A 230,686-nucleotide genomic window follows, 5' to 3' on the forward strand; every position below is an offset into this window, starting at 1 on the left:
CATCAACCAGTCGACGACCGACGTGAACCTGTTCACGATGACGGCGCTGTATGATCACTACCTCAAGACCGGCAGCAACTCGGCTACGGCTCAAAACCAGGCGCGTGCGGACTACCAGGCTAACCTGGACGGCAGCGGCAACCTGAACCAGACCTATGTCGATCAGGTGCTGAAGGCCTACGATCTGGTCGCTGACGCCAACGACCCGCTGTTCGTGTTCGAGACCAATATTCCGGTCAACAACAAGACGGCCAACCTGCACGGCTTCGAATTCGCCTTCCAGCACTTCTTCGCTGATACGGGCTTCGGTGTTTCGGGCAGCCTGACGACGGTCAATGGTGATATCGGCTTCGACAACTCGGCCGCTCCGGGTACACAACAGTTCCCGCTGCTGGGCCTGTCGAACACCTACAACCTGACCGCCATCTACGATAAGGGCAACTGGTCGGGCCGCGTGTCGTACAACTGGCGCGACGAGTTCATCTCGGCGACCAATATCGGCGCTCAAGGTGACCCGATGTATACCGAAGCCTTCGGTACCATCGACGCCTCCGTGAACTACCAGTTGACGCCATCGCTGCAACTGACGTTCGAAGGCCTGAACCTCAACAAGGCGCATATCCGTAACTTTGGTCGCGACAAGACCAATATTTACTTCGCGCAGGAACTCGACTCGCGTTACCAAATCGGTGCTCGCTACAAGTTCTAATCTTTGTAACGGCCTTGGCCGTGACGAGAGAAGGCCGCGGTTCGCCGCGGCCTTTTTCTTACCAACGTGTTGAAATTAGGGACTATATTATGAGCCAGGTCGTTCTGCTGGATAATGTCGAGCATCATGATTTGCGGCTGATAACGCGTTTTTCGCCGGACACTGGCGACAAGGTAAACCTGGCCCTGGTTGTGCCGACGGAATTTGCCGAGGTTCAGCGCGAATATCCAATCCTGTTCCGCCAGTCGGACGACGGCGGCTTCCAGGCCTTTGCCCTGCTGGGCTTTGAAAAAGACGAAAATCTCTATCTCGATGATGCCGGCTGGCACGCGCGGTACATTCCAGCGATGCAGGCGCGCGGCCCGTTCCGCATCGGCTTTCGCCAGGACGGCCAAAGTGGCCGTAGCGAACCTATGGTCATGGTCGATCTCGATCATCCGCGCATCAGCCGGACCGAGGGCGATCCGTTATTCCTGCCCCATGGCGGAAATGCCCCGGCCTTCGAGCGCGTCGCCGAGACGCTGCGTACACTGCATACCGGCGTCGAAGCCGGCAATGCCATGTTCGCTGCTTTCACCGAAGCCGGCTTGCTGGCACCGGTCGAAATCAATATCGAATTTGACGAAGTGGCGCGTTACACGCTGCCCGATTTCTTTTCCATCAGCCAGGAAGCCCTGGCTCAGCTCGACGGTGCGACCCTGCAGTGTCTGAACCAGTCTGGCTTCTTGGCGATGGCCTACTGTGTTGTTCTATCAAGGGGCAATCTGGCGCGCTTGATCGAACTCAAGACCAAACGGCGTCAAGCCGCGTAGATTTCGCTTATGAAACTGACCTCCCGCACGACACGCACGCTCGACGGCACGCCATCGGACCAGGTGCCGTTCGATCGCCTGATGGCGGAACAGCAGCCCACCGTCCTGAAAGGGCTGGCGCGCGACTGGCCGCTGGTGCGCGAAGGTCTGGCTTCGCCGGCCGCAGCCATTACCTATCTGAAAGGCTTCTATCAGGGCCGGCCGGTCGCGGCCTTCACGGGCGAGCCGGAAATCAAGGGGCGATTTTTCTATAATGATGACGTCAGCGCGCTGAATTTCCGGGCGGAACGCGCCCGGCTGGATGAGGTCCTCGATCAACTGGCGGCGCATCTCGACGATCCGGCGGCGCCGTCCTTCTATATCGGCTCGACCGACCTTGATCTTTACCTGCCGGGATTGCGCGAACAGAACAGCCTCGTTCTGAACCACCCGATGTTCACCGTGCAGCCCTACCTGGCCAGTATCTGGATCGGCAACCGCACGACGGCGACAGCGCATCACGACATGTCCCACAATATCGCCGTTTGCGTCGCCGGCCGCCGACGTTTCACCCTGTTTCCGCCCGAGCAGGTGCATAACCTCTATCCGGGACCGCTTGAGCCGACGCCAGGCGGCCAGGTCGTCAGCATGGTGGACTTCCGCAATCCGGATTATGACCGCTACCCGCGCTTTCGCGAGGCTGTCGCCCACGCCCAGGTCGCCGACCTGGAACCCGGCGACGTGCTGTTCTATCCGGCCCTGTGGTGGCACCATGTCGAGGCGCTGGAACCGTTTAATATCCTTGTCAACTATTGGTGGAACACGGCGCCGGCCTATATGGATACACCACAGAACACGCTGTTGCACGCCATGCTATCCCTGCGCGATCGCCCCGACGCCGAAAAGCAGGCCTGGCGCGCCATGTTCGACTACTACATTTTCGGCCCCGCCGATCAGGCCGGCGCGCATCTGCCCGAACCGGCGCGCGGCCTGCTGGCGCCGCTCGACGATATGAAGGCAAGGCGCTTGCGTGCCATGCTGCTCAATAAGCTGAACAGATAAAACTATGTTTTGTAGTGATATTTAAGGCGAAACGAAGTTCGGCGTAGCCAAAACCGCTTACACTTTTGGCTACGCCGAACTTCGTTTCGCCATATCGCTCTAAAGGGAGACGCGTCATGGACGACCAGAAGGTCAAGAAGGTGGTGATCGCCGGCGGGGGCACTGCCGGCTGGTGTGTCGCCACGGCGCTGGCCCGGATGCTGGGGCCGCTGCTGGATATCACCCTGGTCGAATCCGAAGAGATCGGTATTGTCGGCGTCGGCGAAGCCACCGTTCCGACCATCACCCATTTTCACCGCCTGTGTGGTATCGACGAGCGCACCTTCATGCGCGCGACAAATGCCTCCATCAAGATGGCCATCCTGTTCAAAAACTGGGCGCGGCAGGGCGACAGCTATATCCACTCCTTCGGCACACTGGGCGTGTCAAACTGGATGGCGCCGTTCCACCAGGTCTGGCTGCAGGCGCGGGCCGACGGCTATGGCGGCGAATTGAGCGACTATTGTCTTGAGCACCAGGCGGCAGCCGTGGGCAAGTTCGAGATATCCGACAAGGTCCGCCCCAACTACGCCTATCATTTCGACACCAATCAGTACGGCCCCTTCCTGCGCCGCCATTGCGGCGACTACGTCAAACGCATCGAAGGCAAGATTACGGGCGTGGAGCAGGACGCCGAGACCGGTTTCATCACCGAGCTGGTGCTGCAATCCGGCGAACGGATCGCGGGCGACCTGTTCATCGACTGCACCGGCTTCCGCGGCCTGCTCATCGAACAGACGCTCAAGACTGGCTACGAGGATTGGAGCCACTGGCTGGCCAATGACAGCGCCTGGGCGACGCAGGCGCCGACGAAGCGTCCTATAATGCCTTATACCGGCGCGACTGCCCATGACGCGGGTTGGATCTGGGACATTCCGCTGCAGACGCGCGTCGGCAAAGGCTTTGTCTTTTCCAGCCGTTACATGCCTGATGACGTAGCCCGCCAGCAGTTCCTCGATCATATCGGGGTACCGCCGCTGGCAGAGCCAAACCTGCTCAGGTTCCGTACCGGGCGGCGCCTCAAGATATGGAACAAGAACTGCATCGCCTTCGGTCTGGCCTCGGGCTTCATCGAGCCGTTAGAATCGACCAATATCCACCTGATGCAGACAGCGGCAACGCGTCTTGTCCAATTGTTTCCATTCAGTGGCGTCAACGATGCCATTGCCGGGCATTTCAATGAACTGACTCAAAACGAAGTCGCCAATGTCCGCGACTTCGTCATCATGCACTACAAGCTGACGGAACGTGACGACACGCCCTACTGGCGCGACCGGCGTGACATGGAGATTCCGGACAGCCTGGCGTCGCGGTTGGCGATTTTCCGTGAGAACGGTCACGCCTATCAGATTCCCGATGAGGTCTTCCGCGTCGATTCCTGGCTGCAGGTCATGCTGGGACAGCGCTTCTATCCGACAGGGCGTCATCATCTGGGGCGGATGACGGATCGCGCAGTTCTTGAGCAGGCGCTTGCCAATATGAAGGCTGCCGTCGATGCTCAGGTCGAGCGCATGCCGGCGCATGAGGACTTCATCCGTGAGTATTGCGCCTGATCGCTAAGGGAGGACGGGCATGAAACCAATCCGGAAGGTCGTTATTGCTGGCGGGGGCACGGCAGGCTGGTGTGCGGCGGCAGCGCTGAGCAAACTCCTCGGGCCGTTGCTCGACATCACGCTCGTTGAATCCGAGGAGATTGGCATTGTCGGGGTTGGCGAAGCGACCATCCCGACCTGCCGGACCTTCCACCGTCTGCTCGGCATAGACGAGCGCGAATTCCTGCGCGCCACCAATGCGACCTTCAAGCTGGCGATCGCCTTTGAGGACTGGGCGCGCAAGGGCGACCGCTATATCCATTCGTTCGGCGAGGTCGGCAAGTCGTCGTGGATGGCGCCCTTCCACCACCTGTGGCTCGAAGCCCGGTCGCAAGGCGTGGCCGGTCCCATCAGCGACTACTGTTTCGAACTCCAGGCGGCGGAGGCCGGCAAGTTCCAGACCGGCGAAAACGCCAAGATCAATTATGCCTACCATTTCGACGCCGGGCTTTACGGCCGCTTCCTGCGTGGCATCAGCGAGAAGGCTGGCGTCAAACGTATCGAAGGCCGGATCGAGACGGTCGAGCAGCATCCCGAGACCGGATTCATCACGGCACTCAAGCTGCAATCGGGCGCGCGAGTCGAAGGTGACCTGTTCATCGACTGCACTGGCTTCCATGGCCTGCTGATCGAAAAGACGCTCCAGACCGGTTATGAGGACTGGAGCCACTGGTTGCCAACCAATCGCGCCGTAGCGGTCCAGACCGAATCCGCCGGGCCGCTGACGCCTTACACACGCGCGGCGGCGCATGACGCCGGCTGGCGCTGGCGCATCCCTTTGCAGAATCGCGTCGGCAACGGTCTGGTCTATTGCAGCGACTACCTGTCGGACGACGCGGCGCGTGAGCGCCTGCTGTCGCTGGTCGATGCGCCGACCCTGATCGAGCCGCGCCTGATCCGCTACCAGACCGGTCGCCGGCTCAAGTCGTGGAACAAGAACTGCGTGACGCTGGGACTATCGAGCGGTTTTATCGAGCCGTTGGAATCGACCAGTATTCACCTGTTCCAGATTGGTGTGACGCGGCTGGTCCAGCTCTTCCCGTCCGGCGGCATAACCGATGCGCTTACGGACCACTACAACGCCTTGTCGCGCAACGAACTGGAACGGGTGCGTGATTTCGTCATCCTGCACTATGCGCTCAATGAACGCGACGAACCGTTCTGGCGCGACCGGCGCGAAATGGCCTTACCCGATACGCTGAGGGAGCGCATCGCGCTGTTCGCAGAAAACGGCGTTGCCTATCAGGCGCCCGATGACCTGTTCCGCGTCGATTCCTGGGTGCAGGTCATGTTGGGTCAGAGGCTGGAACCCAAGCGCTGGCACCATCTCGGCCAGATGATGAGCCGTGAGCAGATGACGGCGGCGCTGAACAACCTGAAAGGCGGCATTGCGCGCACGGTCGGCGGCATGCAGACGCACGAGGCCTTTATCAAACAATATTGCGCCGTATAGAGCGATATGCCAGAAAGTGTGTAGCGGTTTTTGGCTAAATATCGCGACAAAACAAAAACCTAGAGCATGATGGTGGTTCGACTTAAACGCATCATGCTCTAGCCGGGCCTGAAATCAGGCCGCCTTCACTCCGACCGTCTTGCCCAACAGGGCCGGGACATCGCCGCCGGGAATGGCGCGGCTCAGAAGGAAGCCCTGAATGCCCGGGCAGCGCTCTTCGCGCAGATGATCCAACTGTTCCTCGGTCTCGACGCCTTCGGCGACACAGTCGAGGTCGAGTTGACGCGCCAGATCGAGGATGCTGTGGACGATGGCGGCCGTCGAGTCGTCGTTCATCATGTCGCGTACGAAGCTGCGATCGATCTTGATGCGGTCGAGCGGGAAGCGCTTGAGGTAGCCCAGCGACGACCAGCCGGTGCCGAAATCATCCAGCGACAGCTTCACGCCCATGGCCTTCAGGTCGGTCATGATGCGCATGGTCGCTTCGGTGTCGTCGAGCGTCAGGCTTTCGGTCAGCTCCAGTTCCAGCCACTCTGCCACCATGCCGGTATCGTGAAGCGCCTCGCGTACAGTATGAACAATATTGCCGCGGTAGAACTGCTGTGCCGACAGGTTGACGGCCATGCGCACCGGCGGCAGGCCCTGTATCTGCCACGCCATGTTCTGGGCGCAGGCGGTGCGCAGGACCCAACGGCCGACCTCGACCATCTTGCCGTGTTCTTCCAGCAGCGGGATGAACAGGCCGGGCTGGACCATGCCTTCGGTCGGGTGCTGCCATCGGATCAGGGCTTCGACGCCGGTGATGCGCGACTTGTCGAGCGAATATTGCGGTTGGTAGTGCAGGACGAATTCACCGCGTTCGCAGGCGCCATGCAGGTCGTTCGACAGGGTGTGCCAACGCTCGGCGGCCATGCTGAGGTCGCGCGTGAACAGGCGGTAGGTGCCGCGGCCCTTCTTCTTGGCCTGGTACATGGCGGTGTCAGCGGCCTGGAGCAGGGCGGCGGGATTGTCGCCGTCGCCGGGGTACATGGCTATGCCTATGCTGGTGCCGATGCGCAACTTGTGGCCCTGGATGGTCGCCGTTGGCGTGAGGACTTCGAGGATGCGCTGGGCCAGAATTTCAGCGTCAGCGACATCGGTCAGGCCCGAGGCGGCGATGACGAATTCGTCGCCGCCTAGACGCGCCGGCGTGTCGGTCTCACGCAGCACACTGCGCAGGCGCTTTGAGACTTCCTCGAGCAGGCCGTCACCGACCAGGTGGCCCAGGCTGTCATTGATGTTCTTGAAATGGTCGAGGTCGAGCAGCAACAGGGCGACCTGGGTCTGGTCACGACGGGCGTGCGCCATGGCGTGGTTCAGGCGGTCGAGCAGCAGGGTGCGGTTAGGCAGGCCGGTCAGGGCATCGTGCAGGGCCAGGTAGCGCACGCGCGCCTCGGCTTCCTTGCGTGCCAGGATGTCGCGGAAGGTGCATTGCGCCAGTAAACGCGTGCCGGCGCGGTAGGTGGTGCCGACGACTTCGACGCTGACCGCCGTCCCGTCCATCTTTTCCCACGACCAGTCTTGCCATTTCATCTGGCCGGTGGCGCGTAAGGAATCGACCATGGCCGCGCCGCCGCCCAGCCGGTTGAGAAGGGCGACGTCTTCGATCGGCCGGCCGCGTACCTCGGATGACAGGACGTCCAGCATCTCGGCGCACACGCTGTTGAGGTCGTGGATAGTACCTTGTTCGCAGTCAAGAACCAGAATGCCGTCGCCGGCCGTTTCGAACAGGCGGCGGTGGCGCAGTTCGGAGTCGCGTAAACACTGCTGCGCGCCACGCAGGGCCAGGTGGGTGCGTACGCGCGCCAACAGTTCCTCGACCTGGAATGGTTTGGAGACATAGTCGACGCCGCCGGCGCCAAAGGCCTTGACCTTGCTGTCGACGTCGGTCAGGGCGGTCATGAATATGACCGGCACGTCGCGCATATGGTCCTGCTGCTTCAGCCGTTTGCAGGTCTCGAAACCGTCGAGGTCCGGCATCATGATATCGAGCAGCACGAGGTCAGGTTGGACATAGCCGATGCGTTCGAGCGCTTCCAGGCCGCCAAGGGCCACCAGGACTTCATAGCCGTGGATTTCGAGGTGGTCGACCAGGACACCCAGATTGAGCGGATTGTCATCGACAACAAGAATGCGTTGCTGAGTCATGCTTTTTACTATCGCCGGTTACGCGGCGGTCCTCTCTTGAGCGTACTGCTCGATCAGCCGCAGGACGGCCGGTGACTGGTAGGTGGCCGCCAGGGCGTCGAGACGCACCGTGAAGGCTTCGTATTGCGGACCCATGGCGACGACCCCCGGCAATTCCTTGCGGATGGCGCGCAGATTGCCGGCGCGCGCAAAGTCCAGCAGCCGGTCGAGCACCTCGGCCGGCGGCGCGATGAGGACAGTCTCGTCTTCACGGAAAGGCGCGGCCGTGTCCACGTCGCTTTCCGACAGCAGGCCGGCGATACAGGCGGCCAGTTGATCGAGATCGACCGGCTTGGCCAAAAGGCGGTTGGCGCCCGCCGAAAGGGCGGCCGCTTCGGCCGCCTGCGACGGATTGGCGGTAACGATGATAATGGGCGTGGCGGCGGTCACCGGGCGGTCGCGCAGGCGGCCGACAGCTTCCAGCCCGCCCATGACCGGCATCTCCACATCCATGAGGATAATGTCCGGGCGGTGGGCGGCGGCACGCTCTACGGCTTCGCAGCCATTGACAGCCTCCGAAACGCGGAAACCCAGCGCCGACAGCGATGTTTTCAGCAGGGTACGGTTGGCCTCGACGTCCTCGACAATCAGCACTTCGTAGCGCGAGCCGTCGATGGCGGGAGCCGCCGCCAGTTCAGGCGTGGTGTGACCGCTTTCGGCTGGCGCCAGCGGAAAGGGCGCTTCGACTCGGAAGCGGCTGCCTTCGCCGGGCCGGCTTTCGACAGTGATCTCGCCCTGCATCATGGTGACGATCTGGTGCGTGATGGCCAGGCCCAGGCCGGTGCCGCCGCTGCGGTCGATGGCGTTGCCGGCCTGTTCGAACGGCCGGAAGATGCGGCTGATCTGCGCCTCCGGGATGCCGATGCCCGTGTCCTGGACGTCGAAGCGCAGGCGCGCGGTATCTTCGCCGACGGAAACGGCGGAGACTTCAAGACGGACTATGCCGTGCGTTGTGAACTTGATGGCATTGCCGAGCAGGTTGATCAGCACCTGGCGGACGCGCTTCTGGTCGGCGACGACGGTCTTGGGCACATCAGTGGCGATGGTCACACTGAAGGTCAGGCCCCTTTCCTCCGCGCGCAGACGGACCATCTGGCCAACGGTCTGCACGCACGCCCGGATGTCGAAGGGGGTAGGCAGCAGTTCCAGCTTGCCCGCCTCGACCTTGGCGATATCCAGGATATCGGTGATCATGGTCAGCAGATGTTCACCCGAATGATGGATCGTCTTGACGGCGGCCGACTGCTGGTCGGTCAGCGTACCCATCTTCAGCAACTGGGCGTACCCCAGTATGGCGTTCAGAGGTGTGCGCAGTTCGTGGCTCATATTGGCCAGGAATTGCGACTTGGCGGCGCTGGCGGCTTCGGCGGCGGCATGCGCGTGGGCCAGCACGGCCTTTTCTTCGGCCAGGCGCAGGCGGCGGGCTTCATAGCCGCGGCGCAGGTCAAGGAAGCGGAAGACGAGGAAACCGCCGGTCAACACCAGCCAGACGCCCAGGATGATCAGGTACCACTGCGCCGTCGACAGCGAAGCGCCGCTGAAGGCGATGCGTTCGACCGAGGCATTGAAGCGGCCGGTGCCGATATTGTTGCCTGATACCAGCTCGATAGCCTGAACTTCAGACAGGTCTGTATCGACATTTCCCTTGGTCAGTTTATGCCGTTGCAGCCACCAGGTCTCTGGGATGAGCTGGCCTTCGGACAGCTCGATATCGTTCATGCCGTCGACGACGTCGAACTCGGCCATCAGCGGCATGGTCTGGTCGTCGACCTTGCCCTGCAACGATTTCGGCAGACGCGTCTTGACGACGACCCGCATGCTGTCACCGACGCCGGCATAGGTCATGCGCATCTGGATCTTCTGGACGTGCGACAGATCCAGGCCCTTGCCGTTCTGAATCAAGCTCATCCCGTATCCGCAGAAGGGATAGGCTGCTCCGGGCTTCAGGTCGCAAGCCCACTTCAGCGGGCGCTGCATGTCGGTCCTGACGACGGTCTTGCCGTTTTCGCCGTCGTCGGCATAGGTGTAAGGGTAGAAAATCTGGGCCGGCGCCCGTCCGTCCTTGGGCGTGAAGCTGAATTCCTTGCGCGTGACCGCGCCCTGGCCCAGCACCGCCGCAAAGGTCAGGGCCAGTAGCATGAAGATAACGGCTTCTACCCTGAGATTGCTGTAATGCAGCCAGCCGCTGGCCGGACGCAACGGCGCCGACGCGCTGTCGAGAGGGATTTGCAGACCGGACGGCGACTTTTTCGCTTCCGTGGACGGGGATGAACGCGTGTACAAGGTGATCCTGCTCGGCAAAGCGTCCGTGCCTTCTGGCACAGCGCTTACGGTGGTGATAGCATTCAATATTTAGCAAAAGATTAGTGTCGCGATTATCGACTACACATCGCCGGCGGAGCCGTCGAATGTCGTTTGTTATTTGTTTACCATTGACAATTCCGGTGGCTGTTCTTCAATGCGGGCGGTGGGAGAGGGGACCATGACCACACGACTGACGTCACTGATCGAAGCGGCGGCCGACCTGGCCATCGATCCGCTGATTGCCAACGGCGCCTACAGCGCGGCCGTGACGATCATCTGTGCCGTCGTCGCCGTGGTGCTGACGGTGCTCCTGGCCGGCCTGATCATCCCCGTGCGCCACCCCATCGCCGTCGATCCCGCGCCGGGCCGAAAACCGAGGGGGCTCGGCCACTTATTGCCGGCGCTTGCCGCGCCCCAGGCGCGCTTTCAGGGCCATTCCGATGCTGACGGAGTCGATACTATCGGCAAGCTCGACGTGTCGCGGCTGGTTGCCGAGAAGTTCAATCGCAGCCAGGCCAACACCTATCTTGTGGTTGACCTGAACGAAGTCGAAGCGCAGGGCCGCGCGCTGATCTACGTCCAGAACGCCGTCTATGTGTACCCCAAGGAATTCTCGCCCGACCGCACCTATCGCGTCCAGATCACGCATCCGAAGACAGGCACCTTCGCGCTCAACCTGCGCGTCCGCCCACGCATCGCCGCCAGCCGGTTCGATACTCCCGACGGCAATGGCCCGCACCTCAAGGTCGCCTTCAGCGCCGAAGCCGTCGCGAAATACCATATCCTCAATGAGGTTATCGACGAGGTGTGCCAAATCCGCTTCGACGAAGCCCTGTCGCCGGCCCAAACGGCGTGGCTGGCGGTGCGCGGCATCCACCCCGAAGCCGATATCAATATCGGCGCGCTGTTCGTCCTGATCGGCGTGCCGGTGACCCTGATCAGCACCTTCTTGTGCAAGTGGCTCGACCGGGTTAATCCGGACATGCTGATCACCGGCCTTATCTACCTTGCGTCGTCGTTGACGACCCTGTTGGTAGTCTATTTCGTCCGCCGCCGCGCCACGATCGCCAAGCGCTGATCCGCTTTGCTCACGGCATCGGAAACTGGATACTGACATTCTCGCGTCCGGCCGCCATCTGATAGACGCCGCATTCGGCCAGAGCCGTGATGGCCAGGCTTTCGGAGCGTAAAGCGCGGGCGTTCGAAGCGTCTTCAGCCTTGCGCATGATTTCGGGCGGCCGGGCCAGCATGCCGTTGCCGGCGAAGCTGACCGTCAGGTTGACCGGCAGGGTTTCGCTGTCGGCGATGCGGCGCCAGCACGGTGCTATGGCCGCCCACAGATCGTCAAATGTGCCTGAAGATGTGCCGCCCTGGCCTTCACCGCCCTGACGGTTTGCGGCAGCCTGCGCCGGAGCGGCGGAAGCGTCCTGGGCGGGTTGTGGCTGGGAGAGACTTGAGGCGTCGGGCACAACCTCACTGAGGCCTTGGGCATCGGCCAATGCGGCCAGGTCGAGGCTGAGACCCTCGCCGTCACCCTGAAAATGTCCGCCCCGCCCGCCGGTTGAAAAGCCGGATCGGCTGTGCGGGAGCAGGCAGATGACAAAGAGGATATGTAAACCGATGGACAGCGCGATAGCGACCGGGCGGCGATGTTTTAGGAAACGCGCCATCGCCGAGCTGCTGTAGATCAGGCGCGCCAGCGGCGTTGCGGCGCCGGCCGCATAGGCTCGCCGGGCGCGTACCTGAAAGGCTTTAAACGCGTTTATGACGAGTTCGGCCAGCATCGGTCATCAGCACAGGCCGCAGCCGGTTCCGCTATTCCAGATGGCCCCGGCGCTGGTGTAAAGGACAAGATTGCCGTCGGTCTGCATGACGAGGGTCGGGTTCGAAGCCGACGTGCCGCTGTTCCAGTAGACCTGTGCCGTCGGGCCATAGATGACCATATTGCCGTCGCCCTGAAGGACCAGATGGGCGGACGGGTTGGCATAGGTGCCGCTGCTCCATAGGGCGCCACTCTGGCCATAGATGACCAGATTGCCGTCGTCCTGCAGGGCCAGGACATAGCGGCCATTGCTAGACACCAACTGGGCGCCGGGAATCAGGCCCTGTCCCACGAACAGCCGGTCGGAAACCGTCGGCGGCGCAATACGTATGCGCCTTAGGTTCGTGCGATTGCCCGTGGCGTCATAGGCGTAACCGTTCTGGCTGCCGTCAGGATAGGAGGCCAAAAGGACGCGCCCCAGGGCGTCGTACTTGTATTTGGTCGGCGCCGCCTGCACGGCTCCGGCCAGCGAAATTACTGCGGCCAGGGCAAGAACAGCAGCCGCGTGAACCTGTTTTCCGACGGTGCGTGTCATGGATATCCCCCAGAGGCTTAAGTCCGAGCCTAATACAGCTTTTGACTGAATCAAGGGCTGGACACAACTTCTGCTGTTGATAACTCTGTGCGGGCGTTGTCTTTGCGTGCAGCTCATGGTTGTCTCGACGCCGCAAACTCTGCACTGGGAGGGAAATTATGAGTCGATCGGCAAACCGCGCGCGGTGGCGTGTCAGCGTGATGTCCTGGGCGTCGTTGCTGAGCCTGGCTGCGGTTTGTTTCGGCATCGCCATCCCTACTAACGTCAGGGCCGAGGTGGGCATTTTGCCGCCGACCATCTCGGCTCGCGATGAGAACGGTGTCGATCTGGTTGGCGGTTCATTGTCAGTATCCATTCCAACCCTGGCGGCAGGCAGTAATGGGAGCGGTATTTCCAGAACCGGCTTGGGCTATAGCCCGATCATGGACAACCTGTCCGGCATAATGACGGCGGGTTTTTACAATGGAAACTCCTACAACGGACTGGTTAATGTCAGCGTCAACGGCACCAGCGAGTGGTTTTATTTCCCAAACCGGAACGCAAATGGAAATGGCGTGAGTGTTGAATCGGGGTATTATTGCGGCGGTGACCCTTTCATTTCTCCAAGCGGCCAGGGTGCAGATACTTATTATACGGGCTGTGTACTACCCGCTACACCTCCACAATCTGCAACAACTTTAAGCTGCTCCGGGACGACATGTACCTTTGTCATGCGCGATGGCGCGGTTGCGACCTTTCAGCGGACGACCTACGGGCCCAAGATGGTTGGCCTGCAGGGCAATTTTGGCCGCATTACCACACTTCAAAAGCCGGACGGCGAGGTTCTAAACTATAGTTACTGGGAAGTAACGGTAACTCAGCCAATTTTGAATCAAGACTCTTTGGTCTTCACGATCCTGAGCCCTAGACAGGTTACAAGCTCTCTTGGGTGGACAGTAAGGTATCAATATCAGGCTGACGGGGCACCGCCGCCCAATAGGATTGTTATCGTCAACGCGACACTCGACTATTGTGACCCGACCGCACAGAGCTGCTCTTCGGCAAACCAGTCAACATGGCCTTATTTGGAGGGGCGAGGCTATTTTCCCAATTCCGGCGAATTTATTAGTATGACCGGCACAGGTACCAGCGCTTGGTCGACATATTATGTTTCGGGTTACTCAAGCTCTTTCGGCGGAAACATCTCCACTACCCTTTATCCGGGCAGCGAGGACTGGTTTTATTGGAATAATGATTACAAAATAAAGACGCTGACGCGTAATGCCAAGACCTGGTCTTATGAGTACTCGCTTCCAAATCCTAATGACATGTATTTGAGTACGACGACCGTAACCAATCCGGATGGCAGCAAGCGCCGCCTCAAGTTTTGGAGCAGCGATTCCCATCCAGGTACTGGCCGGTACAACATTATCGACTCTCTTCAGGATGAGCTTGGCCGGACGACAAAGTACGTTTTCCAGCCGAGTAGCATTTTCTCGCCGCCATACGTCAAGCAGGTGATCACTCCTGAGGCGACCTACAACGGCGCGACCCTCACCGGCGGGTATACACAATACGACTACGACGCACGCTGGAATCCCACACAGTCCACGACCTATCCGAAAGGTGGTGGAACGCCTATCGTCACGTCGGCGGTGTATCCGTCTACCTGCAGCAACCGTGTAACCTGTAACAAGCCGACCTCGACGACCACTGCGAACGGATACACCACCACCTATACATACGACCCGATCCATGGCGGTATTTTAACCGAAACCGGACCGATGATTAACGGTGCCCAGCCGGAAAAGCGTTACAGCTACAGCCAGATTACGCCTTACCTGAAGTCACCCACGGGCAGCATGGTGGCCCAGACACCGGTGTGGCGTCTTACGGGTACGTCTGTCTGTAGAACGCTTACACTTGCGACCTGTGTCGGGACGGCGGATGAAATCAAGACGATCATCAGTTACGGCAGCGACAACACGCACCCTGTGTACAACAATGTCTTGCCTGTATCGGTGACAACTGTCGGCGGTGATGGGACTAATGCCACTATTTCCTACACCTACGACAATTTCGGCCATGTGACGTCCGAAAAAGGGCCGCGAACCGATGTCGACGACACACGTTACACAACCTATGACATGTATGGTCGTCCGCTGTTGAAAATCGGTGCGGATCCGGACGGTGCGGGTACGCTTCGCAGACAGGCGACACGAACGACATACGACCCCGAAGGCCGAGTTTTGAAGGTCGAGACCGGTACGACAAACACCACAAACGGTTCAGATTTTGCGCCTGTAAGCTATGTTTCAAACACTTATAACGCGACCAGCGGCCTGTTGAGCCAATCGCAGACTGTGGTGTTGCCATGACTTTGAGACATTTTTTAGCAGTCCTCGTAGGCCTATGTTCTTTAGCGGCCGTGGCGACGCCGAGTGCGGCGCAAAGCGTCGTCAGTGTGACCCAATATAACTATGACGAGCACAACCGGCCGATCTGCACCGCAGTCAGGATGAATCCAGCCGTCTTTGCCGCAATCGGATCAACAGATGCTTGTACGTTGGGCACGCAAAGCGGCGTCAATGGCCCCGACCGCATCACCAGGAATAGCTACGATGCGGCGGGCCAGCTTATCCAGGTCGATCAGGCTTACGGTACATCCGTTCAGCGCGCCTATGCCCGCTACACCTATACGGCAAACGGCCAGAAGGCGACGGAGAAGGACGCCAATGGCAACCTGACGACGCTGGAATATGACGGCTTCGACCGACTGAGCAAGTTGCGTTATCCCTCGATCACGGTCGGGTCAGGAACATCGAGCACGACGGATTTCGAATTTTTCGACTACGACCCCAACGGCAATCGCACCCACTGGCGGCGGCGCGACGGCCAGGTCATCAAGGATTGCTTCGACAAGCTCAATCGCCTCACCGTCCACTACCTCCATTCCCAGAGCGGCTGCACGGCGACTGGCGGCGCGAAGGATGTGTACACAAGCTATGACCTGACCGGCAAAATCCTGTCAAAGCGCTTTGCCTCGTTCAGCGGCTCGGGCGTGACCTACGCCTACGACGGCCTGGGGCGGGTGACCTCGACGACCGACATGAACAGTCGGACGGTTGCCTATCAGTATAACGTCGCCGGTGCGCGGACGCGCCTGCAGTTCCCGGACGGCATCAATATCGACTACGCCTTGGACAATACCAGTCGTGTGAAGTCGTTGGGCTGGAATGCCAGTTCAGGCGCATACAGCCGCGACTACAACAGCCTCGGTCAGTTAACGGCGGAAACAAAAGGCGGCGGGAGTGTTTCCTACGCCTATGACGGCGTCGGACGCCTGACCTCCTTTACCAATAATCTCAGCGGCACGGCCAGCGATATCGCCTGGACCTTTGGATACAATCCGGCCGGTCAGGTGATGGTCAGCGATGCCTCCTCAACGCTCTACAACTATGAAGAACTGACCGGCATAACGGAGCCGGCGCAAAGCCATGACGGCCTGAACCGCGTCTCGACCCTGGTGCTGCCGACCGGCGCCTGTCCATCGGGCGGCTATGACGCGCGGGGTAACCTGATCTGCGACGGTGCTGGCCGAAGCTATGCCTACGATATCGAAAACCGCCTGCTAACCGGCAATGTCGCCGGCAACAGCCTCGTTTTGACCTACGATCCCGAAGGACGGCTCGCCAGCTACAGCTGGAACGGCGGCGCGGTCAGTTTCCTCTATGACGGCGTCAACCTGATCGGGGAATATAACAACTCAAACCAGATGCTGCGCCGTTACATCCATGGCCCCGGCACGGACAATCCCGTCGTCTGGTACGAAGGCGCCGGCAACGGCACGCGGCGCTACTTCTATACGAACCAGCAGGGCAGCGTTATCACTACGGCGGACGCCAGCGGCAATCGCGGCGACATCTATGCCTACGGCGCCTATGGCGAGCCCAAGGATCAAGCAGGCTTCACCTACTGGCCCAGCATCGGCACGGGCGCAACCAGCGTCTCACGCTTCGGCTATACCGGCCAGATGTTCCTGGCCGACGCCCGGCTCTATTATTACAAGGCCCGGATCTATGACCCGCAGATGGGACGGTTCCTCCAAACCGACCCGATCGGGTCAGAGGATGACCTGAACCTGTATGGGTATGTCGGTGGTGATCCTGTTAACAACGCGGACCCAGATGGTCGGCAGAGTGCTGGAATTGGCGCAAATGGAGGCCCCGCCCTCAATCCACAGTTAATTCCGTTTAACGGCCGAAACGTCAATATGAACGTTAACGTGCCACTTGGGACCGAGCCATCTGCCGGCAGTGCCTACATAGCTGCGCCTCTTCCGACTCCCTTTGCTTCAGGTGCAGCAATATTTAAAGCGCCGGGAAGCCTTGTTACTGCCGCTGATGCGTCGGCTGCCAATTTAGCAGTAGCGCAGAGCACAGCTGATACCCAGTGCTCTACTGATCCGAATTTGGCAGCGGCGGAAAGACAGGTTAGGGCAGCTTGGAGAACACAACCTGGTTCCTATACAAATACATTTGAGAGCGGTACTACCTACGACGGTCAGGGTTCAAGGATGAGGTCTCAAAGAAGTGCTGCCGAAACTACGGCTAGAACTGGAGATCGCCATGTCGCAACCGATTGGACGCCGTCTCCTACGAGGCGTGATGGATTTAAGGATGAATCACGTAGAATGGAAAGTAATCCGGGTCCCGTACACAATCGCCGCAGGTCCCCAGGTGACAACTACAGGATGCAAGACGGCGATTAAATAAAGATCGATGAGAGTAAATCTATGGATTTTCCTAATGATGAAAAGGGTGACGCGCTACGCCGGATGTATAATGGTGGAGACGATCTGTCGGATGAGAGGATAATCAACTATTCAGTTATTTTTGGTGATGAAAAGGATGCAGCTATTTTTTGTCAACGCATCTTGGAAACTCACAGCGTTACAACTAGCCTGTCCCACTATGAAGACGAGGATGGCGCTATATGGGATGTCACTGTAGATAAATTTATGCGCCCTAGCTACCGTGGAATTACAGATTTTGAAGCTGAAATTGAAAAGATAGCTTCGCCACTGAACGGTACAAATGATGGATGGGGGTGTGTACGGAAAGTCAAAAAATGACCATCAAAGCATTAACCAGACCGAAACTGAGCGTCGACTGTGCTTGCCTTGGGTCAGATGGCGGCAGGAACGAGTTGGCAAAGGCAGGATAGAAGGCCGTCTCGTTGACGGCGTAAGTTGTTGTCTGCACATCGTTAAATCGGGAGGCTGCCGGGCGCTGGGTAGAGACGATTGTCTCCCTGGTCCGGGGCGGTTAGAGGCGATGCTTGGGCAGTGTGTTGACCTGGAATCTGCCCCTCAACCCGACCTCTGAATGGGGTGGGTTTAGGGGGGTACGCATGACGCAACTAATGCGCCATCTCGATATCCTTGCGGGCGGACGCCGAGGTGATGATAAAACCTGCCACCGTTTCCATGAGCACCATGGCGGTCAGCAGGAAGAAGGTCGAGGTCGCAAAGGCCCTCAGCAGCAGGAACTCGACCAGGCAGGCGATAAACAGGAACATGTTCAGCACGTGCTTGGCCAGCACGTGCTTGGCCAGCACGTCATTGGCTGAACGGCTTAAGGCAATCACCCCAAAGAAAAGCGCGATGAGCGCGACCAGCAGGATGATGTCGCTGGTCTGAAGCAGCTATCAATATAACTCCGCCGGTGCGCGGACGCGCCTGCAGTTCCCAGACGGCATCAATATCGACTACGCCCTGGACAATGCCAATCGTGTGAAGTCGTTGGGCTGGAATGCCAGTTCAGGCGCGTACAGCCGCGACTACAACAGCCTCGGTCAATTAACGGTGGAAATAAAAGGCGGTGGGAGTGTTTCCTACGCCTATGACGGTATTGGTCGGCTGGCATCCTTTACAAATAATCTCAGCGGCACGGCCAGCGATATCACCTGGACCTTCGGTTACAATCCGGCCGGTCAGATTGTCAGCAATGATCCCTCATCGACGCTTTACGATTATGAGGAACTGACGCCCGTTACCGAACCGGCCCAGAGCCATGACGGCCTGAACCGTGTCGCGAACCTTGTCGGGGCGACCGGCGCCTGTCCATCGGGCGGCTACGACGCGCGTGGCAACCTGATCTGCGACGGCACGGGCCGAAGCTATAATTACGATGTCGAGAACCGCCTGCTGACCGGCAATATCGCCGGCAACGGCCTGACCCTGACCTACGATCCGGAAGGACGGCTCGCCAGCTACAGCTGGAACGGCGGGGCAGTCAGCTTCCTCTATGACGGCGTCAACCTGATCGGGGAATATAATAGCTCAAACCAGATGCTGCGGCGCTACGTCCATGGTCCCGGCACCGACAATCCGGTCGTCTGGTACGAAGGTGCCGGCAACAGCACGCGGCGCTACTTCTATACGAACCAGCAGGGCAGCGTCATCACCACGGCGGACGCCAGCGGTACCCGGGGCGATATCTATACCTACGGCGCCTATGGCGAGCCCAAGGATCAGTCCGGCTTCACCTACTGGCCCAGCATCGGCACTGGCGCAACAAGCGTCTCGCGCTTCGGCTATACCGGCCAGATGTTCCTGGCCGACGCCCGGCTCTATTACTACAAGGCCCGGATCTATGATCCGCAGATGGGGCGGTTCCTGCAGACCGATCCGATCGGAGGTGAAGATGACCTGAACCTATACGCTTACGTCGGAGGAGATCCAGCGAACGCCACCGATCCCACGGGCACGCAAGATTGTCGTTCGTGTGACAATGCGATGTACGGGACCATCAAAGACGATCGAATCCGCCAACAAATGCAGGAAACTGATAGTAAAGTTAGGCTTGAAGTCGGAACTGCGTTCCACAATGCACTCTTTGCCGGCGCAATTATGGCCTGTTCCGCTGTCCCAGTTTGCGGCATGGCGATGCTACCATCAGATATCGAAAATGGAGGCGGTCCGAAAGGCTCCAAGCTTAACGAGGCGCGATCTGCTCGTGACGAGCTCATGGCGGAAATGAAGCCGTTGGGATCGAAGGCTCCGGCGACCGTGACGGCAGGCTATAATACCAAGACGGGGGAAGTGGTTGCTAAGAGCTGCGGTGGCGGAAAATGTGCTGAAAATCATGTGGTTGACGCTCTTGGCGGGAACAAGCAAGATGTAAAGTTAACCGAAGCTGGTCGTCCTCGTACTGGACAAGAGGTGCCTGTTTGCCCTAGGTGCGAAAAAGAGTATGGCCGAGACGCATTCCCCTCTGGAACGCGCTTTAAGACAGATGAGTACTAGTATATGATAAAACACTATGATTACCCGGACGGCATAGACTGCGTATGGGTAGCGTCGGACAAGTTTGGCCGTGTTGGAGCTTTCATAACCGCTGGCGTCGCACCTATACCGAAATTTGCACTTGACAACGAAGTTGATATTCTAGGAGTAGAAGGAAGATTGCTCGAATTGCCGGCAATTTCTACAGCAATCGTTGTCTGCGATGTACCTCAGCCGGATGATTTCATTGCGCTAGCTAGCAGAGGTATATATGTATATGATTGGACTGATATCGCCCGAATAAAAAAACAAGAAATAAATGCTTACGAATTAGTGGCTCTCCCGGAGAACCCTATATATATGAAAGATTTTAATTTAAAAATCTGCACTGAAATCTATGAGACGGGTGCGCACGAATTAGATTTTTCCAAATCTAACATCAATGTTAGAAAGTTATTTGATTGTGTTGAATCTGGGTAATCGTCAGTCAGGGGGATTACGGTATTGGGTGGGCATTGATAATAAGGTGACATGATATCAATTGCGTAATTGTACGGGATTGCACTAGCAGCCTAATGCGCCATCTCGATATCCTTACGGGCGGACACCGAGGTGATGATAAAGCCCGCGACCGTCTCCATAAGCACCATGGCGGTCAGCAGGAAGAAGGTCGAGGTCGCAAAGGCCCGCAGCAGCAGGAACTCGACCAGGCAGGCGATAAACAGGAACATGTTCAGCACGTGCTTGGCCAGCACGTCATTGGCTGAGCGGCTGGACGCGATCACCCCGAAAAACAGCGCGATCAGCGCGACCAGCAGGATGATGTCGCTGGTTTGAAAGAGCCATTGTCCGCCCGAAGCCACCATCGGAATCTGGCCGACCGGGCTGCGCAGGGACGCGCTGACGGTGCTCGATGAGGTCGCAAATCCACCCGTGCCCATGACCAGCAGGTTGTAGATGACAACCGGAATGGCCAGCAGTGGAAACGATCTGAGGATGGACATGCTGTGCTCCTGAGCGGTGGTGTGCTCAAGTCTTCACGGCGCCGGCCAAGGATGCAATGTGGCTGTCCCGACGTTCTGTAAGGGACGGGTTAGCCACCCGCACTGTCCGCGCACAGGTTTTTAAGTGAAGCGTAAGCCTCAGGTTCGTATCGGCATGGGCACCGGCAGGTCGTGGCCCGGCATGGCCGGCCAGTCCGGGCTTTGCAGGCCGGTGACCAGGCTGTCGATCTTGACCGGTTGACCCGTCTCGAAGCAGCGGTTGGCCGCTACGCCGATCAGGATCGAGGCCGCACCGCCGCGTTCGTCTGCCGCCCGCTTGAGCGGATCGGCCGGGGCCGCCGGATTGAACAGGTCGTTCAGCATGACGTCGTCGCCGCCGCCGTGGCTGCCTTCGCCGCTACGCAGTGGAATGTCCTGTGCCGCCCCCCGCAGAGGTATGACGCGCAACACGCCGTGTTCGGTCTCGCTCTGGGCGGCACCGGCACCCGCCGTCGTCGCCTGTTCGTTGAGCGAGTGTTCCAGCCGGCCCTTGGTGCCGTTGAAGGCGATATTGTAGCCTTCCCAGGCGTTGAACGCGTTGAGGCTGTAGCTCAATGTCGCGCCCTTGGCGTAGCTGACGACGACATTCATCGTGTCTTCGATATTGATCTCGGGGCGCCATACGCAGCGGTCGCGGAAGTAGCCGTCGTACTTCTCGTTATCGAGATAGAGCGCCTTCAGACCGGCATCCTTGCTGAGGTCGAGCTCAAACGTACAGGCGGCCTTTTCCGGGCAGGTCTGGCAGCGCTCATGCGGGCCGCTGAGCCCCAGGCGTTTCGCCATCTGCGGCGTATAGAAGTCGCGTTTGCCGACGGCCGAGACGGCGACCGGCATGTCGGAAAGCCACCAGTTGACCAGGTCGAAATGGTGGGTCGCCTTATGGACCATCAGCCCGCCGGAAATCGCCTTGTTGGAATGCCAGCGGCGGAAATAGTCGGCGCCGTGGACGGTATTGAGCAGCCACTGGAAATCGACAGACAGGATGTCGCCGATGACGCCGCTCATCAGCAGTTCCTTGACCTGGGTGCGGAAGGGCGAATAGCGGTAGTTGAAGGTGACGCGGATGTGGTGGCCGCTCTTTTTGACGGCGTCCAGGATGGCCTGGGCCTTGACGGCATCGGTGGTCATCGGCTTTTCGGTGATGACGTCGAGCCCGGCTTCGAGGGCCTTCAGGATATAGTCGACGTGATAGGCGTCGGGCGTGGTGACGATGACGGCCTGGGGCTTGGTTTCCCGGATCATTGTGTCGAAGTCGGCGGCGGCATAGGCCTTCGGCACCGGCGCCCCGGCCCTGGTGGCACGGCCGGCGACATAATTCATGCGGCCAGGATTTGTGTCGCACATGGCGACGATGCGGTTATGCGCCTTGTGCGGGCCCCAGATGGCGTCCTGGAACATGCGCGACCGGCTGCCGCAGCCAACGATGGCGTAGGCTTTGCGTGTGTCGGCGGCGCGCGCTTTGGGGGCGGCGGCTATGGCAATGCCGGCGGTGGCACTGGCGATGAGGGTTCGGCGGCCAAGAGCGGGTCCGGTCGGTTCGGTCATGTCTCTTCCCTGTATTATATGTTTTATCGGATGTTCGAATGAATACCACGCGGCGCACAGGGTCAATATCGCGCCTGGCGATAATTGCCGCGCAATGCTTTGCATGGCGCCGATGAGCGCGTTTGGCCGTGTGCCTTAAGCATTTGCATACCAATATCGTTAACACTTGCCCCCGCGTGTCATGCGCCAAGACCATAATCTTAAAGACACAGGGGAGCGCCATGCTGAAGCTTTCACACATATCCGTCGCGCGAAAACTTCAGCTGATCCTGGCCATGGCGCTCATCGCCTTTGTCGCCGTATCGGCGGTGTCTCTGATGGACTATCGCGGCGTCATGCTGCGCGACCGCATGGACAAGACGCGCAACGTCGTCGAGGTCGCCGGTAGCGTCATCCACGCCCAGCACGCACGTTTCAAGCGCGGCGAGATCAGTGAGGACGAGGCCAAGGCCGCTGCCGTCGCCCAGGTGAAGGCGCTGCGCTACGAAGGCGAAAACTACTTCTGGATCATTGATGACAAGGCGAACATGATCATGCATCCGTTCAAGCCCGAACTGGACGGTACGGATGCGTCCGAGATCAAGGACCCAAAGGGCGTCAAGCTCTTTTCCGAAATGACCCAGGCGGTGACGGGCGGTCGCGACGGCTTCGTGCGCTATTCGTGGCCCAAGCCCGGCATGGACAAGACCAGGCCAACGGCGAAAATCTCCTACGTGTCGCGCATTTCGGAATGGGGCTGGATCGTCGGTTCGGGCATCTATATCGACGACGTCAATACCGCCTTCATGGCGCAATTGACGAAGTTCGGCGCGATCGGCTTTTTCACCCTGCTGGCGCTGGGTGGCGTCAGCTGGGTCATCGCGCGCGACATCCGCCTCCCGCTTGGGCAACTGACGCGCGGCCTGTCCGCCCTGGCCGAGGGCAAGGACCTGCCGCCGCTGGGCGACGAACGCCGCGACGAAATCGGCGACATGACGCGCTCGCTGCTGCACCTCAATGATCGCCTCAGCGCCGCGCGCCGCCTCGAGGAGGCGCAGACGTCCGACGCCCTGGCCAAGGTCGAGCAGAAGGGCCGTCTCGAAGCCGAGATCAACGCCTTCCGTGGTACGGTCGGCGACATCATGGGCAGGCTGGGGGGCGCGACCGACGACCTGAAACACGCGTCGGACGATATGAACCACATCGTCGCTTCGGTGCACGACAAGGCGCAGACCGTATCTGCAGCCACTGGCGCGACCTCGGGCAGCGTCCAGACGGTCGCCGCCGCCGCCGAGGAAATGTCGGCCTCGATCCGCGAAATCGCCAGCCAGACCGGGTCGTGCTCGATCGCCATCCGCGATGTCGTGGCGCAGATGGAACGCGCCTCGACGACGTCGCACAAGCTGGAAGAGGCGACTAAGCGCATCGTCGAGATTGTCGACCTGATCCAGAATATCACCGGCCAGATCAACCTGCTGGCGTTGAACGCCACCATCGAATCGGCGCGCGCCGGCGATGCCGGCAAGGGCTTTGCGGTCGTTGCCAACGAGGTCAAGCAACTGGCGACGGCGACCGGCCGCGCCACCAGCGAGATCGTGATCAATATTGATAATATCCGCGACGTGTCCGCGGACGTCATCCAGGTGCTGAACACAATCAGCAGAAGCGTCGACACGGTCGATGCCATCGCGGTCAGCATCTCCTCGGCCGTCGAGGAACAGAGCGTCGTCACGGCCGAAATCGCGGCCAATATGAACGCTGCCTATCAGAACACCGACCGCGTCAGTACCGAGATCGACGATATGAACCGGGCCTCGGACGATGCGACGGTATCGGCGCAGAAGACGGCGTCGTCGGCGCACCTCCTGTCCGCCCAGACCGAAACCCTGAAGCGCGAAATCCTGACCTTCCTGGATCGCGTTTCCGCCTGAGCCTTGTACGCGATCATTATTTTGCCGGCTTTTATTCTTAGGAAACCGACTGCGCCTAGGATGCGGCGGAACAGACGGGAAAAGCTATGTATAGATCAGGTGTTGCCGCCCTTGCGCTGGCCGGAATGTTCGCAGGCGGCCCGGTGCTGGCCGCCGACGATGTGCAAGGCCTATGGAAGACCAGGGACGGCGTGACAGCCGAGATCGCGCCGTGCGAGCAGGGTTCCTGCATCACACTGAAAAGCGGGCGCTTCGCCGGACGCAAGATTGGCTATCTGAAGCCCGCCAATAACCGGCTGGAGGGCCGGATCACCGATCCCGCGGACAACAAGACCTATGACGGCCACGCGATGGTCGCTGGCGACAAGCTCAAGCTGTCGGGATGTGTGATGAAAATACTTTGCCAGACACAGGTCTGGACACGCCTGCCGCCGCACGGTTAGGTGCCGGAATGCATGCTCAGCAACAGGGTCTCTCGATGGGAGTGGCGGCTATGAAGGAAGAGGGGCGCCTCAGGATCCTGCTGATCGAGGACAATATCGGCGATGCGCTGTTGTTCCGCCGTGCGGTCGGCAAGCAGAACGATCGCATCGATATCGTCCACATCGAGACCGGCGAGGCAGCGATCGCGACGCTCGAAAATCCCGATGAAGCGCCGTACGATCTCATCTTCCTCGACCTGAACCTGCCGACGATCAGCGGCATGGACGTCCTGAAGAACCTCAAGGCCGAGATTACGCTGCGTGCGATGCCGGTCGTCATCCTGTCCAGTTCCCAGGACAAGCGCGATATCAATGCGGCCTATCAGAACTTCGCCAGTGTCTATCTGGTGAAGCCCAACGATATTGCGGGCTATGACAAGCTGGCGCGCTTTATCGACGAGTGCTGGTTCGGCCTGGCGGCCATGCCCGAGCGATAAAGCGCCTATCTTGTCTTCGCAGCCGTGGCGACGCGCGCCGGCTTGTTCAGCCCGTCAAGCGTCATGGTGATGTAGGATTTGAAACCCGTCAGGTCGCGCACGCCGCTGCCGTCCTGGGCCCAGATGGCGGCATAAGCGTATTTGATCTTCGATGCGTCCTTGAAGGTCACGTAAAGCGTCTGGCCGTCGTCATTGAAGCGCGAGGCGACCGCGTCTTCCGGGTAGAAGAGGATCATGCCGAGATCGTCACCGGCCAGGCTTTGCTTGCCCCAAGACGCGATATAGCCCCACTTGCCCGACGGTGCGCCGGACTTGAGGACCGTCATGTCCTTGTGGTGGACGATGCCGGCGGCCATGGCGCTGGAATTACCGGTTGCCTTGGCGTCGACATAGGTTAGGGCTGAGCCCGAGCGGATTTCGTAATTGGCGGTCAGCGTCGCCTTGCCGTCGTTGAAGCCCTCGGTCCGGACGATAGCGCCGGCCGTTACCGGCCCGTGGACATTGGCCTCGGCGGTGATTTTCCCCTTGCCGAGTTGCGTCGCCTTGCCGTTGCGGACCTCACCGATACTGCCCATACCGAGGCTCTGGCTGACCTGGAGCACGTCCTGGCCCCAGTCGGCCATGTGGTGGTAGTCGTCAGCGCCCTGGCCGATCGTCTGCAGGATCGGGCGCGGTAGCTTCTTGCCGTAGATGTCGCCGGCGTAGCGCTCATCGAGATAGAGGCGGTAGGCGGCCTTGTCCGACTCCCAGCCGATGCCCTCAAAGGCGACCAGGCCGTCGTGGATGAAGTGATCGGCCGGCACTTCGTACTTATGGCGCAGATAGTAGACGCCACCCTTCAGCACGTTGTTGTCGAGTTTGCCGCCTTCCTGAACATTCAGGATGGCCTGGGTCTGGCGTGGCAACGGCGCCTGAACCGGCAGGAAGGATACGGTCGCGGTCTGGCGGGCCTTTAGCGGCAGAGCGAATTCGATGCTCTTGTTGGCTGCGTCGAACTGCGCCGCATAGGTCTTGCCACCGCTGAGGACCGACCAGCCGCCGGTGCTTTTGCCGGAGTGACCTAACGTCGCCACCGGCACGCTGACAAAGGACGCATTCTGGTCGAAGGCCGACGGATTCTCGATGCTGACCATGGTCTTGAGCGCTGCGATGGGCGTCAACTTCATGTCGGCGATCGCTGTGGCGGCTAATAGAAACGCGCCGACGCCGTAGAAATGCGTCTGGCTGTATTCGACGGCATCCGGGCGGTCGCTGACCGGCTGGACATAGCCGAGCTTACCGTCCGGGTGGACCGAGCGCACCAGTGCTGTCCAGCCCTTGCGCACGATCGGCTCGTAGGTGGCGCGGTCGAGAATGCCTGCGTTGATGCCCCAGGCGAAGCCATAGGTATAGAAGCCGGTGCCGCTCGATTCCGGCAGGGCGGTGGCCGGATCGCTCAGCAGTGACGGCGACCAGTAGCCGTCCTCCTTCTGGATGCTGGCCAGTTTCGCCGCCATTTCCCTGAAGACCTGGATAAAGCGTAGGCGGTCGGGATCGTTCTTCGGTAGCTGCGGGATTATCAGGGCCAGGCCGGCGAACACCCAGCCGTCGCCGCGCGACCAGAAGACCTTTTTGCCGTTGATGTCGCGGCGGTCGAAGAAGCGGCTGTCGCGGTAATAGAGGTGCTCGTCCTTGTCGTAGAGATAATTGGTCGCCGCCCAGAATTCTGTCTTCGCAAATTCGCGATATTTCGGATCGCCGGTGATGCGCGACAGCTCCATCCACGCCGGCGGTGACATGAACAACGCGTCGCACCAGCACCAGCGCTTGTCGCACTCGACGCCCTTGGGGCCATAGTCGTCGTGCTTAAGGCCGACATCGGACGGATTGGCCAGGATGTCGTCGAAGCGTTTGCGAACATTGGCGATCGCCTCAGGGCCTGCGCCGTTTTGTGAGGCCCACAGATATGACTGGCCGATGACGTGGTCGTCAGCGTGGTAGACGCGGTCGCCCAAAGCCCAGGCATTGGCCTCGCCGCGCGCCAGGATCGCCTGCTTGAACTGTGGCGCGTCACTGTGGTCTGCCAGCCTGGTCAGGCCGACAAAGAGCGCGCCCTGTTCCCAGCTTTTCGGGCCCGGATAGCCGCGCGCCGCATTGGGCGTCAAGCCTGCTGCCAGCGTCGCCAACTGCCAGTCGCCAACCTTTTCAGCCAGTGCGATGACCTCGGCAGATGTCCATGGTACGGGAGTGGCCGACGGCACGGACTGGACAGGTGTGGGCGCGGCGGCAATAGCGCCGGGTGACATAGCGGCCAGGCTCAGGCCAGCGAGGAGCAGGGCTTTGAAGGTCATGGTTTCCTCTCATTTTCTTATGAATACAGCGAGCTGCAACGCTGTCCATGCGGGGCGCAGGCCATCCGGCACGGGGCGCATAAGTCATCTGTAAATATTATCGGAACGGCGTATCATATAATGAAGCCTTGTCAACCGCGCGTCTGGTCGTAGGTGAGGGGGGCGATGTGTCGTAGGCGGGACAGCTTGCGCCCTATAATGGTCTATGCACGACAAATGACAGCGCTAACATTAATAGGAAGCCCATTCCGCATTATCTGGACGCGAAAAGTGTTAAAAATAATACATATTATCAATTATATAACCTGAAATGTTAGGAATCTTTGGCTAGTTTTGTCCGTAAAATGCATGACAACGATAACATCGTAAATGCCACTATCTACGCCTTGTCGGTTTAGATTATGAATTTTTCGAGACTGCGTAAACGGTCTACCGCTCAGCCACTGTCGCGAACCCTGAGTTCAAAGCCCAGATCCAGATGGGGCTTGGAAAGTGGACGCCCTTCAAGCAGCGCCATGAGCATATTGGCTGACTGGGCGCCGATCTCGTAGCGCGGGGTGGCGACCGATGTCAGCGCTGGCACGATGCAGGCTGACGACGGCACGTCATTGAAACCGCCGATAGCCAGTTGCGCCGGCACGGGAATGCCGCGGCGCTGACATTGGAACAGTCCGCCCTGCGCCAGGTCGTCATTGCAGAAAAAAACGGCGTCGGTGTCAGGGGCTTGGCGCAGCAGCCGGTCGAGCAATATGCCACCGAGTTCGGTAGATGACGGGTCGGGCACCAGCAGTTCGCGATGCGGCTGATAGAGGCCGGCCCTGACCAGGGTGTCGCGATAGCCCCGGCCGCGCGCCAGGGTGCGCGAATCCATCTGCGAACCGATAAAGGCGATGCGCGTCCGGCCCGAAGCGATCAGGTGCTTGGTCATCGCCTCGGCTGCCGCTTCCTGCGAAAAGCCAACGCTGTAAAGGTCTTCCTGGTCGCTGAGCTCCATCATATGGACGACGGGAATGTTGAGTTGTTCGATCAGCCGCCGCGTCGATTCGCGGTAGTTAAGGCCGGTCAGCAGGATGCCGTCCGGATCGAAGGCCAGATAGGCGCGAACCAGGGCGTCCTCTTCTTCCGAGGAGTAGTTGGTGACCCCCAGCAGCATGTGGTAGCCGCGCGGCCGCAGGACCTTTTCGATGCCATCCAGCGTTTCGACGAACACCATGTTGCGTAAAGACGGCACCAGGACGACGACATTCATTGACCGCGCCGAGGCCAGCGCGCTGGCGGCGCGGTTCGAGACATAGCCCATGTCGTAGGCGATGCGCTGGATGCGTTCGCGGACCTCGGGTGCGACCTTGTCCGGGTGGCGGAAGGCGCGCGATACAGTGATGGTCGACACGCCGGCCTTAAGCGCCACGTCCTCAAGCGTTACACGCCCCGTACTGGAGGCCCTGGCCTTGGGGCTTGTCGCACTCTTGATCAAAGCACACTCCGCAGTCGGATGATATCCAAGGATAGCGCTAACAGGGTTGAGACTCCTTGCAGTTGCCAAAACGGCTCTGCCGAATCAGCATGATGCGAAGCGCGAATACGTAATACAGACTGATCTAGAAGGCTAAATAGTTGGTTATGTCAATTCATTGCCTGTGAATGCGAGGGGCGGTGCTGTATTGTTCAACCGGCATGGTCAGATATCGTATACTCAGTCTATTCGTCATAATAATACCTGGCGCGCCCAGTATCCCTACCCTGTGCATCAGCCGGCCCGTAGAGTGATTAAATCCGTATAACCACTGTTTTCATTCGGCTAAATCTATGTTAGCGCTGTCATCAACGATAAAGTGGGAGAAGTATCAATGCGTGTGCTGCTGAGCGCTACCGTGTGCGCGTTTCTATCTATCGTCCTGGCTGCGCCGTTGAGTGCCGCGCCCTTGGCGAAACCCATATCCAGATCGGTTTACGAGATCGCACCTGATGATCCGCGCGCCGTCCGCGTCCAGGCGAAAGGCGACGGCTTGGCTGATGATACGGCTGCCATCCAGGCGGCGATCGATCAGGCCAAAAACGGCGGTGGCATCGTCTTCCTGCCGTCCGGCCGTTATCGCCTGACGCGCAGCCTCAATGTCTGGCCGGCGGTGCGCATCTTTGGTGTCGGACCCAAGCGTCCGGTCTTTGTGCTGGCGGACAACACGCCGGGCTTCCAAAGTGGCGTGGCCTCGATGATCGTTTTCACGGGCGACGATCAGTACAATGTCGGCAAGGTGCCTGTGCCGGTCGCCAGCTTCGTGCCGTACAGCGAAACCATTCGCGACGCCAATTCCTCGACCTTCTACTCGGCGATGAGCAATGTCGATTTTGAGATCGGCCAGGGCAACGGGGCGGCGACGGCGGTGCGCTTCCGCCTGGCGCAGCATGCCTTCCTCAGCCACATCGATTTCCACCTCGGCTCGGCCCTGGCCGGCATCTATCAGGCCGGCAACGAGGGCGACAATTTGCGTTTCTTCGGCGGGCGCTACGGCATCCTGACGGAAAAGACGTCGCCGGCCTGGCAATATACGCTTCTGGACTCCGAATTCGACGGTCAGTCCGAGGCCGCCATCCGCGAGCACGAGGTTGACCTGACGCTCGTCAACATCAAGATCCGCAACACCAGGACCGGCATCGACATCGACGAAGGGTACAGCGACTCACTGTGGGGCAAGGATGTCCAGTTCGAGAACCTGTCGAACGCGGCCGTCGTCATCAGCAATGAGGACAGCGTCTTTACTCAGGTCGGCTTCGACAATGCCTCGGCGAAAGGCGTGCCGGTTTTCGCGAAATTTCGCGACAGCGGCAAGACGGTCGCGGGCGCAGGCCCGGCCTATACGGTCAAAAGCTTTACCCATGGCCTGACTCTTCCGGCGCTTGGCGCGATGGGGGCGTTTGAAACGCATATGGACGCCAAGGCGGTGACCAAGCTGTCAGCCGAGCGTCCGGCAGCGCTCAAGCGCCTGCCGCCAGTCAAGCAGTGGAAAAATGCTCACGACCTGGGCGTCAAGGGCGACGGCGTCACCGACGACACCATGGCACTTCAGGCGGCGATCGACAAAAATCGCGTTGTCTACCTGCCGGCCGGCTATTACCGCGTCAGCGACACCCTGCGTTTGCGGCCTGACAGCGTGGTCATCGCACTGCACCCCAGCCTGACGCAGATCTACCTCGAAGACAGTACGCCCAACTATCTCGGCGTTGGAGACCCCAAGCCCCTCGTCGAAAGTGCGAAGGGCGGCAATGCCATCCTGTTTGGTTTCGGTCTCTATACCGGCGCCTATAACCCGCGCGCCTCGGCCCTCGTCTGGCAGGCGGGGGCGGACTCGATGGTCAATGACGTGAAGATCCAGGGCGGATCGGGCACGCGCCTGGGCAATGGCAGGCGCATGGAGATGTCCGATCCCAAGAACCGCTGGGATGGTCAATATCCCGGCATCTGGGTCAAGGATGGCGGCGGCGGCACCTTTGTCTCGGTATGGACGCCCAACACTTTCGCGCAGGCCGGTTTCTACGTCACTAATACGAAGACGCCGGGCCACGTCTATCAGTTGTCGGCGGAGCACCACGTCCGCGCCGAGATCGTGCTCGACGGCGTTGAAAACTGGGAATTCCTGGCGCCGCAGACCGAACAGGAAGTGCGTGACGGTCTCGATGCCCTGTCGACCGAAATCCGCAACTCACGCAATATCCTGTTTGCCAATTATCATGGCTATCGCGTGACGCGGTCGCTGAAGCCGGCGCGGGCGGCGGTCAAGCTCTATAACGCTTCGGACATTCGCTTCCGCAATGTCCACGTAAACGGCGAAAGCGGCTATGCGACCTGCGACGATGCCGGCTGCGCGACCTATCTGCGCGCCGGCAAGTTCCCGTTCGAAAATTCCATTGTCGATGTGACCAGTGGCGCCGAGGTGCGTGAGCGTGAGTTTGCCGTGCTCGACGTGCCGGCGACGCCAAAGGTTATCTCGACTGACGTGTCGGCGGTCAAAAAGATCAAGGACGGTTTCTACTCGATCTCGGGCGCGACCGTAGCGCCTGACGGCACGCTGTACTTTGTCGAACGCCAGTTCCACCGCATCTACAGCTGGACGGCGAAATCGGGCCTGTCCATCGTCCGCGATGCGCCGCTCGATCCGGTCAACCTGGCCGTGGCGAAGAATGGCGATCTGATGGTCCTGTCGTCGGAAGGCCCGGCTGGCGCGGTCTATAGCTTTGACCCGAAGGCCGCCGGTTTCGACCTGACCATGGTGTCGCCTACGCCAGTGGCCGCGCGCGCGGATGCCAAAACGCTCCTGCCGGGCAATTTCTGGGTCAATGGCGAGTTCCGCGACCAGTTCGATGCCAATACCCTGCGCTTTACCACCCTGGCCGAACTGTTCGCCAAGGACGTCCAGACCGCCAAGACGCACGAATATGTCTCGCCTGACGGCAGCCTGGTTCTGCCGGCCTTCCGTGTGTTGCAGCAAGGGCCGACTAACCATCTCGGCTGGCGCTGGTCAGATACGCTGCAAACCTACGGCTTTAAGGCTGGCAAGGTCGGCGAGCGCATCGTCTTTACCAATGGCTCGGAAAACAAGACCTATAGCGGCGTGGTCGCGGCCGGTGGCGCATTGGGTGACCTGAAGGTCATCGCCAATCGCGGCGGTGAAAGCGCCGTTCAGGGACCAGATGGCAAGCTCTACGTCGCCAACGGCCAGGTCTTTGTCTATGACGCTGATGGCAAGGAAGTCGATCGGATCGATACCCCGGAACGCCCCTTGCAGCTGATCTTCGGTGGTCCCGATATGCGGACCCTGTTCATTCTCAGCCACCATGGCCTCTACGCCGTCCAGCGATAGGAAGCTGACATGCAACGTTTCGTGGTGATGCTTGTGACGGTTCTGGCCGTCGTATTCCCGACCGCCGGTTGGGCCGAGAACCAGTTCAAATTGCTGGTCCTCGCCATGCCATCCAAGTATCACTACGAATACATACCGGTTGCCCGCGACAGCCTGGAGCGCATCGCCAAACTCCATTCTTTCGAGGTCGTCTGGACCAGCAAGCCGGAAGACCTTGAGAAGGATATGGGCCAGTACGCGGCGGTGATGCTGCTCAATACGCCGGTCGAGGACCTGAACGCGGCCCAGCGCGGCGGGTTCGAAACCTATATGCGCTCAGGCGGCAATGCGGTGGTGGTGCATCGCGCCGCCATTGCCCTGCCGGCCAATAGCTGGGCCTGGTACGAAAAGCTGGTCGGCCGGACGGTTGGCGTGCATCCCATGCTGCAGACCGGCGTCGTCACGGTCGTCGACAAGACCTTTCCGGCGACCTATGGCGTGCCCGATCGCTGGCTGTGGAGCGACGAGTTCTACACCACGACCAACCCGTACAATGTCAAGATCCACACGGTGCTGAGCGTCGACGAGGCCAGCTATGACCCGACCAAAATATGGCCGGGTCAGGTGTCTAAGCCGATGGGCAAGGACCATCCGATCGCCTGGTACCACGACTTTGAAAAGGCTCGTGTCTTCGTCACCACGCTTGGGCACAATGGCGAAATGTACCGCGACCCGCAGTATCTGAGCCACATCTTCGGCGGCATCTACTGGACGGTGACCGGGCGAATGGCGCCGTAGCGCTTTCCGAAAAGTGTGCAGCGGTTTTCGGATAACAAGCGCGACCAAGCAAAAGCCTAAGGCATGTACTGCCCGCCATTGATATGGATGATCTGGCCGGTGATGTAGCCGCTCATCTGGTCCGAGGCGAGGTAGAGCAGGGTGCCGGTGCAGTCGTCGGGCGTCCCGACGCGCTTGAGCTGGGTCGCGTTCTTCATCGCTTCCATACGGTCGGCGGGCGTCGCCGCGTGGAAAGGCGTGCCGATGACGCCCGGTGCGATGGCATTGACGCGGATGCCGCGCCCGGCCAGGTCGCGCGCCATGTGCCGCGTCAGGTTATGGATATAGGCCTTGGCGCAGGCATAGTGGCCGGAACCCGGGCCGCCGCCGTCGTTGCCGGCGATCGAGCCGACATTGATGATTGTGCCGCCGCCTTGGGCTTCGATCAGCGGCACGGCGGCCTGTGAGGCGTTGATGACCGAGCGGACATTCAGGTTCATGACGGCGTCGTAGAGGGCGTCATCGATCTCCATGAACGGTTTGCGCCCACACAGCGAGCCGGCGTTGTTGACGAGGATATCGAGCTTACCCAAGGCCTTGGCGGCCTCATCGACCAGGCCAGCCGCTGTCTTCGGGTCGGTCAGGTCGGCCTGGACCAGGGCAGCCTTGCCGCCAAGGGCCGTGATGGCGGCAACGACCTCGCGCGCTCCGTCTTCATTGGCGCCATAGTGGACGGCGACGGCCGCGCCATGGCGGGCAAAACCGATGGCCGCGGCGGCGCCGATGCCGGAGGAGGCGCCCGTGACGAGCACGGCCTTGTCTTTGAGGTCGGTAAGCATGGGTTTCCTTAGTTTATGGGGGACAAGGATCAAAGACGGCGTCTTGCCGTCGGTGAGCCGTCCGGATTGGACGAGCAGGCGCGTGGAGCCATCGGGCGTGCGGAGCGCATGGTCTACTCCTTTACATCGATCGTGGCGGTGGCGGGCGTCAGGCCTTCAGCTGTTACCTTGATCTTGATCGCGCCCTTGCTGTCAATAGCGCGGACCATGACCAGGGCGCGGCCGTTCCAGGCGTTACGCGCCGGCGACGAAAACACCGTCGAGTCGGTCGGCGAGCCGTTGTCGAACGCCGCCAACTGCCCTGCGCCTTCGACCGATACGGTCAGCTTCTGAGCGGCATCGGGAACGCGCACGCCCTTGGCATCGACGACCTGAACGCGGATGAAACCGATATCGTCGAAACCGCGCGCCAGGGTCTTCTGTTCGGCCTCTAGGTGCACGGCGGCGGGCTTGCCGGCGGTCTTCAGTTCGTCCTGCGTCACCACCTTGCCGGCCGAGTCATAGCCGACGACGCGGATCGTGCCCGGCGCAAATGGCACATCGTACTTGATGGCGCTGTCGTCGGCATTCCTGGGTTTCTTGCCCAGAGACTTGCCATTGAGGAACAGCTCGACCTCGGGTGTATTTGCGACGATCTCGACCTTTTCGGAGTGTGTCGTCTGGTTTTCCGGCGTCCAGTCATTGAGCACACCAGGCCCCTTGGGCTGTGGCATGGCGATCCCGACCATGGTCGGCAGTTCAGACGTATCGATGACCTCGGTGACGCGGCGGCCGATCTTGACGACCGGCGTCTCGGCCCACCACGAGGCGCGTTCCCAGCCGATCGGCTTGACGGCATCGATGCGGTCGACCAGGCCAGACGGGTTGGAGATGAACGGCCAGCCGGCGCGGTCGGCCTCACCCAGGTAATCGGCGCCGGTCCACAGGAACATGCCGGCATAGGGAGCGAAATCGCGCACCGGCAGCCAGTTGGAGCGGTTCTTGCCATTTTCGGTGCCGATGATCTTGCGCGTCGGCTTGTCTTTGTGCGCCTGGGTCAGCTCGTTTTCGCGGTAGTTCTGGCCGACGACGTCGAGCAGGTCGGCTAGGCCGTTTTTATAGTCGCCCGAGGTGTTGGGCCGGAACAAAGCCATGGTCACCGGCCGTGACGGATCTTCGGTATTGAAGATGGTCTTCAGCCGGGTGACGATCGACTTGGCGACGACAGGGTAGGGGGTGTCATGGATTTCGTTGCCGATCGACCAGATGACGACCGACGGGTGGTTGCGGTCGCGCTTGACGAAGTCGCGGGCGTCGATCGACGACCAGTCGGTGAAGAACAGGTGATAGTCGTAAGGATTCTTGGCGACCGTCCACATGTCGAAGGCTTCGTTCATGACGACGATGCCCATCTTGCCGCACAGGTCGAGGAATTCGGGGCTGAACGGGTGGTGGGCGGTGCGGATGGCGTTGACGCCCAGCGCCTTCAGCCCCTTCAGGCGGCGCTCATAGAAGCTCAGCGGCACAGCCATGCCGAAGGCGCCGCCGTCGGCGTGGATGGCGGTGCCCTTAAGCTTGACGTTCTTGCCGTTGATCCAGAAGCCGGTGTCGGCGCGGAACTCGATCTGGCGCACGCCGAAGGCCGCTGTGTCGGTCTCCAGCGTTTCACCTGTGTCGGAGACGACCTTGACGCTGGCCGTGTACATATTGCCTTGGCCGATGTCCCAGAGCTTCGGATTATTGAGGACGCCTTCGGCCGACAGCTTGACCGATCGGCCGGCGGGAATCGTCAGGGCGCCGCCCTTGAACGATCCGGCGGGTTTGCCATCGGGGCCGGTCAGGCTGACCTCGAGATGTGCGGTGCGGTCCGAGGCCGAGCGGTTGATGATCGCACTTTCGACCTTCACCGACGCCTTGCCGGCTTCGATTGTCGGAGTGGTGACATAGGTCCCCCAGCCGTCGACATGGATATCGCCGGTGACGATCAGCTTGACGTGGCGGTAGATGCCGCCGCCGGCATACCAGCGCGAGGCCGGTTGGGCGGTGGTGTCGGCGCGCACCGAAATGACATTATTGCCGTCCCATTTCAGGTGGTCGGTGATCTCATAACGCACGCTGGAATAGCCGTTGGGGCGATGGCCGACGTGCATGCCGTTGATCCACACGCCGCCGCGATCCATGATGCCGTCGAGCTCGATAAAGACGCGCTTGCCCTTGTCGGGTGCGGGCAGGGTAAAGTCCTTGCGATACCAGGCAACGCCGGTCGGCAGCCAGCCGCCGGAACCGGTCGCGGGGGCATTCTGATCGAACGGCCCATTGATGGCCCAGTCGTGCGGCAGATCGACCTTTTGCCAGTCGGCGGCGGGGACAGCGACCTGTTCGGCGCCGGCGATATCGCCCTTGGCGAAGGTCCACGCCGCGTCGAAGTTGCGTGTTTCACCGGCGGCGGCTGGCAGGCCTGCCAAAAGCGCCGCCATTCCGACAATGGAAACGACCATTCTGTAATGCGTTCTCATCTTCCGCCCTGCTCTTTATGTCTATTACTGATACGCGCGGCCCCGAAAGTTCCGTCGATCGCGCCCTGCGTGGTCATGAGTAAAAATCAATATCGATCATGTCAACTGTTTGTTTTGAGGCTTGTAATCGATAACATACAATAAATTTTGGCATATTGTCCGACAAAAACGCATTTTAGCTCACACACAATCAAAAGGTTGCAAGTTTAGCATATCGCTGTCATAACGGCTTAATTGTACGATATTTTGGCTTCTAAGGGCTGGGTTGTCGTTTCGAAATAATGACTTAATATTCAATTATCGGAACGATATTTGTCCAGCCTCTCTGTGGCTAGGCGTGTTTGAGTTCTTAACTCCCCGTTTGGAACTCACCACTGGCCGTCCCTCTTCCTACCGGAGGGACGGCCCTTTTTCCTGAGTGCTGTGTAATCCGCCGGGCGCCCGACCCGCAGGAGAGGAAAAAAAATGAAACGCGAAATCCGCATATCGCTGGCGATTGCCGCCCTGCTGAGCGCCCCCGCGACCGGCACCTCCGCCGCTGCCGCGCCCGCGCCCGAACCGGCGAAAGCCCAGGCGATCCGATCCGACGCCATTCCCGATCGCGAACAGATCCTGAGCATCCTCAAGCGCTCGGCATCGGCCGAAGTCGCCCGGCTGAAAGGTATCGAAGACGGTGTCGCGCCCCGGCGCTTTGGCGTCAGCACCAACTGGATCGCCGCCACCTTCTTCGTCGGCGCCATGAAGTTGACGCAAGCGACCGATGCGCCGGACGTGCTGGACTACAGCTCGGCCACCGCCCGCCGCTTCAACTACGGCCATCAGGGCGACGGCGCGCCGGTCCATCTGATCAATGCCGATGACCAGGCAATCGGCGACCTCTATCAGGCCATCTATCTGCATACCGGCTCGCCCGGGACGCTGCTGCCGCTGAAGCAGCGCCTCGACTACACCGTGCCCTATCTGACCCTGTCGCCGCAGCCGAAGAAGCTGGTTTGGTGGTGGTGCGACAGCCTGTTCATGGCGCCGCCGGTCCTGGCGCGCATGTCGGCGATCACCGGCGACCCCAAATATATCGACGCCATGGACGTCCAGTGGTGGCGGACCTATGAGCGCCTCTACGATCAGGAACAGCATCTCTATGCCCGCGACGAGCGCTTCATCGAGCGACGGTCGCCCAACGGCAAAAAGATTTTCTGGGCGCGTGGCGAAGGCTGGGTGCTGGCCGGTCTGGCGCGCGTGCTGGAAGTCATGCCGGCGGATTATCCGTCGCGGCCGCGCTATGTCGCGCTTTACCGCGAGATGGCCGAAAAGATCGCCTCTTTACAGCAGGCGGATGGCCTGTGGCGCGCCAGCCTGCTCGATCCGGAGGCCTTCCCCGAGCCGGAAACCTCAGGCACGGCGTTTTACACCTACGCCCTGGCGTTCGGGATCAATCACGGCATCCTCGAACGCGAGAAATACCTCCCCCACGTTCTGAAGGGCTGGGCGGGGCTGAACCAGTACGTCCTGCCAAGCGGTATCCTGGGGCAGGTCCAGTCGGCCGGCGACCAGCCCGTGCCGACCAAGCGCGAGACAACGGCGCTCTACGCCAGCGGCGGTTTCTTGCTGGCCGGGCTTGAGGTCGCCAATCTCGGCCAACCGGTGTCGGCCCTGCCGATCGCCCTGTCAGAGCCTGCGCAGTTGCAATACCACGCCAGCGATATGCGCGAGACGGTGATACCCGCCAATGCGACGCCAGAGCAGCTCAAGGAACTCAATCGCCGCACCGCCGAGCGCGATGCGGTCAAGCTGTTGGCCTTCGATCCCATGGTCGACGATCCGAACTATGTCTCGCCGGCGGCGACCAAATGGGTCGGGTCAAAGCCGGAAAAGCTGATCCCGCCGAGCGAAACCGAAAAGCAGCCACGCGCCACGGTCCGGTTCGCGCCCGATCGCGCCGACGATATCCTGTGGGAAAACGACCGCGTCGCCCATCGCATATACGGTCCGGCCCTGCAGGCCATTGAGCCACCGTCGGGCTCCGGCATTGACGCCTGGGCCAAGCGCGTGCGGTGGCCGTTCATGGACCGCCAGCTCAAGACCAAGTCCTATCACAACGACCAGGGCGAAGGCCTCGACTATTATAACGTCAAGGCATCGCGCGGCGCGGGCGGCCTCGGCATCTGGGCCGACAACAAGCTGTGGGTGTCGCGCAACTGGGCCAGCTATGAGATCCTGAAGAACGGGCCGGACGTAGCGTCGTTCCGCGTCGACTATGCCGCCTGGCCGGTCGGCGTTGCGCGCAAGGTCTGGGAGACGCGGACCTTCACCCTGCCGATGGGGACTAACTTCACCCGTCTGGAATCGACCCTGAAATCCGACACGCCCGACGACCTGACCGTCGGGATTGGTCTCGGCAAGGGCGCAACGATCACCGGCAAGGGACGGCTGCTGTCCGACAAGACGCGTGGCATCCTGTCCTACTGCGAGCCGTCAGACCCGGCGCACGGCACGCTGTGCACGGCTGTCCGCGTCGATCCGGCCGTGGTCGAGGACATCCGCGCCGACGCCGATAACAACCTGATCCTGATTAGGGTCAAGCCCGGAAAGCCCTTTGTCTACTATATTGGCTCGGGCTGGGACCGCGGGCTCGATTTCAAAAATACCGACGAATGGGAAGCCTACGTGACCTCTCAGACGCTTGATTTCCCACCCGCAGTAACGAAGCGCTGAGCCATGATGAAAACGCCCCTTCTCCTCTTGGCCGCGCTGGCCGCCGGGCCAGTCTTCGCGCAGTCCTTTTCACCGGAAACCCTGCCCGGCAAGGGTTTAAGCGAGCACCCGTTCCTTTACTGCGGCGAATATGAGTTCAACGCCGACCAGCAGACCATCCACCTGATCCGCGACGGCCGCGAGGTCTGGAACTACCAGATCAAGTTCCGCACCCTGCGCAACGAAAAGGCTGACATTCAGGAGCTGGGCGACTGCACTTTGTTGTCCAACGGCAATGTCATCTTCACCAGCCGGTTTGGCGCCGCCGAGGTCACACCCGACAAGACGATTGTCTGGCAGTATTTCGCACCCGGCAATACCGAGATCCATTCGTTGCAGGCGCTTGGGCTTGACCGCGTGCTTTTGGTCCAAAACGGCAATCCGGCCAAGGCTTTGACGATCAACAAGACGACCAATACAGTCGAAAAGACCTTTGTCGTACCGGTCGCCAAACCGGACAATGTCCACGGCCAGTTGCGCCGCGTGCGCCTGACGAAGGCCGGGACCTATCTGGTTGCGCAGATGGATATGAACGCCGTCAGCGAATACGACGAAGCCGGCAAGGTGTTGTGGTCGGTCGAAGCCCTGTCGCCGTGGTCCGCTGTCCGGCTGAACAACGGCAATACGCTGATCTCCTCGAACAAGGGGTTTGTCCGAGAAGTCCGGCCCGACCATACGACCGCGTGGGAATTCAACAGCGAAGATGCCGCCCGGCTCGGCTATGACCTGCGCAATGTCCAGGAGGTTACGCGCCTGGCAAATGACAATACGGTACTGAGCAACTGGGTCGCGGGCAGCATCAAGCCAGAGGATTGGCCGAAGACGGTACAGGTCCTCGAAGTCACGCCTGACAAGCAAGTCGTCTGGGCGCTGCGGCAATGGTCGGCGCCCAATCTCGGCCCGGCGACGTCGATCCAGTTGCTCGACCAGCCGGGTGTCGCCGAAAATGGTGATCTGCAGCGCTAAGGTGCCTTGCGGTCCCGCGCTTGGCAACCATATCTGTGATCTCGCATGTTACATATTGGAGACCAGGACATGGCCGACAGCGATCCCGCCAATAATCAACCCGCCGGCTATGTGCCGCCGCAGGTCTGGCAATGGGACAAGGGCAATGGCGGCCAGTTCGCCAATATCAACCGGCCGATTTCCGGCGCGACGTCCGACAAGGAACTGCCCGTCGGTAAACACCCGCTCCAGCTCTATTCGCAGGGCACGCCAAACGGCGTAAAAGTCACTATCCTGCTCGAGGAACTGCTGGTTGCCGGTCACGCGGGCGCGGAATACGATGCCTGGTTGATCAAGATCGGCGATGGCGACCAGTTTGGCTCAGGCTTCGTGTCGATCAATCCGAACTCCAAGATTCCGGCCATGCTAGATCGCTCGACCGATCCGCAGACACGGTTGTTCGAAAGCGGTTCGATCCTCTTCTATCTCGCTGAGAAGTTCGGCGTCTTCCTGCCGACGGACCATCACAAGCGCGCCGAGACCATGAACTGGCTGATGTGGCAGATGGGCTCGGCGCCGTTTGTCGGCGGCGGTTTCGGCCATTTCTATGCCTATGCCCCGTTCAAGATCGAATATGCGATCAACCGCTACGCCATGGAGGCCAAGCGGCAACTGCACGTGCTGGATACGCAGTTGGGCAAGACCGAATACGTCGCCGGCAGCGACTATACGATCGCCGATATGGCTATCTATCCCTGGTACGGCGGCCTTCTGAACGATGCCTATTCGGCGGGCGAATTCCTGTCGGTCGGCGACTACGCCAATATCCGCCGCTGGGTCGACCAGCTCGAAGCCCGCACCGGCGTCAAGCGCGGCCGCCTGGTCAACCGGGCCGCCGACGGCCTGGCTGAGCGCCACGACGCCAGCGATTTCGACAGTATCCTTCGCGCCGGTTAAAACGCGACGCTCAGATTGGAGTGGACCAGCCAGTTGCCGGCGCGCGTAATGCGGTCCGGCGTAAGCGCGCACGCGGCATTGACGTTCAGGGCGACAAAGCGCGTCAGGCGGACTTCGGCGCCAGCGCCGGTCGAGGCCAGGCCGCTCGTCTGATGGGCGGCATTGTCGCGGCCGTAGCCCATGTCAAAAAACAGGAACGGATTGACCTGCGTGTGCTTGCTTAAAGCTTTTCCTGGCATGCGCAGTTCGTTGCGCACGATCAGCGCTGTGTCGAATGCGCCATTTTCCAGCGTATAACCGCGCACCAGGCTGGAGCCGCCCAGGCCCGCCTGTTCGGTGCGTGGCAGGGCGACCGAGGCGAACTGGCCGCTGGCCTGGGTCTTCAGCGTCAGATTGTTCGGCAGCGGCGTGAAGCGGCTGTAGGTGGCGCTGACATAGCTGTAGGTCGCGCCCTTCTGGCGGCCCTGCGAATAGAGCACGGCCTGTTCATGGCTGTTGCCGGCATTGATATTGCCGGGGCTCATATGGGCGACGACGTCGAGTGTCGAGGCGCCGAAGCCGTCCTTGCCGGAATGACGATAGCCGGCATAGAGCTGATAGACCTCGACCGCGACGTCGTAGACCGGTACGCCGGCGAAGTAGGTGATACCCTTCTGGTGCTTGGCCTCGATGCCGAAGCGCATGTCGGTCGCCCCGACGTCGCCGTGCAGCTTCGAGAAAGCGAAACGATAGCCAAGCGCGCCTTCGCCGGCCTTGAGGCGGACGCTGAACGGATCGCCGGCCTGGTAGGTGGTGACGGCGTTCATGGTGGCCTCGATCTGGCCACGCTGGCCGATGGGCGCGGTATAGGCCAGGGCGGCACTCTTGTAGTGCGGAGCCTTTTCGCCTTCCAGCACATCGCGCGACACGGTCGTTTGCGCCGACAGGACGCTGTCCGGACCCAGCAGGCCGCCGATGGCGCCGCCCAGGAAATAGCGGTCGAAGCTGGTCGAGGCCGAGCCGTCATTGCTGTAGCCGGCATAGACCTGCCAGCTTTTGCCCTGGCGCGCCGCCAGGGTCAGGTTGGAGACGCCCAGGGTGTCGCCGGGACTGAAAACGGCCTGAGTGCTGCGGAACGGATAGCGGTTGATCCAGTCAAGATCGTAGGTCAGTTCGCGGGCATTGATGGCGTCGCCGGCCTTGAGGCCGATACGGTCGCGCAGGCGCTCGGCCTCGGCGTCCGATCTGGCGCCGGTGACGGTAACCTTACCGGTACGGAATTCGACGACGCGGATCTGGAGCACCCCGGCGGTGATCTCCTGTTCCGGCGTCGATAGCGAGACGAATGGATAGTTGAGGTCGCGATAGTGGGCGGCGATCACCGCTTCGGCCTCGGCGATCAGCTTGCGCGAAATCGGCTTGCCGAGAAACGGTTGCAGCAAGCTTGAAATATCACTGCCTTGCAGCCGGGCGACATCGCCGACGATGATTCCGTTGCTTGCCGTGGCACGGACGGTTTCCTTCGGCCCCAGCAGGACGACGGTGCTTAAGGCCGGGCCGATCGGGGTTGCGTCCTGCTCGGCCGGGATGGCGTTGGGCGCCAGGATCTCGGATGGCGCAGCCTGGGGCGCTTGCGGCAGATGGCGCTCGATGGCCTGGCCGTGCGCCTGGGCGGCGACCAGCATGGGAAGCAGCGAGGCCGCCGCCAGGGTGAAGGAACGGAACGAAAAGGACATGAATTAGTTACCGGCTGCGAAGCTGATGGCGTTCGAGATGAACTGATTGGTCGGGTAGGGGGTGTTGGCGCAACCGTCGCCGTCGGCGCAGGTCGTGCCGCTCTGGCCGGCGCTGCGGACGCTTGGGCCGGTGGCTTCCTGGTTTCCGTCGCCGGCCGCAGAGCCTGCGTCGGTGGTGTCACTGTCGTCCGACGTGCTGCCGGAACCCGAAGCGTCCGAAGACGAACCGCTTGCGTCGCTGGCAGTGCCGGAGTTCGACGTGTTATCGACAGGCGCGCTCAGGCCGATCGGCGCCGGCTGGATGACCGGCTGGCTCGATGACGTGGCGGAACTGCTGACCGGATTGACGATCGGGTTGTTCTGCAGCGCCACCGCCGTGATGGTGAAGGCGCTCTTGATAAAGGTGACGTCGTAGTTGGCGGATGCCGCCAGCGAGCCCTGGTTGATGTCGTAGGTGCCGGGGTCTTCTCCGCCAGTGCGCGTCAGGTTGCCGCTTAAGGCATCGCTGCCGGCCAGGCTGCCCGAAGTGATGGCGTAGGTCAGGGCCGGATCGGTGGCGCCGGCGTTCTTGGCGCCGATGTCAGCCGTCAGGGTGAGTTTGCGCGTGGCGATGCTGCCGATATTGGCGGTCGCTGATCCGTTGACGGTGTAATTCTCCGCGTCCGCGCCCGTCAGGGCCAGACCGGACGCTGTGACGACCTTGCCGGTACCGGCATCGACATCGCCATAAGCGCCCGTGGTCGGGTTATTCAGCGCGACCGTGTCACTGCCCTTGAGACCCGTAAGCACGTAGTTGTCGGCTGTCAGGCTGGCGCTCAGCGTCGCGTCGTAGGTCTTCGCGGTGCTGCCGATCAGCCCGGCGGTCAAGGCTGCCTTGGCGATGGTGCCCGAAGCGGTCTGGGTCGCAACCGCATAGTTGCCGCCGTTATTGCCATCGTTGACAGTATAGCCGGTGACAGCGAGCGTGCGCGAACCCGCGGTTTTGCTGTCGAAGAATTGCATCGCCCCGGTGACGGTGTCCGCGCCCTTCAGGCCGGTTATGCCGACGGTTCCGGTTGAAGCCGTGGTGGCGTCATAGGTCTTGCTGTCGGTGCTTGCGGCAAGCGTCAGATTGGCCTGCGTGATCGTGCCAGAAGCCGTCTGGGTGGTGACGGCGTAGTTGCCACCGCTATTGCCGTCGTTGACGGTGTAGCCGGTGACTGTGAGCGTGCGCGAACCCGCGTTCTTGCTGTCGAAGGCCTGGCTGGCGCCGGTGACGCTGTCTGAGCCCTTGAGACCGGAAACCGTTGCAGTACCAGTAGAGGCTATCGTGGCGTCGTAGGTTTTGGTGTCGGTGGCTGCCGCGACGGTTAGGCTAGCCTTGGCAATGGTGCCCGAAGCGGTCTGGGTGGTGACAGTGTAGTTGCCACCGCTGTTGCCATCGCTGACCATATAGCCGTCGACCGTGAGGGTGCGCGAACCGGCGTTTTGGCTGTCGAAGGATTGCGTCGCACCGCTGACGGTATCCGAGCCGAGCAGGCCYGTGACGGTTACTGTGCCGGTCGAGGTGGCGTTCGTGTCGTAGGTCTTGGTGTCGGTACCGGCCGCGAGGGTCAGGCTGGCCTTGCTGATCGTGCCAGCAGCCGTCTGCGTCGAAACGGTATAGTTTCCGCCGCTATTGCCGTCGTTGACGGTGTAGCCATTGACTATGAGCGTGCGTGTGCCGGCATTCTGACTGTCGAAGATCTGGCTTTTGCCCGAGACGGTGTCGGAGCCCAGAAGGCCCGTGACGGTYACWGTRCCGGYYGAGGTGGYGTTCGTGTCGTAGGTCTTKGTGTCGGTWCCGGCSGCGAKGGTCAGGYTGGCCTTAGTGATGCTGCCCGAAGCGGTTTGCGTCGAGACGTCGTAGTTGCCGCCGCTATTGCCGTCGTTGAGTGTGTAGCCCGCAACCGAGAGCGTCCGTGTGCCAGCATTCTGGCTGTCGAAGACCTGGCTCTTGCCGGTGACGGTGTCCGAGCCGAGCAGGCCTGTGACGGTTACTGTGCCGGTCGAGGTGGCGTTCGTGTCGTAGGTCTTGGTGTCGGTACCGGCCGCGAGGGTCAGGCTGGCCTTGCTGATCGTGCCAGCAGCCGTCTGCGTCAAGACGGTATAGTTGCCGCCACTGTTGCCGTCGTTGACGGTGTAGCCGTTGACGGTGAGGGTGCGTGTCCCGGCGTTCTGGCTGTCGAAGACCTGGCTCTTGCCAGTAACGGTGTCGGAGCCCAACAGGCCAATGACGGTTACGGTCCCGGTCGAAGTTGCGTTCGTGTCGTAAGTCTTGGTGTCGGCACCAGCGGTAATCGTGAGGTTGGCCTTGCTGATCGTACCTGCAGCCGTCTGCGTCGAGATATCGTAGTTGCCACCGCTATTGCCGTCATTGACGGTGTAGCCGTTGACCGTAAGCGTGCGCGAACCGGCGTTCTGGCTGTCGAAAACCTGACTCTTGGCGGTGACGGTGTCCGAGCCGAGCAGGCCCGTGACGGTTACTGTGCCGGTCGAGGTGGCGTTGGTGTCGTAGATCTTGGTGTCGGTACCGGCCGCAAGGGTCAGGCTGGCCTTGCTGATCGTGCCAGCAGCCGTCTGCGTCAAGACATCGTAATTGTCGCCACTATTGCCGTCATTGACGATGTAGCCGTTGACCGTAAGCGTGCGCGAACCGGCGTTCTTGCTGTCGAAGACCTGGCTCTTGCCGGTGACGGTGTCGGAGCCGACCAGGCCAGTGACGGTAACGGTGCCGGTTGAGGTGGCATCCGTATCGTAGGTCTTGGTGTCGGTCGCTGCAGCGAGTGTCAGGGTTGCCTTGTCGATGGTCAGCGTACCGGCGGAACCATACGCTATGGTGTAGTTCAGGTCCGAAGCCAGCGTGCCCGCTGCTGTCAGCGAATAGGCGCCGGCATTCTTGCTTGAGGTCGTCAGGCCCGTCACGCTGCCGGTAAAGCTGTCCGCCGACTGGTCGTCGGTCAGGTAGCCACTCAAGGAATAGGTGTTGGTCTGGGCCGAACCGTTATAGGTCACGGCCTTGGTGTCCGCCGTCACGGTCAGGGTCGGGGCATAGCCGGTAACGAAGCGGTTGCCGCTGTTCGGTGTTGTGGCAAACGCGCCGGTGCTGAAATTGAAGGCGTTGTTGTAGAAGGTCTTGCCGCTTAAAGACCCGAAGCTGTTGCTTGTTGCCGCAGTCGTGCTGTCGCCGTGCGCCTGGGTGTAGATCAGCCAGCGGCCATTGCTGGCCGAGACCGCGCTGGAACCGGCATTGTTGATAAACGACCCGTCGGCCGCCAGGGTCACGGCCGTGCCCGTAGCCGTCGAAGTCACCGAACCTGTCGAGGCCAGGGTCATGTCGCCGCCCGACTGGATCAGCAGGCTGCCGCTGCGCGACACGGCCTGGTCGAGGCTGAAGGCGCCGGATGCGGCGATTTTCAGCGTGGCGGCGTCAAGTGCACTCACCAGGGCGCTGTGGCGCGAGGACCCGAAGGCCGTGTTCGCGCCGGTCATCAGGTCGCTGTAGGCGGTTTGCGAGGTCGTATAGGTCAGTTGTCCGGCGGTGACATTGAAGCCGGTCACCTGACCGCCTGTCACGACGGGCGCTTCGGTAAAGGCCGCGCCGGTAACCGCGCTGGCATTGTGCGTGGTTTCGGTAATTCCGATCTTGGTCGTGCCGGTCACAGTGCCCGGGGCGGCCATCAGGTAGTAGTAGCCATCGGCGCCGCTGGCGGCCGTCGTACCGCCGACCTGGGCGCCAGCGACATAAACGGCCAGGGTCGCGGCCGGCAGGACCGAGCCGTTGTTGGCATAGGTGTAGCCGCTGATCGACTGCATGCCGGTCCGGAACTGTGATTGGAGGTAAGGATAAAGGCCCGAGCCGGTCGCCCATATCGAACTGGAAAAGCCTGTGGGCAGGCTGCCGCTCTGCAAGGCGCTGCGTGTCAGGCCGGTGGGCGTGCCGCTGGTTGCGGTGGTGCCGACGCCGGTGCTGGTGCCTGATGAGGTCGTGTCCCAGTAGCCATTGGTAATCGTGGTGTTCGCCGTATAGCCGGCAAAGCCGCCGCCGCTGGTTACCGCGCTGACATAGCCGGTCGCATACGAGGTGGTGATCGTACCACCCGAGCTGAAGCCCACCAGCCCGCCGGCATACAGGTTGCCGAAGACCCCGCCGGTGGCGAATGAGTCGCTGATCGTGCCGCCGCTGTTGAAGGCGACCAGACCGCCGGTGGTATTGGCCGTGCCGGTGACCGTGCCGGTTGCGTAGGACTGGCTGATCGTGCCGGTGCTGTCGTTCCAGCCGGCGAGGCCGCCCATGTCGCTGACGCCGCCATTGTCGCCGTTGCTGGTCACCGCGCCCGTAGCGTGGGACTGAGAGATTGTGCCGGTATTCCAGCCGACCAGCCCGCCCGAACGGAAAACGACATGCATGTCGGCGGAAGCGTAGGCGTTCTTGATCGTTCCGGTATTCTTGCCAACCAGGGCGCCGGAATACCACCGGCCGTAAATGCTGCCGCCGGTAATGCCAATGTCGCGGACGGTGCCGGTATTCGTGCCGAACAGCCCGACATAGTCGGTTGAAGCCGCGGTGATGTTGAGGTTGGAAATCGTATGGCCGAGACCCGTAAAGGTGCCGTTCATTGTGGTGAGCACGGCCGCCGAATAGGTATTGCCGGAAAGGTCGAGCGTATTGGCCAGAGCGTAGCGGCCGCTGCCGGTGCCGACGCCGATCAGGTCGCTGACCGAATAGAGCAGGGTATAGGCATTGCTGTTGATCGTCAGCGACTGGCCCGCGCCCGCCGTATTGGTGAAGCTGAGGCTCTTGCTCTTTAGGAAGCTGTAGTCGCCCGAACCGCCGCTGCTCGTCGTCAGCGTGATGGCATTGGTGCCGGACACCGTGACATCTGCGTTGATGTAGAGGTTGTTATAGGCCTCGAACGTCACGGCATTGCTGCCGCTTATCGTCTGCGCAGTGTCGATGCTCAGGTCACCGGCAAGCGTCTTGAAGGCTGTGGCGCCCGTCGTGTCTATGGCGCTGTCGATACTGAAGCTGCTCGACGCATTGATTGTGTAGGCCGCTGACGAGAGGGTGGACAGAAGCGACGTATAATAGCTCGAGCCAAAGGCGGTGGCGGGACCTGACCCTGTCTTGAAAGCCGAATAGGTCGCGGACGAGGTATAGGAATCGAATGTGCCGGAGGTGACATTGAAGCCCGTAACATTGGCGCTGGACAATGATGCCGTGTCACTGAATCCCGCACCGGTAACGGTCGATCCGCCGTTTAGGACCTGCGTCACCCCTGCCGTGGTTCCTGCCGTGCCGGTTGCCACGGGAATGTAGTAATAGCCGTTGGCGCCCGAGCGTGTGCTGCCCAAAGCATTGCCGCTGCTATAGAGTGCGATCGTGGATCGCGAAACGGCCACATTGCTGCTGTTATAGGCCGTGCCGCTTACGGCCGTGACGCCGTTCGGGAAGAAGGTCTTCAAATAGGGATAAAGGCCCGTACCGGTCCCCCAGGTGCTGCTGGAAAACCCGGTCGGCAATGTGCCCTGGAGCTGCGTTGTAGTTTGAGGCGTTCCCTTGCCGGTATCGCTTTTGCCACTGGTTCCGGAGTCGTAATAGCTGTTGGTTGCGCTGCCAGAACCAATTAATCCTCCCAGGGTGGACGTGCCGGTAACCATGCCGGTGGCAAAGGAGGTGCTGACGGTACCGCTTGTGACGTGACCAACAAGGCCGCCGACGTACGTAGAACCATTTACTACGGCGCTCGAAAAACTATTGGAGATCGTGCCGCCCGACATTCGGCCCACCAGGCCGCCGATAGGGGCTACGCCGTTGACAATGCCGGTTGTAAAGGAATTGCGGATCGTACCGGTGCTCTGCGCCGCCAGGCCCCCTGCATAAGTTCCCGTACCAGTGACCGACGCAGAACTCCAGGTATTCGCGATCGTGCCGCTGTTACTTCCGACCAAGCCGCCGACAGTGGACGCGCCGGATATCGTCCCGCCCACAAGGCCGATATCGCGGATGGTTGCGGCATTCGTGCCGATCAGTGCCACAGTCGACGCCCCTGCGCGGCTGATGGTCAGGTTGCTGATCGTATTGCCAAGGCCGGTGAAGATGCCTCCGCTAGTGAAGCTGGTGACCGGGTTCGCCGAGGTGTAGGTGGTGCCTGAAGCATCTATCGAGCTGGCCAGGGCGAACTTTCCGCTCGAAGCACTCATGGTCCCGATATCGCTCAGGCTATAGAGCAGGGTATAGGCGGTGCTGTTGATATTCAGCGTTTGACCGCCGCCAGCCGTATTGGTGAAGCTCAGCGACTTGCCAAGGGCAAAATAGTAGTCGCCGCCCGAGCCGCCATTATTGGTGGTGAGCACGACACCGCCGGCGCCTGAGGCGGTCAGGTTGGCGTTGACGTTGATCGAATGATAGGAATCGAGCGTCAGCGTATTGCCGGTCGACCAGCTGATATCCGAATTGATGATGATGTCGCCGCTGCCGGACGAGGTGTAGGTGCCGGGGCCGCTGGCCGTCGTCGCAGTTGTTTGCAGCGTGACACTGGTCGTTGCCAGGTTGGTATTGATGGTCGTGGCGGCACTGGAATCGACCGTCAGGTCTTCCGGGTCGACCAGCCAGGTGCCTGTCCTTACGCCCGTCGTATCGATATGCGCGCCGGTAAAATCGACATTATGACCCGAGGTTTCGACAAAGCCGCCGGTCAGGTCGCCTTTGGCCACGGCCGTGCCGTGGAAATCGAGCTGGCCCGAAGCCATATCGGCAATGACCATGACCGTTCCGCCGACGTTCTTGCCCGAGACATCGAGGGTCGCGTCCGAAGCCACGGAAATCGTTTGACCGGTGATGTCAATCTGACCGCCATCGTTTGCGTTGGTGGCCGCAAGCGTGCTGCCCGATACTTCAACCGAACCCGTACCTGCGCTCAGATAGATGCGGCCATCGTGGCTGCTGACGCCGGTGGCGCGGATAAGGCCTTGGGTATTGCCGGCCAGGGCGTAGACATTGCCGCCTTCGGCGCGCAGTTCAGCCGTGGCGGCTTCGATATTGCCGGTATTGGTGACGGATGTGCCCGCGCCGCCACTAAGGACCAGGAAGCGGCCGTCATCGACAGACGCATCGCGCATCAGGATGCGGTTGCCAGCCAGAAGGCCCAGCGCACCGTTGGGCGCAGTGATCGTACCGTCATTGCGGACATTGGCAGCGACAAGCGCGACGTCGCCGCCCAGTGCACCGATCTGGCCGAGATTGACGACCGAGGTCAGTGACGGGCCTTCGAAGGTCAGGTCGCCGCCGTTTAAGAAGTTCGCATTGCCGATATCGAGCGTCGAAGCGACGAAATCGCCGCCGACCTTGACCACGCCCGACTTGCCGATCACGACGCCGTTAGGGTTGATCAGGTAGACCGAGCCGGTCGCCGACAGAAGCCCGTCAATTGAGGACAGGTTGGCGCCGGTGACGCGGTTAAGCGTCGCGCCCGAGCCGTTGTTGAAATTGACCGCGCCGCCTTCGCCGATCGAGAAATTCGTCCAATCGATGATCGCCCGGTCGGTCGTCTGGGTGACCGTCACTGCCGCGCCCGAATTGGCGATATCGGCGGCACCTGCCACGACCTGACCGCCCGAAGGCAGGGCTTGCGCGTGCGCCAGATGCGGAATGAACAATCCCGAGGCGAGTGCCGCAGCCAGAATGGTGCTTCGCTTCAGTGTCTGGCGCAGCGATGCGCGCGCGGACGAGGAACGGAACGGGTGGGCCGGGGTAGGAGCGTTTTGCATCTACGATTACACTTCTGGCAATGCGACTGTTGCCGGGCAGGGTAATGCGATAGGGTTTCTCCATGGTTAAAATCTACCTGTTTTCATTGGTTAATTTTTGGATAAATCATTGTTAAAACTAAAAAATTTTAGACGCCAAGTGCACTTTGGTGTTTACTTTTGATGTGGTATTATTTGCCCGCCAGCAAATCAATGCAACTGTTGCACGGTAAGGGAGATGTAACCTTTTTCCATGTGCGCTATGCACGGAGACGGTCCGTTATTAACCATTCCCGTTAAGGTTTAGACCGGAGATCTGGTATCGGGAGGCCGGCCCGAATTCTGGCGAACGCTGTGCAATCGCAGGATTGTGTCCGAACTGTGACAATTGATTCATCGACATTTACCCATTCGCGCCAATAATTGACACACGCGCACATTGCACGTGTCTTGAAATTCCTTTGTAGCCCAGTCATCGGCGCCTAAGCGCCATACGTACCGAAAGTTGCATATAATGAGTAAGCTGGTGGAAATGGGGCGCGCACCCCGCATCCTGCTGGTCGAAGACTGCGATGGCGACGCCATGCTGTTCCGCCGCACCCTGATGCGGGCCTGTCCCGACGCAGAGTTGCGGGTGGCGCACACGGCCGAAGCGGCACTCGTCGTTCTTCAACAGTCGACAGGCCTAGGGAGTGATCCCCTGCCGGACCTGATCGTCACCGACCTGAACCTGCCCGGCATGGGGGGCGTCGAGCTTATCCGCGCACTGAAGAGCGATCACCGTGTCCGCCGTATACCGTGCCTTGTGCTGTCCAGTTCATCCGACGTCCACGATATCGAAGCGGCCTACGATGCCTTTGCCAGCGGTTACCTGACCAAGCCCGACTCCATCGAGGACTACGCCGTCATGATCGGGGGACTGAGCGCATACTGGTTCACGCTGATGCAGGTTCCGCAGGCGTCTGCCGGGCCGCGCCGCAGCGCCGCCGTGGATACGGGATTTCAACACTCGTCCGCTAATCTGAGTTAAGTAGCCACTGGGACGCGCATCGGCCATGACCCTGCAAACCGCATCGCAACGTATTCTGGTCGTCGAGGACGACGCCGATATCCGTGATCTGCTGGAAATCGTCCTCAGCTCCAGCGGCTATGACGTCGAGACCGCGTCCAACGGCCGCCTGGGACTGGAGCGGCTGAAGGACTTCAAGCCCGACCTTATCCTGCTCGACCTGGCCATGCCGGAACTCGACGGCATCGGCTTCCTGAAAGCCAAGCGCGACGCTTACGATATCCGCGACATACCCGTCATCGTCCTGTCGGCCCGCGACAAGAATACCGACGTCATCCAGGCCGTCGAGGTCGGCGCGGACAACTATATCATCAAGCCTTTCAACACGGACGCTGTGTTGAACAGCATAAGGCGGCTGATCCCCAGCCGCATCTACTAGACCACGTTCGCGGTTTCTCATGTCGAGCCCGGACCTCAAGGCGAACCTGTATAAGCGACCGGGCTACGTCCCCATGGTCCTCGCTCTGGCCGTGCTTTACATCATAACGGGCAAGCTGGGTTTGATGCTGTCGGTGCCGCCGGGCTTCGCCACCATCATCTGGCCGCCCTCGGGGCTGGCCCTCGGTCTCTGCCTGGTTCACGGCCGCAGGCTGTGGCCGGGCGTGTGGCTGGGCTCATTCCTGCTCAACGCCCATATTGCCGGCGCGCTCGACCCGTCCGTCGCCATTGTGTGGCCGAAGCTCATCGTCGCGGCGGCGATCGCCGCCGGCTCGACCATCCAGGTCGTTCTGGCATGTTTCCTGGCGCACCGCTTCGTCGGCGCGCCGCTGAAGTTCAATTCGGTCACCCAGATCTTCAAGCTGTTCCTGGTCGCGGGTCCGGTCTCCTGTATTACGGCGGCCAGTATAGGCGTCATATCCTTGCGCGCCGCAGGCATGGTCACACCCGCAGATACAGTGAACAACTGGCTGTCGTGGTGGGGCGGCGACGTCTTCGGCGTCATCGTCTTCCTGCCCCTGGCCCTGGTCGCGCCGGGAAATCCGAACCCCATCCAGCTGAACGGAAGCGGCGCCACGAAGGGGATTGGCCGGCTTTCCGCCCTGGCGCTGTTCCTGCTGCTCATTCCGCTGGGCCTGAGCTTCTACGCCTGGAAGATCGCCTCGATCAGCGAGTACAAGGCGCGCCATGACGCCTTCGAGGCCCTGACCCAGGAGAGCGAAAAAGCGCTGCGCCGCCGCCTGGAATCCTACAACAACGCGCTGGTCGGCGCCCAGGCCTTCTGGACCGGCCAAAGCCACGTTACCCACGCCGAGTGGAAGACCTATGTCGGCGCACTTGATATCAGGACCAACTATCCCGGAATGAACGGGCTCGGCTTCATCGAGCCCGTCGCCCCGGACGGCATGCCCGCGCTTCAAGCCCGTATCCGGACGGACGGCGTCGCGGGTTTCAGCGCGCAGCACGTCGCGGCGGGTGACAATTTCGTCATTACCTACCTCGAGCCAGTCGAAAATAACGCCGCAGCCCTGGGGCTGAACATTGCCTTCGAAGGCAATCGCGCGGCAGCGGCGCGCCAGGCGCGCGATTCCGGCCGCACCAGCCTGACGAAGAAGATCTACCTGGTCCAGGACAGCGAACGCACGCCAGGCTTCCTCCTGCTGGCGCCGCTCTATGCCTCCGGTCACGCGCCCGCGACCGTAGAGGCCCGTCGTGCCGAATTGAAGGGCTGGATCTATGCGCCGTTCGTTGCCCGCAACCTTTTGGCTGACCTGACGCGCAGTCAGGGCAACCAGGTCGATATCGAAATTTACGACCAGGGCCAGGAAGCGCCGGGCAACCTGATCTATCGCAGCGGCGAGATCGCGCCCGGCGGTAATTTCACGGAACGGCGATTGTTCCAGGTTGGCCAGACGACCTGGCTGATCGTGTGGAAGAGCACCAAGGCCTTCGACTATTCGGGCCGGTCGGTTACGCCGACGCTTATCCTCGGCGCAGGGCTTCTGTTTACCGCCATGCTGGGGGTGCTCTTCTTCAGTATGAGCCTGAAGGACACCGGGATCGGAGAGGCGCGTCCGACGCGTGAACGCTTCCTGGTGCCCGTCACTGTCTTCTTCGTGCTGGCGGTCGGCGCCGCCTTCGGCTACCGCACCCTGTCCGTGCAGGAGACGCATTATGTCGAGGGGCTGATGACGCGCGACACGTCGCGCATCGAGGAGCTCATGGGATCGCGCGCAGACAGCGCGATCACGGCGCTGGAACGCTTTGCCGCGCGCCGTAAAGCAGGCCCCGGTCATTCGGAAGTGCAGTGGCGCGACGATGCGGCCAACATGGTCGGGGATATCGACGGTCTCCAGTCGCTGAGCCTGCTCGATGCCCGCCAGACGCCGGTATGGACCGAGCCGGAAGCCGCAGGGCAGGCCTTGGCGGGAGGACGTGTCGATCCGGCTGCCGAGCAAGGGCAGCGGACGACCATTACCTTCGGCCACGATGCCGCGGGACAGCCGGTCTTCACGCTGCTGGTGCCGATTTTCGACGGATCTGCGCCGGCCAACTACCTGGCGGCACGGTTCGATGCCCGGGCCTTCGCTGAGGATGCCCTGACCGAGGACCTGCGCAGCAATTACGAGCTCAGCCTCATGGTGGGCGGCCAGTCCAATGCCCGGGCTCCGGTTCCCCTGACCAATGTTGGCGACACGCCGCTGACCGACAAGACCCTGCCGGGCTATGTCAGCATCGCCAATGAGGTGTGGACGCTGCAGATCCGGCCGACCCAGCCCTTTGTCGCGACGCAGCGGTCGCCCTTTCCGGTCATCGCCCTGGTGGCGGGACTGGTCATTGCCGGCCTGTGCGCCCTGACGGTCCAGGCGCTTCTCGTCACCAACCGCAAGTCGCTTGAGCTGACCCATTCCAATCGCCGTCTGTTCGATGCCAGCACGTTGAATTCGGCCATCCTGGCCAGCACCAAATATATCGTGGTAACGACCGACCCGGACGGCCGCGTGACCTCGTTCAACTCCGAGGCGGAGGCGGCCCTGGGCTATACGGCGGCCGAGATTATTGGCTTCGAGACCGCCGTCAAGTGGCTCGACCCGTCCGAAGTCATCCTGCGGACGCGCCACGTCAATGCCGAGCTGGGGCTGGCACTCAAGCCAGGTTTCGTGACGCTGACGGCGCGCATCGAACATTTTGGAGAGGACACCAGCGAATGGACCTTCGTGCGCAAGAACGGGGCGCGTTTCCCGGTCAGCCTGAACGTCACGGCACTGACCGGTGAAAATGGCGAGCGAACCGGGTATCTGGGCGTTGCCGAGGATATTACCGAACGCCGCGCCCAGCAGCAGGCTCTGGTCACCAGCGAGGAAACCTTTCGTCTGGCGATGGAAAACGCGCCGACCGGACAGGCTCTGGTCAGTCTCGACGGCCGCTGGCTCAAGGTCAATGGTGCCCTGTGCGATCTTCTGGGCTATACGCCGGAGACTTTACTCGCGACCGATTTCCAGGCAATTACCCATCCTGAAGACCTCGACACAGACTTGGCGCTGGTCGGGCAGGTGCTGTCGGGCGAGATCGCCAGCTATACGCTGGAAAAGCGCTACATCCACAGTGGGGGACGGACCATCTGGGGTTTGCTGAGCGTCTCTCTCGTCCGCAAGGCCGACGGAAAGCCACATTACTTCATTTCACAGATCCAGGACATTACCGAACGCCGGGTGATGGAGCAGATGAAGAGCGAATTCATCTCGACTGTCAGCCACGAGCTGCGCACGCCGCTGACCGCCATTCGCGGCTCGCTCGATTTCGTTGCCACGTCGCTGGGATCGGGCTTGCCCCAGGCGGGCCAGCGCCTGATCGACATGGCGCGGCGCAATTGCGACCGGCTGGTCCTGCTGGTCAATGACATCCTCGATATCGACAAGATTACCTCGGGCACGATGCGCTTCGACCTGCGTGACGAGCCGGTAGCGCAACTGGTCGAGCAAAGTATCGCGCTGAACCAGGGGTTTGCCGATAAGCTGAGTGTCGGCCTGGCGGCCCAGGGTGTTTCAATGGGCGCATCGATCCGCGTCGACGGCGAGCGCTTCCAGCAGGTGATGACGAACCTGATCTCGAACGCGGTCAAGTTCTCGCCCGAAGGCGGTACGGTGCACATCTCGGCCACGCCGTTGGGCGGCGACGTCCGGATCAGCGTCCGCGACGAAGGTCCTGGGATACCGGCGGACTTCCGCGGGCGCATCTTTGGCCGGTTCGCCCAGGCGGATTCGTCGATCACGCGGTCCAAGGGTGGTTCGGGCCTGGGTCTGCACATCACCCGGGAGATCGTGGCGCAGATGGGCGGGACGATCGGCTACGACTCGGTCGAAGGCGAGGGCGCGACCTTCTGGATCGTGTTCCCGGCAGTGCGCGAGGCGCTGGACCAGGCGAGCTAGAGCTATATGACGAAAAGTGTAAGCGGTTAACCGCCCAAACCCGGGCGCAGCATATAGCCCACGCTGTAGACCGTCTGGATCAACTCCTTGTCGCCTGTGCCGGCAGGATCGGCATAGACCAGCTTCTGCCGCAGCCGTGACACCAGCGTGTCCAGGCCGCGCGGCGTCGAAAAACCATGCACCTCATCCATTGCCTTCAGGATCTGCTCGCGTCTGAGCGGCCGGTCGGGGTGGTCGAGAAAGACCTTTAGGAGGCCGAATTCGGCGGGGGTGAGTGCCAGCGTCTTGCCGGCTGGGCTGGTCAGCCTGCGAGCCTGCTTGTCCAGCACCCAGCCGAAGAAGCGCCAGTCCCCGCCGGCAGGCGCAGCGTTCTTGCGCAGACGGCGGAAGACGGCATTAATGCGGGCGATCAGCTCGTCATTGCTGAAGGGCTTGGAGACATAGTCCTCGGCGCCGAGGTCCAGCCCCTTGATCCTGTCGATATCCTCGCTCTTGGCACTGAGCATGATGATGGGCGGACCGTCTTCCGCCGAAACCCGCCGGCAGACGGAAAAGCCGTCTTCGCCCGGCATCATGGTGTCGAGGACGATGAGGTCCACGGCGCTTTCGGCCAGAACGGCGTCCATGGCCGCCGCGCCGTCGGCGGTGATGACGCCAAATCCCGCCTCGTCGAGCACAACCTCAAGCAGCTCGCGAATATCGGGGGTATCATCGACGACAAGGACGGTAGGTTTCAAGCGGCGGCTATCCGGGAGTCTGCAATCGCCGCCAAGTGTAACACCAACAGATTGCAACGCCACCGCAACCGTTACCCGGTGACGGAGTTTTGATGATGGACCGTCCCGCTGGACAGGACCACCCGGCCAATCTAAGACCTCAGGCCATTCTTACTCCGACAAACGAGACACCATGCCTGCCGCGAACAGCGTTGAAATTGCCGATTGGACGCCGGCATGGTCCGAGGCCTTTGCCGCCAAGGCGGCGATTCTGCGCCACGCCCTCGGTGAGCACGCCCTTCGGATCGACCATATCGGGTCAACAGCCATCTTGGGCCTGGCCGCCAAACCCATTGTCGATATTCAGATTTCCGTCGCGGACCTGAGGCAGTCTGCCCTCCTGACTGAAGCGATGGCTGCAATAGGGTATGTGTACCGGCCATCAAACCCGGACCTGACCAAGCGTTATTTCCGCGAGCGTCCGGGTGATGACCGAACCCATATCCATATGCGTCAGCGCGGAACCTGGCATGAGCAATGGCCGCTTCTATTCCGCGACTACATGCGCGACCAAATCGAAGAACATGCGCCATACGTTGCCTTGAAGCGTGAGCTGGCGCGCCGGCATGGTGAGGACAGGGACGCCTATACCGAAGGCAAGATGGACCATCTCTGGAGCATTATCCGGCGGGCGGATCGGTGGGCCCAGGACATCGGCTGGCGGGTGGGCCCAAGCGACGCCTGAACGGGTTCCCAATACGAAAAACGGGGCGCCGTGAAGCGCCCCGTTTGAAGTCACAAGGATTGCAGTCTTACATCTTGTCGATGTGTTCCTTGTGCGCCTTGAGCGTCGGCAGTGTTTCGGCGGCAAATGCCTTGAGCGCAGCATCGTCGCCATTATTGGCGTAGCTGTCAAACAGGCTGACGGCTTCGTCATGGGCGTCCTGCTGGGCGTCGATATAGGCCTTGTCGAAGTCCTCACCCGTTTTGGTCTTCAGGTCATCAAGCTTGCCTTGGTGGCTGTCGTCGAGCTTTTCAGCCGGCGGCGTGACGCCCGTGGCCTTGCCGACGGCGGCCTTGAAAGCAGTGCCGGCCTTGGTGTGATCGGTGATCATCTTGTTGGCGAAGGCCAGGACGTCCTTGTTCTTCGAGGTCTTGACGGCCAGCTTGCTGGTTTCGATCTCGAAGAGGTTGGCGACCGCGGCCTTGTCGGCGAACTGCTGCGGGCTGTCGTGCGTGACGGCATCGGCGATGGCGCTGCCGGCGCCTTCGGCAGCCGTGCCGGCTTCGGCCGCGGCGCTTTCGGTGGCATTGCCGGCCTGGGTCTGCTCGGCCTTGCTGCAGGCGCTTAAAGTGCCGAGCAGAAACAGGCTGGAAAGGGCGGCGGTGGCCAGGATGGATTTGCTGTTGGTGCGCATGACATTGTCCTCAAGGCGTTGTGAAGTGGCCGTGAAGCTAATGACATGGATATAAAATCGCGCCCTCAGGCGTCAGCCGGAATATAAAAAAGCGATGGCCGGTTGAGCTGGTCAGCGTGCCTGCTTCGTCTTATGGTCCGGAACAAGGGGGGAATTATGACGCTGAGCAGTAAATCAAGCCTTGGGGTGCGCGGCTTGTATTTCGTTTTTTTCGCAGCAACGGCCCTGGTGCTGGGATGGTATCTTTATATGCAGGTGCCTAAGGTTCAGGCCGGCGAGACTTCGGTCTTTTCGCTGATGCCGCTTTTTATTGTTGTGCTTGTGTTACTGACCGGTATGGTATGGGCACTGGTTGGTGGACAGGAAGACTGGGTTATCACCGACCCGCATATCCGCATCCGGTCGAAGGGCATGACGGCCGGACGGCATCCAATCATCATAACCAGAGGAAAGTCATGAAACATCCAACCATCCTCAAGAGATGCGTTTATGGCATGGTGCTTCTGCTTGTTTCAGCTGGCCTCGGAGGCTGCGGCCTGATCCTTCCGGGCCTGACCTGAGGCGTCGGTTAGTCTGAAGACGCTCAGTCGAGCGCCACATAGACCAGATGAAGCGCATTATCGTCGATAGGCATGCTCGACTTTAACCGTAATGGTGGGCGAGTATCGTGGAAGAATGGCTTGCCTTCGCCGAGCACGACCGGGCGCAGGTGCAGATGATATTCGTCGATCAGGCCCAGGCGCGTCATCAGGCCGGCCAGTTGCGGCCCTGAGACGCTTAAGATTCCGCCTGTGCGCGCCTTGAGATCGCGGACCTGGGTTTCGATGTCGCCGGTGATCAAGGTGGCATTGGGGCCAAGGTCTGACGATGTCGATGACACGACCCACTTGGGCAGCCCGCGCCACAGTGCCGCGAATTCGGCCTGGGGCGCGTCCCATTCCGGACGTTCGTCGTCCCAGTAGCGCATGAGGTCGTACATCCGCCGCCCGTATATGGCGCCGGCATGGCCACGCAGGGTGTCGATCCAGTAGCGGAAATGCTTCTGACTTGGCGCGCCCATGACCAGATTGCCGCCAGCGTCATCGACATAGCCGTCGAGCGAGACGTTCATACCCAGGATAAGTTTTCCCATGGCGGTCCTCCGTGTTGCTAGAGAGTGCTATCAGCCCCGGCGCCCAGGAACCATAACTTATTTGCAACCGGTCAGGCTGAAGGAAGCCGAGCGGCAAGTGATCGGCAGCCGGCCAAAAAAAGACCGCCATCGGGGCAGATGGCGGTCAGTAACCTCTGGGATGAGGCAGCAGGGAAGAAAAGACATGAAGAAGCTTCTATAATTCCTATACAAAATGTGGTAATTTGTAACAAGTCAGAAATAGCCCGCCTGCCATATAGAAATACTTCGCGGTTGGCATGCGTGAGATCTGCCGGAGCGAAAGCCGATTCAATCTGTTTGAATTTGTGCGACAGGTATTGCGGGAATCCGAAGCAAGGGTTATGCGCAGGGGTAGTTTCCATTGGATCGACCTTGTCCATCATTTCATTCGAACACGTCGCCAAGACCTTCAATGCCTCGGGCCGCGCTCAGGCAGCGCTGAGCGATATCACCCTTGCCGTCGAAGCCGGTGAAGTCTTCGGCATTGTCGGTGCGTCCGGTTCGGGCAAGTCAACTCTGGTGCGGCTGATCAACCGTCTGGAGCGCCCGACCTCAGGGCGGGTGGAGGTGTCCGGCCAGGACCTGGCTGGATTGAATGCGCGCCAGCTTTCGGCCCTGCGCCACAAGCTGGGCATGATCTTCCAGTCGTTCGGGTTGCTGTCGTCCAAGACCGCCCGCCAGAATATCCTGTTCGCCCTGCAGCTGGCCAAGCCGAAGCTCGACGCCGCCGACCATGCGCGAATCGACGGTCTGCTGGCGCGGGTGGGCCTGACCGACCACGCCCATAAATATCCGGCCCAGCTGTCCGGCGGCCAGAAGCAGCGTGTCGCTATTGCCCGGGCGCTGGCCAATTCGCCCGACATCCTGCTGTGCGACGAGCCGACCAGCGCGCTCGATCCGGAGGCGACGCAAGGTGTGCTCGATCTGCTGACCGAGCTTAATCGCGACCTGAAGCTGACCGTCGTCCTGGTGACGCACGAGATGGATGTGGTGCGTCGCATCTGCGACCGCGTGGCGGTGCTGGGCCACGGCCACCTGGTCGAGCATGGTCCGGTGTCACAGGTCCTGTTCAGCCCGCAAAGCGACGCCGCCAGAGCGCTGATCGCCCCGCTGACGCCGCCTGTACCGGCATCGGCCGGCGCCCACCCGCGTCTGCGACTGACCTATTTCGGCGATATCGTTACCAGCGATGCCTTAAGCGCGGCAACGCAAGGCCTCGATGTGCGCTTCAGCATCATTGCCGGCCAGGTATCGGCGCTGAAAGATACACCCTATGGGCAACTGGTCGTCGAACTGGAAGGGCCGGGGCGGGCGATCGCCCTGGAACGGCTGGCGGCGCGAGGCGTAAGTGTGGAGACCATCGCATGATCCCGACCGATTTCTTCCGGAATATCGACGGCGTCGAAATCGCTCTGGCGAGCTGGGAAACCCTGGCCATGCTGTTCGGTTCCTTGCTGTTCAGCGTGGCGCTGGGCCTGCCGCTAGGCATCTGGTTGTTCGCGACCTCGCCGCGCGGCCTGTCGCCCAACAGCGCTCTCTACGGCCTGCTCAGCCTGATGGTCAATGTCCTGCGCTCGATCCCCTTCGTCATCCTGTTCATCCTGTTGATCCCCGTGACCCTGGCCCTGGTGGGGACTTCGCTGGGCGTGCGCGGCGCCATTCCCCCCCTGGTGCTGGGGGCCGCGCCCTTCTTCGCCCGGCTGGTCGAAGCCAGCTTACGTGAAGTCGACCGCTCGGTCATAGAGGCGACCCAGGCCCTGGGCGCCAGCAACCGGCAGATCGTGCTGAGCGCCCTGCTGCCCGAGGCCATGCCGGGTCTGATTGCCGCGGTGACGGTGACGGCCATCGCGCTCGTCTCCTATACCGCCATGGCTGGCGTCGTCGGCGCCGGCGGGCTCGGTGATCTGGCCGTGCGCTATGGCTACCAAAGATTCCAGACCGATGTCATGGTTGTCACCGTGGCCTTGATCGTCATTCTTGTTCAGGCGCTGCAGATGGGCGGCGACGCGCTGGTGGCGCGGTTTCACAAACGATAGGAGCGTTGCGCCATGACTTCACGCCGTCTTTTCCTGCTGTCCGCCCTGGCGGTTACCGCCTGCGCCAAGCCTGAAGCCAAGGGCAATGTCCTGACGGTCGCGGCCACCGCCGTTCCGCACGCCGAAATCCTCAAGGCGATTACGCCCGACCTGAAAGCGCAGGGCATCGACCTCCAGGTCAAGATCTTCAACGACTATGTCCAGCCGAACCTCCAGGTCGACCAGAAGCTGATCGACGCCAACTATTTCCAGACCTTGCCTTATCTGGAGGCGTTCAACAAAGAGCGCGGGACCAAGCTGGTGCCCGTGGTCGGCGTCCATGTCGAGCCGTTCGGCGCTTATTCCCGCAAGGTCAAGGCAATCAACGACCTGGTCAAAGGCGCCGTCATTGCCGTACCGAATGACCCAACCAATACCGGCCGCGCCCTGATCCTGCTGCACAAGAACGGCCTGATCACGTTGAAGGATCCGAACAACATCGCTGCGACGCCGAAGGATATCGCGGCTAATCCGAAAGGCTTTGTCTTCAAGGAGCTGGAATCACCATCCCTGCCGCGCGTGCTGGGCGAGGTCGACCTGGCCCTGATCAACACCAACTATGCGCTTGACGCCAAGCTCAATCCGCAGTCGGATGCGCTGATCATCGAAGGCCCGGACAGCCCGTATCTCAATTACTTGGTGGCGCGCCCGGACAATAAGGACGATGCCCGGATCAAGGCTCTGGCGGCCGCATTGACGTCGCAAAAGGTGCGCGATTTTATCGCCGCGACTTACAAGGGCGCCGTCATTGCTGCCGCATAATAAAGTGTGCGGGAAGGCGTCGTGGACGGAATAGTGGTGGCGGCCTGTCCGTTGCACTCGCTGCCCAGCCCATGCCTGTGGTAACCACGCTGACGAGCGCGATCGATGCTAAGCTGACCGGCAGTGCCGCCTGTGGCGGATGCGCCTGTCGCTGCGTCAATCGGGGCGCCGGTCCGGGCTTCCCGTCCACCGCAAGCTTTCCGGGCGGACGGAACAGGCCGAACGCCCCGAGGCCCGTTAGCGTCCAGAGCCACCCGAGCAGCCGGAAATAGCCCGCACTGCTTAGGTTCATTTAAACGGCCGACGGCTCGCCGAGGGCATCTTATATTCAAGCGGAAAGGACAACGCATGCGGAATCTAGGTCTGTCTCTGGCGATCACGGTCGCCATTTCCTTAGCGGCCGTCAGCTCTCCGGCGAGCAGCCAGACGGTAACCATTCCCGCAGCTGAGGCTGGGGCGCAGACAGCTCAGCTTCCGCCGCTGAGCGACTTTGTCGGAACCTACGCCTACCAGGGCGGCACCATGGAGATCGTTGCTCCCGACGAACTGTTCGCTGTGATTGACGGCGGCAAGCACTTGCTGCGCCGCAAGTCGGCGGATCTTTTCATCAACGGTGGCGGCGCGGACGTCACCTTCCATCGCGGCCCCGATGGGGGGGTAATCTCCGTAGAGGACCATCAGGGCCTCTACCAGCGTCTGTCGGCCAATATCTCGGCCCTGACGGAAGCGGGGTTTCAGCCCCGGCCTTCCGGTTCGCCACCCTATCGCTACCAGGCGCCGCGCAACGTGAGAGACGGTATCCCGGTGGGCAATGTCGCCAAATCCGATCTCGGCGCCGAGGCCGCGGGCCGCATCGTCGCCGGCGTTCTCGACAAGACCTGGCCGGACGTCGACGGAGTCCTGATCTTCCAGGGCGGCAAGCTCGTGCTGGAAGAATATTTCTACGGCTATGACCGCGATACGCCGCACCAGATGCGTTCGGCGACCAAGTCAGTGGTCGGCGCCGTCGTGGGCGCGGCCGTCGCCAATGGCGCTGTCACGCTGGACGAGCCGGTCCTGCCCCTTCTCGGCTATGCAGACGTCGCTAACCCCGATCCGCGCAAGTCCGCCATCACCCTGCGCCACCTGCTCACCCTTCAGTCGGGCCTCGACTGTAATGACTATTCGGTGACCTCCGCTGGCGGCGAGAATAAGCTTTACAGTACGGCCGACTGGATCCGCGTCTTGGTTGACGTGAAAATGCTCGAGGAGCCGGGCACGGTGGCCCGCTATTGCACCGGCGCGACCTTTATGGCCGGTCGCGTGGTAGAAAAGGCGACGGGCCGCGCCCTGCCCGACTATGCGCAGGAACACCTGTTCGGGCCATTGGGCATCCGTCGGGCCGATTGGATCTGGAACCCCACACTCACGAACGCTGACAAAAAATTCGGCATGATGGCCATGCGCCCGCGCGACATGCTGAAGTTCGGCATGCTCTACGCAAATGAGGGGCGATGGGGTAAGAAACAGGTCCTGCCCGCCGCCTGGGTGAAGGAGTCGCTCTCGTCACTCAGCCGCGTGGAAAATACAGATTACGGCTACCTCTGGTGGCGCATGTCGGTGCAGGCTGCAACGCCGGACGGCCCCCGTCGCGTCTATATGAGCGCCGCGCAAGGCAACGGCGGCCAGAAGATATACCTCGTACCCGAGCTTGACCTGATCGCCGTCTTCACAGGCTCGCGCTACAACACTGGCGGGGCGCCGCCGAACAAGATCATGGCCGAGGTGGTCTTGCCCGCCCTGCTACGGGCGCGCGGCGTAAAGGGAGATGTCGGTGCGCCAACCCATTGATGCCGGCTCGGCTTCGAAGCTTCTCGTAGGTCCCGCCCCGCCTGCCTGGCGGCAATATTGGGGGCTGCGAAATAGGGCGAGGTCGGGCTGCGGGGTCATCTCTGCTAAACCACGCCGACAGTGTCGTTGAAGCGCGTCCGATCCCCTTCGTGACGGCCGGCAGACGGAAAATCGAAGCCGGCCCCGATGGAGGTCAACCAAAGGCCGTGCCGGTCGCGCAACTGGTGCCGGGCGGGAGCGGGATACCTCAGCCAAGACAATTTCCGTCATCGCCGCTGAGGTAGGATTTGCCCGTTACGCCCACTCAATCTGCTGGTGTGAACATGGGATTTCCGTTTGCCGTCTTGTCCGCTGGCACTTCGGGCTGCAATACATCCCAATGCTCCACCAGCTTGCCATTTTCGATGCGGAAGATGTCGACTGCGATCATCGGGGTAGGACCGAAACCCGTATAGCGGCCGTGGATCGCTACGTAATCACCGTCGGCCATCACCCGTCCTGGTTCATATTTGAAATTTTGCGGCAGGTTGTTGAGCAGGCCGGGCAGGGCTTCAACGCCGTTGGGAACCATCGGATTGTGCTGGATATACGTCTTGCCCCAATAGGTTTCAATCGCCGACGGATCGCGATTGATGAACAGGGCTGTCATCGCGGCCTTGACCAGTTCGGCATTGTTTTTGGGCTTGGCCCATGCGCCCGGTGCCGCGAGGCTTAGTGCAGCGACGACGACAAGCGACGCGTAGAGTTTGTTTCGTATCATGGATTTCCTTCCTGGGTTGGTAAGTTTGGATCTTACAGGCTGACGGCGGGCGCGGTCACCGCATTCACGCGTATCTGGACGTTCACGTTCGCCGGGATTGCGTCCGTCCCGGCAAATTCACCTCTGCCGACGCCAAAGGCCGTCCTGTCGAGGAGGGTCTCGCCTACGACCGTCGCGCGACCGTCTTTGATACTGAGCGTGAAAGGCAGGTCCAGGGGCCGGCTTGTCCCGTGAAGGGTCAAATTTCCGTGAGCTATGAAGTGCGCCTTGCCCAGCGCCGTAAACCGCCTGGCGTAGAATATGGCTTGCGGAAATTGTTCGGTAGCAAAGAACTGAGAGCCCCGGAGCATGAGATCGCTGTCGGAATCGCCCGAATGCAAGGAGGTCAGGTCGATCCGGACAGTGACCCGTGAAGCCTGGAGCCGTTCCGCATCGAAAACGATATCCGCTGTAAACCTCTCGAACCCGCCTTTAACGTCCTCCCCTTGAAAGCTTGTCGTCCAGCCAAGCGCCGTGCCGGCCTTCTCAAGTTTCCAATGCGGGACCGGGTTACTTTCATTCGAGGTGGAATGGCTTTCCGCCGTCCCACTGTCCAAAGACGCGGCTGGCGCCTGAGACGCGACATGCGGCACGTCGGCAGGTTCAGCCAGGGTCTGTTCAGCAGACGGCTTGTTCCCGGTAGCGCCGGCAAACAGGCTGGCAACGACGGCCGCGACGATGACACACACAGGAATGATCCAACGCCAGTTCAGAATGGGTTTCGGATGGAGGCCCGGAAGCATACCTTCCATGACGTTGTCCCTGTTAACCAGGTGATGCTTCAAGGCGGCGCCGACATGCAGGGGGATCATGAGGTAAGCAAGCAGTTTCCCGCCGGCGTCGTGCAAGGCTTCAAAGAGATCATGCATGGCTTCGGTGTGTGGCACGGGCAAATGGAACCAGTTCACGATGAAGAATGGGATATCGCGCGGAGAGGTCGAGACCATCGCCCAGCCGGTAAGCGGCATGCCGATCATAGCCACGTAGAAGAGGACATGCAGCGTCTTTGCCGAAACCGCCTGCCAGGCCGGCATCACAGGCTGGGGCGGCGCCTTGTGATTGAGCCTCACGGCGATCCTGGCAAGGCTCAGGAGCAGGACGAGAATGCCGGCGGATTTATGCCAGAATGCCACGGCCAGGACATTAGGGTTAGAGGGCGTAATTCCCCAACCCAGGAAAATCATGAAAAATATCAGACCCGCGATGAGCCAATGAAGCCACCGGCTCAGGACGTAATAGTGCTGTGGAGACATGCTGTTTCCAAGGGCATCATTGGTCATCGGAAATCCATGAGAAAACGTTGTGTTATTTTTGCTTGATGAATTCCGCGTCGATCACCAGATCGACCTTGTCGCCGATGGCGGGGAGGAAAGTCTTCATGCCGAAATCGGAGCGTTGGACCGTCGCCGCGGCCAGGAATCCGACGCGGGTGTCTCCCATCATGCCTGTTCCAAAGCCATTGAAGGTAACATCGAGTGTAACGGGCTTGGTTACGCCCAGCAGGGTCAGCTGCCCCTCGACCCTGGCATGAGTGGCGTCGACGGGCACGAGGCGGGTGGACTTGAAGGTCATCTCTGGAAATGCGGCCACGTTGAAGAAGCCGGCGCCCCTCAGTTCGTTGTCCCGCGCATCAAGGCCGGAGTCCAGCGCACTGGCGTCAAGCGACACGGAAAGCGTGGCGTGCTCAGGTTTGGCGGGATCATAATTGAAACCGCCTGAAATCTTGTCGAACGTCACGGTTGTGGTTGAGAAACCTATGTGGTCGATGCGGGCCAGCACGCTGGCATGCGTGGGATCGACATGATATTGGCCGGCGGCGACTTGCGCCGGGTCTTTTGACGTGACGGCTGAGGATGCCGACATAGGTGCAAGCACGGCGAGCATCGCGGTAAGAGCCCCGATCTTGAAAATTCTATTCATAACGTCTCCTAGAATATGAGTATATTGCATAACTGTTTCCATTAATAACAATAATGACAGACTGTTTCTTAGTTGGCGGCTCCGGCCGCGATTGGCCGTGAGGTTCTACGGTTTAAGTTTCCTTGCCCGGATCTTTGCCTTTTCCTGGATACCGGTATCCATGGCGTCCTTCGCGACGGCAATGGCGTAGTCTCCGCCATCGACAATCCATGACCTTGTCTTGGTGTCGAACCGGGCGAGCAGGCGCGCATCCGCCGTCAGGCTGACAGTCTGGCTTTCACCTGGTTTCAGTTCGACCTTGTCGAACCCGATGAGCCGCTTGGTGGCTCCGGACGGTGTTTGATTGAGATAGGCCTGTGGAGCGGCTTTGCCGGCGACCGTGCCTGTGTTGGTTACCTTGAAGCTGAAGGCGAGGGTGTCCCCGCCACTGACCTTCAGGTCGGAATAGGCGAAGGTCGTGTAGCTGAGACCATGGCCAAAAGGGAACAGCGGTTTGAGGTTGAGCTTGGCGAACCGCTTGTATCCCACATAGGCGCCTTCATCGTAGACTACGTCAAAGACCTGTCCATCGGGCACATCGATCCCGGGAAGCGGACCGGAACGGGGATACTGTGTGATATCGGCAGGGAAGGTGATGGGGAGATGGCCGGAAGGATTGACCGCGCCGGTAAGAATGTCGGCGATCGCTTCACCGCCTTTCTGGCCGGGATACCAGGCTTCTATGACGGCCGGCACTTGGTCCAGCCAAGGCATGGCGACCGGATTTCCGGTTTCGAGAACGACAATAGTTTTAGGATTGGCGGCGGCTGCGGCCTTGATGAGTTCATCTTGCCCATTGGGCAGGCTGAGACTTGGCAGATCGCTGCCTTCGCAGTTCCACTGGGTGACAAAAACAATCACCAGGTCATAGTTCCTGGCGCGTCGGGCGACTTCTTCCGGATACTCACCGATTTCGAAGGCGATGTTTGTGTCCGGCAGGGCCGCACGCAACGCCTTCAGTGGAGAAGAGGGGTGGTAGTGGATCTTGTTGAAGGCGGCAAAGACGCCGTCGCCGCCCCGGTCGATGACGGTCTGCTTCATGTCGGCCACCACCTGTGATGATCCGCCGCCGGACATGACGCCAAGGTCGGCGTGGCCGCCGACAACCAGGATCGACTTTACCGCCGAGGCCAGCGGGAGAAGTCCGCCTTCATTCTTGAGCAGCACAATGCCTTCGGCTGCTTCAGCCTTGGCGATGTCCGCATGGGCGGCCGCGTCATAGGCTGCCGGGGCCGGCGGGGAATCAAAAAGACCGGCGGCGAACATGGACCTCAGAATGCGCCGCACCATGTCCGACAGGCGTGACTGGGGGATTTCCCCTCTTTCGACTGCTTTTTCGAGCGGGTCACTGAACCATACCTGCTTGTCGATTTGCTCCCCCGACTGTTGGTCCAGGCCTTTCAGCGCGAAGTCCGTTGCTTTGACGGCGCCCCAGTCCGACATGACCCAGCCCTTGTACCCCCAATCGCCTTTCAGGACGTCGTTGAGCAGGAAGCTGTTGCCGCAGCCATACTCGCCGTTGATCAGGTTGTATGAGCACATTACGGAACCAGGCTGGCTTTTTTCGATCGCGATCTGGAAGGTCAGCAGATCGGACTCGCGCAGGGCCTGTTCTTCGATGACGCTGTTGGCGAAGTTGCGGCCGGTTTCCTGGTCGTTGACCGCAAAATGCTTGATTGTCGAAATCAGGCCTTGCGCCTGAATACCGTTGATCGACTCGGCGACGATGTTGGCGGCGAGCCAGGGATCTTCCCCGGCATATTCGAAATTGCGGCCGTTACGCGGGTCGCGCGCCAAATTGATGCCGCCCGCCAGTTGGACGTTCATGCCCTTTGCCCGGGCCTCCCTGCCGACCACTTCGCCGCCCTGATAGGCGATCCGCGTATTGAAGGTCGCCGCCAGAAGGAGTGACGACGGAAGCGCCGTGGCGACATCGTCGGGACGTGTCATCAATGGGTTGGTCACGCCCAGCGAGGCGTCACTTTCTTGCAAGTGGGGAACGCCCAGGCGCGGGATGCCTGGGAGATATCCCGCCGAAGCGACTGCGCCGTCCGGTAGCTTTCCGTCCTTCATGAACATTGGCAAGGCCATGGGGCCGTGGACCAGGCTCAGCCGTTCGTCCTGGGTCATGGCGTGCTCAAGCAGAATCGCGCGCGCGTCCGGGGAAAGGGAAGGGCTCATCCAGGGCCTTGCAGGCTGAGCGACTGCACCGGATGCCGTGACAAGGCAAAAAGCTGAACAGGCCATGCCAACCTGTTTCAAACGGTTCCGTGTGTTGGAATGTCGCATCGTTCCACCTGGAGTACGCCTTTGGCGCTATTGTTATAAAAGAGGGCGCCCTAGGGGTTTTAGGGCCCCTTGGGCGCCAGTTGTCGCTGCAATGAAGCCAGAACCTTCACGGGATTTAACGTCAGCGCTGACGTAAACTGCATTACGTCAGCGCTGCCGTCAAGATGGTGAAATGCGGTGAATTGACGAAACGATCTTCGAACAAAAGGTGAAGGGGCTGGACAAGCCCTTTCGGAGCCCTGATACTTGTCGGGCATTAGAGGTTGAAAATTTTGGCTAATCTTACTCTGGACGATCTGGCGAAGCGCGCGAATGTCTCGGCGAAAACCATTTCGCGCGTCGTCAATAAGCTCCCGGGGGTCGGCGCCAAGAAGCGGGCAGAGATAGAAAAGCTGATCGCCGAAACCGGCTTTCGCCCAAACTTCGGCGCCAGGGTGCTGGCCAGCTCGCGCAGCTACACCATCTGCATGGTGGTCGAGGACCAGACGTCTCACTACTACTTTTCAGAACTGCAGATCGGGATATCGCGCGCCTGTATCTCCGCCGGCTACCATCTGATCGTCGAACCGGTCAGGGACGTCCTGGAAAAGGGCAAGGAGGCAATTGCCGGACATTTCGCTGCCTTTCGCCCCGATGGATTGATCGTCGTGCCCCCGGTATGCGAGGCAACGAGCTTTACCGACGCCCTGACGGAACTGAACCTGCCGTTCGTATGTGTGGCGCCTGTCGACGGCAAAAGCACCACGTCCTACGTCGAGATGGATGACGAACTGGCCAGTTACGAAATTACGCGGCATCTCATTGACCTCGGGCACCGCGAACTGGCCTGGTTGTCGGTGAGCAAACACCTTGCGTCCATGGGATTGCGCGAAGCCGGATTTTGCCGGGCGCTTCACGAAGCCGGTATCGTGCAACGCGACGCCTTCCGGTCGACTCCTCCGCCGGGTCCGGGATATGGCCATGAAATGGCCTACCGCCTTTTGACCCTTCCCATCCGGCCGACGGCCCTGGTGTGTGGAAACGACTCGGTGGCGCTGGCCAGCATTGCCGCCGCCCAGCGCGTCGGGCTGGTTGTACCCAGGGACGTCAGCATTGTGGGCTTTGACGACAGCCCCGCCTCCGAGAGCTGCTGGCCGCCCCTGACGACGGTTCATCAGCCGATCAGCGCGATGGGACAACGGGCGACCGAAATCCTCCTTCGGCATCTTGACCGGGATCAGCCTGTAACAGGTTTGACGCAGGAAAGCGTGCAGCATGCGATCATCTATCGCCAGACGACGGCGCCATGTCTTGATGCCGTCTCGATTGCGTAGGGCTGCGTAACCGGCACGCCTGATCGAGTCGACAATCATCGGGGACATGTTGCGAATTTGCCGCAGCACCCAAGAAAGTTATCACTCATACCTAATTTGCAAATCGGCCGTTCGCGCGGCTTTTGCGCCGGAATATCATAGGGTTCGATGCCGCCGAACGGCGTCTGGTCGCAACATTTACGTCAGCGCTGCCGTAAATCCGGTTGACTTCGTTTCGTTCATCGGAGACCCTCGAGGAAACAACACCCCCAGGGTGCAAGAAAATCTAGTCAGGCAGGAACCTATGGAACGGACGCATCTCAACCGGCGCCATTTTTTGACAACAGCGGTGGCTGTCGGGGCCGTCGGCGCGGTGTCGCAAAACGTTAGGGCTCAGGCCCCTGCGGCCGCGACGGCCGTCTCCGCTCCGTTTGTCACTGTCAAGACCGCGCAGGGCAGCCTCCGGGGCGGTCATAGCCGTGGCGCTCTTGCATTCAAGGGTATCCCCTATGCCGGGTCTGTGAGCGGCAAGGGCCGGTTCCTGGAAGCGCCGCCGGCTCCGGCCTGGTCCGGCATACGGGACGCACTGACGCTGGGGCCTCCGTCGCTGCAGAAGCCAGGTGGCTCTTTCGGCGAAAACGAGCCCGCCGGTAGCGAGGACTGCCTTGTCCTGAATGTTTGGACGCCGTCTGTGAGCGACGGCAAGGCCCGGCCGGTCATGTTCTACGTCCATGGCGGCGGCTATCATTCGGGTTCGGCCGGGGCTCCGTCGCAAGACGGCGCCCATCTCGCCGCCACCTATGACGTGGTGGTGGTGGCCTGCAATCATCGCCTGGGTCTTCTGGGCTACATGTATTTGGGGGATCTTGGCGGGGAAGCCTTCGCCACTTCTGGCAACCAGTCGATGCTCGACATCGTGGCCGCCCTGCGGTGGGTCAAGGGCAACATCGCTGTATTTGGCGGTGACCCGGGCAATGTCATGATCTTCGGCGAGTCGGGCGGTGGCTTCAAGACCGGGACGCTCCTGGCCATGCCGGCGGCGCGCGGCCTGTTCCACAAGGCCAGCGTCGAAAGCGGCGCGGCTTTAACACGGCTGACCCGTGAACAGGCGACGGACACGGCATTGCGTGTTCTGCGAGGCCTTGGGATATCGCCCAAGGACCTTCACAAGTTGGCCGGCGTGCCGTCGCAGGCCTTTGTCGATATCCAGGTCCAGGCCGAGCAGGGCAGGGGAGCGCTGATCGATCCCAACGATCCAAAGAGTGAACTGCTCCATCGCGCCAATTTCAATCGTCCGGGTTCCTGGGGACCGGTCGTCGACGGCGTCGTTCTGCCCATGCACCCGTTCGAACCGCTGGTATCGCCGCTTGCAGCCGACATCCCCATCATGGTCGGTCACAATCGCGACGAGTCGACCTTCTTCAATATGGGGCGGCCCGATACTTTCACGATGGACGCGGCCACGCTGAAAGCCCGGTTGGCCAGTGAATTCGGTGGCTATGCCGACCGTATCGAAGCCGCTTACCGAAAGGCCTACCCCGGCTATTCGGCAAGCCAGCTTTATATCGCCATTTCGAGCGATGTCTGGTTCGGCAACGACTCGGTGACCCTGGCGGAGCGAAAGTCGCTTCAGCCGGCGCCGGTCTATCGCTACAGGTACGATTACCAATCGGACTTTGTTATCCCCGGAACAAGCTACAGGTTCGGCGCGGGACATGCGTCCGAAATCAACATGAAGTTCTACAACACCGATCTGCGCGGTCTGCAGGGGGCGGGGCCTGGAGTTGAGAAAGCGTCGCGCAACATGAGCGAGATGTGGGCGACCTTTGCCCGCACGTCCCAGCCTGGTGCAAAGGGCCAGCCTGTATGGCCCAGGTATGAGCGCGCAACGCGCCGGACGATGGTCATCGATGTCGACTGCAGGGTCGAGAGTGACCTGGACGGCGACCTGCGCCGAATGTGGGAAGGCATAGGTCCGGCTGTTTAAACAAGAAGGAGGTGTAAGATCACGTGGTGAAGTAACGCGTCAAGCGTATCCAGTATCCGCCGTTGTAGGGAGAGCTGTGACGGAACGGGTACATGTTTGTTATATCTAATAACAAATGTGTGCGGTCGAAATTTCCCTTTGACGGAGCAATGGAACTGACGTTCTATCGAGTAAAGCGTAAAAGCCGTATAAAAGGCAAATGCCTAAACACGCGGGGAGGCCGGGGCAAAAAGTAATGCCCGCCAATATAGTCCCGCCACAATCAACAATAAATGAAACCTCTCTCAGAGGTGCAGGGTATAAAGGAACAACACATGCTCAGGAAATTTACGTCAGCGCTGCCCCAAAAGGCGATCGCCCTTATGATCGGCACCAGCCTGCTCGCCCTGGCGGGCGCAGCGGCAGCTCAGGATAAGGCCCCCGCAGCCGATTCGGCCGCCGCCGAAGATCCCAACGTCGTCATCGTCACGGCCAACAAGCGCCGCGAACCGGTGCAGAAGGTCGCCCAGACCGTCAACGTCGTCAGCGCGGCCCAGCTCCAGAACCTGCAGATCCGCTCCTTCCAGGAAGTCGCCACGGCTGTCGGCGGCGTGTCCCTGACCCGGACCAGCGGCGGCGAACAGTCCATCTCCATGCGCGGCATCAAGATGCCGAACAACGGCGGCACCGGTGGCGCCACCAACACCGTCGAAGTCTATCAGAACGAAGTGCCGATCAGCACGACCGACGCCTTCAACGCCCTGTTCGACATCGGCCAGATCGAAGTCCTGCGCGGCCCACAGGGCACGCTGCGCGGCCGTCCGTCGCCGTCGGGCGCCATGACCATCGTGACCCAGCGCGGCAGCTTCTCCGGATATGACGGCTTCATCCAGGGCTCGGCCACCGACCACAACGGCCAGAACCTCCAGGCTGCGTTCGGCGGCCCGATCAACGATAAACTCGCTTTCCGCGTGGCCGGTCTCTACGACGCCAGCGACGACAACCAGGTCAAAAGCATCGGCAATGGCAAGAAATCTCACCACGAAACCACAGGCCTGCGCGGCAGCCTGACCTGGAAGCCGCTCGACAATCTCGACGTCAACCTGATGCATCAGTATATCAGCGAAGACCGCGACTTTTACCGCTCGGTCCGGGGCACCGCGCCCTGCGTCGGCGGCCCGATCCCGGTCAGCTCCGCCGGCTGCGGGCACAGTTACACCCTGGCCGACCGCGTCTCGCTGAATACAGGCCCCAGCCCCGTCACCTATGAAGGCCACCTGACGACACTCAGCGTCCGCTACGACCTTGGCGACTATCAGATCAACTATGTCGGCGGCTATAACGACTCGACCTTCGCCAACGGCCTCGACTTCGACTTCGCCGGTATCGGCCAGACCAACCAGATCCCCACCTGGCTGCTGGGCACCAACACCGCGAAAGTGACCACCAACGAACTGCGCTTTGAGTCGACGAACGGCACCTTCTACAACTTCACCTACGGCGTCTTCGCCAGCTCGACCAAGAACACCGGCGACTTCGCCTTCTTTCCGTTCTTCACCAGCGCGCCCTCGGCCTCCAACGTCAACGACTACGGCGTCTTCACCAACCAGCGCTTCAACCTGAGCGAAAAGGACAAGCTGTCCCTGGGCATCCGCTACTCGCATTTCGAGGTTGACCGTCTCGGCGCCGGCCTGAACACGACCTACCAGGCGATCACCGGCAATGCCAGCTACCAGCATGAGTTCACCCGCGACATCATGGCCTATGTCTCCTACGGCACGTCCTTCCGTCCGGGTTCGGGCGGCGCCAACACCGTCCAGCAACCCGTGCCGCGCAGCAATGGCAACTTCGACTCCGAACATTCGCAATCGACGGAAATCGGCGTCAAGTCGCAATGGCTGGACCGCCGCCTGACCGCCAACCTGTCGTTGTTCGACCAGAAGTACGACGGCTACATTGCCTCGATGTTCAACGTCGCCTGTACCGGCGTACCCAACCCGAACGGCATGTCTTACGCCACAAATGACGGCACGGCGGCGGGGCCGATCTGTTTTGGCACCATGTTCGCCAACGGCAATGCCGTCAGCAAGGGCGTCGAAGTCGAACTGCGCTACCTGATCACGCCCAACTGGTCGGCCGGCCTCCTCTACACCAACACCGACGCCCATTTCGTCGACGCCCTGCTGCCGTGCAACGACTATGACGGCGATGGCGTCCCCAGCGTCGCCGGCACCCCGATGGTCCAGCGCAACAGCTACATCAGCCATTGCGTCTCCAGCCAGGTCCTGGGTCAACTTCCGGCCACCAGTATCAGCGCCAACACCAATCTCGACTTCAAGCTGTGGGGCTTGAACGCCTATGCCCGCGCCAACGCCATTTATCGCGACAAGGCCTACTTCCCGCAGACGGCTAACTTCATGCCGGGCTACACTCAGGTGAACGCCTATGTCGGCATCAAGGGCGCCGACGACAACTGGGAACTCAGCTTCTGGGCCAAGAACCTGTTTGATGAAGTCGTCCAGGACACAGATGGCGGCCCGTGGTCGATCTACGGTGTCCAGTCTGGCCTCAGCATCGGAACGGTCACCAATGCCCGTGAAATCGGCGTGACCCTGCGCCGCGATTTCTAATACCTCGTACTCCCGAGGAAACTAAGCTGGGCGGTGTTCCGGGTCATGCTCCCCCTAGGCGTGGTCCGGAGGCATCGCATCACGAGGCCTTTCCCAGCGCCGCCCAGTGCCTTTCTCACGTCCGGGGAACGTGACAAAATACGTAAGCTTTTTGGCCATGCGGCCAGCGGCGCAATGACAGGATGACAGAGGATGAAAAAGATCAGACGTTTGGCATTGGCCGCAATCGTGATGGCCATGACCGGGTTGAGCGCATCCTTCGCGGCGGCCGAGGGCAGGTGGGTAACTCTGCCGAACCTTGCGCCCAAGACTCAGGTCGTGCTGCACTTTCGCAAGGAGATTGATCTTGCGCAGGTTCCGGACAGGTACCGCATCAAGATAAGCGCCGACAACCGGTTCATCCTGTATGTGAATGGCATACGCGTGGGCGCGGGACCGTCGCGTGGCGACCTGGCGCATTGGCGGTATGAAGGTCTTGACCTGGCTCCGTATCTGAGGAAGGGGCACAACGTCATCGCCGCCGAAGTATGGAACGCGGTGGAGGAAAGTTCGAGAAGCAAGCCCCAGACCGCGCCGCTCGCCCAGTTGAGCGCCAGGGTGGCTTTTTGGGTCGAGGGGGAGGGAGAGGCTTCGAAGCTCGATACCGGCGAGGGATGGCGTGCCTCGATCCAGCCTGGGCATGGTTTCAGCTCTCCATTCCTGTCGCTGGCTCAAAAGCTTGGGCCGATCTTCTACGCGGCCGGCAGCTCTGAAGACATTGATGGTGCCAAAGCGGATTGGGACTGGAATGGCTCGCGCCTTACCGGCGCCGGGTGGATGCCCGTGGTGCCCGCAACCGCCGAGGGAGAGACACCGCCGTGGACACTCGTGGCCAGCCAGCTACCGCAGATGGCTTATAAGCCGATACCGACCGGAAAGATCGTCCGTCCGGATATCGCCCAGGCAAAGGCGTTCGGCAGGAGCGGTATAACCGTTCCCGCCAATTCGAAGGTTTCCATTCTCGTTGACCAGGCGCAGGTCATTGCCGCCTACCCGGAACTAAAAACGTCCGGGGGCAAGGGCGCCAACGTCACGCTCACCTATGCCGAGGCGCTCTACGACGCGAACAAGAAGAAGGGGGACAGGAGCGAAATCGCAAACCGGACCATTATCGGGGTCGAAGATACCTTCCATGTATCCGGTGGCGCGCATCGCGCTTACCGGCCGCTCTGGTGGAGAACCTTCAGATACGTTCAACTGGATATCAAGACCGGTTCGGAACCCCTCGCCATAGACGGACTGAACCTGTTCGAAACCGGCTATCCGTTTGAGGAAAAGGGCTACTTCCGCAGCAACGATCCGCAACTGGACAAGATCTGGAAAATTGGCTGGCAGACCGTGCGGGTCGATGCCCATGAGACGTTCCAGGACAGCTCGTACTGGGAGCAACTGCAATATGTCGGAGATACAAGGCTTCAAAGCCTGATCGCCTACACCGTGTCCGGCGACCCCCGTCTTCCGGTCCAGGCGATAGATGCATTCGCGAATTCCCAGGAGGCGGATGGAATGATCGAATCCGCCTATCCGTCCAGCACTGACAATAGCATTCCTCCCTTCGGCTTGCTGTGGATCGGCATGATGCACGATTACCTGAGGAACCAGCCCGATACCGCGGTTCTGCGCCGCAACCTGGAGAGCGGGCGAAAGGTCCTGGCCTGGTTCGAACCCTATGTCGTCTCGAACGGACTGCTGACGATGAACCCGGGATGGAACTTCGTCGACTGGGCGGGTGAGGCGCAGATGCCGTACAGTCCATCCGAATATGATCGCTTTCCGTCTTACGACAGGGCCACGAAGACGTCGTGCCTGACATCCCTGACCTATCTCGGCGCGCTCAAGGACATGGCCGCGATTGAAGCCGCCGTCGGTGATCCGCAGTTCGCGGGCCGCTATTCGGAAAAAGCGGTCAAGCTGACAGCCGATATTCGGAACCAGTGCTGGGACGCGGAAAAGGGCCTGTTTGCGGACTCGCCCGCGAAGATGGTGTTCAGCCAGCATGCCAACGCCATAGCCGTTCTCTATGACGTCGCTCCGCGCGATCAGATGGGAGCGATATTGTCCCGCGTGACGATGCCGAAAGGAACCGAGGCGCCGGACGGCATCATTCAATCGAGCTATTACTTCTCGTGGTATCTTATCCAGGCCTTTGACCATGCGGGACTGAGCGACACCTATCTCGACCGGCTCCAGACCTGGCGTGATCTGACGAAGCTGAATTTCACCACATGGCCGGAAAGCCGTGGCGACACGCGCTCGGATACGCACGCCTGGAGTTCACATCCGACGGCAGATCTCATCGGCATCGTGGCCGGCATTCGTTCGGCCGCGCCGGGTTATGCACGTGTCGTGGTGGCGCCGCACCTGGGACACCTAACTGAGTTGGATGCCGCCGCCGCCACGCCTGCGGGTCTCGTTTCGGCTTCCTATCGTCGTCTTGGGAATGGAGGATTGAGCGCCAGGATCACCAAGCCAGCCAATCTGCCGGGTGAGTTCGTTTGGAAGGGCAAGGCTTATCCGCTTTCAGATCAAGAAACCGTCCTCGCCCTGCCTTGACCGGACAAGGGTTTAAATCCGGAAAAGGCACCTTCTCGTGACTTCTAATCCCCTGCCCGGTGTGGTCTATCACTGGCTCGGCGGGCTTTCCTCAGCCAGCTTTTACGTCCCCTACAAAAAGATAAGATTGTGGTCGTGGGAAATCTTCTGGCTGACCGGAGGAATATTCCCCTGGCTGATCGCGCCTTGGATCGGGGCCTTCAAATGTATAAGGCGGTATTGGCGCCGATGCTTACGCCCTCGCCATTAAGCCACCAAGCGCGCCGCCTTCCAAAAGCGACCTGATTTTCAAACCCGCTCAAAGTGCTGGTTGTAGAACCGGCGAAGAGGCGGATATCGTTATGCGTGATAACCGGCCGTATTTTGTCATGCAGGCAGGACCTTCGAGTAACTGGGATTACCCGAGTGTCCGCTTCCCGGTGAGATTGCGCCATGGCATTGACGCAGATGATGTCCGGTTTTGGCGCTATGCTCACGGTATGCCGCGCGGAAGACGTGGGATGGTTTCATCGTTTTTGGTCGCTGCTACGTATTCGGTGCATTCGATCATGAGTCAGCCTGATGATGCGCTTTCCAGTTCATAGTCCCACGGTGAGGTCGCCCCGCCTTAAGCAACGTCTCAGCGTATGGGGCGGGGTTTTGGCGGGTCACGTGTTGGTAGGGTATCTGCTGTGCTGGCAATTGCGCGTCCCTGCAATGCCGCCCCTCGGAAATAACGGGCAGATGATAACGGTCGGCCTGGTGTCCGAGATGGCAATAGCCGGGCCAGTTGCAGAGCGCGAGCCGATGCCAATCAAGGAATCGCGCCGGCAGCGCGTTCCGGCGCCCCAGGAAAACGGGCTGGCACCTTCTTCGGTGTCCGAGGACCTGGCCGAGCCGTCCCTGACCGATGCGCAGATGAAACTTGTCAGCAATTTTCAGCCGGCGGCCATGGGCGAACCCGGTGCAGCCTGTGATGTGACGCAGCAACTGGCTGAGACCTTCGGTAACAGTCCTGAGGTCAGGCAAGGCATCGCTGCCATCCCCTCGTCGGGACGGTCGGTCGCTAATGCGGTCATGCTGTGGGATGGTCAGTGGGCGGACGGTACGCAAGGCGGCGGGATGGCTGTGCTGCGCGCCCTTCTGGTCAAGGCCGTGGTGTCGTCGCGGCCGGAATGCCTTCAGGCGCAGAACCAGGGGCCGGTGCTGTTCCTGATCCCCGACAACCAGACCACGGTCGTCCTGGCGATCGGTTCGGGACAGTGGCGTTGGGCTGACATGCTGGAGCCCTCGCCACAGCCTGATGTCGTCGCGTCAATTTTCTAGTGCGCATTTATTTTCGCAACCGGACATCAAAATCCCGGACCTCTCCGTAGTGAATGCATGGGCGATCGCATCGGCGGTTGCATCACGTCCAGGAGGGTTTCGTGAGGAATTTGAAGCGCGGCAGTCTTGCCATTCTTACTACAGTCAGTGTGCTGAGCCTCGCGGCTTTTGCCCCCGCGGTCATGGCGTCCAGCCACCGCGAAGCGCCGGGCATCACCAAGTCGCCCAAGGTTGACTCGACCGACTTCTACATGTTCCGCAGCTATGAGCCGGGCAAGGACGGGTTCGTCACCTTCATCGCCAACTATCAGCCGCTGCAGGATCCGGGCGGCGGTCCGAACTATTTCACCATGGACCCGGACGCGGTCTATGAAATCCATGTCGATAATACCGGCGACGCCAAGGAAGACCTGACCTTCCAGTTCAAGTTCAGCAACGCCCTGGCGGGCGGAACGGGTGTCACGCTCAATGTCGGCGGCACGACCAACGCCATTCCGCTGCGCCACGCCGGCGCCATCAGCGCCAGCAGCAGTGCGGCGCTGGGCGAAAGCGAAAGCTATACCCTGACCGTGATCAGCGGCGACCGCCGCTCGGGCACCAAGGCCATGGCGACCAATGCCAGCGGCGGCGGGACCAGCTTCACCAAGCCGTTCGACTACAGCGGCAAGAAGACCTTCGCCGACTATAACGCCTATGCCAACCAGTACATCTACAATGTCACCCTTCCGGGCTGTTCGACCGCCGGCCGCGTCTTTGTCGGTCAGCGCGCCGAAGCCTTTGCGGTCAATCTGGGATCGATCTTCGACCTGGTGAACTTCGTGCCGGTCGAAGGCGACAGCGCCCCCGGCGCCGGTGATGGCGGCGGCTTTCCTGGCGGCATCAAGCAGAGCCGCGCCAATGATGAACTGGTCGGCAAGAAGAACGTCACCTCGATCGCCATCGAAGTGCCGATCTCCTGCGTGACGGGCTCGGGCAACGGCGTCATCGGTGGTTGGCAGACAGCCAGCCTGCCGCAGGCGCGCCTGCTGGCGCCGAATGCGACCTACGCCAAGCCGTCGGTGTCCGGCGGCGCCTACACGCAGGTGTCGCGCCTCGGCATGCCGCTGGTCAATGAGATCGTGATCGGCCTGCCCGACAAGGACAAGTTCAATGCCTCCAAGCCGGCGGATGACGCCCAGTTCGGCGCCTATGTCACCAATCCGACCCTGCCAGCCATCCTGAACCTGTTGTTCAAGGATGCCGTCAATGCGACGCTTGGGACCAATATCGCCAACCTGGCCCCGACCAACTTCCCGCGCAACGACCTGGTCGCCGCCTTCCTGACCGGAGTGCCGTCGCTGAACCAGTTGAAGACGGTGACGCCTTCGGAGATGATCCGCCTGAACACAGGCGTAGCTGTCACGCCGCGCGCATCGCAGAGCAATCTGGGTGTAGCTGGTGATGACCTGGCTGGCTTCCCGAACGGCCGCCGTCCAGGCGACGACACTGTCGATATCGAACTGCGGGTTGCGATGGGGGCGCTATGCCATCCGATCCCGATCAACCACGTTCCAACCAATCTGGGCGTCTGTACACCCGCCCAGGCCCCGGTCGGCAATGTACCCTTCACCGATGGCGCGCCTATCAAGGCGACCGACCTGCAAGGCAGCTTCCCATATCTGAACCCGCCGCTGGCCGGTGCGCCGCTCAGCGAACACCGCTAAGGACAACCGATCATGAAAAGACTGATCACATTCTCACTGCTTGCCGGGCTGACACTCAGCCTGGCGGCCTGCGGTGGTGGTAAGGGCGGGGGCGGCTCGACCGTCGTCGTCACGCCGCCGGCGCCTGAGGCCAACGCCAAGTACGGCGCAGCCTTTGCCGCAGCTGCCAAGACGGACGCTAATTCGGAACCGGCTTCGGTTTCGGCCGGCGACGTCGTCGCTGTGGATGCGACCGCGGAACCGGCGCCGCTGTAGAGTTTCGCCTTAAATATTGCGACAAAACAAAAACTAAACATACTGCCGCAAAAAATGTCCGGTCGCTTAGGCAGCGATCGGGCGTTTTGCTGTTCAGAAACCCAGTGTCAGGCTGGAAAAGACAGTTTCAAAATCGGCCTTGCCAGTGACAGGCCGGGTCCAGATCACGTTGAGCTGCCAACTGCCGTTGCGCGGCAGATCAAACACGGCGCGGCCACTGGCATCGCTCAAGACGCGTTTGATGGGGCGGCTGTCAAAGTCGAGATTGTTCAGCATCACTGTCGCCCCCGCCAGCGGCTTGCCCATATAGTAGATGCGGACCGGCAGCTTTTCCTTGAAGCCCGGCGCATAGGGGTTCGCTTCCGGAACGATTTCCAGTGTCATGCCGACAGGCTTCGTCACCAGTGCATCGTCCGCCGGCGTATAGTTTCCGACCTGTACCAATGCCTTGGCGCGGCGGCTGTAGGTCTCCTTACCCGATTTGCCCGTCGCATTGGTCGCGGCGCGCTGGGTGATCGCCGGGGTCAGGCCTTCCGCCTTGAGGTAGTCGTTGAAGCGGAGTGCCGGCAGTTCGCTGTAGGTGGCGTTGGTCTCGAAGGCCAGGACGTTCAGGCCACTGGCCTTGAAGGTCAGGACAGAGTCCACTGTTGCGTCGCCCAGGCGCAGCGCCTTGCGGCTGTCTGCGCGCCCAGCGCTTGTGATGGACTCGAACCGGACGACCCGGTCAGCCGCCATCAGAGACTTCTGGCGGTCCCTGCCGTGTCCGACCTGAAGGCTCATGGCGGTCGTGCCGGCAGGCTTGACGTGGAAGCTCTGGGGCTGAATCCAGAAGTCGTGCGCCGATGCAGGCGCCGCCAGCACAACCAGGGTCGCGCCGGCCGCCGCGAAAAAAAGTGGGCGCGCTGTCATCACTTGGCGGGCCTTCGTCGTAAGAGTTGTGACCGTCAACAGGAACCTCCGGATGTCATTGCCGCGCATATGCAGCCTCATATCTCCTATACGTCGCAGCCGGACTTTCGGGCGGAGGTCGCAGCAATATTTTCAGCCGCGCCACATATTGACGGCCCTGGCCATGCTGTCGTCCATCGCCGCCTTCGCCAGCCCGGCATCAGCCCACAGCGGCACTGGCCTGGTCGGCGGCTTCATATCAGGCTTTCTCCATCCGTTGACCGGCTGGGACCACCTGCTGGCCATGGTGTCCGTCGGCCTTTGGGGCGCGGTCCTTGGCCGTCCGCTCATCGTTGCCCTGCCGGTTATCTTTCCGGTGCTGATGGTGGTTGGCGCGTTTCTCGGCATACTGAATGTGCCGCTGCCGCCGGTGGAGTTGGGGATTGCCCTGTCGGTCTTGATCCTCGGCGGCGTTATCACGACAGGCTACAAGGCGCCGGTGTGGCTGGCCTGCACCGTTGTCGCCGTATTCGCCATCTTTCACGGCTACGCCCACGGCAAGGAACTGCCGTCGGCCGCCGATCCGATCGGTTACAGCACCGGATTTGTCCTGAGCACAGGGATGCTCCATGTTGGCGGCATCGTCATTGGCCTGCTCAACGACTCGGAGAAGGGAAAGTGGATTGTGCGCGGCATCGGTGCCGCGATCGCAGCGGCGGGCTGTTTCTTTATTGCCCAGGCGTTTTCCGTTGCGTGACACGGTCCTGCCTGTGGCATTGCTGGCGGCGGCGCTTGGTTTTGCGCTGAGCTTTACCGGTGAGAAGCCGGCGCGTAATGCCGGTCTTGCCGCACTGGGGCTGGCTGTGATCTTTACTGTCATGCCATTCGGCGCCGTGCCTGAAACCTTTGCCTTTACGATGATCTGCGTCAGCGTCATCGCTCTGTCGGCAACCGTTCACCTGCCATTTTTGCAGACGCCGCGCATCCTGTTTGGGCTCGCTTGTAATGCCGGCATCTGGGCGGGCGCCGTGACGCACGTATCGGGAAACAGCGCAGGCCTGATGGCGCTGGCCCTGGTGTTGCTGTTCATCCCCGGCCGGCTGATTGTAGCGCGCGGCTGGGGGATCGGCATCAAGGTCGTCTGTAGCTGGCTGATCGCCATCGCCGCACTGGAGATCGGGCTGCTATTCGTGCCGACACCGGGTTATGCGCCCGATCACATGGATTAAGCGCGCTCAGAGCTGAATATGAAGGTCGCCGCGCAAATAGACCATTGCGCCCTTCGGACTTTTGAGGACATGGCGCGAGCCCGGTGGCGCCAGATGCACCTCGCCAGCGCGGACGACAATGCCGTCGCATTCGATTTCGCCTTCGATCACCAGGCATTCTTCGGTGAGGAGATGGGTGTGGCTGATGACCTCGGCGCCCGGCTCAAGGCGATAAAAGGCAGTCAGCACTTCCGCCTGCCGGTCAACGTGGACGACCTTACGCGTGATCCGCGGCGCATAGGGCTCCCAGCCCATATCGTCAACACGGATTGTTCGGGTCGTTGGGGATTTGACGGTGTCTTCAATGGCGCGCTCGATCTTGTCCCAGATCTGGTCGGCGCGCTCGCTCGCTTCCGCACTGCCGTGGGCGGCGTAAAAGACCTGGTCAAACCAGGCGACCTTCGCCGCAAATGCCGGATCAGCGTCAACCCGGTCCTCACACTCGACGATGCCAGCGATGTCCAATACGCCGAGGGCGTACTGTGCCGCCAGGATATCGTCAGATTCGGCCATAACTCTGTAAACAATCCTTCAAATGCATCACGCCCTTGCGGACCCAGCTTTTGGCAGTGCCAACGGGCACCTTCATCACTTCGGCCAGTTCTTCATGCGTCAAACCAAAGGTATAGCACAATTGCATCGCCTTTTTGACCTCGGGTGTCAAATCGGCGATGCAGTGTTTTACCGCCAGCGTCGTTTCAATATCGGTGCCACGGCAGTAGGTATCCGAATATGGTTCCAGTGTGGCGATGTCGTCTTCAAGCCCCAGAACTTCACGACGGCTGATTCTGAGGCGGTCGATGGCCTTGCGTCTCGCGATCGAAAATAACCAGACTTCTGCACTGCCACGGCGGACATCGAACTGGCTGGCCTTGCTCCAGACCGTCACAAAGACATCCTGCAGCAGTTCGTCGGCAACCTCCTGTCGCCTAACCATACGTGCGAGAACGGCAGACAGACGTGGCATCGTCAAATTATACAAGGTCTTCAGGGCGGTCTTGTCGCCTTCGGCGATCCGCTCGAGCAGAAAGTTCAGATTGACCGGTTCATTCACGATCGGCCTCGCCTTTACCGCCGGCGGGGCCGAAACCTTCTCTAAGATACTGACCATACCCTAACTCCCGAATTCCCAACGCCATCTCCGTTGCCGGTGCGTAAGGATTCAATGCGCCAGGGCTGTAGGAATTGCGCTGCAACACTGAATGACCTTCCGATTTCGGCAAAACCTGCCGACTAATCAACGCTTTACTGTTGCTAGGCACGCGAGGTGCAAAATCTATAATTGCGTACCTGTGCGGGTATGGACACAGGCGGGAGACGGCATTGCTGCCGTCCGGCGTCACCGATCAGGGGGAGATCGATTCCATTTGCCGCCTGTGTCGCCCTTCCCGAAGAATGGGCGTGACAGATACGTCGGCAAATGCAGGGAGGATTACTTTAAAGGTGAGATTCTTCGACGTTTACGTCAACGGAACCCGGATGGACAGGCGGACAGTGCGGGGCTCAAAAGCGTGAAAATGGTAGTCGTCAACGCCTTCGGCCGGTTCGCCAGGCAGGCGTGAGGTATAGTAGTATCGGATTTCATCTCCCTTGCTATCGAACAGATTGAGGACTTCGAGCTTGAGCTGGAGCCGGTCGAAATGATAGTCGAGCAGGCCGTTGACGAAGGCCGTAGTCTCCGACCTGGCAGAATTGTCCTCGATCAGTGGTGCCGGCCCCAGCACGCGGCCGGTCAGCGTCATGCTGAGGCGCGGAGTCAGGCGCGCGGTCATGCCGCCGGTCAGGACATATTCCAGCGCGTTGGGGATGCGGTCGCCGTCGGGCGGGCTGCCTTCGTAGCGGGCGTGTGAGACGGAGGCGGAAAAGTTGAAATCAAGGCCGGACGTGGGGTTGTAGTCGACCAGGAATTCGACGCCTGTCCGGTTGGTGCCGTCCGTGCTGGCCGTATCGCCACCGTCGCCGATATAGACCAGCTCGGAATCGAGGTGCAGCGCCCACAGGGCTGCCGTCGCTGTCAGCCCGCTCCGCGACCAGCGGGCGCCGAGTTCCGCGCCCGAGGACGGCGCGAACAGACCGACGCGCTCGGCCGGATCGTCCGTGCCCGGAATAACCGTGATTGTGCCGCCGCGGATGTCGTTGGAGTGGAACCCGGCGCCGGCATCGGCATAGAGCTCAAGCGCTTCCGAGACGCGCCAGGCGGCGGTGAACTTGGGGCTGAGCAGGGTGTCGCTGGCGTCGCCGCTGTTGCGCGGGTCGTCCGAGCGGACCGAACCGCCGATGGTGTCGAGCCTGACGCCGCCGGTTACGCGCAACGGACCGAAGGTGCGCGTCGCATCGGCATAGACCGCGGCCGAATATTGCTTCACGCGGTCTTCGCGGACGGTCGACAGGACCTGGCGCTTTTCGGTGAAATAGAGCCCGACCTTGCCGACGTCGTCGTAGCGGGCCTCGGTGCCGGTGCGGATCGTCCAGCCCAGCACGGGGGCGTCCCAGGTCTTGATGACCGAGCCACCATAGATCCAGCGTTCATCCGCCTGTTCGAACTGGTCGCCATGAACAGGGTCGCGCAGGAAATAGGAGAAGTTGGAAAACAGGGCCAGGGTATAGCGTTGTGCGTAGAGGGTCGCGTCCAGCCCGTCTTCGCCGTGACGCTGCAGCGAGACGATATAGCGCGAGGTTTCGCCGTAGTCACTGGTGTCGATGGCGCCCAGGCGGCTGATCGAGCCTTGATCGACAGCGCGCTGCGGGATCTGGTCATTGGCATTGCTGTGGGCATCGTAGGCCATGCTGGTCAGCGACCAGTTGTTCAGCCCGATGCCATCGAGACCGAAACGGCCGATGACGCTGATCTTCCGCTGATTGTCGGCATTGTCGTAGGGGTCGCGATAGCTGCCCAGCTCGACGGCGACAAAGCTCTTGCCGCCGAAGCCCTTGACGCCCAGCAGCCGGCCATAGCCGTTCTCGCCGAAGGTTGTCTGGATATAGGAAGGCGTGCTGTTGCGGAAGGTTTCGAACGATGCCCCGCCGGCATTGGAAAAGTCGCCCATGTCGGCATAGTAGGGGCCCTTGCGATATTTGATCGTCTCGATGACCTCAGGGATTATGCCATTAAGGTCGAGGTAGCCTTGGCCGTGCCCGTGGCTGCGCAGGTTCAGCGGCACGCCGTCCAGCGACACCGTAAAATCGGTGCCGTGGTCGAGATTGAAGCCGCGCAGGAAGTACTGGTTGGCCTTGGTGTTCCCCGAATGCTGGGTGGCAGCCATGCCGGGCACGACCTCGACCAGCTCACCCGGCCGGGTCAGCGGGCGATCGGCGAACCGGGCGAACGACACCGTGCCTTCGCTGGCCGCCGTGGCGATGCCGATATCGTTGCGGCGCTTGCCGAAGACATAGACTTCGGGCGGGTCTTCAGCGGCCGCCACTTCGTCTGCTGCCTGTGCCATCATGCCGTGGAACAGGGCCGCGAACGCCACCATCCCCGCCAATTGTCGTTTGCCCCGCCTGGTCATTCTGATCACCCGCCTCCGGTATGAACTTCTCGTCAAAACTTCTTACGGAGAGGTCGGGGATTTCGATGTCCGGCGATGGAGAAAGTTTGCTTCCTTACAAATGAAGGGCCTAGACTGCGGTCGCCGAGGAGAGCCCATGCAAAGAGTCACCATATCGATCGACGAGGAACTGAGCGCGGAATACGACAAGCTGATCGCCGAGCAGGGCTATCAGAGCAAGTCGGAAGCCATTCGCGACCTGGTGCGCCAGGCCGTCGAGGCGCGGCGGGCGAACGCGCCGGACAGTGGTTTCTGCGTCGCCAGCCTGTCCTATGTCTATGATCACCACACCCGCGCTCTTGCGCAGCGACTGGTCGAGCTTCAGCACGATCACCATGATGTCGTGGTGGCGACGATGCACGTCCACCTCGACCACGACTCGTGCCTGGAAACAGCCATTTTAAAAGGCCCGACGACAGAGGTCCGCGCGTTAGCCGACCGGATTCAGGCCGAGCGCGGCGTCAGGTTCGCCAAAAACAATCTGATTACGGTCGAACCCAACGATAAGCATGCGCACAGTCATGACCACGGCCATCCGCATATCCACGGCGCGCACGACCATTATTCGCCGCGCCGTGGCTAGAGCGATATGCCAAAAAGTGTAAGCGGTTTTTGGCTTAGATATCGCGACAAAAAATTTGCGATAATTACATGCCGCCGAAGCGGTAGGTGACCGTCAGGTGGATGGTGTCGATCTTGATCTCGTCTTCGCTGCGGCGCATGTCGGTGCCGGCGGTGTTGGCAATCAGGAACGGGTTCGACGCAAAGGTATTGGCGCTGGGGCCGGCGCGGACGATGGGGGCCTCATCGTCCAGCGTCGTATGCAGATATTCCACGCCGATCTTCCAGCGGTCATTGATATGTTTCTCGACGCCCAAACCGTACTGCGCACCGCTGCCGTCATCGCCGTCGGTGGCGGCAAAGCTGTTCAGGGCATTGGTGGTCGCGAAGCTGCGGTCTATCTTGGCTGTGGCATAACCGGCCGTACCGTAGACCAGCCAGTCGTTGACCAGATAGCCCAGGCGCGTGCGAACCGAGGCCAGCGTGTCGACCTGACGCGTGAAGGTGTAGGCGGCCGGCGTGGTCGAAAAACCAGTGACGCTGTCGCGGATATCGACGCCCGAAAAATCGGCGACTACACCATAGACGAAGTTGTTGCTCTGCCAGTCATAGCCCAGGCGAACGCCGAAGCCGCCGTCTTCCTTGTCGCCGGCGCAGCCTTCACCCGGCGTGCGCCCGATGGCGGCGCCTTCGCAAAAGCCGGGGGAAAACGCATCGGCGCCAGCAAGGGTGCGCACCGTATCGTCGTATTCGCCGTCGAGATTGGTGTCGAACAGCAGGGTTTCGCTGTCCTCGCCGGATTGCGAGCTGCCGAAGCTCAAACCCACATAGGGGCCGGCCCAGTCCTGCGCCAGCGCCGCACAAGGGAGAGCAAGGACACCGGCGACAGTCGCCGATGCGAGCGATTTCAAGAGCATTTTCATGGAACAGCCTGTGCGAAGTTAAGATTGACCAGTTCACTTACGTGCAAGTCAGGGATTCCGATGAAAGGTAATTGATCGACAAATAAACCGGCGCTTCGAGTCAAGCTTTTCAACGGTTTAACGAGCGCTGCGTCTCTGTCGAACGGAATGGTGGCGTGGGCAGTCCTACCCTATCCAGTCTGTTCTCCTGTTATGACCTGTTATAGGCAATTCCAGGCGGTTTCCCGATCGTCTACCAGCGCCTTCCATTTCCCGAGAAAGTCCTCTGATATACCCGGAAGTCCTCGGAGGAAGGGCTGGAGCAGGACTTCAACTCTCTCCATGCCCAGCGCGAAGCGTGTGAGGCCTTCATCAAAAGCCAGCGGCACGAGGGTTGGCAGTTGGTCCCGAACGCCTACGACGATGGTGGCATCTCCGGCGGCACTATGCAGCGACCGGCCTTGCAGCGGCTCTTAGATGACATCCGCAATCGCCAAGTCGATATTATCGTTGTCTATAAGGTCGATCGGCTGACACGGTCCCTGGCGGATTTTGCCCGCATGGTCGAACTGTTCGACGCCCAGGGCGTGTCGTTCGTCTCGGTCACCCAGCAGTTCAATACAACTTCATCCATGGGACGGTTGACGTTGAACGTCCTGCTGTCGTTTGCTCAGTTCGAGCGCGAAGTCACCGGTGAGCGCATCCGGGACAAGATCAGAGCCTCGAAAGCCAAAGGCATCTTTATGGGCGGAAGAGTGTCGCTTGGTTATCGGGTCGAGGATCGCAAGCTCTACATCCAGGAGGACGAGGCCAAGACGGTCCGCCATATCTTCGAGCGTTACCTGGCCCTAGGCTGCGTCTCGAAACTGAAGAAAGAGCTGGAGCAGCACAATATCCGTGGTCGCGCGGCGAACGCCATCGACGGCTCTGGTAAGGCGGCTATACGCCTTGATTGTAATTACGATGATAGGCATCCATTGATAGGATCGCCATTAACAGATCATTTGCGGAAATAGTCATTGGTTTACTGCCCGTTTAAAGTCGTAGATTTGTAGTTCTGCACTAAGTCCAGTGCTCTCCGCAGGCCCTCGTCCGTTGAGGTAAGCCGCAGGCGCTTGGGTCCCGACCCAGGGTAAAATTTTCTCAATAACGTCTTCCGTCGGTGCTGATTGAGTCACTGCGACATGGATACGAGAAATCTTTAGGCCGTTGCCTATGTTGTCTGGCGTCACTTCAAAGACGGACCGCGAATTACTCTGATCATCGAACCTGACAAAAAGAGGGGCGGCTTCGGGTGGAACATCCCACTCTGCCGCGGATTCATTTTGCCGCGGACCAAACAATGACTTTACATAGCCCTCATAATTGTAACGTTTGGGCGCGGCGAATGGCATGAAAAGATAGCCTTTTCGTCCCATGTCGACGACAACTGCCTCTCCGAAGACCTGACAGCCACCTACATCCATATTGCCCCAAAGCGGGTCTGCTTTTCGGCAGCCGACCATTTGTACTGACCGTCCAGTATAGGTGTCGCCGCCTCCGCTCACCTCAACTGTAACCTCGACCACATTTCCAGGGCGCTTTGTACAATTCGTGAGAAAACCAATGGTGATCGACCCCACGAGAATCAAACGCACAAATTTGGACGTCACAAACATCATCAGACCTCAGACAAACAATTATTCCTAAAACAGAGACTCCGCCATGTACTGCTTCTTGTTCAAGACCTGATACTCCAACATGAGGCGCGTGGCACGTTCCATCGACCAGCGGTAACTCGGCGGCATTTCAGCGTCGACTACCCAAGCCAGGGTCATCCAAGGGCAGGGCTTCTCTTGTCCTTTCGGGACATCGCGGCGATAGAACTGAGCCGATTGCAGGAGCAGCCACAACCGAATGGCATCTTGGCACTTCTCGACCTCTAGGTCCTCCGCGTCATATGGCCCATGCAGCCGATACCTCCGCGTTTTGCGATCTAAGATGATGTCGCTTGGATGCGGAAGGACTGCTGGCGGAGCCAAGCCCTTTTGACGTGCGGCATCCAGTATTAGCGGAAGTGTACCGAACGAAAGCTGTATGACGAGGAAAACCCGTGACGGAATGGTGGAGCTAAGCGGATTCGAACCGCTGGCCTCCTCATTGCGAACGAGGCGCTCTACCAACTGAGCTATAGCCCCATTCCGATCCGGAGCGCACCTTTTAACCCACGATGCAGGCCTGTCAAGCCGTCCTTAACTTGTGCAGCTTAGGGAATCTCCTATATCTACCGTTTGTTTGAACGGTCTGCGGCGCGAAGGTTAGGGAAGCGGATGGCTTACTTTATTTACATAATCCTGGATGGCATCTTGGGCTTCATGATGCTGACGCTCTTTGTCTATGTTGTGCTCAGCTGGCTCATCAGCTTCAACGTCGTCAACACCCGCAATGCTGCGGTCTACCAAATCTGGCGCATGCTCGAGATGCTGGTAAATCCGATGCTGGAGCCCGTCCGCCGCATTATTCCCAGCTTTGGCGGTCTCGATCTGAGCGTCTTTCTGGTCGGCCTGTTGATCTATGCCGTGCGCACGGCGTTGTTGCCGAAAGCCTTTGTTGCCCTGCAAGCCTTGATTGGTTGAGGTGAGCCGGCTCTTCGTCCGGCTGACGCCCAAGGCCTCGGTGGATCGCATCGATGGCTGGGACGCGGACGGACATGGCCGGCGCTTCCTGAAGGTTCGCGTGCGTGCTGCCCCCATTGAAGGGCAGGCGAATGCTGCGCTTATTGTTTTTATTGCTAAAGTTTTGAAGGTGCCGAAATCGCGTGTGAGCCTGATTGCGGGTGATACGGCGCGGCTGAAATGCCTTGAGATCGAGGGCGTGGAGTCGTTCGAAGACGTGTTTCCATAAACAAAGAGCCCCGGAAGCTTTACGCTTGCCGGGGCCAGTTCACCTTTGCGAGGTGGTCTCTGAACTCTAGATAAGAGCTGTTAAGCGTTGGTCAATGCCTGCTCACGGATCTGGTCGTTGATCGCCTTGGCGACCTGTGTGCCCGAGGCCGTGCCGCCCAGGTCGCGCGTCAGCACGCCCTTTTCAACGACCGCATCGATAGCGGTGTCGAGCGCATCGGCTTCGGTCATCAGGTTCAGCGAGAAACGCAGCATCATGGCGACCGACTTCAGCGTGCCGATCGGGTTGGCCAGGTCCTTGCCGGCGATGTCCGGTGCAGAGCCGTGGATCGGCTCATAGAGACCCTTGCCGGTCGCGCCGAGCGACGCCGAACCCAGCAGGCCGATAGAGCCCGGCAGGACCGAGGCGAGGTCGGACAGGATGTCGCCGAACATGTTCTCGGTCACAACGACATCGAAAGAGCGCGGCCGGGTGACCAGGTGCATGGCCATCGAGTCGACCAGGGCGTGTTCCAGCTCGACATCATTATATTCTTCGCGGTGCAGGCGGATGACCGTCTCGCGCCACAGGCGGCTGGTCTCGATGACATTGGCCTTGTCGACCGAGGTCACCTTGTTGCGGCGCTTGCGGGCGGCGTCAAAGGCGACGCGGGCGACGCGTTCGATTTCGGCGACCGTGTACACGCATTCGTCGGTGGCCGAGGTTTCGGTGCGGGTCTGCTTGCCGAAATAGAGACCCCCGGTCAGTTCGCGGACGATCAGCATGTCCGAGCCTTCGACCACTTCGGCCTTCAGCGGCGAGCGGTGGACCTGCGACGCCTTGACGTCCATCGGACGCAGGTTGGCGAACAGGCCCAGCGACTTGCGGACGGCCAGGAGGCCTTGTTCCGGACGTTGCTTGCCCAGGTCCCACTTCGGGCCGCCAACGGCGCCCAGAAGCACGGCATCGGCCGCCAGACAGGCGCGGTCGGTGTCTTCCGGATAGGGGTTGTTGTCGGTATCGATGGCGATGCCGCCGATCCGCTTTTCTTCGAAGTTGAAGGTGTGACCGTAGACGTCGCCGATGGTCTTCAGCGCGTTGACGCCGGCGGCAGCGACTTCAGGACCGATGCCGTCACCCGGCAGGACGACGATATTAAACGTGCTCATTAGGCTGCGGCCTTTCCGTGGGTCTTTTCATATTCTTCGATAGCCGGCAGGCGCTTCAGCACCCAGCCCATGGCGTCCACGCCTTCCAGCAGACACTGGCGCGCGAATTCCTCGACCTGGAAGGTGAAGACGGTGCCGTCTTCCAGCGTCAGGGCGCAGCTTTCCAGATCGATGGTGACGCGTTGCTGTGGGTTGGCCAGCAGCTTGTCATAGGTCACCTTGTCGACCACGACCGGCAGCAGGCCGTTCTTCAGGCTGTTCGACTTGAAGATGTCGGCGATTTCGGTCGAGATGACGGCCTTGAAGCCGTAGTCCATCAGCGCCCACGGGGCGTGTTCGCGCGACGAGCCACAGCCGAGATTGTTGCCGGCGACCAGGACGCGATGTTCGTTCGGATCGATGGTGTTGAGGATGAAATCCTTGTCCGAACCATCGGCATTGTAACGCCAGTCATTGAACGCGACCTTGCCGAGCCCGGCCTTGGTCGTAGTCGTCAGAAAGCGCGCGGGTATGATCTGGTCGGTGTCGATATTGGCTTCTGGCAGGACGACGATGCGCGACGAGAAGCTGTTGGCGGATTCCTGGTTGGACATGATCAAGCTTCCTCAAGCGCCATGAATTGACGGGGATCGGCGACGTGGCCGGCGATGGCCGAGGCGGCCGCGGTGGCTGGCGAAGCCAGCACGGTGCGCGAACCCGGGCCCTGGCGGCCTTCGAAGTTGCGGTTGGAGGTCGAGACGGCCAGTTGGCCCGGCAGGACGAAGTCGCCGTTCATGGCGATGCACATCGAGCAGCCCGGCAGACGCCATTCGGCGCCGGCTTCGAGGAAGATCTCGTGCAGGCCTTCCTTTTCGGCTTCGACACGCACCCATTCCGAACCCGGAACGATCAGGGCGCGGACGCCGTCGGCGACCTTGCGGCCCTTCATGATGGCGGCGGCGGCGCGCAGGTCCGACATGCGGCCATTGGTGCACGAACCGATGAACACGACGTCGACCTTTTCGGCCTCGCGCTTCTCACCGCCGGTGAAGTTCATGTACTTCAGCGCGCGTTCGTCATCTTCGCCCTTGGGCAAAGGCACGCCCTTGGCGATGGCGGCACCCTGATCGGGCGAGGTGCCCCAGGTGGCCATGGGCTCGATGGCCGAACCGTCGATGGTGATTTCCTTGTCGAAGACAGCGCCTTCGTCGGAGGCGAGCGACAGCCAGCCCTTGGCGGCTTCGTCATAGGCAGCGCCTTGCGGCACGTACTGGCGGCCACGCAGCCATTCGACCGTCTTCTGGTCGGGGGCGATCATGCCGCAGCGGGCGCCGGCTTCGATCGACAGGTTACAGACCGTCATGCGGCCTTCCATGTCGAGCGCTTCGATGACCGGGCCGGCATATTCCAGCGCGTAGCCGGTACCGCCTGAGAAGCCGAGCGTGGCGATGACGGTCAGGGCGACGTCCTTGCCGGTGACGCCCGGCTGGAGCTTGCCCGTGACGTTGATGCGCATGGTCTTGGGCTTGCGCTGGGCTAGGCACTGGGTGGCCAGGACGTGGCCGACTTCCGAGGTGCCGATGCCGAAAGCGATGCAGCCGAAGGCGCCGTGGGTCGAGGTGTGGCTGTCGCCGCAGACGACGGTGAAGCCCGGCTGGGTCAGGCCCATTTCCGGCCCGATGACGTGGACGACGCCACGGTTTTCGGCGTCATAGCCGAACAGGCGCACGCCGTTCTTGGCGGCATTGTCTTCCAGCGTTTCGACCTGCTTCTTGGCCTGGGCGGTGACGTACGGACGGTTGCCGTCGGCGTCGGGGCGCAGGGTCGGAATCGAGTGATCGAGCGTGGCGAAGGTCCGGTCCGGACGGCGGACCTTCAGGCCGCGCGCGTCCAGTTCGGAAAACGCCTGCGGGCTTGTGACTTCGTGGACGAGATGCAGGTCGATATAGAGGACCGCGGGCTTATCCGCCGCCTCGGGCTCTACGACGTGGGCGTCCCACACTTTTTCAAACAACGATTTGGGCATCGGTCTCTCGGCTTTCAATCAATGTTGGTGCGGAACAAGGATCTTCTCACCGCACTTGCGTTGCGGCGAGAAAGTCCTTTTACGTCCGAACCCGGTATTTATTCCGCCGGAACGGTGGCGTCGATCGGGTCGAGCCAGCCGAAACGGTCTTCGGTAGTGCCGTTGAACAGACCATGGAACAGGGTCTGCAAACGGGCGGTGATCTTGCCGCGGCCATTGGCGCGGACAGGGATATCGTCGACGCTGCGGATCGGCGTGATTTCCGCAGCCGTGCCGGTCATGAAGATTTCATCGGCCAGGTACAGCATCTCGCGCGGCAGGTCCTGCTCAAGCACTTCCAGGCCATCGGCCTTGGCCAGCTTGATGATGCTGTCGCGCGTAATGCCGCCCAGGATCGAAGCCGCGACCGGCGGCGTGTAGATCTTGCCGTTCATCATGACGAACAGGTTTTCGCCGGCGCCTTCGGAGATCAGGCCGTTGACGCCCAGGCCGATACCTTCGACATAGCCGCGCGAACGGGCTTCCTTGCCGATCAGGTAGGACGACAGGTAGTTGCCGCCGGCCTTGGCCATCACCGGAATGGTGTTCGGTGCGGCGCGGTTCCACGACGAGATGCAGACGTCGACGCCCTTGGTCAGGCCTTCTTCGCCGAGATAGGCGCCCCACGGGAAGGCAGCGATGGCGACGTCGACCGAGACGTTCTCGGGCTTCGGCGTCACGCCCATGCCGCATTCGCCCAGGAAGGCGATCGGACGCCAGTAGGCGCTTTTCAGGCCGTTGGCGGTGATGATGTCCTTCGACGCCTTGATCATCTGCTCAAGATTGAAGGGGATAACAAAGCCGTAGATGCGGGCGGAGTCTTCGAGGCGCTTCAGGTGGTCCGCCAGGCGGAAGCCGACCGGGCCGTTGGGCGTATCGTAGCAGCGGATGCCTTCGAACACGGAGGTGCCATAGTGCAGCGCGTGGGTCAGGACGTGGATTTGCGCGTCTTCCCAGTTGATGACTTGGCCATTGAACCAGATTTTGTCAGCGAGCTTTTTCATGTGTGTCAGCTTATCGGTATGAATTTGAGCAAGAACCGCCGCAACAGCGGTTTTTTTGCCTCTGTACTCTCAATTCCCGGAGTGCACAAAGGCGATTTGTCGAACGCATCAGATTATGCGTTGTGCCGTGTTCATACCTGACCGGGGCCGCGACCACGGCCCCGATAAACCTTCTCTCCTGTGTTCAAAGTCGTATTCACGCCCGGACCTCCTGCTTTGCCTTGGCAGGCTTGGCGCCGGCGGTGCGCGGATCGGCGTCGAGGCGCGTGACGCCGTAAAGACGGTCGATCTGCAGCCCCAGCGTCTCGATGGTGCGGGCAGCGTCGCGAATACGCACGGTCACGTTCAGGCCGCGCTTCGTCTCGCCGAGATCGAAGAGTTCGATGCCATCGATATGGAAGCCGCGGCGCTCGATCAGGCCAAGCACGCGCAGCAGGCTGCCTTCGAGACGATCCAGCTCAATATGAATCAAGTGGCTCATCCCAGCGCTCCTCCATCATGTCCGCGTTGGACGCGCCCGGCGGCACCAGCGGCCAGACATTTTCACGCGGATCGATAACAACATGCAAAAGTGTAGGCCCTTCGGCCGCCAGCAGGCGATCCAGAGCCGCATCGACCTCATGGCGATGGGTGATGCGGAAGGCGTCCAGGTTGAACGCCTTGGCGACGACGACGAAGTCGGGATTGTCCGACAGGTCGATTTCGGAATAGTTCTCCTCGAAGAACAGCTGCTGCCATTGGCGGACCAGGCCCAGCGAGGAGTTGTCGAGCAGGACGATCTTCAGCGGGATGTTGTAGCGATTGAGCGTCGCCATCTCCTGAATGTTCATCATGAAGCTGCCGTCGCCGGACACGGTGACGACGTGCATTTCGGGACGGCCGAGTTTCGCGCCGAGGCCTGCCGGCAAGCCGTAGCCCATGGCGCCCGAACCGCCTGAGGTCAGGTGGGCACGGTTGTTGGGGAATTCGCAGTGCTGGGCGACCCACATCTGGTGCTGGCCGACGTCGCAGGCGACCATGAACTTGTCACCGGCCTTTTCGGACAGGGTTTTCAGCAGGCCCGGCGCATAGATGCCCTGGCCCGGCGCATTGTAACGGAAGCGGTGCTCCCACTTGTCGGCCTTGCACTTCTCGACCCACTTCTGGATCGGGCCGACCTTGGGGTTCAGCGCCGGCAGGCCGATCTTCAGGTCGCCGACAATGCCGACCTCGGCCTTGCGCAGCTTGCCGATTTCGGCGCGGTCGATATCGAAATGGATGACCTTGGCATTGGGGGCGAAGGCATTCAGCTTGCCCGTGGCGCGGTCGTCGAAGCGTGCGCCCAGCACGATCAAGAGGTCTGCGTCCTGGACGGCGATATTGGCTGCGCGGGTGCCGTGCATGCCCAGCATGCCCAGCGCCAGCTCATCGGTCGTCGGCAAGGTGCCGAGGCCCTTCAGTGTGCAAACAAGCGGGATGCCGGTGCGGGCGACCAGGTCACGCAGCTCCTGCGAGGCATTGGCCATTTCAACACCGCCGCCGACGTAAAAGAGCGGCTTCTGGGCACTGGCGATCAGCTTTTCAGCAGCCTTGATCGCATCGGCGTCGGGGGCGGGCGGCGTCCATTCGATGAATTCACCGGCGGCGCTGGTGGCGACGCGGGTGGCGGCGACATCGCGCGGGATGTCGACCAGCACGGGGCCGGGGCGGCCTTCGCGAGCGATGGCGAAGGCTTCGGCCAGGATGGCGGGGATGTCAGCCGGATTGCGGACCAGCCAGGAGTGTTTGACGATCCCCAGCGTCATGCCGAGGATATCGACTTCCTGGAAGCCGTCGGTGCCCATCAGGTGCGTGCCGACCTGGCCGGTGATGCAGACCATCGGCACGGAGTCCATATAGGCATTGGCGATGCCGGTGATCAGGTTGGTGGCGCCGGGGCCTGAGGTCGCCATGCAGACGCCGGTGCGCCCCGTGGCGCGGGCATAGGCATCGGCGGAAAAGGCTGCGCCCTGTTCGTGGCGGACGAGGATGTGCTGCAAGCCGGATCCGGCGAGCGCATCGTAGATGGGCATGATCGCTCCGCCCGGATAGCCGAATACGGTCTCGACCCCCAGCGCTTTCAGCGTGGAGATGACCAGTTGTGCTCCGGATGGTTGGTTGCTCATCGTTTGAAACTTCGGTGTGTTGAACCAGATAATTCCCTCCCTGCGAAGCGGGGAGGGGGGACCGCGAAGCGGTGGGAGGGGGAAAGCCCCGAACTCCCGCTCTTGTTGATCCTTAAGCTTCCCCCCTTCCGTCGCTTGCTCCGCAAACGACACCTTCCCCGTAAACAGGAAGGAAAAGAAAAGGTTGGCTCTGAAAAAGGTGGTGGCGGGCCCGCCTAGGCCCGCCACCTGCGGCGGTGTGGACCGATTACGCGTCCACGGATTGCTTGTTTTGCAGCCACGACATGCGCGAACGCAGGTCCTTGCCAACGTGCTCGATCTGGTGATCCAGGTCCTGCTTCATCAGCGCATTGTAGCGCGGACGGCCGGCCATGTTTTCCAGGATCCAGTCGCGGGCAAAGTCGCCCGACTGGATGTCGTTGAGGACTTCCTGCATGCGCTCGCGGGTTTCTTCGTTGATGATGCGCGGGCCCGAAACCAAGTCACCGTACTTGCAGGTTTCCGAAACGAACGAGTGCATCTTTTCAAAGCCGCCTTCGTACAGCAGGTCGACGATCAGCTTCAGTTCGTGCAGGACTTCGAAGTAGGCGATTTCCGGACGGTAGCCGGCATCGACCAGGGTTTCGAAACCCATCAGGATCAGTTCGGTCGTACCGCCGCACAGGACGGCCTGTTCGCCGAACAGATCGGTTTCGGTTTCTTCCTTGAAGGTCGTCTCGATGACGCCGCCAACGGTGCCGCCGATGCCGCGGGCATAGCCGAGGGCCTTCGTGGCAGCCTTGCCGGTGACATCGCGGTCAACTGCGAACAGCGACGGGACGCCGCGGCCGCGCTGGTATTCGCGGCGGACCAGGTCGCCCGGGCCCTTGGGGGCAACCAGGATGACGTCCATATCGGCGCGCGGAGTGACGCGGCCGTAGAGGACCGAGAAGCCGTGGGCGAACAGGATGGCGACGCCTTGCGGGGCGTTCGGCTCGATCACGTCCTTGTACAGTTCGGCGTGGGTCATGTCCGGCGTCAGGACGGCGATGATGGTCGCGTCCTTACAGGCGTCTGCAACCGACAGAACCGTGTGGCCGTCAGCCTTGGCCTTGACTTCGCCAGCACCACCGGGACGCAGGCCAACGACGACGTCAGCGCCGGAGTCCTTCAGGTTCGAGGCGTGGGCGCGGCCCTGGCTGCCGTAACCGATGATGGCGATGCGTTCGCCCTTGAACGCGTCGGGCGAAACGTCGTCATTCGTATAGATCTTCACAATGGTCTCCGTGGTCGTGAGAGGTTAGAAAAGGCGGGGTTTAGGCGCCTGTTGAAATCATGGATGCGTAGCGTTCGGCGGCCGCGCCGAACATTTTCGCGCCGGCCTTCTTTTGGCGGGCGCCGCGGCGAATGTCTATATCCGCCATGATGTCGATTCTGCGGCCAGCGATATCGATATGGATGATATCGTCGTCCTGGGCATAGGCGATCGGGCCGCCGTCAGCAGCCGAAGGCGCGACATTGCCGATGGCCGCGCCGACTGTGCTAGAGCCGATGCGACCGTCGGTGATGACGGTGACGCGGTCGAGGCCCGACGCCTGCAGGGCTGAGGCGACTTGCGCGACGCCCCCGGTCGCGAACAGGTCGGCGTCGCGGGCGTCGTTGCGGATGATCAGGATATCGCAGTCGCGGATGCGGCCTTTGGCAATCGCTTCCAGCGCATCGCCGGCCGCCGAGAAGACGCGCGCCGGACCGTCGAACACTTCGGTCGCAAAATCACCAAGACGGACCACGCAGCCTTCCGGCGCGAAGGTACCATGCAGGATGGCGAAGCCGCTCTGGGCTTTCATGACGGGGGCTTTGTCGAACTGGGTCAGGACGGTCATTGTTATGTCTCTGTTTTGTCTTCAGGGTTCAGTTCGGGCGGATATCGAGATGTGCGAAAAAATCCCGCCCGTTTTACGGAGCGGGAGGATGTTTAATCCTCAGAAGCGTGGGGTCAGCCCTTCGCTACCACTCCATCAAGGGGCGTAGTACGCCCCCAATAAGCGATACGATGCTAATCACGACAGCCGACGAAAACAGGCCCATGCTCAGAACCTTAAGGTTCTCAGCGGTCTTGTTTTCCATCGCTATGGCTCGCGCCGAAGTCATGATTGGGCTCCAAAACGGCCTCCTCACGAAGCCGTTACAGATGTATAACCTCAAACAGTGTGCGAATGCAAACGCATTTTTGGAAAAATTTTCCGCGCATTCCAGATATTACGGCGGTGCAGCAAAATTATTTACCGGATATATCGCCGTTTTTGAAATTATTTTCCACGTCGAGGCGGCAATTGCCGGAAAACGCCGCCAGACTCCGGCGAATCTGGAAAGGTTCTGCCCTCGTTGAAAATGATACGAAATGGCGGGTGCTTGCGTGGGCGCGGACGTAGACTATCATAAGGACATGTTCGCACCTTTTGCCATCCCCCGTTTGACTTGCGCCGCAGCCCTTATGGCGCTGTGCCTGGCTGCGCCTGTCCTGGCGCAGGAGCGTAAGGCGGGTGATTATCCGCTGACGGCCGACTCGCTCGTTCAGGCCGATATAAAGCATGGCCGGCTGGAAGGGCCGTTCGAGTTTCATTCGAAACTTATTCCCGATACGGTCCGGCGCTACTGGATCTATGTGCCGGCAGGTTACGACGCCAAGACCCCGCCGAACCTGCTGGTCTTTCAGGACGGCCAGCGCGCGACCAATCCGAACGGTTCGCTGCGCGTCCAGAACGTGCTCGATAACCTGATTGCCAAGGGCGAGATCCCGGTGACGCTCGGCGTCTTCGTCACGCCGGGCAATACCAGCGCGGCCTATCCTGATAATCTGGGGATGAGCAATCCGAACCATCGCCCTGAAGAATATGACGCGCTATCGGACGCCTATGCGCGCATGCTGACCGAAGAGCTGCTGCCGCACGTCGCCAAGACCTATGCCTTCACGTCCGACCCGAAGCGCCGCGTTATCGGCGGGACGTCGTCAGGCGCCATCGCGGCCTTCACGGCGGCCTGGAACCATCCGGAAGCATTTGGCAATGTCATCAGCATTATCGGCTCGTACACGTCGATCGGCATGCATCCGGCGACGGCGACGACGCCGTTTGTGCCTGGCGGAGACACCTATCCCGGCCTGATCCGCAAGTCGCAGATCCGGCCCTTGCGTATCTTCATCCAGGATGGCTCGAACGATCTCGACAACGAACACGGCAATTGGCCCTTGGCCAACCAGCAGATGGTCAAGTCGCTCGAATGGGCGAATGCCAATGCTGACCAATGGAAGCTGGGGCCGCATCGCTATGACCTGAAATATGTCTGGGGCGACGGTGCGCACTCCGATCAGCACGGCGGGGCGTTGTTGCCGGACATCCTGCGCTGGATATGGCGGGATCAGAAATGACAAATAGTCTGCTACTATTCGCCCTCCCCATTTATGGGGAGGGGGGACCGTCTGCGGAGCAGATGGTGGGCGGGGCCTTTTTCTAAAGTTGCCCAGCCCGCTACGTCTTCCGTAAGTTCCCCCTTCCGTCATTTGCTCCGCAAATGCCACCTTCCCCGTGAACGGGGAAGGAAGTAGAATTCATCCAATTCAAATTCATAAGGTTCCTTGCCATGCCTACCTATCGTTCCCGCACCACCACAGCCGGCCGCAACATGGCGGGCGCGCGGGCGCTATGGCGGGCGACCGGCATGAAGGATGGCGACTTCCAGAAGCCGATTATCGCCGTCGTTAACTCCTTCACCCAGTTCGTCCCCGGTCACGTCCACCTCAAGGACCTGGGCCAGCTGGTGGCGCGCGAAATCGAAGCCGCCGGCGGCGTGGCAAAAGAATTCAACACCATCGCGGTCGATGACGGCATCGCCATGGGCCACGGCGGTATGCTCTATTCCCTGCCGTCGCGCGACCTGATCGCCGACAGCGTCGAATATATGGTCAATGCGCACTGCGCCGACGCCATGGTCTGCATCTCCAACTGCGACAAGATCACGCCGGGCATGCTGATGGCCGCCATGCGCATCAACATCCCGGTCGTTTTCGTTTCCGGCGGCCCGATGGAAGCCGGCAAGGTCGTGTGGCCCGACGCCGACGGCGCGCAGAAGACGCACAAGCTCGACCTGGTCGACGCCATGATGCAGGCCGGCGACGACCGCATCTCCGACGCGCAAGTCCAGGCCGTCGAAGAAGCCGCCTGTCCGACCTGCGGCTCGTGTTCGGGCATGTTCACCGCCAATTCGATGAACTGCCTGACCGAGGCCCTCGGCCTTTCGCTGCCGGGCAACGGCACGACCCTGGCGACCCACGCCGACCGCGAAGCCCTGTTCAAGAACGCCGGCAAGCTGATCGTCGACATCACCAAGCGCTATTATGAGAAGGACGACACGACCGTCCTGCCGCGCGAAATCTGCACCAAGGCGGCGTTTGAGAACGCCATGGCGCTTGACGTCGCCATGGGCGGTTCGACCAATACCGTGCTGCATATCCTGGCGGCGGCCCAGGAAGCCGGCGTCGACTTCACCATGGCGGATATCGACCGCATTTCGCGCGCCACGCCGTGCATCTGCAAGGTCGCGCCCGCAGTCCAGAACGTCCACATCGAAGACGTCCACCGTGCCGGAGGCATTATGGGGATCCTCGGCGAACTGGCGCGCGGCGGCCTGCTCGATACCGACGCCAAGACGGTCCACGCCCCAAGCCTGGGCCACGCGCTCAGCTATTGGGACATCCGCCAGACCAATGACGAAGAGGTCACCGAGTTCTTCAAGGCGGCGCCGGGCGGCGTGCGCACGACCCAGGCCTTCTCGCAGGAACGCCGCTGGGATGAGTTGGACCGCGATCGCGTCAACGGCATCATCCGCTCCCGCGAAAACGCCTTTACCAAGGACGGCGGCCTGGCTGTGCTCTACGGCAACATCGCCGAAAAGGGCTGCATCGTGAAGACGGCCGGCGTTGATGAGTCGATCTGGCGCTTCAATGGCACGGCCAAGGTGTTCGAGAGCCAGGACGACGCCGTCTCGGCCGTCCTGACCAACAAGATCAAGGAAGGCGACGTCGTCGTCATCCGCTACGAAGGTCCCAAGGGCGGGCCAGGCATGCAGGAAATGCTTTATCCGACGACCTATCTGAAGTCGAAGGGGCTGGGCAAGGCGTGCGCTCTGTTGACCGACGGCCGGTTCTCGGGCGGCACTTCGGGGCTGTCGATCGGCCACGTCTCGCCGGAAGCGGCGTCGGGCGGCCTGATCGCGCTGGTCAAGGAAGGCGATACGATCGAAATCGACATCCCGGCGCGGACCATCCACCTGGCGATCTCCGACCGTGAAATCGCCGAGCGCCGCGCCGCTGAAGAGCATCGTGGCAAAGCGGCCTACACCCCGACGGACCGCAAGCGCACGGTTTCCGCCGCGCTCAAGGCCTATGCGGCTTTGGTGACCTCGGCGGACACGGGCGCGGTGCGCGACTTGAGCCAACTCGACCATTAACCACCTTGCCAAGTTGGGGCGTTGCGGTAGGTTATTCCCTGAATAGGGGAACGAACGATGGATCGGCGCGTTTTATTGGCAGGCTTGACCGGGCTGGCGGGAACGGCGGGATGGGGCGAAGCCTTCGCGGCTATCGGTGACAAGCAGGCGCAGACTGCCCTGCGCCAGATGCTGAACGACGGCACGACCGCCTCAGTGACCAAGCTCGGCAAGACCGACGGTTACTGGGGTGATTCCGTCGTGCGTATTCCGTTGCCAAAGACGCTGGCCAAGGCACAGAAGCTGGCCAAGCCGCTGGGGCTGTCGGGCGTGTTCGATGAGCTGCATCTGCGCATCAACCGTGGCGCCGAGCAGGCCGCCCCTCTGGCGCGCGACCTGTTTTACGATGCGATCAAATCGATGACGATCAAGGACGCAGTCGGCATCATTACCGGCGCGCCGACGGCAGGCACCGAGTACCTGCAAACGACGACCACGCCGCGGTTGACGACCGCCTTCACGCCGATTGTCGAGAACGCGCTGCAATCGGCCGGCGCCGTGACCTATTTCGATCGCGCCGTGAAGCGCAACAACCTGCAAAATGTGGTCAAGACCGACGCCAAGACCTATCTCGGCAAGTACGCAGTGAGTTATGCTCTAACCGGGCTGTTCCACTATATCGGCGTCGAAGAAACGGCTATCCGCCGCAGCCCCGCCAAGCGCGGCAGCCAGATATTGAAGGCTGTTTTCGGGTAGATTGGACTAAGCGACCAGCGCCTCGACGTCCTGCTTTACCCGTTCGGACGCGTCTGCGACGGCGCCGAAAGTGTGGTTGATCTGTTCGAGGCTGGTCTGGATCTGGCCAACAGCCGTCACAGCCGACTGCATGTTCGAGGTGATTTCGCCCGTGACCATGTTCTGCTGGTCGATGGCGCCCGCGACCGAGACGACATTTTCCAGCACCGAATTCATCGAGGTCGAAATGACCGTCAGGGATTCGACGACCTGGAGACTAACCGTCTGCATGGTGTCGATTTCGGCAGCGATGGTCTTGGTCGAATTGGCTGCCTGGTTGGCCAGGCTCTTGACCTCGGAGGCCACGACGGCGAAGCCCTTGCCCGCTTCGCCGGCGCGCGCCGACTCGATGGTGGCGTTGAGCGCCAGCAGGTTGATCTGGCCGGCTATGTCCTGGATCAGGGTGACGATGTTGGTCATGGCCGAGGCCGAGCTGTTCAACTGACCGGCCTGGCTATTGGCGTGTTCGGCGTGGCGGAAGACGCTTTCGACGCCGTCGCGCGCCATAGCCATGCTCTGGCTGATGTCCTGGACGCTCTGGCTCAGCTCTTCTGACGCGGCAGCGACATTGTTGATCAGGGCGTGGGTGTCGCTGGAGGCGCTGCCGGCGCCGGACGCCATTGAAGTCGCCGCATTGACCTGCCCCAGCACGTCGCCGAGGTCGCGATTGATGTCGCGGCTGATGGTCTCATTCCTCAGGCGACGCTGGACTGACGCGGTCACGTCGGTGGCGAACTTGACGATCTTGATGACGTGGCCGGTATCGTCGAAGACCGGATTGTAATTGGCGTGGATGAAGATTTCGCGGCCCCCCTTGCCGACGCGGCGGAACTCGTCGGACTGGAGCTTGCCGGCCCTTAAATTCGCCCAGAACTCGGCATAGGCGGCAGAGCGCGCATAGTCGGGATCGCAGAACAGGCTGTGCGGCTGGCCTTCGATTTCGCGCAAGCCATAGCCCATGACCTTCAGGAAGTTGTCATTGGCGGTCAGGACCTTGCCGTCCGGCGTGAATTCGATAACCGCCTGGGCGCGGCCGATGGCTTCGATCTTGCCCTTGCGGTCGATGTCGGTCAGCTTTGACGCCGTGATATCGGCAGCGAACTTGACGATCTTGACGACGCGGCCATTACGACCGCGGATGGGATTATAGCTGGCCTGCAGCCAGAGCACCTCGCCGGTTTTGCTGAAGCGCTTGAATTCGCCGGACTGATACTCGCCTGCGCCGAGCTTCTGCCAGAAGCGGGCATAGTCGTCAGTGCGGGCATAGGCGTGAGCGACGAACATGCGGTGATGCTTGCCGGCAATGTCATTTAATGCGTAGCCCGTGGTCCTCAGGAAGTTGTCATTTGCCATCAGGATGCGGCCGTCCGGGGCAAATTCGATAATCGCCTGGGAGGCATTAAGGGCGGCCAGAATCGATTGGCTGTCGCGCGCGGCAGTCGACGAGAAGAGCATTCAAAGTCCTGTTGAGAGGCCGCAGATACGCGCTGACCGTGCAATCGGTTGGTTATGTTAGGAGCGCCGTGTCCAGTTGGGTAACATATGGCATGGATTGTTTTTAAAAATGGTTAACCAGAGATTAAATTCAAGGTTGCGTGTCGCGTGTTCCGGGCGCTACTGAGGGTGGCGTTTAGACGTTCCGGCGCGATGAAACTTGACGTGAACGGAAATTAAAGCGTACCTTCGACGTCAAACGCGCCGGACATGAGCGCAGGGTATTTTACAGGGAAACGCCTATGCACGGCCTGATGATGGACGCGCCGCTGCTTATTTCCGGAGTGCTGGAATACGCGGCCAAGTATCACCCCGACACGGAGATCGTGTCGCGCAACGAAGATTCGAGTTTCAACCGCTATGGCTATGCCGAGGCGGCGCGGCGGACGCGTCAACTGGCCAATGCCCTGTCGCGGCTGAATGTGACGGCGGGTGACCGGATATCGAGCCTGGCGTGGAACAACCATCGCCACTTCGAACTGTATTTCGGCGTTCCGGGCGTGGGGCTGGTCCTGCACACGGTCAATCCGCGCCTGTTCCCGGAACAGCTGGCGTTTATCCTCAACGACGCCCAGTCGCGTTATCTGTTTGCCGATGCCTGTTTCGCCCCGCTGGTCAAAGGGTTGCGGCCGCACCTGCCACAATTGCGCGGCATCGTCTTCATGTGCGATCGCGCCCATATGCCGGAAGGTTTCCCCGACGCGCTGTGTTACGAAGACCTGATTGCGGCTGAGAGCGACCATTATGACTGGCCGCAGTTCGACGAGCGCATGGCGTCGGGCATGTGCTACACTTCCGGCACAACAGGTAACCCCAAGGGCGTCCTCTATTCGCACCGGTCGACCGTGCTGCACGCCATGGGTGTCAACCAGCCGGGTCTGTTCGGCATCGCGCCGGGTGAGTGCGTCTTGCCGGTGGTGCCGATGTTCCACGTCAATGCCTGGTGCGTGCCCTATGCGGCGGCGCAGGTTGGCGCCAAGCTGGTCCTGCCCGGGCCGCGGCTGGATGGGCCGGGGCTGTTGGAAGTCATTCACGGTGAGAAGGTCAGCATCGGCGCCGGCGTGCCGACCATCTGGCTGAACCTGTTGAACCATGCTGACCAGGCCGGGCAGTCGATTGCGCCGATGAGTCGTGTCGTTGTCGGCGGCGCGGCCTGTCCGCAAACCCTGATCGAGCGGTTTACGGCGCACAAGGCCCTGACCGTCCATGCCTGGGGGATGACTGAGACGTCGCCGCTAGGGTCGATCAGTGTCTTGTCGGATCATCACGGCGCCTTGCCGCCGGCCGAGCGCATGAAGCTGCAACTGAAGCAGGGCCGCGCGCCGTTCGGCATCGAGATGCGGATAAGCGGCCCCGATGGCAAGCCGCTGCCGTGGGACGGCGTGTCACGTGGCGAGCTTGAGGTGCGCGGGCCGTGGATCGCGTCCGGCTACTACAACAATGCCGATCGCAGCCAGTTTACGGCCGATGGATGGTTCCGCACGGGCGACATTTCGACGATAGATGCCGAAGGCTTCATGAACATCGTCGACCGGTCGAAGGACGTTATCAAGTCAGGCGGCGAGTGGATCAGTTCGATCGAACTTGAGAATGTCGCCATGAGCCATCCGGCGGTACTTGAGGCGGCAGTGATTGCGCGCGCCGACAGCCGGTGGAGCGAGCGGCCGCGATACCTGATCGTGCTGCGTGAGGGCAAGACTTTGACCGGGCCGGAGCTGAAGGCGTTTATTGCGCCGCACGTCGCCAGTTGGTGGATTCCTGAGGACATGATCATCGTCAAGGAGCTGCCGCATACGGGGACGGGCAAGGTGATGAAGGCGGCCTTGCGTGAACAATATGGGGCGGAAGTGCATCCGGACGCGGTGAAACTGACGCTGTAGCATTACGGGGCGTGGGGCCAAAGAACGTTTCTTGGGACCCCACAAGCCTTTACTTTTCCATTATAAAAGCCCTGCCCTTTTGAGGGGCAGGGCTTTTGTACTGGATCAGGGAAGACCTGGGGCCACAGGCCTGCCCTCCGCATGGCTCCGGGCGTTCGCCGCGGAAATCAGTACATTTAGTACTGATTTCATCCGCTTTGCTCGAAGAGCAAAGCGGCGCTCCTCACCCCCATAAGTCGAAAACGTCCGTTACGCGTTCAGCAGATCCATTTCCCGCTTCACCGATTCCGATGCTTCCGCCACCTGCGAGAAGGTGACGCTGATATTGTCGAGGCTCTCATTGATCTCACTGACGGCAACGACTGCCGCCTGCATGTTGCCGGTAATTTCGTGTGTCGCCGAGGTCTGCTGCTCAAGCGTCGCGGCAACGGAAGTCACATTTTCCATAACCGAATCCATCGACGTAGAAATCAGCGAGAGGGCGCCTACGACCTCTTCGGTGACCGACTGCATCGAAGTGATTTCGCTGGCGATCGTCTTGGTCGAATTGGCCGCCTGATTCGCCAGATTCTTCACCTCGGACGCCACGACCGCAAAGCCGCGGCCAGCTTCGCCGGCGCGGGCCGACTCGATGGTGGCATTCAAAGCCAGCAGATTGATCTGGCCGGCAATGTCCTGGATCAGGGTGACGATGTTCGTCATGGCCGCCGCCGATTTGTTAAGCGATTCCGCCGACGTATTGGCGACTTCGGTATGTTTGAAGACGCCGGCGACGCTTTCGCGCGCACTGCCCATGCTGTCGGAAACACCCCGGACGCTTTGTGCCAGTTCTTCGGCGGCGGCGGCGACGCTGTTGATGATGGCGCCGGTCTCGGTCGATGCCGTCGACGCCACCGATGCTTTTTCATGCGCGTCAGTAATGCGGTGGACGACGGAGCCCAATTCGGCGTTCAGTTCGGCGCCACGCTGCCGTTTGCGCACGGTCTCGGTAATATCGGTGGCGAACTTGACGATCTTCACCACGGCGCCGGTGTCGTCGAAGATCGGATTGTAGGTCGCCTGGATATAGATTTCGCGGCCGCCTTTGCCGAGACGGCGATACTCGGCCGCCTGGAATTCGCCGCGCCTCAGCGCATCCCAGAAGCGGGCATAGTCCGCCGATTGGGTCTGCTCTTTTTCGCAGAACTGGCTGTGGTGGCGTCCGACAATTTCCGGCAGGGTATAGCCCACGGCATTCAGGAAGTTGTCGTTCGCGGTCAAGACGATGCCGTCCGGCGAAAACTCGATGACCGCCTGGGCGCGCGAAATAGCGTTGACCTTGCCGGCGAAGTCGATGTCACGCCGCTTGGTCTCCGTGATATCCGAAGCGAATTTGACGACCTTGACCACCTTGCCCGAGGCATCGCGAATGGGATTGTAAGTCGCCTGCAGCCAGACGACCCGGCCGCCCTTGCCGAACCGCTTGAAGGTGTTTGACGCGAACTCGCCGCGCGCCAGCCCAGCCCAGAATTCGCGATATTCCGCGCCCTTGACGTAATCGGGCTCGCAGAACAGGCCGTGATGCTTGCCTTGAATTTCGGCGAGACTATAGCCGACCGTATTCAGGAAGTTGGCGTTGGCCGTCAGGATGTTGCCCGTGGGCGTAAATTCGATGACGGCCTGAGACGCATTCAATGCTGCGATAATGGCCTTGTCATCTGTATTTATGGCTTTGAAGAACATGTCTTTTACTCCCACCCTGTAACCCGTACGGCAATATACGCCACCATACGCTGCACTTTTCACCACAAAGGATGAATTTTTCCAGTTAACGTCAGGTTAAGTCGAGCAGTAAAACTATACTTTCAGTTGAAATCACGGTGTTTTGCGAATGGGGGGCTGGGCATTGCAGATATCGACTGCATTGGCCGGCCGGACGAAGAAAGCGCCTGAGCGGCTGGCGCGCGCCTTGACCCAGGCCTCGAAAGACGGCGAGGTTGTGTCCAGTACCTGCCATGATGGCGCGCCGGTGCCCATGTCCGAGGCCATCTTCGCCGAGACGATCTTTATGCGTTCGGCGTCACCCTTGTAAAAGCCCAGGGCCTCGCTGCCGCGCGGGCGGTCGGCCAGCACATCCATGCCAGACACGATCCGCCCGACGACGGCCAGGTTGCGGTCGAGATGGCGCGGGGCGTGGCCGATGATCGTATAAAGCTGTGTAGCATCGCCGGTATCAGGGCTATTGCCGCGCGCCACGCCGATCATGCCGTAGCAATGGACCAGCCAGGTCGCACTGCCGTCGGTTGCCGCGGGCCACGACCTGACATGGCCGGTCTTGGCTGCATAGGCATCGCGCCACGGCAGGGCTTTGAAGGATTTGGACGTGCCCGCGACCTCGTACTCAGCTGGTGGCGTTTTATTGATGCCCGTCGCTTGAGTCTTATCCTCGTCGGGCCGGCCCCATTGGACGACATAGTTGTCCTGGACGCGCAGGATGGACGCGCCGTCGAAATACCCCGAACGGACGAGTTCGCGGATATTGGCGACGTGGACGGGGGCGAAGTCGGGCGCCAGCTGGTAGACCACTTCGGCGCCATCTGCCAGTTTCATCACCACTAGGTCATCGGCTTTGATGGCGCTCCAGGCCGAAGCGGGGGCTGCGTCGACAATCTCCTGAGGGCCCGGCGCTGGCTTGGGCGCTTCGTCAGCCGCCGTCAGGGCCAGCGCCATAACCAGCAGACCACTTGCAAAGCCTACCTTGCCATATGCCGTCATGTCGTCCTCCGTGAGATGTATCGCGTGAGACTATCCTGCTCGCAAAACCACGCAAGCAAAATAGCTGTGGAAATGAGAACATAAAGTGAACATATTTGCTGACAGATGGCGCGAAGCACCCTATCGTCAGCTTCTGTTTTCGTGTTCGAACGCGGGGTAAGGGAATGTTCGAGAGCCAGGCTATTGGAAATCAAGCGGGACTTTATGAGGGCGCATATGTGCGTCTGGACGTGCGCTGGCACCATAATCCCGTGTTCCGCTGTGAGCGGGAAGGCGATCATTTTAAGGTCGCGGGCTTCTATTATACCGGTGAAGGCAAGCCCTTGAAGGCGCATATTCCGACGCCGACCATCGCCGCCATCGTTCGTTAAGGCAGTAGCTCAAAGGTCCTTGCGAAACCACATATGGGCGTAGGGGCTGTCATTATAGGCCGGCATCTCTTTATAGCCTTCTGCGCGGTATAGCGCCTGGGCGGCGGCCAGCACGCGATTGGTGTCGAGTTGCACCTGAGGCATGCCGGCATCGCGGATCATGCCTTCCAGTGTACGCACCAGGCGCCGGCCAAGCCCTAACCCGCGCACGGCTTCATCTGTCCACAGACGCTTGATTTCGCCGGTGGTGGCATCGAGGCGTTTCCAGGCTCCGCAGCCGACCGGCTGGCCGTCGAGCCAGGCGATAAGAAAAGCGCCCTGCGGCTGGCGGTAATCGTCGTGATCCGGCGGGCCGTCGTCGGAAGGGTCGTAACCGCCCTCGAAAACCTGCGCCAGGTTTGCGCCATAGGCCGCCAGGCAGGCGAGGGCGGCGGGACTATCGGGTTGTTCGGTAGTGACCGTAATAGTGGCGGCGCGCAGCAGGCGCTCGACCTCGGCCATGGCCGAGACGAGTTTGTCGCGTTGATGGGTGTCGAGCGGCGCCAGAATGCCGGTGGCGCGTTCATCGGACAGGCGGTCATAGGTGGCGACGGTGTCGCGCCCGGCGTCGGTCCATTCGACGCGGCGCATGCGGCGATCCTCCTGTGACGGCGACACGCGTATCAGCCCCTCGCGTTCCAGCGACCGCAGCAGGCGGCTGACATAGCCGGAATCGAGCCCCAGCCGGTCGCGCAATGTCCGCACATCGCAGCCGTCATCCGAGACTTCGAACAGCAATCGTGCTTCGCCTAGCGGCCGTCCCTGACCAAGATAAGAGCTGTCGAGCACGCCCGCGCGCTGCGAGACGATGCGGTTGAAGCGGCGAACCTGTTGAATCTGCGTTTGCATTACCTGACTTTAGTCAGGTAATTTTGCGCGCGCAAGATTTTTGTGTGTCGCGTTTTTAAGCCGAAAACGGCGTCACACTTTTTTGGAAAGCGCTACTCACGCATCATAAAAACGCCGACGCGATGCTCGCAACTGTTGCGCGGCGGTGCATCAGCTGGCGTGTTTGGATCGGCAAAGGCGGTATGGAAACAGGTGCCAGGCGCGGCATCCGGGCTGTCTTTCATATACTCGAAAATCTTGAAAGCCAGGACCTCTTCGGTCGTCATGTCGGGATAGTACCACCACTGCTGATCGGGTGCATAGCGCAGCGACAACTGGTTGGTGTTCTTGCCGGTCGGGGCAAAGCCGACCAGAGCGGCATGGACCTTGTCTTCTTTTCTGACGGAATGTGGATCGCAGACGGCCAGCGGCATGTGCTTCAGCGGCGCATCCATATGGACGGTGCGCCAGAAGTTGATGACCATGAAGCCGGCGACCTCCGGACGTTCGAACCTTTGCCGCCATGCCGCCGCATATTCCGGCGTTGAATAGGCCTCCAGACTTTCCTGGTAGTCGCCGGGCCTCAGGCCATAGTCATTATGTATACCCTGGGCGTAGCCGGCGGTGATAGGGCCACGACGGACAAGGTAAGGGCCTTGTTCTATTTCAAGCGGTACCCCCGGCAGCAGGCGCTCGCGGATGACGGCGTCGATCTCCGGCATGTAGATGCGCGCGATCTCGTTCTGCGCATAGGGTGTGGCACCGCCGGAATCCCAGTCATTCACGGCAGATTTGTGCGGCAGCAGCACAAAGCCATGGTCTTTCAGGAAGGCGTCTTCGCTGGCGCTTGCTTGTAACGCCCGGGCATCGCGGATATCGACGGGCGGGGCGGCTTCCCACGGCATGACGCCGTCGGCGGGGCCATTGACGCGGATCAGCACCGGTCCATCCGGCTTGAGGTCGCGGCGGATATAGCCATTCAACGCAGTGGTGACGGTCATGAAGCCTCCCAGTCTGCCCAAGATTGGTATCGGATTGCCATTCGGCAAGTCGTCTTGCGCGATGCATTGCAACCTGGCAGACATGTCGGCTGCAGGGAGGGGCCATGCGCGCCTATTACACAGCCGATCGCACCAAGTTCGAAAGCGATTCCGACGATCATATTCTGGGCGAGTTGACGCGCCGGCACAATTTCGCGCTCGAGATCGAACAGCGCGGTGCATGGCTTCAGCAGATACGCATCCTGCGCAACGCCTTGGCAGCGATCGATGCCTATACGCTGGCGTTCGAGTTTTCGATCCCGCGCATGGGCAAGCGCGCCGATGCTGTGCTGGTCATTGGCGACTGCATCTTCGTTATCGAGTTCAAGGTCGGCTCTGAGACTTTCGATCTCCACGCCATCGAGCAGGTCGAGGACTACGCGCTCGATCTCAAGAACTTCCACGAAGGTAGCCACGCACTGTCGATCATCCCGGTCCTGGTGCCGACCAAGGCGCAAGCTGCGCGCGCCGTGCAATTGGAAATGGCGTTGGGACAGGTGGCCAGGCCAGTCCTTTCCAGCGTCATCGACCTGGCCGACATTATCCGGATGGCCAGCGCCCATCATCGGCATGTGACGATGGACGCAACAGCCTGGGCCGCCAGCGGTTACCGGCCGACGCCGACCATCATCCAGGCGGCGCAGGCGCTTTATGCCAATCACAATGTCGAGGAGATCACGCGGCGCGACGCCGGTGCCATCAATCTGACCAGGACAGAAGCGGCGATCGGGCAGGTGATCGATGCGGCGCGGGCGCATGGCCACAAAGCCATCTGTTTTATTACGGGGGTGCCGGGCGCCGGCAAGACGCTGGCGGGACTGAATGTCGCCACCAAGCGCAGCGAGGACAAGACCGCTCACGCCACATATCTGACGGGTAATGGCCCGCTGATTCAGGTTCTGCAGCAGGCGCTGGCGCGCGATCAGGCCGAACGCGAAAAGACGTCACGTACCTTCGCCCATGGCAAGGTGCGCGCCTTTATCCAGAACATTCACGAGTTCCGCGACGAATACGCCACGCGCAGCCAGGCCGCGCCATCGGACCATGTGGTCGTCTTCGATGAGGCCCAGCGCGCCTGGACCCGCGCGCAGGCATCGAGCTTCATGCAGCGCAAGAAGGGCGTGGCCGATTTCGACATGTCTGAGCCGGAGTTTCTGCTCAGCGTCATGGATCGCCATCCCGACTGGTGCACGGTCGTCTGCCTGATCGGCGGTGGTCAGGAGATCAACACAGGCGAGGCCGGATTGTCGGAATGGATGGCAGCGATCCGCGATCGCTTCCCGCACTGGCAGGTCCATGCCTCGGCGCAGATCGTCCAGCCGGATTATGGCCTGAATGCCGATGCGCGGGCGTTTATCGATCAGGCGCATGTGACGCTGAACGAAGACCTGCACCTGAGCGTGTCGATGCGCTCCTTCCGCGCCGAAACCTTATCGGCCTTTATTGCGCACGTGCTGAACGGAGAAGGTGCGGCGGCCAGGGAAGCGTCGAAGAAACTTAGCCAATATCCGCTGTTCGTGACGCGCGACCTCAAGGCCGCAAAAGACTGGCTGAGGACAACGGCGCGCGGTTCGGAGCGCTATGGTCTGGTGGCATCGTCGGGCGCGCACCGCCTGCGGCCGGAAGGCATACACGTCAAGGCGGGAATAGACCCGGCCAACTGGTTCCTCAACGATCGCAATGATGTGCGTTCGTCGTTCTATATGGAAGAGGTCGCCAGCGAGTTTGACGTTCAGGGCCTAGAGCTCGATTACTCCGCTGTCTGCTGGGATGCCGACCTGCGTTACAATGACGGCTGGCAAGGGTGGAATTTCAAAGGCACGCGCTGGCAGGCGATCAATGACCGCTTCCGCCGGCTGTATCTGCGCAATGCCTATCGCGTCATCCTGACCCGCGCACGGCAGGGCATGGTCGTCCTTGTGCCGAAGGGCGATGGCGCGGACGCCACGCGCCCGCCTGACTATTATGACGGCACCTATAATTATCTTATCGACTGCGGCTTTACACCGTTGGTTTAGCCGAGCAGCGATCCGGCCATATCGGTCAGCACACCATCTTCGAACGGCTTGGGCAACTGCCCATCGGCGCCGACCACCTTTGCGGCCAGCAGCGCCTTTTCGGTTGGCAGCCGCAGCTCAAGGCCGGCCGACATGGCGATGACCTTGACGCGGGGCCAGGTCGTCTTGATGCGCTTGATGCCTTCAATCCCGCCCATGCCGGGCATGAAGATGTCGCTGACGACCAGGTCGACGTGGGCGATGTCGATATTCCTGAATGCCTCTTCCATCGTCTTGGCCTCGCTTGTGCGATAGCCGGCCTTGTCGAGCACGTCGATGGTGTGGTGGCGTACGAAGCGGCAGTCATCGACGACCAGGGCGTGCTTGCGGCGGCCACCGCGCGTCTGTTCAATGCGTGCGCTGGTCAGGATGGGGCGGATTTGTTCCGGATTGAACGGCTTGCGCAGGACAAAGTCCGCACCGGCGCCGCGCGCGGCATTGAGCGCGGTCGTAACGTCCTCTGTCTGGGTGCCGGCGCTCATCACCGCGATCGGCGTCGATGGCGCGGCTTCGCGCAAGGCGGGGATGTGCGGCAGGCTGGTTTCTTCGGCCAGGTAGATGTCGATCAACATCAACTGGACTTTTTCATACCGTAAAAGATCGCGTGCGGCCTTGATCTCCTTGCACAGGACGTAGTTCCAGTCCTCGCGCGCCAGCATGCGGCCAATAAATTCTCCCTGGGTTTGACTATCTTCGATAATCAACGCGGTACTCTTACTCATGTCGGTCCGCTCCTTATATTTGTGAGCAAGTGTACAAATCGAGTCTTGAAAATTAATGAATTGACGACCGCGCCTTGCAAATAACGGGGCTTGTAAAAGTGATCTCAAAAACGACCGGTTATTTTATCTATTCTGAGATGGCTCATAGAAAACTTATAGTTGAGCGCACTTGTATACATAGTGTCGGCGCATACATTTGCAAATGAAAACGTTTGCGCAGCCATTGCTTTGYGGTATCGGCTTATATTGATTTAAGATCTTGAGCGCCGCTCTTCAGGCTCTCTTATGCATTTTTGGCAATATTTATGACGGAAAAGTGGCGGATTTTTTCACAGGTTAACGGCACAGTTCGAGAGAAAGGGCGCCGTTTTTCGCCTGTTTGGCGATTTGCGCACAGAATTTTTCGCCCGGGTCATCACGCCTAAGTGTGTGATTTCAAAGACTCATTGCCAAAAAATGGCCGTAAAAATCCTGTGAACTGTCTATTTTCTTGACTCCGGACTCTTGCCCCCGATTCGCAAATCACCTTACCCGAGGGGAGGTGTTAAGCTTAACGAATCTGTAGGGATTTCCTGTTTAGCATGAAAGTTAACAGGACAGGCATCCCGCCTGGGCCGATCTGTTCCCACAAGCCGGGAGGGGCTTATATGCGCGTACTGCTGATTGAAGACGACAGCGCCACCGCTCAGAGCATCGAGCTGATGCTCAAGTCGGAAGGTTTCAACGTTTACACGACCGACCTCGGTGAGGAAGGCGTGGATCTGGGCAAGATCTACGACTACGACCTCATCCTGCTCGACCTTTCCCTGCCTGACATGTCCGGCCTTGAAGTCCTGCGTCAACTGCGCGTTGGCAAGGTCAACACCCCTGTCATGATCCTGTCGGGTACGTCGGAAATCGACACCAAGGTCAAGACGCTCGGCGGCGGCGCCGACGACTATATGACCAAGCCGTTCCACAAGGACGAGCTGATCGCGCGCATCCACGCCGTTGTCCGCCGTTCGAAGGGCCATGCTCAGTCGGTCATCCGCACCGGCGACATCGTCGTCAACCTGGATGCCAAGACCGTTGAAGTTTCCGGCAACCGAGTCCACCTGACGGGCAAGGAATACGAAATGCTGGAGTTGCTGTCGCTCCGCAAGGGCACGACCCTGACCAAGGAAATGTTCCTGAACCACCTGTACGGTGGCATGGACGAGCCCGAACTGAAGATCATCGACGTGTTTATCTGCAAGCTGCGCAAGAAGCTGGCAGTCGCCGCCGACGGCAACCATTACATCGAAACCGTCTGGGGCCGGGGCTACGTCCTGCGCGACCCGCACGATCAGTCGGGCACTGTCGCCGCTTAATAGCGCGCAGCCTGATCGCTATATTGAAAACGCCTGCCGCCCTCCTCGCGGCAGGCGTTTTTGCGTTCGGCCTGACTTAACTAGCCTGCGACGGCGTCATGCGGATCATCCACACCGCCGCGACAAGCTGCCAGATGGACTGCGCCGCCATATAGATCAGAAGCCGCTCGACATCGAAACCCGTCGGCATTGTCAGGATAAAGGCGCCGGACAGTCCGCCGACGGCTATGGCAAAGAAGCCCATCCAGCGCTGGACGCCGGGCCGGTGCATGAACGCGCCGCCGAGTGCTACGGCGCCCAGGGCCTGGAGGGCGAAGGCAAGTTTGGCGAAGGCCTGGATCATGATGCCGCAGAAGGTGATCAGGTCATAGGCCGCCTGTCGTTCTGCCGCCAGTCTTCCGGCTATGTCGGGAATGATGAAACCATCGAACAGGGCTGCGGCCATCATGACGATGGCTCCACAGACATAGCTCAGCCATCCCGTCATAACCAGGGGATGAGAAATTCCCAACCGCCAGGCAACACCGGAGAAACCGACCGCAAACATGAGCACGAAGGCGATGGCGCTGCCGTGCACCCATTGCGCCGGCCCGGCAAGGGCGACGACGTTTTCGAGCCCGCGTGCCCGGTCGTGCAGGTCGGCCATGGGGTGGTGCGCGATGACGGCAAGCGAAACAATCGTTGTGATGGCCAGCAACCAGCCGTAGGCCGGGGCATTGAGGCGTAAGGGCGTTTCCATGAGATGGTCCTGACAGTGGGAAGTGGCTCCAGTCTATCAAAAGGCGTGCGCGCCACGGCCAACTATGGCAGAGCAATTGTTTGATAGCGGACGAAGGGGGCTAAATGTCTGTCAGTGAGCCGTTGGATCGCCGCCAGGAGCGGACGCGCAAGGCGATACGCGCAGCCTTCATCCAGCTGATGTTCGAAAAAGACTATCCGTCGGTTTCCGTGGCGTCGGTGGCCGAGCGGGCCAACGTCGGCCGGTCGACCCTTTATGAGCATTTCCGTACCAAAAACGACCTGTTGCGCGACAGCCTCATTGTCCCGATGTGGGCACTGGCATCGGTGATCGGATCGCGCGACGTGCCTGCCCACCTCGGCTGGTGGTTGCAGCATTTCCGCGAACGGCAGGCGCTGGGACGGGTTCTTTTCTACCTGCCGGCACGCGACATCATGCTGAGTGTGCTGGCCGGATTGATCGAGCGCAGGCTGGGCGAGGCGGCGGAGGTGATGGATCTGCCGCCTATTCCACCGGGCTTGTTGGCCGCCCAGATCGCGGCGGCACAGTTCGCCGTGCTGACACCCTGGATACTGGGGCAGGTCGCCGTATCGCAGGCAAGCCTTGCCGAAACTATACACCGCTCCAGCAATGCCTTGGTGGGCTACAATCTGCCACGTGCCGTAAGATAGAGCCGTCGCACATCGATTTCCTGCGCCAGCGGTGCGCGCGCATCGCACATGACGTCAGAAAACCCATTGGCTGCGACGAGCGCTTTCAGGTTGTCCGCCGGCCAGGCGCTCCAGAACACCTTGTCAGCCATGCCCATGGGGTCGGCGATCCAGCCTTCGCCGTCGCCTTCCTTGGCGACGATCAGCAGCCGGCCGCCCTGCCGGATAATGCGGGCCAATTCCTGGATGAGACCGGCGAGATGCCGGCGCGGATGATAATGCAGGGCGTAGTAGGCAATGATGCCGTCGAAATGGCCGTCCGGAAACGCCGTGGCGGCCATATCCATGATCTCGAAGTTTAAGCGCGGTTCTTCGGTTTTGGACAGGGCAATGCATACCGGTGAGACGTCGATGCCTGTGACATCCAGGCCTTGATCGGCCAGCAGCCGCGCCACGTGTCCGCAGGGACCGCAGCCGGCATCGAGCACGCGCCCGCCCGGCGGGACGCTGGCGGCAAATGCGCGCAGGACGCCCTGGTCGAATGGCTTGCCATCGAACTCATCGCGAAACAGCTCCAAATAACGCTTTGCTACAGTGTCCCAGTAGTCAGCGACGGCTGTCAGATGCCAGTCCGGATTGTCGTTTGTCACGGCGTTTGCCCCTGCGTTCGCAGCAAGATTAACCTGCGTTTACCCAATTCATAAATCATGGAATAATGAGTGTGTGCTTACATGCTCTTATAGGCCGGTACAGAAAGCACCGGTAATAAGGGCGAGCGTATGAAAAAGAAATCCGGTCCCATCAATGTTCTGTTCGTCTGCGAGCACAATTCGGCGCGTTCGATCCTCGCGGAAGCCCTGCTGAACCGTCTGGGCGCCGGCCGGTTCGAAGCCAGTTCCGCCGGTTTTGATCCGGCATCGGACATTTCTCCCTATGCCCGTGCTATGCTGCACCGGATGCCGTATAACACCGGCTGGGTATCGACCAAGCCCGTCGAAGCGCATATCGGCAAGCACGCCCCGGTCTTCGATGTCATCATCCGCCTGTCCCACGGTCATCCGGCCGATGGCCAATGGCCGGCCTGCCGTGGCGGCCAGCCCGTGATCGTCGACTGGTTCTTCGATGATCCGCGCGAAACGCATGTGGCCATGGCGAATATCGCCCGCGCCTATGAAGAAATCTACATTGAAATGGCCGCCCGCATCGACACCCTGTCCAAGATGCCGCAGAGCCTGTTCGACTCCGGCAACGTCGCCGCCTGGCTGGAACGGATGGACGAGGCGCCGCTGCGCATGGCGTCCTAAATGGCACGCCAAAACGCGTGAGGCGAAGGCGGTGATGCGGAGCAAAAATCAAGCCGCAATTCGCTGCGGCCATATAACAATATTTTTATAGGCGCGCGGACTCGCGCGCCTTTATATTTCCAAATTTTCGTAATAGATACTCATCGTTTAGGGTTATTTCCCAAAAGGCTGAATTATGACCAATGACGATGCGGTAGTTAATCTCTTTGCCCTGGCCCATCCTGGCCGCCTGAATGTCTTCCGCACCATCGTCAAGGCTGGCCCGAATGGTATTGCCGCAGGCAAGATCGCCCAGAGTGTCGGCATCCCCGCCAATACCGCCTCCACGCACCTGAGCATCCTGACCGGCGCCGGCCTGCTGACGGCCTATCGCGATGGCCGCTCGATCATTTATCGCGCTAACTTCACCCATTTCTCCGAGCTGGTCGGGTTTATGGTCGAAGACTGCTGCGAAGGGCATCCCGACGCCGCCGTCGCCCTCAATACCTATTTCAAGAAAACGAGCGACGAGGTCGCCGCCAAGCCCGCCAAGGCAAGGTAGCGATCTGTGGATAAGGACGGCGGGCCTCAGGATTTCCTTACACCCGCCATAGACTCGCCAAAATTATGCATTTTTAAACAAAATCCATATCCGTTATTTATTTTTTCAGAAAATATTCCGCCTTTATCCTTATGATGAAGTTGCGCCGGGGTCACATTCGCAACAATTCTATCCTTTAATCTCTGCATTCCCGACGGACGTGATGCCTTGATTGGCGTAAATGCGTTCATTTATTGCAGATATACTCGAAAGGATTCGCGATGACGCGTAAATTCAAATATACCGCCACCGCTATATTGGCTTCTGTCATGACGGCTGCCGCCTTCGGCGCCTCTGCCCAGGACGCTGCAGCCCCAACGGCTGCCGACACCCAGGCCGTACCGCCGGTCCAGCAAACGCCGACCACGGACCAGGCTGCCGCGCCGACTTCGCCGGCCCAGCCTGCTGTTCCGCCGGTCGCGGCCGATACGGCGACCGTCGCCGGCACGACGGCGCCTAAGGACTTTATCCAGCAAGCCTATCTTGCCAATGAGTTTGGCGTTGCTGCTGCCCAGGTCGCCCTGAAGACTTCAACCGATGCCGAGGTCAAGACGGCGGCCCAGACCCTGCTGAGCGACGGTACGGCGACGCGCCAGGAGATGATCAAGGCCATCCAGGGCTCGACCGCCGACATGCACTTCGACCAGGCCTGGCCGCAGGAATACAAGCAGAAGCTGGCTGATCTTCAGTCGGTGACCGGCAAGGATTTCGACCAGAAGTATGTCGAACTGCAAGGCGCCGAGCTGGACAAGGCCACGGCCCTGTTCTCGTCCTACGCGTCCTCGGCGACCGATACCTCGACCAAGACCTTCGCCTCGGCAACCCTGCCTAAGCTGCAGGCTCAGGCGGCGGCGCTTGACGCGGCTGGTACGGCCACAGCCGGTACTCGCTAACACCCTTAGCGTAAGCATAAAAAAGCCCCGGATCGCTCCGGGGCTTTTTTGCATTTGCCTGTCGCGACGTCTAAGCCAAAAAGCGCCGCACACGTTTTGGCACATCGCTTTAGAGGTTTGTCATCGCCAGGGACGCGTCCCCATAGCGTGCGCCGGCAAAACCGGTTTCCGCGATCGTCTCTTCGATTACCTCCAAGTCCGCGGGCGTCAGAGTGATGTCAGCCGCTGCGATATTCTCCTGCAAGCGGTTAAGGTGGCGTGTGCCGGGAATAGGCGCCATCCACGGCTTTTGCGCCAGCAGCCAGGCCAGGGCCAGCTGCGCCGGTGTGACGCCGCGATCCTTCGCCACCCCGGTCAGGGCATCGACCGCGCGCAGGTTCTGTTCGCGAGCCTGCCCATTGAAGCGCGGCTGGGTGCGGCGGCGGAAATCGTCTTCGGTCAGGTCGTTTTCATTCTTGAGCGCGCCGGTCAGAAAGCCGCGGCCGAGCGGCGAGTAGGGGACAAAGCCGATGCCGAGCTCTTCCAGGACCGGCAGGATTTCGGTTTCCGGATCGCGCGTCCACAGCGAATATTCGCTTTGCAGGGCGGTGACAGGATAGGTCGCGTGCGCCCGGCGGATCGTCTGGGCGCCGGCTTCGGACAGGCCGAAGTGCAGGACCTTGCCTTCCCGGATCAGGTCGCCGACCGTGCCGGCAACGTCTTCGATAGGCACATCCGGATCGACGCGGTGCTGATAGAGCAGGTCGATGCGATCGGTCCTGAGCCGCTTCAGCGACGCCTCGGTGACCTCACGTATATGCTTCGGGTGGCTATTGACGCCGCTCAGGCTGCCGGGCTCGCCCAGCTTGAAGCCAAACTTGGTGGCGATGACGACGCGGTCGCGCACCGGCGCCAGGGCCTCGCCGACCAGTTCTTCATTGGTGAATGGGCCATAGACCTCAGCCGTGTCGAAGAAGGTGACACCAAGATCGACCGCCTGGCGCAGAAGGCCCAGGCATTGTTCGCGGTCCGACGGCCCATAGGCCCAGCTCATGCCCATGCAGCCCAGGCCGAGCGCGGAGACTTCGAGTCCGTTACCAAGTACGCGTGTTTTCATGGTGCTGCCTTTTTGTTTTAAACCTGACGCTATATGGGGCTGCGCCGGCAGGCAGGAAAGGGTCCAGAGATTAATTCCGCCGGTATTTCACCGTCATGAACACCTTCCATGAGCCGTCGTCCTGAAGGGTTTCTGATGTCAGGCTGCGCCCGTCCGGGCCGTCCAGGGCATAGATGTCGCGATAGGTCTGTGTTTCGCCGGGCCGATCGAAACTGGGCCCGATGCTCTCCAGCACAAGCGCATCGCCGTTGCGCACGCCTTCGTATGTCCAGAGATTGGTCATCATCGATCCGATCCAGGTCCCGACATACTTGCCTTTTTTCGGATCGAAGCCGACTGTGAAGACGGTTTCCGCCACGGACCCATCCGGCATTTCACCACGGCTTTCGATTTTCAGCCAGGCGCCGCCAGCCAGTACCCGGCCATGTTCGAACCATTTATCGGTTTGATGCTCCGGCGGGCCGTCGGGGTCCGGGATCATCTGCCAATCGCCGGTAAAGCTTTCCAGCCAGCGGTGTTCGTCCCTGATTTCGACCTTCATGGCGCATCCTCCGTCCTTGGGTGGGAGGAAGATAGGCGATACGGCGGAGACGGCCTATCGATGAGTTGCTGCCTCAGGCAGATGTGATCGGCTTTTCTGCGCATAGCCGCATTTGGCCTGGTCGGATCAGTGCGCCTGGGAGGACTTGTCCCTGAGCGCGCGGCTTAAAGATTCCAGCGCGGTCCATACCGTGGTGAAGTTGCCGGGACCGGGGTCGTCGAGCATCTTCTGCAACAGGTCGTCTATGCCCGCCTGGCACAGGTTCAGCGCCGCGTCCTGGGTGCGGACGGTCTGGCGCAGGGTGCGGGCGCGTGAACGGACGCGCGCGGCTTCCCGGCTGTTCCGCAGCACATAGGAAAGCTGATAGGAAACGACGCGCCAGTTGAGCGGTTTGAGCACGAAGGACGTCGCGCCCACGGTATAGGCGCGGTCAATGGCCGCCATGTCGTCGCGGCTGGTCGCCACGACGACGGGCAGGGCCGCCAATTTTTCGTCGGCGCGTATGCGTTCGATAAGCGAAAAGCCATCCATGACCGGCATGTCGAGGTCAACGAGCGCAATGTCGATACCGCCGGCCTTCAGACGCTCCAGGCCTAGCGCGCCATCTGCGGCGGTTTCCACGGTCACGAATGCGGAGGTCAGCTCGGCGGCGGCGAATTCGCGCAGGATCGGGTCGTCATCAACCGCCAGCAGTCGGGCTGGCTCAAAGCGGACCGACGGGTCCATACTCATGTTTCCGACCTTTGTCTGTACGCGGAACGTCTATGCAGTGTAGGCCGCACAGGTTAAGGCCGGGATAAAACGAAAAAGCCCCCGTTTTCGGAGGCTTCTGTCATTGGATGAAGAAGGGACGGGTATAGATCAGGCCAGCTTGCGCAGCGGCGTCGACTGGGCGATCTGGTTCTTGATGTAGAGGCCGCGCATGCCCTGCATCGGCTTGAAGACGTCGGTGATGCCGAGCACGGTTTCGGCCGCGCCCAGGAACAGGTAGCCGTCATCGGCCAGCAGGGTGGCCATCTGCTCGAGGACCTTCTTCTTGGTCTCGAGATCGAAATAGATCAGCACATTGCGGCAGTAGATTACGTCCTGGCGACCGACCGAACGCAGGTCATCGAGCAGGTTGGTCTTTTTGAAGCGGATCGACTGACGCAGCTTGGGCGAGATACGCCACATCTCGTCGACCTTTTCGAAATGCTTGACCATCATGGTGATGGGCAGGCCGCGCTGGACCTCGAACTGGGTGTAGAGGCCGGACTGCGCCTTTTCCAGGCAGCGGTCGGAAATGTCGGTCGCCAGGATGTCGAGATTGGCGCGCGGGAACTGGCCGCGCGCCTCGTCCATCAACATGGCCAGTGAATAGGGTTCCTGACCCGTCGAACAGGCGGCGCACCAGATCTTGATGTCGCCGTTCATGCGCGACTTGGCCAGGGCGGGCAGGACATCCGACTTGAATTGGTCGAACGGCGCCTTGTCGCGGAAGAAGAAGGTTTCGTTGGTCGTCATGGCATCGGTGACGATGGTCATGAGCTTTTCGTCGCGCTTGGTGCGCAGCGAGGCCAACAGGGCCGAGACGCTGGCGAAACCTTCGCGGCGCGCGACCGGTGCCAGGCGGCTTTCGATCAGATAGGTCTTGTCGGAACCGAGGATCAAACCCGAACGGGTTTTGAGCATGGCGGCGAGGTGGTCGATGTCTTCGTTTGTCATTCTGTTTCCCCGCGTTTTACGGACGTTCGCCGCGCGCAAAAGCCTTACAGGCTGCGCTCAGGCCTTCGATGGGTTTGATAATTTCGGCCAGGCCGGCTTCGGCTACGGCACCCGGCATGCCCCAGACGACGCTGGAGGCTTCGTCCTGCACCATGACGGTGCCGTGGACGTTGACGAGGGCCTGTGCGCCGTCACGGCCGTCATGGCCCATGCCGGTCAGCACAACGCCGAGGGCGTGGTTGCCATAGACGTCCGCTGCGGACTTGAACAGGGGATCGACCGCCGGCCGGCACCAGTTGACCTGGGGGCCCTGGTCGAGGCGGATCTGCTTGACGATCGGATCGTGGCGGATGGTCATGTGCCAGTCGCCCGGCGCGATGTAGACGTTGCGGCTTTCGATCAGCATGCCGTCCTTGGCTTCCTGCACCTTTTGCGGCAGCGCCTTGTCAAGGTGCTCGGCCAGGATGGCGGTGAAGGTCGCGGGCATGTGCTGCACGATCAGGATGGGCAGTTTCCATTCAGCCCCGAGGCCGAGCAGGAAGGTGCGGAGCGCCGGCGGACCACCGGTCGAGGCGCCGACGACAAGAATGTCGATCCGCTTGGGGCCGGTGCGCGGGCGGATGGCAGGCGCGGCCGGCGCAGCATGCCTGGCCGTGATCGGCGCAATATGGGGACGGGCATCAGCGACCGGTGCCGGCGAGGCGCCTGGCGAAAAAGCCGATGGCGCGTGCGGCTGCGCAGGAGCGGGCGTGCCGCCGGCGCCCGGCATGGGCCATTGGCGCGTGCGGCCGCACAGGGCGCGGATCTTGGTCAGAAGCTCGGTGCGGAAGCCGTCGGCGCCGCCGATACGGGTCGAGTCGGGCTTCGGGATATAGTCGGCCGCGCCCAGTTCGAGAGCGCGCAGGGTGACATTGGCGCCGCGCGTCGTCAGCGTCGACGCCATCAGGACCTTGAGGCCCGGCTTGGCGGCAATCAGCTTGGGCAGGGCTTCGAGGCCGCCCATGTTCGGCATTTCGATGTCGAGGATCAGCACGTCCGGCTGAACTTCGCGGACCTTGTCGATCGCCTTCTGGCCGTCGATGGCAAGGCCGGCGAGAACCATGTCCCGCTCCTGCTCCAGCCAGCGCGAGATCAGGCCGCGCACGACGGCACTGTCGTCCACGATCATGATCTTCAGGGGCCGCAAGGACGCGGCGGGATTAGGGTTAACAGACATGGTCCCGGACATCTGTAGTGAATAAAAAGCAGATACTTTTTTAGTCTTGTCGTGTGCCGCAAGGGCCGCCCTGGGGAGCGCGATCTATATCGCGCATAGCTCAGGCAGCGGGTGCGGCGCCTTCCGGAGGTCTTAACTCCTGGCAGGCATCAGATCAGATCAGGCCAACTTCGGAGAACTTGGCTTCCAGGATTTCGCCGTCGAACGGCTTCATGATGTATTCCGACGCGCCTTCGGTCAGGGCTTCGGTGATGTGGGCCAGGTCGTTTTCGGTGGTGCAGAATACGACCACCGGCGCCTTGCCGCCGTCTTCCTTGCGCAGCTGGCGCAGGAAGGTGATGCCGTCCATGACAGGCATGTTCCAGTCGAGCAGGATGGCAGAAGGCATCTTTTCCTTGCAGGAATTCAGTGCTTCAAGGCCGTCATTGGCTTCGATCACTTCGAACTGCAGGTTCTCAAGGATGCGACGGGCCACCTTGCGGATAACGCGGCTGTCATCGACGACGAGGCAGGTTTTCATCTTCTGTTACTTCCCTTAAAAAGCCTGTTACGCGGCTTTGAGATGTGCGGCATCCAGCAGCGTGTGTGGATCCAAGACTATCAGAAGTTCCTTTTCCAATTGATAAACGCCGACGATTATTTCTGCCCAGCGGGGCGGAAGATTTCCGGGAGGCGAGTGGAACTTCTCGTCATCAAGCTTCAGGACCTCATCGACCGAGTCGATCACGAGGCCGTAGCTGTCACCATGAACTTCGAGGCCGATGGCCAAAGGCTCAGGCGAGCCTTCGGGGCGCGGCGGCAGGCCAAGGCGGCGGCGGGCGCAGACGGCGGTGACGATGCGGCCGCGCAGGTTCAGCACGCCGGCGATTTCCGAGCGCGACAGCGGCACGGGCGTCAGGCCACGCGGATGGAAAACGTCGTGGACGCGGGCGGCGTCGACGCCGAAAAGCTGGCCACCCACACGCAGGGTTACGTAGTCGCGGATGCTCATGCGACGGCCCTTTCTTCATTGGAGGATTGCGGGCGGCGCTGGTGTTCAGCCAGGCCGCGCAGATGATAGTGGCTGACATCGAGGATTTCGCAGGCCTTGCCGGCGACGACGGCGGTGCCGCGGACGCCCGAACGGTCAGGCGACAGCTCGATTTGCAGGCGGTCCTCGACGACATCGACGATCTCGTCGACCGCCAGGCCGATAGCGTAGCCTTCGCCGGTCAGGACCAGCAGGGGCTGGATATGCGTGCCCTCGCCACGGTTGGCCAGACTGGAATATTCACCGCTGACGGTCAGGATCGGCATCAGCTTGCCGCGGTACTGAAGCGCCGCACGGCCGTCCATGATTTCGATCTGTGACGATTCGACGTGTTCCAGACGCGTGATGTGTTCCAGCTCGACGGCCTTGGGGGCGCCCGAACCAGCCTTGAACAACAGCATGGCGAAACGTTCGTTTTCGCTGGAATCGGTGACCGTCTCGGCGTCCTCTTCCTGCTTTTCCTCCAGCATATTGCCGGCGCGCTCGCTCATGGCGTTCGGATCGAGGATCAGGACGACCGAGCCATCACCCAGGATGGTGGCGCCGGAGAAGACATTGACGTCGCGCAGGATCTGGGCCAGCGGCTTGACGACGATTTCTTCGGTATCGAGGACGTCGTTGACGACCAGGCCATAGCGGCGCTCGCCGACCTGGATGACCATGACGAAGGTCGGGTCTTCGGTCGTCGCGGCTTCCAGTTGCAGCGTCGGCCCAAGCTGGACCAGCGGCAGCAGCTTTTCGCGCAGGCGCAGGACCAGCGCGTCATTGATCTTTTCGATCTTGTGTTCGGCGTTCTGGCCCGTGCGGACCAGCTCCATGACCGAGGTTTGCGGAACCGCGAACTTCTGGCCGCCGGCGCCGACGATCAGGGCCGAAACGATGGCCAGGGTCAGCGGAATCTTGATGGTGAAGGTCGTGCCCTGGCCCGGGATCGAGGTCAGGTCGATCTGGCCGCCGATCTGTTCGATATTGGTGCGGACCACGTCCATGCCGACGCCACGGCCGGAAAGGTTGGTGACCTTGGCAGCGGTCGAGAAGCCGGGGGCGAAGATGAAGCGATGGATCTGCTGATCGTTCATGCCGTCGACTTCGACGCGCGAAGCCAGGCCCTTTTCGATGATCTTCTCGCGGATGCGGCCGGTGTTCAGGCCGCGGCCGTTATCGGCGATGCGGATGACGATATAGCCGCCTTCGTGGAAGGCCGACAGCTTGACCGTACCATTGGCCGGCTTGCCGAGATCAATGCGTTCCTGCGTGCCTTCCAGGCCGTGGTCGGCCGAGTTGCGGACCATGTGGGTCAGCGGGTCACGGATCAGTTCCAGAACCTGGCGGTCGAGTTCGGTGCCTTCGCCTTCCATGACGAGGTCGATCTTCTTGCCCAGTTCGTAGCTCAGGTCGCGCACGAGACGGGGCAGCTTTTTCCAAGCGGCGCCAATGGGTTGCATGCGCGTCTTCATGACGCTGTCCTGCAGTTCGCCGGTCAGGGTCGACAGGCGCTGCAGCGGGGTGGCAAAGGCCGAGTCCTCGCGGGTCCGGCTGATCTGCAACAGTTGATTCCGTGTCAGAACCATTTCCGACACGAGGGTCATCAGGCCTTCCAGCACATCAACGGACACGCGGATCGACTGGATTGTATTGATACCTTGGCCGTCTTCCCCACCTAAACCCTGAAGGGGTTCGGCGGCCTGAGCCGGCGCGGCTGCCTTGGCGGCGACCGGAGTGGCCGTCGGCACGACTTCGGCGACGGGTTCAGGATGGCTGTCGACGACTTCGGTGACCGTTTCATTCATCCAGTCAGGCGATTCGGCGGCGGCAAAAGCGGCCTCGAGGTCGGCTTCGGAGACTTCGCCGGGGCGCAACGCGCGGCCAGTGGCGGGGTCGATATCACCGGCCTGCAGGGCGGGCTTGACGTCTTCGGGGCCGTCGGCGGCGGCAAATGCGGCTTCCAGTTCGGCTTCGGAGACTTCGCCCGGGCGCAGCGCGCGGCCAGTGGAAGGATCGATGTCGCCAACACCGAGTGCAGGCACATTCAGTACGGCGGGTTCGATTTCGCCATTGATCGGACGGTCCGGCACTTCGACAGCCTGAACGGCGGTCAGATCGACCTCATGGCCCTCGGCCATGGCTTCCAGCTGAGCGATCAGGTCGTGGTCGTTGCCGTCGGGTTCGTTGCCGGTCTGCTCCAGGCCGGCCAGGATCACCTTGATGCGGTCGATGGAGTGCAGGACCAGGGTCACGGCGATCGGCGTGACTTCCAGCTTGCCGTCACGGAAGCGGCCCAGCAGGGTCTCGCCGGCGTGGGCGACCGCTTCCAGGCGTTGAAGGCCCAGGAAGCCGCAAGTACCCTTGACGGTGTGAACCAGGCGGAAAATATTGTCGAGCGTCTTGCGGTCGTTCGGGTTGGCTTCGAACCTTACGAGTTCGCTATCGACGACTTCCAGGCTTTCAGCCGTCTCGGTCAGGAATTCAGCAATTAAGTCGTCCACGACGTACCCTCATATTGAGTATGCAGGGGGCGATAAAGATACACTTCGCCCAGCCAGTCCCGGCCATATTGCGTACGTTTGGTTAAGAGAGGGTTCGCAAATGATTACTGAAGTCTGAATTTCGCCAAAAACGTGCACATACCCACAAACGTTTGCATGGAAAGCCCGCCGACGCACCGTGCAGGCAGTGGCTAAACCGGGGCGCTGGCCTTGACGGCGTTGGGATCGAAGGTATCCTTGACGGGGCCGGTGATGCGCCGCCGGATATCGGGATCCTTGATCAGGGCCAGGCGCATGATCTCACGCGCCTTGGGCGCCGCGGCCGATGCCCCCCAGCCGCCGTGCTGGACGATAACGCTCATGGCATATTTCGGCGCGTCGGCCGGCGCAAAGGCAACAAACCAGGCGTGGTCGCGCCGTTCCCAGTCGAGATGGAGCGTTGCCCGTGAGCCGCCGGTAATGGTGTGGGCCTGGGCGGTGCCGGTCTTGCCGGCCATCACGATGGGACCGAGGTCGAGCTGGGCGGTGCGCGCGGCGGTGCCGCTGGTGACCACGTCGGCCATGGCGGCGCGGACGATATTCAGGTGCGCCGGATCGACGGACAGGTCGCGGAAGGCCGGGTGGTCGACCGGCTCATTCCCGATGGACCGGATGAGGCGCGGCATGACTTCCTTGCGGCCATTGGCGATACGCGCCACGCTGACGCAGTTTTGCAGGCAGTTGATATTGGTAAAGCCCTGGCCAATGCCGATCGACGGCGTATCGCCCGGCCACCAGCGCCCTTCGGCGGGGCGGCCGCGCTTTTCGAAATAGGCCTGCTTCCACGCCTTGTCGGCGACGACGCCCGCCTTCTGGCCGTCGATGCCGATGTCGAAGATCTGGCCCAGGCCGAACTTGCGCGCCACTTCGGCGATCTTGTCGGGTCCCAGCGCCACGGCCATATTATAGAAGTAGACGTCGCACGACGTAACGATAGCGCCGTGCATGTCGAGGTTACCGTGCACGCCGTCGCAGTGGAAAACGTGGTTGCCGAACGGGAAGACTCCGCCGCACGTGTGGCGTGTCGTTTCCGGAATACCGGCTTCCAGCGCTGCCATGGCGACCAGGCATTTAAAGGTCGAGCCCGGCGGATAGGTGCCCGACAGGGCCTTGTCGAGCAACGGTTTGCGCTCATAGTCGGCCAGCAGGCGATAGGCGTCGGACGGAATGCCCGACACGAACAGGTTGGGGTCGAAGCCCGGCGCGGACGTCATGCACAGGATTTCACCCGAATGCACGTCCATCATGACGGCGGCGCCTGAATCCGAGCCGAAGACGTCGACGGCACGCTGCTGGATGTCGGCGTCGAGCGTCAGGGTGATGTCCTTGCCGGGAACGGGCTCGACCGAGCCCTTCTGGTCTTCGCGCACGACCTGCCCTTGCGCATCGACCTCGACGCGGCGGCCGCCCTTGGTGCCGCGCAGCACATTGTCGAGCGACTTTTCGATGCCCTGTTTGCCGATGCGGAAGGACGGATTGTGCAGCAGGTCGCTGTCGGCGCCGGGCTTTTCCAGCTCGCGCTTCATGTCTGTGGCGTTGATCTTGGAGACGTAGCCGACGACGTGGCTGAAAGCGCCGCCGTAATAGTAGGCGCGCAACTGGTCCATGCCGGCGACGACGCCCGGAATATTGCCCGCATAGAGGCTGACGCGCGAGAAGTCCTCCCAGCTCAGGTCGGATGCCGCCACTGTCGGCACCGAGCGCTGGTTCTGGTTGATATCGCGCAGGATCCGGCGCCGCGACGCCACGGTCTGCGGCAGGATATAGGCCAGCTGATCGAGCGTATCGTCGATATTCTTGACTTCGTTCGCCTCGATGGTGACGCGGAAAGACGGCCGGTTACCGGCGATCAGCTTGCCGTTGCGGTCGAGAATGTCGCCGCGCGGCGGCGGGATAAGACGGAAATTATATTGGTTGGCAGTGGCCAGCTCGCCGTACTTCTTGCCTTCCAGGATCTGCAACTGGGCCAGCCGTCCGGTCAGGGCGGTCAGCCCGAAGGCGACCGCGCCACCCAGCGTAAAGATGCGACGGCTGAAAGTCCCCTGGCGTTCGTTGACGTCGGTGAAGATAATCGAGGGCTCGGCCACTTACTGCACTCCAGCCGAAGGGAACGCCTGCCAGGAGGACGCTCCGCCAAAACATGGAAAGATAAGAATGTTCATGAAAACCGCATGCGGGCGCCGGACGGGCAGGGCCCGGCAAGCCGCTTATTAGAGATAAGTCAGCCTGTGTGAGTCTGCAAGTGGCATTGCCTGGGTGCGCTTCAAGAAAAGCGCAGGGACGGTGCGCCGGCCATCGGTCGCACCGTCTTGCGCCTCGCGCTACTTTACAAAAGGAAGCTGGACGATACGAACACTGGCTGCTCCGGCGCTCTTGGACTGGGTGCTTTTGGCAGTCACGCTCAGCTTGTATTCCCGGGTGCCGCCATAGAATTTGTAGGCGGGGAAGATATCCGCCAGGCGGAACGACGCGTCGTTGCCCAGCTTGACCGGCAGCGGTTTAGTGACGTTCGTGGCGAGATCGGTCAGCGTCCAGGTGAAGTAGGGGACGCCCTTGAAGTTGGCGGCTTCGGCCGCGTAGACGATCTCTTCTTCACTTCTAAAGGCCTGGTTGGCCCCCGGCTTGGTGATGGCAACGGTCGTGCCCTGCGTCTGCATGACGGAGAAGCTGTGCGTCGCTGTCGCGGTCAGGCCCTGCGTATCGGTATATTTGACCGTCAGGGTCGGATTGGCGAGATTGGCGAAACGCAGGATCACCGAGCAGCCGGTCGGATTGGCCGGCGTCATGCCCGCCACGTCAACAGTCCACGTGACCTTGTCGCAGTCCGAACCGCCCAGCGGCAGCATGAAGGCGTCATCGGTGACCACGGCGCGGAATTCGTAAGGCAGTGCAGTATAGATGGCCGTCGTCGGTGCCTCGATGACGATTTTCGGCGGCGCATTGGTGACGGTGAATTTTGTCTCTCTGGAATCCCACAGGCCGTCCGTGTCGTGAATCGTGACGTTCAGCGTATGCACGCCAGCCTTGAGGCCGGTCATCTTGAATTGCGGGGCGATACTGTTGGGCTTGAGGGTATAGACAAGCTTGCCGTCGACATACCACCTTGCGGTACAGCAATTGGCACCGTCCTCTATGTCGAAGGCAGTGTGGCTGAGCGCGAGCGTGCCCAGGGGGCCAAATGGCGTTTGCGTCTTGGCCATAAGTTCGACGCGCGGTGGATATCTTTTGCCGGTCGAGGCCAGGGCCTCGCGCACGGCATCGGCGGCGTGGACGCGGCGGATGTAGCCCTTTGTGGTGGCATGCTTGTTCATCAAGCCCCAGACCTGCTGGGCGCTCAAGGCCGGGTTGGCGGACCAGATAAGCGCCGCAACGCCGCTGACGAAGGGTGAGGCGATGCTGGTGCCGCATGGTTTCTGAATGACCGCCGCACCGGTTGTGTCGGGATCGTCTCCGACCCGGGCGCACCACGGACCATAGATATCGATGGTTTCGCCATTGGGCTGGTAGCTGTAGTTCGAGCCTTCCGCCCAGATGGCGCCCCAGTTTTTTTCGTCTTCTTTGGACGTGGCCTCAGTCCAGCCGGCGACGCATATGACGCCCTGGTTCTCGCACGGATAATGCCAGACACTTTCGTCACCATCGCTGTTGAGGGCGTCGATGTGGATACCATCATTGCCGGCCGCAGCGAATAGCAGCCGGTCGTTATGCGTGGCTATAAAGCGGGTCGTGTTTTCGAACGTATCAATGACGTCCAGCCATGCCCCATCCCAGAACGACTGATCGCGTTCGATCTCGCCGCTGAAACTCATATTTATGATCTTGGCGCCGCTATCCCTCAGGTCCAGCAAGCGCGATATGGTATGGGCCGCGCCGGACCCTTGCTTATCCCAGAGATACATCCGGGCGACGGGGCCGGCGGAGCCGGCAGCGCCGCGGTTGTCGTCCGGTATCCCGCCGGCCGCTTCGGCAACATTGGCGCCGTGCCACGGACACGGCGTTTCGTCGGTGCACGTCGATTGATTTTTCTCTTTCGCTGCCGATGACGCCGCTATGACTATGTCATTTTCAACGAAGGTACCATTGCCGACGCCAAATCCGCCATCGAGAATGCCGATGGAGACGGTGTTGGCGAAGTTGTTGGCGTGGCTGAGCATCTTCCATGCGGTTGCGACGTCGACATTGAACGCGCCGCCGGCCTTCATGTAGTCGTACGTCATGGCATTTTCGCCGTTGGCTTCGGCGGTCGTGCCCTGCATGATGCCATCACTATCTAGGATGGGATTGATGCCGACTTTCAGCCCCACGGCCTTCGCGGCCTTGGCGATGGTCAAAAGGTTACGGGCGGCCTCGCTGGAAAACGGCGTTTGTTGCTCACGCTTGTCCAGGGCGACATCTGCCGGATGAGAGTTATCGACACGGATGAGGTACAGCAGGCCGGAATCGTCCGGTAGCCGCGTTGTCTCGATAATCTTGCCATGCCAGCGTTCGGCAAAGGATTGGGCGTCGGCAGGATTGGTGCTGATCAGGGCCAGTTCGTTTTCAATGAACAGGACTTCGGTGCCGCCAGGCATGCGGGCGGCGGCCACGGGGGTGGGGGCTCCGTCGACAGCGACTTGGCGCGGATAGCGGCTGGCGCGCCGTTCCAGGCGCGGATCGACGGCAAAGGTTCCGCTTGACCCGCCGGTATCGGCAGCCTGACCGAAGGGGGCATTATTGGTGCGGTTGTTCGTCTCATCGGCTTCAGTCAGTTCGCGCTTCGAATCCGCCATGACCTGGTAAGTGCCGGCAATCGCAGGCAGCGGAAACGTAAGGCGAATGCTGTCGCCGGCACCAAGCGCAGGGATCGAACGTTCGACGGTCGAATGGCGGCTGCCGTTTGCATAGATGTAGAGGGTCGCGGTGGTTCGCGCCTGGGCGCCGGCGCGACCCGTATTGGCGATGACGGCCTCGACGGCGCCGCCCGCCGACTTATGCGACTGGACTATCAGGTCAGGGAGGGCGCGGTCTTGAGCAAGGGCGCCGGAGGCGGGCAGGCAGAAACATGCGGCCACAAACGCGGCCGTAGCGACGAATACAGAACGCATGAAATCCCCGAAGAAGCAATATTGTTAAAATACAATAACTTATATCTTAAGGTATAACGGCGTTCTGTGCATGTCAATCGGGAATCGCGGTAAGCCTTGCCGGGCGTCAGATGTTTTCCAGTTCCGTACGCGGTGTGACCTCGAGCTCTGATACGGCGGCCATCGGCCGCTTTAGCGCGGCGACGAAATCATCGCGCCAGTGGCCGACGTCGAAGCGGCGGACATTGTCATAGAGTGACTCCCAGCGCCGCCTGCGCTCTTTCACCGGCATCGTCAGGCCGCGATGGATGGCTTCGGAGATGTCTTCGCGACTTAAGGGATTGACGATCAGGGCGTCCTTCATCTGCGCGGCGGCGCCGGCAAACTGCGACAGCACCAGGACGCCCGGATTGTTCGGGTCCTGGGCGGCGACATATTCCTTGGCGACCAGGTTCATGCCGTCGCGCAACGGCGTCACCAGCCCGATATCGGCCGAGCGATAAATGCCGGCCAGTTCATCGCGCCGGTAGGGGCGGTTGACGTAGCGCAGCGGCACCCATTCGACCGTGGCGTGGGCGCCGTTGATCTTGCCTGAGATCGTATCCAGCCGGTTACGCAGGTCCTGATAGGCGTCGACATCATCGCGCGACCGCGTGGCGATCTGCAGCAGGAACAATTGTTCCTGCATTTCCGGATTATTGGTAAGAAACGTGTCGTAGGCGTTGAAGCGTTCTTCCAGTCCCTTGGAATAGTCGAGCCGATCGACGCCCAGCAGCATCTTGCGGCCGCGCTGGCTCTTCAGCATCGCCTTGTAATAGAGTTCGGCGCGCTCGCTCTTGAGCGTCTCGGCAAAGTCGGCGGCGTCGATGCCGATCGGAAAGGCCTGGGCGCGGACGGAACGGCCATAGGCAGTAATGACGCCATCGGCCGTCAGTGTCGCGGATGCGTCATGGACGACGTAGTCCTCGAAGGCCTCGCGGTCGTCCTCAGTCTGGAAGCCGACCAGGTCGTAGCTGAACAGCGACTCAACCAGATCGGCGTGCTTGGGCAGGGTGCTCAGGATCCGGCGGGCGGGCCACGGAATGTGCAGGAAGAAGCCGATGCGGTTCTGCACGCCACGCGCCCTGAGTTCGCGCGCCAGCGGGATCAGGTGATAGTCCTGCACCCAGATCAGGTCGTCGGGCGCGATCAGCGGCAAAAGCGTGTCGGCGAAGCGCTGGTTGACCCGGGCATAGCCCTCGTCGAAGCTGCGCTCATAGCTGACCAGATCGGGACGGTAGTGAAACAGCGGCCACAGTGTCCGGTTGGCATAGCCGTTGTAATACTCGTTCTGGTCCTGCGGCTCCAGGTCGAGGAGGGCAACGGTGACGCCGCCGACCTTCTGCATCGAAATCTGGCCGGTATATTGCTCGACCGTCTGGCCCGACCAGCCGAACCACAGGCCCTTGTCTTCACGCAGCGCGGCCGCAAGCGCCATGGCCAGCCCGCCGGCTGTGCCGACACCGGAATCGGCGGGGGGATTGACGCGGTTGGACACAACGATCAGGCGGCTCACAGGGGACTCTCCAGACTTAAAACATCTTCACTCAGCGCCTGGTCGAGCCAGGCATGGACGGCGCGTTCGTCCGGCAAACGGTAACGCGCCTGGGTCTGGCGCGGCGGCCCGACCAGGATGCCGAAACCGGCACATGCGGTAGCCGCGGCAAAACCATCCTCGTCGGTCAGGTCATCGCCGACGAATACGGGCGTCGTGCCGGCAAAGGGCGGCTCGGCCATGAAGGCGCGCACGGCCTGGCCCTTGTCGCCGCCGGGCGTCAGGAATTCGGCGACCATCGACCCGCGTTGCAGCTTGAGCCCTGTGCGGCTGGCCAGGTCGTCGGCGAAAACCCGCGCCATCGGCTCGACGGACGGATTGCCGCGGTAATGAAAGGCGACGCTCAAGGGCTTGGTCTCGATACGGACATCGGCAAACTGTCCGGCGAACTGTTCAAGCTCTGCCATGGCCAGCGCCAGCTTTGGATGGGCCGGATTGGCGATGAAGGCATTCGGCGTGCGCCGCTCCAGGCCGTGGCTGCCCGCCATGGCGGCGACTGCGCCTTCGAGGATGCGGTCGAGGTCGGCCAGCGAGCGGCCGCTGACGACGGCGACCCGGCCGTCGAGCCGCGCGACCATACGCTTCAGCCGGTCATTGCGGTCGCTGTCGGGGCCGACACCATCCGGTGTCGTGGCGAACGGCGCCAGCGTGCCGTCGAGATCAAGAAAAAGCGACACGGTATCGAGGCGAAGTCTTGTGACATCGGCAACCGTCATGCGCCGCACCATCCCGGCCGCTTCGGGGGTAATATGTATCCAGTCATAAGCTCAGCCTCCTCTTGATTACCCACGCGCCCCGCAATTTTCGCACATGCAAAAGCTGATGCGCCTTAGTAGTAGCGCGATCAATACAGAAAACATGTTGATGAATTGCAGTTATTCTAAAGTAATTGAAAAAATAAGAAATTCGTAAAGAGCAATATGTGCATTGTTTAGGTTATTAAATGATAATGATGATGTCTAGCGTCTCCTCTATATTTTTGCAGATTCTCGCGTTTCTGTGATTATGTATGCAATTTTTTGTGAACTCGCCTGTATGGGTGCTGTGATAATAGTATTTTGCTTTAAGGGAGATTTTTATGCCGGATAGCCGTCCTGACCTCCAGCCGGAACTGATGTCACAAGCAGCTCCGGAGGCTTCGCGTGCATTCCCCCGGCACGACCTTGACCTGGCGCCCATCGGCAATTGTGCGGCGGCGGCACTTGTCGACCGGCACGGGCGCTTTATCTGGGCATGCTGCCCCCGCGTTGACGGCGAGCCGGTCTTCTCCAGCCTGCTCAATCCGTCGGCAGGCGATGACGCTGGCATCTGGGCGGTCGAAATCGAAGACCAGGCGGAGATCACGCAGGACTATATCCGCAATACCGCCTGCCTGCGCACTGTCCTGACCGACTCCAAGGGCGGCAGCCTCGAAGTTATCGATTTTGCGCCGCGCTTCCATCAGTTGGGCCGCACCTTCAGGCCATGGGCGTTTTATCGCCTGATCCGGCCTTTGTCGGGCACGCCGCGCATCCGCGTCTGCATCAAGCCGACGGGCAACTGGGGCAGCGATCTGGCGCGCGAAACCACCGGATCCAGCCACCTACGCTATGACTGCGGCGCAGTCGCCATGCGCCTGACGACCAATGCGCCGCTGACCTATTTGCGCGACTGCCAGACCTTCCGGCTGGAAGGGCCGCTGGCCTTTCATCTCGGGCTCGACGAACCCTATCCCGCCGACGTGCTGAACGATGCCGAGCACATGCTGCGCGCGACGACGTCCTATTGGCAGACTTGGGTGCGGACACTTTATTTGCCGCTGGAGTGGCAGGCGGCGGTCATCCGCGCCGCCATCGCGCTCAAGCTTTGTTCCTATGAAGAGACCGGCGCCATTGTCGCGGCGCTGACGACTTCGATACCCGAGGCGCCCGGCAGCGAACGCAACTGGGATTACCGCTACTGCTGGATCCGGGATGCCTACTACGTCGTACGCGCGCTCAACCGCCTCGGCTGCGCCGACATGCTGGAATCCTATCTGGTGTACCTGCGCAATCTGACCGATCGCTCGGCCGGCGGCCACGTCCAGCCGCTCTACAGCGTCAGCCTCGAACCCGAGCTGTTCGAACGCCTGGCGCCCGGCATGAACGGCTATCGCGGCATGGGACCGGTGCGTATCGGCAACCAGGCCTATGAGCACTTTCAGCACGATGTCTATGGCCAGATGATCCTGCCTTTGACCCAGTCCTTCTTCGACGAGCGCTTCTTGCACCAAGGCACGGTCGAGGACTTCCGCGCCCTCGAAAAGGTCGGTGAGCGCGCCTTTGCCATGTACGACAAGCCCGACGCCGGCTTGTGGGAGTTCCGCACTATTGCCCGCGTCCATACCTATTCGGCGCTGCTGTGCTGGGCAGCGTGCGACCGGCTGGCCAATGCGGCGTCATCACTTGGCCTGGTCGAGCGGACGCTCTATTGGGTTGAGCGCGCCAACACCATCCGCCGCGCCGTCGAGGAGCGGGCGTGGAATGCCGAGAAGGGCTATTTTGCTGGCTCCTTCGGCGGCGAAGAGGTCGACGCCAGCCTGCTGCAACTGTTCGAACTCGGCTTCTTGGCCGCGGATGACCCGCGCTGTGTGGCGACCTTTGCCGAGGTCGAGCGCCAGTTGCGTCACGGCGACAACCTCTACCGCTACGTAGAGCCCGATGACTTCGGTGAGCCCGAGACGGCGTTCAACTTCTGCACCTTCTGGTACATCGAGGCCCTGCACATGATGGGGCGGACGGAAGAGGCGCGGGACTTGTTCGAAGCCATGCTGGCCAGGCGCACGCACTCTGGCCTGTTGTCCGAAGACGTCAAGGTCGACACCGGCGAGCTGTGGGGCAACTTCCCGCAGACCTATTCGCTGGTCGGGCTGATCACCTGCGCGGCCTTGCTGTCGAAGCCGTGGACGGCCATCAGGTAGTATTTCGCCCTCCATTGAGACAGCCCGGGCATTTTGCGATAAGCTCAAATAAAACTATTTCGCAAGCGATCATGATGAAACGCGTCTCTTACGTATTGCCAGCGCTCGCCGCCATTCTCACCCTGTTTTTACCCCCCCTTTCCCACGCCTGTATGGTCAATCCGCCAGCAGAGGTCCGTGTCAAACGTGAATTCGATGCTGTAGTCGTTATTCGTATTACGCGCGTTACGGTGGATATGAAAACGCTTGAGTGGGATACGGTCCGGCCATGGGAAGCTGTGGGTAGTGTAGAGCGGACAATTGTTGGCAAGTTTGACGCGAGAACCGTTGAGATCGGTCGGTCAGGCATCTCATCCATGTGCGACGATGGGCATCCATCGCCCAAGGTTGGAGACGTGTGGGTAGCCTATATGCAGAAGGACCGTGGCAAGTTCCTTGCCTACGAATCTTACCCTCTCGCACTGTCACGGCGGATAGACCCGCGCTTTACAGCAAGGCATCCTTAACGCTCTGGACGTTCTCAGCTCAGTAAGCGAATGGCCTTTGCGATATATCCGCGGGGTCGCCAGATCGGTATGATTTTAAACGGAAACATCATACCGATCTAAGTTTTTGCTATGTCGCTCTATGGGTGTTGTTTCTTAGACGCCGACGGCCGCCTTTGCCTGATCTGTTGCCTTGTCAGCGAACTGTGTAGCGCGGCTGGCAATGGGTTCGACCGAACGCGTAAAGGCGCCGATAAACAGACTGTAGATGCGCGCCGTTTCGTTGATATTGTCCTGCATCTTCTGCAGCGCCGTCGTCTGCAGATCGATGACGTCCTGCGTCGTGCGGCAGCTCAACGCCTTCTTCGACAGTTCGTCATAGTCGGCCAGCGAGCGGGAGTAAGACTCCGTGACGGCCTTATTGACGTCGTTCAGGGCGCTGGCGGCCTGCTTGCCGGCTTCGACATAGGCGCCCAACGCCTGGTTGCCGACTTCCAGACTGCGGCTGGCGATGTTCGAAGCGTTTTCGGTCGCCCGGCGTACGCCTTCGCGGCCGGCGTCAGCGGCGCGCTGGGCGTTTTCACGCGCGCTGGCCTGAACCTTTTCGGCAGAATCTTTCACGCGGTTCTGAATATCGCTGGGGGAGTCGGGCATGGTCGTATCCTTTCTGCGGAGGAGAATGCAGCACAGGGCACGCAATGCTGCGGGTGCGAAATACATAGCGCAAGACGCGTAATAATTTCGCAGTTATCCGACAGGCAGAGATAAGGATTACGTAAGGGAAGGTCTTAGACCGGCAACGTCACGGTCAGGATGAGAATATCCGTCTCGGCAGTCCAGCTGATCTCACCGCCGGCTTCGGACACGACGCTATGCAGCCAGTGCGGCTGAATCCACTGACCGGCCAGGCCATCGCTCAGAGGCACGCCGCTCAGGCCTTCGACGACCTCGGGCTTGAGGCGCGCGCGTGGGCCCCGGGCTTCGGCGGTAATGATCAACTGGCCGTCTTCCGTTGTGGCTTCCAGTCGCATCTTGCCGCCCATGGGCATCGAATTGCCAGCCAGCAGGCCCAGGTTCAACAGGGCGCGCGCGGCAGGCTTTTCGAAAACCACATTCGGCTCGACGCGAAAGTCGAGTTCAGCGCGCAGGGACGCGTAGATATCGGTGAGGATCTTGTTGAGCTGGGCGGCGTTGAAGGCCTCGGCCGTGTTGGCAGCACCGAAGGCGACACGGGCGAAATAGACGAGGGACACCAGCTTCTTGGCCGAGGTTGCGATCAGGTTCAGCGCTTCCTGCTTCATGTCCTGGGCGGACGGGTCCTCCAGCAGATCCAGGCCCGACATGATGGCGCCGGCAGGCGAGATGAAGTCGTGGCACAGCTTGGCGACCATCTGGGTGGCCAACTCGTTACGGCCGGCCAGGTCCTGGATTGCGGGTGCCTCGGCCTCGGCAATGGCAACTTTGGAGACCGGAGCCGCTACGCTGTCATTGGGGGCCTCGTTGGGCGCGGCGGTGGTCAATACCGGCGACAGATCGTCCATGCTCATCGTCATACCTTCTTCTCGAGCCGTTTCAGCGGGCGCGCACCTTGACAGGGCGGTAAGATTAGTTTGTCTCACACAAGATGTGAGGTGATTTGGCTTAACCGGAAAGTTAAGACGCGATAATATCTCTTAAAATGTTCTTAACGAGGGATTAACAGAAGCGCACGTGCGCACGCTTTCCCTTGTCGCGTAAGGCATCTGCCTCTTCACTATTTTTAACGTTTCCTCAAGGAGCACGCCCCATGGCCTCTTCCGACGACCTGAAGCCGTCCAACACCGCCGACCGCTTTGCCCGCAAGGGCCGCGGCAAGGTTTTCGATTCGATCCTGGACACCATGGGCGATACGCCGCTGGTCCGCCTGCCGCGCCTGTCGGCGGAGTATAGCGCCAAGGGCACAGTCCTGGCCAAGCTCGAATTCTTCAACCCGATGGCCTCGGTCAAGGACCGGATCGGCATCTCGATGATCGAGGCACTGGAAGCCTCCGGCAAGCTGAAGCCGGGCGGCACGATCATCGAACCGACCTCGGGCAATACCGGCATCGCCCTGGCCTTCGTTGCCGCGGCCAAGGGCTACAACATCGTCCTGGTCATGCCGGAATCGATGTCGATCGAACGCCGCAAGATGCTGGTCCTGCTGGGCGCCAAGCTGGAACTGACGCCGGCCGAAAAGGGCATGCGCGGCGCCGTCAACCGTGCTCAGGAACTCATCAATGAAACGCCGGGTGCGGTCATGCCCCAGCAGTTCGAGAACGAAGCCAATCCTTACATTCATGAGATTTCGACCGCCGAGGAAATCTGGAACGACACCGACGGCGCCGTCGATGCGGTCGTGTCGGGCGTCGGCACCGGCGGCTCGATCACCGGTATCGGCCACGTGCTGAAAAAGAAGAAGGCATCGGTCAAGATGATCGCCATCGAGCCGGAAGCTTCGCCCATCCTGTCGGGTGGCGAGCCCGGTCCGCACAAGATCCAGGGCATCGGCGCCGGCTTCGTGCCGGGTATTCTCGATCGCGGCATCATTGACGGCGTCGAAACTGTCTCGAACGATGCGGCCTTCGCCATGGCGCGCAAGGCCGCGCGTACTGAGGGTTTGCCGGTCGGCATCTCCTCGGGCGCGGCGCTGGAAGTCGCCTTCCGCCTGGCCGCCCGTGACGAATACGCCGGCAAGACGATCGTCGCGATCATCCCATCCTTCGCGGAAAGATATCTCTCCACCGCCCTCTTCGACGGGTTGTAAAGCGGCGATCCTTGGCCGCCTAGTACGCAGTCTGCGCTTGCAGGTACCTTGAGTACCTGCCGCGCTTGCCGGCTACTATGCGACTCAAGGCTCTGGCTTTCCAACGCCGACTGCAAAAATTAAGGCTCCCTGACGCGTCGGGGAGCCTTATGCGTTTATGTAGCTTGTGTTCTTAGCCCCGGCCGACGCCCGGGCGGGAGGTCTGCCTGGCCCAGTCGGCAATGCCGAGCTTGGCGGGCAGGGCTTCCATAGTCTTGTTGAGCGCATCGTTCTTGGGCGAGCGGCAGCCGCGATCGTGCTGCAGGACGGTCTCGGTACCGTCAGCCGCTTTCCAGACGATGCGGTAGTTCTGCTGGTCGCTCATCCGGCTGTCGCACTGCGTGTCTGCCGTCGTGCCGGTCGCCGGGCGATAGGCGGCCAGGGCGTTGGAAATGGTCCGGTAGGCCTGCGCGCCGCCATCGCGGTCCTGCTTGCCGAGCGTCGCGGTGTGCCGTTCGCCGTCGAAAGCGACGTGGCCATCTGGCGTCACCGACACAGCGTAGACCGGGCAGAAACCGAAGCACGGCCCGACCGAGTAGCTGACCGTCTCGCCGCTGACGGGCGGGGCATCCATCGGCATCAGTGCGCAGGCACTCAAAGTGCTGGCCAGTGTCAGGGCGGCGAGTAAGGATAAGATTTTCATAGTGTACTCCTGCGGCGGTAGCTTACGATTCTGGCATGCAAATGTGTCAGGGATTGAGCCGGTTGGGGACATATGCACAGCTTTGCCCCGCCCTCTCCTATACAAATACTTAACGCATCCCCGGCATCATGGCGACCATGCTTAATGCCAGTTCGCACCTTGAAGATTCCACCGACGCCGTGCCTCCGGGCGAAGGCGCCGTCATTGACCTGTTCGACGACTTGGCCGTGATTCCGCCGCCGGCGCAGTCGCGCCTCACCCTGATGCGCCGGCTGGCCGACGTCGTCTGCCTGCCCGAAAGCCGGATCAATGCCTTCGAGCGCTCGGTTACTGCCGACCTGCTGGTGGAAATGCTGCGCGAATCCGACCTGGCCGAACGCGCCCGCGTTTCCAAACGGCTCAGCATCCTGGCCGAATTGCCCAACTCGCTGGTGCGTCTTCTGCTGGTCGATGAAGCTGAAGTCGCCCGCCCGCTGATCGAAGAGGGCGAGGCCCTCAGTGACGCCGACTTGAACTACTGCGCGCGTCACGGCAAATCCGCCCACCGCCAGATGCTGGCTGCGCGCAAAGGCCTGTCCAGTCTGCTGTCCGAGGTCTTGGTCGAAAGCGAAGATATTCCGGTCATCGAAATCCTGCTGAAGAACGGCAAGGCCACCCTGTCGCAGCAGGCGCTCGAAAGCATCGTCGCCATGAGCCAGAATGTGCCGACGCTCATTCCGCTGCTCATGCGCCGCCCTGAGCTGCGTCCGTCGTCGGCCTACGTCCTATTCTGGTGGAGCCCGGCCGAGGTCCGAAAGATCATCCTCAGCCGTTTTGGCGTCAATCGCGAAATCATGCAGGACATGGCATCGGACGTCTTCGCCATGGCGGCCAAGGAAAAGTGGCAGGACGCCATGTCGCGCAAGGCGCTGCAGTTCATCGAACGCCGCCAGCGTAACCGCGAAGCACTGAAGAAGTCACCGTATGAGTCGCTGGAAGCTGCCATCGCCGACGCCGCCAAGGGCGGCATGACGCGCAAGATGGCTGAGGAAATCGCCTATATGTCGGGCATCAAACCGTCGACCGGCGCCAAGATCCTGCGCGATACCGGCGGCGAGGGCCTGGCCGTGCTTTGCAAGGCGACCGGCCTGTCGCGCAAGGCGCTGAAGGCGCTTTGGAAAGCGCTGCGCCGCCCCTTGAGGACCGCCGACGGCCAAATCCATCCGCAACTGGCCGAAGTGCTGATCGTCTATGACATGCTGGCGGTCGACCGGGCCCAGACGGTCCTGCGCTACTGGAACTGGTCGCTGTCCTCGGCCTTGACCCACGTCATGCTGAAGTCGCTGGCGCGTGGAGAAGACATGGAGCTGGACGGTCTGTCGGTACCGCAGCGCGCGGCCATGCTGGCCTTTGCTCAGGATCTGAAATCCTGACCACAACTGTATTTGGCTGAGGGATCTTCGCCTCAGCGTTGCACGGCTGCGTTGCTGAAATTCCAGCGCGATTCCGGCTTTTTCCTGCGCCATTCATTTGCCGGAATCACTAGACTAAGACCGTCACGCAGTCTTGCCTGCGTCTGTACAAGCAGAGTTCTCGATTCTCTTGTAAGATGCATTGGTGCACTGCCGGTTTATCGATAATTCAAGTAAAATATGTCCCAATATGGGCGTGTTCGTTTTTTTTAATATTCATGCTTGAATAATTCGCGAGCTTGCATTAGCTAAAGCGCAGGTTTTACAAGGGATAAGTATAATGGAAAACAAGACTGATGCGCTGGATATGACAGCAGACATCGTTTCGGCTTTCGTTGGCAACAATTCGCTGCCGGCCGCTGAACTGCCGTCGCTGATCCAAAGCGTCTATCAGGCGCTGAATTCGATTTCTAGCGGTGAAGAAACCAAGGTCGAAGCGCCGAAAGAACCGGCTGTCTCGGTCAAGAAGTCCATTTCCAACGACTATATCGTCTGCCTCGAAGACGGCCGCAAGTTCAAGTCGCTGAAGCGTCACCTGCGCACCAAGTACGGCATGAGCCCGGAAGACTATCGCGCCAAGTGGAACCTGCCGAAGGATTATCCAATGGTCGCCCCGAACTACGCCAAGGCGCGTTCGGATCTGGCCAAGCAGATGGGCCTGGGCCAGGGCGGCCGCACGGTCACCCGCAAGACCCGCGCCAAGGCCTGAGCTTAGGGGCTGGCTTGGGGGCCTGAACGGTCAAAGTAAAACAAAAATAGAACAAAGGCTCTCACCTTGCTGTGGGGGCCTTTTTTCTGTGGCTTTTTTGTGGTGGCAAGCTGTCGTTAACCCTTTTTTGCTTGCCAAGGAATCGCCTGTTAAGGGAAGGTGAAAATCAGGTGATTCGCTGGAAATACAAAAACATCTGTTTTGTTTACTCAGGGCTGTAGTACACTTTCCTCATGTCTGGTTTAGCGTCCGAAATGTTAGCGGCCTTGCGCTCGCATGAGGAGATCTTTCGGTACTGGAAAGGTTTGCGCCGTCACGGCCGGTTGCCATCACGGGCTGACATCGACCCGGGCGCCCTGAAACGCCGGCTTTCAACCATCTCGCTGATCGACGTCCTCGATGCCCATCCCGACAGCGAAGCCTCGTGTTTCCGCCAGCGCCTGGCCGGGACCGAACTGTTCGATGCCTATGGCCAGGAAATCACCGGCAAGACGATCAACAATATCTACACAGAGTCAGAAGCGCAATACTGGGCTGAACACCTGACCTTTGTCGTCGATCACAAGAAACCCAATGTCGGTCTGCATTCGATGGCGTGGCGCGGCGCAAGGGGCCTCAGCCTGTTCTGGCTGCGCCTGCCCCTGGCCAGTGACGGCATCACCGTTGACATGATCCTCGGCCACGACGCCCTGATCGGCAAGCTCGACATTACCCATACCGGCATCAAGAGCGCCTGACGATCCGGCGGCAGGTTGCCCCGCCGCCGTCTCTTTTCACTCCGGTTTCGGCATGAGGCCCGCTGCGATGGCCGCGCCATAGGCCTTGCTGACATAGTCCATTATCGCCAGTGAGGATTGGGACTGTTGTTGCAGGTCCGGCTGCTGAACCACGTCCTCGGCCAGTGACCTGACCTTCCTGGTGAGTTGGCCGTCGCCGCCCGTGGCTTTCAGAACCAGGGTCATCCACCGCTTGGCCAGGTCCATGGCTTTGGCAGACTCTGGCGGATATTTGCCCATGACGTCGGTTGCCTCGGTGATCAGGGCGGCCCAGCTTAGGTCGGGTTGGTCCATGCCGGCATAGCCGTTGGCGGCCAGTACATCCTGGTCGGCCGGGGTAAGGTGGCGGGAAACGATGGCTTCATAAGCGGCCTGGCGTTCGGGTGAGTTGGTCATATTTGTCTTCCTTGCAAGATCGATGAGATCGTTTGAAGACAGGCTTTCGCCTTCGGTAAGCTTCAGACGCGCAGCAGCTACAAGCCGTATGGCCTGTTCCACGTCTTTTCGCTGACGCCTGAGCATCGCCTCATGCAGGGCCAGAAAGCCCGGCAGGTCGGCGGTATGGCCCGAGAGCAGCCGGGCAATACGGCTAAGCGGCAGGCCAAAGCTTTTCAGGGCGATGACCTGCTGCAGTTGCAGCAGTTGCTCAGGACCGTAAACGCGCCAGTCGGCGGTGGTCCGGTCAGGCCGGACCAGTCCTTTTTCCTCATAGATACGCAGCGCCTTGACGCTGAGGCCGAGGTGTTGGGCCATTTCCGACTGTGTGAAGGAACGTTTGGTTTTGCGCACTCAGGTCAGCCTTTCTTCAAACGCCTTGATATATCGGGCCAGCCCCTGGGGCAGGTTCAAGGGGTTTATTGAAGAAAAATGCATTAGGCGAAACGGTCCTTATGCAGCGCCAAAAAAAGCCGAGGCGCGGATGTAAATCCGCGCCTCGGCTTTTCAGAAATGAGCCGTTTTTACTGGGCCGGGACCGGAGCCGGTTCCGAAACCACGGGCTGGTCCTGCGTCGGGGCGGGCGCAGGCTGCGGATCGGTGGTGACCGTGTCGGCGGCGTCGCGGGCGGCCTGGCCAACCTGGGCCGGGACCTTTTCGACCGTTGAGCTGTAACGCTCGACCGTCGTGTTCGACGTATTGGTGCTGGTGCCGGACGACAGGTAGATGGCAGCCGCGACGGCAATGGCGGCGATGATCAGGATCGACAGGATGATGATGCCGGTATTATTGCCGCTCTGGCTAGGGGTCTCGTATTGCGTGGCCATTGGCTTTCTCCTCAAAGGGCGCGTCAACGGGAGTGACGCCGAAAGCCTATCGCAAGCCATGCAAAATGGTGGTGCCGGATAAGCGCTCCAGGACTAAGGATGGCGTCAAGGCGCCACTATGGAAACAGCACGGGCGGCCGTGCGAGCCACCCGTGCTGTTCATGAGCAAGATGCATTGAGAAAAATGGTTGGATGAGTTTTGACGTCTTACCCGGTTACATGGTGACGCTGTCGTCCTGGCGGACGATTACGACATTGCCGTCGTCTTCGATAATACGGCCTGAAGGTACACCTTCATCTTCAAGGATATATCGCGGCTCCGGGCCCGACTGTTCGTCGGCACGGGCCATGGCGTCGGCGGCAACGACATCGGCTGCGACGGCTTCGGATATGGCTACGGTCTGGGCGGACTGCGCCGAAGGATAGGCGTCGAGATGGGCTGTCAACTCCAGAGCTTCGGTTCCGGTGATGTCAGCACCGACCTTTTCAACCAGGGGCTGGTTTCGGACAGTAAAAACGGGCTGATTGGCGTAGACCGGCGTGGTCAGTACACTCAGCCGTTCACGGACCACACCGCTCTTTCGGGCGGCGTCTTCCTGCCACTGCAAGGCGGTGTATTCAGTGATCGGGCCAACGGCGTCCTTCGTATCGACCGTCGGCAGGCTGCCTAGCCGACTGACGATAATGGCGCCGCTGGCAGCGCTCAAGGCGACGGCAGCGATCAGGCTGGTGAGCAGGAGACCGGGGGTGCGCCGGCGTTCAAATGGCCGACAGGTCTCGGCGGCATACTTGCTGTGATATTCCGTTTCCCCGAAATCGGCGTGGCTGGCGTAGGACATGTCGGTATCCGTTTTCGTGCTGTGTGGTCCGGCTTAAGGCGCCGGTTGCCAGTGACGAAGATAGAAGACGGCCCCGTAAAGCGTCAGTCCGGGAAAAAGCCGTGGGAATGGCTTTGCCGTTAAGGCACGCCAATGCTGATTATGGCGGGATTGCGACAGGATTAACGGATGCAGGGCCGATTATTATCGTCGCTTCGTGTGTCGCGCTGGCTTTCTGACTGCATGTTTATTTATCGCACCCGAAACAAGGATTTTTAGACCAGACCCATTTATAAAGAGACGATCAGGTACGCGCAGCGTGTTTCAGCCGTTCGACCATGGACATCAGTCCGTTGGTCCGCTGCGACGACAGGGCTTCGTCGAGACCGAGCCTGTGCAAGGTATCACGGATCGAGAATTCCTGAATTTCGGTAATGGGAAGGCCGTCGAGCAGCCGCACCAGGACCGCGATCAGCCCTTTGACGATAAAGGCATCGGACTCGCCGCGAAAGCGCAGAACGCCTTCGGGGGCAGGGTCCATGACCAGCCAGACCTGTGAGGCGCAGCCCAGCACGCGGGTTGCTTCTGATTTTTCGGAAATCTCAAGCGGCGGCATGTCCTTGCCGAGGTCGATGATATAGCGGTAGCGCTCTTCCCAGTCGTCGAACAGTTCGAACTCTTCGAGGAGGGTGTCGAGGCGGGTCTGGAATTCAGACATGAAGGCAGATTTGAACTCTCAAAGGGTTGGCGCGCGGCGTCCCCTATATGCGTATCCCTAGGCCGTCTTCAAGCGGAGAATGGCCCGGAGCGACTGGCCTTCGTGCGTTTCCACTTCGAACGCCCCGCCCATGGCCTGGGCATTCAGGCGGACGATGGCCCAGCCGAGGCCGGCGCCCTGACGCGTGCGTGCGGCGGTTGAGCTGCCCTGTTCGAAGGGCGCCATCAGCCGGTCGATATCGCCGGGCGCGGGTGCATCGCCGCGATTGAACACCGACACTTCGACCATGCCGCCCCTGAGCGATGCGTCCAGTTCGACGCTGTCGCCGGCCACGGTAAAGTCCATGGCGTTGTGCAGCAACTGGTCGAGGCACGAGGCGAGGCCGCGCGGGTCGAACCAGGCTTCGAGGTTTTCATCGAGCAGGCGGATTGTGAGATGGATGCCGCGCGCCGAAGCCACGCTGCGCATCTTGGACACCGCATCCTCGAAGGCCGCCAATACTGGGTTCGCCTGCGGCTTGAGGTCACCGCCGCCTTCGAGGCGGACGATTTCGATAAAGCTGTTGAACAGGGCCAGCAGCTTCTTGCCACTGTCCTGGATGATGCTGGCATATTCGACGTAGTTCGGCGACCCCAGCGGGCCGTAAAGCTGCTGATGCAGGATTTCCGAGAAGCCGATAATCGAGTTCAGCGGCGTGCGCAGTTCGTGGCTGACCATGCGCAGGAAGGCGCGGCGGGCGGCATTGTCGTCTCCCGGGGTGGCGGCGGGCGCGGGGTGCCAGTGCGTGACGGTGTCGCGCGGCTGGGAGGTCTGCGGAGCAGTGGCCATGTGGCTGAACTCTGAAACAGGAGGCGACTGCCTCGTAAGTCTCCAATGTAACAGACCCGGTTTAAGCTTCGGTTACCCGGTCGGTCTTCACATTCCGGCGTGTCGAGATGAGCGGCAGCGTCGCTGACAGGCCGATAAAGAGCAGGGGCACGACGGTGAGGATGACCGTATTGACCGGCAGATGCAGGGTTAGCAGGGCGCCGGCCAGCAGCGGTCCGGCGACCGCCCCCAGCCGGCTGATCCCGACGGCGAAGCCAACGCCTGTGCCGCGGACCTGCGCCGGATACAGCTGTGTGGACAGGGCGTAGAGCAGGAACTGACCGCCGCTCAGGAAGAAACCGATACCGAAGCTGGCGGCACAGCCGGCGACGAGATTGGTGTCGGTCAGTGCGATGCCCGCGACGCTCAGCACCATGCCAAGCCAGGTGCCGATATAGAGTGGCCATTTGCGCCTGGCGCGTGTCAGGGGACCAAAGGCGAAGCCCGAGGCTGCGCCGCCAAAGGTCATGAACATGACGATCTGGCCAGCTTCCGGCTTGATGAAGCCCTTGGCGCCCAGCAGAGACGGCAGCCAGTTGATCAGCATGTACAGCGACAGGGCGGTAAAAAAGGAACTGATCCAGATCATGGCGGATGGCAACAGGCGATCGCCGCCCAGCGCAAGGGCGACGCTGATCTTGGGGGCGTTAGAGTGGGGCGCATCGGCAGGGGCGGCCTGATGGCTCCGGAAGGCCGGCGATTCCGGCAACATCAGCATCATCAGTCCGGCGACCAGCAGCGGCGCCAGGCCGCCGATCAGGAAGACCATCTTCCAGTCGATATCCGGCTGGGCGACCATCAGTATGCCGACAATGGCGCCGCCGAACGGCATGGCCGAGCCCAACATGGTAACGCGCATGGCGGCGCGGTCCGGCGAGCTGGTTTCATTGGTCATGGCCAGGATATTGGGCAGGGTGCCGCCCAGTCCCAGTCCCGTTAGGAAACGCATCAGCAACAGGCTGTTGGTGTCAATGGCCAGCGTCGTGCCGATGCTGAAAACGCCGAGTGCGACCAGGGAGACGATCAGAACCGGCCGCCGGCCGACATAGTCCGCCAGACGCCCGCCCGCCAGCGCGCCGACGAACAGTCCGAATGTGCTGGCGCTGAACACAATGCCGAGATTTTGCGGATCGAGGCCGAAGACGGGCGCGAACTTCGGTGCGGTGATCCCGGCCACGAGCATGTCGTAGCCTTCGCAGAGGCCTGCCAGAAAACACAGGCAAAAGACCAGTCCGGAGCGGACCTTGGCTGTCTCGGTCATTTCGGGTCCCGTTGGCCAGCCAGCTGCGCTTCTCGTCGTTTGGCCATCTTCATCACCAGATTGTCGGCGACGCCTGGTCGGGACCATGGACATACGGCCAGGCAGATGGCGCAGCCGGCATTTTCAGCGAAATACGGGATGCACTTGTCGAAATCGACGTACCAGCGTTCAACGCCGCGTACCCATTGCTTTTCGTCGGTAATGGCGCCTGGCGGGCAGGCATCATCGCAGACGCGGCAGTTGAGGCAGAAGTCGTCGGAGCCGAAGACGTCCTCGTCGTTGAAAACCAGCGGCATGTCGGTGGTCACCCCGGCCAGGCGCAGGTTAGCGCCATAGGTCCGGTTGATCAGCGAGCCATGCTTGCCCAGTTCCCCCAGTCCGGCGTCGATAGCCGCCGGAATGAGCAGCAGGGCGTCGGCGCGCGGGCCGGGATAGGGATAGGCGAAGAAACCCTGTTCCCGGATCCAGTTGGCCAGCTTGTAGGAGGCGCGCGTACAGCGGGCGTACTGGCGGCCGACCTCGGCAATGCCTGCGCCGTTTTCCGGCGAACTCGGCACCTGCTTCAGGTTGTCGTAATTGTGCGCGAAGCCGAGCGCCACGACATTGGGCACGTCGATGCCATAGCCATCGACGATATAGTGTTCCTTGACCGTCGTTGCGCCGAACAGGTCCGACTCGTTGGCGAGTGCAAATTCCCGCGCCATCGCTGTCCATTCCTCGGGCGTGCGCTCGGCGCGCTCCGGATTGATCGGCACCAGGGCCGGATAGTCGCGCGCCTTCAGGAACTCCTCGACCGCTTCCGGCGTCACCCGGCAGCCATCGCTGGCGATCTGCTGCAAGGTGCCAAACGGATGCTGCGTCGGCGGGTGCCAGAACATCGGCGATGCCTTGCGGAAGGTCTGTTCGCCCTGGCCGTTCAGCACATTGCCCGAAGCGCCTTCCGGCCACGCCGCCATGACGACGGGGCCGGGGGCATAGGTTTTTTCCTTCCTGCGCGACTTTTCCATGGCGTCAGAACCGCTTTGAGACGCGGACACCGACCTGGCGCGGCGCCAGCGGGATGACGAAGACGTCGCCGCCCAGGAACGGATCGCTCGAGGCGTAGCTGTAGGCGAACGTATCGAAGAGATTGTTGATATAGAGGGTGACGCGGACGCCCGACTGTGTCGTCACCGTGCCGCTCAGGTTAACGCGGTCATAAGCGGGCGTCGTCAGTTGATCGCGCGCCTTGGACATGCGGGTATTGTCCTGGAAGATGATCTCGCCAATGTGGGTGTATTCGGCGAACAGGTCCAGGTTCCGGCCGCCGCCGATGTCGCGGCTGTAGAGCACCGACCCGTAAGCGGTGATCTTCGGGACATTTTCGAACGATGTGCCCGACATGTCGAAAGTGTCGGTTGCCGAGAAGCGGCGGACAAAGTCGTCAAGCACGCCACTCGAGTACGACAGGCTGCCGTTGACGGTCAGGTTGGCAACGGGTCGGAAGACGATCTCGCCCTCGAAACCATCGACGTGGGCGCGGGCAGCGTCCTCGATCACGCTGATCGGCACAGGACCGCCCTTGGGATCCGGGATGACATTGGGCAGTTGCTGGTTTTCGATGTCGATATGATAGGCGGCGGCATTGAGCGTCAGGCGGCGATTGAGCAGTACCGACTTGATGCCGATTTCATAGTTGCGTGAGCTTTCGTCACGATAAACCAGGTTGTCGGTGCGGCCGGGATAGCGGTCGACGCCACCGGCCTTCCAGCCTTCGGCATAGGTGGCGTAGACAGAGACGTCTGAATTGAGTTTGTAGGACGCCGATCCCATCCACGACGTATTGTCGAAGTCGGGGTGACCGTCGCGCACCAGAGGCGCGGTGCGGTTGACCGGCGCGCCGAAGACCGAAACCTTGCTGCCTGTGCCGTCGACCTCTTCGTTCGAATGACGCACACCTGCGGTCAGTTCCAGCCTGTCCGTCGGGCGATAGCTGGCCTGGCCGAACAGCGCGGCGCCCTTGCGTTCATCCTTGTAGATTTCACGGATATAGAAGGCAGCGGGGACGGTCGGAGCGGCGCCCGGTCCAGCCTGGCGCTGCCGGGCCTGGTTCTGTTCCTGCGTGAATATGTAAAGGCCACCGACCCAGTTGTAATTGGCGCCTTCGCCTGCCAGGCGGAACTCCTGGCTGACGAAGGTCTGGTCGACCTGGGCGGACAGGGTGGCGCCGTGCACCGTGACCGGATTGGGCGCCAGGACAGGATAGGCCGGCAGGACGGCCGTGCCACCGGTCGAGGGGCGGCTTTCCATGTCGAGGACGTTATCGGAGTCCGAATAGCGGTAGCCTGTAATGGAGGTGAAGGTCAGGTTGCCGCCGAAGTCGTGGGTGATGTTCAGCTGCGCGCCGTGATTGCTCTTGGAATCGGGGGCGTCCTGGTCGATCAGGCTTAGGGCGTGGTCGCCATTGAGGCGCACGCCGCGGACCACTTCGTTATAGTCGCGCTGGCTGGCGTCGGCCATCAGCACGATGTCCGTGCCTTCGCGTGGAACCCAGCGCAGCGTGCCGCGCACAGCGCTCTGTTCGTATTCATCCTGGTTCTGGTCGAGGATGTCGTTATGGATGAAGCCGTCGGACCTGGCGTAGCCGGCGCTGATGCCGCCATAGAGATTGCCGGCTATGGGACCGTCAATCGCCGCCTGCGCCCGGAAGGTGCCGAAGCTGGCGACATCGGCGGCCAGACGACCATGTACCTCCTGGCCCGGCTTGCGCGTGACCATATTGATGGCGCCGCCCTGAGTATTGCGGCCGAACAGTGTGCCCTGCGGGCCGCGCAGCACTTCGACGCGTTGCAGGTCGAGCATGGCGACATCGAAACCGATCTGCGGCTGGTACATGCCATCAATAAAGACGCCGACCGCTGGTTCAAGGCCGGCATTGAAACCGACGCCGCGCATGGTCAGGTAGCCGAGATCGGTGGTGGCGCTGACAGAGCCCGGGGCGGTGAAGAGACCCGGCACCTGGCCGTAGAGCGTATTGACGTCCTGGACATTACGGCGATCGAGCTCGGCATTGGTCACGGCGCTGATCGACAGCGGCACGTCCTGCAGCGCTTCGGTCCGCTTGCGCGCCGTTACCACGACCTCGCCTTCATCCGGTTCTGGCTTCCCCGCGGCATCCTCTGCCCACGCCGTTGTGGTTGTCAGCAAGGCAGCCGTCATCAGGCCGCAGATGCGCAGGGCGCTCTTCGTTTTTGTCATGATATGTGTTTCCCCGACCGGTGTTATCCCGGCGCCAATGCGTCATGGCTAGCGGTGAATTCGAGAGGTCGCAAGCGTCGATTTCTCACAGGGAGGGGAATCTAAGCCATTATTTTTATTGTGAAATTTTTCGTGTCAAATTGGCTACAGTGTAGAAACATCACTACAATATATCTCAAAATTACATAGTTTATGTAGCAACATTATTATGCAATAAGGAATTTGCGGAGGTGCCCTAATGAGGTGTGTCGCGCCGGAGGACGATTTTACCGGCATTTTACCATGAATGGGCGATGATCGCTGTCCTGCAGCTTATGGGCGCGTTCCGGCCTTGCGGGCATCATCGCGCTCGATCGTTTCGGCCAGTGCGAGAAATTGCGCCCACAGGCCAACGACATCTCCCGCGGGCAGGCCGTGGGCCTGGCGTAAATCGATGACCTTTTCGAGTGTCGCCGCCTGAAGCCTGACCTTGAAAGCCCTGTTGTGTGTATCCGCCATCCTTGCCTCCGGTCGTGCGAGGCAGGCTTAAAGCGACACGTCATGAGCGGCATGAGGCCGGTCTGAGTTTTTGCTGAAAAGGGTTGCCCTGCGTGTAGGGTGGCCAACGAAGGTGTCGCGTCCGGACGCGAGCTCATGCAAATGGCGCCAGGTATTCGCGCAGAAGATGGCGCAATCTCATATGTTAGGATTGATGTTGCGGCGGATTGCCAAGCCTTCGCGGCTATGTTTCATTGATTAAAACAAAACGCATAAGTTGGGGGAAGACCATGAGACTCATCTGCAGTCTGTTGACAGTAGCGCTTGCCTTAATGGTGGTGCCCGTCATGGGGTACGCCCAGAACGACGGGCCGGTCGTCATCAAGGGCGCCAAGCGCGTCAGGCCGGCGCCGGATGCGCCGCTGCCGGCGCTCGACATGTTCGTTAAACAGGCGCGGATGGAACGCGTCGCCCTGTCGGCCGACGGCAGCCAGGTCGCCTTCACCACCCATGTCGACGGCAGCCACCTGTTGGCGCTGTACGACGTCGCCACCGGCGCCAGACGTGCGATCAAGCTTCAGGAAGAGCCGTTGTCGTCGATCCGTTTTGTCGACAACGACCACCTGATGATCGCGCACACCCACACCGGGTTGCGCAGTACCTGCGCCAACGGCACCAACCAGCAGGCGCAGAACGGTTTTAACTCGATGGTCCAGCGCCCCAATGTTGATCTCAAGACCCCAAATGCGGGGCCGGGGTCGGGCGTGGCCGCGGTCGAAGCGGCCCTGGCCTTCTCAGCGCTTAGCCGGCTCAAGTCGCCTAGCTGCGTGAACTACGGCGTGATCGCGACCAGCGCGATTGTCGTCGTCGATCTCAAGGCCGAGACGGCCACCCAGATTGGCTTCGGCTTGAGCGAATATCATCATGCGGCGCTGAATATTCCCGAGACGGTGACCGCGAACGGCAAGTCGCAACTGTTGGGAGGCTTCCTGGAACTGCGCGGCCAGTCGATGAAGGACCAGCCGACCCAGCGCGCCTATCTGTGGCAGGTGGATCCCGTTACTGGCGCCGGCAAGATGATCGACGACGGTGGCGGCGACCTCGACCGCGAGTTTCGCTTTCCCGACGACTGGCTGATCGGTCCTGACGGCGCCGTCCTGGCGCGCACCGTCTATCAGTATGATACCCAGACGTTCTCCATTCAGGCCAGGGATGGCCAGGACAGGAAGAACAAGACGAAATGGAAGCCCGTACTGTCGCGTAAGGTCGCGCACAATCTTGATGCCTTCGCGCCGCAAATGGCGGGTCTGGGCCGCGATGGCCGATCAATCTTGATCATCGACCGCGATGCAGCCGGCATCTATCGCTATTATGAACTGTCGCTGGACGGCAAACTGTCCGAGGCGCTCAACCCGGGCGATGCCACGACCGACCGGCCGATCTTCCATCCGCAGACCCGGCGGTTGGCGGGCTTCGTAAGCCAGCAGGAAAGCCCCGCCTATACCCTCTTTGATGCCGGACTGGCCAAGGTCCACGCCGCCGCGCGTGACGCCGCGCCCGGCCAGGCCGTTCGCGTCGTGGCCATGGCCGCCGACCCGCGTAAGCTCATCATCTCGACGCATGGTGATGTCGAGGCCGGCAACTACTACTATCTCAACCTGATCGACGGCAGTTTTGTCGATCTCGGCAATGACCACGCTGCCGTGCCGGCCGAATGGATCGCGCGTCAGTCGGTGGTCAGCTACAAGAGCCGCGACGGGCTCGACATCCAGGCCGTGCTCACCCTGCCGTCCAGGCTGCAGTCCGAGAACCTGCCGGTCGTTGTCTTGCCGCATGATGGGCCCTACGGTCACGACAAGCTGGAATTCAACTGGCTGGCCCAGTCGATTGCCTCACGCGGTTTTGCCGTGCTTCAGCCCAATTATCGCGGCTCGAATAATGCCGGTCCGGCCTTTACGGCTGCCGGCGACGGGCAGTGGACCGGCAAGATGCTCGATGATATGGCCGATGGCGTTCGCTACCTCGCCGACGAGGGCATAGGCGACGCCAAGCGTGCTTGTATCGTTGGCGCCGGCTATGGGGGATATGCCGCGCTGGCGGGGGCTGTGGCAGGCGACGGCGTCTATCGCTGCGCCGTGTCGATCGGCGGCATCGCGGATGTGTCAGCCTATCGCGATTGGTTCATGCAGAACCAGCCGCGCATAAATCCGGATGACTTCGGTGGTCTTGAGCCCGACATCGCCTGGCCACGGGCTTTCAAGGCGGCAGACAATTCCAGCGACCGGCTGAAGCGCCAGCTCGGCGCGAGCGACCTGGCGGCCATGTCGCCGGTGACGAAGGCGGAACGGGCAGTGCCGACCCTGGTGGTGCATCCGGAAGCCGACAAGGACGTACCGCCGCAGCAAAGCCGCCTCATGCGCGACGCGGGCAAGGGGCGCATCCAGTACCTGCAGATGACGGACTGCGACCACAGCCTGACGACTGAAGCCTGCCGGCTTCAAGCCGCCCAGGCGGTCACCGATTTCCTGGTGAAATATAACCCTTGACTCTCGAGCGACATGCGAAAAGTGTCAGCGGTTTTCGCCTTAAATATCTCGACAAAACAAAAATTTAGATCGGCATGACGCTTCCACTTAAAATCATGCCGATCTAGCGCCGCCGACGCTTCGCACGATTTCGCTCACGCACCGTTCTTTCATTGTAACGGAAGTTGAAAGCGAAACGAGTTGAAAGCCTTTGATATTTGCTGCGGCGCACCATATAGTGAGGGTGTTCGGCGCTTTTGCGCTGATTGCCCTTCCTGGGCGTTTCCTCCCTGTAAACTTTAGCCGCGCTGTTTAGCGCGGCTTTTTTTTGGTGGGTAGGTGAGGATGAAACCGGCAGACGTGATACGCTGCGTTGGGTAACGCCTTAAGTAACGTAGGCTACGTCATCGGACAGATGCAGATCGGCGATCGTGCCGGTCACCGACCAGGCATTGGCCTCTTCCCTGGGCGCCGCCTGGTCCTGTGAGGAAATCCAGCGGACAGCGCTATGGAAGTCGGAAAAGTGGCAGATGGCGCGGCTGGGGACCGACGGCGATACCGACGGGGTGCGCACCTTGTCGAGCGGATTGCAACTGACGACGGCCAGCTTGGAGCGGGGCGTGCCCACAGGCACCATGGCATGCCAGCGGCGGCCCATCTCTTCGATATAGTCTTCGGAAATCTGCCCGTCGAAACGGCGAAAATCCATGATCCGGTTATAGGTCCAGGGCTTGTCGACGCGGCTATAAGCTTCGAACAGGCGATCGACAAATTCAGCACTGGGCATAAGGCCGATCACGCGTACCGTCAGTACGCGCCGCTCGTGATCTACAAAGACTTTGAAGCGGTAGGGTTCCATGTGTCCGGGCTGAAAACCTTAGAGTGTATCGCTGTAAGACCGTGTTATCCCACAACGCAATTAATACCCCGCTAAGGCACAAGGTAAACGCGAACCGTTTTCACTTTTATCCACGCCTTTCCAGCGGCGGCCTGTTAACCGCATCGTCCTTTTATGATCGAGCTGGGAATAATGCCGTCTGTGTCCGGAGGGATGACCTCGCCGGCGGCTACGGCGAGAAGCGCCAGCAGCGGCCAGTCTTTTTCATAAAATCATCGGAGGGTGTCATGGCGCACACCGGTATCGACCAGCGGGCCGCAGACATTGTGCGCCGGCTGAGGGAAGGTGATCTGGCTCTGGAGGAAGCGCGTGCGCAGTTGCGTCGCGAACTGGTTCCGGATGCGACACCGGTTGCTGAGGCCCTTTCGGACAACGCCCTGGCGGCCGTCTGCGCGCACAATATCACCGAAGGCGAGGCTGTGGAGGACATTGTGACCGCGGTGGCGCTTTGCGATGCCAGCTAGATCAGGTCGGATGGCTAGTACGTGGCAGAGGTTCGGCCTGCGGTGGCCGGCCGGGCAGCGGCCTGGGAGGCACGTCACGCAGGGGCGCGCCATACCACGCCAGATGCGTAGGTTTGAACACCGCATAACTGTCATGCGGCTCAAGGATAGACACGCTCATCACCGATTGTCTCTCGTTCGGTTAAGGTTAATGGGCATGGCGCCTTTTCACGAATGAAATTCGCTGGCACTGGCTTTTACGATGCCACGGTCTTTGGTTAACGCAAGTCACAGCCCCGTGTGCCGGATGAAAACCGCTCACACATCCTGTCCCCCTCGCTAGTTCGGTGTGATTTAAGTGGAAATATCATACCGATCTAAGTTTTTGTTTTGTCAAGATATTTAAGGTGAAAACCGCTTACACTTTTCGCCATATCGCTCTAGCCTTTGACATTTGCCGCCCCAAGCCTTACCTCCGCCGCCATGTCAAAGACCCCCGCTACCGAAGCGCCCCGCCGCCGAACCTTCGCCATCATCTCGCACCCGGACGCCGGTAAGACGACGCTGACCGAACACCTGCTGCTGGCGGGCGGATCGATCCGCGCCGCCGGCCAGGTGCGGGCGCGCGGCGAAAACCGCCGGACACGCTCCGACTGGATGAAGATTGAACGCGAACGCGGCATCTCGGTGTCGTCGTCCGTGATGACGTTCGAGTACGGCGACCTTTTGTTCAACCTGCTCGATACGCCAGGCCACGAAGACTTCTCGGAAGATACCTATCGTACCCTGACCGCCGCCGACGCTGCCGTCATGGTGCTCGACGCCGCCAAGGGTATCGAGCCGCAGACCCTGAAGCTGTTCGAGGTCTGCCGCCTGCGCGACATCCCCATTCTGACCTTCATCAACAAGTTCGACCGCGAGGCCGAAGATCCCATGGCCCTGCTGGACGAGGTGGCGGCCAAGCTGCAACTCGATCCGTCGCCGCTCTATTGGCCAGCCGGTTCGGGCAATCGCTTCCGCGGCATGGTCGAGCTGAAAAGCGGCCTGTTCTATCCGTTCACCAAGCGCGATTCCGGCGCCGAATACGACCAGGGCCATGAAGACCCGGCGCCGCTGAAGGACGCCGTGGCAAAAGGCTGGCTCAGCCAGGCAGAACTGGATGAGTTGTCCGAGACCGCCGAACTGATCGAGGGCGGCTTCAAGGCGTTCGACAAGGAGTCCTTCCTGGAAGGCCATATGACCCCGGTCATCTTCGGGTCGGCCCTGCGTCACTACGGGGTGAATCAACTGTTGAGTGCGCTTGGCGCCTATGCGCCGCCGCCCAAGCCGGTCAAGGCCGAGAAGGCCGGCGCCGACATGCAGGTCGATCCGGCCGACAAGGAAGTCACCGGCTTCATCTTCAAGGTCCAGGCCAATATGGACCCGAATCATCGCGACCGCATCGCCATGCTGAAGCTGACCTCGGGCAAGTTCGAACGCGGCATGAAGCTTAAAGTGCAGAACACCGGCAAGCAGCTGTCGGTCAATGCGCCGATCATGTTCTTCGCTTCGGACCGCGAGCTGGCCGAGGAGGCCTTTGGTGGAGACGTTATCGGCATTCCAAACCACGGCGTGCTGCGCGTAGGGGACAGCCTGTCGGAAAGCGGCACGGTTCGCTTCCAGGGCCTGCCGAACTTCGCGCCGGAAATCCTGCAGCGCGTGCGCGTCAAGGACCCGCTCAAGGCCAAGCACCTGAAAAAGGCGCTGGAATCGCTGGCGGAAGAGGGCGTAACCCAGCTGTTCCGTCCGGCCATCGGTGCGGACTTTATTGTCGGCGCCGTCGGCCAGCTCCAGTTCGAAGTCATGGCCGATCGTCTCGGCAATGAATATGGCCTGGACTGCGTCTTCGAGCCGTCGCCGTTCTCAGAAGCGCGCTGGCTGGCGGGTGATCCGGCCAAGATCGAGGACTTTGCCGGCAAGTACCGCTCGGCCATGGGCACGGACCTCGACGAGGCGCCGGTCTTCCTCGGCAAATCGGCATGGGAAATCAACTACGTCTCGGAACGTTTTCCGGACGTGAGTTTCCAGAGGACGAAAGAGCGGGGCTAAAAGCGCCGCCTATAGAGGAAATTTAGGCGCTCTTGGCCTGAAGGCTTTCGAGCGCCTTCTTGGCTGCCAGCTGCGCGTCGGCAAACTTGCCGGCCACGCCACCGGTGACGGCGGTGCCGCCTGCCTTGGGCCAGATTTTCCACTCGGTGGTCTTCGGGCCGCGCGGGTAGAATTTGATTTCGTATTCAGAGGAGTCGTTTTGCATGACGGGCCTCCTATCAGTATTCTTGTAAAAATCCAAACCGGACATTCTTGCGCCGGTTTATTGGCTCGGTCCATACAGCATGCCAGGAGACGTAAAGGGGCTAGCCCGCCAGCAGGCTGAGCCCTGCCCGTACAATCATCACGCCGAGTGCGACCCACGACAGCGAGAAGATCGTAAAGCGCAGCAGGATAATGTTCACAGTCGCCTGGACGGCCGAATGGACATAACGCAATCCGACATAGGCCCACGCGCACCACAGGTGCCCAAGGTCGGCCTTGCCGAGCACGACAATGACGATCGCCACGGCGTAGAAGACCGTCGGTGCTTCGGCAAGGTGGTTATGGTTGTCCGCCACATTGCGCGCCCATTTCGGCAGGCTTTCGCGGCCGCCGGGCCTTGCCAGTTTGTTGGCGCTCATCTGCATGGCGACCATGGCGGGGATACGCGTGGCGTAAAGCGCGATCACCATGACCAGGTGCAGGAAGGCCAGCGCGATGACGCTGGCCAATATCCCCGTGGCCGGCACCAAGGCTTTAAGCCTTGGCCTTGGTGTTGCAGACGGCCAGTTCGGATTCGTTCAGGGCACGGCCGCGCCAGTTGAAGCTTGTGACCGCGCCGGTCACCGCCACCACCCGCTTGCAGCTGCGCAGCGCCGGCATGTCATCGACAAAGCCCGAACGGCAGGTTGCGCCGTCGCAGTTCCAGCGGGCGCCATCGATAATGTATTCGTTTTGCGCGGTAGGTTGCTGTAACGTCAACTCGGCCGACTCCGTGCGGGCAAAAGCGCTCAGCGGCGTCAAAGCCGCAGCGGTCGCAAGTGCCAGCATGGCAAGGCGGGAAATGGTCATTGTGTCACCCTCATGTTTGTTTTGTACTTATCGGTACAAAATAAATGCAGGATGGGGGTGTGTGTCAAGAAATTTTGTGCAATATGGTACAAAAAGAAGAAAGTGATGTGACAATGCCAGCGTCCGCTGCCCCGAAACTGCGTGGCCGCCCCAAGGCCTACGACCGCGACGCGGCATTGAAAGCCATGCGCCAGGTGTTCTGGACCAAGGGATTTTCGGCAACATCGCTTGACGACATGAGTGCCGCGACCGGCATGAACCGGCCCAGCCTCTACAATGCCTTCGGTGACAAGACGGAGGCCTTCCGCGCTGTGCTCAAGGACTATATCGACGACGCGCGGCCGCTGTACATGGCGGCATTTCGCGCGCCGGCGCCGCTGCGCGAAAGTCTGATGAAGGTTTATGAAACGTCGATCGCCATCTATCACAACCCCGAAGCGCAAGGGATGGGCTGCTTCATGATCGGCGCGGCGTTGACGGACGTGAAGCGCGACCCTGAGGTGGGCGAGATGATCCTGGGCGCGCTCAAGGATATGGAGGCGGGCTTTATCCGCCGTTTCGAAAAGGCACGCGACGCGGGCGAGTTGGCGGCGGATGCCGATATCAAGGCTTTGGCGCGCATTGCGTCGTCGGGGCATAGCACGATCTCGGTCCGCATGCGCGCCGGCGAAGGCATCGATGATATTCGCCAGTACCTGACCGAGATGGTCGACGTTATGGTGCGCAGCCAGTAGAACGCTGCACCGACACAGCGGAATTCCGCAGCGGAACGTCATTTCGCTCTGGCGGCACGTCTGCGGCTTTGTAATTAAAAGCATTTTTGTCAACAAGGCCTGCAACCTATTCGGCTTGTCCAGCCGTGCAATCTATGTTTACTGTCGCGGCCCAAGGGCTATGCCCGCTGCCGGCGGTTGTACGGATTTCGTCAGGATCAAGGCATTGCGTCGGGCCGGCGTGATCCATGAGCCGGATGCCGGACATATACTGTCCCGCTGCCAGGGAAAGCCCGTTGCCAAGGAAAGGATGAGTATGAGTATTTCTCTGCAGAAAAACGCGTCTGTCAGCCTGAAAAAGGAAGGCGGCGAGGGACTTACCAGCATCACCCTGGGCGTTGGCTGGGACGTCGCGGCCAAGAGCGGCGGCCTGCTGGGCGGCCTGTTCGGCGGCGGCGGCGATAACAGCATCGATCTGGATGCATCGTGCATTGCCTTCGACGGCAATCGTCAGGTAGTGGACACGGTCTGGTTCCAGCAGTTGCTCAGCCGCGACGGCTCGATCCGCCACAGCGGCGACAACCTGACCGGTGATGGCGACGGCGACGACGAGACTATCTCGATCGACCTTACGCGTCTGCCGGCGCAGATCGAGACCCTGGTCTTCACGGTCAACAGCTTCCGCGGTCAGACCTTCGACAAGGTCAAGAACGCCTTTTCGCGCGTCGTCGACAGCCGCGCCCGCAAGGAACTGGCGCGCTACGACATCACCGAAAGCGGCCCGCACACCGGCGTTGTCCTGGCCATCGTCAAGCGCGATGGCGGTGAGTGGACTTTCAAGGCGATCGGCGAGCGCACCACCGCCCGCACGGTGAAGGACATCACCACGCTGGCGGCCCAGCTGATCTAAACCCATTAAAACGAGGAGGGCAGCGCTCTCCTCGTTTTCCAAGGATGATGCATGCAGTTGCAGCAAGGCGAGAAGCGTAGCCTGGCCGATTTCGGGCTGGGCGCGCTATGCAAGGTCAGGGTTGATTTCGGTCTCGATGGCGCGGATATCGCCGCCTTCGGGCTCAACAAGGACCGCAAGATCGGCGACGACCGTTATGTCGTCCTGTTCTCCAATACGCGTTCGCCCGAAGGGGCGATCACCCTGTCACCATCGGCCGGGACAGCGGTGTTCGAGCTGGAGCTGGACAAGCTTCCCGACAGTATCGACCGGATCGTCTTCACCGCAACGCACGACAGCCGCCCGATCGGCGACTCCAAGCCGCTGCTGGTTACGCTCGGCGATAACCTGGCGACCTTCGACGTCGCCAAGTGCCTGAGCAACGAGAAGGCCGTCATGCTGGCCGAGGTCTATCGCCACAGTTCGGGCTGGCGCATTGGAACCATCGCGGCCGGGTTCGCCGGCGGCCTGGGCAGCCTGATCGCGCATTTCGGCGGCGAAGTCGCCGACACGCCGCCTGCCGCGCCAACACCGCCTCCGCCGCCGGCTCCATCAAATCCGTCTTCCGGGCCGATCAGCCTGAAGAAGGTGACGCTGGAAAAGAGCAGCCCGCGCGTCAGCCTGCAGAAGACCGCCGAAGGGTTCGGCGAAATCACCCTCAATCTCAACTGGAGCCGCCAGGAACAGAAGAGCGGGCTATTTGGCGGAGGCGGCAAGAATATCGACCTCGACCTCGGCGTCCTGTTCGAACTCGATGACGGTTACAAGGGCTGCATCCAGGCGCTGGGCGGCAATTTCGGGTCGTTCGATCGCGAGCCCTTTATCCAGCTGTCGGGCGACGACCGGACCGGTGCGGTCACGACCGGCGAAACCATCCGCGTCAATGGCCGCCACTTCGACAAGATCCGCCGGATCGGCGTCTTCGCGCTGATCTATGACGGCGTGCCCAATTGGCAGCAGACCGACGGCGTCGTGCGCATGACCATGCCCGGCCAGCCGGAAATCGAGGTGCGCCTTGAGGAAGGTCGCAACAATACCCGCCTGTGCGGCATCGCTGTCATCAACAATGTGAATGGCAATATCCAAGTGGATCGCCATATCCAGTATTATCGTGACCAGAAGGGCTTTGCCGACGACATCGGCATCATCCTGCAATGGGTCGCGGGTCGAAAGAATTAAGGCGAAAGAACTAAACACGCATGAAAAACTTTTATGGATCGATCGTCTTTAGCGTCGTTTCGCTGATCCTGGCGGGCGTGCTGGGCTACTCGCAGGGGGGCATCAACACGGCGCTGCAACTGGTGTTCCTGGCCTGCGTACTGGGCGTCATGGAAACCTCGCTCAGCCTCGACAACGCCGTCGTCAACGCCTCGATCCTCAAGGACATGGATCCGGTGTGGCAACGCCGCTTCCTGACCTGGGGCATCATCATTGCCGTCTTCGGCATGCGGATCATCTTCCCGATCCTGATCGTGTCGATCTCGGCCATGGTGACACCGTGGGAGGCGACGCGCATCGCCATCATGGACCACGCGCGCTATGAAGCCATCGTCACCAGCGCCCATATCGGTATTTCAGGCTTTGGCGGCGCCTTCCTGATGCTGGTCGGGCTCAACTTCTTCTTCGATGACGAACGTGAGCACCACTGGCTGGGCTTTATCGAACGCCCGCTGGCGGCGCTGTCGAAGATCCCGTTCGCGCCCTATATCGTGACGGCCGTGCTGATCGGCGGCCTGTCCTTCCTGCTGCATGGCGAAGAACAAAAAACCTTCCTGATCGCCGGCCTGTCGGGTGTCGGAACCTTCTGGGCTGTACAAAGCTTCGGCGACTGGATCGGCGGTGACAAGGACGCCACCGGTGCCGTCGTGCGCACCGGCGCCGGCGCCTTCATCTATCTCGAATTCCTCGATGCCTCCTTCTCGTTCGACGGTGTCATCGGGGCGTTCGCCATCACCAATGACATCATCCTGATCGCGCTTGGCCTCGGCATCGGCGCCATGTTCGTGCGTTCGATGACGATTGCGTTGGTGCGTGGTGGCCACCTGTCAGAGTTCCGCTTCCTGGAGGCGGGGGCCTTCTATGCCATCATCGCCCTGGCAACGATCATGCTGCTGAGCATTGAACTGCATATCCCCGAAGCCGTTACAGGCCTGATCGGCGCCATCATTATCGGCGTTTCGCTGTGGGTGTCGATCGACCACAAGAAGCGCTTCCCCGAGGAATATGCCGAGGACGGCGATGCCCAGGTCATCCTGCCGACCGGCGAAGTCATCTCCAACCAGCATACCCGTCCTGTCGCCGAAGAAGCGCCGCGCAGGGATTAGTACCGCATACTCAATGGAACGCCCAAAGGCGGAGGGCGCACCATCCCGACACGACCTCCGCCAAGATGAAAAGGAATATTCGATATGGCAATTTCGCTTTCCAAAGGTGGCAATGTCAGCCTGAGCAAGGAAGACCCTTCGCTCGACGAAATCATCGTCGGCCTGGGGTGGGACGTCCGCGCCACTGACGGCACCGACTTCGACCTCGACGCCTCGGCCTTCCTGCTGAAGACCGACGGCAAGGTGCGCAGCGACGGCGATTTCGTTTTCTACAACAACAAGGCCGTGCCGGGCGTCGAACACCTGGGCGACAACCGCACCGGCGCCGGCGAAGGCGACGATGAGCAGGTCAAGGTGACGCTGAGCAAGGTGCCGGCGGACATCGACAAGGTCTCGATCGTCGTCACCATCCATGACGGCGAAACCCGCCGCCAGAGCTTCGGCCAGGTTGCCAATGCCTTTATCCGCCTGGTCAACCAGAAGACCAATGTCGAGATCGTGCGCTACGACCTGTCTGAGGACGCTTCGGTCGAGACGGCCATGATCCTGGGTGAAGTCTATCGCCACAATGCAGAATGGAAGTTCCGCGCCGTCGGCCAGGGCTTCAAGGGCGGCCTCGGCCCGCTGGCCACCAATTTCGGCGTCAATGTAGGCTGATCGGGAATCTAGAAAAATGGCAGTATCACTCGTAAAGGGCGGCAATGTCTCGCTGTCGAAGGACAATCCCGGCTTGACCTCGGTCACGGTCGGCCTGGGCTGGGACGTCCGCAAAACGGACGGTGCGGCCTTCGACCTCGACGCTTCGGCCTTTGTCGTCGGCGACGACGGCAAGGTCCTGAGCGACGGCCACTTCGTCTTCTACAACAACAAGACCTCGCCGGACGGCGCCGTGATCTATGGCGGCGACAACCGGACGGGGGATGGCGCCGGCGATGACGAAACCGTCAAGGTCGACTTCTCGAAGCTGCCGGCCAACGCCAAGAAGGTGACGATCGCCGTGACCATCTACGAAGGCCAGCAGCGCCGCCAGAACTTCGGTTCGGTGCAGAACGCCTATGCCCGCGTGATCAACCAGGCCGACGGCAAGGAACTGGCGCGTTACGACCTGTCCGAAGACAGCAGCACCAATGCCGCCATGGTCTTCGTCGAGCTGTATCGCGGTCCGCAAGGCGACATCAAGGTCAAGGCGATCGGCGAAGGCTGGGAAAGCGGTCTGGCAGGCCTGGCGTCTGCCATGGGCGTCAACCTGGCCTGATCATGCGCATCTGGTTCAATCGCGGTTTTTCCCTGGCCAGCATTTCTCAGGCCATGATGTCTGCGGAACCAGGACTCGAAATCTATGCCAGCGTCGCCAGGGGCAAGCCGCAACATTCCGGCCCGGTGGAAACCTGGGTGGAACCGGAAACGGACCCTGGCAGTTATCTGAAATGGGTCCAGGACAAGGTGGCGGAAAATGCCATAGACGTCCTGATCCCGACCCATTACCGAAACACATTGCGCGATGCCGACCTTGCATGCCGCGTCGAGTTTCCGGGCAGCCAGGAGGTCCTCAAGCTGCTTGAGGACAAGTACCGCTTTGCCGGGGACCTCAAGGATGCCGAGTTCCACTTAGATACCGAACTGGTAACGTCGAGCGGCCAGTTGGAAGAGGCGATCGCTACCTTTGGCGCCCGTTTCGGTGAGAACGCCATTCCGTGCGTCAAACCCCGCAATGGCGTCAACGGCTTCGGCTTCTGGAAGCTGATCCCCGACAAGCCGATGGCGCATCTCGAAAATCCGGATGCCCGTGAAATCAAAGCCGATCTGTACCTGGCCGCGCTCCGCCAGCAGGAAGCCAGCAAGCCGTTTCGCGATATGGTGCTGATGGAATATCTGCCAGGACCCGAGGTTTCATTTGATATCCTGGCCCATCACGGGCGGATGTTGCGCTATGCGGCGCGGACCAAGCTGGCGACCGGCAAACAGCGTATCCAGACCGAACATCCTTTGAGCGCCTATGCTGGCCAACTGGTCGAACGCTATGCGCTGAATGGCGTGGTCAATGTCCAGTTCCGCAAGCATACCGACGGAAGCTGGAAGGTGCTTGAGATCAATGCGCGTCCGGCCGGCGGCGTAGTCTATGCCGAAGCGGTGGGCGCGGGTATCCTGTCCGGCTGGGCTGGACTACTTACAGGGCGTTTAAACGCAGGTGCGCTGGAGGGGACGATGATTGACACCGAGATCAGCTTTGAAACCGCCGTCCAGCGATTGGCGTCCTGATGTTGACGCCGTCACCCGGCCAGCGGCTTCAGGTCTCCAAGGACGGGGACTGGGCCGTCAGCATCCATGGCCGCGACGCCGAACGCGTCGTCGTCTGCGCGGTCGGGGCTGATGGCGTCGTCATTCCTTTTGCCGAAGACGCCAACCAGCGTTGGGTGGCGCCTGCGCCACTGATCCGCGACGGGGCGCTGGAGATCATCGCCTATATCACCGACGACCGCAGCGGCGGCTTCGTCAACGCCGCCTATCCGATCCACGTCGATATCAACGGGCAGGCCCACAGCTTTCCGGCGCCGGACGAACAACTGGCCGCGGTCATCCTGGCCGAAATCTACGCCAAGGACGGCGTGTGGCGCGCCAAGGTCGCCAATGAGGGCTTCACCTTTGGCATCGACGCCTATGCCCGCGCCCGCAATCTCAAGCATACCGACTTCCCGCAACGGCCGCGCAGCGAAGGGGCACCTTCACGGCCACCGCGCGGCGCGACGGCCTCAGGCAGCGGTGTGCTGATCGCGCCCGGCCTGGTCGTCACCAATGCCCACGTTATCGAAGACGGCACGGCGTTGGAACTGGGCCGCAGCCGCAACAAGCTCCGGCCCGTGGCCGCCGACCTCATCCACGACCTGGCGCTGCTGGAAGGCGAAGTGGAAGGCGAGCCCATGGCCTTGCGCCACGGCGCGCCGCTGTGGCTGGGCGAAAGCGTATTGGCGGCCGGCTACCCATTGATGGATGTACTGGGGACCGACCTTAAGGTCACCACAGGCAATATCTCGGGTCTGACCGGCAGCAGTGGCGACGTCTCGCGCTTTCAGTTCACGGCGCCGATTGGCTCAGGCTCATCTGGTGGCGCGGTAATCGACGAATTTGGCAACCTGGTTGGCATCGTGTCGGCGTCGCTGGCGCACGGCAATATGCGTGAACGCGGCTCGATTTCGGAGAATGTCAACTTTGCTATCCGCGCCGGCATGGTCTACGAGATGGTCGCGGCCGCCGGCTTCCCGGTGCCGGAGGCCAAGCCCTCGCTGAATTCCGACCGCAGGGACGTCGTCCAGCGCCTGCGCAAGTCCGTCGTCAGCATTATTGTTCATTTCTAGGGTCTTTTATGACAGGCGCGTACACAGCCGATCTTTCCATAGCCTTGCCGACCGGTGAGCTGTCCTTAAGCGTGCGCGATGGCCCGCCTTTGCGCGACCTGTGTGATTTCGCGGCGCGGTCGAACCCCAAGCGCGGCTTTCTGATCGTTTCGAAGATCCTTGGCCGCCACCTGCCGGCGTCGCCCGCCGAGATGCGCGGTTCGATGCAGGCACTGGCGCAAAAGGTCGCGGCCGACCTGCCGCAGCCGGTCGTCTTTTTGGGGTTGGCCGAGACAGCGACCGCCTTGGGTCAGGGGGTATTCGCAGCCTTCCGGCAGATCCATCCCACAGTTGATGCCCTCTACCTGCAGAGCTCACGGCAACGCGTGGCCGGTGCGCGCGTGCTGACGACCTTCGAAGAAGGCCACAGCCACGCAACAACCCATCTGGTCCAGATCAACGATCCGGAGCTTGAAGCCGTGGCGCGATCCGCGCGCTCACTGGTCATCGTCGACGACGAATGCAGCACCGGCAGTACCTTTATCGGCGCCGCCGAAGCATTGGCGGGTGTGATGCCGGACCTGCAGCGCATCGAGACCTGCTGCATCACCGACTGGGGTGGGGGCGGTTATATCGACGCCATGCCGCGCCCGACGCAGGCGCGCGCCATCCTGTCCGGCAGCATGCAGTGGCAGGCGGCGACCCTGCCGGCCCAGCCCGTGCTGGCGGCTCGCACAAATCAGGCCGGTGACGCGCCGGTGGCTGGTATGCGCAGCCGCACGGGCCTGACCCGCCCAGAACACGCCGCGCGCCAACCGATTAAGGCCTTCGCCGGCGAACGCATTCTGGTGCTGGGTGAGGGCGAGCATTCTTACGAAGCCCTGCTGGCCGCCGAGGAAGCCGAGCGCGAGGGCGCCATCGCCGCCGTTCAGTGCATTACCCGCAGCCCGGCGCTGCTGGGGCACGCCATGCAGAGCGCGTCTGCGTTTTCGGACGCCTACGGCAGCGGCGCACCGTGCTTCCTCTACAACATCCTCGGCCATCGCCCCGACCGCATCGTGATCATGAGCGAAATTGTGAAAGACCAGGCAGCTGAAGCCCGCGCGGCGCTGGCGCAACTGGGCCGTGACATTCCGCTTGAGGTCATCGCCTGCCGCTACGGGGACGACCAATGACCGCGCCGATCCTCCTCGCCGATCTCGACGACACCCTATTCCAGACCGCCCGCAAATGTCCGGGCGGCGTGGCCGACGGCCTGCGCCTGATGAGCCGGCTAAACGACGGCAGCCCCAGCGGCTATGCCACGGTGCGTCAGGAAAACCTGCTGAAGTGGTTGCGGGTCGGCAAGCTGATCCCCGTGACCGCGCGCAGCCGCGATGTCCTGGCCCGCGTCGATATCGAACAGGCGCCGGCCATATGTGGCAATGGCGGCCTGATCCTGCGCGGCGATGGCGAGATCGATCAGGACTGGCACGACGCACTGGTCGCCGAGGCACGCGAAGGCGAGGACGTCACAGGTGTGTATACGGCGCTGACGGATAAGCTCGATCCTGCCGCCTTCCGGCACTGGATCGCGGTGGAAAATGGCATGCCGCAATTCTTCGCCATCAAGAGCAACCACGATCATGGCGAAGTTCTGGCTGAGGTCGAACGCGAACTGCTGACGTTTGTGCCCGCTGGCTGGCGGGTACACCGCAATGGCAACAATCTCGCCTATTGCCCGGCCTGGCTGAATAAGCGGCACGCCGTGCGATACCTGATCGACAAGCTGCGTGTGGACGCCCCCGACGCCCCGGTGATCGGCATCGGTGACAGCGTGTCAGATGTCGGCTTCATGGACCTGTGTGATTTCGCCATGACGCCGACCCGTTCCCAGCTTTGGACCCATGTGGTGAGGGACAATGTCTGGATTGACTGACACTCCCGCCGACATCTTTTCGGGCACCTATGCGCCTGACGACGTCATCATGCTGCTCAAGCCCTCGGCCATCGCGCACACGCTGATAGCCGAGAAGGAAAGGCTGATCCAGTCGGGCAAAAAGCACTATTCGGAAATGCTGTCGGCGGAAGCCGTGCCGGATGCGCGCTATATGCAGCTTTATCAGGACGCCCTGAAGCGCAATGCCGGGCGGTTGAAGCACGACATCGTGAGGCTTGCTGAAAAGATCGCCGCGCGGCCGCAGACACAAACCGACTGCGTCATCATCTCGCTGGCGCGCGCCGGGACGCCGATCGGCGTGCTGGTCAAACGCGCCCTGGAGCGGCTGGATGTCAGAACGTTTCACTACACGGTCAGCATTATTCGCGGGCGCGGCATCGACCTGAATGCGCTGAAAGCCATCAAGGCGCGCCATGGTACGGCGACGGCGATCTTTCTTGACGGCTGGACCGGCAAGGGCGCCATCAGCCGCGAGCTTGAAACCTCGCTGGCGCAGGCAGACCTGGGCTTTCAATCCTATCTTGCCGTGGTCGCCGATCCGGCCGGCACGGCCAGCCTGGCCGCGACGACCGACGACTATGTTATCCCCAGCGGTCTTTTGAATGGAATAGTCTCGGGCCTGATCAGCCGTACCGTCCTGACCGACGCTTTGGTGGGGCCGGACGACTTTCACGCGTGTTTGTTTCAGGCGGATCATGCGCCGCACGACCTGACGCATCACTTCCTGAATGCGGTCGAGGCAGCCGATGCCTACGCTACCTCCGCGTCGTGGTCGCCGGACGTCGCCAGCCTTGCTGTAGCGGCGAAAAACCGTATCCTGGGGGACCTTGCGGAGGCCTATCAGGTTACCGATATTAATCGCATCAAGCCGGGCATCGCCGAGGCGACGCGGGCAACCCTGCGCCGTCTGCCCGACCGGGTTCTGCTCAGGGACCTGGACGATCCGGAGACCCTGCACTTGCGCCATCTGGCGGACAAGGGGGGCGTGCCGGTGGTGGAACGGGATTTGGGGGGATACCGCGCAGTGACGATTATCCGGAATGTAAGGGGCGAGCAGGAATGAGAGCTATCGAACTGGGCGCCACGCTCTACACGCCCGTCCTGAATCCGGCGGCGATGGAAAACGCCTATGGTGCCTGCCCCGACCTGCGCTCCATGGTCATCTGCCTGGAAGACGCCGTTCGCGCCGACGAACTGGCGGTGGCGGAGCAGAACCTGAAGGTCATCCTGCAGAGCTTCACCCTGGTGCCGCCGAGCGTGCATGTCTTTGTCCGGCCGCGCAGCCCGCAGATGCTGGCGCGCATTCTGGCCATGCCGGGTGTCGAACGGGTGAGGGGCTTTGTCCTGCCGAAGGTAACGGCCGCGACGCTCGACGACTGGTTCGGCTTGTCAGGCACGGATGGCCATCTGTTCATGCCCTGCATCGAGGGGACGGAGGCCTTTGATCCGTTGAGCCTCGGCCAGTTGCGCGACCGCCTCCTTCCCTTCCGCGACCGGATACTGGCTGTACGCATCGGCGGCAACGACCTGCTGAACCTGATCGGCGTGCGGCGCTCGCGTTTCCGCACGGCTTATGACGGTGTGCTGGGCGTCGCCATCCGCAATATCGTCGCCAGCTTCGCCAGCCATGGCTTCAGCATCTCGGCGCCGGTCTTCGAGCATTTTGGTGACAATATCCTGCTGGCCGAAGAGGTCGAGCAGGATATCGAACACGGCCTGCTGACCAAGACGGCGGTACACCCGACCCAGATCGCGGCGATCCAGCGCCTGTACCGGCCGTCGGCCGCCGACCTGACGGAGGCGCGCACCATACTTGACAATGCCTCGCCGGCGGTTTTCGGTTCCAGCGGCAGCATGTGCGAGCCGGCAACCCACAGCCGGTGGGCCGAAAATATCGTCCTGCGCGCGCAAATCTATGGTATTGCTGAGGCCCTGTCATCGGCCGATAGCCGAGTCGCTTGACAGACACCGGCATGGATGCCGGTATTGGGGGAATGGGCTGTCATGCTGGATATCTCGGATGCGCAGGCGCGCGATCGGGCTCTGCGATGCAAAACCGCTAATCTATTTATCAGGGAAACACGACCATGAGTGATCTCGTTCTGGAGGCTCCGGCCCCTGTTGCCGCCGTTCCCGTGGAAAAGGCCGCCGGCCTGGTCCCGATCGATTCCACTGTGAAGTCCGAACTTGAAACCAAGGTCGATTCCTACATCGCCGACCTGGTCAGCGTCGACGCCAATAGCCCCGACTTCGGCAACAAGATCAACCAGTTGAACGCCCTGGGCCAGCGCGAGATCTCGGCGCTGTCGTCGCAGAGCAACCGCTTCCTCGACCGGCCGACCAAGCAGATGGACGGCGAGGGCGGTGTCGGGAACTCGTTGATCGAACTGCGCCACACGATTGAAGGCCTCGACCCGTCGCGCGGTGGTCTCCTGACGGAGCCGCGCAAGCTGTTCGGCTTCATTCCGTTTGGCAACAAGCTGAAGGCGTATTTCGACAAGTATCAGTCGGCCCAGACCCACATCAACGGCATCCTGGTGTCGCTGGCGCGCGGCAAGGATGAACTGCTGCAGGACAATGTCGCCATCGACGGCGAACGCCGCAAGATGTGGGAGATGATGGGCAAGCTGGAGCAGGTCATCCACATCTCCAAGACGCTCGACAGCCGCCTGGAAGAGCGCGCCGCCGAACTCGACAGCTCAGATCCGACCAAGGCCCGCGCCATCCGTGAAGCGGCGCTGTTCTATGTTCGTCAGCGCACGACCGACCTGCTGACCCAGATGGCAGTGACGGTGCAGGGTTATCTGGCGCTGGACCTGATCAAGAAGAACAATATCGAGCTGATCAAGGGCGTCGACCGCGCCTCGACCACGACCATCGCGGCCCTGCGTACAGCGGTGACGGTCGCCCAGGCCCTGGCCAGCCAGAAGCTGGTCCTCGACCAGATCACAGCGCTGAACACAACGACGTCGAACATGATCGCCAGCACCAGTGAGCTTTTGAAGTCGAACACGGCCCGCATCCACGAACAGGCGACCTCGGCGACCATCCACGTCGAAACCCTGCAAAAAGCCTTCGCCAACATCTATGCGACGATGGACGCGGTCGATGAATTCAAGCTCAAGGCGCTGTCGAACATGAAGACGACGGTTGACACCTTGTCGCACGAGACCGAGAAGGCGAAGGGCTATATCGCGCGCGCCCAGGGTAATACGTCCGACAACAGCGGGACCTCGCCGCTATTGCTTGGGTAAGAGCGGCAGCCAAACAAAGCGCTTTCCGAAAAGTGGTTTCCGGTTTTCGGATAAAAGCGCGGCAAGATAGTAGGTCTGGTCGTGTTTTATTTTTAGGATTCACGGCTTATTGTTGGTAAGTATGAATCTGATGGAGTTCTTCCGGAAACTGTTCGCCCCGCCGCCTCCGCCGCCGGCCCCCTTGCCGCCGGCGCCTGAGCCTGTGCGCGTCGATTACAACGACACGCGCGTTCCGGACGGGGCGCAGGCCCGCATTGCCCGCATCCTTGCCAGCCTGGACGAAGTCCAGGAAGCGGCCACCCGCGAACAGGCAACGACGATCAATCGCTTTGATCTCGAGCAGATGCGCGACCTGCACCTGCCCAAGCTGGTGAAAAGCTATATCGACATCCCCGCCGCGCACCGGGCGGAAATCTTCCGCAAGACCGGAAAGTCCGCCAGCTTCATCCTCGATGAAAGCCTGGACGCCATGCAGGGCAAGCTCGACGACATGCTGCGCAGCCTGGCCCAGCACGACCTGGATGCTTTCACGCACAACACGCAGTTCATCGGCCAGCGCTATGCCGACAAGGACAATCCGTTCCTGTAAGCAGGTGCGGCCCTGTCCGCCTGTTGCAATCATCGCCACCGAGCCCCATCTGCCTTGCACAGCAAGGAGAGGGCCATGACAGCAGCGAATAGCGGAACGTTCAAGATCGGTGGGGAGCTGACCGTCAACCGTCTGGGCTTTGGTGCTATGCGCGTCACTGGCGCCGGCGTGTGGGGCGAGCCTGCCGACCGCGGCGAGGCCTTGCGCGTGCTGAAGCGCTTGCCGGAGCTGGGGATCGACTTTATCGACACCGCCGATTCCTATGGACCGGACGTGTCGGAAAAGCTGATCCGCGAGGCGCTGCATCCTTACGGCAAGCTGGTCGTCGCCACCAAGGCTGGACTGGTGCGGCGTGGCCCCAACATCTGGATACCCAATGGCGATCCCGACTACCTGATCGAAAACGCCAACCGGTCGCGCGACAAGCTGGGCGTCGAGGTGATTGACCTGTGGCAGCTCCACCGTATCGATCCGCGCGTGCCGCGTGACGAACAGTTTGCCGCGGTGAAGATGCTGCTCGACAACGGCGTCATCCGCCACGCCGGCCTCTCCGAAGTCTCGGTCGAGGAGATCAAGGCGGCGCAAGCCGTCTTCCCGGTGGCTACTGTCCAGAACCGTTATAATCTCGCTGAACGCGGCAGCGAAGCTGTGCTGAAATACTGCGAAGCCAATGGCATCGGCTTTATTCCGTGGTATCCGCTGGCGGCCGGTGACCTGGCGCGACCCGGCACGGTGCTCGACAGCATAGCGAAGGCACATAATGCCGCGCCATCGCAGATCGCCCTGGCCTGGGTGCTCAAACGCTCACCGGTCATCCTGCCTATTCCCGGCACCAGCAAGGTTAAGCACCTTGAGGAAAATACGGCGGCGGCGGATATTGTCCTTAACGATGACGAGTTCGCGGCATTGGACAGGTCGGCGCGCGCTTGACGTGTCGTTAACGGTGTTACTTCACAGGATGCTTAAGGTTATCGCGTAGGCTTCGTCCCAAAGATGATGACATCTGTGTGGGGATAGTTGACCGCCTTGAGTACCAAAGGTCTGAAAGATCGTTTCGCCGGCTTTGCCGATAAGGGCCTGCGCCTGGCCGCCGGCGCCAAGTTCGAAATGGCGCTGCTGGGCCTGCTGCTGCTGACGGCCGGCGCCATTGCCGGCAAGGACCAGTTGCTGGGCCGTACGGTCAGCTTTACGCCGCAAAGCACGGCGTCCAGTACCCACCTGGTGTTTTCGGACGGCGATGCCGGTGTCGGCGGCAAGTCGGTCACAAAGGACCGTGGCGGATTGAAGTGGGATTGCGACCTGCACCCCCAGCACCCCTATCGCTATTGCGGCTATGAGTTGTTTATCGATGGTAACAAGGGCACGCACGGTCTCGACCTGACCAATATGCGCTCGTTGGGCATCACTATGATGTATCGCGGTGAGGCGACGTCCTTCCGCGTCCACCTCAAGAATTTCGACCCGGCCTACAGCGTCCGCGCCGACGACGAGAGCCCGCAATATCTGCGCGTCGAAGCCGACACCACGCCCGGTAAACTGCAGCGCATCGACTTCACCACGGACGACTTCGGGGTCGCCGACTGGTGGCTGCGCAAGCACAGGCTGGCGCCGGAATTCGGCCGGCCGAAGTTCGACAATGTCACCTCGCTGATTTTCGAAACCGGTTCCGAAGCGCCGGCGGGGGCCCATTCCTTCGAAGTCCGCGAAGTCCGTATCCACAAGGCGATCCTCAGCGACGCGCAATGGTATTCGTTGCTGCTTGGCATCTGGATCGTCATGATCGTCGCCTATCTCGGTTATCGCGTGGCCAACCTGCGCCGGGCTCTGCGGGAACGCCAGACCCTTGAGGCACTGGCGCTCAGTGAAGCGCAGGAAGCGGCGCGCCGCGACCACCTGACTGGCACTTTCAACCGGCGGGGTATGATTGAATCGTTCGATGCCATGGCCGGACAAAGGCGTGGTGCTTTTGACCTCGCCATCATCCTGATCGATATCGACCACTTCAAGGTCCTGAACGACACGCACGGCCATGACTTCGGCGATCAGGTGCTGACGGCATTTGCCGATCTGATCGGCCGTAGTGTCCGCATGGGCGACATGGTGGCGCGATGGGGCGGCGAAGAATTCATCGTCGTCTGCGCTGATGTCGACCGCCGTGGCGCTCAGAAGATCGCTGAAAAGCTGCGCGAACGCGTCGAAAGCCATGATTTCGGTCCGTGCGGCACGGTGACAGCCAGCTTTGGCATCCATTGGGCCAATGGTGCACACCCCGATCTGGCGCGTATGGTGTCACTGGCCGATACGGCGCTCTATGCCGCCAAGGCGGGTGGCCGCAACTGCTGCCGCCTGCATCGCGCCGATATGTCCAAGGCGGCATAACCTCCCAAACTTCGTCCCGTTGGCAACAGGGGGACGTTAAATCCAGACTGCCGTTAACCTTTTGTTGACTCTTCGGCGGCCTTGGGATTGCATCTGTCTGTTCGAGCCTCAAGCGCTGCGTATCGTCCTGATACGCTTCTCGCCTTGAGGGGGTAACGGGACATGTTCGAATTCGGTCGTGAAATCAGACGTATCTTTGGCAATCAGGGCCGGGTCGAAACCGATCCGTCGCTCTATGAGTTGCTGAATCTCAAGCTGCTCATCGCCCAGGGGCGCCATCTCGATATCGAAGGCGGCCGCGTCTCGACCAAGAACCGCTTTACGCCCTACCTCGAAGCCGCGCAGATCTGGCGCGAATATGCCCGCCGTACTGGCGATCCCGTCGCCATGCGCCGCGCGGCCTCGGCCGCTGAAAACGCCGGCAAGGAGGCCAAGACGACATCGGAAGCCGCCGCCGCCGCGCTGGAACAGGCCCTGACCTGCATCCTGGGCAGCGAATTGTTCGAAACCCATGAACTGCTCGATTCCGCCGAAAGCCTGCTGAGTGGTGGCAAGGCGGCGATCGCTGACGACGAGGTGCTGAAGGTCCGTTTCGCCGCTGTCGAAGCCCGGCTGGCCGCCCGCAATGCGGCGCGCAGAGGCGCCCAGGACCTCGATCCGGCGCTGCATGCCATGTCGCGCATCGATCGCGCCGTAGACCGCGCCGACCAGCGCGTCCGCCAGACCAATGCCGCCCGCGACAAGCTGGATGCCGCCCACGCCCGCTTCGATCGTGGCGACCTGTTGATGATGGTCGGGCTCGACCGCGCCGATCCGACACTCATGGCCGCGGTTATCACCGATTTCGAAGCCCTGCGTCAGCGTCTCGACCCGGACTATGAGCCCGTGACCTATGCCCGCGTAACGCTGCGGCTGGCCCTGGCGCGCATCTGGCAGGGGCAGATCGAAGGCAAGCCGGAAGGTATCAGCCAGGGCATCGCTTTACTGTCGCACGAAGACACGGCGATGCTTGACTACGAACACTCGCCGCTCGACTGGGTCGAGCACAAGCAGGCCCTGGCCATGGGCCTGCAGGCCCTGGGAGAACTGACGCTCAATCAGGAGGTCTGCGACCAGGCGATCGCCATGTACGACCTGGCGCTGAAGCGGCCGATGCAGAAGCAACTGACCCTGCGCGCACAACTGGTCAATAACCGCGCCGTCTGCCTGGCGCGCCACGCCGAGCTGAAGGGGGACCTGAAGTCGCTGGACGTGGCCGAAGCCGCCTTCAAGGACGAACTGCGCACCCTCAAGCCGCAGGAAGATCCGGTCGGCTGGGCGATCGTGCAGAGCAATCTGGCACGGCTCTATGTGGCGCGGGGCGACATTACCGGCTTCATGATGGAGCGCACCGAGGCGGCCTACGCTTTGGAAGCGGCCCATGAAATCTTCGCCGAGCACGGCATGGCGGCCCTGGCCGAAAGCGTCCAGATCCAGCTCAGCCGGGTGCGCGAGCAGGACCAGGGCCAAGGCCAAGGCTAGATCGGAATGGGTGTAAGCGGAAACGCCATTCCGATCTAAGTTTTTGCTTTGTCGCGATACCTAGGCGAAAACCGCTGACACTTTTCGCCATATCGCTCGAGGCCCCGCTTTCTCTTGTTGCCTCGCCGACGCTCGGTTAAGCTCTCCCAAAATCATAAGATTCCTGGGAGAAGATCATGCGTTTCACATTGGATCGGCGGAATCTTTTGGGTTCCGGTCTGGCGGCATCCCTGTTGGCGACGGCAGGCCGGGCACAGGCCCAGGCTTTATCGACTTCCACCCTCCCCATCGCGCCCTTTGTCGAGGTCGAGACTACTAAGGGCAAGGTTCGTGGGGGCACGGCGCGCGGCGCTTTAAGCTTCAAAGGCGTTCCCTATGCCGGTCCGATGCGTGGCGCCAACCGTTTCCGGGCGCCGCAACCGGTCAAGCCATGGACGGGCGTGTTCGACGCCACAAGGCTGGGTGCGCCGGCCTTGCAGAAGCCCAAATCGACCTATGGCGAACAGGAACCCGGCTATAGCGAAGACTGCGGCCTGCTGAACGTCTGGACGCCGGCCGTGGATGGCAGGAAGCGGCCGGTCATGGTCTATCTCCATGGCGGCGGTTTTGTCACCGGATCGGCGGGATCGACATCACAGGACGGTGGACGGCTGGCGGCTGTGCACGATGTCGTCGTCGTGGCCAGTAATCACCGTCTGGGCCTGATGGGTTATCTGTGGGTCGAAGGCGGCGACCGTGTTCCCAATGCCGGCATGCTCGACATCGTTGCTGCGCTGGAATGGGTTCGGGACAATATCGTGGCCTTTGGCGGCGACCCTGGCAATGTCACTGTCTTTGGCGAATCCGGCGGCGGTGGCAAGGTGGGCACCTTGATGGCCATGCCTGCGGCGCACGGCCTGTTTCACAAGGCCATTATCCAGAGCGGGGCCTGGCCGCGCCGCGTTACCGCCGAGGCGGCGCGCGAAACCACCCGCCGGGTGATGAAGGCTCTGAACCTGACGGATGTGGCGCAACTCGATGGCGTTCCCGCGCAGACCCTGCTCGACCTGCAACTATTGGCCGATCAGAACCAGGGGGCGCTGGCCAGTCCGCGCAGCGGACCGCAACGCCTGATGCCGGCCGGCAGCAACACCGACGAAGCCGGCCACTTCGGACCGGTTGTCGATGGCGTAATCCTGCCCGTCCAGCCGTTCGATCCCAAAGCTGCGGCCTTGTCGGCGAACATCCCGCTGATTATAGGCTGGGATCGCGACGAGGCGACCTTCTTCAACATGGGCCGGCCTGACACCTTCACCATGGACGAGGCCGCGCTCAAAAGCCGGCTGGATACGGAGTTCGGCGACAAGGCGCCGGAAATCGTCAAAGCCTATCGCGCGCTTTACCCCAAGGCGACGCCCACCGACATCTATATCGCCATAGCCTCGGCGCGCGTCTTCGGTAATGACAGCGTGACGACCGCCAGCCTCAAGTCGGACCAGGCCGCACCCGTCTGGCTCTATCGCTATGACTACGCGTCGAACTTTCCGATCGCCGGGACGAATGTGACGCTAAAGGCCGGGCACGCCACCGATATCGGCGCGACCTTCTACAACTGGGATTTGAGCGGATTGCACGGCAACGGACCGGGCCTTCAGCAGGCCTCGCACAACCTGTCGACACTGCTGACCACCTTTGCCCGCACCGGCAAGCCGTCGGGCAAGGGCTTGCCGGACTGGCCTGTATATGACCGCTTGCAGCGCACCACCCTGTTGGTAAATACGGAGTGCCGCGTCGAAAATGACCCCGAAGCAGGCGCGCGCAAAATGTGGGGCGCTGGCTAAATCCTCGAAATCCGTGTAAGGCACCTGTTACCGTTTACACGCAGCAGGCGAACTGTCATAGTCATGCAAAGGATTGCTGAACCGTCTTCGGGGAACTGGGCGCTGTTCATGACGTTAAGGGCGCGAATTTCCATATTGATTGGTGGACTGGTCGTCATGGCGGTAAGCGTCATGCTGTTCGGCCTGTCGACCCTGTCAGACTACAACCGGATGATGGGAGATTATGGCCGCGCCTATGAAAACGCCTATATGGGCGAACGTCTCAACCGGCTGATCAGTTCGGCGGTGATGGAATCGCGCGGTATCTACCACGCGCACTCGCCTGACGAGACGCGCATGTTCGCCGCACGCCTCGACCGCAACCTCGATGAAATCGACGCCGTTCTGGCGCAGTGGCGTGGCAAGGGGACAGCCAGCCAGGATGTTGGCCTCGACCGGCTGGAGGGCCGCGCCCGCCAGTTCATCGAGGTCCGCCGGGGGCTGAGCAAAGCAGCAATCGCCAAGGGGCCCGCCGCCGCCGAAGCCATCGGCGTGATCGACCGCCCCGTTCGCATGAGCTTCCAGCGCGATATCGACCGCATGGTCACTGCGACCCGCCGTACCCTGGATGCCGAAACGGTGCGTACCGATACCTATCGCCGTGAGCGGGTGATCAGCTTCGTCGCCGTTACACTGGTCTGGATCGTGCTGGCGGCCGGTTTGAGCTTCTGGATGGTTCAACACTTCATCATGCGTGAACTGGAACGCGCGCGCATCGCCGACGAGAATCGCGAACGGCTGCTGAAACAATTGATGGAGTCGAACACTGAGCTGGAACGCTTCGCCTATGTCGCCTCACACGACATGCAGGAGCCGGTGCGCATGGTCAATATCTACAGCCAGCTTGTCGCCGAGGACTACAAGGACCGGCTGGACGAAAAGGGGCGGCGCTATCTTGGTATTATCAGTACCTCGGCGACGCGGATGCACCTGATGGTCCAGGACCTGCTGCGTTATTCGCGGTTGAAGCACGAGCCTTTCGAGGACAGGGTCGTCGACCTCGACAGCCTGCTTGTCCAGGTGCGCGCCAATCTGGGCCAGCGGATCGCCGAAACCGATGCCAGGATCGAGAACGACACGTTGCCGAAGGTGTCGGGGAATCCCGTGCAGTTGCAAAGGCTGTTCGAGAACCTGATCGGCAATGCCATCACCTATCAGCCCGAGGGGCGAGCGCCGGTAATCACCGTATCGTCGGTGGAATCTGGCGGGCGCTGGCGCATCTGCGTCACCGACAATGGCATCGGGGTCGAACCGGAATATGCCAAGCAGATATTTGAGCCGTTCCGCCGCCTGCACACCTGGGACAAGTATGGTGGCACCGGCCTGGGCCTGACCATCTGCCGCAAGATCGTCGAACGTCACGGCGGCGAGATCTGGGTCGAGCCGGCGCCGAACCATGGCGCGCGCTTCTGTTTTACGCTAACCAAGGCGCCGGAAGCCGTCCAGTCAGAGGTCGCTGCCGCTTAACGCAGCTAGAGCATGATGTACTAAGTCGAACCGGAATTATGCTCTAGACTGTTGTTTTTTTTACGATATTTAGCCAAAATGCGCTGCACACTTTTTGGCATTTTGCTCTATTTCGCCACCGGCTTGCCACCAGGCTTCCACTGCGGAACATAGTCGCTATTGGCCAGCCAGCGCGCCGGGGCGATCAAAGACTGGATGGCGCTGGTCATGAAATCGATGTTCAGATTGGCAACCGAATCTTCGGGGCTGTGATAGTTGGGCGTAGTCGCCCATCCCGACACGGTGTGGGCGACAATGCCTTGCAGCGCCAGCTGATAGTTGTCCGAGCGTTCGAAGAAACGATGTTCCGGATAGGGGTCAGCCGCGACCTGGGCGCCTTGTGCCTTGATCGTCTCACCGAAATCCGACCGTTCGAAACCGGTCATCATCAGTGTATTGGCCGGCAGCTTCGGGTCCTGGGCGCCGATCATCTCGAATTCGAGATTGGCGATAATGTCCTTGAGAGGCACCGGTGGGTTCTTGGCGAAATAGAGCGAGCCCAGCAGCCCCAGCTCTTCGGCGCCATAGGCCACAAACATGACGCTGCGCTTCGGTTGCTTGCCGGCGGCCAAGGCCCGGGCGATTTCTAGCACTGCGGTCGTGCCTGACGCGTCATCGTTGGCGCCGTAAATGACCGTATCGCCCTTGACGCCCAGGGCGTCGAGGTGGGCGGTGTAAAGGAGGGTGCCGACCGATGGATCGGACCCTTGGAGATAGCCGATGGCATTGGTCGTCAGGCTGCGCGCCTTGACGATATCCGGGAGGGTCAGGGCCGCGTCCACGCCGTCCTTTGCCAGGCGGTCATAGGCTTCGGCCGTCACGATAGCGATGGCCAAGCCCGGTTTGGTGGGCGGATCACTTTCCAGATAGGCGGACATTCCGGTCGTCTTGCCACCCGCTTCCCAGTATTTTTTTGTGTCGTCGTTTTCGCGCAGGATGATGAGTTTGGCGCCCTTGGCGCGGGCGGCACGCGTCAGGCCGGGCAGGGGCGTCTTTGCGCCGGGCGCGGCCATGATGACATCGGCCACCGGCATGGTCTTGGTATCTTCGCCGGTGAAGACCTTGATCGCGCCCGTAATGTTGTTGCCGGACGAACTCAGGAGCTGCACACCATCGATCGGCTTGCCATCGATGGTCAGGGTGACAGGGGCCTCAATGCGCGGCTGAACCACCCAGGCGGTTTGCAGGTAGCTGGTCATGCCCGGCGCGGGCTTCAGGCCAAAGCCCTCGAACTGCGAGGCGACATAGGCGGCAGCAATGGCTTCGTCGCGCGTGGCGCTGCCGCGTCCCTGGAGCGCCTGTGAAGCCAGGAAGTTCTCATGGGCACTGACCCATTCGCGTTTGACGGTCCAGGTTTCAGCATGTGCGGGCGAAGTGACGGCAAGCGCCAGCGAGACGGCAGCGCAGAGAAGGGAAAGACGCAAGTCGGAAGTCCTGAGATGGTTTCAGGCGACACTGTGTCGGACCAGCTGCCGGGCGTCAAGCCGTGTTGGCCCCGCCCACCAATTGCTCCGCAATTGGTCCCCCCTCCCCATTTATGGGGAGGGCGCAGATGAAGGGCTGCCTATTCCAAGTGTTCTATACTGCCAGATTCGAGCACTGCCGTGACGCGAAACCGCGCCCTCCCCATTTATGGGGAGGGGGGACCGCCGAAGGCGGTGGGCGGGGCCTCTTTGAAAGATGAAACGCGCTGAGGCCTACGCCGCGTGGCCTTCGGCCCGGCGCATGCGCCAGAAACGGATGGTGCGCTGCGCGGTTTCCAGCGGCAGTTGCATATAGAGCTGGCCATATTCCGACGCCTTGCCCATGGCGTTCTGCTGGTCCGACAGCATGATCATGGCGTAGGTCAGGAACAGGGCCTTGTCGAGGCCCGCCGCCTTGCAAGCGATGGCCAGGGCGTCGATCTCCTTCTTTTCCACCAGATGCTTGGCGGTCAGGAAATCGATCTCGGCCATTTGCGACAGGGCGCACAGGAAATAGGTCGGGTTCGGATCGCGCATGTACTTGGCCAGCAGTTGCGGCGTCAGGCGCTGGTTCTGGCGCAGCACCGTCACATCGGCATTAATGCGCTCATAGTCTTCCGGGAAGCTGCCATAGGCAACGGCGACCTTGTCACGGCTCTTGGCGATGGCCTTCTCGACCACAGACGGATCGAGTTTGGCATTCTCGGCGATGATGCGTTCGCGCAGGCGGGATTCGACGACGAAGTACATGTCGTTCATCAGGTCCGCCGGCAGGTCCTTGCGGTTGACGATGACCTCATGCAGCGCCGGGTTGGCCTGGGCCCGGGTCACGGCTTCCTCGTTCGAGGCGCGCGACAGGCGGGCGCCGTCATTGCTGAGCAGGGTATGCAGGGTGTCGTCGTCACCGCGGGTAACGATAACGCCCGAAACGCTTTCCGGTACTTCTTCGCGGCGCGAAACGGCGCGCATGTGCTCCTGGCCCTTGGTCTGGACGATGTGGAGCAGGTCGCTTTCCGACAGGGCCTTGGAGCGCGTCAGAATCGGTTCGGCGACATCGATTTCATCGGTGGCCAGGCGGCGCAGCAGACCCAGCGGCGCGACTTTTGCGGAGGCTAAAGTATTGGCGATTTCGGCGCGGACCATGACTTCCATGTCGGCCGACAGCTGGCTCATGACTTGGTCGTAAAGCGCCATTTCCGGCCCTTCGATCTCTTCCGGATGCGCCATGAAGATGCTGGTCACCTCACGCAGGAGTTCACGACGCTTCTGGCTTGAGGGCTCCTTGGCGAGCTCGATAAGGCTGAGAAGGGACGACATTTACTTTCCTTCGGACTTCGCTTTTGCGGTCTTGCCAGACTCTTTTGCCACGTCTCTGGCAACGTCTTTGGCGGATGTTTTGGGCGCGGCTTCGTCGGCATGCAGGTCGGCGCCATCCAGAATGGCACCGGTCGCGTCCGGGGAGACGGTGATCGGATCGGGCTGCAGGCCGTACATGCGGTGCAGGCTGTAGAGGCGCGGCGCGTCGCCGGCATCCTTGTAGGTCTCGCCCGGAATGAAGACGTGGTCCGTTTCGTGGACCGCCAGTTGTTCGGACGGTTCCGGCGCGGTGGCTTCATCCGCCTTCTGGCGCGCCTCGTCGCGGGCCTGTGCCGCGCGGGCGGCCTTGATCTGGGCGGCATATTTGCTGGTCGTCGGGACCTGGTAGCCGCCGTCCTGCGAGGTCGCGGCGGGCGCGGGCGCAGCTAGGGGCCTGGAGGCAGCGGCGACCGCCTGCGGCGGCACGACAACGGGCTTCGCGGCCGGCAGCGGTGTTGGCGCGCTCACCGAGGCTGTTGCTGTGTGCGGCTCGGACGAGCGCGGCACCGGCTTGGCGACCGACAGGATCGGCGGCGGCGGTGACGCAGGTTCAACGGTCGTGGCGGGCTGCGCCGGCCGGGCAGGCAGGGGCTGGACCGTGACGGATCTCGGGGGCTCGCTATGCGCCGCGACCGCCTCCACAGGTTGGGCTTGGGCCGGCTGATAGGGGCGCGGGCCTTCGCTGCTCGCCTGAGGCTTTGCTGCCGGTTGGGGTACCGCCTGCGGCGCCTTTTTCGACGGCCAGTTCAGGTTGCGGCGGAAAGGGTCGCCAACCTGCCCGTAGGGTGACGCCGGCGCCGGATAAGCCATGGCGGCGGGCGCGTCATCCTGCGTCCCGGCCGTCTTGTTCTGCCATGTCAGGTAGGTTCCGGCGCTGTCCGCCAGCGCAAAGGCGGGCAGGGCGGCAGCCACGGCGAAGCCGGCGTAACAAAGATAACGGAACCTGGGCGCGGGCATTCTGATCCGGAACGAAGAGTTGCAACGCCGTGATCATACTTTATGCGGCTTAATAGAGGGCTAATGCTGACAGAACCGCGGATTCTGTCACCGGCCCATTCCGTGGTGCCAGCTTACCTTCCCGGTCAACCCGCCAGGCTCTCGCGCTTTTCTTCCAGTTCCAGCCACTCCATCTCACCGTTTTCGAGGTCCGAACGGAGTTGGTCGAGCTTCTTCATGGTGGCATCGAAGGTCTTGGGATCGCGGCTGTACAGGGTCGCATCGTCCAGAACGGTTTCGAGCCTTTTGATCTCGGCGGTCCATTTCGGCATCAGCTGGTTGAGGTCCTCCAGCCGCTTCTGGTCCTTGTAGCTCAGCTTCTTTGCTGCGGTCTTGACGGGGGCGGGGGCTGATTTCGGCGCATCGGCCTTGATCTTCTGCGCTTCCTTCTGTGAGATTTCGGCAAAGAAATCCGGGTTCTGGCGGATGAAGTCCTGCCAGCCGCCGGGGGTTTCCGCCGTCTTGCCGTCACCATTGAGCGCCAGCGTCGAGGTCGCCAGGCGGTCGATGAAGTCGCGGTCGTGGCTGACCAGGATCAGCGTGCCATCATAGTCGGCCAGCAGGTCCTCAAGCAGGTCCAGCGTGTCCATGTCGAGATCGTTGGTCGGTTCGTCGAGCACGAGCAGGTTGGTCGCCTTGGCCAGCGCCCGGGCCAGTTGCAGACGGTTGCGTTCCCCGCCCGACAGCGACTTGACCGGCTGGCGCAGCTGCTTTTCGCGGAACAGGAAGTCCTTGGCGTAGGCGGCGACGTGGCGCGGCTGCCCGCGCACCATGATCGAGTCGGAGCCCGAATTGGCCAGCACGTCCCACAGGGTCTCGTCGCCTTTCAGGGCATCGCGGCCCTGGTCGAGGTAGGCGACGTCGAGATTGGTGCCCAGCTTGATTGAACCGGCATCCGGCTCGCCCTGGCCGATCAGAAGCTTGACCAGGGTCGACTTGCCGGCGCCGTTCGGACCGACGATCGCCAACCGGTCGCCGCGCACGATACGCGTCGAGAAATTCTTCAGCAGCACCTTGTCGCCGAATGCCTTGTCGACGTGGCGCAGTTCGGCCACCAGCTTGCCGGACACCCCGCCGCTGTCGATGACCATCTCCATCGGCTTGTCCATCAGCTTCATGCGTTCGGAGTGGTCACGGCGCATGGCGTCCAGACGGGCGGCGCGGCCTTCATTGCGCGTGCGCTGGGCGGTGATCGAGCGGTAGAAGGTATAGGTTTCGCGTTCGATCGCCTTTTCAAGGCGGCGCAGGGATTCGGCGGTCTCGGCCTCCATCTTGGCCTGCCATTCGTCGAAGCCCTTATAGCCTTCGTCGCGGCGCAGGATCCGGCGCTCATACAGCCAGTAGCAGCGCTGGGTGACGCGCTCCAGGAAGGTACGGTCGTGGCTGACGATCAGGGCCGCACCACGGAAGGACCGCAGGCGGTCTTCCAGCGTCTCGATGGCGAAGATGTCGAGGTGGTTGGTCGGCTCATCCAGGAAGATCAGGTCGGGATCTTCGGCGAACGCCTTGGCCAGGGCGGCGCGGCGCTTTTCACCGCCGGACATGGAACCTGTCGGGCCAGACGGATCTATGCCGAAGGCCCACAGCTCGGACTCGGCTGTGTAGTGCTCCGCCCCGCCCGAACACGCCCAGTCGAGAATGGTCTCGCCCTTGGGTTCAGGTTCCTGAAGCACATGGGCGAAGCGTATGCCCTGCTGCATGTAGCGTTCGCCGGAGTCAGGCTCGATCAGGCCGGACAGCATGCGCATCAGGGTCGACTTGCCGGCGCCGTTGCGGCCGACCAGACAGGCGCGGATGCGTGGCTCGATGGCGATATCGACACCGTCGAACAGAGGGGTCATGCCGTCCATCAGGCGGACGTCTTTCAGGGCGAGCAGGGGGGGCTTGGAACTCATCGTCGCGATTTAGCCTTTGAGGCTAACGAATGGAAGCCCTCACTGGATCGGCCGCGCAAAAAGCTCGCCTCTCGTGCTCTTCCCTCAAGAGGAAAGGGTCAGGTTTAAGCGATCGCAGGCTTTTTCGGCTCCTGTTCCAGCCAGGCGAACAGCCAGGCGGCGCCCATCAATATAACCAGCGGCACAAGCGGCCAGGCCCAGGCGATCACTGGTACCGTCACATTCGGAGGTATCTTGCCTGCGATCATGTCAACGACATAGAACACGGGCAGGGCTATGGCGGAAATCGCCGCAGCAGCGCAGGCCCAGAGAAACGGCTTTGGTCGCCACAAGAGCAGAAGGCCCGCCGCAGCTAGATGGCTTAGGCCCATGGCGCCCTGCCAACTGATAAGAATAGCCAGGTGAGAGGGAGGGGTCTCATGCCTCAGACCATTGCTGAGGAAGTAGAGGAACGACAGGCCATAGAGCGAGGTCACAAGTGCCACGCCGAGGCGGCCGGCAAATACAAAGGCTTTCACGAAGGTCACCCTTTCGGTGAGGGCGGCCCACAGGCAGCCGGCGGCAAAGAGAAGGGCGTCGCGCGGATTGTCGATGGCGGCGACTTCGGCGGTCATAGCTTCGCCCCAGACGTGGTGGCGGGCAGGCAGAATGCGGGCGGCCAGTCGGGCGATGGAAAGGGCCAGGGTCATGCCTTCGCCTCACGCAATCCTGCGGGCGCTAGCGTTTCGGCTTCGCGTTCGGCGGCCAGGGCTTGGCCTTGCGCGGTAAGGCGATAGGCATGACGCGGTGGTTTACCTGGCTGAAGCGGTTCGCGCCATTCCGTCTCTAGCAGACCCTGATCGGCCAGGCGGATAAGCAGCGGATAGAGCGTGCCGGATTTCAGTCCGGTTTCCTTCGAAAGGTCATAGCCATAGCGCCAGGCCTGCGGCTGGGCGAAGAGGGCGGACAGGACCGTGCGGGTTTGAGGCGATATGTTGGAACGTCTGGGCATGCATGAAGATCAACATATGTAGAGTTTTCAGTCAATGCATAAACTCTACATATATAGATTGTTTCTCTCGATATCGCCTCCTTATGCCGGGTGGAGGTACCCTCACGCCAAAAGGAGCCACCGATGACCGACGCAGTGAAAACGGAAACCCGCGGCAAAGACACCGAAGTCGATGTCGCCGAACACGCTGAAGATCAGCAGAACCGTAACCAGCCAGACCCTTTTCCCGAAGAGGGCACGGACGAAAAGATCGTCAAGCCGGACTCTGCCGCTGACAAACCCTTGAGCGAAGATGAAGCGCTGCGTGCCACCAAGGCGGTGATTGCCGCCGGGTTGTCGGGGGGCGGCAAGACCAGTCCGGACTGGCCGGAGGGGCAACCGGCCGAAGCGCTGGACGACGGGACGAACAAGGCCGGCAAACCCCAGCCGGGCTTATGATATTCTGATGAACGGCCGACGTTCCGGCGCGGCGGTCTTATGTTGCCAGGTGCTAACCTGATTGCCTCAGTTCACTGTTCAGGAGAGATCACATGGAAGCCGTTGCCAACGCCCCCAAGACCGAAGCCCGCGAAATCAAGGGCCTGCCGTTTGCCGAACACCTTAACAAGCTGCCGGCGCCGATCAAGGACTTTATTGCCCGCCGTCCTGGTACGGCCGTAAGCATTGCTGCCCTGGCGGGTCTGGCCCTGCTGGTTGCTAAGCGCCGCTAACGATCCGGTTTGATATTCGGGCGCGGCGGATTATATAGCCGCGATGAGTGATCATGCCGCGCCCGTTAAACCCTTTTGGGAAACCAAGACTCTCGCACAGATGAATGCGAAGGAATGGGAATCCCTGTGTGATGGCTGCGGCCTGTGTTGCCTCGTCCGCTTCGAAGATGAAGAGACGCTGGAAGTCATTCCGACGCGCGTGCATTGCAAGCTGTTCGACAGTGAACTTTGCCAGTGTTCCGACTATGCCAATCGCAAGAAATATGTGCCCGACTGCATCAAGCTGACGCCCGGCAATATCGAAGCGCTGGAATGGATGCCGATGTCGTGCGGTTATCGCCGGCTGCATGAAGGCAAGCCCTTGCCGCGCTGGCATCACCTGATCACCGGCGATCGTGAGACAGTGCACGAGGCGGGCGTTTCAGTGCGCGGACAGACGATTTCCGAAGTTGCATTGCCGGATGTCGAGGACGCGCTCGACTTCGCTGCCTGGGACCTGAGCGAAGACCGCTCGGACTGGCCGTGCGATATCGACGAAGACGACACGCCGAAATAGCCTTATCGTCGTTTGACTTTGCCGCGGCACTGTCCTGTTTCGCGTTTACGGCCGCTGAAGTTCAATCGCGGCCATGAAAATCGCCACCTACAATGTCAACGGCGTCAATGGCCGCTTGCCTGTGCTGCTGCGCTGGCTGGACGAGGCGCAGCCTGACGCCGTCTGTTTGCAGGAACTGAAGGCGCCGGACGAAAAGTTTCCGGCAAAAGCGCTCGAAGAGGCGGGCTATGGCGCCATCTGGCACGGTCAGAAGTCTTGGAATGGCGTCGCTATCCTGGCGCGCGGTAAGACACCGGTCGAAACGCGCCGTCGCCTGCCGGGCGAAGACGAAGATACCCAGAGCCGCTATATCGAAGCTGCGGTAAACGGCGTTCTGATCGGCTGTCTCTACCTACCCAACGGCAATCCATATCCGGGGCCAAAGTTCGATTACAAGCTGCGCTGGTTCGAGCGGTTGAAGGACCATGCGAAGGAATTGCTCAGCAGCGGCGCACCGGTCGTGCTGGCGGGCGATTACAATGTCATGCCGACCGACCTGGATGTCTACGCGCCCGAACGGTGGCTGGACGACGCCCTGTTCCGCAAGGAGGTGCGCGAAGCCTTTGCCGGGTTGGTGGCACAGGGCTGGACAGATGCCCTGCGCAAGCTGCATCCGGACGAGCGCATCTACACCTTCTGGGACTATCTCAGGAAGCGCTGGGAGCGTAATGCGGGCCTCAGGATCGATCATTTCCTGCTTAGTCCCGACATCGCCAAACGGCTGAAGCGGGCGGAGGTCGACCGCCACGTGCGCGGTTGGGAAAAGACCAGCGACCACGCGCCGGTATGGATCGACTTGCGTTAAGCGGTTCATGTCCGGTTCAGTTCATGAGGCTTAGCCTCTTTAGGACGGTACCGTGGAGCTGCCGGGAGCGCGGCCGTCCTTGAGGGAAGGGCTTAACGCCATGAAGAAAATTGCAGTGCTTATCCTCGCCTCGGCCTGTGCATTGACACTCGCCGGTTGCGCGCATGACTATTATGGAGGCGGCGATTGGGGACGCCACGGTCGCCACCGCGACCGCGACCATGATCACCATCGGGGTGACCGCCATGACCGGGACAGGGGCGACCGTAACGATCATGATCGTGGCGGCCACCGCGATCGCGACCGGAACTAGCCGGCACTAGAAGGATAATTTGACCGGCGGCCGGGATATTCTTCGGTGGCCGGTTCCGCGCACCGCGCTTGCCTCTTGAAAAGTTTGACTGTAGGACAAAACTTGTCGCGCAGGAGGACTTTTACCACAGTGGCTAACGACCCTTATGTTGAACTGGGCGTCTCGCGCGGCGCCAGCGACACAGAAATTCAAAAAGCATTCCGTAAGCTGGCCAAGGAACTGCATCCTGACCAGAACAAGGGCAACAAGGCGACCGAGGAACGCTTCAAGCGGATCACGGCTGCCTATGACTTCCTGAAGGACGCCGACAAGCGCAAGCGCTTCGATCGCGGCGAAATCGACGCCGACGGCCGCGAGATCTATCGCGGCTTTGGCGGCGGTGGTGCCGGTGCAGGTGGTGGATTTGGTGGCGGCAGCGCTGGTGCAGGCGGCCGCTTCGAAGGCATGGATTTCGAAGACATATTCGACATGTTCGGCGCCGGCGGCAAGCGCGGCGGCGGTGCAGGTGGTGGTGGTTTTGGCGGCTCGCCCTTCGGCTCTCCTCCGCCCTCCAAGGGTAATGATGTCAAGGTCAAGCTGGATATCGACCTGCTCGACACGATCGTCGGCAATACGCGCCGCGTCCTGTTCTCGGACGGGCGCACGGTCGACGTCAATATCCCCAAGGGCGCGCGTGACGGCCAGATGCTCAGGCTCAAGGGACAGGGATCGCCCGCGCCCGGCGGCCGTGGATCGCCCGGCGATGCCATGATCGAGCTGCGCGTCCGAGAACATCCTATTTTCCGCCTGGAAGGTAACGACCTGCATATGGACCTGTTTGTCTCGCTGCCCGACGCACTGCTGGGCGGCAAGGTCCAGGCGCCGACGCCTGACGGTCCGGTCAGCGTCAATATCGCTGCCGGCACCAATTCCGGTGCGGCGCTGCGGCTCAAGGGCCGGGGCGCCTACCACAAGGATAATGAGCGTGGCGACCTGTTCGCCCACATCGCCATCGCCTTGCCGGACGGCCAGACGGAAAAGATGCCGGAGGATATCCGTAAGGAGCTGACGGCCCTGGCCGAACGCTGGCGATCGGAAGCGCCTTACGCGCCCAGCATGCGCAAGAGGTGAGCGCCTGCGGTATGATTGTTCGCCCGTGGCGCGAATTTTTTGCAGCCTTACAGAGCGTCATATAACGCCCGAAGTCTAAGTCATTGTTTTTCTGTGCTCTTATGTGAAGCAATGCTTGGTAATTTTTTGCATGTCGGACTATGTCTGATCATGTTGTTCAGCTAAGGTTCAGGTCTGCGGTCCTATTGTCGGGAACATGAAACGGATTTTCGCTCTTTTCTGTCTGGCTCTGACGGTCGCACCCATGGGTGCGCAGGCTGAGACCTTGCGCGAACTGGTCCAGGGGCTCGACAGCGCCGTGGTCGTCAAGATTGGCGGCGAGCAGGAGCGGCGCCGGCCAGGACGCGACCGTGACGATCGCGACGATCGTGGTAATAATGGCGGCAGCAACTGGCGCGATAGCCGTAACGATGATCGCGGCGGGAATGACCGGCGCGAGGACCGCAATGACGGCCGCATCCGGCGCGCCATGGACATTGCCCGCAGCCGTGGCCAGGTGCTCGATGCCGGTCAGCAGGGGGGCTCGATCTTCTGGGTGCGCGTCGCTACGCCGAATGGCCGCGTCGATCTCTTGGTCGATGCCGACTCAGGCCGTATAGTCGGCGAACGATAAGGTTTTTGTTTTGTCGCGATATTAGGGCAAAACCGCTGACACGTTTTGCCATATCGCTCTAGAGGTACGACGATTTGCGTATTCTGCTTGCCGAAGACGATCCCGACCTGTCCCGTCAACTGAAAGCTTCGCTTAGCGATGCCGGTTACGTGGTGGACCACGCCCCGGATGGCGAAGAAGCGCATTTCCTGGGCGATACCGAACCCTATGACTGCATCATCCTCGACCTTGGCCTGCCCAAGATCGACGGCGTGTCAGTGCTGGAACGCTGGCGGCGCGAAGGCAAGTCGACGCCGGTGCTGATCCTGACGGCGCGCGGGGCGTGGAGCGACAAGGTGTCAGGCTTCGACGCGGGCGCTGACGACTACCTGACCAAGCCCTTCCACACCGAGGAACTGCTGGCGCGTCTGCGTGCCCTGGTGCGCCGCGCCGCCGGCCACGCCCAGCCGCTTCTGACCTGTGGCGGCCTGCGGCTTGATCCCCGTGCCGCCCGGGCCTCGGTCAATGGCGAGCCCCTGCGCCTGACCTCGCTGGAATACCGGCTGCTGCACTACTTGATGATGCACCAGAACCGGGTGATCTCGCGCACCGAGCTGGTCGAGCACCTGTACGACCAGGATTTCGATCGCGATTCCAACACCATCGAAGTGTTCATGGGCCGGCTGCGCAAGAAGATCGGCAACGATCGCATCGAAACCGTGCGCGGGCTGGGCTATCGCCTCAAGCCGCTGCACGGCGAGGTCGAAAGCCTGTGAGGGCAGGGGCGTGGCATAGTCACGCCCTGTGCCTCCCCATGCGTGGGGAGGGCGAAGGCTTTTCGTCATATCTGCCATGACCGATGGGACGCCCCTGGCGCGCGAGACCGAGCGCGTGCGCGGTTTCTGGCGGCTGATCTCCAGCCGCAGCAATTCGCTGGTCGGGCGATTGATCCGCCTGGCGGCGGCCTGGTTCATCTTCATGCTGGTCATGACCGGCATCGCCCTGACCTACTACTTCCATGAGACAGCACTGCGCCGCTTCGAACTGGGGGTGGGTCAGATCGCGGACAACCTCTATGTCGATACTGACGTGGCCAGCGACGGACGTCTTGTCACACCGCCTTTTTTCGACACACGCACCAATCGCGTCTATTCCGGCCTCTACTGGCAGGTCAGCGAGATTGCCAAGGACGGCAAGGTCAGCGATCCGGCGCGCTCGCGCTCGCTGTGGAACGCCCGCATCCCCATCCCGGCGGAAGTCCTGGCCGGGGTGCGCAGTGCCTCAGGCAAGCCGGTCTTCTACAATAGTTTCGGTCCTCAGGGCGAGGCGTTGCGCGCGGCGGCCATCTTTTCGATGATCGACGGCCGCAACTTCGTCTTTGTCGCCGCGGAAGACCGCCGGCAGATGGACAAGCAGGTCGAGACCTTTGCCCTGATGACGACGCTCGCCCTGCTGCTGCTGGCGATCGGGTCGCTGATGGCCATCTATTTCCAGGTACGTTTTGGCCTGAGGCCCTTGTTCGACCTGACCGGCGAAATCGCCGCTATCCAGCGCGGCGAGCAGCAGCGCCTGCTCAAGACCTATCCGGCCGAGATCACGCCGGTGGGGCGCCAGATCAATGCATTTCTCGACGACTCCCAGGAGATGATGGAGCGGCAGCGCATGCACGTTGGCAACCTGGCCCACGCGCTCAAGACGCCGCTGTCGGTGCTGATGACGGCGGCCGGCACGGACGGTGCGCCGCTGAATGAGATGGTGCGCAAGCAGGCCGAAGCCATGCGCGCCCAAGTCGACCACCACCTGCGCCGCGCCCGCGCCGCTGCCCGCGCCCAGTCGATGGGCGAACGCACTCAGGTCGAGCCGGTGCTGGACGAACTGGCGGTCATGCTGGAACAGGTTTTCCATGACAAGGGCGTGGTCATCGACTGGCGCGCACCTGAAAGCCTTATGTTCCGTGGTGAAAAGCAGGATCTGCAGGAAATCGCCGGCAATTTGCTGGAAAATGCCTGCATCTGGTGCAAGCGGCGAGTGCGGATCACCGCCGAATTTTCCGAGGCCGAGCACGTCCTGGCGCTCAATATCGAGGACGACGGCCCTGGCCTCGATGAGGCGCGCTTCGACGAGGTGCTGAAGCGTGGCGCGCGGCTGGACGAAAGCGTGCCAGGCACGGGACTCGGCCTGTCGATCGTCGACGAACTGGTGCGGGCATACAGCGGCACGCTGAAATTCGAACGCTCTACGCTCGGCGGGCTGAAGGTGCGTATTCGCCTGCCGGGTGGGGTCCAGGACCTGGAAGTATAGAAGCTATCTTACGCGATGTGGTTAAGTGCACTTTATCACACAAATAGTTCAATTGTGTAGGCAACTTAAGGAAATAAGAGACCACTTTGGTTGCCTGATACCGTCAGAGAAAATTAACCAGATATCTCTAAAGATTTTCGTCTGAAACAGTCGGCACATTTCTGCGTACTACGGCTGTCGGGGACTATTCCATCCAATGAGCCTGATAGCGGACAAACGGCTGGTATTGCTGAAGGGCCTGATCAAGACCTTGCCCCAGGCATCGCTGCGTTCGCTTGAGCTTGCCCTCGGCCTGACGAAGGACGCGGCGCTGATCGAAGTCCGCGAACTCATCAGCGTCGAACTGGAATTCCGCTACGCCAAGGAAGCCGTCTTTGCGCCCTACATGCCGTTGTTCGAGACGCGCCAGGACGGTCTGAACGCTGTCGAATTCCCGCACTGGCTGCTCGGAAATCTGTGGCGGGCACTGGAAAGCCATGAGCCCGAACTCTATCAGCAGTCGCGCTTCGCCTTGCGCGGCCTGCGCGCCGACGACCCGACCCCGGTTGTCTTCTTCCGTTTGGTGACGTCGGCCGCCGCCATCTGCCGCGACCATCCAAACGAGGTCCTGCCGAAAACACCGGCGCGTGGCGACGCCGAGGAAGTCGCTGAGTTCGCGCACTATCTGGACCTGCATCGCATCATCCGCACCGTCCTTGCCAAGCTGCCCGACTTCCTGGGGCGTATCGACGCTGAAAAGGCCGCTGCGCTGCGCCTTATGTTCAAGGACGCCTGCGCCATCTCCGACGAAGGCGGTATGCGGTTCATGGAGGTCATCTTCGCGAACCTGGATGATGGCGCCCAGATCATCAAGTTTATCGCCACCGTCTCCGACCGGCCGAACGACCGTTTCCTGGCCGAGTCGGAACTGGCAGATTTCGGCGAGCGCATCCTGGACCGTATCGAGGAAGGGCTCAACGACCTCAAGTCGGCGATTGGCGGCAAGGGAGAGGCGCAGGACGACGCCGGCGTGCGCGTTGCGCAGACCGTTGGTCAACTCCAATCGTTCGGCCATTATATTGAATTGTCGCGCGACGGCCCGTGGAGCAAGCGCGTGGCCGAGGCCAGCAAGCAGATCGCCGGCCTGGTTGAGAGCCGCCTCAAGGGCGCCGAACGCATTTTCGAAGACACCCTGGTGATGAAGTCCGAGCGCATCTACGGTCGCGTCAAGAAGGACGTGCCCAAGATGGACAAGTATCCCAAGCCGGAAGTCATCGCGCGTGCCCGCAACTGCGCCGTCTTTGTGCGTGAAGTGCGCGCCACGGCCAATGCCGGTGGCTTCGCGACACTGCACACCAAGACCGTGCAGACGCTGGAAAGCCAGCTCGACAGCTATTTCGAAGCCTTGCTGGACGTCGCCAATGGCGAAGATCCATTCGACAGCGAGCAGGTCATGAGCTTCTTCGAACTCGTCACCGACCTGATGGAGGCCCTGTGCGGCGAAGAAAAGGCCGTCGTTGGCCGCCGCCGCGTGGCGTCGTCCAATGTGCTGAACCCGCCAAAAGTGGCATAGCGCGCAAAATTTTGCGCGTTGCGATACTTGCGCCGAAACCGTCTACGCTTGCGGCATAGCCCTCATGGTTAATATTCCCTTAAAGCTAGATCGCGCGTGTGACGGTTCTCGTGTGGAATTAATCGTTTTGCGGGTAGCCGTGCATAGCAGCTAAAGGTCGGCGGTATTCCTTCACGAAGCCCCGCCATGATTACCCTGACGCTCGGTACACATTACGAAGAGTTTATCCGGCAACAGCTGGCGGCTGGTCTTTTCGACACGCCCTCCGATCTGATGTGCGAGGCCTTGCGGCTTATGGAAGAGCGGCGGCCCGGCCTAACCGCCGCTGATCTGCCGGACCGTCCCTTGGGCGCGCGCGAAACCCGCTCGATCTTTGCGCAGGTTCGCAGTCAGTTGCGCGCGTAGTTGTAACGGCTCTGCCCCGGTAATATTGTCGCACGGAGCGCCGGGGACTTGGCTTTGACATAATTTGCGTTATGTCAGGGGATCTATGATCGGTCTTGTCCTCACCTGCGTCGTCATTGCCGCCGTGCTCATTGCCGTTGTGAGCCTGTGGCACCGCCGTGCGCCGGCGACGGACGCGCTCACTCTCGCGAAAGCGCAGTACGAAGGCTTTGTCGCCGACGTCGAACGCCGTGAGGGGCGGGGCGATATCGATGCAGACCTGGCCAATGAGGAGCGCGTCGAAGCGGCGCGCGCCCTGCTGAAGGCCGAAGCCGCTGACAGACCCGCCTACAGCCTGAAGCCCGCACACGCCGCGGTCGGCGCCTTTGCCGTCGCGGGGCTGAGCTTTGGTCTGTATGCACTCTACATCGGCCATCCTGAACTGCCGGACCAGCCTTATGAAAAGCGCGTCGTCGCATGGACGAAGGCGGCGCGGCAGAATATCGACAGCCTGCCGCCCGAAGCTCTGTCGGCCGTCCTGCATCGCCGCGCCAGCGAACCGGACAATGTGAAAAACCCGGAATTCTGGTTGTTCCTCGGTAAGGTCGACATGATGGCCGGGCGCTACTACGAAGCCGCCAAGGCATTCGATACCTCGATGAAGCTGTCGCCCAAGACCTTCACCGGCTGGTCGGATATCGCCGAGGCGCTTTATTTCGTCGCCGGCGGGGCGGTTGGTCCGGATTCGCAAAAGGCTTTCGATGTCGCGCTGAAGCAGGACCCGACGGATGCGCGGGCGCACTACTATCTCGGCCGCCGGGACCTCGACCAGGGGCGGTATGACAGCGCGCGGACGCACTTCCTGACCGCGAAGGCGGCCCTGGCCGTTGATGACATCCGCCAGAACGCCATCGCCGAACAGCTCGCGGCCGTAGAGACAGCGCAGTCGGGCGAGGCGGCCGCGAAGGCGCGTGTCAACGGCATGGTGGCGTCGCTGGAAGCGCAACTGGCCGAGCAGCCGGATAACCCTGACGGGTGGGCGCGGCTGCTGCGGTCTTACGATGTGATTGGTGACACGGCGGGCAAGGCGCGGGCTCTGAAATCTATGCAGGCGCATTATCGCGACCGGCCGCAAGTGGCCGCGGGCGTCGTGCAGAAGTCGCAAGGCGCGGTCGGCGCCGAAAATACGGGAGGCCAATGATGGGTTTCTGGCCTAAGTCAGTCAAAGCGCGCCGCCGTCTTACGATCTTCCTGATCGCTGCGCCCTTGCTGCTGGCGGCAGCGGGACTGAGTCTCTATGCGCTGAAGGGCACTGCGATCTATTTCTACACGCCGGCCCAGATGATCGAAGCCAAGGTCAAGACGGGTGAGGTCGTGCGTCTGGGCGGTCTGGTCAAGGCTGGCAGTGTCACCAAGCTGGCGGACGGTTCGGTGAAGTTCACCGTCATGGATAAGCTGAAAGAGATCGATGTCGCCTATAAGGGCGACTTGCCGGATCTGTTCCGCGAAGGGCAGGGCGTGGTCTGCGAGGGCGAGGTTACGGCGTCGGGTCTGCGCGCCACGCAGGTCCTGGCCAAACACGACGAGACCTACATGCCCAAGAACGTCAAGGAAGAGCTGGAGCGGCAGGGCGAATGGCGCCCCGACGCCAAGCCTGCCGAGCCCAAGGCGGATCGGCCGTTCGGGACATGATTAAGATGCAGGTTGCTCTCTCTGATATTCCCGCCCCGTTTACGGGGAGGGGGGACCGTCGCGATTTATCGCGACGGTGGGAGGGGGCATGAAAGACACCTCAATAACAGCTGCTGACGTTTGCGCTTTGGATAACCGACGGCTTCCCCCTCCCACCATTTGCTTGCGCAAATGGTCCCCCCWCCCCGTAAACGGGGCGGGAATAATAATGAGGGGCGGCGTCGCATGACCTTCCTCAACGAAATCGGTGTGTTTGCGCTGGTATGCGCCTTTGTGCTCAGCCTGGCGCAGGTCAGCCTGGTCGCCGCCGGCCAGTGGAAGCCTTTACGCGGCATCGAGCGTTACAGCGAAGGCGTTTCGCTGGCGGCGGCGCTCAGCGTCATCTTGTCGTTCGCCATCCTGATCGCTGCCTTTATCCGTTCGGACTTCTCAGTGGTGAACGTCTACGAACATTCGCACACCGACAAGCCGCTGCTTTACAAGATCTCGGGCGCGTGGGGATCGCATGAAGGCTCGATGCTGCTGTGGTGCTCTATCCTGCTCGGCTTTGGCGCGCTGGTCACGCTTCTGGGGCGCGGCCTGCCGGACAGCCTCAAGCACAAGGCTCTGGGGGTACAGGGCCTTCTGGGCGCCGCCTTTGTCGGCTTCACGCTGTTAAGTTCCAACCCGCTCGGCCGCCTCGCCGATGCGCCCCTGCAAGGCCTGTCACTCAATCCGGCGCTTCAGGACCCGGCGATGGCCTTCCATCCGCCCATGCTCTATCTCGGCTATGTCGGCATGTCGGTGGTCTTCTCCTTTGCCATTGCTGCCCTGATCGAAGGCCGTCTGGACCGCGCCTGGGCGCGCTGGGTCAGGCCGTGGGTGCTGGCAGCCTGGGTGTGCCTGACCATAGGCATCATGCTGGGCGCCTACTGGGCCTATTATGAGCTGGGCTGGGGCGGCTGGTGGGCCTGGGACCCGGTGGAGAATGCCTCCTTCATGCCGTGGCTCGCGGCGACGGCGCTGCTGCACAGTGCAATCGTCATGGAAAAGCGCGATGCTCTGAAGGCGTGGACTGTCTTCCTGGCGATCCTGGCCTTTACCTTCTCGATGATGGGCGCATTCCTGGTCCGCTCGGGACTCCTGACCTCGGTCCATGCCTTTGCCTCCGATCCGCAGCGTGGGATATTGCTGCTGACCATCCTGTTCGTGACCGCGGGACTTGGATTCGCGTTGTTCGCGCTGCGCGTACCGGAGCTGAAGCCGGGCGGTCTATTCGCCGCCGTGTCGCGCGAAGCCTCGCTGGTGCTCAATAACCTGTTGCTGTCGGCGGCCCTGTTGTCGGTATTCCTCGGCACCCTCTATCCGCTTTTGATGCAGGCGCTGGTCGATAAGGCGATGTCGGTCGGCGGACCCTATTACCTTGCCGTATTCGGACCGATCATGCTGGCGGCGATCGCGCTCATTCCGGTCTCGCAACTGATGTCATGGAAGCGCAGCGACCTGAAGGGCGTCGTTCAGCGCCTGGGCCTGGCCTTTGGCATTGCCTGTTTGAGCGCCGCCATCGGTTCGCTGTTCTATGGCGGGGGGGGCGTGTGGAAACAGCTGACCTTCTTTGCCGGCTTGCTGGCCGGGTTCTGGCTGATCTGGGGTTCGCTGCGGCTCCTGGCCGAGCGCATCGGGTTCCGTACTGGGGCGTGGCGTAAGTTCATCGCCTTGCCGCTGGCGACGCATGGCATGATCCTGGCGCACGTCGGACTGGGCGTGTTTGTTCTGGGCGCCATCGTCGAAAGCCATTCGCGCGTCAGTATCCAGCAAAGCATGCAGGTCGGCGATACGGCCAGGCTGGCGGGCTATGAGATGACCTTTACCGGCACCTATCGTCAGGATGGTGCCAACTATGACGCTCAGGGCGGGGTGTTTGTCATTGAGAAGAATGGCCGTCAGGTCTGCGAGGCGCGGCCCCAGCGGCGGTTCTATTCGGCGTCGAATTCGATGCAGAGCAAGGTCTGGCTATGTTTCGAGCCGTTGAACGACCTTTATGTCGTATTGTCCCAGCCGCAGGAAAGCATCAATGGCAAGCCGGTGTGGCAGGTGCGTTGGTTCTATAATCCATGGGTGCGGTTGATCTTCCTCGGGCCCATGCTGATGGCGCTGGGCGGGCTGCTGTCGCTGTTCGACCGGCGCTTGCGGTTAGGGATCGCGACGAAGGCCAGCAAGCTCAAAGAGGTGGCGTCGTGACGAATGGCCAGGACAGCATGGGCACTTCGCCCTCCCCATTCATGGGGAGGGGGGACCATCGCTTGCGATGGTGGGCGGGGCCTGCCCTCGAATATGTCAAACGCTTTGGTCTGAAGCTTGTATACCTTTGGCCAGCCGCGGAAGGCCCCGCCCACCATCTGCGGAGCAGATGGTCCGCCCTCCCCATGAATGGGGAGGGCGTAAAGTTAGTGATTCTAGTCGGGCTTTTACTCTTTCCCTTCACCGCCCACGCCGACGCGGCCCAGGACGAGGCCCGCGCCAGAGCCCTCTACCGCGAAGTGCGCTGCGTTGCCTGCCAGAGTCAGGACATCGCCGATTCCGACGCGGCCATCGCTGCCGATATGCGCCGCGAAATCCGTGAAGAGATCGCGCAAGGCCGCTCGAATGAGGAAATTCGTGCCGGACTATCGGCGCGCTATGGCGACTACGTCCTGTTCAGGCCGCGTTTTTCCGTCGGTAACCTGTTGCTTTGGGGGCTGCCGCCGCTGATCCTGATCGGCGGAATCGCCGTCTTCGTCATTATGTCACGCCGGAAACATATCTCCCGTGACTATACCTTAAGTGACGCCGAAGAGGCGCGGCTGCGCGATATCCTCAGGGACGATCACTGACGCATAAGAAAACTACGAAAGTTTTCGGAATGTCACGATTTTGCCTCAGCGATGGTTATAGTCGATAAGGACCTGATTTTTGTGCGCGGGGGAGGTTGTATTCCCCTGGCGAAACGCTCAGATTGGTGCGGAAACGTCCGCACCCAACCCTAATAAGGAACAGTGAAGTACCATGGGGAAAACGACCTTAAGTGCTTTCTTCAAAAACCGTTCGACGGTCGCTGGCGCAGTGGCCGGCCTGGCGCTGGGCGCGGGTGTCGCCGCCGCCGCCATGTCGGGCTTCAACGGTCAGGCGCCCGGCATCGGCTATGACGGCGCGCAACTGATCCGCGCAGCCGATCTGACCCCGGTCAAGCCGCCCAATGGCGCCCCCATGTCCTTCGCCGACATGATCGAGCGCGTATCGCCGGCCGTCGTCTCGATCGAGACCAAGGGCAAGATGAAGGTGCCAACCGGCATTCCTGCGCTTCCGGGCTTCGACTTCCCCGGTCAGGACGATGACAGCCAGGGCGGCCGCGAACAGGAAGTGCGCGGCGCCGGTTCGGGCTTCTTCATTTCGGCCGACGGCTATGTCGTCACCAACAACCACGTCATCCAGGGCGCCGACGAAATCACCGTCAAGCTGACCAATGACAAGGAACTGAAGGCCACTGTGATCGGCCGCGATCCGGCGACCGACCTGGCCGTGCTCAAGGTCGAAGGCCACGACTTCCCGTTTGTGCGCTGGGAGCTGGAAAAGAAGCCGCGCGTCGGTGACTGGGTCGTCGCCGTCGGCAACCCGTTCAACTTCTCCAACACCGCCACCGCCGGCATCGTATCGGCCTATGGCCGTGACCTGCGCGAATCGGGCACCAGCTATATCGATTACCTGCAGATCGACGCCGCCATCAACCGGGGCAACTCGGGTGGTCCGACCTTTGATCTGTACGGCCGGGTGATTGGCGTCAACACGGCCATCGTCACCCCATCGGGCGCCAATGCCGGCGTCGGCTTCGCTATTCCCGCCGACATCGCCAACCGCATCACCTCGCAGCTGATCCGCGGCGTGAAGATCGAACGCGGCTATATCGGCGTCACCATTTCGCCGGTGACCCAGGAAAATGCCGAGGCGCTGGCCGTCGATACGATGGGCGCCTATATCACCGACACGACCAAGGGCGGTCCTGCCGACAAGGCCGGCGTCCAGGCGGGTGACATCGTCAAGACCGTCAATGGCCAGTCGGTCAAGAGCCCGACCGAGCTGACCCGCCGTATCGCCGACGTCAAGGTCGGTGAAAAGGTAACGCTGGGTGTGGTCCGTGGCGGCAAGGTGGTCAACCTGACACTGACGGCAGCATTGCGCCCCAGCGAGGACGACCTGGCTAAGGGCCTGAACGGTGGCGATGACGGTCCCGAAACACCGGGTGCCGAGGCAACCGGGACGCCGTCGGTCATGGGCATGAGCGTCAAGGGCCTGACCCCTGAGAACCGCCGGACCTACGGTCTCAATTCGGACATCAAGGGCGTGGTCATCACCAATGTCGACATGAACAGCGACGGCGGTCAGAAGGGGCTCAAGCCCGGCGACGTCATCGTCCTGGCCGACCAGCGTCCGATCACGACCCAGGCCGAGTTCGCCAAGGTGGTCGACGAACTTAAAAAGGCGGGTCGTCCGTCCATCCTGCTGCTGATCAGCCGCGATGGCCGCAACCTGCCGCTGCCGCTGTCGCTGAAAGACGCGCCGGCCAAGAAGTAAGGCAGAGCCTTCAAGCTGAAAAGCCCTCCGGAAACGGAGGGCTTTTTTGTTTCCCGAATGCTTAATTGCGAATATTTAACGGGCCTGACAGAATAATCCGCGCTAAACCGGTTACATAAATAACGGAAAGAATCGCACATGCAGGTCCTGATTGTCGAAGATGACATGGAAGCCGCCCTCAACATGCAGAAGGGCCTGAAAGAGGCCGGCATCGAGGCCCGCCTGGCTGGCGACGGACAGCAGGGGCTAGAGGCGATTCGCCAGCAGGCGCCCGACGTTATCATTCTTGACCGTATGATGCCTGTCATGGACGGCGTCAGCATGCTCACGCAGTTGCGCGCCGACGGCGTCGATACGCCGGTGCTGTTCCTGTCGGCGCTTGGTGAACTGGAAGACCGCGTGTCGGGCCTGCGCGCCGGTGCCGACGACTATCTCGTCAAGCCGTATGCCCTGCCGGAGCTGCTGGCGCGTGTCGAAGCCCTGGCCCGCCGCAAGGAAAAGGACCAGGTCGAAACGATCCTGCGTGTCGGTGACCTGGAAATGAACCTGATTTCGCGCCAGGTGAAGCGCCAGACGACGGTCATCGACCTGCAGCCGCGCGAATTCCAGCTGCTGGAATTCCTGATGCGCCACGCCGGCCAGAGCGTCACCCGCACCATGTTGCTGGAAAAGGTCTGGGCCTATCATTTCGACCCTCAGACCAATGTCATCGACGTGCACATCTCCCGCCTGCGCTCCAAGCTCGACAAGGGCTTCGACCGGCCGATGCTGCACACGGTACGTGGTGAAGGCTATCAGTTAAAGGCGTGACACGCGTATCCCCTACGGCATTCCACTTCCTATTTCCTTCCCCGTTTACGGGGAAGGTGGCGCGGCGCTTGCGCCGTGACGGAAGGGGGATTTCCCAACCGCCTGCTTCCCCCTTCCGTCAGTCGCTGCTTGGCGCAGCGCCTGCCACCTTCCCCGTAAACGGGGAAGGAAGTTGGTATTGCGCCGTCCATGCCCGATAAGCTCCTCTCCAATCTGCGCCAGAACCTGTCGGACTTCTGGAACCTGACCTTTTTTCGGCCGAACGTCTTTCGCCAGACGCCGTTCCGCCTGACCCTGGTCTTCCTGAGCGTCTACCTGTTCGTCGCCATGCTGGTCTTCGGCTATATCTGGCTGGCGACCTCGACGGAATCGCGCGCCTGGGGCAACAGCTCGATCGATGCCCGCGTCAAGATTCTCAAGGACATAGATCAAACTCAAGGCCACGCGGCCGTCGTTGGCAAGATCCTAAGCGACGAGGCGGTCGAATGGGGCTTCGCCAAGGGCGTGTTCGATTCGTCGGGCACCATCCTGGCCCAGAATATCCGCACCAAGATGGAAGGTCGCGACCTGCCGGATGAGATCATCCGCCGCGGCATGCAGAACCTCGACAAACCGGCCAGCTCCTTCAATTTCACCTATTCTTCTCCCAATACGCCGGGCAATTGCTGTCGTTTCCAGGGACGCATCGTCCGTTTCGACGACGACTTCTACGTCTTTGTCGCCATGGACATGTCGTGGGCCGACCACGGCTTCCAGCAGGAGGTCAATGCGGCGATCGGCGGCGGCGTTCTGGTTATCCTGCTCGGCCTGTTCGCCGGCACGCTGATCAACCAGGAAGTCACGCGCTCGGTCACTCGCGTCACCAACGTCCTCAGTCAGGTCCAGGAAGGCGACCTCAAGGCGCGCATTGCCGTCCGTGAAACCGGCGACGAATTCGATGCCCTGGCCGCGCGCATCAACCAGACGCTCGAGCGGATGGAAAAGACGATGGGCAATCTCAAATATGCTGGTGACGCCATCGCCCACGACCTGAGATCGCCGCTGTCGCGCCTGCGTTCCAAGCTTGAGGTATCGCTGTTCGAGGTCGACCGCGACCCGTCACAGGCCCACGACGCCCTGCAGAAGGCGCTGGACGAGACCGATCAGTTGCTGCGCACCTTCCACACCGTCTTTGCCATTTCCAGGCTGCAGGCGGCCGGCCAGGCACCCGATCAGGTCCTGTTCCCGGCCAGCGACCTGGCGACCGACATGGCCGAGCTCTACGAGGCTGTCGCGTCCGACAAGGGGCTTGAGTTCGAGGCCGAGATCGAGCCCGGCGTGCGTGTGCTGGGCAACCGCGACTTCCTGGCCCAGGCCCTGGCCAATTTGCTCGACAATGCCGTCAAATACACGGCGGCCGGCGGCATCACCTTCCGCCTGCGTCGCACGTCGCAGCGCGAGGTCGAATTCTCGATCACGGATACTGGCCCCGGCGTGCCCGAAAAGGATCGTCCGCGCATCGCCGAACGCTTCGTCCGTCTCGAAAACAGCCGCTCGTTGCCCGGCGTGGGCCTTGGGCTGGCTATGGTCGAAGCCGTCGCCGTGGCGCACAAGGGCCGCCTGACGATTGACGAAGGTCCGGGCGTATTCGATGGCAACGGGCCGGGTTTGCGCACCGCCCTGGTGCTGCCACCGCTGCAAGGCTGAGTCGTTTTAAAGCACTTTCCTGTCACATGACTTTGTCAAATACCGGAATCGTTGCAAACCATAGGTCTTGCGGGCCGGACGGCGGTACGGCACAAGGAATGTTATGAACGACGTGCTTTTTTCCTCGCTGGTCGAACGGCTCCACAGCTGCGGACCCGTGCTCAATGCCGGTGCGGCCGACTATACGCTTGAAACCCTGCATGAGGTCGCCAAGGCCGAGGGCTGGCGCGATGTGCTGCTGCAGGCCGAGGCTGCCATTCGCCCGATCGTCGCGGCGTCGCCCTATCTGGCAGGCCTGATGCGTCGCGATCCGCAGCGCCTGCGCGAAACCCTGATCACCGCGCCGGAAGCCCGCCTGAAAGCCATTCTGCTGGCGACCGAGGCTCTGGAGTCACAGGCTGGCACGATCGAAGCGCCGGATATCAATGCTGCCAAGAAGATTTTGCGCCACCTTAAGGCCGATACGCACCTGCTGACCGCCATGGCCGACCTCGGCGACGTCTGGAGCCTCGACCACGTGACGGCGGCGCTGACGCGTTTTGCCGATGCGGTCACCTGTGCCGCCCTGGCCCTGGTGGTGCGCGAAGAGCGCGACAAGGGGCGCCTGCTGCCGCCCGACGATCCCAAGTGGGACAAGGAGCGCGGCGTCCTGCCCGGCCTGTTCGTGCTGGCCATGGGCAAGCACGGTGCCGGGGAACTGAACTATTCGTCGGACATCGACATCACCTTCTTCTGCGATCTGGAACGTTTGCCGCTGAAGGACACGGTCGATCCGCAGACCTTTGCCGACCGTGTGGCGCGACAGGTGGCAGTCATCCTGTCGGAGCGGACCGGCGACGGCTACGTCTTTCGTGTCGATCTGCGCCTACGCCCGGACCCATCGTCGACCCCGACCGTGGTCAGCGTGCCGTTCGCGCTCAACTATTACGAATCGGTCGGCCAGAACTGGGAGCGCGCCTCCTTCATCAAGGCGCGCAACGTCGCGGGCGATCCGCTCGAAGCCAAGCAATTCATGACCGACCTGACGCCGTTCATCTGGCGGCGCAGTCTCGACTATCCGGCCATTGCCGACGTCCATTCGATCAAGCGTCAGATCCACGTCTACAAGGTTGATGAGCGGCTGGAACCTGCCGGCGCCAACCTCAAGCTGGGCGCTGGCGGCATCCGCGAAATCGAATTCTTCGCCCAGACTCAACAGTTGATTTTGGGTGGCCGCGACCCGTCGCTGCGCTCGCGCCGGACGCTGGATGCGCTCGATGCGCTGCGCCGTGCCGGCCACCTGGCGCCAGCCGTCGCCAAGGAACTGAAACAGGCCTATATCCGCCTGCGCAACTGGGAACATCGCGTCCAGATGCTCTATGACGAGCAGACGCACGAACTGCCTGAGGCCGAAGATGGCCGCATGCAGGTGGCGGTGCTGTCGGGCTTTTCGAACCTCAGCCGCTTCGACCTTGCCGTGTCGCGGACCCTGCGTCTGGTCAATGGCCACTACGGCGAACTGTTCTCTGAAGCCGAGCCCCTGTCGTCATCGTTCGGCAGCCTGGTCTTCACCGGTGTCGAGGACGATCCGGAAACGATCAAGACCCTGCAGCGCATGGGCTTCGATCACCCGGACCAGGTGGCGGCGACCATCCGGTCGTGGCACCACGGCCGCATCCCGGCGACGCGCTCTGAACGGGGGCGCGAACTGTTCACCCGGCTGGTGCCGCGCTTGCTTGAGGCGCTGAACGAAACCGGCACGCCATCGATCGCCTTTACGCGCTTCGCCAAGTTCTTCGTGACCTTGAGCGCCGGCGTGCAGATCCAGTCGCTGTTCCTGGCAAACCCCAAGCTGTTCAGCATGGTTGTCGAGATCATGGGCTTCAGCCCGCGTCTGTCCGGCATGCTGGCCCGCCATCCGACGGCTTTCGACGCCATGCTCGACGCCGGCTTCTTCGAGCCGCTGGGCGAGGAGCTCGACGCGCTGATCGGCCGCGAAGTCGAACGCGTGCCGGCCGATATCGAAGCGGTCATGAACGCTCTGCGCCGCGTCGGCCGCGAACAGCAGTTCCGCATCGGCATGCAAATTCTCTCCGGCCGGCTGTCGACCGAGGCGGCCGGCGCGGCCTATGCCCGCGTCGCTGACGCCTGCGTCAACCATCTGGCGCCGTTGGCGATCGACGACGTCACGCGCCAGGCCGGCCGGCTGGACGGCCAGATCGCCATTATTGCCTTGGGTAAGCTGGGTTCGCAGGAGATGACAGCGACGTCTGACCTCGACCTTATGGCGGTTTACCTGCCGGACGATCCTTCAGCCGGATCGACCGTCAAGGGCTGGGCTGCCGAGACCTGGTTCGCGCGCGTCACCCAGCGCCTGATCGCTGCCCTGTCCGCGCCAACGCATGAAGGCACGCTCTACGAAATCGACATGAAGCTGCGCCCGACCGGCGCCAAGGGGCCGGTTGCCGTGTCGCTGGCGGCATTCGAGAATTACTACACCCGCGAAGCCGACACCTGGGAGTTCCTGGCCCTGACGCGCGCGCGTATCGTATGGGCGTCGTCGGCCGACTTCGCTGACCTGGTGCGGCTCAAGGTCGAGACCATCCTGCGCACGCCGCGTTCGCGCCCTGAGACCGCGCTCGACGTTCTCAACATGCGTGCTCTGATGGAGCGGGAACGGCCGGCCAAGACCTTCTGGGACTTCAAGCTCAGCGTCGGCGGCCAGGTCGATGCCGAGTTTGCCGCGCAGTTCCTGCAACTGGTCTATGCCTCCGAAGGCGGGCCATTGCGTTCCGGCACGCTTCAGGCGCTGACGGCCATGCAGCGTGCCGGCCTTGCGCCGCCCGCCGAGATCGACGCCCTGATCCTCGGCTGGCGCGTGCAGCAGTCCCTGGCCCAGGTGATGCGCGTGTCGCTGACGGAAAACGACGACCCGCACAACGAACCCGAAGCCTTCCAGCGCAAGCTGGCGCGCGCGGTCCATACCCGCCGCCTCGACACGCTGGAAAAGAAACTCCGGGATATCCGCAAGCGTGCCCGCCAGGCTTTTGACCGCGTGGTGTCGCCGGAAGCATAAGCATTCTCCTCCCGACCCTTAGTGCCTGGGAGGGAGGAGCGACGGAAACCCTGCGTCACCGCGTTGAATGGTCGTGACGCTGGGGAGCATCATCTGTCGGTGAGTTTTCATGACGTGCGGTTCGCACATATCGGTCTTCTGTGCTAGGAATGGAGCAGGCAATGCCTGACACGACCGTTCTTGCCTGGCCGGGAGGGCCTTCAACCATTTCGCGGAGCGCTGTGAGCACCGATCCCGACGAACACCTGCTGGAACGCATGGGACGTGGCGACATGGCCGCGGTGTCGATACTTGTCTCGCGCAAGATGCCGCGCCTGGTGGCGTTGGCCCGGCGCATGCTGGGTGATCCCGTCGAAGCCGAGGACGTCGCCCAGGAAACCCTGCTGCGCACCTGGAAGCAGGCGGCGACCTGGGTGCCGGGCAAGGCGCGCATCGATACCTGGATGCACCGCGTGGCCCTCAATCTCTGCTATGACCGCCTGCGCCGCCGCCGCGAACAGGTCTCGACCGATGATGTCGAAATCGTCGACACCACGATCAGCGCGCCGGCCCGCATGGAGGCCGCCGAAACCGCCAGCCAGGTCCAAGCTGCGATTAATGCCCTGCCGGACCGCCAGCGCGAAGCCATCGTCCTGACCTATTATCAGGAACTGTCCAATCAGGAGGCCGCCAACGTCATGGACGTCAGCGTCGAGGCGCTGGAAAGCCTGTTGGCGCGGGGCAGACGTGCCCTTCGCACCGCCATGAGTTCTCATAATCCCCACACCTCTGCGGCCCCCGGGAAGGGCCGTCAGGAGAAGGGAGCGTAATATGCCCAATCCCAGTACAATGACAGAAGACCGCTTTCGCGACATCCTCGAGGCCTATGGCGCCGATAGCAAACGCTGGCCGCAGGATGAGCGCGCCGAGGCCATCTCCTATATGCTTGACCACGCCGCAAAGGTGCAGTCGTGGCTGGACGATGCGCGGACGACCGATGGCCTGCTCAATACGTTGTCCGAAACCGACCGCCTGAGCCTGGAAGACAGCCGCAGCCTGCATTGGCAGACCCTGGAACACCTGGCGCGCCGCATGCCGGAAGAGGCCGGGAATGTCGTGGTATTGAAACCGAGAGTCCGTCAGCCCGTCCTGTGGGCGGCTGCGGGTATGGCCGCCTGCATTGCCGGTGCGATCTTCGGCATCACCTTCAGCCTGTCGACGCTCGCCGATGTGCGCGCCCAGGCCGTGCTGGAGCAGGCGCAGGTCTTCGATGACGAGGCCGTGGGATGACAGCGAAAACCCTGAAATGGCTGCTCGGCGTCTCGGTGGCGCTGAACCTGTTCCTGATCGCTGGCGGTATCGGCGCGGGCGTGGTGATGAACCAGCACATGAAGCGCCCGCCGGCGCCGGCAAGCTGGGGCGGGCATCCTAATGAGACAATGACGCCCGAAGCCAAGGCGCGCATCAAGGCCATCATCAGGGAAGCCGCATTGACCGGCGAACCGGACATGGAAAAGGCGCGCACTCTCCGGAAGGATGCGGGCAAGGTGGCTGCCACCGAGCCCTACGATGCCGCCCGTGTTATCGCCCTGTCCGATCAGGCACGCTCCTATGAAGACATGGCGCGCGGCAAGATCGAGACGGCGCTGATCGAGGATATGGCGCAACTGTCGGCCAAGGAACGCGAGGCGGTGGCGAGCTTTATCCTGCGCCCGTCCTTCCGTTTCCGCAAATTCCTTGAAAAGGATGGCGCCCCGCCGCCAAACGGCAAGCCTGTTCCGGCATCGGCCGCGGCGAAACAGCCCTAATTGCCTGTCCGGCAGGTTACGCCCGGTAGATCATATACATCTTTCGTATTGCGGCGGACGGCCAGGCAACGGCCGTCTTCGCTGACGATGTCGAAGGTGATCGGCAGGGCCATGGAATGGGTTTCGTACGGCCCCAGGCGCGGCGGCAGCACACTGACGCTTGAGGCATTGGCCGATTGCGAAGGTCCCAGTTCCACCCGTGCCCGTCCGACCGCGCGCCCAAGCGCATTTTCCAGAGCCTGGCGTGAGGCCGGGTCATCCAGATCGACGGTCGCGACCTGCGTGCCGGCTACCGTCTGGCAGGCGGTCAACCCCAGCGCAACGATCAGGAAGACTGCGAGCCGGTGACGCATGACTACCGCCGCATCGTCATGTCGCGGTTGGTCGTCATGATCCACGGTTCGGGACGTTCCAGCCGTAGCGAAGTGCCCGACGACGTGCTGGCACTGCGGCTGCTGCTGCCGACGGCGGTAATGGTCGCCGCCGGGCAGGTGCCGTTGGCGCCATAGGTGATCGCGGCCTTCAGCAGGCCCTCATTGGCGTCGCCCAGCTCGTGGCCGAAGTCGTCGCCGACCGCGCAGCCGGCGATCTTGACGCCATAGGCGTCGGTCGAATTGTTCGGCGCGAAGCCATCGGCATAGTCGCCGAAGCCGGCCTCGTTCACGCCCTGGAACTGGATGGTGTAATAGGTCTCGCCGCAATTGTCCTGCGGGTAGAAGCCATAGGGTTTGCCGCAGGTCTTGCCGCCGACGATGATGACTTCAACGCCGACACCGCGCAACCCGTTGATGACGGATTCGCTGGCGCTGCAGGTGCTGCCGGTCGTCAGGACGAAGACGCGCGTAAGATTGAGCGCGGGCAGGGCGGTGCCGTTGGCGACCGTGAAGCCAAGGCCGGTCGTGTAGAACGGCGTCGGATTATTGGCCCCGCCGGTCACCGGATTGAGCGTGCCGGCAGCGGTGTTGAAGCGCAGGCGCTCAAACGTCTTGCCGGTCGTCCTGGCATTGCCCGCCACCATGTAGCTGAGCTGCGACGCCACGGCCAGCAGTCCGCCGCCATTATAGCGCAGGTCCAGCACCAGGTCCTTGACGCCCTGGTCCTTCATGCCTTGCATCGCCGTGACGATGTCGTTTTCACTCGAATAGGGGCTAAAGGTATTGAACAGGATATAGCCGGTCTTGTTGCCGACGCCGTCGGTCAGGATGCGCGTCCGGTTGACGGGCTTAGACACCAGGCTGGCCGAGACGAGGGTGACACTGCGGTTCACCGAGGCGCCCGCGTCGCGCACCACCAGATTGGCGGTAACGCCGGCCGAGGACGGAAAGAGGGTATCGTTGAGTATGTCGATTTCGGCCTGGGTCGAGGCGCCATTCACGACGTCGATACCATTGACCGTCAGGATGCGCGTGCCGCGGTTGAGCTTGCCATCGGCCGGCGTGCCGGGATCGGTGAAGACGACGCGGACGTCGCGCGGCACCGTGCCAGACAGGACGGCGATTTCCGCACCGTAGCTGCCGCTCGCCGACGAATTGCGCCGCGCCAGGTATTCGGCTGTCGGTTCGCTGAAGTGGAAGTTGTCCTTGTCCTTGCCCGACGATGTCTTGAGCAGGGTTTTCAGCGCGCCGAAATACTGGACGGGGGTGCTGAGCGTGTTGGGGTTGGTGTCAGCAACCTCGGTGTTCCACAGATAGGTCTCGTGGGTCCACGACCGCAACCAGTTCTTTTCGTCGAGCGTCGTGCCGGCCTTGTCGGGAAAGGCGGTGCCTTCGCTGTCGACGCCGGTGCGCGGGGCCTGGCACTTGTCCTTGAAGGTGCTGGCCGCCTGGAAGACGCCGGCCACCCATCCCGTTGCGCTGCTCGAGGCACTGCTGCTCGATGATGAAGAACCGCCACCGGACGGAACGGACGAACCGCCGCTCCCTCCGCCGCCGCACGATGCGATGACCGCCGTGGCGGCGATGGCGATACAGGCTTGCGCGACTTTACCGATACTGAAGGTGCTCATAAGGCGAAGATGACCACGTTTTCGCCAGTACGGCAAGCGGTCGTCGGGCGTGTTTCAGGCGGCGCGGTCCGCCGAGCGTTCGCTTTCGCCCTTGGCCGGCTGGCGAATCGGCAAAATGATATGCACCCTTGTGCCTTGGCCGGGCAGGCTGTCCAGCTCCATGCGGCCATTGTGCATTTCGGTCAGCGACTTCGAAAGCGCCAGGCCAAGGCCGGTACCTTCCTTGGTACGCAGATACTGGTTGTCGATCTGCTCGAACGGCCGTGCCAGCTTCTGCAGGTCCTTTTCGGAGATGCCGATGCCGGTGTCCGAGACGGTGATGTGGACATTCTCGTCGGTGCGGACGGCGGACACCGTAATCGTGCCCTCCTTGGGGGTGAACTTGACGGCATTGGTCATGAGGTTGAGCAGGACCTGCTTCAGTGCGCGGAAATCGGCTTCGATCTCGGGCAGGTCGGGCGGAATGTGGGTGCGCAGCTTCAGGCCGGCCTTTTCGGCGCGCTGGCGGATCAGGCGCAGGGTGTCGTCGGTGACCTCCTCGACATTGACCGGCTCGAAACGCAGGGTCATCTTGCCGGCTTCGATCTTGGACATGTCGAGAATGTCGTTGATCAGGCTGAGCAGGTGCTGGCCGGAGTTGAGGATGTCGCCGGAATATTCCTTGTAGCGCGGGTGGCCCAGCGGGCCGAACATCTCCGACGACATGATTTCGGAAAAGCCGTTGATGGCGTTCAGCGGGGTACGCAGTTCGTGGCTCATATTGGCCAGGAACTCGCTCTTGGCGTGGTTTGCGGCCTCGGCGCGGATCTTGGCCATCTCGTACTTGCGCGCCAGGACCTCCTGCTGCTTGCGGCTCTGCTCCAGCTTTTCGACCAGGGCCTGCAGTTGTTCCTCGTTCCGGCGGCTCACCTCTTCCTGGACCTTGGCGGCGGTGATGTCGGCGCTGGTGACGACGCGGCCGCCCTCACGGGTCGGGCTTTCGGATATCTGTATCCAGTGGCCGTTGTTAAGTTCGGCCTCGATGACGCTTTCGCGGCCGTCCGCCACCGGAACCTGACGCCGGATGGCGATCTGGATGACCTGTTCGATCAGGTCGCGGGGCGTGCCTTGGCGCAGGAAGCGCTCGTCGACATTGAACGTCGTGCCGAAGGTCTTGTTCCACATGGTCAGGCGGCCATGACGGTCCCACAGCACGAAAGCGTCCGACACCGAGTTGATGGCGTCGAGGAGGCGTGTTTCCGCGCGTTGCGCACGGATCTGGGCAACGCGTTCTTCGGTGACGTCGAGTGCCACGCCGGACAGGCGCGCGAAGCCCGATGCCGAGCGTTCGCCGACCGCCTGGCCGCGCGCATCGATCCACAGGGCGCGGCCACCTTCGCGCGGGACACGGAAGGAAACGTCGAACGCGCCTGTCAGGCGCGCCTCCTTAAGGGCCTGGGTCACCGCGCCGCGATGGTCTGCAGCCAGTCGCCCCAGCACTTCGGACGTCGAAGCGACACCACCCCCGCCCCAGCCCAGCATGACGCCGGTGACGTCGGACATGTAGATCAGGTCCTGGTCCAGGTCCCAGTCCCAGATGCCGCAGTGCGCCGCTTCGACCGCCAGCCGGTAGCGTTGTTCGCTGGCCTGGAACTCAAGCGTCTGTCGGCGGCCGCGCCGCGCCTGGTAGATCAGCAGAACCGTGAAGAGTACGCCGACCAGTAGGGGCCCGCCGATAAACAGGATGCCGGTGAGCAGGCTGGTCGAGATCGAGAAGAAGGGTTCGGTCGGAATGGCATTGAGAACCAGCAGACCGTCGCCACCGGCGGGACCGACGCGTGCCGAGGCGATCTTTATGAAGCCTGCACCTTCGCGCGCGCCCTGGATGAGGTTGCGGCTGTCGGCGCGGTCGCGTAACTGCGCCGGCGCCACAGCGAAGGCGGTGTCGGTATCCTGGCCGACCAGGCGGCTGTCGGACGCCGCCAGGATTACGCCGTCCTTGTCGACCAGAAGGCCGAGGCGCCCATCGACGGAAGTCTGCAGGACAGCCGGATCCAGTCGGGCCACCAGCACGCCAGCGGCGGTTTCCAGAGTCATATAGGGCTGGGCCTGGCCGCTGAGGCGTGAGCTGAGGACATTTACCGTCAGGCGCTGGCCCGTTTTCCCTGCTGCGGCCTCGGCCGCCTTGCGGATCAGGGTGTGGTCGTCAGTGCCCGACATGGCGGCGATGGTGCCCGTGCCGCCTTCGACGCGCACAACGGCCAGACTGGCCAGGTTACCGTGCGCCAGCTTGAGGCCGGCCTCTGTGACGCTCAGCGTGTCGTTGGGGGCAAGCGCGATGCGATCGGCGCCGGCTTCGAGCGCGGCGCGCGCCAGGCCAAGCCGTGCCTCGGCGCGTGCCGCCGCCATTTCCGCGCCATCGAGCAGGACCTGGCCCTGGCGGTCCTTGTCGGCCGACAGAGAATTGCCAAGCTGCAGCGTCGATATGGCTGAAAACAGGCCCATGCCCAGCAGCAGGACCAGTATCGTCAGGCGCATCCACAGAGGCACCGTATTGGGAATGAAGCTGAGTGCCGCCCGGGTAATGCCGCCGGTCACGCTGTTACCCGATGCCGATCCGGCGCGCGCCTTCGTCTCCGGCTGGGCCGGGCGGGTGCGGGAATGTTGGCGCCGTGCCGTCAAGCTTTGCTTCGCTTTGCTTCTGCGCCCGGCAGATCGCGCGGGGAGCTTCAGGTTATTGTTTTTCCAGCGCTTGTACCGAAAGCCGGCTTACGGTTTTCGGCGGGCGCAGGGGGTATCCGTGATTCGCGTTAACGAACAGGGTAAACGCCCCGTTAATCTATTGTCGAGAGTCTTAAGGCCTGATGAATTCGAATAAGGGCTGTGCGGTAGGATTATCCACTGCATCATGGCCGTCGAGCGCCTTAGCCCGCCGCCGCGGCGTTCGGCGGCTGATGGTCGGCCGTCCAGCCTTCGCGGCGTTCCGGTCCGTCATATTTCGGGTCCATGCGGCGGCGGCGATCGGGACCGAAATAGCTGCTGGTCTTGATATATGGGCGGGGATAGTCGACGATGGCGACGACTTTTCGATAGAGTTCCTGCGCCGTCACCGGCTTGCAGCAGAACTCATTGGCGCCGGCGTCGCGCGCGGCCAGCACGCGTGAACGCTCGGAGTGCGCGGTCAGCATGATAACGGGAACGTAGCGGTTCGGACTGTCGGAAGAGTTGCGCACCAGCTTGACGAACTCGATGCCGTCGAGGACTTCCATCTGGTAGTCGGTGACCACGATATCGATCGAATCATGCTTGAGGCGGTGAAAAGCGTCGGTGGCGTCCTTGGCTTCGAAAATCTGGGTCGCGCCAAAGCCGCGCAGGATCGTTTTGACAATATTGATCATGTGGGCGTTGTCGTCCACTACCAGGAACCTGACGCGTTCGAGGCCTGCCAATATCCTGTCCTTCTAAACGATATACCGAAAAGCCTGTGCGGGTTTCGGTGGAACATCGCGCTGAAACAAACACTCGCCCGCGCGCGGCAGGCAACCGTTTACAGTCTATGAAGGCCAATGGCTTAAGAAGGGTTAATAGGGCGCTTTGCCTTACCCCTTCACCGGCTGTAACCGTACCTACCCTTCCAGCGCCTTGGTCGCCAGTTCGGCGACGTTCTTGGACAGGCTGGGCGCCTTGGCGATCGTCTGCAGGGCCTCCTTCATCAGGTCGTTCCAGGGAGCGGCGTAGAAGCGGAAGCGGCTGAGCGGTTCGATCAGGCGCGCCGCCGTCATCGGATTGAAGCTGTCGACCATCAGCACCTGCTCGGTCAGGAAGGCGTAGCCTGCGCCCGACCGATCGTGGAAGACGCTCTGGTTGCCGGCAAAGGCCTGGACCAGGGCGCGCCAGCGGTTCGGCGTCCTGGCATCGAAGTCCGGATGGGATTTCAGCGCCTGGACGCGTTCCAGAGTCGCCGGGTGCGGACAGCTGGATTGCAGGGCAAACCATTTGTCGATGACCAGGGGTTCTGTCTTGAAGCGGTCATAGAAGGCGTCGAGCGCCTTCTGGTAGGGCTGGCCCTGGACATAGGTCAGGGCGGTAATGCCGCCGACCATGTCGGTCATGTTGGTGGCGTTGACGAAGTGCGCCTCGGCCAGGGCGACCAGGCCCTCCTTGTTGTCGCTGTCGTTATAACTGGCCAGCATCAGGTCCAGAAGCGCGTTACGCAAGGCGCGCTGGCCGGCGGCAGCCGCATCGGGGCTGAAGGCGACCGGCGGGATGATCGCGTTATACTGATCGTGCAACAGGGTGGTCAGGCTTTGCGACAAGGCCTTTTTGAGGTCCATCCGGCGCCTGTAGATGAAGGCCGGATCGATCGGGCTCATGGATTGCGCCAGATCCGCCTCGGTCGGCAGGGCCATGATTAGCGCCTTGAAGGCCGGCTCCAGCGTGTCGTCTTCGAGGCACGCTTTCAGCGCTTCGGCAAAGCTGTCGATCAGCGCCGGTGTTGGGGCGGGATCGAGGATGATGGCGCGGGCGAGCCCTTGGGCGGCTTCCCAGCGATTGAAAGGATCCGTGTCGCCCTTGAAGCGGGCAAAGGCGTGCTCGCGCGGTTCTTCGATCGTCAGGATAGCCGGAGCCGAGAAGTGGCGCAGGGCCGAGATGACGGGTTGTTCGGTAACGCCGGTCAGGACGACGTCTTCGTCGGCATGACGCAAAACGTGCAGGCCGTCACTGGCCGCGCCGCTATTATAACTCATGGATTCGCCGCCCGTCGTCAGGAGCCCGAAGCGTACCGGGATCGGCACGGACGACTTGTCGGGTTGGCCCGGTGTCGGCAGGGTCTTCTGGCGCAGTTTCAGCGTCAGTGTCTGCGCGCTGGCATCATATACTGGCGTGATGTCGAGGCGCGGCGTGCCTGCCTGGACATACCATTGCAGCCACGGCGAAAAATCCTCAGCCGTCACGGCTTCGAAGCTCTTCAGAAAGTCTTCGAGCGTCGCCGCCGTGCCGTCATTGGTCTCGAAATAGTGGTCGAGCGCCTTGCGGTAGGTTTCGGGGCCGACATAGGTTTTCAGCATGCCGACGATTTCGGCGCCTTTTTCGTAGATCGTCGCGGTATAGAAGTTGTCGATCTTGACGTAGGACGACGGCCGGACCGGGTGGGCCAGCGGGCCCGAATCCTCAGGGAACTGGCGGGCTCGCAAGGCCTTGACGTCCTTGATGCGGGCGACGGCATGGCCGCGCATGTCGCCGGAAAAGCCCTGGTCGCGGAAGACGGTCAGGCCTTCCTTCAGGCACAGCTGGAACCAGTCGCGGCAGGTGACGCGGTTACCCGACCAGTTGTGGAAGTATTCGTGGGCGATAACGCTTTCGATGCGCTCGTAGTCGAGGTCGGTGGCGGTCGCCGGATCGGCCAGCAACAGCGAGGCGTTGAAGATGTTCAGCCCCTTGTTTTCCATGGCGCCGAAATTGAAGTCGCGCACGGCAACGATCATGAACAGGTCGAGATCGTATTCGCGGCCGTAGACGTCCTCGTCCCACTTCATCGACCGCTTGAGCGCGTCCATGGCGTATTCGGCGCGAGTCTTCATGCCGGTATCGACGTAGATTTTCAGCGCGACGCTTCGGCCCGACATGGTGGTGAAGGCGTCTTCGAGGACGTCGAGTTCGCCGGCGACCAGGGCGAACAGGTAACAGGGCTTGAAGAACGGATCTTCCCATTGCGCATAATGGCGGCCTTCCGGCAGGTCGCCGGTCTCGATCAGATTGCCGTTCGACAACAGGTGCGGGAAGTTCTGCTTCGGGGCTTCGACGCGGACGGTGTATTTCGACAGAACGTCGGGACGGTCGAGGAAGTAGGTGATCTTGCGGAAACCCTCGGCCTCGCATTGGGTCGCGTAGCGGCCGGAAGACATGTAGAGACCTTCCAGCGTCTTGTTGTCCGATGGGTTGATCTCGACCTCGGTCTCCAGGATGAAGCGGTCCGGGACATCGGTTATGGTCAGGGTCTCGGCCGTGACCTGGTAGTCCGTTTCCTTGAGGTCTTTGCCGTCGATGGCGACGCTGATCAGCTTAAGGCGCTCGCCCAGTAGGACCAACGGGCCAGGGCTCTGGCGCTCCAGTGTCAGCCGCGCGCGAACCCGCGTCGTTTCCGGCGCCAGGGCGAAATCCAGCTCGACTTCGGGAATGCGGAATTCCGGCGCCTTGTAATCGCTGAGGCGGATAGGCTGGGCTGTGTCGGTGCGCATGGGCGGTCTCCGGAATCAATTCTCCAAGGTCATGGGGCTTAGGCATGACCTTGGCAAGCGCAAGTGCGCGCCCGGGCCGGACGCGCTCAAAAGCGAAGCGTTAGCGCATCGTCACGAGCGAGGAGCCTCGCGGCGACTGAGCGCTACCAACTGTCGATTTAGGAACTCATTTCAAAGATTGCAGTGCCCGGCAATTGTTTTGCTGCGGGATTAAGTAAGAAAGGCTTTAAGCTGTCGCCGGCTTCGCGGTCGCTACGGCGTCGCCGTCGATGATTTTCCGCAGCTGTTCCGCGCGCTTGGCCAGGGTCATGACGTCATCGTCGACGTCGGTATTCTGGCGCACATAGTCGCGCAGGTCCTTGGCGATCTTGTACAGCGCGGGGCCGGCAGCGATCAGGCGGGCCTGCATTTCGATGAGGTCCGGATCACGCTCGTATTCGGCACCCGGCACGCGCCAGCCGCCCCAGTCGTTCTGATCGGTCACAACGACGGGATAGGTGCCAGGGAAGGGGTGGTGACGGCTCTCATCCGGGCTCTGCCATTTGTTGCGGGCGCGCATCAGGCGCCAGTGGCCCAGGCCCGGTGTCTTGTCGGGGGTGTCGTTGGTGCGCGTGTCGGCACTGAGCTCTTCCGCCGAGAAATCGCGTCCCAGGCCGCAGTCATAAGTGACCCGGACAGGTTCGTCGAAACCCTTGACCCACACAGGGTTGACCTTGTCGATCACGGCCCAGGTACCGACCGGTTCAACATAGACCCGCTGGTGGCGGTGGAAGGAGGCTTTTGCCATGGGAATCCCTGTTTTCGTTCGGGCTGTTCACCAGCAATACCTGAAAAAACTTTAGAAATGGCAAAGGAACGGTATCCGGATATTTTGTTGCGCGTGCAACAGCGTTTGTAATGCGAAAAAAATTTAGGAAAATTTTTCACAATACAAGATCTTGTTTTGACTGAACTGTTATCGCTACCGAGCCCGCCGGCTATTCATCCGGTGTCGGATGGACTGCTTTGCAGTGCACAAATTTCCCGCTAATCTGCCTGCAGACCTGTATGTGGAGGCGGATGCCATGGATGACACTTCTCTCGATCCCGTAAGGCATCATATCGCGCTTTTGGACGGTCTGCTGCATGAGGCGGTGCGCGATTTCGGCCGCGATCATATCCTTGACCTGATCGACGGACTGATCGCCGGCAATTGCGACCTGGCCGCCTTGAGCGAGTCCGAAGCTGCGCATGCCGCGCGCATCATGACCTGCTTGTCGACGCTTCAGGTCATCTCCGAGGATGTCGACCAGTTGAAGCAGGTCGATATGTTCACCGCCTCTGACGGTTCGCGCCTGGCGACGACCCTGACCAATGCCGTGACCTCGGCAAGGGGTGAGGGCATGACCCAGGACGAGGTCGAGACCCTGCTGGCCGGTATCCTGGCCTCGCCGGTCTTCACCGCCCACCCGACCGAAATGCGCCGCGCCAGCGTCGCCATGCGCGAAACCGAGATCACCCAACTGCTGCAGGCGCACGAAAAGGCCGGCAGCAGCGACAGGAAGACGATCGAGGACGAGCTTTACCGCGCCATCGCGCTGTTGTGGAACACGCGTCTCAACCGCCCGGAACGGATCACGGTCAAGGACGAGATCAACAATCTACTGGGTCACGTCGAACGCTCGATCCTGCCGGCGCTGGTGGCGCTCTACGGAGAATGGGGCCGCAATCTCGAAATCGAACGCGCCTTGCCGAGCGTCTTGAAGCTCGGGACCTGGATCGGCGGCGACCGCGACGGTCACCCGCACGTCGATGAGGTAACGCTGAACTACGCCATCAAGCAGCAGGCGCGCCTGGCCTTCCGGTTCTACTTCGGCCAGCTGGAGCAGCTCGACACCGAACTGACCCTGTCGGACGAACTGACCAAGGTGTCGGAATCCCTGCTCGAAATGTCGCGCAAATCGATGGATGGCAATATCCATCGCGTCGATGAGCCCTATCGCCGCGCCATCGCCTGGATCAAGGATCGGCTGGTTCGGACGCGTAATCATATCCTGGACGAAGACGACCGCCGCGGCAATGTCGCGGCCCCGCCGTACGAGACCTGCGAGGCCTTCATCAAGGACTTGAAGGTTATCTGCGACTCGATCGCCGAACACGGCGGCAAGCGCATGATCGGCAAGACGCTGAAGAGCCTGATCCGCATTGCCCGGTCTTGCGGCTTCCACCTGCTGACCATCGACCTGCGCCAGAATTCCGACGTTCACGAACGCGTCGTCGCCGAGCTGTTCACCCAGTCGTCGGAACTGGTCGACTATCTCGGCATGTCTGAAAGCGAACGCTGTTCCGTCCTGCTGGCGGAACTGACCAATGACCGGGTCCTGCGCTGGCCCTATGCGCGCTATTCCGACGAGACGCGGCGCGAACTGAAGATCGTCGATGCGGCCGCCAGCCTGATCAAGACCTTCGGTCCCGATGCCTTCGGCGCCTACATCATCTCCAAGGCAGCGTCGGTGTCGGACATTCTCGAGCCGCTGGTCCTGCTCAAGCAGGCCGGCCTGGTGCGTGGCGGACCGCAGCCGCACACGATGATCAAGATTTCGCCGCTTTTTGAGACCATCGGCGACCTGGAAGCCGCGCCCGACATCATGAAGAAGTGGCTCGGTAACTACGCCGTCCGTTCGCTGATGGGCCGGCCACTGATCCAGGAGGTCATGCTCGGCTACTCCGACTCAAACAAGGACGGCGGCTACACGGCATCGCGCTGGTCGCTGCACAAGGGCTCGAAGGCGGTCAAGGCCGTCTGTGACGACTCGAAGGTGCAGTTGCGTCTGTTCCACGGTCGTGGCGGTAGCGTCGGCCGCGGTGGCGGGCCTGCCTTCGAAGCCATCCTGGCCCAACCGGAAGGCACTGTCGGTGGTCAGATCCGCGTCACCGAACAGGGCGAGATGATTGCGCGCAAGTTCGGCAATCCGCAGGTGGCGCAAAAGACGCTCGACGCCTTTGCCGCCGCGACCTTCCTGGCGTCCAAGCCTAATGGTCATACGGTGCGGCCGGCCGGTGACAGCGAAATGGAAGCGCGCTTCACCCCGATCATGGACCGTATCTGCGAAGCCTCGTTCAAAGCCTATCGCGGCCTGGTCTATGACGACCCGCATTTCCTGGCCTTCTTCCGCTCGGTGACGCCGATCTCGGAAATCTCGGGACTGAAGATCGGCTCGCGCCCGGCGTCGCGGACGGCTTCAGGCAAGATCGAGGACTTGCGCGCCATTCCGTGGGTGTTTTCCTGGTCGCAGTCGCGGCTGATGCTGCCGGGCTGGTACGGCTTTGCCGCCGGCGTGCGCGAAGCCGGCATCAGCGATGCCGAGTTGCAGGAGATGGTCAAATGGGACTTCTTCGACGTCTTCCTGGCCAATATGGAAATGGGCATGGCCAAGGCCGATATGGGCGTCGCTGAGTCTTACGTGGCGCTGGCGACCGAGCCGGAAGAGGCGAAGCGCATCTTCGCCCAGATTCGTTCTGAGTTCGACGATACGGTGGCGTTGATCCTGCGGACGCGCGGCGCCACGACGTTGCTGTCGACGCACGAGCGGCTGCGCGGCCAGATCGAGCGTTCCAAGCCTGTTTTGGATGCGCTCAACCGGTTGCAGGTGCATCTGATCGGCCGTTTGCGCGGTGGTAACGATCACAAACTGGTCCAGCTTGCGGCGCAATTGACCGTCAACGGCATCTCCGCGGCTCTGCGCAACACGGGCTGATTTTGCCGACGGGCTCGGCATGACGAGTTGGCAGGCTTAAGCGGTGTAAGCCTTGCCGTCGATTTCGGTGCCCGCGGTGAAGTTTGAATTGCCCCTCACCCTAACCCTCTCCTCGCAAGCAGGGAGAGGGGACTGGATTCATTTTCTCCGTTAGCGCTAACAATTATGTAAAGGCCTTGTTTCGTAAGGCCAAGTTCCTCTATATGGGATTTCAGGATGCCGCACGGACGGTGTCAGACACTATGCGCCCGCGTTAGAAAACTTGACGCAGGGCGTGGCATACGACAACGCTGTCATAAGCTTGTGCGGTCGCGGGCCGCGAAGCGAAGACGGTCAATCAGGGAACGGTTTTATGGCGATATCCTCCAGCGCGCGTCAGCAGGTCTTTGTCCTTGTCGGCGGCACCGGCGACCTGGCCATGCGGATGCTGTGGCCGTCCCTGGCCATGCTCGATCAGGATGGTTACCTGGCCGACGACCTGCGCATCATTTCGGTGGCGCGTGAGGATTGCGGCACCGAGGTCTGCGTCGACCGTATCGGCAATGCGGTGCAAAAGCGTATCGGCGCCGATCTGGAAGCCGCCACCCTGCCGCGCTTCCGCAAGCGTATCGTGCACGTCGCGCTCGACGCCGCCAATGACGACTGGGGCACGAAGCTGAAGGCAGAGCTCGGCAATGTCGACGCGCTCGACATCGTCTACTTCCTGTCGGTGTCGCCGACCCTGTTCAAGCCGATCTGCGAGCATATCGAGCGCGCGGGCCTCAACAAGGCGCCGAACCGCGTCGTTATCGAAAAGCCGATCGGCCGCGACCTGGCAACCTCGAAGATCATCAATGACTCGGTTGCCCACGCATTCTCCGAAGACCGCACCTTCCGCATCGACCACTATCTGGGCAAGGAAACCGTCCAGAATCTGATCGCGCTGCGTTTCGGCAATACGGTCTTTGAACCGCTGTGGAATGCCCAGTCGATCGACCACGTCCAGATCACCATCGCCGAAACCGTCGGCACGGGTGAGCGCCTGGGCTATTACGACGAATACGGCGCTATCCGTGACATGTTGCAGAACCACCTGCTGCAACTGCTGTGCCTGACCGCCATGGAGCCGCCGGCCGGCCTGTCGTCTGATGCTCTCAGAGATGAAAAGGTCAAGGTGCTGCGTTCACTGAAACCGATAGACGCCGCGAATGTCATGCAGAGCACGGCGCGCGGCCAGTATGGTCCGGGCTTTGCCGATGGCGGCGCCATCCGTGGCTACGAGGCTGAAAAGGGCTCGCCGTCGGGCACCGAAACCTATGTCGCAGTCAAGGCGGAAATCCAGAACTGGCGCTGGGCGGGTACGCCCTTCTACCTGCGAACCGGCAAGTGCCTGCCGTCGCGCGCTACCGAAATCGTCATCCAGTTCAAGGCGTTGCCGCACTCGATCTTCGGCGGCGAGGATAAGGCCAACCGCCTGATTATCCGCCTGCAGCCGGATGAAGACATCAAGCTGTCGATCATGAACAAGTCGCCGGGCCTGACCGCCGAGGGCATGCACCTGCAATCGCTCGACCTCAGCCTGTCGCTGATCACCGCCTTCGACGGAAATGGCAACAAGCCGGCCCGCCGCCGCATCGCCTATGAGCGCCTGATCCTCGACGCCCTGAACGGCAACAACGCCCAGTTCGTCCGCCGCGACGAGGTCGAGGCCGCCTGGGCGTGGGTCGACGGCATTTCCGAAGCCTGGAAGCAAGCCTATCCGAAGCCGCAAACCTATCCCGCCGGCACCTACGGCCCGGTCAGCGCTTATACGCTGCTCGACCGTGATGGCCGCACCTGGAACGATTGAAGGGTGAGCGGGCAGGGCCACATGATCACTTTCGACGGCGCCAAGGGGCCCGTCGCAGTGCGTTGTTTCGACAGCGCGGCGGAAGCCGGGGCGTGGATCGCGCCAAACATCGCCAAGTCTCTCAAGGACACCATTGCCCAGCGCGGCAAGGCCATCTGGCTCGGTTGCGGCGGTAACACGCCAAAGCCGATCTATGAGCAGCTGGTCACCGAAGATATCGACTGGGACAAGGTCAAGCTGTTCCAGGTCGATGAACGCTTCGTGCCGACGGATGACGCAGCCTCCAATACGCGCATGATGCGTGAGGCGCTGAACAGCGTCCTCGGCCAGGGCGCCATGGAGCTGATCTCGCTTATCCAGGACATCAACGACCAGTATGCCTGCGCCGCCAAGGCTGAGGCGAAACTGCGCGAACTGGGCGGCGGTGAGCCGCCGGTGTTCGACTTCGCCCTGATGGGCATGGGGCCGGATGCGCACTATGCGTCGATCTTCCCCGGTCACGCCATCAATGGCGTCGTCTACAATACCGACGCCCTGGTTCTGCCGGTCTCGGCGTCTACGACCGAGCTGGAACCCAAGCTGCCGCGTATCACCTTGACGGTGCCGGCGATCAACGAGTCGCGCCGCATCCTGTTTTACATCACCGGTCAGACCAAGCTGGACGTGCTGAAGTCCGCCGCCCTGTCGACCGATCCCTATACATCGCCCATCGGCGCCTTCCTGGCACAGTGCCCGGTCGCCGTCGAATTTGTGTGGGCGCCCTGAGGTAGTCCCATGGCTGAATTGCACCCCGTCCTCGCCGAAGTCACCCAGCGCGTCATCGAACGCTCGAAAGATCTGCGCGCCGAATTCATGAGCCGCACCGACCGCTATAAATCGGACGAGCCGCGCCGCAAGAAGCTGAGTTGCGCCAACTACGCGCACGTCGTGGCCGCGTCTTCGGATACCGACAAGCTGCAACAGGCGCTGGATGCCGTGCCCAATATCGGCGTCGTGACCTCGTACAACGACATGCTGTCGGCGCACCAACCCTATCACGACTATCCGGACAAGATCCGCGTCGCCGCCCGCAAGGTCGGCGCCACGGTCCAGGTCGCCGGTGGCGTACCGGCCATGTGCGACGGCGTCACGCAAGGCCGTCCGGGCATGGAGCTGTCTCTGTTTTCGCGCGACGTCATCGCCATGGCGACGGCGATCTCGCTCAGCCACGATGCGTTTGACGCGGCGCTGATGCTCGGCATCTGTGACAAGATCGTGCCGGGTCTGGTTATCGGCGCTTTGTCGTTCGCCCACCTGCCGGTCATCTTCGTGCCGGGCGGTCCGATGTCGTCTGGTCTTCCGAACCCGGAAAAGGCCAAGATCCGTACGCTTTATGCGCTCGGCGAAGTCGGCCGCGATGCACTGCTGGCCGCCGAAATGGCTTCCTATCATGCCGCCGGGACCTGCACCTTCTACGGCACCGCCAACTCCAACCAGATGATGATGGAGATCATGGGCCTGCACGTGCCGGGGGCGGCCTTCGTCCATCCCCATACGCCGCTGCGTGAAGCCCTGACCGCTGCCGCCACCGAGCGCGCGGCAAAGACGGCTGAGAACGGCAAGGACCCGAAGCGCCTGGCCGACGTGCTGACGGAAAAGGCTTTTATCAATGCTGCCATTGGTCTCCTGGCCACGGGTGGCTCGACCAACCACACCCTGCACCTGCCAGCGATGGCGCGGGCGGCGGGTGTAATCATCACCTGGGAAGACATGGACCAGCTGTCGCGCGTTGTGCCGCTGCTGGCGCGTGTCTATCCGAATGGTTCGGCCGATGTGAACCACTTCCACGCCGCCGGCGGTATCGGTTTCGTCATCCGCGAACTGCTGTCGGGCGGTCTGCTGCACGAAGACGTCGACACCATCTGGGGCCATGGTCTCAGCCTCTATGCCACCGAGCCCTTCCTGGATGAAGGCGTGCTGACCTGGCGCCCGGTGCCGGAGCACAGCCTCGACGAGGCCGTCGTGCGTCCGTTGTCCAATCCGTTCCAGCCCGAAGGCGGCTTGCGCGAGCTCAAGGGCAATCTCGGCCGTTCGGTGACCAAGACCTCGGCCGTCAAGCCGGAGCACCAGATCGTCGAAGGCCCGTGCGTGGTATTCGACGACCAGGACGACTTTCTGGCGGCCTTCAAGGCCAAACAACTGCCGGAAGGCGATTTCGTTTGCGTGGTCCGTTTCCAGGGGCCAAAAGCTAACGGGATGCCGGAACTGCATTCGCTGACGCCGTCTTTGTCGTCGATCCTCGATCAGGGCCGCAAGGTGGCGCTGCTTTCGGACGGCCGCATGTCGGGCGCGTCAGGCAAGGTAACCGCTGCGATCCACCTGACACCGGAAGCGGTGGAAGGCGGGCCGATCGCGAAGCTGCGGACAGGCGACCTTATCCGGGTCGATTGCGTGGCCGGAACTGTGGACTATCTCGGAGATGCCGCCGAGTTCGCTCAAAGACAAAACGCTGAACGGCCAAAAGAAGCCGACGGTGTAGGTCGGGAACTTTTTGCACATATGCGACGCGTCGTGGGGCCAGCCGACGCGGGCGGTGCGGTCTTTTGGTAAGGTAATGACAGCTCAATCAGGAAATTCCGGCCGCACGCTGCGTGGTCTGGTCGGCGATATCGGCGGCACCAATGCGCGCTTCGCCGTGGCCGAACGGACGGATGGCAAGACAACCCTGTCCGATTTCAAGTCGCTGGAATGCGGTGACTATCCGGACGTCTATCACGCGCTTACGGCCTATTTCGGCATGATCGGTGGCCGTCCGGCGCTCGACTATGCCTGCGTCGCCGTGGCCGGTCCGGTCAAGGATGGCCGGATCAAGTTCACCAACCTGAGCTGGATCATCGAGGAGCGGTTGCTGGCCGAATCCGTCGGCGCCCCGAAGGCGCGCCTGATCAACGACTATGCCGGCCTGGCCTTCGCCCTGCCGCACCTGGCGGATCAGGACGTCAAGACGATCGGGCCGGTGACGCAAGGGTTCGGCAATGTCCACGCCGTCATGGGCGCCGGGACGGGCTTCGGCGCCTCGGTGCTGGTCGGCGGGGCTTACGGTCCCTACTGCCTGTCGACCGAAAGCGGCCACATCAGCTGGGCGCCCGTCAACGACTACGAAGCCGAAATCCAGCGCTTCCTGCGCAAGAAGTACGGTCGCGTCACGGTCGAGATGCTGCTGTCAGGCCCTGGCCTGGTCAACCTCTATCAGGCCATCTGCGCCATTCGTGGTGAAGGCACCGAGAATCTGACGCCCGCGCAGATCACTCACCTGGAAGGTGAAGACGCCACGGGCAGCCGCTATACGGTTGAGGCCTTCTTCGACATCATGGCCAGTGTCTGCGGTGACCTTGCCCTGGCGCACGGGGCGACCTCAGGCATGTTCATGGCCGGTGGCATCGCGCCGCGCCTGATCAAGCATATCGACGAACTGCGTTTTCGCGCCCGCATGGAAGCCAAGCAGCCGATGGTGCATCTGGTGTCCGCCATTCCGTCGCGCATCATTATCCATCCGTATGCGGCCTTGCTGGGTTCGGCGAATGCGCTGACGGACCATGAAATAACGGCGTCATAATTGGCCGGGAGCGATGTTCGGAAAAGTGTGCAGTGGTTTTCCGTATAAACATCGCGAGCAAATTAAAGAGCTGGAGCATGATGACTGTTTCAACCCAAAGTCATCATGCTCTCGTCAGGGCTTGCGGCTTGTGGCTCCCCCCTTTAAGGGAGGTGCTGACAAAGCCGTGGGCCGCGAGACGCTCCGTGAATACTGTTTGTAATGCTTGAGGAAGCGACCATGTCCCAGAACCATAAAGTCCAGAAGTATATGACCATGGGCCCCGTCCTGCCGGTCATGGTCATCTCCCGGATCGAACACGCCGTGCCATTGGCTCAGGCGCTGATCGCCGGCGGCATCAAGGTGCTGGAAATCACCCTGCGCACCGACTGCGCGCTCGACGCCATCAAGCTAATCAGCCAGGAATGCCCGGACGCGGTCGTCGGCGCCGGCACGGTCCTGACGCCCAAGGACGCTGAAAAGGCCGCCAAGGCCGGCTCGAAGTTCGCCGTTTCTCCAGGTCTGACCAAGGATCTGGCGCGTCAGGAAGCGCTGCCGCTGCTGCCGGGCGTTGCGACCTCGTCCGAGGTCATGCAGGCCATGGAATGGGACTATACCTACCTGAAGTTCTTCCCGGCGGTGCCGGCTGGCGGCGTCAACTACCTCAAGGGCATCGGCGGCCCGCTGCCGCAGGTCAAGTTCTGCCCGACCGGCGGCGTCGACGTCAAGAACGCCGCCGACTTCCTGGCGCTGCCGAACGTGCTGTGCGTAGGCGGTTCGTGGGTTGCACCGGCGAAGGCAATGGAAGAGGGCAACTGGGCCGAAATCACCCGTCTGGCGGCTGAGGCCGTCGCGACTTTCGGCAAATAAACCTTAAGACTTGCGAAGGCACTCTCTCTTCGCGCACAACACGATAAAAAATAGGGCATGACGGCGCATTGCGCCAGATAGGCATGCTATTGACAAATTTGCACAGGTGAAGAAACTTTTGCCAGTAATCGGCGGATATTGGAACGGCATTCAGTGAATCAAACCAAGGCTCTCCCGGAAGGCACGACGCCCGTTCCGGGCATTGCGGGTGCCGTTTCGACCATCAATGATGTGGCGCGGCTGGCGGGCGTGTCGATCAAGACCGTGTCACGCGTCATGAACGATGAGCCGAATGTTCGCGATGAAACGCGCGCCAAGGTCAAGCAAGCCGCTGACGTTCTGCACTATCGTCCGAACCTGCTGGCCCGGTCATTGGCCGGCGCGCGCAGCTTCCTGCTGGGCTTGCTCTACCATAACCCGGTGCCGACCTATATCATGGAAATGCACCAGGGCGTGGTGCGTCGCTGCCGCGAAAGCAATTATCACCTGCTGGCTGAACCGCAGGACCTGACGGGCGGCGAGGTGGAAAAGTCGATCGCCAATCTGCTGTCAACCATCCGCCTCGACGGGGTCATCCTGACCCCGCCGCTGTGCGACATGGCGGTGGTGCTGCAGACGGTCGAAGCCGCCAACGTGCCCTATGTTCGCATCGCGCCGTTTCTCTATCCGGGCCGCACGGCGACCGTGCGTATGGACGAGGCGCGCGCTGCCTACGAGATGACGCAGTACCTGCTCAAGATGGGGCACCGCGATATCGGCTTTATCATGGGCCACCCGGAACACGGCGGTACGCACCTGCGCTACAAGGGTTTTATGAGCGCGATGCGCGATGCCGGCATCGAGCCGAAACCTGAATGGATCAAGCAGGGTTATTTCAGCTTCGAGTCGGGTGTCGATGTCGGCAATGCCTTCTTCGCCGATGGCCAGGCCCGTCCGACCGCCATCTTTTCTTCGAACGACGACATGGCGTTCGGCCTGATGAGCGTGGCGCAGCGACTTGGCATCCACATTCCGGATGAACTGTCGATCGTTGGTTTTGACGACACGCCGGGCTGTGAGCTGATCTGGCCGCACTTGACCACGATCCGCCAACCGGTGACCGATATGGCGTTCGCCGCCGCCGACATCCTGTTGGAGCGCAATAATGTTGACGAAGCCTCGCCGCCGTTCAGCAGCGTCGTCCGCGAACTGCCATTTACGCTGATCGAACGGGATTCGGTCCGGAAGCTTTAGCGTTAAAATCCTCCAATAAGCGAGGACTTTCCGAGCCTCTTGAGGCGAGGCAAGGGCGACTGCCCGCTCGAGCTTATGCGAGGAGCCTAGCGGCGCTTGAGCGGCAAAAAGCCATAAAAAAAACCCGATGAACCGGAGTTCATCGGGTTAAAGGCCAGTGCCTTCCAAATAATGCCACATTTAAGAAGGCGCTTTAAAACCGCACGCTGACTGGCATGAAAAAGGGAAAGAGCCAGGCACCGCCGTTTTAAAGACAAACCTCTTTCCGTCAAAAACTGACGCAAAGAGGAAACAGGGTAGGTGTCATATATTGATATCTGACAACGCTGTCAAATAAATAATGAAAGCAAAAATATTTTTCTTTGGAAAAACGTCGTTACGCCTTATTTTATAAGGAATTCATTAAAGCAACCGACTTGACGGCGGTTGATAGCGCTGTCAATAGTCTCCATGGAAGAACCGGAGCCAAAAAACATCCGGAACAGGCGCAGGTGTGGCGGGTTTGCAGGTGTTGACCTGGGCTTCCGGCTGCGATCAAACTGAATAATAACACTGATACAGCGGCAGGAGCACTATGTCCGACACACGTCAAGCAGCCTTTGGGCTAGCCACCCTGAGAAGTTCGCGCACCCTGAAAATGACGCTTATGTCGGGATTGGGCATCACGCTCGTCCTGGCGCTGGGCATTGCCGGCGCTGCCGAGGCGAAGGCCAAAAAGGCAACCGCCAAGCCCGTTGTCGCGGAAGCGATCATGAAGGTCGATCCGGCATGGCCGGCGGTGCCGGACGCGGGGCTGATCGATCCGAAGACTGAAAAGCGCATCAGCGATATCATGGCGCAGATGACGCTTGAGGAGAAGGTCGGCCAGACCATCCAGGCCGATATCAACTTCATCAAGCCCGAGGAACTGAAGGAATATCCGCTGGGTTCGATCCTGGCCGGCGGCAACTCCTCGCCGAAGCAGAACGAGCGCGCCACGCCGGAAGAGTGGCTGCAACTGGCCGACGATTACTGGCGCGCCAATGACGCGCGCAAGACCAAGGTGCGCATCCCGATCCTGTTCGGCATCGATGCCGTCCACGGTCACGCCAACATGGTCGGCGCCATCGTCTTCCCGCACAATGTCGGCCTGGGCGCTGCCCACAATCCTGACCTGATCGAAAAGATCGGTGCTGTCACCGCCAAGGAAATGTCGCTGGCCGGGGTCGACTGGACCTTTGCCCCGACGGTGGCCGTACCGCGCGACAAGCGCTGGGGCCGTTCCTATGAAGGCTATTCGGAAAACCCGGCGGATGTCGCAGCCTATTCCGGCCGCATGGTCCAAGGTCTGCAAGGCGATGACGGCGGCCGCAATGGCATCAAGCCGGGGCACATCATGTCGACCGCCAAACACTATCTCGGTGACGGCGGTACCAAGGACGGCAAGGACCAAGGCGACGCTATCATCAGTGAAGCCGATCTGGTCAACATCCACAATGCCGGCTATCCGCCCGCCATCGAAGCTGGCGCCCTCTCGGTCATGGTCTCCTTCTCGTCGTGGAACGGCCAGAAGCTGAGCGGCTCCAAGCACATCATCACTGGCGCGCTCAAGCAGCGCATGGGTTTTGACGGTTTCGCCGTCACCGACTGGAACGCGCAAGGCCAGGTGCCGGGCTGCACCAACGACAACTGTCCGACGGCGATGAACGCCGGTATCGACATGTTCATGGCGCCCGATAGCTGGAAGGGGCTCTACAAGAACACCCTGGCCCAGGTGAAGGACGGCACCATCCCGATGGCCC

The 230,686-nt window shown here is 61.3% G+C and carries 193 protein-coding genes, 1 tRNA gene and 1 pseudogene (1 of these 195 cut by a window edge); 112 read left to right on the forward strand and 83 right to left on the reverse strand.

The window, feature by feature from the left end; genetic code table 11:
- The 5 genes from AC1DON_RS00005 to AC1DON_RS00025 form a co-directional block, all read left to right on the forward strand.
- Positions 1-709: TonB-dependent receptor domain-containing protein (locus AC1DON_RS00005; protein WP_476932680.1), on the forward strand; the 709-nt coding region annotated here is incomplete at its 5' end.
- An 89-nt stretch (positions 710-798) separates the two neighbouring features.
- Complete coding sequence (locus AC1DON_RS00010) at positions 799-1,521, forward strand: SapC family protein (RefSeq protein WP_476932681.1); 723 nt, start codon at positions 799-801, stop codon at positions 1,519-1,521.
- A gap of 9 nt (positions 1,522-1,530) precedes the next feature.
- A complete protein-coding gene (locus tag AC1DON_RS00015) occupies positions 1,531-2,562 on the forward strand; it encodes a cupin-like domain-containing protein (protein ID WP_476932682.1) in 1,032 nt (343 codons plus the stop codon).
- A 116-nt stretch (positions 2,563-2,678) separates the two neighbouring features.
- Positions 2,679-4,154, forward strand: coding sequence for a tryptophan halogenase family protein (locus AC1DON_RS00020; protein WP_476932683.1), 1,476 nt, complete (start codon positions 2,679-2,681; stop codon positions 4,152-4,154).
- Positions 4,155-4,173: 19 nt separating this feature from the next.
- Complete coding sequence (locus tag AC1DON_RS00025; protein ID WP_476932684.1) at positions 4,174-5,646, forward strand: tryptophan halogenase family protein; 1,473 nt, start codon at positions 4,174-4,176, stop codon at positions 5,644-5,646.
- Between the two features lie 114 nt (positions 5,647-5,760).
- Here the strand turns inward: AC1DON_RS00025 and AC1DON_RS00030 are convergent, their stop codons facing one another.
- Together AC1DON_RS00030 and AC1DON_RS00035 are read right to left on the reverse strand one after the other, a co-directional pair.
- Positions 5,761-7,833 (reverse strand): putative bifunctional diguanylate cyclase/phosphodiesterase, encoded by a 2,073-nt coding sequence (locus AC1DON_RS00030; RefSeq protein WP_476932685.1) that lies wholly within the window; start codon positions 7,831-7,833, stop codon positions 5,761-5,763.
- Positions 7,834-7,851: 18 nt separating this feature from the next.
- Positions 7,852-10,155: an ATP-binding protein gene (locus tag AC1DON_RS00035; RefSeq protein WP_476932686.1), complete on the reverse strand. Its 2,304-nt coding sequence runs from the start codon at positions 10,153-10,155 to the stop codon at positions 7,852-7,854.
- 199 nt (positions 10,156-10,354) lie between these two features.
- Here AC1DON_RS00035 and AC1DON_RS00040 point away from each other — a divergent pair, with 199 nt between their 5' ends.
- Positions 10,355-11,254 (forward strand): hypothetical protein, encoded by a 900-nt coding sequence (locus tag AC1DON_RS00040; protein WP_476932687.1) that lies wholly within the window; start codon positions 10,355-10,357, stop codon positions 11,252-11,254.
- A 10-nt stretch (positions 11,255-11,264) separates the two neighbouring features.
- On the opposite strand, the gene AC1DON_RS00045 is transcribed toward AC1DON_RS00040, so the two are convergent.
- Positions 11,265-11,960, reverse strand: a complete 696-nt coding sequence (locus tag AC1DON_RS00045; RefSeq protein ID WP_476932688.1) for a hypothetical protein — start codon at positions 11,958-11,960, stop codon at positions 11,265-11,267.
- A gap of 6 nt (positions 11,961-11,966) precedes the next feature.
- Positions 11,967-12,533, reverse strand: coding sequence for an RHS repeat domain-containing protein (locus AC1DON_RS00050; RefSeq protein WP_476932689.1), 567 nt, complete (start codon positions 12,531-12,533; stop codon positions 11,967-11,969).
- Positions 12,534-12,691: 158 nt separating this feature from the next.
- Here AC1DON_RS00050 and AC1DON_RS00055 point away from each other — a divergent pair, with 158 nt between their 5' ends.
- Genes AC1DON_RS00055 through AC1DON_RS00065 form a run of 3 tightly spaced genes read left to right on the forward strand, consistent with a single transcriptional unit; the run spans position 12,692 to position 17,646 of the window.
- The gene (locus AC1DON_RS00055) at positions 12,692-14,890 is read left to right on the forward strand and encodes an RHS repeat domain-containing protein (protein WP_476932690.1); all 2,199 of its coding nucleotides are present in this window, start codon (positions 12,692-12,694) and stop codon (positions 14,888-14,890) included.
- Positions 14,891-14,940: 50 nt separating this feature from the next.
- Positions 14,941-17,283: an RHS repeat-associated core domain-containing protein gene (locus AC1DON_RS00060; RefSeq protein ID WP_476932691.1), complete on the forward strand. Its 2,343-nt coding sequence runs from the start codon at positions 14,941-14,943 to the stop codon at positions 17,281-17,283.
- Positions 17,284-17,307: 24 nt separating this feature from the next.
- Positions 17,308-17,646: a ribonuclease E inhibitor RraB gene (locus tag AC1DON_RS00065; RefSeq protein WP_476932692.1), complete on the forward strand. Its 339-nt coding sequence runs from the start codon at positions 17,308-17,310 to the stop codon at positions 17,644-17,646.
- A gap of 287 nt (positions 17,647-17,933) precedes the next feature.
- Here AC1DON_RS00065 and AC1DON_RS00070 read toward each other — a convergent pair whose 3' ends face one another.
- Entirely contained in the window at positions 17,934-18,161 is a 228-nt protein-coding gene (locus AC1DON_RS00070; RefSeq protein WP_476932693.1) for a hypothetical protein, read from the reverse strand.
- Positions 18,162-18,306: 145 nt separating this feature from the next.
- Here AC1DON_RS00070 and AC1DON_RS00075 point away from each other — a divergent pair, with 145 nt between their 5' ends.
- Positions 18,307-19,821: an RHS repeat domain-containing protein gene (locus tag AC1DON_RS00075; protein WP_476932694.1), complete on the forward strand. Its 1,515-nt coding sequence runs from the start codon at positions 18,307-18,309 to the stop codon at positions 19,819-19,821.
- 3 nt (positions 19,822-19,824) lie between these two features.
- Positions 19,825-20,280 (forward strand): hypothetical protein, encoded by a 456-nt coding sequence (locus AC1DON_RS00080; protein WP_476932695.1) that lies wholly within the window; start codon positions 19,825-19,827, stop codon positions 20,278-20,280.
- A 92-nt stretch (positions 20,281-20,372) separates the two neighbouring features.
- On the opposite strand, the gene AC1DON_RS00085 is transcribed toward AC1DON_RS00080, so the two are convergent.
- Both AC1DON_RS00085 and AC1DON_RS00090 read right to left on the reverse strand, forming a co-directional pair.
- Complete coding sequence (locus AC1DON_RS00085) at positions 20,373-20,804, reverse strand: hypothetical protein (protein WP_476932696.1); 432 nt, start codon at positions 20,802-20,804, stop codon at positions 20,373-20,375.
- Positions 20,805-20,942: 138 nt separating this feature from the next.
- The gene (locus AC1DON_RS00090; protein WP_476932697.1) at positions 20,943-22,388 is read right to left on the reverse strand and encodes a Gfo/Idh/MocA family protein; all 1,446 of its coding nucleotides are present in this window, start codon (positions 22,386-22,388) and stop codon (positions 20,943-20,945) included.
- A gap of 221 nt (positions 22,389-22,609) precedes the next feature.
- Here AC1DON_RS00090 and AC1DON_RS00095 point away from each other — a divergent pair, with 221 nt between their 5' ends.
- The 3 genes from AC1DON_RS00095 to AC1DON_RS00105 all read left to right on the forward strand — a co-directional run bounded on the left by AC1DON_RS00095 (position 22,610) and on the right by AC1DON_RS00105 (position 25,217).
- A complete protein-coding gene (locus AC1DON_RS00095; protein WP_476932698.1) occupies positions 22,610-24,298 on the forward strand; it encodes a methyl-accepting chemotaxis protein in 1,689 nt (562 codons plus the stop codon).
- A gap of 86 nt (positions 24,299-24,384) precedes the next feature.
- Positions 24,385-24,741, forward strand: coding sequence for a DUF2147 domain-containing protein (locus AC1DON_RS00100; protein WP_476932699.1), 357 nt, complete (start codon positions 24,385-24,387; stop codon positions 24,739-24,741).
- Between the two features lie 35 nt (positions 24,742-24,776).
- Entirely contained in the window at positions 24,777-25,217 is a 441-nt protein-coding gene (locus tag AC1DON_RS00105; RefSeq protein WP_476932700.1) for a response regulator, read from the forward strand.
- A 5-nt stretch (positions 25,218-25,222) separates the two neighbouring features.
- Here AC1DON_RS00105 and AC1DON_RS00110 read toward each other — a convergent pair whose 3' ends face one another.
- Together AC1DON_RS00110 and gntR are read right to left on the reverse strand one after the other, a co-directional pair.
- Positions 25,223-27,547: a glycoside hydrolase family 88 protein gene (locus AC1DON_RS00110; protein ID WP_476932701.1), complete on the reverse strand. Its 2,325-nt coding sequence runs from the start codon at positions 27,545-27,547 to the stop codon at positions 25,223-25,225.
- Positions 27,548-27,983: 436 nt separating this feature from the next.
- Entirely contained in the window at positions 27,984-29,021 is a 1,038-nt protein-coding gene (gene gntR, locus AC1DON_RS00115) for an HTH-type transcriptional regulator GntR (protein ID WP_476932702.1), read from the reverse strand.
- A 373-nt stretch (positions 29,022-29,394) separates the two neighbouring features.
- On the opposite strand from gntR, the gene AC1DON_RS00120 reads away from it, so the two are divergent.
- Together AC1DON_RS00120 and AC1DON_RS00125 are read left to right on the forward strand one after the other, a co-directional pair.
- Positions 29,395-32,403 carry a glycosyl hydrolase family 28-related protein gene (locus AC1DON_RS00120; protein WP_476932703.1) on the forward strand — a complete coding sequence of 1,003 codons (3,009 nt, stop codon included), beginning with the start codon at positions 29,395-29,397 and terminating at the stop codon, positions 32,401-32,403.
- A gap of 9 nt (positions 32,404-32,412) precedes the next feature.
- On the forward strand, positions 32,413-33,180 hold the full coding sequence (locus AC1DON_RS00125; protein ID WP_476932704.1) for a ThuA domain-containing protein: 768 nt from the start codon (positions 32,413-32,415) through the stop codon (positions 33,178-33,180).
- A gap of 56 nt (positions 33,181-33,236) precedes the next feature.
- Here AC1DON_RS00125 and AC1DON_RS00130 read toward each other — a convergent pair whose 3' ends face one another.
- Together AC1DON_RS00130 and AC1DON_RS00135 are read right to left on the reverse strand one after the other, a co-directional pair.
- Positions 33,237-33,998, reverse strand: coding sequence for an SDR family NAD(P)-dependent oxidoreductase (locus AC1DON_RS00130; RefSeq protein WP_476932705.1), 762 nt, complete (start codon positions 33,996-33,998; stop codon positions 33,237-33,239).
- Positions 33,999-34,111: 113 nt separating this feature from the next.
- On the reverse strand, positions 34,112-36,475 hold the full coding sequence (locus AC1DON_RS00135) for a glycoside hydrolase family 2 TIM barrel-domain containing protein (protein WP_476932706.1): 2,364 nt from the start codon (positions 36,473-36,475) through the stop codon (positions 34,112-34,114).
- A 483-nt stretch (positions 36,476-36,958) separates the two neighbouring features.
- Here AC1DON_RS00135 and AC1DON_RS00140 point away from each other — a divergent pair, with 483 nt between their 5' ends.
- From AC1DON_RS00140 to yghU, 3 genes are read left to right on the forward strand one after another with little or no spacing between them, the layout of a single operon-like run.
- Positions 36,959-39,205 carry a glycoside hydrolase family 88 protein gene (locus AC1DON_RS00140; RefSeq protein WP_476932707.1) on the forward strand — a complete coding sequence of 749 codons (2,247 nt, stop codon included), beginning with the start codon at positions 36,959-36,961 and terminating at the stop codon, positions 39,203-39,205.
- 3 nt (positions 39,206-39,208) lie between these two features.
- Positions 39,209-40,210, forward strand: a complete 1,002-nt coding sequence (locus tag AC1DON_RS00145) for a hypothetical protein (protein ID WP_476932708.1) — start codon at positions 39,209-39,211, stop codon at positions 40,208-40,210.
- Positions 40,211-40,255: 45 nt separating this feature from the next.
- Positions 40,256-41,146 (forward strand): glutathione-dependent disulfide-bond oxidoreductase, encoded by an 891-nt coding sequence (gene yghU, locus AC1DON_RS00150; RefSeq protein ID WP_476932709.1) that lies wholly within the window; start codon positions 40,256-40,258, stop codon positions 41,144-41,146.
- Here yghU and AC1DON_RS00155 read toward each other — a convergent pair.
- The gene (locus AC1DON_RS00155) at positions 41,143-42,861 is read right to left on the reverse strand and encodes a ShlB/FhaC/HecB family hemolysin secretion/activation protein (protein WP_476932710.1); all 1,719 of its coding nucleotides are present in this window, start codon (positions 42,859-42,861) and stop codon (positions 41,143-41,145) included. The two genes, yghU and AC1DON_RS00155, sit on opposite strands and share 4 nt — an antisense overlap.
- Positions 42,862-42,864: 3 nt before the next feature.
- Positions 42,865-50,649: a YDG domain-containing protein gene (locus tag AC1DON_RS00160; RefSeq protein ID WP_476932711.1), complete on the reverse strand. Its 7,785-nt coding sequence runs from the start codon at positions 50,647-50,649 to the stop codon at positions 42,865-42,867.
- A gap of 493 nt (positions 50,650-51,142) precedes the next feature.
- Here AC1DON_RS00160 and AC1DON_RS00165 point away from each other — a divergent pair, with 493 nt between their 5' ends.
- Genes AC1DON_RS00165 through AC1DON_RS00175 form a run of 3 tightly spaced genes read left to right on the forward strand, consistent with a single transcriptional unit; the run spans position 51,143 to position 56,064 of the window.
- Positions 51,143-51,658, forward strand: a complete 516-nt coding sequence (locus AC1DON_RS00165; protein WP_476932712.1) for a response regulator — start codon at positions 51,143-51,145, stop codon at positions 51,656-51,658.
- A gap of 25 nt (positions 51,659-51,683) precedes the next feature.
- Positions 51,684-52,076: a response regulator transcription factor gene (locus tag AC1DON_RS00170; RefSeq protein ID WP_476932713.1), complete on the forward strand. Its 393-nt coding sequence runs from the start codon at positions 51,684-51,686 to the stop codon at positions 52,074-52,076.
- A 19-nt stretch (positions 52,077-52,095) separates the two neighbouring features.
- Entirely contained in the window at positions 52,096-56,064 is a 3,969-nt protein-coding gene (locus AC1DON_RS00175) for a CHASE domain-containing protein (RefSeq protein ID WP_476932714.1), read from the forward strand.
- 26 nt (positions 56,065-56,090) lie between these two features.
- Here the strand turns inward: AC1DON_RS00175 and AC1DON_RS00180 are convergent, their stop codons facing one another.
- A complete protein-coding gene (locus tag AC1DON_RS00180) occupies positions 56,091-56,801 on the reverse strand; it encodes a response regulator (RefSeq protein ID WP_476932715.1) in 711 nt (236 codons plus the stop codon).
- Between the two features lie 172 nt (positions 56,802-56,973).
- Between AC1DON_RS00180 and AC1DON_RS00185 the strand changes: the two genes are divergently transcribed.
- Positions 56,974-57,525, forward strand: a complete 552-nt coding sequence (locus tag AC1DON_RS00185) for a GrpB family protein (protein ID WP_476932716.1) — start codon at positions 56,974-56,976, stop codon at positions 57,523-57,525.
- Positions 57,526-57,592: 67 nt separating this feature from the next.
- On the opposite strand, the gene AC1DON_RS00190 is transcribed toward AC1DON_RS00185, so the two are convergent.
- Positions 57,593-58,198, reverse strand: coding sequence for a DUF4142 domain-containing protein (locus tag AC1DON_RS00190; protein ID WP_476932717.1), 606 nt, complete (start codon positions 58,196-58,198; stop codon positions 57,593-57,595).
- A 156-nt stretch (positions 58,199-58,354) separates the two neighbouring features.
- On the opposite strand from AC1DON_RS00190, the gene AC1DON_RS00195 reads away from it, so the two are divergent.
- Positions 58,355-58,657 carry a hypothetical protein gene (locus AC1DON_RS00195; protein WP_476932718.1) on the forward strand — a complete coding sequence of 101 codons (303 nt, stop codon included), beginning with the start codon at positions 58,355-58,357 and terminating at the stop codon, positions 58,655-58,657.
- 124 nt (positions 58,658-58,781) lie between these two features.
- On the opposite strand, the gene AC1DON_RS00200 is transcribed toward AC1DON_RS00195, so the two are convergent.
- Positions 58,782-59,330 (reverse strand): dihydrofolate reductase family protein, encoded by a 549-nt coding sequence (locus tag AC1DON_RS00200; protein ID WP_476932719.1) that lies wholly within the window; start codon positions 59,328-59,330, stop codon positions 58,782-58,784.
- A gap of 399 nt (positions 59,331-59,729) precedes the next feature.
- Between AC1DON_RS00200 and AC1DON_RS00205 the strand changes: the two genes are divergently transcribed.
- From AC1DON_RS00205 to AC1DON_RS00220, 4 genes are all read left to right on the forward strand, one after another.
- Entirely contained in the window at positions 59,730-60,719 is a 990-nt protein-coding gene (locus tag AC1DON_RS00205; RefSeq protein WP_476933455.1) for a methionine ABC transporter ATP-binding protein, read from the forward strand.
- On the forward strand, positions 60,716-61,387 hold the full coding sequence (locus AC1DON_RS00210; protein WP_476932720.1) for a methionine ABC transporter permease: 672 nt from the start codon (positions 60,716-60,718) through the stop codon (positions 61,385-61,387). Before AC1DON_RS00205 ends, AC1DON_RS00210 begins: the two co-directional genes overlap by 4 nt.
- Positions 61,388-61,399: 12 nt before the next feature.
- On the forward strand, positions 61,400-62,188 hold the full coding sequence (locus AC1DON_RS00215) for a MetQ/NlpA family ABC transporter substrate-binding protein (protein WP_476932721.1): 789 nt from the start codon (positions 61,400-61,402) through the stop codon (positions 62,186-62,188).
- Positions 62,189-62,536: 348 nt separating this feature from the next.
- On the forward strand, positions 62,537-64,018 hold the full coding sequence (locus AC1DON_RS00220; RefSeq protein WP_476932722.1) for a serine hydrolase domain-containing protein: 1,482 nt from the start codon (positions 62,537-62,539) through the stop codon (positions 64,016-64,018).
- Between the two features lie 304 nt (positions 64,019-64,322).
- Here AC1DON_RS00220 and AC1DON_RS00225 read toward each other — a convergent pair whose 3' ends face one another.
- From AC1DON_RS00225 to AC1DON_RS00240, 4 genes are all read right to left on the reverse strand, one after another.
- A complete protein-coding gene (locus AC1DON_RS00225) occupies positions 64,323-64,778 on the reverse strand; it encodes a nuclear transport factor 2 family protein (RefSeq protein WP_476932723.1) in 456 nt (151 codons plus the stop codon).
- Positions 64,779-64,810: 32 nt separating this feature from the next.
- Positions 64,811-66,097: a cytochrome b/b6 domain-containing protein gene (locus AC1DON_RS00230; RefSeq protein ID WP_476932724.1), complete on the reverse strand. Its 1,287-nt coding sequence runs from the start codon at positions 66,095-66,097 to the stop codon at positions 64,811-64,813.
- Between the two features lie 25 nt (positions 66,098-66,122).
- On the reverse strand, positions 66,123-66,737 hold the full coding sequence (locus tag AC1DON_RS00235; RefSeq protein WP_476932725.1) for a YceI family protein: 615 nt from the start codon (positions 66,735-66,737) through the stop codon (positions 66,123-66,125).
- A 105-nt stretch (positions 66,738-66,842) separates the two neighbouring features.
- Positions 66,843-69,065: a beta-glucosidase gene (locus AC1DON_RS00240; protein WP_476932726.1), complete on the reverse strand. Its 2,223-nt coding sequence runs from the start codon at positions 69,063-69,065 to the stop codon at positions 66,843-66,845.
- A gap of 272 nt (positions 69,066-69,337) precedes the next feature.
- On the opposite strand from AC1DON_RS00240, the gene AC1DON_RS00245 reads away from it, so the two are divergent.
- The 8 genes from AC1DON_RS00245 to AC1DON_RS00280 all read left to right on the forward strand — a co-directional run bounded on the left by AC1DON_RS00245 (position 69,338) and on the right by AC1DON_RS00280 (position 80,808).
- The gene (locus AC1DON_RS00245; protein WP_476932727.1) at positions 69,338-70,378 is read left to right on the forward strand and encodes a LacI family DNA-binding transcriptional regulator; all 1,041 of its coding nucleotides are present in this window, start codon (positions 69,338-69,340) and stop codon (positions 70,376-70,378) included.
- A gap of 283 nt (positions 70,379-70,661) precedes the next feature.
- Entirely contained in the window at positions 70,662-72,344 is a 1,683-nt protein-coding gene (locus AC1DON_RS00250) for a carboxylesterase/lipase family protein (RefSeq protein WP_476932728.1), read from the forward strand.
- 314 nt (positions 72,345-72,658) lie between these two features.
- Positions 72,659-74,953: a TonB-dependent receptor gene (locus AC1DON_RS00255; protein WP_476932729.1), complete on the forward strand. Its 2,295-nt coding sequence runs from the start codon at positions 72,659-72,661 to the stop codon at positions 74,951-74,953.
- A gap of 192 nt (positions 74,954-75,145) precedes the next feature.
- Positions 75,146-77,545, forward strand: coding sequence for a family 78 glycoside hydrolase catalytic domain (locus AC1DON_RS00260; RefSeq protein ID WP_476932730.1), 2,400 nt, complete (start codon positions 75,146-75,148; stop codon positions 77,543-77,545).
- Positions 77,546-77,606: 61 nt separating this feature from the next.
- Positions 77,607-77,795 (forward strand): L-rhamnose/proton symporter RhaT, encoded by a 189-nt coding sequence (locus tag AC1DON_RS00265; protein ID WP_476933456.1) that lies wholly within the window; start codon positions 77,607-77,609, stop codon positions 77,793-77,795.
- Positions 77,796-78,268: 473 nt separating this feature from the next.
- On the forward strand, positions 78,269-78,850 hold the full coding sequence (locus AC1DON_RS00270; RefSeq protein WP_476932731.1) for a hypothetical protein: 582 nt from the start codon (positions 78,269-78,271) through the stop codon (positions 78,848-78,850).
- 101 nt (positions 78,851-78,951) lie between these two features.
- A complete protein-coding gene (locus tag AC1DON_RS00275) occupies positions 78,952-80,553 on the forward strand; it encodes a DUF4331 domain-containing protein (RefSeq protein WP_476932732.1) in 1,602 nt (533 codons plus the stop codon).
- A 12-nt stretch (positions 80,554-80,565) separates the two neighbouring features.
- Positions 80,566-80,808 (forward strand): hypothetical protein, encoded by a 243-nt coding sequence (locus AC1DON_RS00280; protein ID WP_476932733.1) that lies wholly within the window; start codon positions 80,566-80,568, stop codon positions 80,806-80,808.
- Positions 80,809-80,901: 93 nt separating this feature from the next.
- On the opposite strand, the gene AC1DON_RS00285 is transcribed toward AC1DON_RS00280, so the two are convergent.
- The gene (locus AC1DON_RS00285; protein ID WP_476932734.1) at positions 80,902-81,717 is read right to left on the reverse strand and encodes a DUF4198 domain-containing protein; all 816 of its coding nucleotides are present in this window, start codon (positions 81,715-81,717) and stop codon (positions 80,902-80,904) included.
- Between the two features lie 163 nt (positions 81,718-81,880).
- Here AC1DON_RS00285 and AC1DON_RS00290 point away from each other — a divergent pair, with 163 nt between their 5' ends.
- Together AC1DON_RS00290 and AC1DON_RS00295 are read left to right on the forward strand one after the other, a co-directional pair.
- On the forward strand, positions 81,881-82,453 hold the full coding sequence (locus AC1DON_RS00290) for a HupE/UreJ family protein (RefSeq protein WP_476932735.1): 573 nt from the start codon (positions 81,881-81,883) through the stop codon (positions 82,451-82,453).
- The gene (locus tag AC1DON_RS00295; RefSeq protein WP_476932736.1) at positions 82,446-82,925 is read left to right on the forward strand and encodes a hypothetical protein; all 480 of its coding nucleotides are present in this window, start codon (positions 82,446-82,448) and stop codon (positions 82,923-82,925) included. Before AC1DON_RS00290 ends, AC1DON_RS00295 begins: the two co-directional genes overlap by 8 nt.
- Positions 82,926-82,931: 6 nt before the next feature.
- On the opposite strand, the gene AC1DON_RS00300 is transcribed toward AC1DON_RS00295, so the two are convergent.
- From AC1DON_RS00300 to AC1DON_RS00310, 3 genes are all read right to left on the reverse strand, one after another.
- A complete protein-coding gene (locus AC1DON_RS00300) occupies positions 82,932-83,477 on the reverse strand; it encodes a cupin domain-containing protein (RefSeq protein WP_476932737.1) in 546 nt (181 codons plus the stop codon).
- Positions 83,464-84,075: an RNA polymerase sigma factor gene (locus AC1DON_RS00305; protein ID WP_476932738.1), complete on the reverse strand. Its 612-nt coding sequence runs from the start codon at positions 84,073-84,075 to the stop codon at positions 83,464-83,466. Before AC1DON_RS00305 ends, AC1DON_RS00300 begins: the two co-directional genes overlap by 14 nt.
- 349 nt (positions 84,076-84,424) lie before the next feature.
- On the reverse strand, positions 84,425-86,473 hold the full coding sequence (locus AC1DON_RS00310; RefSeq protein ID WP_476932739.1) for a TonB-dependent receptor: 2,049 nt from the start codon (positions 86,471-86,473) through the stop codon (positions 84,425-84,427).
- Between the two features lie 136 nt (positions 86,474-86,609).
- On the opposite strand from AC1DON_RS00310, the gene nikR reads away from it, so the two are divergent.
- Positions 86,610-87,095, forward strand: coding sequence for a nickel-responsive transcriptional regulator NikR (gene nikR / locus AC1DON_RS00315; protein WP_476932740.1), 486 nt, complete (start codon positions 86,610-86,612; stop codon positions 87,093-87,095).
- Positions 87,096-87,159: 64 nt separating this feature from the next.
- On the opposite strand, the gene AC1DON_RS00320 is transcribed toward nikR, so the two are convergent.
- On the reverse strand, positions 87,160-87,996 hold the full coding sequence (locus AC1DON_RS00320) for an outer membrane protein (protein ID WP_476932741.1): 837 nt from the start codon (positions 87,994-87,996) through the stop codon (positions 87,160-87,162).
- A 281-nt stretch (positions 87,997-88,277) separates the two neighbouring features.
- Here AC1DON_RS00320 and AC1DON_RS00325 point away from each other — a divergent pair.
- A pseudogene (locus AC1DON_RS00325) lies at positions 88,278-88,991 on the forward strand (recombinase family protein); the annotation flags it as partial.
- Here AC1DON_RS00325 and AC1DON_RS00330 read toward each other — a convergent pair.
- The gene (locus tag AC1DON_RS00330; RefSeq protein ID WP_476932742.1) at positions 88,992-89,636 is read right to left on the reverse strand and encodes a hypothetical protein; all 645 of its coding nucleotides are present in this window, start codon (positions 89,634-89,636) and stop codon (positions 88,992-88,994) included. It abuts the pseudogene before it with no gap.
- A 440-nt stretch (positions 89,637-90,076) separates the two neighbouring features.
- Positions 90,077-90,152 (reverse strand) — tRNA-Ala (locus tag AC1DON_RS00335).
- A gap of 132 nt (positions 90,153-90,284) precedes the next feature.
- Here AC1DON_RS00335 and AC1DON_RS00340 point away from each other — a divergent pair.
- A complete protein-coding gene (locus tag AC1DON_RS00340) occupies positions 90,285-90,590 on the forward strand; it encodes a YggT family protein (protein ID WP_476932743.1) in 306 nt (101 codons plus the stop codon).
- Between the two features lies 1 nt (position 90,591).
- Positions 90,592-90,858, forward strand: a complete 267-nt coding sequence (locus AC1DON_RS00345) for a DUF167 family protein (protein ID WP_476933457.1) — start codon at positions 90,592-90,594, stop codon at positions 90,856-90,858.
- Between the two features lie 80 nt (positions 90,859-90,938).
- Here AC1DON_RS00345 and leuB read toward each other — a convergent pair whose 3' ends face one another.
- The 8 genes from leuB to AC1DON_RS00385 form a co-directional block, all read right to left on the reverse strand.
- Positions 90,939-92,006 (reverse strand): 3-isopropylmalate dehydrogenase, encoded by a 1,068-nt coding sequence (leuB, locus tag AC1DON_RS00350; RefSeq protein WP_476932744.1) that lies wholly within the window; start codon positions 92,004-92,006, stop codon positions 90,939-90,941.
- A complete protein-coding gene (gene leuD, locus AC1DON_RS00355; protein WP_476932745.1) occupies positions 92,006-92,599 on the reverse strand; it encodes a 3-isopropylmalate dehydratase small subunit in 594 nt (197 codons plus the stop codon). The genes leuB and leuD overlap by 1 nt, the downstream gene beginning before the upstream one ends.
- Positions 92,600-92,601: 2 nt before the next feature.
- Positions 92,602-94,011, reverse strand: a complete 1,410-nt coding sequence (leuC, locus tag AC1DON_RS00360) for a 3-isopropylmalate dehydratase large subunit (protein WP_476932746.1) — start codon at positions 94,009-94,011, stop codon at positions 92,602-92,604.
- Between the two features lie 98 nt (positions 94,012-94,109).
- Positions 94,110-95,054 (reverse strand): branched-chain amino acid transaminase, encoded by a 945-nt coding sequence (locus AC1DON_RS00365; protein WP_476932747.1) that lies wholly within the window; start codon positions 95,052-95,054, stop codon positions 94,110-94,112.
- 196 nt (positions 95,055-95,250) lie between these two features.
- Positions 95,251-95,535 carry an ACT domain-containing protein gene (locus AC1DON_RS00370; RefSeq protein ID WP_476932748.1) on the reverse strand — a complete coding sequence of 95 codons (285 nt, stop codon included), beginning with the start codon at positions 95,533-95,535 and terminating at the stop codon, positions 95,251-95,253.
- Positions 95,513-97,198 (reverse strand): acetolactate synthase 2 catalytic subunit, encoded by a 1,686-nt coding sequence (ilvG, locus tag AC1DON_RS00375; RefSeq protein WP_476932749.1) that lies wholly within the window; start codon positions 97,196-97,198, stop codon positions 95,513-95,515. The genes AC1DON_RS00370 and ilvG overlap by 23 nt, the downstream gene beginning before the upstream one ends.
- A gap of 247 nt (positions 97,199-97,445) precedes the next feature.
- Positions 97,446-98,453, reverse strand: a complete 1,008-nt coding sequence (ilvC, locus tag AC1DON_RS00380) for a ketol-acid reductoisomerase (RefSeq protein WP_476932750.1) — start codon at positions 98,451-98,453, stop codon at positions 97,446-97,448.
- 40 nt (positions 98,454-98,493) lie between these two features.
- The gene (locus AC1DON_RS00385) at positions 98,494-99,060 is read right to left on the reverse strand and encodes a hypothetical protein (RefSeq protein WP_476932751.1); all 567 of its coding nucleotides are present in this window, start codon (positions 99,058-99,060) and stop codon (positions 98,494-98,496) included.
- Positions 99,061-99,293: 233 nt separating this feature from the next.
- On the opposite strand from AC1DON_RS00385, the gene AC1DON_RS00390 reads away from it, so the two are divergent.
- The 4 genes from AC1DON_RS00390 to AC1DON_RS00405 all read left to right on the forward strand — a co-directional run bounded on the left by AC1DON_RS00390 (position 99,294) and on the right by AC1DON_RS00405 (position 103,417).
- Positions 99,294-99,566 carry a hypothetical protein gene (locus AC1DON_RS00390; RefSeq protein ID WP_476932752.1) on the forward strand — a complete coding sequence of 91 codons (273 nt, stop codon included), beginning with the start codon at positions 99,294-99,296 and terminating at the stop codon, positions 99,564-99,566.
- A gap of 27 nt (positions 99,567-99,593) precedes the next feature.
- Complete coding sequence (locus tag AC1DON_RS00395; protein WP_476932753.1) at positions 99,594-100,604, forward strand: alpha/beta hydrolase; 1,011 nt, start codon at positions 99,594-99,596, stop codon at positions 100,602-100,604.
- Between the two features lie 212 nt (positions 100,605-100,816).
- On the forward strand, positions 100,817-102,682 hold the full coding sequence (ilvD, locus tag AC1DON_RS00400; protein ID WP_476932754.1) for a dihydroxy-acid dehydratase: 1,866 nt from the start codon (positions 100,817-100,819) through the stop codon (positions 102,680-102,682).
- A 57-nt stretch (positions 102,683-102,739) separates the two neighbouring features.
- The gene (locus AC1DON_RS00405; protein WP_476932755.1) at positions 102,740-103,417 is read left to right on the forward strand and encodes a DUF4197 domain-containing protein; all 678 of its coding nucleotides are present in this window, start codon (positions 102,740-102,742) and stop codon (positions 103,415-103,417) included.
- A 6-nt stretch (positions 103,418-103,423) separates the two neighbouring features.
- Here the strand turns inward: AC1DON_RS00405 and AC1DON_RS00410 are convergent, their stop codons facing one another.
- Positions 103,424-104,911 carry a methyl-accepting chemotaxis protein gene (locus AC1DON_RS00410; RefSeq protein WP_476932756.1) on the reverse strand — a complete coding sequence of 496 codons (1,488 nt, stop codon included), beginning with the start codon at positions 104,909-104,911 and terminating at the stop codon, positions 103,424-103,426.
- A 281-nt stretch (positions 104,912-105,192) separates the two neighbouring features.
- On the opposite strand from AC1DON_RS00410, the gene AC1DON_RS00415 reads away from it, so the two are divergent.
- On the forward strand, positions 105,193-106,830 hold the full coding sequence (locus AC1DON_RS00415; RefSeq protein WP_476932757.1) for a long-chain fatty acid--CoA ligase: 1,638 nt from the start codon (positions 105,193-105,195) through the stop codon (positions 106,828-106,830).
- 249 nt (positions 106,831-107,079) lie between these two features.
- Here AC1DON_RS00415 and AC1DON_RS00420 read toward each other — a convergent pair whose 3' ends face one another.
- Complete coding sequence (locus AC1DON_RS00420) at positions 107,080-108,552, reverse strand: methyl-accepting chemotaxis protein (RefSeq protein ID WP_476932758.1); 1,473 nt, start codon at positions 108,550-108,552, stop codon at positions 107,080-107,082.
- Between the two features lie 132 nt (positions 108,553-108,684).
- Positions 108,685-109,584 carry a peptidylprolyl isomerase gene (locus AC1DON_RS00425; RefSeq protein ID WP_476932759.1) on the reverse strand — a complete coding sequence of 300 codons (900 nt, stop codon included), beginning with the start codon at positions 109,582-109,584 and terminating at the stop codon, positions 108,685-108,687.
- 164 nt (positions 109,585-109,748) lie between these two features.
- On the opposite strand from AC1DON_RS00425, the gene AC1DON_RS00430 reads away from it, so the two are divergent.
- On the forward strand, positions 109,749-109,955 hold the full coding sequence (locus AC1DON_RS00430; protein ID WP_476932760.1) for a hypothetical protein: 207 nt from the start codon (positions 109,749-109,751) through the stop codon (positions 109,953-109,955).
- Positions 109,956-109,964: 9 nt separating this feature from the next.
- Here AC1DON_RS00430 and AC1DON_RS00435 read toward each other — a convergent pair whose 3' ends face one another.
- Together AC1DON_RS00435 and AC1DON_RS00440 are read right to left on the reverse strand one after the other, a co-directional pair.
- Entirely contained in the window at positions 109,965-110,843 is an 879-nt protein-coding gene (locus tag AC1DON_RS00435; protein WP_476932761.1) for a bifunctional helix-turn-helix transcriptional regulator/GNAT family N-acetyltransferase, read from the reverse strand.
- Positions 110,844-110,935: 92 nt separating this feature from the next.
- Positions 110,936-111,823, reverse strand: coding sequence for a CmcJ/NvfI family oxidoreductase (locus tag AC1DON_RS00440; RefSeq protein WP_476932762.1), 888 nt, complete (start codon positions 111,821-111,823; stop codon positions 110,936-110,938).
- 104 nt (positions 111,824-111,927) lie between these two features.
- Between AC1DON_RS00440 and AC1DON_RS00445 the strand changes: the two genes are divergently transcribed.
- The gene (locus AC1DON_RS00445) at positions 111,928-113,880 is read left to right on the forward strand and encodes a DUF2075 domain-containing protein (protein WP_476932763.1); all 1,953 of its coding nucleotides are present in this window, start codon (positions 111,928-111,930) and stop codon (positions 113,878-113,880) included.
- Here AC1DON_RS00445 and AC1DON_RS00450 read toward each other — a convergent pair.
- The gene (locus tag AC1DON_RS00450) at positions 113,877-114,641 is read right to left on the reverse strand and encodes a response regulator (protein ID WP_476932764.1); all 765 of its coding nucleotides are present in this window, start codon (positions 114,639-114,641) and stop codon (positions 113,877-113,879) included. The two genes, AC1DON_RS00445 and AC1DON_RS00450, sit on opposite strands and share 4 nt — an antisense overlap.
- A gap of 647 nt (positions 114,642-115,288) precedes the next feature.
- Between AC1DON_RS00450 and ctrA the strand changes: the two genes are divergently transcribed.
- On the forward strand, positions 115,289-115,990 hold the full coding sequence (ctrA, locus tag AC1DON_RS00455; protein ID WP_192621883.1) for a response regulator transcription factor CtrA: 702 nt from the start codon (positions 115,289-115,291) through the stop codon (positions 115,988-115,990).
- Positions 115,991-116,066: 76 nt separating this feature from the next.
- Here the strand turns inward: ctrA and AC1DON_RS00460 are convergent, their stop codons facing one another.
- Positions 116,067-116,729 carry a hypothetical protein gene (locus tag AC1DON_RS00460; RefSeq protein WP_476932765.1) on the reverse strand — a complete coding sequence of 221 codons (663 nt, stop codon included), beginning with the start codon at positions 116,727-116,729 and terminating at the stop codon, positions 116,067-116,069.
- A 104-nt stretch (positions 116,730-116,833) separates the two neighbouring features.
- On the opposite strand from AC1DON_RS00460, the gene AC1DON_RS00465 reads away from it, so the two are divergent.
- Positions 116,834-117,400 (forward strand): TetR/AcrR family transcriptional regulator, encoded by a 567-nt coding sequence (locus tag AC1DON_RS00465; RefSeq protein ID WP_476932766.1) that lies wholly within the window; start codon positions 116,834-116,836, stop codon positions 117,398-117,400.
- Here the strand turns inward: AC1DON_RS00465 and AC1DON_RS00470 are convergent.
- Positions 117,373-118,029, reverse strand: a complete 657-nt coding sequence (locus tag AC1DON_RS00470; protein ID WP_476932767.1) for a class I SAM-dependent methyltransferase — start codon at positions 118,027-118,029, stop codon at positions 117,373-117,375. The genes AC1DON_RS00465 and AC1DON_RS00470 overlap by 28 nt on opposite strands.
- A 129-nt stretch (positions 118,030-118,158) precedes the next feature.
- On the opposite strand from AC1DON_RS00470, the gene AC1DON_RS00475 reads away from it, so the two are divergent.
- From AC1DON_RS00475 to AC1DON_RS00485, 3 genes are all read left to right on the forward strand, one after another.
- Positions 118,159-118,683, forward strand: coding sequence for an arsenate-mycothiol transferase ArsC (locus AC1DON_RS00475; RefSeq protein WP_476932768.1), 525 nt, complete (start codon positions 118,159-118,161; stop codon positions 118,681-118,683).
- 175 nt (positions 118,684-118,858) lie between these two features.
- Positions 118,859-119,224 (forward strand): ArsR/SmtB family transcription factor, encoded by a 366-nt coding sequence (locus AC1DON_RS00480; protein WP_476932769.1) that lies wholly within the window; start codon positions 118,859-118,861, stop codon positions 119,222-119,224.
- Between the two features lie 260 nt (positions 119,225-119,484).
- Positions 119,485-120,156 (forward strand): DUF4142 domain-containing protein, encoded by a 672-nt coding sequence (locus AC1DON_RS00485; RefSeq protein WP_476932770.1) that lies wholly within the window; start codon positions 119,485-119,487, stop codon positions 120,154-120,156.
- Between the two features lie 109 nt (positions 120,157-120,265).
- Here the strand turns inward: AC1DON_RS00485 and AC1DON_RS00490 are convergent, their stop codons facing one another.
- The 12 genes from AC1DON_RS00490 to otsB all read right to left on the reverse strand — a co-directional run bounded on the left by AC1DON_RS00490 (position 120,266) and on the right by otsB (position 135,641).
- On the reverse strand, positions 120,266-121,252 hold the full coding sequence (locus AC1DON_RS00490; RefSeq protein ID WP_476932771.1) for an aldo/keto reductase: 987 nt from the start codon (positions 121,250-121,252) through the stop codon (positions 120,266-120,268).
- A 70-nt stretch (positions 121,253-121,322) separates the two neighbouring features.
- Positions 121,323-121,793, reverse strand: a complete 471-nt coding sequence (locus AC1DON_RS00495; RefSeq protein WP_476932772.1) for a DUF1579 domain-containing protein — start codon at positions 121,791-121,793, stop codon at positions 121,323-121,325.
- Between the two features lie 126 nt (positions 121,794-121,919).
- On the reverse strand, positions 121,920-122,525 hold the full coding sequence (locus tag AC1DON_RS00500; RefSeq protein ID WP_476932773.1) for a response regulator: 606 nt from the start codon (positions 122,523-122,525) through the stop codon (positions 121,920-121,922).
- 129 nt (positions 122,526-122,654) lie between these two features.
- Positions 122,655-123,497: a CheR family methyltransferase gene (locus AC1DON_RS00505; protein ID WP_476932774.1), complete on the reverse strand. Its 843-nt coding sequence runs from the start codon at positions 123,495-123,497 to the stop codon at positions 122,655-122,657.
- Between the two features lie 16 nt (positions 123,498-123,513).
- A complete protein-coding gene (locus AC1DON_RS00510) occupies positions 123,514-124,713 on the reverse strand; it encodes a protein-glutamate methylesterase/protein-glutamine glutaminase (protein WP_476932775.1) in 1,200 nt (399 codons plus the stop codon).
- A 154-nt stretch (positions 124,714-124,867) separates the two neighbouring features.
- Entirely contained in the window at positions 124,868-125,233 is a 366-nt protein-coding gene (locus AC1DON_RS00515) for a response regulator (protein ID WP_192621872.1), read from the reverse strand.
- Positions 125,234-125,260: 27 nt separating this feature from the next.
- On the reverse strand, positions 125,261-125,704 hold the full coding sequence (locus AC1DON_RS00520; protein ID WP_209715776.1) for a chemotaxis protein CheW: 444 nt from the start codon (positions 125,702-125,704) through the stop codon (positions 125,261-125,263).
- Positions 125,701-128,229 carry a chemotaxis protein CheA gene (locus tag AC1DON_RS00525; RefSeq protein ID WP_476932776.1) on the reverse strand — a complete coding sequence of 843 codons (2,529 nt, stop codon included), beginning with the start codon at positions 128,227-128,229 and terminating at the stop codon, positions 125,701-125,703. The genes AC1DON_RS00520 and AC1DON_RS00525 overlap by 4 nt, the downstream gene beginning before the upstream one ends.
- Before the next feature lie 191 nt (positions 128,230-128,420).
- Positions 128,421-130,355, reverse strand: coding sequence for a penicillin-binding protein 2 (gene mrdA, locus AC1DON_RS00530; protein ID WP_476932777.1), 1,935 nt, complete (start codon positions 130,353-130,355; stop codon positions 128,421-128,423).
- A gap of 234 nt (positions 130,356-130,589) precedes the next feature.
- Positions 130,590-133,352: a S8 family serine peptidase gene (locus AC1DON_RS00535; RefSeq protein WP_476932778.1), complete on the reverse strand. Its 2,763-nt coding sequence runs from the start codon at positions 133,350-133,352 to the stop codon at positions 130,590-130,592.
- 106 nt (positions 133,353-133,458) lie between these two features.
- Positions 133,459-134,886, reverse strand: coding sequence for an alpha,alpha-trehalose-phosphate synthase (UDP-forming) (otsA, locus tag AC1DON_RS00540; protein ID WP_476932779.1), 1,428 nt, complete (start codon positions 134,884-134,886; stop codon positions 133,459-133,461).
- On the reverse strand, positions 134,883-135,641 hold the full coding sequence (gene otsB, locus AC1DON_RS00545) for a trehalose-phosphatase (protein WP_476932780.1): 759 nt from the start codon (positions 135,639-135,641) through the stop codon (positions 134,883-134,885). The genes otsA and otsB overlap by 4 nt, the downstream gene beginning before the upstream one ends.
- 398 nt (positions 135,642-136,039) lie before the next feature.
- Here otsB and AC1DON_RS00550 point away from each other — a divergent pair, with 398 nt between their 5' ends.
- Positions 136,040-137,863: a glycoside hydrolase family 15 protein gene (locus tag AC1DON_RS00550; RefSeq protein ID WP_476933458.1), complete on the forward strand. Its 1,824-nt coding sequence runs from the start codon at positions 136,040-136,042 to the stop codon at positions 137,861-137,863.
- A gap of 71 nt (positions 137,864-137,934) precedes the next feature.
- Positions 137,935-138,369, forward strand: a complete 435-nt coding sequence (locus AC1DON_RS00555) for a hypothetical protein (protein ID WP_476932781.1) — start codon at positions 137,935-137,937, stop codon at positions 138,367-138,369.
- A 135-nt stretch (positions 138,370-138,504) separates the two neighbouring features.
- Here the strand turns inward: AC1DON_RS00555 and AC1DON_RS00560 are convergent, their stop codons facing one another.
- Both AC1DON_RS00560 and chpT read right to left on the reverse strand, forming a co-directional pair.
- The gene (locus tag AC1DON_RS00560) at positions 138,505-139,002 is read right to left on the reverse strand and encodes a phasin family protein (RefSeq protein ID WP_476932782.1); all 498 of its coding nucleotides are present in this window, start codon (positions 139,000-139,002) and stop codon (positions 138,505-138,507) included.
- Between the two features lie 134 nt (positions 139,003-139,136).
- Positions 139,137-139,895: a histidine phosphotransferase ChpT gene (chpT, locus tag AC1DON_RS00565; protein ID WP_476932783.1), complete on the reverse strand. Its 759-nt coding sequence runs from the start codon at positions 139,893-139,895 to the stop codon at positions 139,137-139,139.
- Positions 139,896-140,134: 239 nt separating this feature from the next.
- On the opposite strand from chpT, the gene cysK reads away from it, so the two are divergent.
- A complete protein-coding gene (gene cysK / locus AC1DON_RS00570) occupies positions 140,135-141,130 on the forward strand; it encodes a cysteine synthase A (RefSeq protein WP_476932784.1) in 996 nt (331 codons plus the stop codon).
- 172 nt (positions 141,131-141,302) lie between these two features.
- Here cysK and AC1DON_RS00575 read toward each other — a convergent pair whose 3' ends face one another.
- Positions 141,303-141,812 (reverse strand): DUF6438 domain-containing protein, encoded by a 510-nt coding sequence (locus AC1DON_RS00575; protein WP_476932785.1) that lies wholly within the window; start codon positions 141,810-141,812, stop codon positions 141,303-141,305.
- Positions 141,813-141,949: 137 nt separating this feature from the next.
- Here AC1DON_RS00575 and AC1DON_RS00580 point away from each other — a divergent pair, with 137 nt between their 5' ends.
- From AC1DON_RS00580 to mopJ, 3 genes are all read left to right on the forward strand, one after another.
- Entirely contained in the window at positions 141,950-143,224 is a 1,275-nt protein-coding gene (locus AC1DON_RS00580) for a DUF2336 domain-containing protein (RefSeq protein ID WP_476933459.1), read from the forward strand.
- A gap of 319 nt (positions 143,225-143,543) precedes the next feature.
- A complete protein-coding gene (locus AC1DON_RS00585) occupies positions 143,544-143,972 on the forward strand; it encodes a Ros/MucR family transcriptional regulator (RefSeq protein ID WP_476932786.1) in 429 nt (142 codons plus the stop codon).
- A 233-nt stretch (positions 143,973-144,205) separates the two neighbouring features.
- Positions 144,206-144,709, forward strand: coding sequence for a motility/cell cycle regulatory protein MopJ (gene mopJ, locus AC1DON_RS00590; protein ID WP_476932787.1), 504 nt, complete (start codon positions 144,206-144,208; stop codon positions 144,707-144,709).
- Positions 144,710-144,745: 36 nt separating this feature from the next.
- On the opposite strand, the gene AC1DON_RS00595 is transcribed toward mopJ, so the two are convergent.
- The 9 genes from AC1DON_RS00595 to AC1DON_RS00635 form a co-directional block, all read right to left on the reverse strand.
- Positions 144,746-145,537 carry a MerR family transcriptional regulator gene (locus tag AC1DON_RS00595; protein ID WP_476932788.1) on the reverse strand — a complete coding sequence of 264 codons (792 nt, stop codon included), beginning with the start codon at positions 145,535-145,537 and terminating at the stop codon, positions 144,746-144,748.
- A 170-nt stretch (positions 145,538-145,707) separates the two neighbouring features.
- A complete protein-coding gene (locus AC1DON_RS00600) occupies positions 145,708-146,010 on the reverse strand; it encodes a hypothetical protein (protein ID WP_476932789.1) in 303 nt (100 codons plus the stop codon).
- Between the two features lie 215 nt (positions 146,011-146,225).
- The gene (locus AC1DON_RS00605) at positions 146,226-146,849 is read right to left on the reverse strand and encodes a hypothetical protein (protein WP_476932790.1); all 624 of its coding nucleotides are present in this window, start codon (positions 146,847-146,849) and stop codon (positions 146,226-146,228) included.
- Between the two features lie 283 nt (positions 146,850-147,132).
- Complete coding sequence (locus AC1DON_RS00610) at positions 147,133-147,546, reverse strand: SufE family protein (protein WP_476932791.1); 414 nt, start codon at positions 147,544-147,546, stop codon at positions 147,133-147,135.
- Positions 147,547-147,603: 57 nt separating this feature from the next.
- Positions 147,604-148,374 carry a sensor histidine kinase gene (locus AC1DON_RS00615; protein WP_476932792.1) on the reverse strand — a complete coding sequence of 257 codons (771 nt, stop codon included), beginning with the start codon at positions 148,372-148,374 and terminating at the stop codon, positions 147,604-147,606.
- A gap of 61 nt (positions 148,375-148,435) precedes the next feature.
- Positions 148,436-149,674: an MFS transporter gene (locus AC1DON_RS00620; RefSeq protein WP_476932793.1), complete on the reverse strand. Its 1,239-nt coding sequence runs from the start codon at positions 149,672-149,674 to the stop codon at positions 148,436-148,438.
- Positions 149,671-150,681 (reverse strand): 4Fe-4S dicluster domain-containing protein, encoded by a 1,011-nt coding sequence (locus AC1DON_RS00625; RefSeq protein ID WP_476932794.1) that lies wholly within the window; start codon positions 150,679-150,681, stop codon positions 149,671-149,673. The genes AC1DON_RS00620 and AC1DON_RS00625 overlap by 4 nt, the downstream gene beginning before the upstream one ends.
- 4 nt (positions 150,682-150,685) lie before the next feature.
- Positions 150,686-152,911 (reverse strand): TonB-dependent receptor, encoded by a 2,226-nt coding sequence (locus AC1DON_RS00630; RefSeq protein ID WP_476932795.1) that lies wholly within the window; start codon positions 152,909-152,911, stop codon positions 150,686-150,688.
- Positions 152,912-153,223: 312 nt separating this feature from the next.
- Positions 153,224-153,409 (reverse strand): hypothetical protein, encoded by a 186-nt coding sequence (locus tag AC1DON_RS00635; protein ID WP_476932796.1) that lies wholly within the window; start codon positions 153,407-153,409, stop codon positions 153,224-153,226.
- A gap of 269 nt (positions 153,410-153,678) precedes the next feature.
- Between AC1DON_RS00635 and AC1DON_RS00640 the strand changes: the two genes are divergently transcribed.
- Positions 153,679-155,934, forward strand: a complete 2,256-nt coding sequence (locus tag AC1DON_RS00640; RefSeq protein WP_476932797.1) for an alpha/beta hydrolase family protein — start codon at positions 153,679-153,681, stop codon at positions 155,932-155,934.
- 364 nt (positions 155,935-156,298) lie between these two features.
- On the opposite strand, the gene AC1DON_RS00645 is transcribed toward AC1DON_RS00640, so the two are convergent.
- Positions 156,299-156,700 carry a hypothetical protein gene (locus AC1DON_RS00645; RefSeq protein ID WP_476932798.1) on the reverse strand — a complete coding sequence of 134 codons (402 nt, stop codon included), beginning with the start codon at positions 156,698-156,700 and terminating at the stop codon, positions 156,299-156,301.
- Between the two features lie 338 nt (positions 156,701-157,038).
- Here AC1DON_RS00645 and AC1DON_RS00650 point away from each other — a divergent pair, with 338 nt between their 5' ends.
- Together AC1DON_RS00650 and AC1DON_RS00655 are read left to right on the forward strand one after the other, a co-directional pair.
- A complete protein-coding gene (locus AC1DON_RS00650; RefSeq protein ID WP_476932799.1) occupies positions 157,039-157,275 on the forward strand; it encodes a hypothetical protein in 237 nt (78 codons plus the stop codon).
- 462 nt (positions 157,276-157,737) lie between these two features.
- Positions 157,738-159,342: a peptide chain release factor 3 gene (locus tag AC1DON_RS00655; protein ID WP_476932800.1), complete on the forward strand. Its 1,605-nt coding sequence runs from the start codon at positions 157,738-157,740 to the stop codon at positions 159,340-159,342.
- Positions 159,343-159,364: 22 nt separating this feature from the next.
- Here AC1DON_RS00655 and AC1DON_RS00660 read toward each other — a convergent pair whose 3' ends face one another.
- From AC1DON_RS00660 to AC1DON_RS00670, 3 genes are all read right to left on the reverse strand, one after another.
- Complete coding sequence (locus tag AC1DON_RS00660; protein ID WP_476932801.1) at positions 159,365-159,547, reverse strand: hypothetical protein; 183 nt, start codon at positions 159,545-159,547, stop codon at positions 159,365-159,367.
- Positions 159,548-159,647: 100 nt separating this feature from the next.
- Positions 159,648-160,073, reverse strand: coding sequence for an MAPEG family protein (locus tag AC1DON_RS00665; RefSeq protein ID WP_476933460.1), 426 nt, complete (start codon positions 160,071-160,073; stop codon positions 159,648-159,650).
- Between the two features lie 7 nt (positions 160,074-160,080).
- Positions 160,081-160,395 carry a DUF8200 family protein gene (locus AC1DON_RS00670; protein ID WP_476932802.1) on the reverse strand — a complete coding sequence of 105 codons (315 nt, stop codon included), beginning with the start codon at positions 160,393-160,395 and terminating at the stop codon, positions 160,081-160,083.
- Between the two features lie 113 nt (positions 160,396-160,508).
- On the opposite strand from AC1DON_RS00670, the gene AC1DON_RS00675 reads away from it, so the two are divergent.
- The 19 genes from AC1DON_RS00675 to AC1DON_RS00765 all read left to right on the forward strand — a co-directional run bounded on the left by AC1DON_RS00675 (position 160,509) and on the right by AC1DON_RS00765 (position 180,721).
- Positions 160,509-161,129 (forward strand): TetR/AcrR family transcriptional regulator, encoded by a 621-nt coding sequence (locus AC1DON_RS00675; protein ID WP_476932803.1) that lies wholly within the window; start codon positions 160,509-160,511, stop codon positions 161,127-161,129.
- Between the two features lie 295 nt (positions 161,130-161,424).
- Entirely contained in the window at positions 161,425-162,018 is a 594-nt protein-coding gene (locus AC1DON_RS00680) for a TerD family protein (RefSeq protein ID WP_476932804.1), read from the forward strand.
- 51 nt (positions 162,019-162,069) lie between these two features.
- Positions 162,070-163,236 carry a TerD family protein gene (locus tag AC1DON_RS00685; protein WP_476932805.1) on the forward strand — a complete coding sequence of 389 codons (1,167 nt, stop codon included), beginning with the start codon at positions 162,070-162,072 and terminating at the stop codon, positions 163,234-163,236.
- 20 nt (positions 163,237-163,256) lie between these two features.
- On the forward strand, positions 163,257-164,381 hold the full coding sequence (locus AC1DON_RS00690; RefSeq protein WP_476932806.1) for a DUF475 domain-containing protein: 1,125 nt from the start codon (positions 163,257-163,259) through the stop codon (positions 164,379-164,381).
- An 84-nt stretch (positions 164,382-164,465) separates the two neighbouring features.
- Positions 164,466-165,038 (forward strand): TerD family protein, encoded by a 573-nt coding sequence (locus AC1DON_RS00695; protein ID WP_476932807.1) that lies wholly within the window; start codon positions 164,466-164,468, stop codon positions 165,036-165,038.
- Positions 165,039-165,054: 16 nt separating this feature from the next.
- Positions 165,055-165,636: a TerD family protein gene (locus AC1DON_RS00700; RefSeq protein WP_476932808.1), complete on the forward strand. Its 582-nt coding sequence runs from the start codon at positions 165,055-165,057 to the stop codon at positions 165,634-165,636.
- Between the two features lie 2 nt (positions 165,637-165,638).
- A complete protein-coding gene (locus tag AC1DON_RS00705; RefSeq protein ID WP_476932809.1) occupies positions 165,639-166,640 on the forward strand; it encodes an ATP-grasp domain-containing protein in 1,002 nt (333 codons plus the stop codon).
- Complete coding sequence (locus AC1DON_RS00710) at positions 166,640-167,734, forward strand: S1C family serine protease (RefSeq protein WP_476932810.1); 1,095 nt, start codon at positions 166,640-166,642, stop codon at positions 167,732-167,734. The genes AC1DON_RS00705 and AC1DON_RS00710 overlap by 1 nt, the downstream gene beginning before the upstream one ends.
- 8 nt (positions 167,735-167,742) lie before the next feature.
- Entirely contained in the window at positions 167,743-168,888 is a 1,146-nt protein-coding gene (locus AC1DON_RS00715; RefSeq protein ID WP_476932811.1) for a phosphoribosyltransferase domain-containing protein, read from the forward strand.
- On the forward strand, positions 168,885-169,631 hold the full coding sequence (locus tag AC1DON_RS00720) for an HAD family hydrolase (protein ID WP_476932812.1): 747 nt from the start codon (positions 168,885-168,887) through the stop codon (positions 169,629-169,631). Before AC1DON_RS00715 ends, AC1DON_RS00720 begins: the two co-directional genes overlap by 4 nt.
- A complete protein-coding gene (locus AC1DON_RS00725; RefSeq protein ID WP_476932813.1) occupies positions 169,615-170,715 on the forward strand; it encodes a cysteine protease StiP family protein in 1,101 nt (366 codons plus the stop codon). The genes AC1DON_RS00720 and AC1DON_RS00725 overlap by 17 nt, the downstream gene beginning before the upstream one ends.
- Entirely contained in the window at positions 170,712-171,614 is a 903-nt protein-coding gene (locus AC1DON_RS00730; RefSeq protein ID WP_476932814.1) for an HpcH/HpaI aldolase/citrate lyase family protein, read from the forward strand. Before AC1DON_RS00725 ends, AC1DON_RS00730 begins: the two co-directional genes overlap by 4 nt.
- Positions 171,615-171,739: 125 nt before the next feature.
- Entirely contained in the window at positions 171,740-172,906 is a 1,167-nt protein-coding gene (locus AC1DON_RS00735) for a toxic anion resistance protein (protein WP_476932815.1), read from the forward strand.
- Between the two features lie 121 nt (positions 172,907-173,027).
- Complete coding sequence (locus AC1DON_RS00740; RefSeq protein ID WP_476933461.1) at positions 173,028-173,495, forward strand: hypothetical protein; 468 nt, start codon at positions 173,028-173,030, stop codon at positions 173,493-173,495.
- A 75-nt stretch (positions 173,496-173,570) separates the two neighbouring features.
- Entirely contained in the window at positions 173,571-174,425 is an 855-nt protein-coding gene (locus tag AC1DON_RS00745) for an aldo/keto reductase (RefSeq protein ID WP_476932816.1), read from the forward strand.
- Positions 174,426-174,521: 96 nt separating this feature from the next.
- Positions 174,522-175,874 (forward strand): GGDEF domain-containing protein, encoded by a 1,353-nt coding sequence (locus AC1DON_RS00750; protein WP_476932817.1) that lies wholly within the window; start codon positions 174,522-174,524, stop codon positions 175,872-175,874.
- A 162-nt stretch (positions 175,875-176,036) separates the two neighbouring features.
- Positions 176,037-177,395, forward strand: coding sequence for a hypothetical protein (locus AC1DON_RS00755; protein WP_476932818.1), 1,359 nt, complete (start codon positions 176,037-176,039; stop codon positions 177,393-177,395).
- A gap of 176 nt (positions 177,396-177,571) precedes the next feature.
- A complete protein-coding gene (locus AC1DON_RS00760) occupies positions 177,572-179,215 on the forward strand; it encodes a carboxylesterase/lipase family protein (protein ID WP_476932819.1) in 1,644 nt (547 codons plus the stop codon).
- Positions 179,216-179,278: 63 nt separating this feature from the next.
- The gene (locus AC1DON_RS00765; RefSeq protein ID WP_476932820.1) at positions 179,279-180,721 is read left to right on the forward strand and encodes a sensor histidine kinase; all 1,443 of its coding nucleotides are present in this window, start codon (positions 179,279-179,281) and stop codon (positions 180,719-180,721) included.
- Between the two features lie 107 nt (positions 180,722-180,828).
- Here AC1DON_RS00765 and AC1DON_RS00770 read toward each other — a convergent pair whose 3' ends face one another.
- The 6 genes from AC1DON_RS00770 to AC1DON_RS00795 all read right to left on the reverse strand — a co-directional run bounded on the left by AC1DON_RS00770 (position 180,829) and on the right by AC1DON_RS00795 (position 187,461).
- A complete protein-coding gene (locus AC1DON_RS00770) occupies positions 180,829-182,184 on the reverse strand; it encodes a M28 family metallopeptidase (RefSeq protein WP_476932821.1) in 1,356 nt (451 codons plus the stop codon).
- 273 nt (positions 182,185-182,457) lie between these two features.
- Positions 182,458-183,540 (reverse strand): DUF2336 domain-containing protein, encoded by a 1,083-nt coding sequence (locus AC1DON_RS00775; protein ID WP_476932822.1) that lies wholly within the window; start codon positions 183,538-183,540, stop codon positions 182,458-182,460.
- Positions 183,541-184,536 (reverse strand): hypothetical protein, encoded by a 996-nt coding sequence (locus AC1DON_RS00780; protein WP_476932823.1) that lies wholly within the window; start codon positions 184,534-184,536, stop codon positions 183,541-183,543.
- Positions 184,537-184,661: 125 nt separating this feature from the next.
- A complete protein-coding gene (locus AC1DON_RS00785; protein ID WP_476932824.1) occupies positions 184,662-186,470 on the reverse strand; it encodes an ATP-binding cassette domain-containing protein in 1,809 nt (602 codons plus the stop codon).
- 104 nt (positions 186,471-186,574) lie between these two features.
- A complete protein-coding gene (locus tag AC1DON_RS00790) occupies positions 186,575-187,159 on the reverse strand; it encodes a hypothetical protein (protein WP_476932825.1) in 585 nt (194 codons plus the stop codon).
- Positions 187,156-187,461, reverse strand: a complete 306-nt coding sequence (locus tag AC1DON_RS00795; RefSeq protein ID WP_476932826.1) for a PadR family transcriptional regulator — start codon at positions 187,459-187,461, stop codon at positions 187,156-187,158. The genes AC1DON_RS00790 and AC1DON_RS00795 overlap by 4 nt, the downstream gene beginning before the upstream one ends.
- A 123-nt stretch (positions 187,462-187,584) precedes the next feature.
- Here AC1DON_RS00795 and AC1DON_RS00800 point away from each other — a divergent pair, with 123 nt between their 5' ends.
- The 22 genes from AC1DON_RS00800 to AC1DON_RS00905 all read left to right on the forward strand — a co-directional run bounded on the left by AC1DON_RS00800 (position 187,585) and on the right by AC1DON_RS00905 (position 209,440).
- On the forward strand, positions 187,585-187,899 hold the full coding sequence (locus tag AC1DON_RS00800) for a hypothetical protein (RefSeq protein WP_476932827.1): 315 nt from the start codon (positions 187,585-187,587) through the stop codon (positions 187,897-187,899).
- Between the two features lie 92 nt (positions 187,900-187,991).
- Entirely contained in the window at positions 187,992-188,171 is a 180-nt protein-coding gene (locus AC1DON_RS00805; RefSeq protein WP_476932828.1) for a hypothetical protein, read from the forward strand.
- A gap of 43 nt (positions 188,172-188,214) precedes the next feature.
- The gene (locus AC1DON_RS00810) at positions 188,215-188,727 is read left to right on the forward strand and encodes a YcgN family cysteine cluster protein (RefSeq protein WP_476932829.1); all 513 of its coding nucleotides are present in this window, start codon (positions 188,215-188,217) and stop codon (positions 188,725-188,727) included.
- 73 nt (positions 188,728-188,800) lie between these two features.
- Positions 188,801-189,571 (forward strand): exodeoxyribonuclease III, encoded by a 771-nt coding sequence (xth, locus tag AC1DON_RS00815; RefSeq protein WP_476932830.1) that lies wholly within the window; start codon positions 188,801-188,803, stop codon positions 189,569-189,571.
- A gap of 164 nt (positions 189,572-189,735) precedes the next feature.
- Positions 189,736-189,894, forward strand: a complete 159-nt coding sequence (locus AC1DON_RS00820; RefSeq protein ID WP_476932831.1) for a hypothetical protein — start codon at positions 189,736-189,738, stop codon at positions 189,892-189,894.
- A 119-nt stretch (positions 189,895-190,013) separates the two neighbouring features.
- Positions 190,014-190,994, forward strand: a complete 981-nt coding sequence (locus AC1DON_RS00825) for a DnaJ C-terminal domain-containing protein (protein WP_476932832.1) — start codon at positions 190,014-190,016, stop codon at positions 190,992-190,994.
- A 196-nt stretch (positions 190,995-191,190) separates the two neighbouring features.
- Positions 191,191-191,607 carry a PepSY domain-containing protein gene (locus AC1DON_RS00830; protein ID WP_476932833.1) on the forward strand — a complete coding sequence of 139 codons (417 nt, stop codon included), beginning with the start codon at positions 191,191-191,193 and terminating at the stop codon, positions 191,605-191,607.
- A gap of 74 nt (positions 191,608-191,681) precedes the next feature.
- Positions 191,682-192,362: a response regulator transcription factor gene (locus AC1DON_RS00835; protein ID WP_476932834.1), complete on the forward strand. Its 681-nt coding sequence runs from the start codon at positions 191,682-191,684 to the stop codon at positions 192,360-192,362.
- 76 nt (positions 192,363-192,438) lie between these two features.
- A complete protein-coding gene (locus AC1DON_RS00840) occupies positions 192,439-193,887 on the forward strand; it encodes a sensor histidine kinase (RefSeq protein ID WP_476932835.1) in 1,449 nt (482 codons plus the stop codon).
- A gap of 196 nt (positions 193,888-194,083) precedes the next feature.
- Complete coding sequence (locus AC1DON_RS00845) at positions 194,084-195,439, forward strand: hypothetical protein (protein WP_476932836.1); 1,356 nt, start codon at positions 194,084-194,086, stop codon at positions 195,437-195,439.
- 186 nt (positions 195,440-195,625) lie between these two features.
- A complete protein-coding gene (locus AC1DON_RS00850) occupies positions 195,626-195,844 on the forward strand; it encodes a ribbon-helix-helix domain-containing protein (RefSeq protein ID WP_476932837.1) in 219 nt (72 codons plus the stop codon).
- Between the two features lie 85 nt (positions 195,845-195,929).
- The gene (gene ccmI, locus AC1DON_RS00855) at positions 195,930-197,024 is read left to right on the forward strand and encodes a c-type cytochrome biogenesis protein CcmI (protein ID WP_476932838.1); all 1,095 of its coding nucleotides are present in this window, start codon (positions 195,930-195,932) and stop codon (positions 197,022-197,024) included.
- Positions 197,024-197,515 (forward strand): cytochrome c maturation protein CcmE, encoded by a 492-nt coding sequence (ccmE, locus tag AC1DON_RS00860; RefSeq protein ID WP_476932839.1) that lies wholly within the window; start codon positions 197,024-197,026, stop codon positions 197,513-197,515. The genes ccmI and ccmE overlap by 1 nt, the downstream gene beginning before the upstream one ends.
- A 225-nt stretch (positions 197,516-197,740) precedes the next feature.
- Positions 197,741-199,735: a heme lyase CcmF/NrfE family subunit gene (locus AC1DON_RS00865; RefSeq protein WP_476932840.1), complete on the forward strand. Its 1,995-nt coding sequence runs from the start codon at positions 197,741-197,743 to the stop codon at positions 199,733-199,735.
- 209 nt (positions 199,736-199,944) lie between these two features.
- Positions 199,945-200,367: a cytochrome c-type biogenesis protein gene (locus AC1DON_RS00870; RefSeq protein WP_476932841.1), complete on the forward strand. Its 423-nt coding sequence runs from the start codon at positions 199,945-199,947 to the stop codon at positions 200,365-200,367.
- 172 nt (positions 200,368-200,539) lie between these two features.
- Positions 200,540-202,102 (forward strand): Do family serine endopeptidase, encoded by a 1,563-nt coding sequence (locus tag AC1DON_RS00875; RefSeq protein ID WP_476932842.1) that lies wholly within the window; start codon positions 200,540-200,542, stop codon positions 202,100-202,102.
- 138 nt (positions 202,103-202,240) lie between these two features.
- Entirely contained in the window at positions 202,241-202,912 is a 672-nt protein-coding gene (locus AC1DON_RS00880; protein ID WP_476932843.1) for a response regulator transcription factor, read from the forward strand.
- A gap of 189 nt (positions 202,913-203,101) precedes the next feature.
- Complete coding sequence (locus AC1DON_RS00885; protein ID WP_476932844.1) at positions 203,102-204,598, forward strand: sensor histidine kinase; 1,497 nt, start codon at positions 203,102-203,104, stop codon at positions 204,596-204,598.
- Between the two features lie 103 nt (positions 204,599-204,701).
- On the forward strand, positions 204,702-207,653 hold the full coding sequence (locus AC1DON_RS00890; protein WP_476932845.1) for a bifunctional [glutamine synthetase] adenylyltransferase/[glutamine synthetase]-adenylyl-L-tyrosine phosphorylase: 2,952 nt from the start codon (positions 204,702-204,704) through the stop codon (positions 207,651-207,653).
- 257 nt (positions 207,654-207,910) lie between these two features.
- Positions 207,911-208,462: an RNA polymerase sigma factor gene (locus AC1DON_RS00895; protein ID WP_476933462.1), complete on the forward strand. Its 552-nt coding sequence runs from the start codon at positions 207,911-207,913 to the stop codon at positions 208,460-208,462.
- Between the two features lies 1 nt (position 208,463).
- Positions 208,464-208,922 carry a hypothetical protein gene (locus AC1DON_RS00900; protein WP_476932846.1) on the forward strand — a complete coding sequence of 153 codons (459 nt, stop codon included), beginning with the start codon at positions 208,464-208,466 and terminating at the stop codon, positions 208,920-208,922.
- Entirely contained in the window at positions 208,919-209,440 is a 522-nt protein-coding gene (locus AC1DON_RS00905; protein WP_476932847.1) for a periplasmic heavy metal sensor, read from the forward strand. The genes AC1DON_RS00900 and AC1DON_RS00905 overlap by 4 nt, the downstream gene beginning before the upstream one ends.
- Here the strand turns inward: AC1DON_RS00905 and AC1DON_RS00910 are convergent.
- From AC1DON_RS00910 to AC1DON_RS00935, 6 genes are all read right to left on the reverse strand, one after another.
- Positions 209,437-209,793: a hypothetical protein gene (locus tag AC1DON_RS00910; protein WP_476932848.1), complete on the reverse strand. Its 357-nt coding sequence runs from the start codon at positions 209,791-209,793 to the stop codon at positions 209,437-209,439. The genes AC1DON_RS00905 and AC1DON_RS00910 overlap by 4 nt on opposite strands.
- A 2-nt stretch (positions 209,794-209,795) precedes the next feature.
- Positions 209,796-211,445, reverse strand: coding sequence for a S41 family peptidase (locus tag AC1DON_RS00915; RefSeq protein ID WP_476932849.1), 1,650 nt, complete (start codon positions 211,443-211,445; stop codon positions 209,796-209,798).
- Between the two features lie 54 nt (positions 211,446-211,499).
- Positions 211,500-214,106 carry a sensor histidine kinase gene (locus tag AC1DON_RS00920; RefSeq protein WP_476932850.1) on the reverse strand — a complete coding sequence of 869 codons (2,607 nt, stop codon included), beginning with the start codon at positions 214,104-214,106 and terminating at the stop codon, positions 211,500-211,502.
- A gap of 242 nt (positions 214,107-214,348) precedes the next feature.
- Positions 214,349-214,873 (reverse strand): response regulator, encoded by a 525-nt coding sequence (locus tag AC1DON_RS00925; protein ID WP_476932851.1) that lies wholly within the window; start codon positions 214,871-214,873, stop codon positions 214,349-214,351.
- Between the two features lie 177 nt (positions 214,874-215,050).
- A complete protein-coding gene (gene pepN / locus AC1DON_RS00930; protein WP_476932852.1) occupies positions 215,051-217,663 on the reverse strand; it encodes an aminopeptidase N in 2,613 nt (870 codons plus the stop codon).
- Between the two features lie 226 nt (positions 217,664-217,889).
- Positions 217,890-218,450 carry a hypothetical protein gene (locus AC1DON_RS00935; RefSeq protein ID WP_476932853.1) on the reverse strand — a complete coding sequence of 187 codons (561 nt, stop codon included), beginning with the start codon at positions 218,448-218,450 and terminating at the stop codon, positions 217,890-217,892.
- A 277-nt stretch (positions 218,451-218,727) separates the two neighbouring features.
- Between AC1DON_RS00935 and ppc the strand changes: the two genes are divergently transcribed.
- From ppc to AC1DON_RS00975, 8 genes are all read left to right on the forward strand, one after another.
- The gene (gene ppc, locus AC1DON_RS00940; RefSeq protein ID WP_476932854.1) at positions 218,728-221,400 is read left to right on the forward strand and encodes a phosphoenolpyruvate carboxylase; all 2,673 of its coding nucleotides are present in this window, start codon (positions 218,728-218,730) and stop codon (positions 221,398-221,400) included.
- Positions 221,401-221,752: 352 nt separating this feature from the next.
- The gene (gene zwf / locus AC1DON_RS00945) at positions 221,753-223,228 is read left to right on the forward strand and encodes a glucose-6-phosphate dehydrogenase (protein WP_476932855.1); all 1,476 of its coding nucleotides are present in this window, start codon (positions 221,753-221,755) and stop codon (positions 223,226-223,228) included.
- Positions 223,229-223,249: 21 nt separating this feature from the next.
- Positions 223,250-223,993, forward strand: a complete 744-nt coding sequence (gene pgl / locus AC1DON_RS00950) for a 6-phosphogluconolactonase (protein ID WP_476932856.1) — start codon at positions 223,250-223,252, stop codon at positions 223,991-223,993.
- A gap of 9 nt (positions 223,994-224,002) precedes the next feature.
- A complete protein-coding gene (edd, locus tag AC1DON_RS00955) occupies positions 224,003-225,817 on the forward strand; it encodes a phosphogluconate dehydratase (RefSeq protein ID WP_476932857.1) in 1,815 nt (604 codons plus the stop codon).
- A 4-nt stretch (positions 225,818-225,821) separates the two neighbouring features.
- On the forward strand, positions 225,822-226,823 hold the full coding sequence (locus tag AC1DON_RS00960; protein WP_476932858.1) for a glucokinase: 1,002 nt from the start codon (positions 225,822-225,824) through the stop codon (positions 226,821-226,823).
- A 219-nt stretch (positions 226,824-227,042) separates the two neighbouring features.
- Positions 227,043-227,672 (forward strand): bifunctional 4-hydroxy-2-oxoglutarate aldolase/2-dehydro-3-deoxy-phosphogluconate aldolase, encoded by a 630-nt coding sequence (locus tag AC1DON_RS00965; RefSeq protein WP_476932859.1) that lies wholly within the window; start codon positions 227,043-227,045, stop codon positions 227,670-227,672.
- A gap of 153 nt (positions 227,673-227,825) precedes the next feature.
- Entirely contained in the window at positions 227,826-228,905 is a 1,080-nt protein-coding gene (locus AC1DON_RS00970) for a LacI family DNA-binding transcriptional regulator (protein ID WP_476932860.1), read from the forward strand.
- 637 nt (positions 228,906-229,542) lie between these two features.
- Positions 229,543-230,686, forward strand: the start of a protein-coding gene (locus AC1DON_RS00975; RefSeq protein ID WP_476933463.1) for a glycoside hydrolase family 3 protein. Its footprint extends 1,400 nt past the window's final position; only the first 1,144 of its 2,544 coding nucleotides appear in the window; the start codon lies at positions 229,543-229,545; its stop codon lies off the right edge, out of view.

The sequence above is a fragment of the Asticcacaulis sp. P4_H10 genome, from assembly GCF_056400965.1.

Coding starts and splice junctions, on each gene's coding strand:
- mopJ (WP_476932787.1), top strand. CDS start 144,206: ATGTCTGGTTTAGCGTCCGAAATGTTAGCGGCCTTGCGCTCGCATGAG.
- AC1DON_RS00465 (WP_476932766.1), top strand. CDS start 116,834: ATGTCTGTCAGTGAGCCGTTGGATCGCCGCCAGGAGCGGACGCGCAAG.
- AC1DON_RS00370 (WP_476932748.1), bottom strand. CDS start 95,535: ATGAGCCACTTGATTCATATTGAGCTGGATCGTCTCGAAGGCAGCCTG.
- AC1DON_RS00760 (WP_476932819.1), top strand. CDS start 177,572: ATGCGTTTCACATTGGATCGGCGGAATCTTTTGGGTTCCGGTCTGGCG.
- AC1DON_RS00730 (WP_476932814.1), top strand. CDS start 170,712: ATGAGAGCTATCGAACTGGGCGCCACGCTCTACACGCCCGTCCTGAAT.
- AC1DON_RS00405 (WP_476932755.1), top strand. CDS start 102,740: ATGGATCGGCGCGTTTTATTGGCAGGCTTGACCGGGCTGGCGGGAACG.
- AC1DON_RS00130 (WP_476932705.1), bottom strand. CDS start 33,998: ATGCTTACCGACCTCAAAGACAAGGCCGTGCTCGTCACGGGCGCCTCC.
- AC1DON_RS00550 (WP_476933458.1), top strand. CDS start 136,040: ATGTCACAAGCAGCTCCGGAGGCTTCGCGTGCATTCCCCCGGCACGAC.
- AC1DON_RS00280 (WP_476932733.1), top strand. CDS start 80,566: ATGAAAAGACTGATCACATTCTCACTGCTTGCCGGGCTGACACTCAGC.
- AC1DON_RS00410 (WP_476932756.1), bottom strand. CDS start 104,911: ATGCTCTTCTCGTCGACTGCCGCGCGCGACAGCCAATCGATTCTGGCC.
- AC1DON_RS00175 (WP_476932714.1), top strand. CDS start 52,096: ATGTCGAGCCCGGACCTCAAGGCGAACCTGTATAAGCGACCGGGCTAC.
- AC1DON_RS00885 (WP_476932844.1), top strand. CDS start 203,102: ATGCCCGATAAGCTCCTCTCCAATCTGCGCCAGAACCTGTCGGACTTC.
- AC1DON_RS00705 (WP_476932809.1), top strand. CDS start 165,639: ATGCGCATCTGGTTCAATCGCGGTTTTTCCCTGGCCAGCATTTCTCAG.
- AC1DON_RS00435 (WP_476932761.1), bottom strand. CDS start 110,843: ATGCAAACGCAGATTCAACAGGTTCGCCGCTTCAACCGCATCGTCTCG.
- AC1DON_RS00145 (WP_476932708.1), top strand. CDS start 39,209: ATGATGAAAACGCCCCTTCTCCTCTTGGCCGCGCTGGCCGCCGGGCCA.
- AC1DON_RS00935 (WP_476932853.1), bottom strand. CDS start 218,450: ATGGCAAAAGCCTCCTTCCACCGCCACCAGCGGGTCTATGTTGAACCG.
- AC1DON_RS00125 (WP_476932704.1), top strand. CDS start 32,413: ATGCAACGTTTCGTGGTGATGCTTGTGACGGTTCTGGCCGTCGTATTC.
- AC1DON_RS00620 (WP_476932793.1), bottom strand. CDS start 149,674: ATGACCGAGACAGCCAAGGTCCGCTCCGGACTGGTCTTTTGCCTGTGT.
- AC1DON_RS00095 (WP_476932698.1), top strand. CDS start 22,610: ATGCTGAAGCTTTCACACATATCCGTCGCGCGAAAACTTCAGCTGATC.
- AC1DON_RS00960 (WP_476932858.1), top strand. CDS start 225,822: ATGACAGCTCAATCAGGAAATTCCGGCCGCACGCTGCGTGGTCTGGTC.
- ppc (WP_476932854.1), top strand. CDS start 218,728: ATGGATGACACTTCTCTCGATCCCGTAAGGCATCATATCGCGCTTTTG.
- ilvD (WP_476932754.1), top strand. CDS start 100,817: ATGCCTACCTATCGTTCCCGCACCACCACAGCCGGCCGCAACATGGCG.
- AC1DON_RS00735 (WP_476932815.1), top strand. CDS start 171,740: ATGAGTGATCTCGTTCTGGAGGCTCCGGCCCCTGTTGCCGCCGTTCCC.
- yghU (WP_476932709.1), top strand. CDS start 40,256: ATGTTACATATTGGAGACCAGGACATGGCCGACAGCGATCCCGCCAAT.
- xth (WP_476932830.1), top strand. CDS start 188,801: ATGAAAATCGCCACCTACAATGTCAACGGCGTCAATGGCCGCTTGCCT.
- AC1DON_RS00330 (WP_476932742.1), bottom strand. CDS start 89,636: ATGATGTTTGTGACGTCCAAATTTGTGCGTTTGATTCTCGTGGGGTCG.
- AC1DON_RS00415 (WP_476932757.1), top strand. CDS start 105,193: ATGCACGGCCTGATGATGGACGCGCCGCTGCTTATTTCCGGAGTGCTG.
- AC1DON_RS00715 (WP_476932811.1), top strand. CDS start 167,743: ATGACAGGCGCGTACACAGCCGATCTTTCCATAGCCTTGCCGACCGGT.
- AC1DON_RS00865 (WP_476932840.1), top strand. CDS start 197,741: ATGACCTTCCTCAACGAAATCGGTGTGTTTGCGCTGGTATGCGCCTTT.
- AC1DON_RS00025 (WP_476932684.1), top strand. CDS start 4,174: ATGAAACCAATCCGGAAGGTCGTTATTGCTGGCGGGGGCACGGCAGGC.
- AC1DON_RS00030 (WP_476932685.1), bottom strand. CDS start 7,833: ATGACTCAGCAACGCATTCTTGTTGTCGATGACAATCCGCTCAATCTG.
- AC1DON_RS00560 (WP_476932782.1), bottom strand. CDS start 139,002: ATGCCCGACTCCCCCAGCGATATTCAGAACCGCGTGAAAGATTCTGCC.
- ccmI (WP_476932838.1), top strand. CDS start 195,930: ATGATCGGTCTTGTCCTCACCTGCGTCGTCATTGCCGCCGTGCTCATT.
- AC1DON_RS00640 (WP_476932797.1), top strand. CDS start 153,679: ATGAGACTCATCTGCAGTCTGTTGACAGTAGCGCTTGCCTTAATGGTG.
- AC1DON_RS00795 (WP_476932826.1), bottom strand. CDS start 187,461: ATGCCCAGACGTTCCAACATATCGCCTCAAACCCGCACGGTCCTGTCC.
- chpT (WP_476932783.1), bottom strand. CDS start 139,895: ATGAGCATGGACGATCTGTCGCCGGTATTGACCACCGCCGCGCCCAAC.
- AC1DON_RS00230 (WP_476932724.1), bottom strand. CDS start 66,097: ATGACCAATGATGCCCTTGGAAACAGCATGTCTCCACAGCACTATTAC.
- AC1DON_RS00240 (WP_476932726.1), bottom strand. CDS start 69,065: ATGCGACATTCCAACACACGGAACCGTTTGAAACAGGTTGGCATGGCC.
- AC1DON_RS00745 (WP_476932816.1), top strand. CDS start 173,571: ATGACAGCAGCGAATAGCGGAACGTTCAAGATCGGTGGGGAGCTGACC.
- AC1DON_RS00630 (WP_476932795.1), bottom strand. CDS start 152,911: ATGACAAAAACGAAGAGCGCCCTGCGCATCTGCGGCCTGATGACGGCT.
- AC1DON_RS00015 (WP_476932682.1), top strand. CDS start 1,531: ATGAAACTGACCTCCCGCACGACACGCACGCTCGACGGCACGCCATCG.
- nikR (WP_476932740.1), top strand. CDS start 86,610: ATGCAAAGAGTCACCATATCGATCGACGAGGAACTGAGCGCGGAATAC.
- AC1DON_RS00655 (WP_476932800.1), top strand. CDS start 157,738: ATGTCAAAGACCCCCGCTACCGAAGCGCCCCGCCGCCGAACCTTCGCC.
- AC1DON_RS00490 (WP_476932771.1), bottom strand. CDS start 121,252: ATGAAAACACGCGTACTTGGTAACGGACTCGAAGTCTCCGCGCTCGGC.
- AC1DON_RS00300 (WP_476932737.1), bottom strand. CDS start 83,477: ATGGCCGAATCTGACGATATCCTGGCGGCACAGTACGCCCTCGGCGTA.
- AC1DON_RS00880 (WP_476932843.1), top strand. CDS start 202,241: ATGCAGGTCCTGATTGTCGAAGATGACATGGAAGCCGCCCTCAACATG.
- AC1DON_RS00090 (WP_476932697.1), bottom strand. CDS start 22,388: ATGACCGAACCGACCGGACCCGCTCTTGGCCGCCGAACCCTCATCGCC.
- AC1DON_RS00190 (WP_476932717.1), bottom strand. CDS start 58,198: ATGCGCACCAACAGCAAATCCATCCTGGCCACCGCCGCCCTTTCCAGC.
- AC1DON_RS00850 (WP_476932837.1), top strand. CDS start 195,626: ATGATTACCCTGACGCTCGGTACACATTACGAAGAGTTTATCCGGCAA.
- AC1DON_RS00340 (WP_476932743.1), top strand. CDS start 90,285: ATGGCTTACTTTATTTACATAATCCTGGATGGCATCTTGGGCTTCATG.
- leuD (WP_476932745.1), bottom strand. CDS start 92,599: ATGTCCAACCAGGAATCCGCCAACAGCTTCTCGTCGCGCATCGTCGTC.
- AC1DON_RS00185 (WP_476932716.1), top strand. CDS start 56,974: ATGCCTGCCGCGAACAGCGTTGAAATTGCCGATTGGACGCCGGCATGG.
- AC1DON_RS00020 (WP_476932683.1), top strand. CDS start 2,679: ATGGACGACCAGAAGGTCAAGAAGGTGGTGATCGCCGGCGGGGGCACT.
- AC1DON_RS00430 (WP_476932760.1), top strand. CDS start 109,749: ATGTTCGAGAGCCAGGCTATTGGAAATCAAGCGGGACTTTATGAGGGC.
- AC1DON_RS00695 (WP_476932807.1), top strand. CDS start 164,466: ATGGCAATTTCGCTTTCCAAAGGTGGCAATGTCAGCCTGAGCAAGGAA.
- pgl (WP_476932856.1), top strand. CDS start 223,250: ATGATCACTTTCGACGGCGCCAAGGGGCCCGTCGCAGTGCGTTGTTTC.
- AC1DON_RS00535 (WP_476932778.1), bottom strand. CDS start 133,352: ATGCGTTCTGTATTCGTCGCTACGGCCGCGTTTGTGGCCGCATGTTTC.
- ilvG (WP_476932749.1), bottom strand. CDS start 97,198: ATGAGCAACCAACCATCCGGAGCACAACTGGTCATCTCCACGCTGAAA.
- AC1DON_RS00615 (WP_476932792.1), bottom strand. CDS start 148,374: ATGGCCACTGCTCCGCAGACCTCCCAGCCGCGCGACACCGTCACGCAC.
- AC1DON_RS00875 (WP_476932842.1), top strand. CDS start 200,540: ATGGGGAAAACGACCTTAAGTGCTTTCTTCAAAAACCGTTCGACGGTC.
- AC1DON_RS00740 (WP_476933461.1), top strand. CDS start 173,028: ATGAATCTGATGGAGTTCTTCCGGAAACTGTTCGCCCCGCCGCCTCCG.
- AC1DON_RS00890 (WP_476932845.1), top strand. CDS start 204,702: ATGAACGACGTGCTTTTTTCCTCGCTGGTCGAACGGCTCCACAGCTGC.
- AC1DON_RS00475 (WP_476932768.1), top strand. CDS start 118,159: ATGAAAAAGAAATCCGGTCCCATCAATGTTCTGTTCGTCTGCGAGCAC.
- AC1DON_RS00170 (WP_476932713.1), top strand. CDS start 51,684: ATGACCCTGCAAACCGCATCGCAACGTATTCTGGTCGTCGAGGACGAC.
- AC1DON_RS00515 (WP_192621872.1), bottom strand. CDS start 125,233: ATGAAAACCTGCCTCGTCGTCGATGACAGCCGCGTTATCCGCAAGGTG.
- AC1DON_RS00305 (WP_476932738.1), bottom strand. CDS start 84,075: ATGGTCAGTATCTTAGAGAAGGTTTCGGCCCCGCCGGCGGTAAAGGCG.
- AC1DON_RS00790 (WP_476932825.1), bottom strand. CDS start 187,159: ATGACCCTGGCCCTTTCCATCGCCCGACTGGCCGCCCGCATTCTGCCT.
- AC1DON_RS00290 (WP_476932735.1), top strand. CDS start 81,881: ATGCTGTCGTCCATCGCCGCCTTCGCCAGCCCGGCATCAGCCCACAGC.
- AC1DON_RS00260 (WP_476932730.1), top strand. CDS start 75,146: ATGAAAAAGATCAGACGTTTGGCATTGGCCGCAATCGTGATGGCCATG.
- AC1DON_RS00660 (WP_476932801.1), bottom strand. CDS start 159,547: ATGCAAAACGACTCCTCTGAATACGAAATCAAATTCTACCCGCGCGGC.
- AC1DON_RS00840 (WP_476932835.1), top strand. CDS start 192,439: ATGACCGATGGGACGCCCCTGGCGCGCGAGACCGAGCGCGTGCGCGGT.
- AC1DON_RS00255 (WP_476932729.1), top strand. CDS start 72,659: ATGCTCAGGAAATTTACGTCAGCGCTGCCCCAAAAGGCGATCGCCCTT.
- AC1DON_RS00420 (WP_476932758.1), bottom strand. CDS start 108,552: ATGTTCTTCAAAGCCATAAATACAGATGACAAGGCCATTATCGCAGCA.
- AC1DON_RS00195 (WP_476932718.1), top strand. CDS start 58,355: ATGACGCTGAGCAGTAAATCAAGCCTTGGGGTGCGCGGCTTGTATTTC.
- AC1DON_RS00635 (WP_476932796.1), bottom strand. CDS start 153,409: ATGGCGGATACACACAACAGGGCTTTCAAGGTCAGGCTTCAGGCGGCG.
- AC1DON_RS00165 (WP_476932712.1), top strand. CDS start 51,143: ATGAGTAAGCTGGTGGAAATGGGGCGCGCACCCCGCATCCTGCTGGTC.
- AC1DON_RS00080 (WP_476932695.1), top strand. CDS start 19,825: ATGATAAAACACTATGATTACCCGGACGGCATAGACTGCGTATGGGTA.
- AC1DON_RS00785 (WP_476932824.1), bottom strand. CDS start 186,470: ATGAGTTCCAAGCCCCCCCTGCTCGCCCTGAAAGACGTCCGCCTGATG.
- AC1DON_RS00645 (WP_476932798.1), bottom strand. CDS start 156,700: ATGCCCAGTGCTGAATTTGTCGATCGCCTGTTCGAAGCTTATAGCCGC.
- AC1DON_RS00365 (WP_476932747.1), bottom strand. CDS start 95,054: ATGAAAAAGCTCGCTGACAAAATCTGGTTCAATGGCCAAGTCATCAAC.
- AC1DON_RS00845 (WP_476932836.1), top strand. CDS start 194,084: ATGAGCCTGATAGCGGACAAACGGCTGGTATTGCTGAAGGGCCTGATC.
- AC1DON_RS00235 (WP_476932725.1), bottom strand. CDS start 66,737: ATGAATAGAATTTTCAAGATCGGGGCTCTTACCGCGATGCTCGCCGTG.
- AC1DON_RS00460 (WP_476932765.1), bottom strand. CDS start 116,729: ATGGAAACGCCCTTACGCCTCAATGCCCCGGCCTACGGCTGGTTGCTG.
- AC1DON_RS00780 (WP_476932823.1), bottom strand. CDS start 184,536: ATGCCCGCGCCCAGGTTCCGTTATCTTTGTTACGCCGGCTTCGCCGTG.
- AC1DON_RS00250 (WP_476932728.1), top strand. CDS start 70,662: ATGGAACGGACGCATCTCAACCGGCGCCATTTTTTGACAACAGCGGTG.
- leuC (WP_476932746.1), bottom strand. CDS start 94,011: ATGCCCAAATCGTTGTTTGAAAAAGTGTGGGACGCCCACGTCGTAGAG.
- AC1DON_RS00555 (WP_476932781.1), top strand. CDS start 137,935: ATGATGAAACGCGTCTCTTACGTATTGCCAGCGCTCGCCGCCATTCTC.
- cysK (WP_476932784.1), top strand. CDS start 140,135: ATGGCCTCTTCCGACGACCTGAAGCCGTCCAACACCGCCGACCGCTTT.
- AC1DON_RS00500 (WP_476932773.1), bottom strand. CDS start 122,525: ATGAGTATGGACCCGTCGGTCCGCTTTGAGCCAGCCCGACTGCTGGCG.
- AC1DON_RS00055 (WP_476932690.1), top strand. CDS start 12,692: ATGAGTCGATCGGCAAACCGCGCGCGGTGGCGTGTCAGCGTGATGTCC.
- AC1DON_RS00050 (WP_476932689.1), bottom strand. CDS start 12,533: ATGACACGCACCGTCGGAAAACAGGTTCACGCGGCTGCTGTTCTTGCC.
- AC1DON_RS00445 (WP_476932763.1), top strand. CDS start 111,928: ATGCGCGCCTATTACACAGCCGATCGCACCAAGTTCGAAAGCGATTCC.
- AC1DON_RS00210 (WP_476932720.1), top strand. CDS start 60,716: ATGATCCCGACCGATTTCTTCCGGAATATCGACGGCGTCGAAATCGCT.
- AC1DON_RS00915 (WP_476932849.1), bottom strand. CDS start 211,445: ATGAGCACCTTCAGTATCGGTAAAGTCGCGCAAGCCTGTATCGCCATC.
- AC1DON_RS00135 (WP_476932706.1), bottom strand. CDS start 36,475: ATGGTCGTTTCCATTGTCGGAATGGCGGCGCTTTTGGCAGGCCTGCCA.
- AC1DON_RS00675 (WP_476932803.1), top strand. CDS start 160,509: ATGCCAGCGTCCGCTGCCCCGAAACTGCGTGGCCGCCCCAAGGCCTAC.
- AC1DON_RS00485 (WP_476932770.1), top strand. CDS start 119,485: ATGACGCGTAAATTCAAATATACCGCCACCGCTATATTGGCTTCTGTC.
- AC1DON_RS00100 (WP_476932699.1), top strand. CDS start 24,385: ATGTATAGATCAGGTGTTGCCGCCCTTGCGCTGGCCGGAATGTTCGCA.
- AC1DON_RS00895 (WP_476933462.1), top strand. CDS start 207,911: ATGGGACGTGGCGACATGGCCGCGGTGTCGATACTTGTCTCGCGCAAG.
- AC1DON_RS00725 (WP_476932813.1), top strand. CDS start 169,615: ATGTCTGGATTGACTGACACTCCCGCCGACATCTTTTCGGGCACCTAT.
- AC1DON_RS00965 (WP_476932859.1), top strand. CDS start 227,043: ATGTCCCAGAACCATAAAGTCCAGAAGTATATGACCATGGGCCCCGTC.
- AC1DON_RS00755 (WP_476932818.1), top strand. CDS start 176,037: ATGTTCGAATTCGGTCGTGAAATCAGACGTATCTTTGGCAATCAGGGC.
- AC1DON_RS00520 (WP_209715776.1), bottom strand. CDS start 125,704: ATGAGCATCCGCGACTACGTAACCCTGCGTGTGGGTGGCCAGCTTTTC.
- AC1DON_RS00320 (WP_476932741.1), bottom strand. CDS start 87,996: ATGAAAATGCTCTTGAAATCGCTCGCATCGGCGACTGTCGCCGGTGTC.
- AC1DON_RS00625 (WP_476932794.1), bottom strand. CDS start 150,681: ATGGAAAAGTCGCGCAGGAAGGAAAAAACCTATGCCCCCGGCCCCGTC.
- AC1DON_RS00480 (WP_476932769.1), top strand. CDS start 118,859: ATGACCAATGACGATGCGGTAGTTAATCTCTTTGCCCTGGCCCATCCT.
- AC1DON_RS00220 (WP_476932722.1), top strand. CDS start 62,537: ATGCGGAATCTAGGTCTGTCTCTGGCGATCACGGTCGCCATTTCCTTA.
- edd (WP_476932857.1), top strand. CDS start 224,003: ATGGCTGAATTGCACCCCGTCCTCGCCGAAGTCACCCAGCGCGTCATC.
- AC1DON_RS00700 (WP_476932808.1), top strand. CDS start 165,055: ATGGCAGTATCACTCGTAAAGGGCGGCAATGTCTCGCTGTCGAAGGAC.
- AC1DON_RS00775 (WP_476932822.1), bottom strand. CDS start 183,540: ATGTCGTCCCTTCTCAGCCTTATCGAGCTCGCCAAGGAGCCCTCAAGC.
- AC1DON_RS00215 (WP_476932721.1), top strand. CDS start 61,400: ATGACTTCACGCCGTCTTTTCCTGCTGTCCGCCCTGGCGGTTACCGCC.
- zwf (WP_476932855.1), top strand. CDS start 221,753: ATGGCGATATCCTCCAGCGCGCGTCAGCAGGTCTTTGTCCTTGTCGGC.
- AC1DON_RS00385 (WP_476932751.1), bottom strand. CDS start 99,060: ATGACCGTCCTGACCCAGTTCGACAAAGCCCCCGTCATGAAAGCCCAG.
- leuB (WP_476932744.1), bottom strand. CDS start 92,006: ATGAGCACGTTTAATATCGTCGTCCTGCCGGGTGACGGCATCGGTCCT.
- AC1DON_RS00110 (WP_476932701.1), bottom strand. CDS start 27,547: ATGACCTTCAAAGCCCTGCTCCTCGCTGGCCTGAGCCTGGCCGCTATG.
- AC1DON_RS00580 (WP_476933459.1), top strand. CDS start 141,950: ATGCTTAATGCCAGTTCGCACCTTGAAGATTCCACCGACGCCGTGCCT.
- AC1DON_RS00285 (WP_476932734.1), bottom strand. CDS start 81,717: ATGACAGCGCGCCCACTTTTTTTCGCGGCGGCCGGCGCGACCCTGGTT.
- AC1DON_RS00685 (WP_476932805.1), top strand. CDS start 162,070: ATGCAGTTGCAGCAAGGCGAGAAGCGTAGCCTGGCCGATTTCGGGCTG.
- AC1DON_RS00085 (WP_476932696.1), bottom strand. CDS start 20,804: ATGTCCATCCTCAGATCGTTTCCACTGCTGGCCATTCCGGTTGTCATC.
- AC1DON_RS00105 (WP_476932700.1), top strand. CDS start 24,777: ATGGGAGTGGCGGCTATGAAGGAAGAGGGGCGCCTCAGGATCCTGCTG.
- AC1DON_RS00425 (WP_476932759.1), bottom strand. CDS start 109,584: ATGACGGCATATGGCAAGGTAGGCTTTGCAAGTGGTCTGCTGGTTATG.
- AC1DON_RS00270 (WP_476932731.1), top strand. CDS start 78,269: ATGATAACGGTCGGCCTGGTGTCCGAGATGGCAATAGCCGGGCCAGTT.
- AC1DON_RS00495 (WP_476932772.1), bottom strand. CDS start 121,793: ATGAAGGTCGAAATCAGGGACGAACACCGCTGGCTGGAAAGCTTTACC.
- AC1DON_RS00820 (WP_476932831.1), top strand. CDS start 189,736: ATGACTATTATGGAGGCGGCGATTGGGGACGCCACGGTCGCCACCGCG.
- otsB (WP_476932780.1), bottom strand. CDS start 135,641: ATGACGGTTGCCGATGTCACAAGACTTCGCCTCGATACCGTGTCGCTT.
- AC1DON_RS00010 (WP_476932681.1), top strand. CDS start 799: ATGAGCCAGGTCGTTCTGCTGGATAATGTCGAGCATCATGATTTGCGG.
- AC1DON_RS00120 (WP_476932703.1), top strand. CDS start 29,395: ATGCGTGTGCTGCTGAGCGCTACCGTGTGCGCGTTTCTATCTATCGTC.
- AC1DON_RS00800 (WP_476932827.1), top strand. CDS start 187,585: ATGACCGACGCAGTGAAAACGGAAACCCGCGGCAAAGACACCGAAGTC.
- AC1DON_RS00065 (WP_476932692.1), top strand. CDS start 17,308: ATGGATTTTCCTAATGATGAAAAGGGTGACGCGCTACGCCGGATGTAT.
- ctrA (WP_192621883.1), top strand. CDS start 115,289: ATGCGCGTACTGCTGATTGAAGACGACAGCGCCACCGCTCAGAGCATC.
- AC1DON_RS00225 (WP_476932723.1), bottom strand. CDS start 64,778: ATGATACGAAACAAACTCTACGCGTCGCTTGTCGTCGTCGCTGCACTA.
- AC1DON_RS00910 (WP_476932848.1), bottom strand. CDS start 209,793: ATGCGTCACCGGCTCGCAGTCTTCCTGATCGTTGCGCTGGGGTTGACC.
- AC1DON_RS00510 (WP_476932775.1), bottom strand. CDS start 124,713: ATGTCTGTTAACCCTAATCCCGCCGCGTCCTTGCGGCCCCTGAAGATC.
- AC1DON_RS00310 (WP_476932739.1), bottom strand. CDS start 86,473: ATGACCAGGCGGGGCAAACGACAATTGGCGGGGATGGTGGCGTTCGCG.
- AC1DON_RS00810 (WP_476932829.1), top strand. CDS start 188,215: ATGAGTGATCATGCCGCGCCCGTTAAACCCTTTTGGGAAACCAAGACT.
- AC1DON_RS00155 (WP_476932710.1), bottom strand. CDS start 42,861: ATGTCCTTTTCGTTCCGTTCCTTCACCCTGGCGGCGGCCTCGCTGCTT.
- AC1DON_RS00045 (WP_476932688.1), bottom strand. CDS start 11,960: ATGCTGGCCGAACTCGTCATAAACGCGTTTAAAGCCTTTCAGGTACGC.
- AC1DON_RS00680 (WP_476932804.1), top strand. CDS start 161,425: ATGAGTATTTCTCTGCAGAAAAACGCGTCTGTCAGCCTGAAAAAGGAA.
- AC1DON_RS00040 (WP_476932687.1), top strand. CDS start 10,355: ATGACCACACGACTGACGTCACTGATCGAAGCGGCGGCCGACCTGGCC.
- AC1DON_RS00600 (WP_476932789.1), bottom strand. CDS start 146,010: ATGGCCACGCAATACGAGACCCCTAGCCAGAGCGGCAATAATACCGGC.
- AC1DON_RS00610 (WP_476932791.1), bottom strand. CDS start 147,546: ATGTCTGAATTCCAGACCCGCCTCGACACCCTCCTCGAAGAGTTCGAA.
- AC1DON_RS00765 (WP_476932820.1), top strand. CDS start 179,279: ATGCAAAGGATTGCTGAACCGTCTTCGGGGAACTGGGCGCTGTTCATG.
- AC1DON_RS00450 (WP_476932764.1), bottom strand. CDS start 114,641: ATGAGTAAGAGTACCGCGTTGATTATCGAAGATAGTCAAACCCAGGGA.
- AC1DON_RS00650 (WP_476932799.1), top strand. CDS start 157,039: ATGGCGCACACCGGTATCGACCAGCGGGCCGCAGACATTGTGCGCCGG.
- AC1DON_RS00440 (WP_476932762.1), bottom strand. CDS start 111,823: ATGACCGTCACCACTGCGTTGAATGGCTATATCCGCCGCGACCTCAAG.
- AC1DON_RS00575 (WP_476932785.1), bottom strand. CDS start 141,812: ATGAAAATCTTATCCTTACTCGCCGCCCTGACACTGGCCAGCACTTTG.
- AC1DON_RS00585 (WP_476932786.1), top strand. CDS start 143,544: ATGGAAAACAAGACTGATGCGCTGGATATGACAGCAGACATCGTTTCG.
- AC1DON_RS00805 (WP_476932828.1), top strand. CDS start 187,992: ATGGAAGCCGTTGCCAACGCCCCCAAGACCGAAGCCCGCGAAATCAAG.
- AC1DON_RS00670 (WP_476932802.1), bottom strand. CDS start 160,395: ATGACCATTTCCCGCCTTGCCATGCTGGCACTTGCGACCGCTGCGGCT.
- pepN (WP_476932852.1), bottom strand. CDS start 217,663: ATGCGCACCGACACAGCCCAGCCTATCCGCCTCAGCGATTACAAGGCG.
- AC1DON_RS00690 (WP_476932806.1), top strand. CDS start 163,257: ATGAAAAACTTTTATGGATCGATCGTCTTTAGCGTCGTTTCGCTGATC.
- AC1DON_RS00200 (WP_476932719.1), bottom strand. CDS start 59,330: ATGGGAAAACTTATCCTGGGTATGAACGTCTCGCTCGACGGCTATGTC.
- AC1DON_RS00900 (WP_476932846.1), top strand. CDS start 208,464: ATGCCCAATCCCAGTACAATGACAGAAGACCGCTTTCGCGACATCCTC.
- AC1DON_RS00605 (WP_476932790.1), bottom strand. CDS start 146,849: ATGTCCTACGCCAGCCACGCCGATTTCGGGGAAACGGAATATCACAGC.
- AC1DON_RS00830 (WP_476932833.1), top strand. CDS start 191,191: ATGAAACGGATTTTCGCTCTTTTCTGTCTGGCTCTGACGGTCGCACCC.
- AC1DON_RS00140 (WP_476932707.1), top strand. CDS start 36,959: ATGAAACGCGAAATCCGCATATCGCTGGCGATTGCCGCCCTGCTGAGC.
- AC1DON_RS00505 (WP_476932774.1), bottom strand. CDS start 123,497: ATGACAAACGAAGACATCGACCACCTCGCCGCCATGCTCAAAACCCGT.
- AC1DON_RS00720 (WP_476932812.1), top strand. CDS start 168,885: ATGACCGCGCCGATCCTCCTCGCCGATCTCGACGACACCCTATTCCAG.
- ccmE (WP_476932839.1), top strand. CDS start 197,024: ATGGGTTTCTGGCCTAAGTCAGTCAAAGCGCGCCGCCGTCTTACGATC.
- AC1DON_RS00710 (WP_476932810.1), top strand. CDS start 166,640: ATGTTGACGCCGTCACCCGGCCAGCGGCTTCAGGTCTCCAAGGACGGG.
- AC1DON_RS00905 (WP_476932847.1), top strand. CDS start 208,919: ATGACAGCGAAAACCCTGAAATGGCTGCTCGGCGTCTCGGTGGCGCTG.